This is a genomic window from Saccharothrix tamanrassetensis (genome assembly GCF_014203665.1).
In the GTDB taxonomy this organism is placed as follows: Bacteria; Actinomycetota; Actinomycetes; order Mycobacteriales; family Pseudonocardiaceae; genus Actinosynnema; species Actinosynnema tamanrassetense.
Map to the genome: position 1 here is coordinate 57672 of NZ_JACHJN010000011.1, position 230686 is coordinate 288357.

Below are 230686 nucleotides of genomic sequence, written 5' to 3' on the forward strand. Positions count from 1 at the left end.
TACTCCTTGAGCTTGATCGGGTTGGAGTGCTTGATCCAGCTGTTGTCCTGCCACGGCATGATCGCCACGTCGAACGCCGAGCCGTAGGCCGGGATCGTGTCGTAGGGCCGGAAGCCGAGCCAGTGCACGTTCGGGTACTTGTCGAACCGCTCCATCGGGTGCGTGGCGTCGCCGATCAGCACCAGGGACGCGTCGGGCAGCTCCGCCGCGAGGCGTTCCAGCAGGTCGAAGTCGACCACGAAGTCGTCCAGCGCGCCGAAGAACCCGATCCGCGGGCCGTCGACGGCCCGGATGTCGGCCGGCCACTCGGTTTCCGGGCGGGCGGTGAAGTGGTCGACGTCCACGCCGTGGTCCAGGAAGTGGGCGCGGTCGCCGGTGCGCGGGCGTTCTTCCTCCATCAGCGCGTGGCTGACGTAGACGACGTGGTCCGAGTGCTCCAGCAGCCGGTGCTCCAACGCCTCGATCGACGCGCGGTCGGCCTCCGGGAAGTCGGAGTGCCGGTCGGAGCGGTTGAACACCAGGCTGTGCTTGCGCATCGGGGCCACCACGTCCCACGCGGTCGGGATGGTGACCATGATCACGGGTGTGCGCAGCCGCAGGGCGGTCGCGACCAGCCGGACCTGGGCGCGCACCAGCACCGCGTTCACCTTGCGCAGGAACGGCGATCCGTAGAACGGCAGCGGCAACGGGGACATCACGTAGAAGTTCGGCAGCGGCTCGCGGACGAACTTCGCCACGCTGCGCAGCTTGCGCAGGATCCGCCGGGCCACGTGCGTGCTGTTGCCGGGCGTCGGCATCCGCATGCCGATGCTGTTGACCACCAACACCTTCCGGCGTTCGGCGACGGACCGCATCAGCTGGAAGTCCGAGTGCGCCCGGTTGTGGTACCACCAGTCCTGGGCGGAGAAGCAGATCCAGCCGTGCGCCTCACCGGACCGACCCGGCCACTTCCGCCAGCGCAGGAGGTCGCCGACCGCCTTCCGGTGCTTTGGTTCGCGAGGCGCCCGGAGCAGTTCGTTGAGCAGCACCGCCCACCACATCGCGAACGCCGCCACACGGCCGCGGCGTTCGCGGATCATCCGCACGCGGTTCGTCGTGGCCATCGACCACAGCACGGGCGAAGTGGACTGCTCGCCGCCCAAGTGGACGGCACGGGCGCGCGGCTCGTAGCGGATGCCGTACCCGCGCTCGCCGGCGCGCAGCATGTACTCGGTCTCCTCCGAGTACAGGAAGTACCGCTCCTCCAACGTTCCCGTCGCGTTCCGGCACGCCCGGGAGACCATCCACGCGGCTCCGGTCACCCAGTCCGCCGCGCCCGCCGTCTCGTAGTGGCGCTGACCCACCACCACTTCGCCCAACGCCTCGACGCGGCCGGCACGGGTGCCGCCCAGCACAGCCTCACCCAGGGCGCGCAACGGGTTCGGCGCGCGGCGCAGGGACAGCTGCTGGGTGCCGTCGGCGTTGAACAACCGGGGTGCGGCGATGCCGGTGCCGGGCAGGGCGAGCGTGGCGCGCAGCACCGCGATCGCGTCCGGCTCCAGCCGCACGTCCGGGTTGAGCACCAGGATGTCGCAGTCCGGCGCGGCGGCGAACCCGGCGTTGACGCCCGCCGCGAAACCGTCGTTCGTCGGCCGCGCCACGATCTGCGCGTCCGGCGCGACGCGCGCCACCACGTCCCGCGTGTCGTCGGTGGACGCGTTGTCCACCACGACCACCCGGCCGTCCGGTTCGGACTCCAGCGCCACGGCGATCGACCGGAGGCACTCCTCCACCACGTCGGCACTGTGATAGGTCACTACGACCACGGCGAGCGGCACGGTCACTTCTCCCGGCTGAAGCGGAGGCGGAGGGCGTCGGACAGCAGGCGGAACGCGAACGGCAGGTCGTCGCGGAGGTAGCGCTTGGCCAGCCGGCGCGGTTCGAGGGCGAGGCGGTGCAGCCACTCCGCGCCCATCTTCTGCACCACGCCGGACGCCCGGCGGAACTCGCCCGCCGCCATCGGGATGCCCGCGCCGCAGCCCAGGAACCAGGCTTGCGGCAGTTCCGCGCGCAGCAGCCTGATCAGCCGTTCCTGCTTGGGGAAACCCAGACCCACCAACACCAGGTCCGGTTTGCCCTGCACGACCTTCGCCACGGCTTCCGCGGTGGCTGCCGGGTCGGTGTCGAAGCCGAACGGCGGCGAGTCGGTGCCCGCGATCCGCAGTCCGGGGTACCGCGCCCGCAACACCTCGGCCGCCTTCTCCGGGATGCCCTCGTCGCCGCCCAGCAGGTAGACCGAGCGGCCCTCCCGCGCGGCGGCCTCGGACAGGGTGAACACCAGGGACGCCCCGGTGACCCGTTCCGGCACCCGGACGCCCGCCAGCCGGCCCGCCCACACCACGGGCATGCCGTCGGCGACGACCATTTCGGACTCGGCGACCAGCGCGGCCAGTCCGGGGGTGCGGGTCGCGGCGCGGACGATGTCCACGTTCGCGGTGACGATCGCGCCGCCCTCGCCTTGCTGCCACGCCCGCGCGACGTGGTCGGCGACACCGGATTCGCTGACGGACCACACGTCGACGGCACCCACCCGGACGTGGGGCGGCGGGATCTGCGGCATACCCGCGTCATCGGGTTCGGGCAGGTCCCCGTTACCGGTGGAGGACGTGATCGACGACGCGGTAACGGCTACCGGCGGTAACCGATAACGAGGTCATGTACGTCGCTTCCGTCCGGCCGTCGGAACGGGTCAAGGGCAAGGTGCCCGGCACCGTCGTGGCGCTGGGCACGGTGAGCCTGCTGACCGACGTGTCGGCCGAGATGATCACCGCGTTCATGCCGGTCTACCTGCTCTACACGCTGCAGATGGGTTACGCGCAGTTCGGCATCCTGGACGGTCTGTACACGGGCGCGACGGCCGTCCTGCGGCTCGTCGGCGGGCACCTCTCCGACCGCACCCGCCGGCACAAGGCGGTCGCCGGCGCCGGTTACGCACTGTCCGCGGTCACCAAGCTGCTCTTCCCGTTGGTCGGCGCGAACGCGTTCGGCATCGGCGCGACGATGGCCGCCGACCGCGCGGGCAAGGGCCTGCGGACCGCGCCGCGCGACGCGCTGATCTCGCTGGCCACTCCCCCGGAGCGGCTCGGCGTGGCGTTCGGCCTGCACCGCAGCATGGACACGGTGGGCGCGCTGCTCGGCCCGCTGATCACGTTCCTGCTGCTGGCCCAGATCGGCATCGTGGCCGGTCCGGTGTTCGTGATCAGCGCGTGCTTCGCGGTGGTCGGGCTGATCGTGCTGATCGCGTTCGTGCGGGAGAACGCCGGCGAGGCGAAGCGGGGGCCGAAGCCATCGGTCAAGGCCGGCCTGGCCCTGCTGAAGGACGCGGGCTACCGCAAGGTCGCGATCACCGCCGCCGTGCTGGGGCTGGCGACGGTGTCCGACGCGTTCGTCTTCATCCTGGTGCAGCAGGCCACCGGCATCCCGCTGGCCTACCTCCCGTTGATGCCGTTGGGCACGGCCCTGGTGTTCCTGGTGGCCGCCGCGCCGATGGGCCGGCTCGCGGACAAGGTCGGGCGCCGGCCGGTCTTCCTCGCCGGGCACGTGTTGCTGCTGGCCGTCTACCTCCTGCTGCTCGCCCCGGACAGCGGGTACTTCGGCGTCGGCGCCGCCCTGCTGCTGCACGGCCTGTTCTACGCCGCCACGGACGGGGTCCTGTCCGCTCAGGTGAGCGCCCTGGTGCCCGAATCGCTGCGCGCGTCCGGTCTTTCCGTGGTGCAGACGGGCCAGGCTCTCACCCGGTTGGTCTCCTCGGTCGGATTCGGCTTCCTGCTCCAGTTCGCCGCGTTCGGCACCGCCGTTCACGCGGCGATCGGCGCATTGGCGCTGGCGATCGTGCTGGCTTGGCGAATGTCCTGATTCCGCACCCACCGGACCGATATCGTGGACGCGTCACAGCGAAGCGATCCGGAGTCGCCGTTGAAACGTCCGTGGTGGGTGATCCAGCTGTTGTGGGCGGTCCCGCTGCTGCTCGGCGTGTCCGCTTTCGTGGTGTGGCTGCTGTTGCTGGGCAACAAGGGGCAGGGCATCGCCGACGCGGTGTCCGTGCTGGTCGGGACCGTCTCGTTGGTCGTGGCGGTGCTGGGGTTGCAGCACTCCTCGGGCCGCAGGAATGCGGAACCACGTCGGCAAGGACCCCGCAAACCGCTGCCGCGCTGGATTTTCGCCGCGGCGGGTGCGGCGATCGGCGCAATCGCCGGTCTGTTCTTCTGGCTGGTCGTGGTGAAACCGGACGTGCCGGTCACCGATTTGGCGGAAATATCCAATGGCAATCAAATGACCGACGGTGAGCAGGCCAGCTTCCGCGTTCCGGGCACGCCACCCGAACGGCGGTATCTGTTCATCACGCCGGTCCTGGTGAACCACGAGTCCGTGGGCGACTGCGTCGGTTCGGCGCAGCTCACCGTCACGCTCGTCCGGGACGGCCGCAAGGACCCGCCGCTGCAAGGGCGGCTGCCCGGCGGAGAGGTCCGGCTCGACCTGGCAGGAACCACCCGCGAGGCGCGGGTGCTGATCGCGCTGTCCATGCCGGACCAGGCCTGCACCGTCGACCTCGGCCTGAGCGAAGCCGTCCTCTACAACTGAGGGGAACCCGGATGACCACGAACAGGGTCGCCGCCGCACTCGTCGCGCTGGTCGCACTGGCCGCGTGCACCGCGCCGCCCGCGCAGCAGCCGGCCCGGTCGGCCGACCCGAAGCCGGCGTCGCACCCGGTCAACGTCGGCGTCGGCACGGACATCCCGGGCATGGCGGTGTTCGACCCCAAGTCGCACGTGCGGCGCGGGTTCGACGTCGACCTGTACCAGTGGCTGGGCAACAACACCGAGCCGAAGTTCACCCCGGTGGAGGTGGACGTGCTGGTCCCGCACCGGGTCGACGCGCTCGTCGCGGGCGAGGTCGAACTGGTGGTGCACGTGTTCTCGATCACCGACGAGCGCCGGCTCAGGATCTCCTTCGCCGGTCCGTACCTGGTCACCCAGCAGGGCGTGATGGTGCGCCAGGGCGACAAGCGCATCGAGACCATCGACGACCTGGCCGGGAAGACGGTGTGCGCGCAGACCGACAGCACGTCGTACGCCCAGCTGAACTCGGGCTCGCTCAAGGGCAAGGTCACCACGACCACCGACGACAGCACGCGCGGCTGCGTCGACCGGCTGTTGCGCCAGGAGGTGGACGCCGCGTCCACCGACGAACTCGTCCTGCGCGGCTTCGCCCAGCAGACGCCGGGCCTGGAGGTGCTCGACCTGCGGTTCGGAACGAAGGAGCGCTACGGCATCGGCCTGCCGAAGGGTGACCGCGAGCTGTGCGAACGGATGACCGAGGGCATCCGGACGTTCATCACCAACGGCCTGTGGGACCAGTTCTTCCGGACGAACTTCGGCGACATCCCCTCGGAGACCTACCGACCGGACCCGTACCGGCTCGACCCGTGCACGTGAGCACGGGTCGAGCCGGCAGTCGCCTTACAGCAAGCCGATCGTGCCGTGCGAGACGGACGGGCCGTGCGTGACGTCGCCGGGGTACGCGGCGGTGTAGCCCCGGAGCAGCGTCGCCAGACCCACCAGCAGCGGCACGTCCGCGTTGCAGGTGGCCTTGCCGACCGAGTTGGTCACCGCCGTGCACAGCGGGTGCCCCTTGACGGTGCGGAACGCGACCGTCTTGCCGACCACCGGTCTCCCGGTGTGCGACTCGGTGAGCTTCGCGTTCATGCCGCGCACGGTGAACCCGAGCAACCGCAGTTGCAGTGACGCGTGGCCGGCGACGAGCTTGGTCGGGGCGGGCGGCACGGCGTGGATGGCGACGCCGACCGGGTTGGTGCCGACCGCGAGCGTGCCGACCACCGACAGGGATGCGGTGTCCACAATGGATACCGTTCCGCTGTTGAAGTTGGTCACGTACGCCTTGGCGCCGTCCGGCGTGAGCGCCACACCGATCGGCCGGTCGCCGACCGGGACCGCGGCGACCGGGGCCATCGCGTTGACGTCCACCGCGGAGAGCGTGTCGCCCTCGCTGTTGGTGACGAACGCGCGGGAGCCGTCCGGTGAGATCGCGATGCCGTGCGGGGTGAAGCTCACCGGGATGGTCCCGACGACGGCGTTGCCGGCCACCGACACCACGGCCACGTTGTTGGAGAACTTGTTGACCACCAACAGCTTCGTACCATCCGGCGTCACCGCGACGGCGGTCGGCGTGTTGCCGGTGGGGATTTCCGTGATCTCGGTGTTGGTCGTGGTGTCGACCACGGACACCGTGCCCGCGCCCACCACGTCGTGCGCCACGTAGAGGCGCGTACCGTCCGGCGTCAGCGCGACACCGTCCGCGTTGGGGCCCACCGGGATCGTCTCGGTCGCGGTCAACGTGGCCGCGTCCACCACGGAAACCGTTCCCGCGAGGTAGTTCGAGACGTAGACGTGGCTGCCGCCGGGCGACACGACCACACCCGCCGGACCGTCACCGACCGGGACGACCGCGTCGATGGTGTTGGTGGGCGTGTCGATGACGGTCAGCGTGTCGTCGCGCACGTTCGTCACGTAGCCGCGCGCGCCGTCGAACGCCACGCCCACGCCGTACGGGGAATCCCCGTTGGAGTCGGACAGCGTGCTGGTGAGGGTGTCGGTCGCGGTGTCCAGTACGGACACCCCGCCACCGTTGTTCGCGATGTAGCCGAGGACGCGGTTCGGCGCGGCGACCGCCGTCCCGGAGGGCGCCAGCAGCAGAGCCGCTCCCAGCGCCACCGCCCCGCTCAGCGCCATGGGTCTGCGGAAAGTGCTGGGCCGGTCTGTTCTGAGCATCGGTCGGCCTCCATGTCGACAGGGTCACGCATTGCCCCAATCGCCGTAGAGACCCGGTCCGTTAGCTAGAACCGGTACACGTGCACCTGGTACGGCCCGAAGTCGTCCACGATCTTCCCGTTCTCGATGGGCACGGTCCGGTTCTCGTCCACGACGGTCGCCGTCCCGGACGACACCGGCACGGTGATCTCCACCCGCGCGGAACCGCTGCGCGGGTGCGCGGTGTCGCCGTCGGTCTGGGCGATCACCCACTTGCCGCCCTCGGCTTCCTTGTGCAGCACGGAAACCGGGATGTCGGTGCCGCTCTCCGCCGACACCCCCGGCAGGTTCGCCGCGTTCAGCACCGGCGCGAGCGACTTGAGCCGCGCGTTCACCGCCTTGACGCGCGCGGTGATCTCCGGTCGCGTCAGCACGCTGGAGTACTCGCCCTTACCCTCGGTGTAGAAGCTGTGCGCGAAGTAGTTGATGCCCGTGGCTCCGTGCAGGATCGTGTTCCACACCGCGGACTCGAGCTGGTCCGGCGTGATGGTCTCGCCGTGCGTGTGCGGGTGCCCGGTCTCGATGAACCCGTACAACGGCTTGTCCGGCCCGCACCACTTCCGCATGGTGTCGATGACCTCGCCGTAGCTGAACGCCCCCACCCGGTCACCGCGGTCCGGGTGCGTCCACCCGTAGTAGTCCGCCGACGCGATGTCCGCCGCCGAGCAGTACGTCCGCATGTCCTCTTCGTACGACTTCTCGATGTGGCCGTAGCCGACGCCGCCGCCGGGTGTGCCCATCCACACCCCGAAGTTCAGGTACGTCGGGCGGGACGGGTCCTTGGCGCGCGTCCGGTCGGCCTTGGCCAGGATCGCGGACGGCTGCATGTCCGGGTGGAACACGTCGCCGTAGACCTTGTTCATGTCCGGCTCGTCGGCGATCAGGTACCCCACGTAGTTGCGCGCGTGCGCGGTGTCCGCGAGCACCGCGTCGACGCGCTTCGGGTCGGCGTAGACCCGCCAGCCGGTCTCCAGCAGACCCTCCTGCCGGAGGTACCACCACTCGTCCTCCCACAGCCCGATGCCGAAGTCGATGCCGATCTCCGGGTACGCCTTGCCGATCTTGCCGCCGTTCTCGACCGAGGACGGGTCCTGCATCCACACGTTGATCGGGAAGACCTTCGGGTCACCGGTCGGGTTGGGGCCGTTCGCCCACTTCTCGTAGTACTCGACCACCGGACCCGGCGGCGGGGGGACGGCCTGCGGGACGGGCGGCGGGGTGGCCTCCGCCGTGCACGCCGACGTGAGAAGCAGCACAGCCAGGATCGAGCGGGCACGAGCCATGGGCATTTCCGTTCAGCTCGGTGACTTGGTCCGGCCGCGCGCGGCCAGGACCTGTTTGGCCTTCTCGAACCCGCCGGGACCGAGCAGTCGCATCGCCGTGGTCTTGGCCAGGTACCTGGCCCCGTCCCGGGCCACCCGCAGCGGGTGCCCGACGAACCGGTCGCGGGCCAGCACCCTGCCGTCCGGCTCGGGCACGTCGTCCAGGGCGTCGCCGAACAGCGGCCGGTAGGGGGCGGGCGACACGAGCCGGCCGCGCGTCCGGTTGCTCACGTTGCCGCCGTGCACGACCTGGAGCCAGCCCGGGGCGCCGCCCAGCGAGACCACGTCGGCGTGCCGGTGCAGCCGGTTGTGCCAGTCCGCCCAGCAGGTGATCGGCGCGTCCCAGCTCTCCCGCACGGACGCGAAGGCGTTGTCCCGGTCGTGGTGCGCGAACAGCCCTTCCGGGCTCTTGACCAGGCCGTTCCCCAGGTAGAGCGCGGTGCGGCGGGTCGACTGCGGGCGGTGCGCCTGGAGCCGGGCGACGAAGTTGGCGGCCAGGCCGTCGTCGTTGTCCAGGTTGGTGGTGATCAGCGCGTCGCCCTTGGTCGGGAACAGCTTCGTGATGTCCTCGATCAACTCCTCGCGGCTGACCTGTTCGCGGAAGACCGGCGTGTAGGTGCCGCCGTGCTCGCGGATGCGGTCCTTGAGCCACTCGGGGCTCTCCGGGTCGAAGTAGATGATCCACTCGAAGTTCTCGGACGTCTGCGCGCGCACGGAGGGCAGGCAGTACCGCTCGAACAGCCCGACGCGCTCGGTGAGCCACCCCTCCCGCGCCCGCACGATGCTCTCCGCACCGACGGACGGCAGGTTGAAGCGCGTCAGAATGACGTGGTCCATCACGACCCCTTCCCGTTGCCCGGTACATCGGGATCGCGGGCCCACCGTTATCCGGACGGTGATCACAGTACGGCCCGGTGTCGACGATCCGTCACCGGAGTTGCCGGCGGGCGGTTAACGATCCGTCGCCGCCACCGATGTCTAGGACGTGACTCAAGCCCCGACACGACCCACGGTCGACGTCGTCGTCCCTTGCTACAACTACGCGCGGTTCCTCCGAGCGTGTGTGCGCAGCGTGCTCGACCAGCCAGGCGTGGACGTGCGCGTGCTCGTCATCGACGACACGTCGACCGACGAGACGCCCGAGGTGATGGCGGAACTCACCCGGGATCCGCGTGTCGAAGGCCGTCGCCACGAGGTGAACCAGGGCCACATCGCCACCTACAACGAGGGCCTGCTGGAGTGGGCCAAGGCCGACTACACCGTGCTGCTGTCCGCCGACGACCTGCTGGCGCCGGGCGCGCTGGCCCGTGCCGCCGAGGTCTTCGAGGCGAACCCGAACGTCGGGATGGTGTACGGGCGGGTGGTCTACTACTCGGACCACGATGCCCTGCCTTCCGTCATGACACCGCCGGCGGGCCGCACCGTCTGGTCCGGTGTGGACTGGATCGAGAGCCGCTGCCGCACCGGGCAGAACGTGCTGTCGTCACCGGAAGCCGTGGTGCGCACGTCGGTCCAGCAGCAGGTCGGCGGCTACCGGCCGGACCTGCCGCACGCCGGCGACCTGGAGATGTGGATGCGCATCGCGGCCGTCTCCGACATCGGGTACGTGCGCGGCAAGCCCGCCGCGTACTACCGCGTGCACCAGCAGAGCATGTTCCGCACCCAGTTCTCGTCGGTGTTCGCCGACCTGGAGCAGCGACAGGCCGTGTTCGACCGGTTCTTCTCCGAACACCCGGACCTGCCGCCCCGGCTCAAGCACCTCGCCGACCGGTCCATCGCCAAGGACGCGCTGTGGCGGGCCGTCCGGGCGTACGACCGCGACAAGCTGGCCGAGATCCCCACCGAGGAGCTGGTGGAGTTCGCCCGCGCGGTCTACCCGCACGCGGAGCGACTGCCCGAGTACCGGGCGTTGAGACGGCGCAAGGCGTTGGGCCCCGCGCTGTGCAGCCGCACGCAGGTGTTCGTCGGCGCGCACCTGGTCAAGCGCGGCCGCGGCCTGCTGGACAAGCAGATCTGGAAGTGGCGCGGACAGTGACCACCCTGGAGGGCAAGGTCACCTCGGCGATCCGCTGGAGTGCCGTCAACAGCCTGCTGCAACGGGTGTCCCAGGTCGGTGTGGGCATCCTGCTGGCGCGGCTGATCGCGCCCGAGCAGTTCGGCGTCTTCGCCGTCGCGCTGGTGGTGCTCAACATCGTGCTGAGCGTCAGCGAGATGGGCGTCAGCGTGGCGCTGGTCCGCACCGACGGGCCGGTGAAGGACCTCGCGCCGACCGTCACCACGCTGTCGATCCTGTCCGGCTGCGTGCTGTGCGGCATCTGCGTGTTGGGCGCGCCGTGGTTCGCGGAGGCCATGGACACGCCGCAGGCCACCGGCGTCATCCAGCTGATGTCGGTCGCGCTGGTGATCGCGGGCGCGTCGGCCGTGCCGGGTGCCCTGCTGCAACGGGAGTTCCGGCAGGACCACAAGTTCGCGGCGGACACGGCGGCGTTCGTCGTCGGCACCGCCGTGGTGGTCGTGTTGGCGCTCATGGGGTTCGGGGCGTGGAGCCTCGCCTGGTCGCGGATCGCGACGAACCTGACCGCCGCCGTGGTCATGTTCCTGTTCACCAAGGAGCGGTACCGGCCCGGGTTCGACCGCGCGCGGGCCAAGGAGGTCCTCGGCTTCGGGCTGCCGCTGGCGGGTGCGTCGCTGCTGGTGTTCGGCGTGCTGAACGTGGACAGCATCATCGTCGGCAGCGTGCTCGGCACGTTGCCGCTGGGGTACTACCTGCTGGCGACGAACCTGGCGAACTGGCCGGTGGGCGCGTTCTCCCAACCGGTGCGCAGTGTGTCGCTGGCCGCGTTCTCGAAGGTCCGGGACGACCCGGACCTGTTCCAGCGCACGTTCGCGCGGGCGTTGGGGCTGTTGGCCCTGTTCACGGTGCCCGCCTGCGTGCTGCTGGCGTCGTTGGCGGATCCGTTGGTGCGCACGGTCTACGGCGAGCGCTGGGCTCCGACCGCCGCCGCGCTCGCCGCTCTGGTGCTGTTGGGTGCGATGCGGGTGGCGTTGGAGCTCGGCTACGACTACCTGGCCAGTGCCGGGCGGTCGCGGGCGATCCTGGTCATCCACGTCGTGTGGCTGGCGGCGTTGGTGCCGTTGCTGGCGCTGGGCGCGCACCTGGACGGGATCCGGGGTGTGGCGCTGGCGCAGAGCGTGGTGGTGCTGGTGTTCATCGTGCCCGCGTACCTCATCGCGTTCCGGCCCTACGGCGTGAAGGCGCGCACGCTCGGTGCCGCGGTGGCACGCCCGGTACTGGGTGGCGTCGTGATGGTCGTGGTGGCCGAGACCGTCCAGTGGTTCGTCCCGAACGCGTTGTGGCGCTTGGTCGTCGGCGGCACGCTGTCGCTGCTGGCCTATGCCGCCGTGGTCTTCCCTCTGCGCCACGAGGCGCTGAGTCTGCTGCGAAGGGGTAAGGCGTGAGGGCTGTCCAGGTGTTCCAGCGGCGCGCGCACCAGGTCTCGCGGATCGTGCGGGAAGAGGGTGTGCGGCAGCTCGGCGCGCGTGCGCTGCGCACCGCCGCCAAGCGGCTCGGCGCGGACTCCGAGGTGTTCCCGGTGCGGCTGGAGGACGTCCGTGCCGCCGACATCACCGCCCACAAGCCCGTCGTGGTACCGCCGATCCCGGCCGATGGCTCGTTGGTCGTCAACTGGGTGAGCACGCCGCCCGCGCCCGGCTCCGGCGGCCACACCACGATGTTCCGGCTCATCCAGCACTTGGAGTCGTTGGGCCACACCTGCCGGCTGTACCTGTACGACGTGTACGGCAGCCGCGCGGTGGACCACGAACCCGTCATCCGGTCGGCGTACCCCGGCTTCCGGGGCCCGGTCCTCGACGTGGCGGACGGCATGGCCGACGCGCACGCCGTGTTCGCGTCCGCTTGGATGACCGCGTACCCGGCGTTCAACGACCCGTGCGCGGGCAAGCGGTTCTACCTCGTGCAGGACTACGAGCCGTGGTTCTTCCCGGTCGGCGGCCTGTCCGCGCTGGCCGAGAACACCTACCGGATGGGTTTCCACGGTTTCACCGCCGGCCGCTTCCTGGCCGAGAAGCTGCGCACCGAGCAGGGCATGGCCGCCGACTGGTTCGACTTCGGCTGCGACGCGGACCGCTACCACCTCCAGGAGAACACCGTCCGGGACGGCGTGGTGTTCTACGCCAGACGGCTCGCGCCCCGTCGGGCCATCGAGATCGGCCTGCTGGCGCTGGAGCTGTTCGCCGAACGGCACCCCGACATCGCCATCCACACCTACGGCGAGAAGATCGGCACCCTGGGCCCGCGCCACGTCGACCACGGCCTGGTCTCCCCCGACCGGCTCAACGACATCTACAACCGTTGCTACGCCGGGCTGACGTTGTCCATGACCAACGTTTCCCTGGTGCCTCACGAGATGCTGGCCGCCGGCTGCCTACCGGTCGTCAACGACGCCGTGCACAACCGGGTCGTGCTCGACAACGACCACGTGCGCTACGCGCCGGCCACACCGCACGACTTGGCGCGCGCGCTGTCCGACGTGGTGACCACGCCCGACTTCGCGACCGTCGCGCAGGCCGCCTCCGCCAGCGTGTCCAGCAGATCATGGGACGCGGCCGGCCACGAGCTGGAGAAAGTGCTCAGGCGGGAACTACTGGTCTGACCGGCAACAGGCACACCTCCACCGCCCGCAGCCGTGCGCCAGCCCACACCTCTGCCGTGCTGTGTGTCATCCCCGTACGGCCTGCGCGCAGCGAACCGCGCTTGTCTTGGGGGTGCAAGCACGCTTTTCGCTTGCACCCCCAAGACAAGGGTGGTTGTCTTTTGACCAGGCCGTACGGGGATGACACACAGCACCACCCGCAAAGCTCGAAGAGCTTTGCCCCTCATCCTTGGTGGTCTGCCCGTCCGGCGAGGACGCTCTTCTTCTTTTCAGCGGGATCAGTGGGCGACTCGGTGCTGGATCGCTACCGGTCAAAGAGAAAAGCGACGCTCGCCGCTTGGCAGAACTCCGGGGAGGAAGAACAAAGAAAGGGCGGTCGTGTTCTCCCCGCATGGCCTGGTCAAAGACCACCACCCTGATCCTCGGGGCGCAAGCGAAAAGCGTGCTTGCACCCCAAGGACCAGCGCGGTTCGCTGCGCGCAGGCCATACGGGGAGAACACGAAGACACAGGTGTGTGCGGGCGCGCATTGAGGCGTTGTGCAGCAAGGGGTAGCGGTCAGGGGTAAGACAGAAAGCCTTGGAGCTAAGCGAGAGGGCAGGGCTCAGAGAGGCGAGGGGGAAGTTGCGTCCGGGATGAGGAGATTGGCGTCGGACGAGCCGTCGGCGGGGACTACGTGAATGGCGGACAGCTTGGTGCCCTTGGGTACCGCTGCGAATGCCAAACGGTCGTCGTCCAGCCAGGTCGCCTGGTCGTCGATGCCTGCCGTGCCCGGTAGTCGGCGTTCTTCCCCCGTCTTGAGGTCCAACACCGCCAAGTCCCACGGGCCCAGTCGGCCGATCCGCTTCTTGTAGGCGATCTTCGTGCCATCGGGCGACAGCGAAGGGCACTCCGCGTCGCGGCGCAGTGACGTTACGCGGCGGTCGACCAGATCGCCCTTCACGAGCCACGTGAAGCCACCGGAGGCGAGGGTGGCGTAGAAGGTCCGGTCGTCCGCGCCCACGGTGAGTCCCCAGTAGTTCACGTCCTGTGCCGTGTGGACGTTCCCCTCGATCTCGGCCGTGAAGCCTTCGAGCGACTCGACGGCCTCTCCGCTGCGCAGGTCCAGGAACCCGGTACGGGTCGAGAAGCCGCCGGGAACCGAGTACGAGTCGCCCGTCACGAAGGAGGTCCACGACACGACCTGACCCGAAGCCGAGACCTTGGCCCGGCTCGGCACACCGGGCAGCGGCACGGTTCGCACCGCACCACCCTCCCGGGAGACCTCGGCGGCATAGGTCGGACCCGGCCCGGCGAGGCGTAGGCAGACCGTGGTCCCACCGGCCCGGTACACGCGCTGACAAGCCATTTCGGTGCCGCCGCGGGCTTGCGGGTCGGCCAGCGCCACCTGTTCGACCCGACTGCGGCCGTCCGCCAGCTCCACGAACATCAGGTCCGCGTCCACAGAGGCCACCGGTGTCACCGGTCGGTCCCGCACGACGCCGGCTACATACACCACGCCGGCCGCCACGACCAGTACGATGGCGCTGACGGCGAGCACGACGCGCCGAGAGCCCAAGTCCATGTCACCACCTGTAACGACTAGGCGCGAGTCGGCCGATTTCAGAGTAACAACACCTTGCGGTGACGCACTCAGGGTAAACGTGGATCGGGGAGCGGATGGATTTCTGGGGCGCCGTGCGCACGCTGCGGAGGCGGTGGTACATCGCCGTGCCGTCAGCGGTGGTCGCCGTCGCGGTGGCCGCCGGCATGTTCCTGTCGATCCCGACCCGCTACCAGTCCTCGGGTGTGATGGTGCTGACCACCCCCGCGGCCGGCGGCACGTTCTCGCAGAAGGTCACGCCCGAGGAAGCGGTGAAGATCAACCCGCTGCTGGCGTTCGACGGCAGCCTGGCGACCACCTCGCAGATCCTGTCGCAGATCCTGGCCGACCCGAAGACCCGCGAGCAGCTGGGCATCACCAAGGGCTCGACGCTGAACTACACCGTGACCGGCGGCGGGCAGAACGGCCCGTTCCTGTTCGTGCTCGGGGACAGCGACAAGCCCGAGGAGGCCGAGAAGATGGTCACCACGGTGCTGGAGTTCGCCGCCAAGGAGCTGGAGGACCAGCAGCGCAAGCTGAAGGCCCCGGAGTCGACCTTCATCACCTCCCAGGTGATCGTGAACCCGACCGAGGCCGAGGCGCAGATCGGCGGCAAGGTCCGGTACGCGGGCGCCGCCTTCGTGGTGCTCATGCTGCTCACCACGGCGGCGACGTTCGGCGCGGACAGCATCATCAACAACATCCGCCGCCGCCGCGAGCGCGACGCGAAGGCCGCCGAACCGGACGAGGACGGCGCACCCGGCGGCGGCGCACCCGGCGACGACACCACGGACGAGGCCGCGAAAGCCGCCCCGCCGAAGCCCCCGCCGACCAACCACCAGAACCACGGGCCGCTCAACGGCGCACCACGCCGCCCGCCGGGCCCGCCGATGCGCCGGCCGCAGCCCACGGCCAGCGAGCAGACGGTCAAGGTCCAGGCCCCGGTGCCGAACCACAAGCCGAACACCCCGCCGGGCGGCCTGCCCGCCGCGAAGCCGGGCGGCCCCGCGCCGGCCAAGCCCACCGGGCAGCAGGGTGCCCACCCGGACGGCCGGCCCGCCAAGCAGACCGGTCAGCCGACCTCGCAGCCGGGCGCGCAGGCGGCGGTGAAGCCGACCGCCCAGCCGACCGCCAGCGAGCGGACCGTGAAGATCGCCGTGCCGCCGCCCGCGCCGAAGCCGACCTGGCCGACCAACGAAGACAGACCTTGACCGAGCAGTTCCGACAGGTGCGGCAACGAGCGGACGGCGCGACCCTGGTCTGCGCCTACCTCCTCGCGCTGCTGATCATCCCGGCCCGGCTGGTGCTGTCGTTCGTGCCCATGACGCTGCCGCCGGCCCTGGTGATCGCCCTGCTCCTCGGCGTCCTGTGGCTGGCCACCCAGATGGTCGACACGCTGGGCATGGGCAAGGGCCGCAACGTGGTCCGCACCGCCGTGGGCCTCTACCTGGCGGCCCACCTGGCGACCTACGGCGTGGCCACCCGGCGCTGGCTGCCCACCGACGAGCTCACCACCGCGGACTCCAGCATCGTGCGGATCGTGGCCACCATCAGCGTGGCCGTGTTCATCTGCGACGCGGTGCGCACCAAGGAGCGCCTGGACAAGGTGCTCAAGCTGATCCTGGGCTGTGCCGCGGTCATCGCGTTCGTCGGCCTGGTGCAGTTCGGCCTGGGCATCGACCTCGCCGGCTACGTGAGCATCCCCGGTCTGCGGGCCCAGGAGAACGGCTACGCGGTGATGGAGTCGCGGTCGATCTTCCGCCGCCCCACCGGCACCACCAACCACCCCATCGAGTACGGCCTGGTGTGCGCGATGGCCGTGCCGCTGGGCGCGCACTACGTGTTCAAGGCGCGCGACGAGGGCACACCCCACTTGCGGTGGCTGGCTTGCCTCGGGCTGGTCGGCCTGGGCGCGATGACCGCGCTGTCCCGCACCGCGATCCTGGTCATGGCGGTGGCCGGCGTGGTCATGATCGCCACCCTGCCGCGCAAGCGGAAGATCACCGCGCTGGTGGTCGGCGGCGGGTTCTTCCTCGGCGCGAGCCTGGTGGTGCCGGGCCTGTTCGGCACGCTGCGCGGCATGTTCTCCAACATCGAGGACGACCCGAGCGTGAAGGCGCGCACCGCGGACTACGCGGCGGCGTCCGAGCAGATCGACCTGAACCCGATGCTGGGGCGGGGTTTCGGCACGTTCCTGCCGACCAAGTACACGATCCTGGACAACCAGTTCCTGCTGACCCTGATCGAGAACGGCTACCTCGGCCTGTTCGCGCTGATCGGGATGTTCCTGGCGGCGGCGTTCGCGGCGATCCGGGTCCGCATGATCAGCGACGACCAGCACCTGCGCGGGCTGGCCGCGTGCGTGCTGTCGGCGGTGCTCGCGGGCGGGATCGGGGCCTTCACGTTCGACCTGCTGGGCTTCGGCGTCGCCACCGGCCTGGTGTTCACCATGATCGGCTTGGCCGGTGCCATGCTGCGGATCGCGAAAGCGGAAGCCGCCGCGAAGACCGGACTCGCCGAACAGCAGGTCCCGTCCTCGCGGACCGACTGAGCCAGGCCCGCCGACGAACCGCGGGCCTGGCCCTACGCGCCGGTCAACCCAGCACCAGCAGGCCCTTGTCGCCCTCGGCGTAGCGGTTCCCGCAGTCCGGGCACACCAGCCCGGCGTCGAGCCGCTGACCGCAGGAGCACACCCAACCCTTGTGCCGCGCCGGGTTGCCCGCCACGAACGCATGGGCGGGCACGTCCTTCGTCACCACCGAACCAGCCGCGGCGAACGCGTGCTCACCGATCTCCACGCCGCACACCACGACCGTGCCCGCGCCCAGCGAAGCACCACGCCTGACCACTGTGGACAACAAGTCGTCGCCGGTACGGCGAATGGCCGCACGGGGTCGGAGGTCGTTGGTGAACAGCACGTTCGGCCCGAGGAACACCTCGTCCTCGCACACCACGCCGTCGAACACCAGGGTGCCGTTCTTCACGGTCACCCGGTCACCCAGCACCGCCTTGCCCTCGACGAAGGCGTTGTCGCAGATGTTGCAGTCGCGCCCGACGCGCGCACCGGGCAGCACGTGCGCGAACGCCCACACGCGGGTTCCCTCGCCGACGTCGTCGCTCTCGCACAACCCCTTGGGGTGGACGAAGACGCTCATCGCACCGCCTCGGTCAACGCCGCCACGACCCGCTCCTGCTGGGCGGACGTGATCTCCGGGAACAGCGGCAGGGACAGGATCTCCCCCGCGATCCCCTCGCTCACCGGGAAGTCGCCGGGCGCGTGCCCGAGCGAGTCGAACGCGCCGGTCAGGTGCACGGGCGTCGGGTAGTGGATGCCCGCCCCGACACCGGCCTCGTGCAGCGAAGCCAGCACCCGGTCCCGGTTCGGCACGCGCACCACGTACAGGTGCCACACCGGCACGTTGCCCTCCAGCACCACCGGCAACGTCACCTCGGGCACCGAGCCCAGCATGGCCGAGTACCGGTCCGCCGCCGCACGCCGCTGCGCGTTCCAGCCCTCCAGCCGACGCAACTTCGCCGACAGCACCACGGCCTGCAAGGTGTCCAGCCGGCTGTTGAAGCCCAGCACGGTGTGCTCGTACTTGCGCGGCGACCCGTGCTCCCGCAACAACCGCACGGCGGTGGCCAACTCGTCGGAGCGGGTCAGCACAGCGCCGCCGTCTCCGTACGCCCCCAGGTTCTTGCCGGGGTAGAAGCTGGTCGCCGCGATGTCACCGAGGCCACCGACGGCCACGCCGTGCCGCCGCGCGCCCTGCGCCTGCGCCGCGTCCTCCACGACCGGCACCCCGAAGTCGCGCAGCCGCTCCACCGGTGCCGCCTGCCCGTACAGGTGCACCGGCAGGATCGCCTTGGTGCGCCCGGTCAACGCGCCCGGCACCAGGTCCACGTCGATGAGCCCGGTGTCCGCGACGCAGTCCACCAGCACGGGGATCGCACCGGTCCGGGCGACCGCCTCGGCGGTGGCGATGAAGGTGTTGGCGGGCAGCACGCACTCGTCGCCCGGCCCGACCTCCAACGCCCGCAGCGCCAGTTCGATGGCGTCGGTGCCGTTGCCGACGCCGACGCAGTGCGGGACCTCCTGGTAGGCGGCGAACTCCGCCTCGAACCCGGCCACCTGCCTGCCGCCGATGAACGCCGTCGTCTTGAGCACCTCTGCCCAGCCGTCGGCGACCTCGTCGGCGACCTGTTCGTGCTGCGCACGCAGGTCCACCAGCGGGATGTCGATCACGAACCGTTCCCCTCTCGCAGCCGCCGGGCGGGGACTCCCGCCCAGACCTCACCCGCGGGCACGTCCGAGAGCACCACCGAGCCCATGCCCACGACCGCGCCCGCGCCGATCGACACGCCTTCCCGCACCGACGAACCCTGGCCGAGGTAGGCGCTCTCCCCGACGCGGACCGCACCGCCCAGCGACGCGCGGCCGGCGAACGTCACGCCGTCGCCCACCTCGTCGTCGTGGGTGAGCAGCACGTGGGGCATGGCGACCACGTGCGCCCCCAAGCGCAGCGGCGTCGTCACCACCACCCCGGCCAGCAGGACCGTTCCCGGCCCCACGACGGCCCCTGGCGGCACGGAAGCCGCCGGGTGCACCACCGAGGCCCACCGGTCGTCCGGCAGGCCCAGGCGCCGCACCACGTTCATCCGGCCCAACGGCCGCCGCGCACTGGCGATGCAGGCCAGCACGGCGGCGTCGGGCTTCTCGTGCACCAGCTCCGACCCGCCCAGCACGGGCAGACCGTCCAGGTCCGCACCGTGCCGGCCCGGGTCGTCGTCCAGCGCTCCCACGGGCTCCCACTCGGCCGGCAGGAGGCGGACGGCGGCGAGCACCTCGCGCGCCAGCCCTCCCCCGCCGAGCAACAGCAGCGGCCGTGGCGTCATCGATGTCCTCTCACCCGGTCCGGCCGGGTCCGCGGGCGGACCCGGCCGGTGGTCTCAGTCGGTCGTGAAGACCACGTCGACCCAGTAGTGGTTGCCCTGGTAGCTGTTCGTCGGGAACCCGGTGCCGACCTGGTACAGGCCGTTCGGGGCCCCCTCGGCGGTGGCCGGCGCGGCGAGCGGCGGCGACGTCGCGGTGTAGCCCGCGAAGTAGCCGTGGTTCACCGAGTAGTGGCCGTTCGGCGCGGTGTACGAGGCGACGTACGTCGTGCCGGCGGTCACCGCCAGCGGCGTGCCGAACGTCAGCGTCTGCCACCCGCTCGCGGTCTCACCCGCGAACGTGCCGATCTTGAGCGGCACCCCGTCCGCCGACCAGATCGTGCCGGTGTGGGTGCCGGTGTTGCCGGTCCCCTTGTAGAACTTCACCCCGGTGATCCGGCCGTCGGCCGACGGCGTGAACCGCACGCCGAGCTCGTACCCGCCGTTGTCGTCCGCCGACGGCACCGTGGGCACCGTCGCCGGGCTGAACAGCGAGCACGGGCACGTCTGGCTGGTCGTCGCGGTGAACGACCAGGTCAGTGGCGCGGCCATGATGTTGCCACCGGTGTCCGCCGCCCGCACGCTCACCGTGTACCGGGTGGACGCGGCCAGCGGGGCAGCCGGCGTCCAGAGCACGGTCTGCTGGTCCGCCGAACGGGTCAGCGTGCCGTCGAGCCTCGCGCCGCCGGGGTCGCTGACCGAGAACTGCGTGTTGGTCAGGTCGATCGGCTCGTCGAAGCTCGCGGTCACCTGGGTGGTGAGCGAGACGTCGACCGCGTCGGTGAGCGGGGTGTGGCCGGAGCCGACCGGCGGCGTGGTGTCGCTGTTGGGCGTGTAGACGACGTCGACCCAGTAGTTGTTGCCCTGGTGGGACATCGTCGGGAAGCCGCCGCCGGTCTGGAACACCCCGTTCGGGTTGCCGTCGCCGGTCTGCGGCGCGGTGAGCGGGGACGCGGTGACGCCGGAGGCCTGGAAGTAGCCGTTGTCGATCGAGTAGTGGCCGTTCGGCGCGTAGTACGACGCCGTGTACATCAGGCCGGGAGCGACCGTGACCGGGGTGTTGAAGGTCAACGTCTGCCAGCCGTTCGCGGTCTCACCGGTGAAGGTTCCGGTCGCCAGGCGGACGCCCGCCGAAGACCACAGCGAGCCGGTGTGCGTGCCGGTGTTGCCCTCACCCTTGTAGAACTTCACGCCGGTGATCTGACCGCTCTGCGTCGGGCTGAACCGCACGCCCAGCTCGTACGCCCCGCTGTCGTCGGCCGACGTGGTGGTCGGCACGGTCGCCGTGCTGAACAGCGAGCACGGGCAGGACGCCGTGGTGGACGTGGTGAACGACCACGTGGCGTGGGACGCCATCGCGTTGCCGTTGACGTCGGCGAGCAGGACGTCCGCCGTGTAACGGGTGTTGGGCTTCAACGCCCCGTTCGGCGTCCACGTCACGGTCTTCTGGTCGGCCGAGAGCGCCACCGAGCCGTGCAGCTTCGCGCCGCCCGGGTCGGACAGCGAGATCTGCGTCGACGCCGGGTCCATCGCCTCCGAGAACGCCAGCGACAGCGAGGAGTTCAGCCCCACGTTCGTCGCGTCCGTGCCCGGCGTGCGGTTGTTCAGCGTCGGAGGGGTGGTGTCGCCGTTGAGGCCGTTCTTGTAGATGGCGTCGACCCAGTAGTTCGCCGCGTTGAACGACGACTGCGGGAACCCGCCGCCGGCGCCGTAGCGGTAGACGCCGTTCGGGCCGTCGATGCCGTTGGACAGCGCACGCATCGCGCCGTAGCTCGCGCTCTGCCCGTTGAAGTAGCCCGGCGTCACGGCGTAGTGGCCGTTCGGCGCGTAGTACGACACCACGTAGGTCGTGTTCGCCTGGACCACGACCGGCGAGGCGAACGTCAAGGTCTGCCAACCGCTCGCGGTCTCACCCGTGAACGTGCCGGTGCCCAGCAGCAGGCCGTTCGACGACCACAGCGAGCCCTTGTGCGTGCCGGTGTTGCCCGCTCCCTTGTAGAACCGGACGCCCAGCACTTCGCCCTTGCCGTTGAACCGGACCTTCGTGCCCACCTCGACCGGGGTGCCGTCGTCCGCGCTCGCTGTGGCGGGTGTGGCGAAGTCGTCCCAGATCGTGCACGGGCAGGTCGCCGACCGGTTCGAGCCGGTGGTGAACGTCCAGTTGCGCAGCTGGGTCTCGTTGCCCGCCGCGTCCTTGGCCTTCACGCTCGCGGTGTAGGCGGTGCCGGTGTTCAGCGCCGCGTTCGGGGTGAACTGGGCGGTCTTGCCGTTGCCGGTGACCGAGGTCGTGCCCGCGACGGACCCGCCCGGACCGGTCAGCGTGAACTGCACGGTGCTCGGGTTCACGGCCTCGTCGTAGGTCGCGCTCAGCGTCGGGTTGAGGCCGACGCTGGCCGCGCTCGCCAACGGGTTGGTGCCCACCAGTTCCGGCGCACGCGTGTCCGGACCGGGGTCCGGGGCCCACAGCACGTCGACCCAGTAGTTGCTGTCCTGCGAGCTGCGGTCCGGGAAACCCGCGCCGGAGCGGAACACGCCGTTGGCGCCGTCCACGCCGGTCTGCAGGCCGGTCAACGGTTCCAGGTACCGCGAGCTGCGGCTGAAGTACTCCGTGTCGACCGAGAAGTGCCCGGTCGGCGACAGGTACGACACGACGTACGTGGTGTTGCCGGTGACCGCTACCGGGACCGGGAACACCAGCGTCTGCCAGCCGGAGGCGGTCTCGTTGACGAACGTCCCGGTCGCCAGCTGCTGCCCGTCGCGGGTCCACAGGGTGCCGGTGTGCGTGCCGGTGTTGCCCGGTCCCTTGTAGAACTTCACGCCGCGGACGTAGCCGTCGGTGTTGGCGCGCCACTTCACGCCGAGTTCCAGCGCGGAGCCGTCCAGGATGTCCGGCGTCTTCGGGGTGTCGTTGTCGGTCCACAGACCGCACGGGCAGGTGCGGGCCGCGACACCGGGCGAAGCGGTCGCCGGGGTGGACAGGTTCAGCGAGTCGTCCACGGCGCGGACGCGCAACTGCGCGGAACCGGACGCCGGGGGCGTGTAGGTGTAGCTCCACGAGGTCTGGCCCGCCTGCCACACCGCCGGGTGCCACCGCACGCCGCCGTCCGTGGACACCTCCACGCCGGTCACCTGCCCGGAGTCGGTCACCGTGCCGGAGAACGTGTACGGCCGGCCGACGGCGGACAGCGCCGGGACGCTGGTGTAGGTCACGGTCGGCGGCGTGGTGTCGCTGATCGCGGACGCCTGCACCAGACCGGGCATCAGGGTGCCCGCCTGGACGCCCATGTCGGCCAGGAAGTTCACCGTCGCCTGCTGCATCCGGATGTCGGAGGTCGGCGTGTTGGTGAGGAACGCGTGGTCGTCGTCCAGGCCCCAGGCCCACTGCACCGTGCCCGCGCCGAACACCAGCGACCCGGACGGGTACTTGTAGTAGGTGATCGCGTGGGTCTTGGTGTCCGGCGTGTAGTAGTCGCCGTGGTTTTGGAGCACGTACGGGCCGTCCAGCATGGCGACCGTCGTGCGGGAGAACTGGCCGACGCCGGCCGGCTGGTAGCCGTTGTCCTCCACCGTGTTCCACTCGTAGCCCAGCGTGCCGGGCTGGAACGTGTACGTGCTGCCGGCGGCCATGTTCTGCAACGACGTGTGCCGCCACAGCCGCATCCTGCCGTACGCGGCCGGGACCTGGAGCGAGTCGTCACGGCGGCCGTTGACGGTGAAGATGTTGCCCAGCAGGGAGTTCTCCGGCCGTCCGCCGTCCTGCGGCGGGCTGTAGCGCGGGTCGCGCCAGGTGCCGGTCCAGTCGGCGAGCTGGTCGTTCTGGGTGCCCTTGGTCTCCTTGTAACAGGCGACCGTGCGCCAGTCCGTCTTGGAGGAGTCGATGCTCTTCTCCCAGCGGGTCTTCCAGAAGATCTCGTTGCCGGTGAGGAACGCCAGGTGCACACCCGCGTCGCGGGCGGCCTCCACGTTGGCGCGCTGCTCGTTCGACCAGTACTCGTCGTGGCCGACGGCCATGAACACCTTGTGGTTCTTGATGAGGTGCCCGCGCCGGGCGCTGTCGACGTCCGTGGTGTAGCTCATGTCGTAGCCGTTGCGCTCCATGAACCGCAACATCGGGTACTCGGCGTTGAAGATGAAGTTCTCGTCGCCGTCACCGCCGGTGTACGGGCGGTTGTAGCTCACCTTGTACGCCTGGCCGCCCTGGCCGGGGCCGTCGCCGAAGTACAGCGAGTTGCCGCCGTACCGGTTGTAGGCCACCCAGGTCGAGTCCGAGGTCTGGAAGAGGATCTTCGACGTGCTGGTGTCGTCGCGGACCACGAAGGCGATCTCGTTGCGCAGGCCGTTGTCGTTGCGCGTCACGCGGGCGTAGTAGATGCCCGACACGGCGTCCGCCGGCACGTTCCAGGTGACCGACACGGCCCAGTTGCCGCAGTCGATCAGGGCGCTTGGCGTGTCGCGCAGGCACGGCGGCTGGTTCTGCGGGGTGTTGCGGGACACCGAGCCGACCTGGCGCGCGCCGACACCGCCGTACCAACCCAGGCGGAAGATGTCGAGGGTGTAGGAGGAAGCGTTGGTGAGCATCTTGAACGCGACCTGCCCACCGGGGGTGGCGCTGATGTCCGTGGTGTAGCCGAGGATCGAGTCGTCGCGGGACGAGACCTGCCAGTCCGGCGTACCGGGTTTGGTGTTCTCGCAGAGCACTTTGTTGACGACCGGAGCGTCGCACGGCGCGGCGTTCGCGACCGTGGCTGTCAGGACGACAAGAGGTGTGACACAACCGGTCACCATGAGCACAGCGCACAGGGTCCTAACAAGACGTCTTACCGGCGACGCCATCGACCACTCAACTCCTCGAACGCACTCCGTAGCGCGGCAGTCACTACTCCCCGTAGTGCAACCTTGTTGCTCCAGAGGTCGGTTGACACTGTGAAGCTGTTAGCACAACGAAGATATCGATTGGATGACAACGCGAAGTCGATGTCCGCAGTCACTCTGCGTAGTCGCCTTGGGCGCGGGAAGGCCCGGTGGCCGGGCCCTGCCCCCGGCCACCGGGTTCCCGCCGAGGTCGGCCGCCGCTAGGCGGTGGCCTCGTTCAGCGCCGCGACGACCTCGTCCTGCTCCTCGTCGGTCAGACCGACGAAGTGGGGCAGCAGGATGTGGTCGGCGGCGACCCGCTCCGTCACCGGCAGCGACGGGGTGGCCTCGCCCGCGTGGTACACCGGCTCCAGGTGGCACGCGGTGATCCGCCGGGTGGCGACGCCGCGCTGTGCCATGGAGTTCATCACGTCGATCCGGGCGTGGTCCTTCAGCCGCACCAGGTACGACTGGTACACGTGCCCGAACCCGGCCGGCTCGTGCGGCAGCACCAGGGAGTCGTTGCCGCCCAGCAGCTCGTCGTAGCGGGCGGCCAGTGCGCGGCGGGCTTTGACCACGTGGTCCAGCTTGCCCAGCTGCACCACGCCGACCGCGGCCTGGATGTCGGTCATCTTGTAGTTGAAGCCGACCTCGTCGTAGCTCTCCGAGATCACCGCCGTCGACGTGTGCCGGGCCAGCGTGGAGATCGAGGCCGCGTGCGCGCGCAGCGCCTTCAGCTTCGCCGCCACCTCGGCGTCGTCGGTGGTGACCACGCCGCCCTCGCCCGTGGTGAGGATCTTGCGCGCGTCGAACGAGAACACGGTGATGTCGCTGATGGTGCCCAGCCGGACACCGTCGATGGTCGCGCCGTACGCGGGTGCGGCGTCCTCCACCAGGTGCAGGCCGTGGCGGCGCGCGATCTCGGCGAGCGCGTGCAGGTCGGCGGGCAGGCCGATCTGCGACGCGGGCATGATCGCCTTGGTGCGCGGCGTGATCAGCTCCTCGACGCGCGCCGGGTCGATGTTGTAGGTGCGCTCGTCGATCTCCGCGAACACCGGGGTGGCGCCGGTGTAGCGGATCGAGTTCGGCGTCGCGATGAACGTGAACGACGGGCAGATCACCTCGTCGCCCTCGCCGATGCCCAGCGCCGCCAGCGCCAGGTGCAGGCCGGTGGTCGCGCTGTTCACCGCCACCGCGTGCTCGGCGCCGACCTGCTCGGCCACCAGCTCCTCGAACTTCGCCGCGCGCGGGCCGACCGACAGCCACCCGGACAGCACCGCCTCGGCGGCGGCGTCGGCCTCTTCCTGACCGACGTAGAGGCGGGTGATCGGGATCATGCCTTGGCTCCTTCGAGTTCCTTCTGCCACCACGAGACCAGCTGGGTGAGTCCCTCGTGGAGGGACACCCGGGCTTCGAAGCCCAGCTTCCCACGGGCGGCCTCGGTGCTCGCCAGCCGGCGGGGCACCGCGTTGACCTTGCGCTCCGGGCCGTGCTCCGGCTTGAGGTCCGCGCGCCCCATCACGTCCAGCAGCGCGTCGGCCAGCTCGGCGAGGCTCGTCTCGGTGCCGGAGGCGACGTTGAACACCTCGTCGCTGACGTCGCTCTTGGCGGCCAGCACGTTCGCGCGGGCGATGTCGGAGATGTAGACGAAGTCCATGGTCTGGCTGCCGTCGCCGAGGATCAGCGGCGGGGTGCCGGCGGCGATGCGCTCCATCCAGCGCACCAGGACCTCGGTGTAGACGCCGAAGACGTCCATCCGCGGGCCGTAGACGTTGAAGTAGCGCAGGGCCACGTAGTCCAGGCCGTACATCTCGTTGAAGCTGCGCAGCAGGCCCTCGTTGTAGACCTTCGCCGCGCCGTAAAGCGTGCGGTTGGCGTACGCGTGGTGGCTCTCCTCGGTGGGGAACACCTCGGCCAGGCCGTAGATCGACGCCGACGAGGCGGCCACCACCTTGGACACCTTCGCCCGCACAGCGGCTTCCAGCACGTTGAACGTGCCGGTGGCCAGCACGTCGTGCGCCAGGCGGGGCTCCTCGGCGCACTGCGTGATGCGGATGGCCGCCTGGTGGAACACCAGGTCGACGCCGTCCATGGTGGACTTCACGGTCTCCACGTCGCGGAGGTCGCCCTCCACGAATTTCACCGCGCCCGCCGCGAGCGGTGCGGCGAGGTTCTCCAGCCGGCCGCGCACCAGGTTGTCCAGCACGACGATCTCGGCGACGCCCTCGTCGAGCAGCTGGTCGGCGATCGTCGAGCCGATCAGGCCCGCGCCGCCGGTGATCAGGACACGTGCGTCACGCAGGTTCACGCTGTCTCCCCGTAGTGGAAGGCCGGGTTGGCCAGGTACGCGGCCAGGCTGGGGTTGGTGCTGTCCTTGGCGGACAGCGTCGGGTCCTCGATCGGCCACGGCACGCCCACGTCCGGGTCGTTCCAGGCCAGCAGGCCCTCGGCCGCGGGGTTGTGGAAGCCGGTGGTCTTGTACTGCACCTCGGCGACGTCGGACAGCACCGCGAAGCCGTGCGCGAACTCCGGGCCCATCAGCAGCTGGGTGCGGTTGGACGCGGACAGCTCGATGCCGAACCACCGGCCGAACGTCGGCGAGCCGGCCCGGAGGTCGACCACCACGTCCCAGATCGCGCCGACCGTGCAGCGGACCAGGCGGTGCTGCGGGGCCAGGCCGTTCTGGAAGTGGAAACCGCGCAGCACGCCGCGCTGCGAGCGGGAGTGGTTGTCCTGCACGAAGTCCAGGTGCAGGCCGTGCTGTTCCCAGCGGCGCTTGCTGTAGGACTCGAAGAAGAAACCGCGCTCGTCCTCGAACCACTCCGGCTGGATGACGAACACGCCTTCGATCGCGGTCGGCGTGACCGTCATGTCCATGCCCTGCTTCGGGGCAGCGACCCCTGTCATGCAACCGCCTCTTCCAGATCCGCGGAACGGACGTCCCGCACTGTCACGAACTCACCGCCGGCAGCCAGGCTGGCCGACGCCGCTTCCAGGATTGCCAACACGCGCAGACCCGACCAGCCGTCGGTCAACGGGGCGCGCTTCTCGGTGATCGACGCGGCGAACTCCGCCATGACCCCGCGCAACGCCTCGCGCTCGGGCAGTGCGGGTGCGACCGTGTCCCCACGGCGGTACGAGATGATCGCCTGGGTGCGCGCCTCGTCGCCCTCCAGCACGTCCGCGCCCCGGTCGTGCACGGAGATGCGCTGCACCACGTTCAGGTCGTCCCACACCACCGTGCGGCGCGAGCCGCCCACGATCATGGTGCGGATCTTGGTCGGAGAGAGCCAGTTCACGTGCACGTGGGCCAGCACGCCGTCGGACAGCTCCAGCGTCAGGTGGCCGATGCAGGCCCGCCCGGCACCGATCGGGTCGGAGCCGTGCGCCGAGACGCGCACCACCCGCACGCCGTCGGGCAGGATGGCGTCGAAGATCGAGAGGTCGTGCGGCGCGAGGTCCCACAGCACGTCCACGTCCGGTTGCACGAGGCCGAGGTTGACCCGCACCGAGTCCAGGTACTGCACGGTGCCGATCTCGCCGCCGCGCACCAGCTCGCGCAGGTACCGCACGGTCGGCGTGTAGACGAAGGTGTGGTCGAGCATCAGCGTCAGGCCGCGCGACTCCGCCTCCCGCACCAGTTCCAGGCCTTCGGCGTAGCCGGCCGCGAGCGGCTTCTCCACCAGCACGTGCTTCCCGGCGCGCAGCGCGGCCATGGCGACCGGCAGGTGGGTGGCGGCGGGCGTGGCGATCGCGACCGCGTCCACGGCCGGGTCGGCGAGCACGTCGTCCAGCGAGCCGGAGACCCGCACGGTCGAGTAGTCGCCGAGCACCCGGCGGGCGCGTTCGGTGTCCAGGTCGCACAGGTACCGGAGCTTGAGGCCGGGTGTCGCCTGGGCGTTGCGCACCAGGTTCGGTCCCCAGTACCCGGCGCCGATCACGGCGATGCCGATCGGCTGGTCCATCTCGCTCTCCTTGTCGCCGCCTCCAGGAAGAGACGTACGTCGGCGGGTCATCAGTAGGCGCCCTGGCCGCCGAAGACGGCCCGGAAGGTCTTCCACAGGATCAGCGCGTCCAGCGCCAGCGACCAGTCCTCGACGTAGCGCAGGTCCAGCCGGACGGACTCCTCCCAGGACAGGTCGCTGCGCCCGGAGACCTGCCACAGGCCGGTGAGGCCGGGCTTGACCAACAGGCGGCGACGCACGTCGGGTGCGTACCTGGCGCTCTCCTCCGGCAGCGGAGGCCGCGGGCCGACCAGCGACATGGAGCCGGCGAGCACGTTGAGCAGCTGCGGCAGCTCGTCCATCGAGTAGCGGCGCAGCACCCGGCCGACGGCGGTGACGCGGGGGTCGTGCTTCATCTTGAACAGCACGCCCGCGCCCTCGTTCACCTTCTCCAGCTTGGCCCGCAGCGCGTCGGCGTTGGTGACCATGGTGCGGAACTTGACGATGGTGAACGGCTTGCCGTCCTTGCCGACCCGGCGCTGCTTGTAGAGCACCGGTCCCCTGGTGTCGACCATGATCGCCACCGCGACCCCCAGCAGCACCGGCGCCAGCAGGCACAGCAGCAGGAACGAGCCGACCTTGTCGACCAGGGTCTTGACCACCCGGCGGAATCCGGTGAACGACGGCTCGGTGACCCGGAGCAGCGGCATCCCCAGCACACCGGTGACGTGCAGGCGCGGGCCGGCGAAGTCCATCAGGGCGGCGGCGACGACCATCTCGGCCCCGGTGCCCTCCAGGTCCCAGGCGAGCTGCTGGAGCCGGCGCGGCGTCCAGTAGGCGTCCGGCGTCACGGCCACGATCCGGTAGCCGCCCCGGCGCACCTGCTCGGCCAGCTCGTTGAACCGGCCGACGACCGGGGTGCCCTCCAGCTCGACACCGATCTCCGCGCGTCCGTCCACAGTGCACACCGCGTCCACCCGCCACCCGAGGTGCGGCGCGCGCCGGGTCCGGCTGATCAGGTCCTTGACGGTGTCGACGTTGCCCGCCGCGAGCACCGGCAGCAGGCACTTGCCCTCACCGCGCGCCCGGTGCAGGGGGCGGCGCAGCAGGTAGCGGACCGGGAACGCGACGAGGGCGATCGCCGGGCCGACCACGAAGACCCACAGCCGAGCACCGGGCAGGCCGGCGGCCAGCGCGCCCAGCCCCAGCGCGACCACGGAGCCGAACAGCCCGCGGCCCAGCCGGCGGAACTCCTCCGCGCCCTGGCCGAGCACCGTGGTGTTCCAGACGCGGTTGAGGAACAGCGACCCGATCACGATCGCCACCGTGACCGCTTCCAGGCCGAGCAGCGGCAGCGGGCCGAAGGTGAGGTGGTTGGCCGACAGCACCGCACCCGCGAGCACCACCACGAGGACGGTGCACACGATGTCGGCGGCGATGACGCCGTACCGGTAGGCGGGCTCCCAGCTGTTGACGGTGGGATGGGTCGTGCGGTTGGTCGACGTCACCCCCGCGACCTGTCTGTGTCGCGTGGGCTGGACCTGCTCGCTCATCGCTGCGCTCCCCGGGTAGGCCGGTTCGGACGTGCAACCTCGCAGGGCATCCCCGACGGACCCGCGTGTGGTGTGTTCGGCAAATGTGCGGTCGGCGTTTTTTCGCCTCGGCAAACCGTCATTCGCTGCGCCGAGGCAGGGCGTTACACGGACAGTGAACAGCTTCCCGGATGGTGATTACTGGGGTCACGCCATCGGGCACTCACGAGTACCGACGCGTGACGTGCGGTCACCGGATCGGCGGAGGGCGAAAGGTCCGACAAGCGCCAGGTGGGCCCGGTCCACAGTGGCCGGTGGGTGGCCGGCTCGGGCCCGCGCACACGCGTGGGCAGATTCATCGAATCTGGGACAGCATCCGTTACACCGGGTTTCCGGAGGGTGCCGGGACAGTTCGTAGTCAGTCCGAAAAGGGCCCTAAGTCCCTAAGCCGAGCGCCCTGCGGTGGCACCGTGTTGTCACCCATTCACAGGCGGGGAGCAGCTATTCGGAGCAACGGTCCGGCCACTTCCGGTCACAGCGGCACAAATGTCTGCGACCGCCCGGTGAACCGAAGTGACCTACTTCACTTCGCTGGCACAATGGGTCCGTGGTGGTCGCGCTGGTGATCGGCGGACTGCTGGGTGCGCTCCACGGCGGATGCGCGTGGCGCACCCGGCTGTACCCGCGCGGGCGTCGGGGCCTGGTGCTGGGCGTGATCGACGCCACGTGGAGCCTGCCCAACACCGTGGCGGGCGCGGCGTTCCTGCTCTACGCGTTGGCGCGCGGGAACGAGGTCGATCGGGCGTTCAGCAGGCGTCGGGGCACGATCGGGTTGCGCGACGGGGTGATCAAGGGGTTCGCCACGACCGTCGGGCCGGTGCAGGCGGGCGTGGCCATGGGTGTGGACGACCACGAGGCCGTGCACGTGTTCCAGGCGCGTCTGTTCGGGCCGTTCTACCTGCCGTTGGTGCTGGTCAACTGGGTGGTGGCGACGGTGCTGCCGTACTGGCTGCTCTACCACGACCGGGAGCGGGCGCCGATCGACAGCGTGGGCGCCTACTTCCAGCGCGGGTGTACCCGCACTGCTGGCACGAGGAGTGGGCGTACCGGGTGCAGGGCTCGCCGCCGCGTTGAAGGACGCTGGGAGGTGGCTGGGGCGCCGGGTGCGGGAGGTGGCCGGGCTGTGCGATGTGTGCAAGGTGAATGTGTGCGAGGCGGTGGGGGGCGGATGTGTGCGAGGCGGATGTGCGCGAGGCTGCGGTGAGGGGCGGTGTTCGCGGGTGGCGAAGCGGCGTTCACGCTAACGGTTCGCGACCAGACGGGCTTTGTCCGTGCCGACCGCGATCACATCGCCGTCGTGCAGCTGCGCGCCCCGCCGTTCTTCGACCCGGCCGTTCACCGTGACCTCGCCGTCCTCCACGAGCTCGCGGGCGTGCGCGCCGTTCTCCGCCAGGCCCGCCAGCTTGAGGAACTGGCCGAGCCGGATCATGTCGTCGGAGATCTCCACCTCGCGGATGCGCATCGTGCCATCATCGCGCAACACGTTCCGTACAACCGCATGTGCACCCGGTAACGGGGGATCGCACAAGGTTGAAGCATGTTTGACGTGAGCAGAACGCGCTGGGGTCTACGGTTGTCGAACTGTGAGCACCGGCAGCTCAGACCCTCGACCCTCCGGCGACGCGGCGCCCGGGCGCCGGCGGTTCCTGCGTGGCCAAGTCGGCTCCACCGGGGCGCAGTTCGGCTCGCGCGCGGTGCGTCGGCGCTCGGAGGAGGCGGACGGACCGCTGGAGGAGACTGCGCCGTTCCACGGCTACTTCGAGGATGACGAGCCGGGTTCGGTTTCGGCTTCGGGGACGACTTCGCGTACTGGTTCTGGTGTTGGTTCGGGTGTCGGCTCCGGTTCGGGTGTTGGCGCGGGGGTGGATGCGGAGGGCGAGGCGGAGCCGGAGAAGGAGTGGACGGGGCCGTTGGTGCGTCCGTACGCGTGGACCGGCGGCCGGACGTCGTCCGACTACGACCTGCGGTTGGAGACGCTGGTCTCGTTGGAGGAGAACGGGGTCGCGATCGCCATGCGGGACAACGGGCCGGAACGGCGGTCCATCGTGGAGCTGTGCGCGTACCCGCGTTCGGTGGCCGAGGTGTCGGCGCTGCTCTCGCTGCCGCTCGGGGTGGTCCGGGTGCTGCTCAGCGACCTGATCACGATGGGGGTGCTGACGATGCACCAGAACGCGGCGGCGCCCGGCGGACCGGACCTGGTGCTGATGGAACGCGTCCTACGGGGTCTGCGCAACCTCTGACCGGAGTTCCCCGAACACGGCGGCCAGGTCGGCGAGTTGGAAGTGGGCGTTCAGTCCACTGGGATTCGGCAGGACCCACAGGCGGGCGTCGGCGATCCGCTCGGGCTGCGGGCCGATCTTGGCCTTACGGCGGTCGAAAGCCGTGCGGTAGGCGGTGATCCCGACGACCGCGACGACCTTGGGGCGGTAGTTCGCGGCCAGTTCGATCAGCCTCGCGCCACCGGCTCGGAGCTCCTCGGGGGACAGTTCGTCGGCCTTGGCGGTGGCGCGGGCGACCAGGTTCGTGATGCCCAGGCGGTAGTCGAGCAGCTCGGCCTGCTCGGCGGGTTTCAGCAGGCGGGGCGTGAAGCCGGACAGGTGCAGGGCGGGCCAGAACCGGTTGCCCGGTCGGGCGAAGTGCTGTCCCTTCACGGCGGAGAGCAGGCCGGGGTTGATGCCGCAGAACAGGACGTCCAGGTTGGGGGCGATCACGTCCGGAAGGGGGGCGTCGTGGGAGACGGGGGCGGTCACGCGGTCACCCTTTCTGGTGGTCGGCGTGCGGCAGGGGTGAGGGTGCATGTGGGGTTGAGGTGGGTGGGGCGGGCGGGCGGGTGGGGCGGGTGGGTGGGGTGAGAGCGGCTGAGGTGGAGAGGGCTGGAGGGATCCCCGTCATGGGGTGACCTTATTCAGCGCCGGACTTGCGGTCTTTGAGCCGCAGGGCGACCGCAGCGCCGATCGCGAGCAGGACCAAGGCGCCGACGATCCACACCCAGACCGGCAGACCGCTGCCCTCGGAGGTTGCGGCCTGGGAGGCTGAGGCCTGGGTGGTCGCCGGCGCTGAGGCGAACGCGGAGAGGGTCAGCGCGGTCGGCTCGTTGGATGGCGGGGTGGACGTGCCGTTCTGGGCGGTCGTGGGGGTGGCGGGCTGGGGAGCCGGAGTCGGCGGCACGGCCGTGGCCGGGAGGGTGAGGGAGAACGTGGTCTTGCCGCTGACGTAGTCGCCGTCCAGGGCGACGACCTGCCAGCTCAGCACGTACTGGCCCGAGGTGGCCGGGTCCGGTGCCACCGGGATGGTCAGGGTGGCACCGGACGCGGAGACCTCGCCGGCCTTCCACTGGGAGCCGTCCGGGGCGGTGACGGTGACTGTGGCGCTCTCGGCGGGCACCGGTTCGCTGAAGGTGAGCGTCAGCTTGGTGGGCGGCTGGGGCAGGGTCGCCCCGTTCGCCGGGTCGCTGCTCAGGAGATCGGTGTGAGCGGCTGCCTGGGGCACCGCGCCGAGCAGGGCGAGGGTGGCCAAGAGCAGTACCGGGAGAGGTGCTGCGAGAAGTGCCGGAAGAGGTGCCGAGAGCGCCAGTCGCTTCATACCGGACAGTTCTACCGGGTCTAGCGGGTGGGGGGCTGCCCCTGGTCGTCGCTCTTGCCGCTGCCTTGGTCGTTGCTCCTGCCGCTGCCCTGGTCGCCGCCGGGAGGCTGTTGGCGGTTGCCGCGACCGTTGCGGAAGTCGCCCTCGACGACGGTCTGGGCGGTGTTCTCCTCGTCGGCGACGAGCATGACGGTGTCGCCCTCGGTGAGGCTGCCGACGCCATTCCCGCCGTTGACCCGGGTGTCGTCGGTGATCTTGTAGGTCCGGGTGAAGCCGTCGGTGCTCTTGATGGTGATGGAGGAGTCGCTGACCTCGGTGATCTCGCCGTTCTGGAACTCGCCGTGCGCGGTGTCGCCGAACGGCCCGGGACCGGTGATCATCATCCCGGGTTTGCCCATGCCGTAGCCACGCGGACCGCCCATGCCCATCTGGGCGGCTTCGGAGTTGCTCGCGGCGTAGATGACCCCACCGCCCACAGCGGCGATACCCACCGCGACCGCGACCGCGACGAGGGTCTTGCGGCCGGACCAGCGCGGTCCGGGAGCAGCGGCCTCGGGCGGCGGCGCCTCACCCCAGGTCGGGTTCTCGGTTTCGGTAGTCATGGGATCACGGTGTCGGGCTTGTCTGTGTGAGAGCTGTGCGGCCGTTGGGGACTGGCTGTGTGGATGCCGGTGGTGGGTTGGGGCAGGGGTGTGGCGGGGGCAGGGGTGTGGCGGGGGCAGGGGTGAAGGGCGAAAAGCGTCCTCGCCGGACGGGCAGACCGCCAAGGATCTCCACAAGAGCCCTGCAAAGCTCTTCGAGCCTTGAAGGGCGGTGGGTCTGCGTGTCATCCCCGTATGGCCAGGTCAAAGACAACCACATGCGTCAAGGGCAGATCGATCATGGGGGTGCGGTGGTCGCGGGTGTCGATCTGCCCTTGACACATGCGGTTCCCTGCGGGCAGGCCATACGGGGATGACACGCAGGGCAGGAGTGTGCGCGGGGGCGCGCGGGCCGTGCGCGGGGGCGCGCGGGCCGTGGGCGGGGGGGCGTGTGGTGCGGTCGGTGGGCGGGTTCACAGGTGTTGCACAGGGTCGGCACAGGGTGGGCTCAAGGGCGGGGCTGAGGATGTCGGAATGCGTGCGGTGGTTTCTCTTGAGCTTCGTCGGCCGGATGGGAGTCCGGTTCGGGTTCTCGTGGTGGATGACGAGTCCACTTTGGCCGAGCTGATGTCGATGGCCCTGCGGATGGAGAAGTGGGAGGTCCGCACCGCGTCGGACGGCACGTCGGCGGTTCGGGTGGCTCGGGAGTTCCGTCCTGACGTCGTGGTGCTCGACGTGATGCTGCCCGACTTCGACGGGCTCGAGGTGTTGCGGCGGCTGCGGGCCGAGGTGCCGGGGTTGCCGGTTTTGTTCCTCACGGCCAAGGACTCGGTCGAGGATCGGATCGCGGGATTGACGGCTGGTGGCGACGACTACGTGACGAAGCCGTTCAGCCTCGAAGAGGTCGTGTTGCGGTTGCGCGGGTTGTTGCGGCGGACCGGGGTTACCGAGGCGTCCGCGGGCACCGAGCTGGTGGTCGGTGACCTGGTCCTGGACGAGGACACGCGGGAAGTCCGGCGCGGTGGGCAGGCGGTGGAGTTGACGGCCACCGAGTTCGAGCTGTTGCGGTTCCTGATGCGGAACCCGAAGCGGGTGTTGAGCAAGGCGCAGATCCTGGACCGGGTGTGGAGTTACGACTTCGGCGGGCAGGCCAACATCGTCGAGCTGTACATCTCCTACCTGCGCAAGAAGATCGACGCGGGACGTGCGCCGATGATCCACACGATGCGGGGCGCGGGATATGTCCTCAAGTCTGCACCCTAGGCGCTGGTCGCTGCGCACGCGGCTGATCGCCGAGCAGGTGGTGCTGATCGCGGTCGTCTGCACCAGCATCGGCGTCATCACCGTGTTGTCGTTGCGGGACTTCCTGGTCGACCGGCTCGACCAGCAGCTGTACGAGGCCGCCGCCCGGGTCGAGCGGGGTGGGCCGCCGATTCCCGGGTTGCCGCCGCCGAGTCCGTTGGACCGCCCGGGGTTCGGGCCGGGGACGATGGTGGCGTTCATCCGCACGGGCAACATCGACGCCGCGCGGTTGAAGCCCGGCGGGGACGATCCCGAGGTGCTGCCCAACGACGAGATGGCGGTGTTGGCGTCGGTCAAGCCGGATGCCCGGCCCCACAGCGTCTTCCTGGGCGAGGAGTTGGGCTACCACCGGGTGATGGCGGTCCGGATGCGGGACGGCGTCGTCATGGTCACCGGCCTGCCGCTCGCCTCGGTGGACAGCATCGTGATGCGCATGGGGTTCATCGTGGGCGGGGTGGGGCTGTCCGGGTTGATCGCGGTGTCGCTCGCGGGGGCGTTGATCATCCGGAAGACGTTGCGGCCGTTGGAGCGGGTGGCCGCCACGGCGGGACGGGTGGCGGAACTGCCGTTGCACCGGGGCGAAGTGGCGTTGGCCGAACGGGTGCCGGCGCAGGACGCCGACCCCGACACGGAAGTGGGGCAGGTCGGGCTCGCGTTGAACCGGATGTTGGACCACGTCGGGAATGCACTGGCGGCCAGGCACGAGAGCGAGACGCGGGTCCGGCAGTTCGTCGCGGACGCGAGTCACGAGTTGCGCACGCCGTTGGCCGCCATTCGTGGTTACGCGGAGTTGACGCGTCGGACGACGGACGAGGTGCCGGCGCAGATCGGCCACGCCATGCGTCGGGTCGAGTCCGAGGCGGTGCGGATGACGTCGCTGGTGGAAGACCTGTTGTTGTTGGCACGGCTGGATGCCGGGCGGCCGTTGGCGCGTGAGCCGGTCGATCTGTCGCGGGTCGTCGTGGACGGGGTGAGTGACGCGCGGATCGCCGGGCCGGAGCACGACTGGCGGTTGGAGCTGCCGCCGGAGCCGTTGACGGTGCACGGGGACGAGCACAAGTTGCAGCAGGTGTTGGCGAATCTGCTGTCGAACGCCCGTACGCACACGCCGTCGGGAACGACGGTGACCACGGCGTTGCGTGCGTTGCGGACGTCTCGGGGTGGCGCGGTGGAGTTGACGGTGACGGACGACGGGCCGGGAATTCCGACCGAGCTGCTGCCCGAGGTGTTCGAGAGGTTCGCACGAGGTGACACGTCCCGGTCTCGGGCCGCGGGTAGCACGGGGTTGGGGTTGTCGATCGTGGCTGCGGTGGTTGCGGCGCACGAGGGCGAGGTGTCGGTCGTCAGTCGGCCGGGACGTACGAGGTTCAGGGTGAAGTTGCCGGTGTAACAGCACACAGGTGGCTCACAGGGAAGGCACAAGGGGCACCCAGTCCGCGGCAGCACGCTCAAGGGCATGCGAGCGCGACTACCCCTGTTGCTGTTGCTGGCCGGGACAGCGGTGCTGTACCTGTGGCGTCTGGGTGACTCCGGCTGGGCCAACGCCTACTACTCCGCCGCCGCCCAAGCGGGCGCGCAGAGTTGGCAGGCGTGGTTCTTCGGGTCGACGGACGCGGCCAACTCGATCACCGTCGACAAGACGCCGGCTGCCACGTGGGTGATGGGACTGTCGGCCAGGCTGTTCGGTGTCAACGCCTGGAGCATCCTGGTTCCGCAGGCCTTGATGGGTGTGGCGAGTGTCGGTTTGCTCTACGCCGCGGTGAAGCGCGTCGCCGGTGAGGCGGCCGGACTGATCGCCGGTGCGGTGTTGGCGTTGACGCCGGTGGCCGTGTTGATGTTCCGGTTCAACAATCCCGACGCGCTGTTGGTGCTGCTGTTGATCGCGGGTGCCTACTGCACGGTGCGGGCCACCGGCACGGCTTCGTGGAAGTGGTTGGCGCTGGCGGGTGTGGCGGTCGGGTTCGCGTTCCTGACCAAGATGTTGCAGGCGTTCCTGGTGCTGCCGGCGTTCGGGTTGGTGTACTTGCTGGCTGCGCCGACGGCGGTCCGGAAGAAGGCCTGGCACCTCGCGGTCGCGTCGGGTGCGATGGTCGTGGCGGGTGGCTGGTGGGTGCTGGCTGTGGAGCTGGTGCCCGCCGGCTCACGGCCGCACATCGGCGGGTCGCAGAGCGACAGCGTGCTCGAACTCGCGTTGGGCTACAACGGGCTGGGCCGGCTGACCGGTGACGAGGTGGGCAGTGTCGGCGGTGGCCGGGGCTGGGGGTCGGCGGGCTGGAGTCGGCTGCTGGGCGCGGAGATGGGCAGTCAGATCGCGTGGCTGTTGCCGACCGCCGTGGTGCTGTTGATCGCGGGCTTCTGGGCGGCCGATCACCGACGGCGGACGGGGCTGGCGTTGTGGGGCGGGTGGCTGGTGGTCACCGCCGTGGTGTTCAGCTTCATGAACGGCATCATCCACGCCTACTACACCGTGGCTCTCGCGCCGGCCATCGGGGCGATCATCGGCATCGGTGCGACGGCGTTGTGGCGACGAAGGCAGGAACCCGGTGCCGCGGCAGCGCTGTCGGGGGCGCTCGCGATCACCGCGCTCCAGTGCTACCTGTTGCTGCTCGACTGGTCGCCGGGACTGGCCGCGGCGGTCCTCGTCCTCGGGCTGCTGGCGGCGGTGGGGCTGTTCCTGTCCACGGTCGCGCCGGCGGCGGTCGTGGTGCCGATCGCTGTGGTGGCGGCGTTGCTCGGTCCGGGTGCGTACTCGGTCGCCACGGCCGCGACGCCGCATTCCGGGGCTGTCCCCAGTGCCGGACCGGACAACGGGATGCGCGGTGGCGGCGGTCTGGTGCTCATCGGTCCCGGCGGCGGGCGCGACGGCGGTGGTCTGCTCAGCGCACCGACGCCGGACGTGGAACTGGTCGGGCTGTTGCGGGAGAACAGCGGCAAGTACCGGTGGGGTGCGGCTGCGGTCGGCTCGAACAACGCGGCGGGCTACCAGTTGGGCAGTGGCGTTCCGGTGATGGCCGTGGGCGGGTTCAACGGCACGGACCCCGCGCCGACGCTCGAAGAGTTCCAGGAACACGTCCGAAGTGGACACATTCATTACTTCCTCGGCGGTGCGGGGATGCCTGCCGAGACGGGCAGTGACGCCTCCGAGCGGATCGCCGAGTGGGTGCAGGACACCTTCGAAGCCGTGACCGTGGGCGGCGTCGACGTCTACGACCTCACAGCGGGTGCACAGCGATGACACACGACGCACCCAGCGAAGCCACCGAGGCTGACCTCATGACACTCGCGACGCTCACGACGACCCCCGTGCTCGACGTGGTGGTCCCCGTGTACAACGAGGAGCGCGATCTCGCGCCGTGCGTGCGGAAGCTGCACGCCGACCTGACCCAGACCTTCCCGTACCGGTTCCGCATCACCATCGCCGACAACGCCAGCACGGACACCACGTGGGCGGTCGCCGAGGAGCTGGCGGGCGAGATCGAGAACGTGGTCGCGGTCCACCTGGCGGAGAAGGGGCGTGGCAGAGCGCTTTCCGCGGTGTGGTCGGCCTCGGACGCCCAGGTGCTGGCCTACATGGACGTGGACCTGTCCACCGACCTGGCCGCGCTGGCACCGCTGGTCGCGCCGCTGATCTCCGGGCACTCGGACGTGGCGATCGGCAGCAGGCTGGCCCGTGGCGCACGGGTCGTGCGCGGCCCCAAGCGGGAGTTCGTCTCCCGCTGCTACAACCTGATCCTGCGCGGCACGCTGGCCGCCCGGTTCTCCGACGCCCAGTGCGGCTTCAAGGCCATCCGCGCGGACGTCGCCCGGCGGCTGCTCCCCCACGTGGAGGACACCGGCTGGTTCTTCGACACCGAACTGCTGGTGCTCGCCGAACGGGCGGGTGCGCGCATCCACGAGGTCCCGGTGGACTGGGTGGACGACCCGGACAGCCGGGTGGACATCGTGGCCACGGCCGTCGCCGACCTCAAGGGCGTGGCACGGGTGGCGCGCGGCCTGCTCACCGGCCGCATCCCGATCGGCGAGCTGCGCACCCAGCTCGGCCGGGAGCCGTTGGAGCCGGCGACCCCCGGCGTGCCGAAGGGCCTGTTCCGGCAGTTGGTCCGGTTCGCCGCTGTCGGTGTGGCCAGCACGCTCGCGTACCTGCTGCTGTTCGTGCTGCTGCGCGGGGGCCTGGGCGCGCAAGGCGCGAACCTGGTCGCCCTGCTGGTGACCGCGATCGGGAACACGGCAGCCAACCGCCGCTTCACGTTCGGTGTGCGCGGCCGGCGCGGCGCGGGTCGGCACCAGTTCGAAGGCCTGATCGTGTTCGGTCTCGGACTGGGGCTCACCAGCGGATCACTCGCCCTGCTGCACCACTTCTCCACGCCCGGCGGCACGGCCGAACTCGCTGCCGTCGTGGGCGCCAACCTGCTCGCCACCGTCCTGCGATTCCTGTTGCTGCGCAACTGGGTCTTCCGCCACCGTCCCCTGGAGCCCACGTCATGACCGCCACTCTCACGGCGCCGTCCCCCACCCACGCCACGCCGCCCACGAGTCGCAACTGGACCACGCCCGCGCTGGTGGTGCTGCTCGCCGGCACGGCCGTGCTGTACCTGTGGAACCTCACCGATTCGGGCTGGGGCAACAGCTACTACGCCGCCGCGACCCAGGCCGGTGCGCAGAGCTGGACGGCGTGGCTGTTCGGCGGACTGGACGCGGGCGGCGTGATCACGGTCGACAAGCCGCCCGCCGCGCTGTGGGTCAGCGGGCTGTCCGCCCGGATCTTCGGGTTCTCCAGCTGGACCGTCCTCGCTCCGCAGGCGGTCGAAGGCGTGCTGGCGGTGTGGCTGTTGTACGCCACGGTGAAGCGCACGTCCGGCGCGGTGGCCGGGCTGCTGGCGGGAGCCGCGCTCGCGTCGACCCCGGTGGCGGTGCTCATGTTCCGGTTCAACCTGCCGGATGCGCTGCTGACACTGCTGATGGTGGCGGGCGCCTACTGCACGGTGCGGGCGCTGGAGAAGGCGTCGTGGAAGTGGCTGGCGCTGGCCGGTGTGGCGGTCGGGTTCGCGTTCCTGACCAAGATGGGGCAGGCGTTGCCGGTGCTGCCCGGCTTCGCGGTGGCCTACCTGCTGGCCGCGCCGACCACGTTGGGCAAGCGGCTCCTGCACCTGGTGGGCGCGGGGGTCGCGGTCGTCGTGTCGGCCGGCTGGTTCATCGCCCTGGTCGAGCTGTGGCCGACCGCTTCCCGACCGTACATCGGTGGTTCGAGGACCGACTCGCTGTGGCAGTTGGCCATGGGCTACAACGGTCTGGGCCGCATCTTCGGCGGCGGCAGGGGCGGCGGCAACGGGGTGGTGGTCGGCGACGGCAACGGGAACACCGCCTTCGGCGGCGAGGCGGGCATCGGCCGGCTGTTCGGCGCCGGCATGGGCGCGGAGGTCTCGTGGCTGTTGCCCGCCGCGATCGTCGGTGTGCTGGCCGGACTGTGGTTCACGCGCCGCGCGCCTCGTACCGACCGCACGCGGGCCGCGCTGTTGTCGTGGGGCCTGTGGGTTCTGGTCAACGGCATCGTGTTCAGCCTCATGAGCGGCATCACGCACCCCTACTACACGGTGGCCGTCGCACCGGGCGTGGCCGCGATCGTGGCGATCGCGGGAAGGGAGATGTGGCGGGGACGGGCGCACCTGCCGGTCCGCGTGGCGTTGGCCGCGATGGTCGCGGCGTGCGGTTTCTGGGGCTTCTCGCTGCTCGTCCGGTACCCGGAGTGGCTGCCCGCGCTGCGGTGGGCGGTGTTGGCGCTGACCGTCGTGGTCACCACCGCGATCGTCATGGGGGTCAAGCGGACCGCCGCGATCGCCGTCGTCACGGCGCTGCTGTCGTCGGTGGCGTTCGGTGTCGCGACGGCCGGGACCGCGCACGGCGGCTCGATCCCGATGTCCGGTCCCGCCGCGTACACGACCGGACAGGGCGGTGACGGCGGGATGCGGACCTCGGGCGAGGCCGAGGGCATCCCGGAGGAGCTGACCGACCTGCTCAAGGCCACCACCGGCACGTGGGCCGCCGCGGCGATCAGCGCGCAGGCCGCCGCGAGCCTGTCGCTGTCCAGCGGCAAGGCCGTCATCGGCATCGGCGGCTGGAGCGGCGGCGACCCCGCACCGACGCTGGAGGAGTTCCGGCAGTACGTCGCGGACGGCCGGATCGGCTACTTCGTCTCCGGCGGGCAGATGGGCGGTCCGGCCGGCAACGGCGACATCGCCACCTGGGTCGCGGACAACCACCAGCCCGTGAAGATCGGCGACCGGACCGTCTACAAGCTCAGCTAGCCCGTTCCGCCTCGACCGGGCGGTGGCCGCGGACTTCGGCCACGGCCACCGCCCCCTTCTCCGCCGCACCGGTCCAGGACCGGTGCACGACGGCCGCCGCGTACGGCAGCAAGTCCCCGCCCCGCCGCCACAGCCACGGGACGCCCTTGAACACCAGCCACCCCAGGTGGTGCAACGGGGTGATCGTGATGCCGCCCGTGCACTCCAGACCGACCGGCCGGACGACCTCGCAACCCTGTTCCGCCAACCGGTTCGCGAACGCCCGCGCCAGCTTCCGGTGCCCCAGCTCGGACGGGTGCAGCCGGTCCACCGCCCAGGTGTCCGACGAGTACGCGCCGTCCAGCAGGCCCAGGTCGACGCACCCGACGCCGTGCCGCCGCACCACCGCGTCGATCACCTCGTTCAGCTCGGCGATCCGCGCGGACAGCGCTCTGCGCAACGCGCCGGGCAGCCGGAACACCCGGCTGTGGTCGTGGAACCGCACGGTCACCACGGACGCGCCCGCCGCCACCAGTCCACCGACGATCGCGTCCAGGTCCTCGTGCAGCCGGACGGCGTCGAAGTCGGACCGGAGCGTGTCGTTCATGCCCACCAACAGCACCGCCGCGTCGGGACGTGCCCGCAACGCGTTCGGCAACTGCTCGGACCGGACGCACGCCACCCGCGCGCCGGGGAACGACGGGTTCAGGTAGCGCGCCTCCGGGAAGGCCGCCGCGAGCAGCGGACCGACACCCCGCCACCCGCCACGGACCGGGTCGCCGACCCCGACCGCCGTCGAATCCCCCAGGACCACCAGGCTTCGCACCGCTTTGGCCACCCGACGACCATCGCGCAGCGACGTGTCCGCTCGGGAACAGGCGGCGGAACGCTACCGGAATGCCGGGTACAGCGGCAGTTCCGCGGCCGCCGACCCGTACCGGGAGAGCAACGCCGAGATCATCGCCTCGGCGTGCGCCGCCACGTGCTTCTCGCCCAGCGCCAGCGCATCCGTCCGCAGCCGCATCCACCGCGTGGTGAGCACCGTGCTGCGCGGCGGCGAGTCCAGCGGCCGGTGCCCGGACGGCAGCGCCGAGTCCAGGCCGGGCAGCCCGCGCCAGGTGCCCAGCCACACCCAGAGGAACTGCGCCTCCAGCAGCCGGGGCAGGAACACCGCGTCGTCGTCCAGGTCCGGCCACACCGAGCCGACCTCGGCCCGCCACGCCGCCACCATCGCCTCGGACATGCCGGCCGGCAGCCCGTACGGGCACCAGCAGGACGGGAACGGCACCCGCAGGCACGCCGCGTCGAACACGACGTCCCGGACGCAGCCGCCCTCGAAGTCCAGGAACCGCACGCCCTTGCTGGTCACCAGGTGGTTGTCCGGGCAGGACGTGGACGGGCTGAACGCACGCCGCCGGGACGTGACGAACCCGCGCACCGCCTGCTCGGCGAACTCCACCACCGCCGGCGGCGTGTCCACCGCCAGCGACTCGGCCAGCAGCCGCGGCAGCCCGGCCAGCGCCGCGTGCACGTCCACCGCGATCGGGTCGGCGCAGCACTGGCTGCCCTGCCGCCGCATCAGCGCGTCGAAGTCCGCGTCCCGGCCCGCCGTCGTGGCGTGCAGCCGGCCCATCGCGTGCGCCCAGGACAGCAGGCCGCGTTCGGCGGCCCGCGCGTCCGGGCCGAGCAGCTTCTCGGCCAGCCGGGGGGCCTTGCCCAGGTCCTCCAGCACGACCAGCCGCTTGCCGTTGTCCTGCGCGACCAGTTCGGGGGTCAGCCGGTCCTCGCCGGGCAGCGCGGTGAGCAGTTTGTGCGACACCGCCTCGTGCGCGAACGGGTCGCGGTCGGCGATCGCCGACGGGTAGCGCTTCACGACCAGCGTCCGGGGCAACGAGAACGGCGTCGACGCCACCCGCACCCGGACGACCACGGACCGGCCCGCTCCCCCGAGCCGCTCGGGATCAGCCAGCCGCACCGGCGCGCCGAACCGCCCGCTCAACACGGACTCGGCAGCCGCCACCGCTGCGATCAGGTCGGAGTCGGCGGCGTCGTCGATGTCCGCCGGGCCGGCGGTGATCTCCACGCTCATCCCCTCCGACCCTACCCCGGTGGCCACCGACCTGACAGAACCCGTCCGGGCACCGTGACGGTAGTGCTCATATGCACGGTTCGACCACCGTTTGTCGATACTGCAACCAAGTCCGGTGTCCGGCACGCCCGTCCCACATCGCGGGAACAGCGGTGGATGTCAGCCGTGGGAAAGCGGTCTCCCCAGGTCACGAGTCCGCTTGCGCCGGTTGCGCAGCCCCAGCACGGCGGCCGCGGCCACCACGATCCCGACCAGGTTCACCCCCAGTTGGAGCACCGACATGCCGCAGATGGCCCATTCGCCCAGCACGGCCGCGATCGCCGCGTAACCCGCCGCGGGCACGGTCGTCACCGAGATGAACACCCCGACCAGCGCCGCCGACTTGGCCGACGTCATCGACAGCATCCCCGCCGCACCCGCCAGCAGCGCCACGATCAGCGAGAACGGCCCGACTTCGAACACGAAGTCCGCCTGGTGGGCGGCCAGCACCATGTCCCGGTCGAACAGCCCGGTGTACGACCCGACGACCGCGCCGCCGAACGTGACGAGCATGGCCAGCGGGAAGCCGACCGCCAGCGCCAGCCCGGCCCGCCGCACCAGGTCGCCGCGCCGCAGCACCAGCCCGACCGCGATGGCGGCCAGCGGCCCGAACTCCGGCCCCACGACCATCGCGCCGACCAGGGTGACCGGCGAGTTCGTCACCACGCCCACCCCCGCCAGCAGGCAGGCGATGGTGAGGAACGACAGGAAGGTGACGTTGAGCCGGGACTCCTCGCCGGTGCGGGCGATCAGCTCCTCCCACACCACGGCGTCCGCGCCTTCACCGGGCGCGGCCTCCTCCGCCCGGTCGGCCGCGTCCGACAGCGCGGTGTCGATCTGCTCCAGCGTCACGCCGCCGCGGCGGTCGATGCCGAGGCCGCACAGCGCGTCGACCACCTCGTCGGTGGCCTCACGGGCGAGGTCGGCCTCCACCACGTCACCGGCCGGGTCCACGGCCGCGCCCCGGAACAGCAGGACGTGCGCCACACCGGGGTGTTCCTTGAGCGCGGCCAGCACCTGGTCGGTGCGGTCGATCGGGCACACGGCCCGCAAGTGGAGCATGGCCATGACTGTGCCCGACCGCCTCGCCCGCGTCCGCCGGACCTACGACCTGGGCTGTGCCGACTGCTGCTGCGCCGACTGCTGCGGCTTGGCGTCGACCCCGGCTTCCTTGCGCTGCTGCGCGGTGATCGGGGCGGGCGCGGCCGTCAGCGGGTCGTAGCCGCCGCCGCTCTTCGGGAACGCGATGACCTCGCGGATCGAGTCCGCGCCGGCCAGCAGCATGGTGATCCGGTCCCAGCCGAACGCGATGCCGCCGTGCGGCGGGGCGCCGTACTTGAAGGCGTCGAGCAGGAAGCCGAACTTCTCCTGCGCCTCCTCCGCGCCGATGCCCATCACCTCGAACGCCCGCTGCTGCACGTCCGCGCGGTGGATACGGATCGAGCCGCCGCCGATCTCGTTGCCGTTGCAGACGATGTCATAGGCGTAGGCCTTGGCGTTGCCGGGGTCCTCCTCGAAGCGGTCCAGCCACTCCGGGGTGGGCGAGGTGAACGCGTGGTGCAGCGCGGTCCACTTGCCGCTGCCGACCGCCACGTCGTCACCGATCTTGTCGGTGGCCTCGAACATCGGGAAGTCCACGACCCACACGAACGACCAGGAGCCCTCCTCGATGAGCCCGATCCGGTTCGCGATCTCCACCCGTGCCGCGCCCAGCAGCGCCCGTGCGCCGTCCGGGTCGCCCGCACCGAAGAACACGCAGTCGCCGGGGTTCGCGCCCACCGCCTTGGCCAGGCCGTCCCGCTCGGCGTCGGACAGGTTCTTGGCGACCGGACCGCCGAGCGTGCCGTCCTCGTTGACCAGGACGTAGGCCAGGCCCTTCGAGCCGCGCTGCTTGGCCCACTCCTGCCACGCGTCGAGCGTGCGCCGCGGCTGGTCCGCACCGCCGGGCATGACCACCGCGCCCACGTACGGCGCCTGGAAGACCCGGAACGGGGTGTCCTTGAAGTACTCGGTGAGCTCGGTCAGCTCCAGGCCGAAGCGCAGGTCCGGCTTGTCCGAGCCGTACTTGTCCATCGCCTCGGCGTAGGAGATGCGGCGGAACGGCTGCCGGATCTCGTGGCCGGCGAGGTCCTTCCACAGCGCGGTGATGATCTGCTCGCCGAGGGCGATCACGTCGTCCTGCTCGACGAAGCTCATCTCGATGTCGAGCTGGGTGAACTCCGGCTGCCGGTCCGCGCGGAAGTCCTCGTCCCGGTAGCAGCGGGCGATCTGGTAGTACCGCTCCAGGCCGCCGACCATCAGCAGCTGCTTGAACAGCTGCGGCGACTGCGGCAGGGCGTACCAGGAACCGGGGCGCAGGCGGGCGGGGACCAGGAAGTCGCGCGCGCCCTCCGGGGTGGAGCGGGTCAGCGTGGGGGTCTCCACCTCCACGAAGTCCGCCGCGTGCAGCACCTCGCGGGCGATCCGGTTGGCCTCGCTGCGCAGCCGCATCGCCTTCGCCGGACCGCTGCGGCGCAGGTCCAGGTAGCGGTGCTTGAGGCGGGCCTCCTCGCCGACCTCCAGGTGCTCGTCCAACTGGAACGGCAGCGGCGCGGCCTCGTTGAGCACCTCCAGCTCGGAGGCGTAGACCTCGATGTCGCCGGTCGGCAGGTCGGGGTTCTCGCTGCCCTCGGGCCGGCGGTGGACGTCGCCGACGACCTTCACCACGAACTCGGCGCGCAGCCGGTGGGCGCGCTCGGCCATCTCCCCTTCCCGGAACACGACCTGCGCGATCCCGGAGGCGTCACGGAAGTCGATGAAGATCACGCCGCCGTGATCGCGCCTGCGGGCCACCCACCCGGTCAGGGTGACGGACTGCCCGGCGTGCTCGGCGCGGAGCGTCCCGGCCTCGTGCGTGCGCATCACGGGTACTGCTCTCCTCGGGTTCGGGAGTCGGCTCGGCCGACGTGGTCTAGCGGAACAACGACTGGTCGTCAAGGCTAGCCAACGACTCCCCGGAAGACGCCACCAGGTTTGCCCAACGCGTTCGCGGGGGTGTTGCCGGACCCTAAGATCCTCAAGTGGCCAGACGACTGCTGCTGAGTGCCGTGATGGTCCTGCTGACCACCGGGTGCGCCTACACCGTCCAGGGAACACCCGTGGCAGGTCCCCTGCCCGAGGTGCCGATGACCAAGTGCGACTACAAGTCCGTCGCCGGCGACGGCGACACCAAGCAGGTCGACCTGCCGGACGGGGACCGGGTGCCCGCCGAGGGCGAGGTCGTGTTCAGCGTGGACACCAGCCAGGGCGACATCGAGTTCACCATGGACGCGGCGTCGGCCCCTTGTTCCGTGCACAGCTTCAAGCACCTGGTGCAGGAACGCTTCTACCACGGCAACAAGTGCCACCGAATGGTGACCGCCGGCATCTGGATCATCCAGTGCGGTGACCCGACCGGCCTGGGGCAGGGCGGCCCGAGCTACAAGTACGACGACCCGGATGCCAAGACCGGTGGCTATGAACGCGGTGTCATCGGAATGGCGAACCGGTCCACCCCGGGCACCAACGGCAGCCAGTTCTTCATCGTCTACAAGGACAGTGAATTCCCGTCGCACTACCCCGTGCTGGGAAAGGTGACGCGCGGCATGGACGTTCTGGACAAGGTCGCGGCCGGCGGAGTCGTCGCCGTACAGAGCGAGACGGACGGCAAGCCGGTCAAGGAACTGAAGCTCACCACCATCACCGAGAAATAGCCCGCGCACCTTTACCTCAAGCCGCGCCGCTTCCACGCTCACCCGCTTGCCGCCTGCCCGCTCGCCCCTCCGCCTGCCCGGTCTGCTGCGGGATCCGCCTGCCCGCTCCTCCCGCCCTCCGCTTGTGCACGCACTGCACAGACCCCTGGCCTCGTGTTCTCCCCGTATGGCCTGCCCGCAGGGCAACCACGCTTGTCCAGGGAGGTCAAGCACGCTTTTCGCTTGACCTCCCTGGACAAGCGTGGTGGTCTTTGACAGGCCATGCGGGGAGAACACGACGCCCTTCCGTTTTTCCTCCCCGGAGGTCTGCCAAGCGGCGAGCGTCGCTTTTCAAGCTCTTGCTACGAAGATCCTCTTGCTACAAAGAACCGTGTGGCGCCAAGTATGAAAAGAGTCCTCGCCGGACGGGCAGACCGCCAAGGATCTCCCCAAAGCTTAAAAGATGCAAGCAGGCTGTGTGTCATCCCCGCATGTCCTGGTCAAAGACAACCGCACTTGTCCAGGGAATGCAAGCGAAAAGCGTGCTTGCATTCCCTGGACAAGTGCGGTTCGCTGCGCGCAGGCCATACGGGGATGACACACAGCAAGGCAGAGGTGTGCGCTGGCGCGCGGCTGCCGGCGGTCGGGTGGGCGGGTGGGCCGGGGGTTGGCGGGAGGTCGTTGGAGGACGGAAAAGGGAGGGCCACCTCCGTGTGTGGCGGAGGTGGCCCTTCGGGGTTTGGTTCGGGTGGTTCGGTGGTTCGGTCCGGCTCGGGTCAGGCGGTGGGGGCCAGGTAGAGCAGGCGGTTCGGGGAACCGGAGCCGGGGCTGGTGACCTTGCTCGGGGTGGACTGGCCCACCAGGTAGCTCGCTACCTGGGCGGGCGTGGCCGAGCGGTTGTTCTGGAGGTACCTGGCAGCGGCGCCGGCCACGTGCGGGGTGGCCATGGAGGTGCCGGAGATGGTGTTGGTCGCCGTGTCACCGGTGTTCCACGAGGACGTGATGCCCGAGCCAGGGGCGAAGATGTCGAGCACGGAGCCGTAGTTCGAGTAGTTGGCACGGGCGTCGGTGCGCTCGGTGGCGCCCACGGTGATGGCCTCGGTGACGCGCGCCGGGGACGAGCTGCCGGCGTTGGTGTTGCTGTTGCCGGCCGCGATCGCGTAGGTGACGCCGGCCGAGATGGAACGGCGCACGGCGCCGTCGATCGCGGTGGACGCACCGCCGCCGAGCGACAGGTTCGCCACGGCGGGCTTCACGTGGTTCTGGGTGACCCAGTCGATGCCCGCCACGACGCCGGCGGTCGTGCCGCTGCCGGCGTTGTCCAGGACGCGCACCGCGTGGATGGTGGCGCCCTTCGCCACGCCGTACTGCCCACCGGCAACGGTTCCGGCGACGTGGGTGCCGTGGCCGTGGCCGTCCTGGGCGACGTTGTCCCGGTCGACGGCGTCGTAGCCGTTCTTCGCCCGGCCGCCGAAGTCGCGGTGGCTGATGCGCACGCCCGTGTCGACCACGTAGACGTTCACGCCCGAACCGGTCGACGTGTAGCTGTACGACGAGTCGAGCGGGAGGTTGCGCTGGTCGATCCGGTCGAGACCCCACGACGGCGGGTTGGTCTGGGTGGTCGTCACGTGGAAGACCTGGTCCTGCTCGACGTACTCGACGGCCGGGTTGGCGGCGAGGCGCTTGGCCGCCGACTCGGGCAGCGAGACGGTGAAGCCGCGCAGCGCGTTGCGGAACTCGCGGTCGACCTTGCCGCCGTACTGGGCCGCCAACGACTCGGCGCCGGCCGTCGTGCCGTCCTTGAGCTTGACGATGAAGCTGTTCTGCACCTTCTCCGCCGCGTCGGCGGCGCGGATCTCTCCTTCGGCGGCCTGAGCGGGGGAAGCCAACAGGGTGCTCGCTGCGGCGGCGATGGCCGTCGCGCCGATACCGGCCAGGAACCGGACCTGTCGTGACTGTCGCATGACGTTTCCGTTCTCGATGCGGTGGCCGGACCATCCACCCACGGGCAGCACGCAGGGAGTGGGTGTGACAATGGGCCACCTTGCCCTCGCTGACAGTCACCAACATAAGCAGCCCGTCCGCACAGCCGCCAAGTGTGAAAGATTGCCAGTTATCACAGGACGGTGAAGAAGACCCCTGACCTGCACTTTCCCGGATTCCGAGAGACGTGCTGGGACTGTGCCGCTAGTTTCCCGACATGCGTCTCGAACCCGTCACCGAGGACAACTACCGCGCCGTCATCGACCTCGAAGTCCACGAGGAGCAGCGCGGATTCGTCGCGTCCAACCTGCGCTCCATCGCGGACGCGTGGATCCACCGGCCGAAGATGCAGCCGCTCGCGATGTACTCCGGTGACGACCTGGTCGGCTTCACACTGCTCCACCGGGACGAGCCGCACGACCTCCACATCGTCCGCTTCATGATCGACCGGAGGGCGCAAGGACGTGGGCTGGGGCGCAAGGGACTGGCCGCCATCGCGGACATCGCGCGTTCCGAAGGCCGCACGCAGCTGTCGCTGAGCCTGGTGCCGGGCAACGCCGTGGCGCACGGCCTGTACGGGGCGTTCGGGTTCGTCGAGACCGGCGAGGTCGACGGGGGCGAGGTCGTGATGCGACACGACCTCGCCCCGACGGATCACCTCGCGGGCGGCCAGTAGAGCAGGTTGCCCCACGACAGCGGCGTGGACGCGCGCACGATCTCGGTGTGCACCTGCGCCGGTGTCGCCGTGCGGTTGAGGTGCAGGTAGCGCAGTGCCACACCGGACACGAACCCGGTCGACATGGACGTGCCGCTCAACGTGTTCACGGCGGTGTCACTGGTGTGCCACGCGGACTGGATGTTCATGCCCGGCGCGTACACGTCGACGACCTTGCCGTAGTTGGAGAACGTCGTCTTGGTGTCGGTGGTCGTGGACGAGCCGGACGTGAGCGCCTCCAGCACACGCGCCGGCGAGCTGTTGACGGCGTCGGCGTTGCTCCCGCCGGCGGTGACGGACGCCGTCACGCCGGAGGCGATCAGCTTGCTCACCGCGTCGTCCAGGGCGGTGGACACGCCGCCGCCGAGCGACAGGTTCGCCACGGCGGGCTTCTGCGCGTTGCGCGCCACCCAGTCGATGCCCGCGATGACGCCCGCCGTCGTGCCGCTGCCGGCACCGTTGAGCACCCGTACGCCGCACACCCGTGCCTGCTTGGCCACGCCGTAGGTCCGGCCCGCGATGAGCGCCGCGACGTGCGTGCCGTGGCCGTTGTCGTCCTGGGCCACGTCGTCGTTGTCGACCGCGTCCCAACCGTTGCAGGCCCGGCCGCCGAACTCCTGGTGCGTGACCCGGATACCGGTGTCGATCACGTACGCGGTGGTGCCGCGCCCGGTCGACGTGTAGCTGTACTTGGTGTCCAGCGGCAGTTTCCGCTGGTCGATCCGGTCCAGCCCCCACGGCGCGTTGGTCTGCGTGGTGTACGCCCGCACGGTCTGGTCCTGCTCGACGTACTGCACCGCCGGGTCGACGGCCAGCCGCCGGGCCTGCTTCTCGCTCAACCGCACCGAGAAACCCTTGAACGGTCCCGAGAACATCCGCTCGACCTGCCCGGAAAACCGGGACGCCACATCACCGAACGCCGACACGTCCGCCAGCTTCACGATGTAGCTCCCGGGCACCGCCCACGCCGAGCCCGCATGCCGGACCGCGCCCTCAGCCTGGGCGGGCACGGTCGAAAAACCGACGGCCAGGGCGGCTATGCCCAGGCCGGACAACAACTTGCGCATGGGATCTTCCTTCGCAGGGTTTCGCAGGGAACCGCGACACGGGTCACGTGCCGCGGGGTACTACCTGATCGGCGACCAGTACAGGAGCCGTCCGCCCCACGGCAGCGGAGTCGCCTCGTTCACGAGTTCCGCGTGCACCCGGGCCGGTGTCGCCGCCGGATCGGATTGCAGGTACCGCACGGCCACCCCCGACACGAACCCGGTCGACATCGACGTGCCGCTCAACGTGTTGAGCGCGGTGTCGCTGGTGTGCCAGGCGGCGGTGACGGCCATTCCCGGCGCGAACAGGTCGACGCCGGAGCCGTGGTTGGAGTACGACGCACGCGCGTCGGTCTGGGTGGAAGCACCGGACACCAACGCTTCGGTGACCCGCGCCGGCGACGTGTTGATCGTTCCGCTGCCGGAGCTGCCCGCCGTCACGGACGCGGTCACGCCGGAGCCGATCATCGCGCGCACCGCGTTGTCCAGTGCGTTCGACACTCCCCCACCGAGGCTGAAGTTGGCCACGGCGGGCTTCTGCGCGTTGCGGGTCACCCAGTCCACGCCCGCGATGACACCGGAGATCGTGCCGCTGCCCTGGGCGTCCAGCACCCGCACGGCCCCCGCGCGCACGCCCTTGGCCACCCCGTGCACCCGGCCCGCGATGATGCCCGCGACGTGCGTGCCGTGGCCGTTGTCGTCCTGGGCGACGGGATCGTCGTCCACCGCGTCCCAGGCGTGGAACGCCCGACCGCCGGCGAACTCCTGGTGCGTGACCCGGATACCGGTGTCGATCACGTACACCGTGACCCCGGCGCCGGTCGACGTGTAGCTGTACCGGGTGTCCAGCGGCAGGTTGCGCTGGTCGATCCGGTCCAGCCCCCACGGCGCGCCGGTCTGCGTGATCGGACCGGCCCGGACGACCTGGTCCTGCTCGACGTACTGCACCGCCGGATCGGCGGCCAGCCGCCGGGCCTGCTTCTCGCTCAACCGCACCGAGAAACCCTTGAACGGTCCCGAGAACATCCGCTCGACCTGCCCGGAAAACCGGGACGCCACATCACCGAACGCCGACACGTCCGCCAGCTTCACGATGTAGCTCCCGGGCACCGCCCACGCCGAGCCCGCATGCCGGACCGCGCCCTCGGCTTCGGCGGGCGTGGCCACAACCGCGGCGGTGAGGGTGGCGGCGGCCAGGCCGGGTAACAGCTTGCGCATCGGCTTTCCTTTGCGGGGATGGGGAACCCCGGCGCGGGTGGCACGCCGGGGTTCCCGTCTCACAGGGGGATCAGGCCGTGGAGGGTGGTCCGGAGGTAGCGGGCCACCACGCCGACCACGTGCGGGGTCGCCATCGAGGTGCCGCTGCGGGCGTCGCCCAAGGCGCGCGCACGACCAGGTGCTGCTTCACGCACTCGACCGCCGGTTCCGCGGCGAGTCGCTTGGCGGCGCGCTCGGACAACGCGGCCGAGAAGCCGTTCGACGCCGTGGAGAAAATGCGCTCCACCCGACCGCCGAACCGCGCCGCGAGCGAGTTCGCACTCGCCGTGGAGAAATCCTTCGGCTGCACCGGGTAGCCGTTCGGGATCGCTTCGGCGGTTGCGGCCGACCGGATCGCGTCCTCGGCGGCCTGCCCGAGCGGTGTGACCAGGGCCGGCCGCACCGCTCCGGCGGCCGGTGCGGCCCACCGGCTGAGCTCGCGCATACGCGTTGTCCGTTCTTCGCAGGGAACGGCCCCCGACGCCCGCCCGCGCCAAAGGGGCGGAAGCCTCGGCCGCGCGGGGTGTGCCCGGCATCACCCCACGTCGATGAGGCTATGCGGCGGTTCGGGTACCCGGAAGCGACCAGACGACCCAGCGCCGGTGGGACGTCTGCCGGGAGTCGGTCCTTCACACCACTGCTGTTAATGAGAATTCAAACATTCCACGGCCGGCCGGATTTTGCCCGCCGATTCGGTTAAATTCACGTCGGGAAACCCGATCGGCTGTACCGCTGGCATCATTTCGCACGATAACGTCGCTCGCCTTGTCCTCGGGAGAACGGAGCGGAGATGCCTACGCCAGTCGTCGGACCGGAATCGCGGGTACGCGATCCCCGACGTATCGACGCAGGAGCGGACCCCTTCGCGGACGCATTGCGATCAGCGATCCGGGCGAAAGGACTGAGCCTGGAACGCATCCAGCACAAGCTGCGGTCACGCGGCGTGGCGGTCAGCATCGCCGCGCTGAGCTATTGGCAGTCCGGGCGACGCCGCCCGGAACGGCCCGACTCACTGACCGCAGTCGGACACCTCGAAGAGATCCTGGAGGTCGGAGAAGGAGGGCTGAGCACCCTGCTGGGACCGCCCCGCCCGCGCGGGAAGGCGCGGCCGCGGCTGCGCATGACCGGGCCGGAGGGCTGGGCGGAGGCCGGCGACTACGAGTCGATGGCCGAACTGCTGGCCGACGTGGACACCACCACCGACCAGGACCTGACCCGACTCAGCCTGCGGGACCAGGTCGAGTTGGCGATGGACGGCAGCACCCGCCGGGTGCGGTCGCGGCAGGTGCTGCGAGCCGAGCGGGCGGGGGTGGACCGGGTACTGCTGGGCTACGACACCCGGCTGCCCGGTGACCCGCTGCCGGTGATCGGCACCCTGCGGTCGTGCAGACTGGGGCGGGTCTCCGCCGATCCGCGCAACGGTCTGATGATCGCCGAACTGCTGTTCGACCGGCCGCTGCGCAGGGGAGAGCGCACCGCCGTGGAGTACGAGCTCATCCACGTCGCACCGCACCACCCGACGTTCGACGACACCTACTCGCGCAGGTTCCGGCACCCGGTCCGGGAGTACGTGCTGGAAGTCCGGTACGACTCGCGGTGCCGTCCCGTGCGCTGCGAGCAGTTCACCACCGATCTGACCGGTGGCGAAGCCACCGACGTGCGCGAAACCCCGGTGGACACCTGGGGCTACGCGTACGCCGTTGCCTTGGACTTCGGCCCCGGTGTGGTGGGACTGCGCTGGCAGTGGGCCTGACTCAGTAGGAGCGCGGCAACCCCAGCGTGTGCTGTGCCACGAAGTTCAGGATCATCTCGCGGCTGACCGGCGCGATCCGGGACAGCCGGGACGCGGCGAGCAGGGCGCCGAGTCCGTACTCGGACGACAGCCCGTTCCCGCCGTGCACCTGGATGGCCTGGTCCACCGTCGCCGCCACCGCCTCCCCCGCCGCGTACTTGGCCATGTTGGCCGCCTCACCCGCAGCCCGGTCTTCTCCAGCGTCGTAGAGAGCCGCGGCCTTCTGGGTCATCAGCCGAGCGAGTTCGACCTGGATCGCGCACTGCGCCAGCGGATGCGCGACACCCTGGTGAGCACCGATGGGCGTGCCCCACACGGATCGCGTGCGGGCGTACTCGGTCGCCTGGTCCAGGGCGCGGCGGGCCATGCCGGTGGCGAAGGAGGCCGCCACGATCCGTTCCGGGTTGAGCCCGGCGAACAGCTGGGCCAACCCGGCGTCCTCGGCCCCTACCAGCGCGTCCAGCGGCAGGCGCACGTCGTCGAAGAAGCAGGTGAACTGCTTCTCCGGGGACACGACCTCCATCGGGATGTGCTGGTAGGTGAAGCCGGGGGCGTCGGTCGGCACGATCACCAGCGACGGCATGAGGCGTTGGCCGGCGGCGTCGACGTGCCTCGCGACGACCAGGACGGCCGCCACCTCGTCCACCCCCGAGATGTAGTACTTGCCGCCCGACAGCACCCACTCGTCACCCTCGCGCCGGATCGCGGTGGCGAGCCGGTGGGAGTTCGAGCCGGCGTCGGGCTCGGTGATGGCGAACGCCATCTTCGTCGTGCCGTCGGCGAAACCGGGCAGCCAGCGCCGCTTCTGCGCGTCGGTGCCGTACCGCGCGATGACGGTCGCGCAGATCGCCGGCGACACCACCACGAGCAGCATGGGGCAGCCCGCGGCGGCCAGTTCCTCGCACACCGCCGCCAGGTCGCCGATGCCCCCGCCACCGCCGCCGTACTCCTCCGGCACGGCCACGCCGAGGTAGCCCAGCCTGCCCGCTTCGGCCCACAGCTCGTCGGTCTTCTCCCCCGCCCGCGCCTTGGCCACGAAGTACCCGTGCCCGTACCCGCCGGCCAGGTCGGCGACCGCCGCGCGCAGCGCCCGCCGTTCCGCGCTCTCCACGAAGTCGGTCACGACGCTGCCTCCACCACTGCGAGCACGTCGCCCGCGTCGACCTGTTCTCCGGGCCGGACGAGGACTTCGGCGACCGTGCCACCGGTCGCGGCGAGCACCCGGTGCTCCATCTTCATGGCCTCCAGCACGAGCAGCTCGGCGCCCGGCCCGACGGCCTGACCTGCCGACACCGCGACGCGCACGACGGTGCCGGGCATCGGGGCGACGGTGGCGCCCTCGGCGGTCGTCGGCCGTGGCTCCGGGAAGCGCGGCAGGAGCCGCAGCGCCACCCCGTCCACCACGACCAGATCGCCGTAGACCGCGACCGGCAGCGCTTTCCGCACCCCGTCGCACTCCAGCACGACTGCGCTGCGTGACGCTTTTACCACGCGCACGTCGGAGTCGGTGAGCACCCCGCGGCGGGAGTGCCGGTAGCAGACTTCCACGGTTTCACCGCCGAATTCGAACACTGTTTTCCGGGGTTGCGACGGGAGATTCCGCCAGCCCAGCGGTAGGTTGGTCCGACGAATTTCGGCCAACGCCACGGCAGCCGCCAGCGCAAGGGGCCAGACGTCCACCGCGGGTGCTGCCGGAAGGCCGTGCCGGTGCAGGAACCCGGTATGGGTATCCCCGGCGACGAAGGCCGGATGGCGCAGCGTGCGCACCAGGAGTTCGCGGTTCGTGACCAAACCGTGGACGGCCGACCGGTCCAACGCGGTGGCCAGTTTGCGGATCGCGGCCCGCCGGGTCGGCGCCCAGGCGACCACCTTGGCCAACATGGGGTCGTAGTGCACACCGACCTCGCTGCCGTCCTCCACCCCGCTGTCCACCCGCACGCCGGGCGGCACGTGGAAGCGGTGCAACGTACCGGTCGCGGGACGCCAGTCCTGTGAAGGGTCCTCCGCATAGAGGCGGGCTTCGACGGCGTGGCCGCGCGGCTCCGGCGGGCTGTCCGGCAGCCGCTCCCCCTCGGCGATCGCCAGCTGCCACGCCACCAGGTCGACGCCGTACACCTCTTCGGTGACCGGGTGCTCGACCTGGAGCCGGGTGTTGACCTCCAGGAAGTGGAACCGCTGGTCGTCGGTGAACAGGAACTCCACCGTGCCCGCGCCCACGTACCCGATGGCCCGCGCCGCCCTGGTCGCGGCGTCGAACAGCCGTTGCCGCGCCTCGGGCCGCACCGCGGGGCTCGGCGTCTCCTCGATGATCTTCTGGTGCCGCCGCTGGATCGAGCACTCCCGCTCCCCCAGCGCCCACACCGTGCCGTGCGCGTCGGCCAGGACCTGCACTTCCACGTGCCGCGCGCCTTCCAGCAGCGGCTCGCAGAACACGGTGCCGTCGCCGAACGCCGATTCGGCCTCCCGGCGCGCGGCGGCCACCTGCCCGGCCAACTCGTCCGGCGACCGGACGACCCTCATGCCGCGCCCGCCGCCGCCCGCCGACGCTTTGACCAGCAACGGGAACTCGGTGGCCGACTCGGGGTCCAGCTCGGGCAGCACCGGCACGCCGGCGGCGGCCATCCGCTTCTTCGCGGCGACCTTCGAGCCCATCGCCTCGATGGCGTCCGGGTCGGGGCCGACCCAGGTGAGCCCGGCCGCCCGCACGGCACGCGCGAAGTCGGCGTTCTCCGACAGGAACCCGTAGCCGGGGTGCACGGCGTCCGCGCCGGCCGCCTTCGCGGCGGCCACCAGGGCGTCGATCCGCAGGTACGTCTCGGCGGGCGTCGCACCGGGCAGCCGCACGGCGGCGTCGGCCTCGCGCACGTGCGGCGCGTCCGCGTCCGGGTCGGAGAACACGGCGACCGGGCTGATGCCGAGGTCACGGCAGGTCCGGGTGATCCGGCGGGCGATCTCCGCCCGGTTGGCTATCAACAGCTTCGCGATCACGGTAGTCCTCACATCCGGAAGACGCCGTAGCCCTCGGCGCCCTCGACCTGTCCACTGTGGATCGCCGACAGGCAGAGACCGAGCACCGTGCGGGTGTCGCGCGGGTCGATCACGCCGTCGTCGTAGAGCCGCCCGGACAGGAACGCCGCCAGGGACTGCTGCTCGATCTGGCCTTCCACCATCTGCCGCATCGCGGCGTCGTGCTGCTCGTCGTAGTCCTGGCCCTTCGCGGCGGCGGCCTGCCGCGCCACGATCGACAGCACACCAGCGAGCTGCACCGGTCCCATCACCGCGGACTTGGCGTTCGGCCAGGTGAACAGGAAGCGCGGGTCGTACGCCCGGCCGCACATGCCGTAGTTGCCCGCGCCGTAGGACGCGCCCATGACCACGGTCAGGTGCGGCACCTTGCTGTTGGAGACCGCGTTGATCATCATCGCGCCGTGCTTGATGATGCCGCCCTGCTCGTACTGCGCGCCGACCATGTAGCCGGTGGTGTTCTGGAGGAACAGCAACGAGGTGTCGTTGGCGTTGGCGAGCTGGATGAACTGCGTGGCCTTCTGCGCCTCTTCGCTGAACAGCACGCCGCGCGCGTTGGCCAGGACGCCGATCGGGTAGCCGTGCAGGTCGGCCCAGCCGGTGACCAGGCTGCTGCCGTACTCGGGCTTGAACTCGTCGAACCGGGAGCCGTCCACGATCCGGGCGACGACCTCCCTCGGGTCGAACGGGATCCGCGCGTCCGTCGGCACCAGGCCGAGCAGCTCCTCCTCGTCGTGGAGCGGGGGCTCGGACTCCTTCGGCTCCGGCCCGAGCTTGCGCCAGTTGAGCCGGGCGACGATCCGGCGGGTCAGCCGGATCGCGTCGACCTCGTCCACCGCGACGAAGTCCGCCAGCCCGGACGTGGTGCCGTGCATCCGCGCCCCACCGAGGGACTCGTCGTCGGACTCCTCCCCCGTGGCCATCCTCACCAGCGGCGGACCGCCGAGGAAGACCTTCGAGCGCTGGTCGATCATCACCACGTAGTCCGACATGCCCGGCACGTACGCACCGCCGGCGGTGGCGTTGCCGAACACCGTGCTGATGGTGGGGATCCCGGCGGCGGAGAGCCGGGTCAGGTCGCGGAACGCCCGCCCGCCGGGGATGAAGATCTCGCTCTGGCTCGGCAGGTCGGCGCCGCCGGACTCGACCAGGCTGATCACCGGCAGCCGGTTCTGCAACGCGATGTCGTTGGCGCGGAACGTCTTGCGCAGCGTCCACGGGTTGCTCGCGCCGCCGCGCACGGTCGGGTCGTTGGCGACGACCAGGCACTCGACGCCCTCCACCACCCCGATGCCGGTCACGATGCTCGCGCCCACCGGGTAGTCGGTGCCCCAGGCGGCCAGCGGGGACAGCTCAAGGAACGGGCTGTCCTCGTCGACCAGCAGCTCGATCCGCTCCCGCGCCAGCAGCTTGCCGCGACCGTGGTGCCGCTCGGTGTACTTCGGGCCACCGCCCGCGAGCGCCTTGGCCTGCTCGGTGTCCAGCTCGTCCAGCTTGCCCAGCAGGGCTTCCCGGTTCTCGCGGTACTCGGCGGACCGGGTGTCCAGCCTGGTGCGCAACGTGGTCATGCGGTGAACCCCAATCGTTTCGCGGCCAGTTCCACCATCACCTCGGTGGCCCCTCCGCCGATGCCCAGGATGCGCGAGTCCCGGTAGTGCCGTTCCACCTCGCTGTCGCGCAGGTAGCCCGCGCCGCCGTGCAGCTGGACGGCGGCGTCCACGACGAACGCGCAGGCCTCCACGGCGGCGTTCTTGGCGAAGCACACCCGGGCCACGCACTCCTCGCCGTCGGCCACCCTCGTCGCCACCTCACGGGTGTAGACGCGGGCCAGGTCGGTGCGCTGCGCCAGCTCCACCAGCTTGTGGCGCACCACCTGACGCCCCATCAACGGCCTGCCGAACGTCTCCCGCCGCCGCGCGTAGGCGATGGCGAGGTCCAGACACCGCTGGGCGGTGGCGTAGGCCTGCACCGCCAGCGACACCCGTTCGACCTGGAACTGGCGCATGACCAGGCCGAAGCCGCCGTTCTCCTCGCCCACCAGGTTCGCCACCGGCACCCGGGCGTCCACGAAGGACAGCTCGGCGGTGTCCGAACAGTGCCAGCCCATCTTCTCCAGCCGCCGGTCGACGCCGAAGCCGGGCGTGCCCTTCTCCACCACCAGCAGGCTGATGCCCTGGTGGCCGGGGCCGCCGGTGCGCACGGCCGTGGTGACGAAGTCCGCCCGGTCGCCGGAGGTGATGAACGTCTTGCCGCCGTTGACGACGTAGTGGTCGCCCTCCCGGCGTGCGGTCGTGCGCAGTGCCGCCACGTCCGACCCGCCGCCGGGTTCGGTGACCGCCAGCGCCCCGATCAGCTCACCGTCCAGCGTCGGCCGGACGAACCGGTCGACCAGGTCCCGGTTGCCCGAGTCCACGATGTGGGGCAGCGCGATCCCGTGCGTGAGCAGCCCGGCGACCAGACCGGACGAGCCGCCGGCCTGGATCAGCTCCTCGGTGAGCACGACGGTGTCCAGCAGGTCGCCCGCGCCGCCGACGCTCTCCGGGAAACCGATGCCCAGCAGCCCGATCTTCGCGGCCGTGCGGTGCAGTGCGCGAGGCAGTTCGCCGGCGCGTTCCCAGTCCGACAGGTGCGGCACGACCTCCTGCTCGGTGAACCTCCGCACGGTGGCCCGCAGGTCCCTGCGCTCCGGGGTCTCGAACAGGGTCGTCACAGCAGCCCCTCCGGGATGTCGACGTGGCGCGAGCGCAGCCACTCGCCCAACGCCTTGGCCTGCGGGTCGAACCGGGTGCACGAGGCCACGCCGTCGCCTAGCAGGCCGCGCAGCACGAAGTTCAGCGCCCGCAGGTTCGGCAGGTCGTGGCGGACCACCTCGCCCGCCTCGGGCAGCAGCTCCTTGAGCCGGTCCGCGGTCAGCTCCCCGGCCAGCCACGCGTACTGCGCGTCGGTGCGCACCCAGACGCCCAGGTTGGCGTCGCCGCCCTTGTCACCGGACCGCGCGCCGGCGATCGTGCCCAGCGGGACCTTCATACGTCGACCACCTCCCCGTCCGGCAGGACGACCCGGTGCGGCACGGAACCCCGTGGCACGTAGGCGGCCCGGTAGACGCCGAACGGCGTGCCGTCACCGGGCGGGGCCGTCACGTGGAACCCGGGGTACGACCCCAGCGCGAGTTCGATGCCCGCCCGTGAGAACGCCTTGGCCCGCTTCGGGTCCGTGGTCTTGATCGTCGCGTGCAACAACGCGCTCGCGGTCTCCTCGGTGTCCGCGTCGGCGTGCTCGGTGCGGGCCAGTGTCCAGGTCAGGCCCTCGGAGCCGACCGCGTCCTCCAGCTGGCGCCGGACCAGGGCGGCCTTCTCCTCGACGTCCAGTCCACAGAGGACGAACGTGGTCGCGTTGCGGAAGCCGCCCGGGAAGTTCAGGCACACCTTCAGCGTGTCCGGTGGCGGACTGCCCTGCACCCCGGAGATCCGGACACCGCGCGGGTGCGGCTCCAGCCGGACCGTGTCGAAGTGGCTCACCACGTCCGGCCCGAGGTAGGCGGGGTCGCCGATCTCGTAGAGCAGTTGCGCGGTAACGGTGTCGACGGTGACCGCACCACCCGTGCCGTCGTGCTTGGTGATGACCGACGAGCCGTCGCGGTGGACCTCGGCGATCGGGAACCCCGGCCGCGTGGCGTCGATCTCGGTGAAGAAGGAGTAGTTGCCGCCGGTGGCCTGGGTGCCGCACTCCAGCACGTGCCCGGCCACGGTCGCGCCGGCCAGCGCGTGCCACTCGTCGCGCGCCCACCCGAAGTGGGCCGCGGCCGGTCCCACGACCAGTGACGCGTCGGTCACCCGCCCGGTGACGACGACGTCCGCACCGGCCCGCAGCGCCTCGGCGATGCCCCACGCGCCGAGGTAGGCGTTGGCGGTCAACGCATCCGGGAACCGCGACCGCACGTCGTCCCCCGTCACGCAGGCGACCTTCGCGCCCAGCCCGAGCTCGTCGACCGCCTCGGCGAGTCCGGTGGGGTTGAGGCCGCCCGCGTTGGACACGATCTTCACGCCGCGTTCCAGCGCGAGCCCGAGGGACTCTTCGAGCTGGCGCAGGAACGTCCGGGCGTAGCCGAGGCTCGCGTCCCTCATCCGGTCGCGGCCGAGGATGAGCATGGTCAGCTCGGCCAGGTAGTCGCCGGTCAGGACGTCCAGGTCACCGCCGTCCAGCATCTCGCGCACGGCGGAGAACCGGTCGCCGTAGAACCCCGACGCGTTGCCGATCCGGATCACGACCGCCCCCGCCCGTCGGCGGAGCCCCGGTCAGCGGAGCCTTTCTCGCGGCCGGGGCCGGGTGGACCGGCGAACGCCTGAGCGATCCGCAGCCACTGCTGCGCCACCTCGCCGACCGCGTCCACCGCCAGGTCGTCCCGGTGCCGCCGCTGCGTCGCCAGCAGGCAGAAGTCCAGGGCGGGGCCGGTGACCCGGTCGGCCGCGTCCTCCGGTCCCCACGTCCACAGCTCGCCACTCGGACCCGCCAGCTCGACGCGGACCGGCTCCTGCGGCACCGGCAGGCCGTTGACCAGGAACGCGTACCCGAGCGCCCGGACCGCGATGTGGGCCACGTGCTTCAGCCGCGCGGTGGGCTCGCGCGCCACACCCAGCGCGTCGGCCACGTCCTGCCCGTGCGCCCACGTTTCCATCAGCCGCGCGGTGGCCATGGACGTGGGGCTCATCGGCGGCCCGAACCACGGCACCTTCACGCCCGCCGGCACCGCCAGCAGCGCCTGTTCCAGCGCCAGCCGACCGGCCCGCCACTCGGTGAGCGTCACCGGCTCGTCCGCGCCGCGGTCGACCAGGTCCGGCGTCGCGGTCCGCAGCTCCCGGGCGAACGCGGCCGGGTCGGTCGCGGCGAGCGCGGCGATCCGGTCGGTCCACCGCAGGTGGCTGATCTGGTGCGCGATCGTCCAGCCCGGCGCCGGGGTGGGCGTGCTCCAGTCGTCCAACGGGGCGACCAGGTCGTCCAGCACGGCGCTCTCCGCGCGCAGGTCGTCCAGGACGGCGGTGATCACAGCGCGGCCTCCAGCATCTGCGCCCAGTGCCGGACGATCCGCTTGCGCCGCTTCCCGTCGTCGGTGAGCTGGTTGGCCAGCGCCAGGCCGCGCACCAGGTCCAGGGTGATCTGCACGGCCTCGCGGACGCCCGGCTTCGCCTCGTCGGCGGCCAGCAGTTCCACGGCGAGGCGGTGGGTCTCCCGGCCCAGGCGTACCTCCAGCGGCACCACGACGGTCTTCAGCTCGGCGTCGGTGCGCGCGGCGACCCACAGCTCCAAGGCCGCGGTGAACAGGTCGCTGGCGTAGAAGTCGGCGATCAGCTCGACCACCGCCGGGATGCGTTCCTCCGGGGAGTCCCCGTTGAGCCGGGCGGCGCGTTCCTTCAGGTGCAGGACGCTCTCCGCGCCCAGGTGTTCGACCGCCGCCGCGACGAGTTCGCCGCGCGTGCGGAAGTGGTGCAGCTGCGCGCCGCGGGACACGCCCGCGCGTTCGGCCACCACCGTCGTCGTCGTGCCGGACCAGCCGAGTTCCACCAGGCACTCGACGGTCGCTTCCATCAGCTTGCGCCGGGTGCCCCGACTGCGGTCGGCCTGGCGCTGCCTGGTCTCGGTGGCCATGCGGCCGAGTGTTCCGCGCCACTAACAAACAGTCAAGACTGCTTGTTAGTGGCGCGGACCATGCCGCGGCGGTTACCAGCCGCCCTGGGCCATGGTCTGGAACAGCCACTTCCCGTCGGTCTTCACCAGCAGGTCGCCGTACCGGACCACCTGCGAGAACTCGCCCGCCGTGATGGTCGCGTCGGTGATCACGAAGACCAGGTTGGCGTTCACGAAGATCGGCGTCCGCACGGACTCCATCCGCACGTCGCCGTCACCCAACTGCGCCGCCATGTCGGTCAGGAACCGGGCCCGGTCCCACGACTCCGCCGACCCGTCGGTCACCGCGTTGACCGGGAACAGCGCCATCCCCGCCATGGACTCGACGTCCTTGGCGACCGCCAGCGCATCCCACTTCTCGAACCACTCCAGGACGCCCGCCACGTCCTCGTCGGTCGGCACGAACCCAGCACCACTACCCGGCAGAGCACTCATGTCGTACATTGTACCGTACGACGTACGAAAAAGGTCGGCAGCAGTGACCTACGCCGCACAACTCCGGCATAGGCGCAGGTCAGAGAGTTGCCGGCGATTCCCGGCCGGTGGTCAGAGCAGGGTGAGTTGTTCCTGGTCGACGCCGCGGGGGTTCGGCACCGACGAGGGAAGGCTGCCTTCCGGCCACACGCCCTCGTCGTCGCCGGGCACCCCCACCGCGTCCAGGCTGCGCTTCACGTCCAAGCCGTGCCGCCGCAGCAGCGGCTGGATCCGGGCGGCGAGCCAACGCCGGTAGCGGGCGTCCACGTACGAACCGCGCGCGTACAGCTTGCGGTACCCGTCGGTGAGGTCCGGGCGTTCCCTCAGCAGCCACCGCGCGAACCACTCCCGCGCACCCGGCCGCAGGTGCAGCGGCAGCACGGTGACCCCGGACGCGCCCGCCGCCGCGATCTCCGCCAGCAGCTCGTCCAGCCGTTCCACCGAGTCGGTCAGCCCCGGCAGCACCGGCGCGACGAACACCCCGCACGGCAGCCCCGCTTCGCGGACCTTGCGCACCAGCTCCAGCCGTGCCTGCGGGCTCGGCGTGCCCGGCTCCAACCCCGCCTGCAACTCCCGGTCCAGCAAGGCGATCGACACCCCGATGCCGACCGACACCCCCTTGGCGGCCTCGCTCAGCAGCGGGATGTCCCGGGACAGCACCGTTCCCTTGGTCAGCACGGAGAACGGCGTGCCGGAGTCCGCGAGCGCCTTGATGATCCCCGGCATCAGCGCATACCGGCCCTCAGCCCGCTGGTACGGGTCGGTGTTCGTGCCCATGGCCACGTGCTCGCGCTGCCAGCGCCGCGACTTCAGCTGCGAGGTGAGCACCTCCACCGCGTTCACCTTCACCACGACCTGGGTGTCGAAGTCGCGCCCGGCGTCCAGGTCCAGGTAGGTGTGCGTGTTGCGGGCGAAGCAGTTGTGGCTGACCAGACCGTTCGCCACGAAGTCCCCGGTGCCGGTGGTGATGTCGTACAGCGTCCGCGTCACGCCCAGCGCTTCCACCGACACGACACCGAGCTGCGTCCGGCGCGGGACCTCCATGCCCTGCACCACGTTGCCGCGTGCCACCACCGGACCCGTCAGGTGCAGGAACCGCAGCTTCTCCGCCAGGCCACCGGTGATCCGCACGCCGCGCACCTCGACCACGTGCGCGACCTTCAGGCGCATCAACGCCAGCACCGCCGCCTCGAACACCACGCTGTCCGAACTGGACAGCACGAGTTCACCGGCGGTCGCCGAGCCCCGCGCGTCGAACACGCCCGCGAGGAAGCCCTTCGACCAGTCTTCGCCGGGCGTGGTGGGCCACTCGACCAACTCGCCTTCGCGCGGGATCGCACCACCCGCGTACTCCTGCGCCCGCGCCAGCACGTCCGGGTCGCTGGGCAGCCCGCCGCGCACCACGCCCCACAGGTAGCCGCGCCGGTACTCGTCGTTCACCGCCGGCGGTGCGGCGAACCGGCCCGTGCCGACCAGCCGGGCGCCCTTCACCAGGAACGGCCGTTCCTCGAAGTCCGCGCAACGGCCCGGCGTCAGGTGCTTCCAGCCGTCGTCGGCCAGGAACCGGTGGTCGCCGCTCGCCACGACCTGGGTGCCGTCCTCCAGGGTGAGCCGGTAGGCGGGCTTGACGGTCGTCCAGTGCGCCCGGACGCGCGTGGTGACGAACCGGCCTTCGCGCGTGCCGAACACCTCCTCCCCCACGGAGAGTTCCGCGATGGGCTTGGTGCGGCCGTCGGCCAGCAGGACGGGGGTGTCACCGGCCAGGCAGTACGTGCACCCGTGCGTGCAGCCCCGGTACGGGTTGACCGTCCAGCCGAACGGCAGCCGTCCGCCGGGAACCCTGTTGAGCACGGACTTGGCACGCACCTCGTGGAACACGACGTCGGCGAAGTCGGGAGTTCGTACGCTGCGGACCAGTCCCGGCAACCCCGGCAGAGCCTGCTGCCGGTCCGCCCCGTCCTTCTGCCCGTCCCATCGCATGCCCACATTCGAACATGCGTTCGAACAGCCGTCAAACGGAGTACCGGTGTCACTACTGGACGTCATCCTCTGGCCCTTCAACACCCCTGCGGTCACCTTCGCCGGCGTCGGCACCAGCTGGGGCGAGGTGACGGGTTTCGTCACGGGCGCCCTGTGCGTGTGGTTGGTGGCCAGGCAGAATTCCTGGAACTGGCCGATCGGCATCCTCAACAACCTGGCCTTCCTGGTGCTGTTCGCGACCGGCGGGCTCTACGCCGACTCGGGTCTCCAGGTCGTCTACATCGCACTGGCGCTGTACGGCTGGTGGGCGTGGTTGCGCGGCGGCACCGGACGCGGTCCGCTGCCGGTCAGCCGCACCACGCCCGCGCAGTGGTGGTGGCTGCTGGGGACGGGTGTGGCGGGCACGCTGCTGATCGTGTGGGTGCTCAAGTCGTTCACCACCTCCACGGTGCCGTGGGCCGACGCGGTCACGACGGTGCTCTCCCTGCTCGCCACCTGGGGTCAGACCCGCAAGAAGGTCGAGTGCTGGTGGCTGTGGATCGCGGCCGACGTGATCTACGTACCGTTGTACGCCTACAAGGACCTGTGGCTCACGGCGATCCTCTACCTGGGGTTCATCGGCCTGTGCGTGCTGGGCCTGCGGAATTGGACCCGCGCCCGGCGCGCGGACCTGGTCGCGGCATGACGGAGTTCACACATTCCCTGGTGCTCGGCAAGTTCTACCCGCCGCACGTCGGCCACCACCACCTGATCCGGGCGGCGGTCGCGCGCAGCTCCCGGGTCACCGTGACGGTGCTGGCGTCGTCCGTCGAGTCCATCCCGGTGGCGTCGCGCGTCGCGTGGTTGCGCGCCGAGCACGCGGGGACACCGGGCCTGGTGATTCTCGGCGACATCGACGACCACCCGATGGACTTCCACAGCGACACCGTGTGGGAGCTGCACATGGCGGTGACGCGGGCCGTGCTGGCGCGGCGGGCCATCCTGGACGGCGACCCGTCGCTCGCACCGGTCGACGCCGTGTTCTCCAGCGAGTCCTACGGTGACGAAATGGCGAAACGCCTTGGCGCACAACATGTCCTGGTCGATATCGGACGATCCGCGCACCCGGTCTCCGGCACCGCGGTCCGGGCGGCACCGGAGGCGAACTGGCACCACCTCGCGCCCGCGACCCGTGCCGGCCTGTGCGCGCGGATCGTCGTGGTCGGGGCCGAGAGCACCGGCACGACCACGCTGTCGCGACAACTCGCGGCGCACCTCGGCGCTTCCTGGGTACCCGAATACGGCCGTCTTCACACCGAGCACAAACTGGCCGCCGCCAAGGCGTTCGACCCGGCCGCTTCCATCGACAGTCTGGTGTGGACAGTCGGCGACTTCCAGGACGTCGCGGCGCGGCAGCAGGAGCTGGCGGACGCCGCTGCCGCCGAACGGCCGATCCTGGTGTGCGACAACGACCCGTGGGCCGCGACCGTGTGGGGTCACCGGTACCTGGGCGCGCCACACCCGGACATCGCGCCCGACGCGCACCGCCCCGCTCTGTACCTGCTCACCGACCACGAGGGCGTGCCGTTCGAGCAGGACGGCTGGCGCGACGGCGAGCACCTGCGCGCCTGGATGACCGGCCTGTTCCGCGCGGGGCTGGCGGAGCGGGGCGTGCCGTGGTCGGTGGTCACCGGTTCGCCCGCCGCCCGGCTGGGACAGGCCGTGGCGGCGTGCGAACCGGTGCTGGCGCGGCACTTCCGCTTCGCGGACCCGTTGGGCTAGCCGACGACCCGTTGCGCCGGATGCCGGACGCTCGGGCTAGACCGTCACCAGTACCTGGTCCAGCGACTTGCGGACCAGGTTCGGCACCACGCAGTCGTCCGCCGGGTAGCCGATCGGGATGACCGCGAACGCCTTCTCGTTGCGCGGCCGGCCCAGCACCTCGCCCAGGAACTTCATCGGCGACGGCGTGTGGGTCAGCGCCGCGAGCCCACCGAGGTGCAGCGCGGTGAGCAACATGCCGACCGCGATGCCCACGGACTCGTCGACGTAGTAGTGCTTGCGGCTGCTGCCGTCGGGTTCCAGGTAGAAGCGCTGCTGGAAGACGACGACCAGCTCGGGCGCGTCGGTGAGGTGCGGTTTGACGTCGTCGGTGCCCAGCGGTCGCAGCGCGTCGAGCCACTCGTCGCCGAGCCGCCCGTTGTAGGAGATGCGCTCCTCGTGCTCGGCGGCGGCCCGGATCGCCTTGCGCACCTCGGGGTCGACCACGCGGACGAACGTCCACGGCTGCTGGTGCGCGCCGCTCGGCGCGGTCGACGCGACGGCGATCGCGTCCAGCACGACCTGGGTGGGCACGGGGTCCGGGGAGAACATGCGGACCGTGCGGCGCTCGTCCATGCGGGCGCGCAGCTCGGCCGCCGTGCGCAGGGACTGCTCGGCCGGCATCCGCGCGGGCCGGTAGGGCAGCGGTTCAAAGTCCTGACCGTGGATGGGAGTCCAGTTCGTCACCCCACGGACTGTGGCACCGCAACCCGATGTGTTGAACCCCCGAACCCGAAATTCGCACCGAAGTGTCCGGAAATCGGACGGTCGGCGGTGATCGGGAACCGGTCGGCCAGGCACAGGTCGTCGTGCACCCGGAGCGGGGCGCCCTCCGGCGGGGTGTCCTGGTGAACCACCTCACCCGGAGCGGTGGCGAGTCCTTTGTGGACGGAAGCGCGCCCATGGAAGCTGCCCGGACCGCTGCGGTGAAGATCAGGCAGTATGTGCACCGTGCACGCCAAGGACCTGATCGCCGCGCACGGCCACGGGCACGGCCGCGACACCGAGCCCTCGTCCGCGCCGGTCCGCAGGCTGTTGCTGGTCCTGCTGCTGCCGCTGGTGCTGGCGACCGTGGTGGGCGCACTGGTGCTCTACCCGTTCGGCCACGACCAGCCCACCGGCGCGGACGCGGGCCTCACGCAGGTTCCGGTGCGCGGCGACGTGACGGCCGTGGCGCGCGGCGGGTGCGGGCCCGATGCCGACCAGCCCGGCGCGACCGGGTGCGTGCTGGTGACGGTGAAGATGGCCGACGGCGCGGCGACCGGGCGGGAGGTGCGCATCCCGGTGCCGGACCAGGCGTCCTCCCCGACGTTCGCGGTGGGCGACGCGGTGGTCCTGTCGTTCGGCGGGGGCGATCCGACGTCCAGCCAGTCCTACCAGCTCGCCGACTTCCAGCGCGGCGTGCCGATGGTGCTGCTCGTGGTGCTGTTCGTGGCGGCCGTGCTGCTGCTCGGGCGGTGGCGGGGCCTGGCCGCGCTGGGTGCGCTCGCGCTGAGCTTCGTCGTCCTGGTGCTGTTCGTGCTGCCCGCGATCCTGGCCGGCGAGGACCCGCTGTCGGTCGCCGTGGTCGGGGCCGGGCTGATCATGTTCGTGGTCCTCTACCTCACGCACGGCGTGTCCGCCCGCACCTCCGCGGCGGTGCTCGGGACGCTGGTCAGCCTCGCGCTGATCGGTGTGCTGGGCGTGGTGTTCTCGGCGTTCGGCAAGCTCACCGGGCTGGACCAGGACACCGCGAACCTGGTGTCGCTGCTCGGGCACGGCATCGACACGCGCGGGCTGCTGCTGGCGGGCACCATCATCGGCGCGCTGGGCGTGCTGGACGACGTGACCGTGACGCAGACCAGCGCGGTGTGGGAGCTGCGGCGGGCCAACCCGTCGCTCGGGTTCCGCGAGCTGTACGCCGCCGGGTCCAGGATCGGCCGCGACCACCTGTCGTCGGTGGTGAACACGCTGGTCATGGCGTACGCGGGCACCGCGCTGCCGCTGCTGCTGGCGTTCTCGCTGTCCGGCCGGGACCTCGGCGAGATCCTCACCGCGCAGCAGGTGGCGCAGGAGGTCGTGCGCACCCTGGTCGGCAGCATCGGCCTGGTCGCGGCGGTGCCGATCACGACGGCGTTGGCGGCGTTCGTGGCGGGGCGGGAGGACGTGCCCCGGATCGAGGCCGACGAAGACCTCGACGACGAGCCGGACGACGAGGCCGAGGACGGGTGGGACGACGAGCCGGAACCGGAGCCGGAGCGGTGGTCCCGGATGACCGGGGACCTGCGCACCGGGTACGACCCGGCCAAAGGGCCGTGGCGGCGGCCGGTCTAGGTGAGCGGAGGACGTGGCCGCGCCGGGTGGGACCGAGGATCACCGCCCTGGCCGGCGACACCGGCCGACCGGACGAGCCGATCCGCGTCCCGGCCGCCGCCCCGGTCCGCGACGAGGCGGCACGGAGCGGCCGGGCGGGCTGGTGGACCGGCTGCCCGACCATCGGCGACGCGGTCCGGCGCTACCGGGATAATCAGGGTGTGGGACGCACCCGGAAGGCCGACGAGACCATCACCAGAGAGGTCGACTCGGGCATCGCCGAACTCGTCCCAGACCCGGACGTGCCCCGCGCGTGGACCCTGCGCCTCAACGGCACGCCCCAGTCGCACGTCGACCTGGACGACCCGCGCCACCTGGAGTTCGAGTACGTCCGCCGGCTCGGCCACGTGGCCGACCTGCTCGCGCCCGGCGACGACCCGGTCCGGGCTCTGCACCTGGGCGGCGGGGCGCTGTCCCTCCCCCGCTACATCGCCGACACCCGACCCCGTTCGACGCAGCAGGTCGTGGAGATCGACGCGGCGCTCATCGACCTGGTGCGCGGCCTGCTCCCGCTGGACCGCACGTGGCGGGTGAAGATCCGCCACGGTGACGCCCGGGAGGTGCTGGCCAAGGCGCCGGAGGACACCTTCGACCTCGTGGTGACCGATGTCTTCGCGGGCGCCCGGACCCCGGCGCACCTGACGTCCGTCGAGTTCGTGGAACTCGCGGCCCGCACGCTGCGCGGCGGCGGGATCTACGCGGCGAACATCGGCGACGGCGGCAAACTGGCGTTCGCCAAGGCCCAGGCGGCGACCGTGTGCGAGGTGTTCCCGCACGTGTGCGTGATGGCCGAGCCCGCCGTGTTCCGAGGGCGCCGCTTCGGCAACTTCGTGCTCCTCGGCTCGTACGTCGAACTGCCGATCCCGGACCTGGTCCGCCGCACGGCGGGCGACCCGTTCCCGGGGCGGGTGGAGCACGACGACTCCCTGATCAGGTTCATCGGCGGCACCCGGGCCACGACGGACGAGACCGCCACCCAGTCCCCGCCCCCGCCGAAGGGCACCTGGGGCCTGCCGTCCGACTGACCCGTCACCACCACGCGCCGACACCCCGGCCGGGTCGCGGGCAGCGCCCGAGCCTCAGTCCAACGTGGACACGAAGCGCGAGATGGCGTCCGGGTTCAGCTTCTGCGCCAGCCGACCGGCCGGGGCCAGCGACCCCAGCTGGTACAGCGGCCGGTCCGCCGCCGCCAGCCCGCGCGCCTCCGCCCGCAACTGCGCGACCAGCAACTCGGAGAACACCAGACCGGGCGCGTCACCGCGACCGGCCAGCACGTCGGCCAGCTTCCGCAGCGCGAACACGCCCTGCTCACGCCCGCCGGTGCCGGCGTAGACGGCCAGCGCCAGGTTGATCGCCTTCCCGCCGCCGCGCACGAACAACCCGACGGTCCGACTGCCGCGCATGTCCGTCACCAGCAGGTCCAGCTGGTCGGCCGTGTGCAGGTCGACCGAACGCGTGCCGAAGGCGCGCACGGACAGGACGTGGCCCTCCAGCCACACCCGCCGACGCGCCTCCGACCACGCCAACAACAGCAGCGGCACGGCGAACACGGCCGCCGTGACCAGACCGGCCGTCCGGCCGGCGAGCAGTCCCAGCAACCCGCCGAACGCGGCGGCCACCATCAGCGCGCCGACACCCACCGTCCGGGCGCGCTTGCGCACCGCGGCGGGGTCCAGCAGGTCGAGTGGGATCCGCTCGCTCACCGGCCCAACGCCTCCCGCACCGAGATCACCACGTCCACCAGCGGCACCTCGCGCTGGTCGCCGGTGGCCAGCTCCTTGAGCTGCACGACGCCCGCCTCGATGTCCCGCTCGCCCAGCACCAGCGCGTACCGCGCCCCGGACCGGTCGGCGCCCTTCATCGCGCCCTTGAGGCCCTTGCCGCCGTACGCCAGGTCGTACCGCACGCCGGCCGCCCGCAGCGGGGCCGACAGCGCCACCAGCCGGGACTTGGCGGCCTCGCCCAGCGGCACGCCGTACACGTCGCACCGCGACACGTCGCCCGGCTGCACGCCTTCGACCTGGCACGCCAGCAGCGACCGGTCCACGCCCAGGCCGAAGCCGACACCGGACAGCGGCTGGCCGCCCAACTGCTCCATCAGCCCGTCGTACCGGCCGCCGCCGCCGATGGCGGACTGCGCGCCCAGCCCGTCGTGCACGAACTCGAAGCAGGTCTTGGTGTAGTAGTCCAGGCCGCGCACCATCCGCGGGTTCTCCACGAACTTCACGCCCAGGTCGTCCAGGTAGCCCTTGACCTGCTCGTAGTGCGCGCGCGACGCGTCGGACAGGTGGTCGCGCATGAGCGGCGCGTCCTCCACCATCGCCCGCACCTCGGGCCGCTTGTCGTCCAGCACCCGCAACGGGTTGATGCCGGCCCGCCGCCGGGTCTCGTCGTCCAGCGGCAGCTTCGCCAGGAACGCCTGGAGCCGCTCCCGGTACGCCGGCCGGTCCGACGAGTCGCCCAGCGACGTCAGCTCCAACCGGTACCCGGTCAGCCCCATCTCCCGGAACGCCTCGTCGGCGACCGCGATGACCTCGGCGTCCAGCGCCGGGTCGTCCACCCCGACGGCTTCCACGCCGACCTGGTGGAACTGCCGGTAGCGGCCGGACTGGGGCTGTTCGGCGCGGAAGAACTGGCCGGCGTAGGCGAGCTTCAGCGGCAGCTGGCCCTTGTCCAGCCCGTGCTCGATGACCGCCCGCATCACGCCGGCGGTGCCCTCGGGGCGCAACGTGATGGAACGGCCGCCGCGGTCGGTGAAGGTGTACATCTCCTTCGTGACCACGTCGGTGGACTCGCCGACACCGCGCGCGAACAGCGCGGTGTCCTCGAAGACGGGCAGCTCGATGTAGCCGTACCCGGCGCGGCGCGCGGAACCCAGCAGGGTGTCGCGGACCGCCAGGAACGTGGCGGAGGTCGGCGGGAAGTAGTCGGGCACGCCCTTGGGGGCGGAGAACGCGGTCACGGTTTCTACAGTCCTCGGTGCGGTGCGGCGGGCGCGTCGTCGCCCAGTTCCAGCAGGAAAGGGTTGCTCACGCGCTCGCGGCCGATGGTCGTCGTGGGCCCGTGGCCGGGCAGTACCACTGTGTCGTCGTCCAACGTCAGCACCTTCGTGCGCAGTGACGTCAGCATGGCGCGGTGGTCGCCGCCCGGCAGGTCGGTGCGTCCGATGGAGCCGGCGAAGAGGGTGTCGCCGGACAGCACGAGCCGTCCGCCCTCCTCGGTGCCGGCGCGGAACATCACCGACCCGCCGGTATGGCCCGGTGTGTGGTCGACCGTCAGCCGCAGCCCCGCCAGCTCCAGCTCGGCCCGGTCGGTCAGCTCGCGCACCTCACGCGGTTCGCGCATCTCCAGGTTGCCGCCGAAGAACGCGCGCGACTCGGCGCTGATGCCCTTCAACGGGTCGGAGAGCAGCACCCGGTCGTCCGGGTGGATCCACGCGGGGATGTCGTTGCCGTCGCAGACCGGCGCGACGGAGAACGTGTGGTCGAAGTGCCCGTGCGTGAGCAGCACGGCCACCGGCGACAGGCGGTGCTCCCGCAGCGCCTCGGCGACCGGCTCGGCCGCGTCCTGGCCCGGATCGACCACCACGCACGGCCCGCCGGCCTCGGTGGCCAGCACGAAGCAGTTGGCCTGGAGAGCGCCGGTGGGGAACCCGATCACCAGCACGCGGACACCTCTCGTCGGCGACGGAATGGCAACAGATGCCTGTGGACCTGTTAACCAGCCTATCCGCCTGACGCCGGCTATATACGAGCCCCCTAGACTGCTGACCGATCGTCGCCGGTCGACGCGAGAACAGGGAGGTTGCAGGTGCCGACCAACGTGCAGCGCCGCGAGCAGGCCAAGCGGAAGCTGGAGCGCCAGCTCGTCCGCCGGGCGGAGCGCGCGAAGCGGCGCCGAGTCCTTGCTGTGGTCGTGACGGCGGCCCTCGTCGTCGTGGTCGCGGGCGGTGTCTACTTCCTCGCCACGACCGACTTCAACAGCGGCGACGACAACGCCGCCGGGAGCTCGACCACGCCCACCCCGGTCCAGATCCCGACCGAGGTCAAGCCGCTGCCGAAGCGGCCGACCCCGTTGGCGGACCCGGTGAACTGCGAGTACCGCCCGTCGAAGGAAGCCTCGGCCAAGGAGGGCACGAAGGCCCCCGAAGCCGCCGGCGCCTCCTCCGCCGGAACGGCCGCCGCCACCATCAAGTCCAACATCGGCGAACTGAAGCTGACCCTGGACCGCTCGCTGGCGCCGTGCACGGTGAACAGCTTCGTCAGCCTGGCCAAGCAGGGCTACTTCAACGGCACCACCTGCCACCGCATCGGCACCCAGGGCCTGCAGATGCTCCAGTGCGGCGACCCGACCGGCTCCGGCAGCGGCGGCCCGGGCTACGCGTTCGACAACGAGACGTGGCCCGAGTTGACCTACGGTCGCGGCTACCTCGCCATGGCCAACGCCGGCGCGGACCCGGAGACCCAGAAGGGCACGAACGGCAGCCAGTTCTTCATCGTCTACGGCGACGCCCAGCTGTCCCCGGACTACACGGTCTTCGGCAGCGTGGACGAAGCGGGCCTGAAGCTCATCGACGAGGTGGCCCGAGCCGGCCACGACGGCTCCTTCGACCCGTCCCCCGGCGGCGGCAAGCCGAACAAGGAAGTCAAGTTCGAGGAAGTCACCGTCGCCTAGAACACCGGACGCGAAGGGGCCCCACACTCGGGAGAGGAGTGCGGGGCCCCTTCGTCTTCCCCGCCGGGGTGTGAGGCACCCGGCGCCCGGATCGTGACACCGCCGCCTGACGTTTCGCTGACGCCCCAAGCCACAGGCAGCAAGCGCCCCCCATCCCGCCCCCGGCCGCCCGCCACAACCCCGCCCGGGCCCGCGCCCGGCCAGCACGCGCCCGGCCCGCGACCGGCCAGACTCCGAGCTTCGTGTTCTCCCCGTATGGCCTGCCCGCAGGGCAACCACACTTGGCAATGGGGTGCAAGCACGCTTCACCGCTTGCACCCCATTGCCAAGGGTGGTGGTCTTTGACAGGTCATACGGGGAGAACACGACCGCTTTTCAAGCTTTTGCCCTTCAAGCCTCCTTGGAGGCCTGCCCGTCCGGCGAGGACGCTTTTAATCTTGGCCCGTAGACCAAAACCCGCGCCTACCCGACTATAAAACCCCATCGATAAAGCGACACCCGACCGACCTAAAACTCAAGAAGCCGACGTGACCCGGTACACGTCATAAACGCCCTCAACACTGCGAACAGCCTTCAAGACGTGCCCCAGGTGCTTCGGGTCACCCATCTCGAACGAGAATCGACTGACCGCCACCCGATCCCGCGACGTGGTCACCGAAGCCGAAAGAATGTTCACCTTCTCATCGGCGAGCACCTTTGTGACGTCAGACAACAACCGGTGCCGGTCCAACGCCTCGACCTGGATGGCCACCAAGAACACCGAAGACGACGAAGGCGCCCACTCGACGTCCAACAACCGCTCGGGCGTCTTCACCAGCTCATCGGCATTTGTGCAGTCGGTCCGGTGCACCGAAACCCCGCCACCACGGGTGACGAACCCGAGAATGTCGTCCCCGGGAACCGGCGTGCAACACCGGGCCAATTTCACCCAGACGTCCGCCGCGTCCTTGACGATGACCCCGGCATCCCCGGTGACCCGGCGCCGGGCCACCGTGGAAGGCGTGGAACGCTCCGCCAGCTCTTCCTCGGCGTGGTCGACCCCGCCGAGCTGGGCCACCAACCGCTGCACCACGTGCCGCGCGGAGGTGTGCCCCTCGCCGACAGCGGCGTACAACGCCGAAACGTCCGGGTAGTGCAGCTCTTTGGAAAGGGCACCCATCGAGTTCGCGGACACCAGGCGCTGCAGCGGAAGACCGACCCGCCGCACCTCCTTGGCGATCGCGTCCTTGCCGACCTCGATGGCCTCTTCCTTGCGCTCCTTCGCGAACCACTGCTTGATCTTCGCCTTCGCCCTGGGCGACGCGGCGAACGACAGCCAGTCCCGGGACGGCCCCGCCCCCTCCGCCTTGGAGGTGAAGATCTCGATGACCTCGCCGTTCTCCAGCTTCCGCTCCAGCGCCACCAGCCGGCCGTTCACCCGCGCCCCGATGCACCGGTGCCCGACCTCGGTGTGCACGGCGTACGCGAAGTCCACCGGCGTGGACCCGGTCGGCAGCGTCACCACGTCACCCTTGGGCGTGAAGACGAAGATCTCCCGAGCCGCGAGGTCGAACCGCAACGACTCCAGGAACTCACCCGGGTCGGCGGCTTCCCGCTGCCAGTCGAGCAGTTGGCGCATCCACGCCATCTCGTCGACCTCGACGCCCTTGCCGCTGTGGGTGCCCCGGGTCTCCTTGTACCGCCAGTGCGCCGCGATGCCGTACTCGGCGGTGCGGTGCATGTCGTAGGTCCGGATCTGCACTTCCAGCGGCTTGCCGTCGGGGCCGATCACGGTGGTGTGCAGGGACTGGTACACGCCGAACCTGGGCTGGGCGATGTAGTCCTTGAACCTGCCGGGCATGGGCTGCCACAGCGCGTGCACCACGCCCATGGCGGCGTAGCAGTCCCGGACCTCGTCCACCTGGATCCGCACGCCCACCAGGTCGTGGATGTCGTCGAACTCCCGGCCCCGGACGATCATCTTCTGGTGGATGGAGTAGTAGTGCTTCGGACGCCCCTCCACCTTCGCGGTGATCCGGGCGGACTCCAGCTGCGAGGACAGCTCGTTGATCACGCCGCTCAGGTAGGTGTCCCGAGAGGGGGCGCGGTTCGCGACCAGGCGGACGATCTCGTCGTACTTCTTCGGCTGCAGGATCGCGAACGCGAGGTCTTCCAGCTCCCACTTCACGGTGGCCATGCCCAGCCGGTGCGCCAGCGGGGCCAGCACCTCGAGGGTTTCCCGCGCCTTCCGGGCCTGCTTCTCGGGCGGGAGGAACCGCATCGTCCGCATGTTGTGCAGGCGGTCGGCGAGCTTGATCACCAGGACGCGCGGGTCCTTGGCCATGGCGATGACCATCTTGCGGATGGTCTCCGCTTCGGCGGCCGCGCCCAGCTTGACCTTGTCCAGCTTGGTCACGCCGTCCACGAGGAGTGCCACTTCGTTGCCGAAGTCGACGCGGAGCTGGTCCAGGGAGTAGTCGGTGTCCTCGACGGTGTCGTGCAGCAGGGCGGCCACCAGGGTGGTGGTGTCCATGCCCAGCTCGGCCAGGATGGTGGCCACGGCGAGGGGGTGGGTGATGTACGGGTCACCGGACTTGCGGCGTTGGGGGCGGTGCTTCTCCTCGGCCACGTCGTAGGCGTGCTGGAGGAGTGCCAGGTCGGCCTTGGGGTGCAGGTCGCGGTGGACCGCGGCCAGGGGTTCCAGGACCTGTTTGACGGGGGCGGCCCGCTGGGCGGTGATCCGGCGGGCGAGTCGTGCGCGCACGCGCCTGGTCGCCGACGGAGGCCGTGCGGGCACGGGCTGCGGCGTCGCGGCGGGTTCGGTGTCCTGGCTCAACCACGCTCCTCGGGGCTAGGAACCGAGGATAACTCCGTGGCGGGGGTTGTCCGGGTTGCCGGCCGATGAGCGGTGAACTTCACACGACGAACTGCATTGGGAGTTCAGTCGGAGCGATATGGGATCGGGGCGGGTGGAGCTGTGGGGGGCAGAGCCGAAAGCGATGGGCGTAAGGAGGAAGAGCGAGAGGGCGAGGGGGGGAAGAGCGAGGGGCGAGGGGGCGGAGGGAGGGGGAAGAGTTAAAAAGAGAAGAGCGTCCTCGCCGGACGGGCTGGCCGCCAAGGATGGGGGGCAAAGCTCTTCGAGCTTTGCGGGTGTGGCTGTGTGTCATCCCCGTATGGCCTGGTCGAAGACAACCACCCTTGTCTTGGGGGTGCAAGCGGTGAAGCGTGCTTGCACCCCCAAGACAAGCGCGGTTCGCTGCGCGCAGGCCATACGGGGATGACACACAGGTGGGTGGTGTGCGCTGCGCGCGGGCTCGGGCGTTGTGGCTGGGTGTCGTGGCCGGGTTTTGGCTGGTCAGACGGCTAGCAGGGAGTGCACTGAGCGGCCGGGTAGGCGGTCTCGGCCGGCCAGGGCGGTGAGCTCCAAGGCCACGGAGACGCCGGTTACCACGCCGCCCGCCCGTTCCACTAGTTGGCAGGCCGCGGCGGCGGTGCCGCCGGTGGCCAGGACGTCGTCGACCACCACCACCTGCTGGCCCGGGGTGATGGAGTCGGCGGGGAGTTCCAGGGTGGCCGTGCCGTACTCCAGGTCGTAGGAGACCCGGTGGGCGACGGCGGGCAGCTTGCCCGGTTTGCGGAGCGGGACCACGCCGTAGCGCCAGCCGTAGCCGAGGGCGGCTCCGAGGAGGAAGCCGCGCGACTCGATGGCGGCCACCACCTGCGTGTCCGGGTGGATCTTGTCCTGGAGGGCGTCCACCACGGCGCGCAGCGCGTCGGGGTTGGCCAGGACCGGCGTGAGGTCCCGGAAGACGACCCCCGGTCGGGGGAAGTCCGGGACCTCACGCAGCAGCCCAAGGGCTCGGTCGAGCTTCAACGGTGCTTCTTGCCGGTCGGTCGGCGACGGGTGTCGGCGGCCTTGCCGGTGCGGGACGGGACGCCGGCCGCGGCGGTGAGGGCCTTCTCCTTGCGGAGTTCGGCCTGCAACGACTCGTCGTCGGTGGACTCCACGATGTCGCCGCCGGTGGCCGGTTCGCCGGACGCCTTGCGCGCCAGGTTGTCGCGGCGGGCCTGCACGCGGGCGGCCTGGGCCTTGTAGCGCGGGTCGCGCATCTTCAGGTCCACGGCGGCCGGGGTGGCGATGTAGATCGACGACAGGGCGCCGATCGCCATACCGGTCAGCTGGACCAGGGCCAGGTCCTTCAGGGTGCCGACGCCGAGCAGGCCCACGCCGATCGCCAGCAGGCCCAGCACGGGCAGCAGGGCGATCAGGGACGTGTTGATCGAGCGCATCAGGGTCTGGTTGACCGCCAGGTTGGCCGCCTCGCCGTAGGTGCGCCTGGTCAGGCCCAGGATCCCTCTGGTGTTCTCCTTGACCTTGTCGAACACCACGACTGTGTCGTACAGCGAGAAGCCCAGGATGGTGAGCAGGCCGATCACCGTCGCGGGCGAGACCTCGAAGCCGACCAGCGAGTAGATGCCGGCCGTGATGAGGACGTCGTGGAACACGGCGACCAGCGCGGCGATGGCCATCGACCACTCGAAGTACAGCGCCAGGAAGATCGCCACCGCGACGAAGAACACGGCGAGCGCGATGATGGCCTGGGTGGTGATCGAGCCGCCCCACGACGCCGACACCGCGCTGTCGCTGATGGTGTCGATGCCGCCGTTGGGCTTGAGGTCGTTGTTCAGCGCCTCCTTGACCGTCGCGACCTTCGCCGCGTCCAGCGTCTCGGAGCGGATCTGGATGGTGGCCGACGCGCCGGTGCCCACGGCCTGCACGGCGGTGGGCTCCGCGCCGAGCGCCTTGGTGAAGCTGTCCTTGGCCGCGTCCGTGCTGATCTCACCGGACGCGGACACCGCGGGCAGCTGGATGCGCGTGCCGCCGGTGAAGTCGATGCCCAGGTTGAAGCCGCGGAACAGGATCGAGCCGATGCAGATCAGCAGGATCAGGCCGAAGAGCACGTACCAGCGCTTGCGCTTGCCGATGATGTCGAACGCGCCCGTCCCGACGTACAGCCGGTGGAACACACTGCCCTTGGACTGTGACATCGGATCAGACCTCCTTCACGGCGGCGCTCTTGGCTGCCGACAGGGCCCGCTCGTCGGCGCCCGCCTGGGCGGCCCCGCCCAGGCCGGACAGCTTCGGGTTGGACAGCGACTTCGACTTGGAGACCATCGAGACCAGCGGGTGCGTGACCAGGAAGACCACGACCAGGTCCAGGACGGTCGACATGCCGAGGGTGAACGCGAAGCCCTTCACCTGGCCCACCGCGATCACGTACAGGATGGCCGAGGCGAGGAAGCTGACCGCGTCCGCCGACAGGATGGTACGACGGGAACGGACCCACGCGCGCGGTACGCCGGAGCGGAACGTCCGGCCTTCGCGCACTTCGTCCTTCAACCGTTCGAAGAACACCACGAACGAGTCCGCGGTGATACCGATGGCCACGATGAACCCGGCGATGCCCGCGAGGTCCAGGGTGAACCCGATCCAGCGGCCGAGCAGCACCAGCACGCCGTAGACCACCACGCCGGACAGCACCAGCGACAGGATCGTCAGCACGCCCAGCAGGCGGTAGTAGATGAGGCAGTAGACGAACACCAGCGCGAGGCCGATGCCGCCCGCGATCAGGCCGGCCTTGAGCGAGGACAGGCCCAGCGTCGCGGACACCGTCTCCGCCTCGGAGGCCTCGAACGACAGCGGGAGCGAGCCGTACTTCAGCACGTTCGCCAGGCCGTCGGCCTCCTTCTGGGTGAACTTGCCGGAGATCTGCGTCGAACCGCCCAGGATCGGCTCGTTGATGTTCGGCGCGGACACCACCTGGGTGTCCAGCACCACGGCGACCTGCTGGGACACGTTCGCCGAGGTGAACTTGCCCCACTTGTCGCCGCCCGCGCCCTTGAACGTCAGGTTGACGATGAAGCCGGCGCCCTGCGGGTCGGTGCCGGACACCGCGTTGTCGATGTCCTCACCGCTCAGCCGGCTGTACAGCGAGAAGTCGTCGTCCTTGACGCTGCCGTCGGTGGGCGGGGTGACCGGCGCGAGCACGTACTTGAACTCGTTCTTCTGGTCGCACGTGAGCAGCGGCAGCGCCGGGTCGTCGTTGCCCAGCAGCGGGTCCTTGGCCGGGCAGGTGAACGCGGTCAGCGCCTGCGACACGGTCTGCGCGTCCAGCGTGGTCAGCGCGGGGTCCTGGCGGCAGGTGCGGGACTCGTGGATGGCGTCCTCGGTCTTCTCCGCGTACTCGCCGTTGAACACCTTGCGGCAGTCGACCTCCGGCTTGGCCGGCGCGGACGTCGTCGTGGCGGGCGGCGTCGTGGTCGCGGGCGGCGGCGTGGTCGTCGGCTGGCCCTCCAGCGCCGGGGCGGGCCTGCCCTGGGCCGTGGTGGTCGGCGCGGACGCCGTCTCCGAGCCCGCCGGCGCGCTCGGCGCCGTGGTCGGCGTGGCCGAGCCCGACGGGGCCTGCGCACTGGACGACGACGGCGGAGCGGCCTGCGCGTTCGGCAGCGGCGAGCCGACCACCTTGCGGAAGTTCAGCTTCGCGGTCTGGCCGAGGCGCTTGGCGCCCTCGCTGTCCGCGCCGGGGACCGTGATCACCAGGTTGGTGCCGTCGCGGACGACCTCCGCGCCGTTGACACCGAGCCCGTTCACCCGGGTCTCGATCAACTCCCGGGCTTGGTTGAGCGCCTGGTCCGTCGGCGTCTGGCCATCCGGTGCGCGTGCGGTCAACGTGACCCGCGTGCCACCCTGGAGGTCGATGCCGAGCTTGGGAGTCGCGTTGCCGTTCCCGGTGAAGAACACCAAGGAGTACAGCGCGACCACGATGAGGACAAACGCGCCCAAGTACTTCGCGGGGCGGATTTGCCCGGCCGGAGGTGCCACGGTCCGTCCGTCTCCTAGAACTCCGAAGATGATGTCGAACGCCGCCACGACCGTGGAACACGGATCAGGGCAGCGCTTGCCCACCCGACACTGCCCTGCCGGGTGATTGCGCAGCGTACCCCGCACCGTGTGAGTTGTCTGTCACCGGATCTCGATCCGGCCGCGGACCGCCCGGAGGATTCCCGACCGGCCATAAGGCGTTAACCGGACCAATCGCATCGGCCGTTCGGCGTTCACACTTGACCCGGTCCGCACCGGTCATTCACCACGGCAATCGGCACGCGGCGGCGAAAGGATTGTGCCGCGCCGCGGCACAACCCCATTGCCTTTCCTCAGCTACTTCTTGGTGTCCTGCTGCACCGGCGCGTCGACCACCGCGTCCGCGTCCTCGACGTCGTCCACGACGGCGTCGGTCTCGTCGGCGTCGGCCACGACCTTCTCCCGGACCGCCTGGCGCAGCCACGTCGTGACGACGCCGTCGGCGATCTCCAGTTCGATGGTCGTCTCGTCGCTCGCGTCGGCGACGGTCGCGTACAGCCCGGAGGTCGTCATGACCCGGTCACCCGGCTCCAGGGAGTTGAGCAGCGCCTGCTGCTCGGCGACCGCCCTCTTCTGCTTGCGGGCGCTGAGGAACAGCGGCACCGCGAGCAGCACGAGCAGCAGCGGGAACATCAAGGAAGACAGGTTGCCCATCATTCTCCGTTCAACCGGCGCGGCGGGACAGGTCTGCCCGGAACGTCCGGATTTCTGGGGTACCGCCGCCGATTGTGCCAGGTCAGCAATCGCGCTCAGTCGCCGGCGTCGTCGAACAGCGAGCGGGTCGCCTCACCGGGGGCCTTCGCGGGTGGCTGGAGCCCCAGGTGCAGCCACGCCGAGGCGGTCGCGACCCGGCCGCGCGGCGTGCGGGCCAACATACCGGCCCGCACCAGGTAGGGCTCGCACACCTCCTCCACCGTGGTCGGCTCCTCGCCCACCGCCACGGCCAGCGTGGAGACGCCCACCGGTCCGCCGCCGAACGACTTCACCAGCGCGCCCAGCACCGCCCGGTCCAGCCGGTCCAGGCCCAGTTCGTCCACGTCGTAGACGGCCAGCGCCTCCTGCGCCACCGCGCGGGTGACCGCGCCGTCCGCGCGCACCTCGGCGAAGTCGCGCACCCGGCGCAGCAGCCGGTTGGCGATCCGGGGTGTGCCGCGGGACCGGCCGGCGATCTCGTGGCCGCCGTCCTCGCGCAGGTCGACGCCGAGGATCTTGGCCGACCGGCGGATGATCAGCTCCAGCTCGTCCGCGCGGTAGAACTCCATGTGCCCGGTGAACCCGAACCGGTCGCGCAGCGGGCCGGTCAGCGCCCCGGACCGGGTGGTCGCGCCGACCAGGGTGAACGGGGCGATGTCCAGCGGGATGCTGGTCGCGCCCGGCCCCTTGCCGACCACCACGTCGACCCGGAAGTCCTCCATCGCCAGGTACAGCATCTCCTCGGCGGGCCGGGCCATCCGGTGGATCTCGTCGATGAACAGCACGTCGCCCTCGACCAGGTTGGACAGCATCGCGGCGAGGTCGCCGGCGCGTTCCAGGGCCGGGCCGGAGGTGATGCGCAGCGACGCGCCCAGCTCGGCCGCGATGATCATGGCGAGGCTGGTCTTGCCCAGGCCGGGCGGCCCGGACAGCAGCACGTGGTCCGGTGGCGCGCCGCGCTGCATCGCGCCGCGCAGCACCAGGTCGAGCTGCTCGCGGACCTTCGGCTGGCCGACGAACTCCTGGAGGTCCCTGGGCCGCAGCGTCGACTCGACGTCCCGCTCGGTCGGGTCGGGCAGCGGGTTGAGGGTGTCCTCCTCCTCGAACTCGAAGCTCACTGCGCCTCCGCGGGGTCGACCGCGCCGGCTGGGCTCACCGCACGGCGCGCGTCGGCGGGGCTCACGGCACAGCGCGCATCGGCGCAGCTCACAACGGGGCGTGCGTCGGCGCAGCTCACGACCGGGCGTGCGTCGGCGGGGCTCACCGCTTGCGCCCCAGCGCGGCCAAGGCCCGGCGGAGGACCTCGGAGGTGCCCAGCGCGCCGTCCTCGGCGAGCACCGCGTCCACCGTCTGCTCGGCCTGCTTGGCGGGGAACCCGAGCCCCAGCAGCGCTTCGGCGACCTGCGTGCGGACCTGACCGGTGCCCTGGGACGCGGCGGGCGCGGTCTGCAGCTGGCCGACCTTGTCCCGCAGCTCGATGATGAGCCGCTCGGCACCCTTGCGGCCGATGCCGGGCACCTGGGTGAGCACGGTGATGTTGCCCTCGGCCAGCGCGGCGCGCAGCTTGTCCGGCTCCAGCACGGCCAGCGTCGCCAGCGCCAGCCTCGGCCCGATCCCGGACACGGTCTGGAGCAGCCCGAACAGCTCGCGCGCCTCGGCGTCGGCGAACCCGAACAGGGTCAGCGAGTCCTCCCGCACCACCAGCGCGGTGGACAGCCGCACCTCCTCGCCCCGGCGCAGCGTGGCGAGCGTGGCGGGCGTGGCCTGCACGGCGAAGCCGACACCCCCGACCTCCACGACCACGTGATCGAGTCCGATGGACAGCACCTGCCCACGAAGCGACGAAATCACTTGGTCTTCCCTCCGGTCTCGGCGGCCGTCGACGGACCCGACAGCCGGGCACTGGCCTGTGCCAGTTTCGCGCGGTGCGTCCGGGCGAGTTCGGCCGCCCTGGCTTGGGCCTCCTCCAGCCGCGACCGCATGGGCGCGCGCCACAGGTGGCAGATGGCCAACGCGAGCGCGTCGGCGGCGTCGGCGGGCTTGGGCGCGGTCTTGAGCCCCAGCAGCTTGGTGACCATGGCGGTGACCTGGGCCTTGTCCGCCCGACCGGACCCGGTGACGGCCGCCTTCACCTCACTCGGCGTGTGGAACACGACCGGCAGGTCCCGGCGCGCGGCGGCCAGCGCCACCACGCCGCCCGCCTGGGCGGTGCCCATCGCGGTGCGCACGTTGTACTGGCTGAACACCCGTTCCACGGCCACCACCTGCGGCCGGTAGCGGTCCAGCCACTCGTCCACCGCGTTCGACAGCAGCAGCAGCCGCACCGCCAGGTCCGCGTCCACGGGCGTGCGCACCACGTCGACCGCGACCGGGCGCACGGTGCGGCCGGGGCCCCCGTCGACCACCCCGAAACCGCATCGGGTCAAGCCGGGGTCGACTCCGAACACGCGCACCTTGGTCCCCTCGAAGGCCCGTCACGAACACCAGTTCGAACCGTACCGGGTACCGGCCCGCGTACCTGGACCGACACGCGTCCGGTGACCATCGGACACCCCCCGGTCGACACAGCGTCACCAGGTCACTACAGTGGCTCGGTCCACTGATCGACTCCAGTCGCGGCATAGGCGGGGTGCCATGACCCTGAGGCGGTTCAGCGTCGTCACCGCTGCCGTCTGCCTGCTGCTGGCCGGGGTGGTGGCGCTGGTGGTCTCCGGGGTGCTGGACCGCTCCACCTCGTTGGCGATCGACAAGTTCACGCAGCTCACCGGCGCGACCGCGGCGATGGTCTGCTACTGGCGGGCGGCCCGCCGCCGGCAGGGCACGGCCCGCCGCTGGCGGCTGTGGATGGTCGCCTCGATGGCGAGCCTGGTGGTCGGGCTGTGCGCGTGGACCTGGGGCCAGGTCTTCCTGGGCGTGTCGCTGCCGTCGACCACGGTCGCGCCGCTGGGCTTCATCCTGGTGCCGGTGCTCGCCCTGTTCGCCGTGCTGGTGCTGGGCCACGGCGGCACGGGCTCGCTGCCCAACCACCGCAGCCGGCTGGTGATCGTGCTGGACGGGCTGATCGTGGTCGGCTCGCTGTTCGTGCTCACCTGGGTGTCGCTGCTGGAGTCGATGGTGCGGGCGTGGGCCACCTCCGGTCCGGGCTTCGCGACCGTGGTGGCGCACCCGGCCGCGTACCTGGTGCTGCTGGTCGTACTGCTGGTGTCGTCGTGGTCGCACCGCTCGGTGCGGCAGCTGCCGATGCTGTTCGTGGCCTTGGCGGCGCTCGGGCAGTCGGCGTCCGGCTGGGTGTTCGCGTCCCTGGTGAGCAAGGGCGCGACGGCGATCCCGACGGCCGCCGACATCGGCTTCATGGTGTGCCCGGCGTTGTTCTTCCTGTCGTCGATCGCGCCGAGCAGCGGCAGCCGGGAGCGCTCGTCGGAGGGGCGGCTGCGCGCGGGCGAGATGCTGCACATCCTGGTGCCGTACCTGCCGATGCTGGTGACCGGCCTGTTCATCGTGGTGGGCACGGCGACCGGCGTGCGGCTGAACCCGTTCGAGGTCTACGTCGGCCTGGGTGTCGTGCTGCTGGTGATCGCACGGCAGCTGTTCACCCTGATCGACAACGTGCGGCTGCTGGAGCAGCTGCGGGTCAGCCGGGAACGGCTGCGCCACCAGGCCTACCACGACCCGCTGACCGGGGTGGCGAACCGCGCGCTGTTCCGCGAACGCCTCAACGCCGCGCTGGAGGACCGCGAGCCGCTGGTGGTGCTGTTCATCGACGTGGACGGCTTCAAGGACGTCAACGACAACTACGGCCACGCCGAAGGCGACGAGGTGCTGCGGATCGTCGCCCAGCGCCTCCAGCACTGCGTGCGCCCGCAGGACACGGTGGCCCGGCTGGGCGGCGACGAGTTCGGCATCCTGGTGGACGGCTACCCGTCGCCGCCGGAGGAGATCGGTCACCGGGTGCTGGAGGCGATGTCGTCCCCGCACCGGACGGCGGGCGGCGAGCACGTCATCCGGGCCAGCATCGGCATCGCGCACCGCGCCGCCCACGGCCCGGCGCGCACCGCGGACGACCTGCTGGGCAGCGCCGACGCGGCGATGTACACGGCGAAACGACTGGGCAAGGGCATGGTCGTGGTGCACGGATCGGTGGAGGCGGAACTGTCATGACCTCGAACGGGACGACCCCGGGCCGGTACCGGGAGCCGTTGACCGCGGACCGGGTGATCGAACTGCTGGGCCTGGCGGAACTGCCCGTGGAGGGCGGTCACTTCGGCCAGTCGTGGCGGTCGGCGGAGGCGTCGGCCATCTACTACCTGCTGCGGTCGCCCGAGTTCTCCGGCCTGCACAGGCTGTCCCACCTGGAGGTCTACGCCCACCACGCGGGCGCACCGCTGCGGATGCTGCTGCTGCACCCCGACGGCACGGTCACCCGGCCGGTGCTGGGTCTCGACCTGGCGGCGGGCCAGCGTCCGCAGGTGGTGGTGGCACCGGGCGTGTGGCAGGCGAGCGAGCCGGACGGCGACTGGTCGCTGGTGGGCACCGTGGTGGTGCCGCCGTACACCGACGACGTGGTGGAGTTCGCCAAGGCCGCCGACCTGGAGCCGGTCTACCCGGAGCACGTCGAACTGATCCGGCGCTTCTCCCGGTTCTGATCCACCGCTCCCGTCCCGGTGTTCCGCCGGTTGGTCAGCCCAGTTCGCGCAGCAGCGGGACGACGTCCTCGGAGAACTGGTCGAGGAAGCGCCGCTGGTCGTGGCCGGGTCCGTGGAACACCAGGTGGTTCAGGCCGGCGTCCAGGTAGGGCTTGATCCGCGCGACCGCGTCCTGCGGGTCGGAGGCGACGATCCAGCGCTTGGCGACCTGCTCGATCGGCAGTTCGTCGGCCAGCCGCTCCATCTCCTCGGCGCTGTCCACGGTGTGCTTCTGCTCGGGGGTGAGCGACAGCGGGGCCCAGAACCGGGTGTTCTCCAGTGCCGCCGCCGGGTCGCGGTCGTAGGACAGCTTGACCTCGATCATCCGGTCGATGTCGGCCGGGTCGCGCTCGGCGGCCTCCGCGCCGGCGGCCACGGCGGGCAGCAGCTTCCCGGTGTAGAGCTCCATGCCCTTGCCGGAGGTGCAGATGAACCCGTCGCCCGCGCGGCCCGCGTACTTGGCCACGGTCGGGCCGCCGGCCGCGACGTAGATCGGCACCGGGCGTTGCGGGCGGTCGTAGACCTTGGCGTTGACCAGCTGGTAGTACTCGCCGGAGAAGTTGACGTTGTCGCCGGTCCACAGCTCGCGGATGAGCCGGACCGCCTCGCGCAGGCGGGCGAAGCGCTCCTTGAACTCGGGCCACTCCCGGCCGGACACGGCGATCTCGTTGAGCGCCTCACCGGTGCCGACGCCGAGGAAGACCCGGTCCTCGTACAGCAGCGCCATGGTGGCGAACGCCTGCGCGATCACCGCCGGGTTGTAGCGGAACGTCGGCGTGAGCACGCTGGTGCCGATCCGGACCCGGCTCGTCCGCTCCCCCACCGCCGCCATCCAGGACAGCGCGAACGGCGCGTGCCCGCCTTCGTGCCGCCAGGGCAGGAAGTGGTCGGACACCGTCACGCTGTCCAGGCCGACCTCTTCGGCGCGCACGGCGTACTCCACGAGGTCCCGCGGCCCGAACTGCTCCGCGGAGGCCTTGTAGCCGATCTTCAAGTCCATTGCCGCTCCCTGTCGCCTTGATCCCCGACCGGCACTTTACGGACCTGGCCCGATCCGCCGCGCGCGGGAGAACCCTCAGCGCACGTGACCGTTGGCGGGCACGGCAACCAGCGCGGTCAGCCCATCGTCTTCTGGCCGTCCAGCGTCTCGCGCAGGATGTCGGCGTGGCCGGCGTGCTGCGAGGTCTCCGCGATCAGGTGCAGCAGCACCCGCCGGACGGTCCACGAGGCGCCGGACTCGAACCAGGGCGCGACCGGCAGCGGGTGGGCGGTGTCCATGTCCAGCCCCGCGACGAGTTCCCCGGTCTTGCGCGCGGTCGCCTCGTAGTCGGCGAGCAGGCTCTCCAGGGTCTCGCCGGGCACCATGCGGAAGCCGTTCTCCCAGTCGTTCTCCACGCTCTCCATCAGCTCGGCGCCGCCGACCGCGAAGCGCATCCAGCTCTCCTCCACGTTCCGGACGTGCTTGACGAGGCCGCCGAGGGACAGCGCGCTCGCGGTCGGGGTGGCGGACGCCTGCTCGTCGGTGAGGCCCTGCACGGTGAAGCGCAGGAAGCCGCGGTGCTTGGCCAGCGTGGTCAGCAGGTCGGTCTGCTCGGTGGTCAGCTGCGCGGTGCGGGTCATGACTGCCTTCTTCCGTCGTCGTCGGAACCGACTCTAAGCGCCATTGCGGTCAACTACGGTCCTCGATTCCCAGCGGGGGTGAAATTCCCGTTTCCGGCTTACGCTCCCCGCGTGGACCTGCCCGTGATGCCGCCGGTGCGCCCGATGCTGGCCAAGGCCGTGCCCGCGGTGCCGCGCGAGCCGGGTCTGGTCTACGAGCCGAAGTGGGACGGCTTCCGGTGCGTGGTGTTCCGCGACGGCGCCGAACTGGAGCTCGGCTCCCGCAACGACCGCCCGCTGACCCGGTACTTCCCCGAGGTGGCCGAGCTGCTGGCGAAGGGCCTGCCGCAGCGGTGCGTGGTGGACGGCGAGATCGTCATCGTCACCCCGGACGGGCTGAGCTTCGACCTGCTCCAGCTGCGCCTGCACCCGGCGGCGTCCCGGGTGCGCAAGCTGGCCGCCGAGACGCCGGCCGCGTTCGTCGCGTTCGACCTGCTCGCGCTGGACGACCGCGACCTGACCGGCACCCCGTTCGGCGAACGCCGCCGGCTGCTGGCGAGCGTCCTCCGGGACACGCCCGGCCTCCACCTGACGCCCGCGACGGACGACCCGGACGTGGCGCAGGACTGGTTCACCCGGTTCGAGGGCGCGGGCTTCGACGGGGTGGTCGCCAAGCGCACGGACCTGCCGTACGAGCAGGACCGCCGCGTGATGTGGAAGGTCAAGCACGAGCGCACGGCCGACTGCGTGGTGGCCGGGTTCCGCTGGCACAAGGACGGCGAGGGCGTCGGCTCGCTGATGCTCGGCCTCTACGACGAGGCGGGCGCGCTGCACCACGTGGGCGTGGCGAGCAGCTTCACCGCCGCCCGCCGCCGGGAACTGGTGGCCGAGCTGGCCCCGTTCCGGGAACGCGCGCTGGACGACCACCCGTGGGGCGAGTGGGCGCGCATGGACGCCGCCACGCCGGGCGCGCAGAGCCGGTGGGCGCCCGCGAAGACGCTGTCCTGGGAGCCGGTCCGCCCGGAGCTGGTCGCCGAGGTGCGCTACGAGCACGTCCAGGCCATGCGGTTCCGCCACACCGGCAGACTGGTCCGGTTCCGCCCCGACCGCACGCCCGAGTCGTGCACCTACGCGCAGCTGGACGAGGCGCCGCCGGCCGAACTGGCCGAGGTGTTCGACCTGTGACCGAGGTGCAGGGCGTCCCCGATCACCAACCCGGACGAGGTTCCCGGTCCGCGCCGGCGTGACCGACGAGCTGCGCGTCGCCTGGGCCCGGCACCCGGCGTCGGCTTCCCCGGCAAGCGGTAGTGCCGATTTCTCCAAGAGTCCGCACCCCATCGCCGGACAGGCTGGGCGCATGTTCCTGATCACCGGCGCGACCGGTACCACCGGCGGACTCGTCCGCAAGCTCCTGCTCGACCGTGGCGAACCCGTCCGGAGCATGACCCGCAGCCCGTCCCGGGACGACGACGTCCACGGCGACTTCGACGATCCGTCCACGCTGGTAAGCGCTCTCCAGGGGGTGGACGCCGTCTACCTGGTCACCGTCCCCGCGACGCCGACACCGACCCACGACCTCGCCCTGCTCGCCGCCGCCCGGACCGCCGGGGTGCGCAGGATCGTGCGACTGTCCGCCATCGGCACCGGCGAGCGGTTCGGCGGCGAGGTGCTCGGGGCGTGGCACCTGGCCGCCGACGACGCCGTCCGGGGCAGCGGACTGGAGTGGACCATCCTCCGGCCGGCGTCGTTCGCGACCAACCTGCTGCGTGAGCCGGTGTACAACCTGACCGGCGACGCCGGGCACGCCGTGATCGATCCGCGCGACATCGCCGCCGTGGCAGCGGAAGCGCTGACCACGTCGGTCCACAGAGGACAGCTGTACACGCTCACCGGCCCGGGGGCGCTGAGCATCCCGGAGCAGGCAGCGATCCTCGGCGAGGTCCGGGGGCGGCCGGTCGACGTGGTCGACGCCGAGCCCGCCACCGTCGACCCGACGTGGCGGGGCAGCGTGCTGTGGGCGCGTGCCGGGCACACCGCCCGGGTCACCGACGACGTGACGCGGGTGCTCGGCAGGCCTGCGACCGACTTCGCCCGGTGGGCGCACGAAGTAGGCCGACACCTGTCCTAGTCGTGCGTCATCCTGGACGGCATGAGCGACACCCCCGGCCGCCTGCTGACGCTGCTGTCCCTGCTCCAGACGCCACGCGAGTGGCCGGGCAGCGAGCTGGCCCGGCGGCTGGAGGTGAGCCCGCGCACCATCCGCCGCGACATCGACCGGCTGCGCGACCTGGGCTACCCGGTGCACGCCACGATGGGCGCGGAGGGCGGGTACCGGCTGGCGGCGGGCACCGCGATGCCGCCGCTCCTGCTGGACGACGAGGAGGCCGTGGCCATCGCCGTCGGGCTGCGCACCGCCGCCCGCCAAGCCGTGACCGGCATCGAGGAGTCGTCGGTGCGGGCGTTGGCGAAGCTCGAACAGGTGCTGCCGACCCGGCTGCGCCGCCGGGTGGGCGCGCTCGGCGCGGCGACCGTGCCGGTGTCGCTGGGCGGCGACGGCGTGACGGTGGACCCGGAGCACCTGGCCACGATGGCGGCGGCGGTCGCCAACCGGGAGCGGCTGCGGTTCCACTACCTGACGGCGGACGGCACGCAGACCCGGCGGCACGTGGAACCGCGCCACCTGGTGCCGTCCGGTCGCCGCTGGTACCTGCTGGCGTTCGACCTGGACCGGGACGACTGGCGGATCTTCCGGGTCGACCGGGTGGACCGGCTGCTGGCCACCGGGGCCCGCGCGGAGCCCCGGGAGCTGCCCGGCCCGGACGCCGCGACCTACGTGCGGGACAAGATGCTCAGCCTCGCCCCGACCTACCGTGCGGTGGCCACCGTCCACCTGCCGATCGCCCGGCTCCGGGGCAGGCTGGGCGACACGCCGACGGACCTGGAGCCCGTCGACGGGACGCGGACGCGCGTGCACAGCCACACCGACACGCTGGAGTTCCTGGCGTTCCAACTGGTGCAGCTCGGGTGCGAGTTCGAGGTGCACGAGCCGCCCGAACTGATCGCCTACCTGCGGGAACTGCGCGGCCGGATCGACCGGGCGGTACCCGCTGAGGACGTGCGTGACCAGCCGGCGCCATGATCCCGCGCCGCCTCCCCCCGGTCGGGTCTACGCGATGGCCGCCGCCGCCTGCCGGAACGCCTCCACCAGTTGCGGCCAGCGGGTGGCCCGGTCCCGGTTGATGGACTGCGGCGACGGGTGCGGCCCGTTGAACACCTTGAGCCCGTAGCCGCGCCCGGACAGGCTCCAGCCGGTGCCGGCGGGCGTGCCCAGGACGACCACGACCTTCAGGCTCTTGAGGATGCCCAACAGCTCCACCAGGTACGGCACGGCGGCGCGCAGCTCGGCGGGCGTCGGCGCGTGCCCCTTGAGGTACCAGGGGACGATGTTCCAGTTCAGGCACACCTGCCGGGACAGGCCCGCCTCCTTCAGCGCGGTGAACCCGTTGACGGCGGTCTGGTCGTCGTTGTCCAGGGAGATCAGGCCGGAGCCCGCCCGGGAGGCCGCCGAAGCGGGGCCGGGCGACTCCAGCAGCAGGAGGACCTTGGCGTTGACGCCACCGCTGGCCGGGTCGAACAGCGGGACGTCCACCTTGCGCTCGTCGGCGATCCGCCGGGCGAACTCGGTGAGCGGCTTCATGTGCGGAGCCTGGAGGAGCGTCATCTTGCGGGCGACGATCCGGGGGTCGCGGTGGCCTTTGGGCGACGCCGGGAACACGTTGGAGGGCACCCGCCGACTTTCCACCGGAACGACGACTGGCGGCCATCCTCCGTCCGGGCGGAACACCCCATCGCACAGCGTCCTTGCTCACCCACTGTGTTGACAACGATGACCACTCCTGCCGACTCCCCGGCATCGCGAGCGCCGACGACGACGCGCACGACCGCCCACACCCCTCCGGGTGCACCGCCACCGTCAGACGAGCACCGGCTCCTCCTTCGCCACCGCCACCCGGCGCGGCAGCGCGAACGTGGCGAGCAGCCCGACCACCATCCCGGCCGCGGTCAGCAGCACGGCGACGAACCCGCCGTCCGCGGTGGCCGCACGCGCCCCGTCACCCTCGGGCACCCCCGCGTTGGCGACCGCGATGAGCACGGCGAGACCGACCGCGTTGCCCAGGTTCAGCGTGGTGGACGCCAAGCCGGACGCGACGCCCTGCTCGTGGGCGGCGACACCGGACGCGGCGGCGATCCACATCGCGGTCCACACGATGCCCTGCCCGACGCCCATCACGACCAGCCCCGGCACGGACGCCGCGAAGCTGCTCTCCACGTCGAACGCGAACGCCAGCACGACGGTCCCCACGATCCCGATGGAGAAGCCGTAGACCAGGGTCGCCCGGACGCCCAGCCCGGTGGCCATCCGCTCGCCGAGCTGCGTGCCCGTGGCGATCGCCAGCGACGGCACCAGGAACGCCAGACCGGCCTGCAACGCCGAGAACTGGTGCACGGTCTGCAACAGCACGGTCAGGAAGTACGGCAGCGCGCCGAACGTGCCCATGAAGATGGCGGTCACCGTGACGGCGACCAGGAGGCTGCGGTTGCGCACCATGCGGGGCGGCATCAACGGATCGGCACTGCGTGCCTCGATCAGGGCGAACGCGGCCAGGAACAGCACCGCCAGCACCGCCGCGACCAGCACCGTCCGCGAGGTCCAACCCACCTCCGGCCCCTGTACCAGCACGAACACCAGCAACGTCGCGCCGGCCGTCACGGTCAGCGCACCGGGCAGGTCGAACCGCCGCCGCTGCCGTCCCCGCGGGTCGGCGGGGATGACGGCGAGCGCGGCCAACGCGACGATCCCGGCCAGCGGCACGTTCACGAAGAACACGGCGGGCCAACCGAAGCTCTCCGTCAGCACGCCGCCGAGCAGCGCGCCCACGGTGAGGCCACTCGCACCCGCACCGCCCCACACGGCGAGCGCCCGGTTGCGCTTGGGACCTTCCTCGAACAGGTTGTTGAGCAGCGACAGCGTGGACGGCAGCAGCAACGCGCCGCCGATGCCCTGCACCGCCCGGGCGATGATGATCACCGCCGGTGACGTGGCCAGGCCACCCGCCAGGGACGACACGGCGTAGAGGGTCAGCGCCAGCACGAACATCCGCCGCCGGCCGAGCAGGTCCGCCGCCCGCCCGCCGAACAGCAGGAAACCGCCCGCCAGCACCACGTAGGCGCTGACCACCCACTGCTGGGTCTGGCTGGTGAAGCCGAGTTCCGCGCCGATGTCGGGCAGCGCGACGAACACGATGTTGAGGTCGAGCGCGAAGATCAGCTGAGCCAGGGCGAGCAGCGCGAGGCTGAGCCCCAGCTTGCGGTGGTCGGCCACGGGAGCATCCTTAAGGTCCGATAGTACGAATGTTGACGTACGGTCGGATCGTACGACACAGCTCGTACTGTCGTACACTGGGTGCCGTGATCGGCCACCACCCCGAACGGGACCGGATCAAGCTGGAGAACGTGCTGACCGCGCTGGGCAACCCGATGCGGCTGGCCGTCGTCCGCGTGCTGGCGGGCGGCGGCGAACACGCGTGCGGAACGGTGCTGAGCAAGGAGATCTCGAAGTCCACGCTCACCCACCACTGGCGCGTGCTGCGGGACAGCGGCGTGATCTGGCAGCGGTCGGCCGGCCGGGAGCACCTGCTGTCGCTGCGCCGGGAGGACCTGGACGCTCGCTTCCCCGGCCTGCTCGACGCCGTCCTGTGCGGCGTGGACACCGACCCGGAGACGATCGACCGGTACGCGCCCTGACCGGGCCCGTGCCGGAGGTGCCGGAGGTGCCGGCGGCTAGCGGTTGCGCGCGTGCTGGCGGGCCAACGCACCCGCGGCGAGGATCAGGATGATCGCCACCAGGCCCCAGCGGCGCTGGTCCCGGACGTTGCGGTTGAGGTCGGAGACGGTCTCCACGCGCGACTCGGGCAGCCGGATCCGCGACTTCGGGGGCGGCGTCGCGGCGGTCGGCGTGATCTCCTCGGGAGGAGCCGGCGGGATGGCCGCCGCCGGGGGGACCTCCGGCGCGACCGGAACGAACGGAACCGCTGGGGCAACGGGGACGACCGGCGCGGGAGTCGTCGTCGACGCGGGAATCGACGGCGGCGGGGTCGTCGGAACCGGCGTCGTCCGCGCGGTGGTCGTCGGTGCGGTAGTCGTCGGCACGACGGTTGTCGTGGGCACGACGGTTGTCGTGGGCACGGTGGTCGTCGGAACCGTGGTCGTCGTCGGCTCAGTGGTCGTGGGAACCGTCGTCGTGGGAACCGTCGTCGTGGGAACCGTGGTCGTCGGGACCGTGGTCGTCGTCGTGGGCACGGTCGTCGTCGTGGGCGCCGGAGTCGTCGGGGTCGGAGTCGGCTCAGGCGGGTCCACGATGGGCGGCACCGCCAGGCAGCCGGACGCGTCGATGGTGCGCTTGGCCGGCCGGGACACGATCTCGGTCACCACGCCCGACCCGTCCAGCGCCACGCGGAAGAGCGTGCTCTGCCCGTCGTCCTGGTTGCTGGTCGCGTACAGCGCGCCGTCCCGCCCGAACACCACCGCGCCGTAGCTGCTCCCGGCCGGCAGCCGTCCCGCGCCGGGCACCTTGCGGACCCTGCCGCTGTCCGGGTCGACCGTCACCGGGTAGGCGTGCCCGTACCCGAACGTCGCCACCCCGTACAGCAGGCCATCGGCCGGGTTCACGTCGAAGTCGTCCACGGTCAGCGCTTCGAGCGGCGGCCACAGCCTCGTCTGTTGCACGACCTCCAGGTAGTCGTCACTGTCCGGGTCGACGTCCACCGACACCAGCAGGTGCCCGATCCGCACCACCAGCCGCTCCCCCACCACGGCGCCGGCGGTGGCGTGCCGCAACAGGTGCGAGGGGTACGACGGCACGTCCAGCACATTGCCCTCGCGGTCGAGCGCCACCACCCGCCCGTCCTCGTCGATGCCGTACACCCGGTCCTGCGGCGCGGAATAGCCGATGGCGTTGACCCGCACGTCGAGCGTGCTCACCGGCCGGGCCGCACCGGACGGCAGGTCCACCACGTAGACGGACGACGGACCGTGGTCGCCCGCCTCGACCTGGATGGTCGAGCACACCGCGAGCGCCAGGACTTCGATCATCCGAACCGCGCAACAGCCGACCGGAAGGCGTCCGGAGTCAGTTCCGCACCACCGCCGTACGGGTTCTGGAGCTGGTAGGTCGCGTACAGCAGCATGGTGAGGGTCGCCGCGAGGGTGGCCACGATGATCACGTGCGTGCGCATCAGCGGTCCGCCGAACAGCAGGGGCAGACCGATCGCCAGCACCGAGCCGATCACCAGCACGAACCACACCACGTTGCTGATCCCGCCGCCCGCCGCGTCCAGCCGAGCCTGCCGGGCCTGGTAGACCTGCCACAGCTGGGTGGCCGCCTCGGTCTTGCGGCCGACCTGCCACTCGTCGTCCGCGGGCGCGGCGGCGACCACCTGGCGGATCCGGTCGAGCTGGGACCAGCCGGTGGACTCGAAGGCCTCGCCGTCCGCGAGCTTGGGCCACTCGTCGTCGATCACGGTGGTGGCGTACTCGCGGGAGAGCTTCCGGACCTCCTCACCGGTCTCCCTGGACAGCGCGTCGGACGCCCAGGTCGCCGCGACCAGGCCGTCCGCCTCCTTGTAGGCCGCGTCGCCGGCCTGGCTCGCCGCGTCGAACAGGGCGATCAGCACGAACGCCACCAGGACCGCGTGCAGGCCGCCCACGATGGTGAACACCTGCCCCGCGGCCTCGTTGTTGGCCGAACGCCCCTCGGCGTCACCGTACTTCCGGATGAGGTACGCCAGCACGGCGGCGACGACGGCGGCGCCGCCGACCCACAACAGACCTGTGGTGATCATGCTCATTGCGGTCCTCTCACAACCCGGAATGAATTCCACAGATCCGCGAATTCACGCTTCCGAAAGGTAGTGAGCGGACTGTTCCGGCAACAAGGTTGTTCATCCGTGTGCCACGAAAAGCCAGGCCGTCAGGTGAAAACGGGCCGCCGGCGACGGATGCGAGGAGGTGTTGACCCACGCGAACGCGGCTCGGACCCCCTGGTCGGATTACCCCGTTGCTCCGACCGGGTCGCAGGCCCGACGACGCTCCGTCGCAAGCAGGCCGCCCACCCCCACCCCAGGGGCCACACCCCGGGACGAAAAGTTCACCCGTTCGGTTAGAAATGGGCTAACCGGCGAACAGCAGGGCCAGACCGCCCGAGGTGTAGCCGACCATCAGCACCAGCAGCGGCATCTGCCCGGTCAACTGCTCCTGCCGGGGCAGCAGCCGCAACGTCCGGTCGTGCGCGGACACCACGGCCAGCAGGTGACCGGCCAGCACCGCGCCGAGCTGCACCGCCGCCACCACCGGAGGGGTCGCCGCCAGGTCGTTCGGCGTGAACCCGTCCACACCGGACAACAGGGCGACCCCGCGCTGACCTTCCACCACCAGCAGCGAGTAGTAGTGCGCCACCACGTACCCGGCGATGATCGGGATCAGCGAGTGCGCCAGTTCCCCGCCGAACGCCCGGCACGCCAGCAGGTAGCTGCCCGCGACCAACGCCACCGTCGCGACCAGGCCGACCCAGTCCGGCACCGGGGACAACCTGGCCCACGTCGGCGTGGACCCGATGCTGTCGAACGCCGTGGACCCCAGGCACACCGCCACCACCGCGACGAGGCCGGGCCGGACCGGCGTCGCCACCAACGCCCGGAACGGGTTGCCGCGCAGCGGCGACAACCGACCCAACAACGTGGAGTACACCTCGAACCCGTCCGCGTGCTCGAACCACGCCCGCCCGAACACCACCCCACCCGCCACGTTGACCAGGGCATACCCGCCCAGGAACCAGAACAGGGCACCCGGTTCGACCAGCTCCACCCAGGTGAAGGCGAGCAGCCCCGCAGCAGCGGGCCAATACCCGAGCCGAGCCGGGTACTCCTTGCCCAACGAGAAGCGCGCGGCCGGCCGCAACGGGTTGACCACCCGCCACACCGGGCCGAAGAGCATCGACACCACGGCGAGGCCCACCCAGAACAACACGAACACCAGGTGCGGCCACGCCCCGCCGGGCACGAACGGCAGTGCCACCAGCAGGAGCACCTGCACCGGCCACCACTCGCGGTGACCTTCCCGTTCCGCGGCCACGAATCGCGGCTTGGTCCACAACAGACCCAGAGCCAGGAACGACGCCAGCAACGCCACCGCCGCCCCTTGGAGCACAAGATCCAGGGGCAGCGGCAGGTCGTGCCGTCCGCCGACGCCGTGCGCCAGAACCGTCACCGCACCACCAACTGCGTCAGCAGCGTGTCGGGATGTGCTTCGACGTCGAACGTGCCGGTCTGGTCGGCCACGAACTTCAGCACGGCGGGCTTGCCCTCCTCCGCCTTGGCCAGCACGTCGAACCCGTGGACGTGCACGTCCACCGGCTTGCTGCTGGTCACCGTCAACTCGACCGACTGCCCCTTGGCCACTTCCTCCCGCTGCGGCGACGGCTCGTCCACCGACAGGTCGAGCACCAGCGGACCGTTGGTCGGGGCAGGTGCGGCCGTGCAGCCGGCGACGACCACCACCACCACCAACGCGAACAGCAGGACACGGATCACCGGGCCATTTCCTTCCTCATGAACGCGAACCCACCGGCAGCCAGACCGAGCCCGCCACCGAGCGTGAGAGCCACCAGCAGCCGGTCGACATCGGCCGGACCGGCGAACGGCAGCTGCGAGAACCGGAAGCTGTCGAAGTCCGGGATCCCCGCCACCACCAGCATCGCGCCGACAACAGCAGCGACGAACGCCGCAGCGGGCTTGCGACGAACGGCGGCCCCCACCGCCACGCCCGCCAACGGCCAGCACACCAGCCCCACACCGCTGGCGCCGACCATCAACGGGACGAACGACCCGCCGGTCACCGCCAACGTGGACCCGACCGCGTGCAGGACGTGCGCCACCGTCACCACGACCACTCCCCCGGCGAGCAACGCCTTGGAACGCCCCAGGAACCAGCCGCCGACCGCGATCGCCGACGTCACGAGCAACCACCACAACGGGTTGGGCCCCGGCACCGTGTCGACCCGTCCCCGCACCACCGACGAACCCAACGGCACCTCCCACACCTCGGCCGTGGTCCGCTCATCCCGGTACCGCCACACTTCCCCGGCCCCCACGACATGATCCGCGACGACGACCGCACTCGACCCGTCGTTGCGGACCTCCAACTGCGTCCCGTGGTTCACCATCCGCGCCGACACCCCGGGCAACGGCGGTTCGATACCGACGACCCGACTGAGGTGGTTCTGCGGCGTCAACCCACCGGCGTGCGCACTGGCGGGGGTGGCTGTCACCAACAGCATCCCCACCACCAGCAACAGGACCCTCACCGCCGCACGGGCACGAGCACCACCGCGAGCAGCAGCCCGTGCAGCCCGGCGACGATCGGCGCACCGGTCCACATCTCCGTGACAGTGGGCAACCGCCCCGCCGCGATCCCCGCCGAGGCGAAGAAGAACGCCCACGTGACGAACGGCGCCGCGAACCCGAAGATCCGGTACTCCCGGATCCGTTCCTCGGAAGGACGCAGCTTCCACAGCAACACGTCGATCACCACACCGGACAGCACGAACGCCGCAGCCGTGCTCAGGTTCTCGTAGTTCGCCACCGCCGTGCTCAGCAGCATCACCACGACCTGGAGGATGGTCGCGGTGCCGACCGGAACCCGGAACCTCCGTGCGGCCAACAACAACGGCGTCACCAGGATCAGGTTCGTCACCATGATCGAGGCCGCCAACCGCCCCGTGCCTGGGCCCCCGCCTTCCGCCTTGTCGAAGCTGAACGCCCGCACGATGCCTTGCGGCCCGTAGATCGTCGCGTCGGCGTACGAGGCGAACAACAACACCAGTGCGGCGGTGAACGCCAACGACAGCGCCGCCGGCACGAACCGCCCCAACGACGGTGCCACCAGGTCCCGATCAGCCCAAGCCGTCCGCAACGGCGTGGTGAGGATGAGGATCATCGACGCGATCAGCCCCAGGTGCGTAGGACTGAAGAGGATCTCGACCCCCTGCTCGATCCCGAGGAACGTGTGCCACAGGTAGTCCCCCAACCCGCTGAGCGCGAACACCGGCAACGCGAAAACCGCCGGCCCGTACCCCTCGGGGACAGCCGCCAACCCCCGCCGCCCCTGCTGCACATTCCGCCAGACCACCCAGAGGATCCACGCCCCGGTAGCCGCAAACCCCGAGTAGAACACCGCGTGCCACGGCGTGAAGAACGTCTCCAGCTCAGGGACGTTCGAATGCGCCCACGCATCCACGAACAACCCTAACGAAAACCACGTCCCCAACAACACGGTGACAAGATCCGTGCGATAGGAAGCCCTAACCCGCCCCTGCTGCAACATGCCCCACAGCGTCCCGGCGACCCACCCCCACCGAAACCGTGCCACCACCCGCCCATGGTGCGGCTACCCACACCCCACCCGACCACGCTCCCAGCACCCACCCAACCCCACGCCGCCGCACCCAGCCGTGCGCCAGCACACCCGTCCCCCGAGTGTTCTCCCCGTATGGCCTGCCCGCAGGGCTACCGCGCTTGTCCAGGGAGGTCAAGCACGCTTTCCGCTTGACCTCCCTGGACAAGGGTGGTCGTCTTCGACAGGCCATACGGGGAGAACGCGACGCCCTTCCCACCTCCTTGGCGGTCTGCCCATCCGGCGAGGACGCTTTCGCCTTTCACTCCCCTTCCCCACCCCTACCTCCCCCTTCCCCACCCCTCCACCCCGACCCACCCCTGCACCCTCACCCACCCCTGCACCCTCACCCATCCCTACCCGTTCAAATACCGCAACACCGCCAACACCCTCCGATGATCATGCGGACTGGCCGACAGATCCAACTTCGCGAAAATTCCCGTGCAGTGCTTCTCCACCGTCCGCTCCGCGATGAACAACCGCTGCGCTATGGCCTGGTTGGTCCGCCCCTCAGCCATCAACGCCAGCACCGACCGCTCCCGATCCGTCAACCGGTCGTCGCTGTCCCCGCGCCGCCGCCCCAGCAGCTGGCTCACCACCGCCGGGTCGAACGCCGACCCGCCCTCCCCCACCCGCCGGATCGCCGCGGCGAACTCCGCCAGGTCCGACACCCGGTCCTTCAGCAGGTACCCGACCCCGTCCGCCCCGGCATCCAGCAACTCCGCCGCATAGCTGACCCGCACATACTGCGACAGCACCAGAACCCCGGTACTCGGGTACTTCCGCCGCAACGCGACCGCCGCCCGCAGTCCCTCGTCCGTGTGCGTGGGAGGCATTCGAATGTCCACAATGGCCACGTCCGGTCGATGGCGATCCACCGACTCCACCAGCGCGACGGCATCCTCCACCGCCGCCACGACCTCGAACGAAGCCTCGGCGAGCAGAAGGGTCAACCCCTCCCGTAACAGCGTCGAGTCCTCCGCGATCACGACCCGCACGGCAGTACCACCCGCACGCTCGTGCCCCGACCCGCCGCGCTGAGCACCCTCATCGTCCCCCCGTTCGCCTCCACCCGTTCGGTCAACCCGCGCAACCCCGACCCGTCCCGGGCCTGCGCACCACCACGTCCGTCGTCGTCCACCCGCACCGCCAACGAACCACCGGACGCCCTGATCCCGACCCGTGTCCGCGACGCCTCGGCGTGCTTCGTCACGTTCGCCAACGCCTCTGCCACCACGTAGTACGCCGTCGTCTCCACCTGCGGCGGCAACGGGTCCGGCAACTCCATCACCAGTTCGACCCGGGGTTCCGCCAACGCCGTCAACTCGCGCACCGCCCCCTGCAACCCACGTTCGGTCAACACCGGCGGGTGGATCCCATGACACACCGCCCGCACGTCATCGATAGTCGCCAGCACCGCAGCCTTCGCCTCACCGACCAACTTCCGCCCTCGCTCCGCCCCCTCCCCTGTCCCCGCCGACACCAACGTCTCCGCCAACCCCAACGTCATCGCCACCGACAACAACCGCTGCTGCACCCCGTCGTGCAGATCCCGCTCCAACCGCCGCCGCTCGAACTCCGCCGCCCGCAACAACTTCCCCCGCGACTCGTCCAACTGCCGCACCCGAGCGCGCAGCTCGGCCGTCAACCGCTCGTTCTCCAGCGCCAACGCCACCGCAGCGCACGCCGCGTCCACCAACTCCAGATCCAGCACCGGGTCGTGCAGCAACAGCGCCACCGGCACGTCACCCCGGTCCACGCGGGTCTGCACGAACCCTTCCGCCGCTTCGACCGGCCGACCGGACGCGTCCACGTACCGCTCCTGCGACGCCATCCAGTACGCCACCCGCAGGTTCGGGTCGTGCAGCGTCGCCGCCAGCGCCTCCTGCACCCCGGCGTGCCTGCTGTCGCCGTTGAGCCGCACCACCAGGTCCGCCACACCGCCCCGGTCCATCCGCCGCCGCAGCAGACCGGCCAGGTAGGCGAACGGGATCCCGACCAGCGCCAGCATCAGCGCCACCACGGGCGGTTCCAGCCCGGCGCGCTCCACCGGTTCCCACGCGGCGAACACGATCACCGCCACCATCGACGCGCCCAGCATCGACGTCAACGTCCTGCGCTGCGCCATGCTGCTGCACGTCCAGCGGTGCATCTGCAGGCACAGCATGGCCAGCCCGATCAACGCCGTCGCCGGTGTCTCGGTGCTCAGCGCCGCCCGCGCCCACGGCTGGTCGGACGCGGAACCGGCCACCGCCAGCACCACGACCTCCGCGTACCCGGCGGTGACCACGAGTCGGCGCGGGACCGTCTTCAGCCGTCCGGTCGGGAACGCGACCACCAGGTGGCCGAGCACCGCGGGCCACGCCTTGGCCGCCACCGACACCAGGAAGTCCGACTCGTCGTCCACCAGGAACTTGAGCAGCCAGCCGATGCCGACGAGCACCATCAGCACGCCGATCCGGTTGCGCGGCTGTGCCTGCCGGCTGATCACACCCGCGATGACGAAGACCGCGCTCACCGCGATGATCGCGGACATCAGCAGCATGGGCCCAAGGTAGCCGCGGCACGGCCACGGCGGCGTGAAAGCGGCGCGTTGACAGCATCGCGGTCAACAGCAGGTGGTTGACGGCCCGCCGCCGACTTCGGTACCGATTGGTCCAGCAGTGCGGTGCTCCTCGGGGGAGCCCGCGGTGCGGCACCGGGGGTGACGGGAGTGGCCGAAGCCGACTTACCAGCCGCGAGGTTCGCGTTCTGGCGGAGGATCGCCGAACAGTCCCTCGCGCGGTGCGGCCGGAGCACCGACTTCCGAACCGGCGTGCAGTGCGAGGAGCTGCACGGGGTCCGATTGGCCGAACTGACCGTCCCACCGCCTCGTGCCGCGCGGACGCCACCGCGCCTCCGCCGACGCGCCGCCGAGTTCTACCACCTCGTGCTCAACCTGCACGGCGGGTTCGGCATCTCCCAGAACGGCCGGGAAACCGCGCTCGGCGACGGCGAGATGGTCCTCTACGACACGTCCCGGCCGTTCGAGGGCTGGACCGGCACCACCGCCGCGGGTCCTGGCGAGAAGGTCCTGCTCCAGTTCCCCAAGTACCTGCTGCCGCTGCCGGCCGGGCAGGTGGAACCGGCGCTGCCCGCGCGCCTCTCCGGCAACGACGGCCTCGGCGCGCTGCTCGCGGGGTCGCTGCGCGAGCTGGCGGCCCGCGACGGTCACGAGCACGCGGCCCGCATCGCCTGCATCTCGCTCGACCTCCTCGCGGCCGTACTCGCCCAGCACCTCCACGCCGGCCCGTCCGCCGACACCCGACGACATGCCTTGATCACGCGCGTGCGGACGTTCATCGACGGCCACCTGGCCGACCCCGAGCTGTCCCCGGCCGTGGTGGCAGCCGCCCACCACATCTCCACCCGTCAGCTGCACCGGCTGTTCGCCGACCAGGACCTCGGCGTGGCCGGTTGGATCCGCCGACGTCGACTGGAGCGCAGCCGCCACGACCTCGCCGCACTGCGCGAACCGGTGCACGTGGTGGCCGCCCGGTGGGGTTTCCCCGACGCCGCGCACTTCAGCCGGTTGTTCCGCAGCACCTACGGCATGTCGCCCACCGACTACCGGCACATCTGGTCCGCCGCGTGGCCCGCGACGAGCTGACCTCGCCTCAGCCCGCGACAAACTGCCCCCTCAGTCGCGACAAACCGACCTCGCTTGACGCGAAGACGGGGCCCACCCTCGCAGCGGGCCCCGTCACGCGCGATCAGAAGGTCAGCTTCCAGGAGTCGATGTAGCCGGTGTCCTGGGCGTACACGTCCTGCGCCTTCAGCCGCCAGGTGCCGTTGGCGACCTCCGACGACGCGTTCACCGTGTAGGTGGTGTTCACGTTGGGCGTGCTCGTGTTGCTGGAGTTCTTCAAGCGGTAGGTCGAGCCGTCCGGTGCGACGAGGTCCAGGACCACGTCGCCGCTCCACGAGTGCTTGACGTCCACCGTGGCCTTCAGCGTGGAGGGCGCGTTGCCGGCGATGCCGCTGACCGTCACGTTGCTGAACACGGCCGCGCCGGCGTCCGGGATGCTCACGTCGGCGGTGTTCTCGAACGTCTTGCCGGGCGGGTTGGGAGTGCCGCCGAGGCTGTCCGCCGCCGACTTGATGGCCGCCGCGAACGTGCTCACCTCGGTGTAGACACCGGGGTTGTCGGCCCGCGCGCAGCCGTTGCCGTGGCTGACGATGCCGACCTGGATCCACGCGCCCGCACCGTCGCGGCGGAACATCGGACCACCCGAATCGCCCTGGCAGGTGTCGGTGCCCCCGGCCAGGTCGCCCGCGCAGATCTCCGCGGCCGGCTTCAGGTCGCGGTAGTACGGGTCGGCGTTCTTGCACGTGGTGTCGTCGATGAAGCCCACCTGGGCCTTGAGCTGGTACCGGGACTGGCTGCCGCCTTCCCGGGTGGCGCCCCAGCCGGCCACGGTGAACACGCCCGAGTTGTAGGCGGTGCTGGTGGCGATGGGCAGCAGCGCCGCGCCGGTGATCGGAGTGGCGAGCTTGATCAGCGCCCAGTCGCCGCCGGTCGACGTCGGGTAGGTGGGTGAGCGGTGGACGTAGGTGGACGTCCGCTTGACCGCGGAGGTGTCCTGGAGGTCCACCACGCCGTAGGTGGCGGTGATGCCGGTGTTGTTGCCCGTGCTGTTCACGCAGTGGGCGGCGGTGAGCACGAGCTGCTCGGTGTACATCGCGCCGCCGCAGCCCATGGACAGCCGGACCATCCACGGGAACTCGCCCTTGGCGGCCGGGGTGCCGCCGACGACCTGCGGCGTGACGCCGCCGGGGTCCGGCGGCAGCGGTGCGGAGGAGGCTTGGCCGCCGAACGCGGCCAGGGTCGCGGCGATGCCCGCGGCAAGGGCAAGCGCCTTTCTCGCTGTGGTGCGCACAGTCTTCCTTCCCGCGCCCGGCCGGGGTGGTGCTCGCAGGGTGGCCGGACGTCGAGTCAGCAGGGATCGACCACCGGTCGAAGGACCGGCGGCTCATGATGCGCAGCCGGAAGCCTCGCTCACAATCCGACGATCGACGGGAATTCTTCCGGCGTTCCGCCTATTTCCCCGCTGTTACTGAATGATCGACCCGCTGACCGACGGGTCGGCCGCACCGAGGAAGAAGATCCCCCGGTAGCCGGGGGTCTCGAAGCCGGCGCTCGGGTTGCGGCGCAGCGCCGAGCCCTCCACCGACATCGTGCCGCTGCGGTCGTTGCTCACGAAGAAGACCGCGCCGCCACCTTCGTTCGCACGGTTGTCCTCCACGATCGAACCCGCGATCCGGACGGTGAACCGGTTGCCGTCGGCGTAGACCGCACCGCCGCTGCCGCCACCGGGCGTGCCGGGACGGGCCGGGTTCGCACCCCGACCGACCGCCGAGTTGCCGCTCAACACGCTGTTGAGCACCACCCAGGACACGCCGATGCTGCTCAACGCACCGCCGTTCGCGCACACCCCTCCTCGGAACGTGCTGCGGGTGACGTAGACCGGTCGGTCGTCGGACTGGCCGAGCACCCGCAGTGCGGCACCACCGAGATCCGGCCCGACCTGGTCGCACCTGTTGTCCTGGAACCGCGAGTCGACCACCTTCACCCGCCCGCCGCGCACGAAGATCGCCCCGCCGCCGCCACCTTCGGCGGTCTCGCCCGACGAGTCACCGCCCGCGAAGGTCAGGTTCTGCACGGTGAGGCGCGGGTGGTCCTGGTCCTGGCAGTGCGACGTGGTGATGCCCTGCGCGCGGTCGCACGTGTTCAGGTAGAGGATGCGCCGCTGCCCGCCGCCGCTGAGGGTCACCAGCCCGCCGCCGTCGATCACCACGTCGGGATCGCTGTCGTTGCGCACCTTCGCCGTCGCGGTCATCGCGATGGTGACGGGGTCGGGACCGCAGTCGAACGTCACCACCCCACCCGCCGCCACCGCCGCGACGACCGCTTCGGACGTGCAGCTCGCGGCAGTTCCGCTGCCGACGACCGTGGTGGGCCTGGAACTGTCCTCCGGCCCCGCTTCCGGCGGCACGAGCGCCGTTCCCGCCGGGTTCCCGGCGGGCTCCGGCCGTGGCCTGGCAGTCGTCGTCGTAGTGGTGGTCGTAGCAGTTGTCGTGGTCGTCGTGTCGGTGGTCGTCGTCGTGGTCATGGGCGATGACGACGACGAGGGCGCTGCCGCCGGCTGCGACGACGTGCCGCACGCGGCGAGCACGAGGGTCAACACGACCACCCAGGGCCCGCAACGACGTGACATGCGGGCACCCTAGGCAGCCACGGCAGAGGGCGTCGAGCTTTCGCACCAACTTGACACGGCGAAGTGTGAGTGGTTGATTAGTCTTATGCCGATCAAGGAACGCCGTCTCTCCACCGCCGACGAACGCCGGGAGACCGTGCTGCGGACCGCGCTGGGCACGTTCGGCGCGAAGGGCTACTACGGCACGACGACCGGCGAGGTGGCCAAGGCGGCAGGTATCTCCCAGGCATACGTCTACCGGCTGTTCCCCGACAAGGAAGCCCTCTTCCTGGCCGTCGTGGAGCGGTGCTTCGCCCGGATCAGGGAGAGCCTCGGCGACGGCGTGGCCGAGGCGCGGGGCACGTCACCCGAGGCCGTGCTGCACGCCATGGGAGACGTCTACGCGAAGCTCATCGCCAACGAGAACGCGCTTCTGCTCGTCCAGATGCACGCTCAGTGCGCGGCGATCTCCGAACCCGCCGTGCGCGAGGTCCTGCAACGCGGCTACGCCCGGACCGTCGAGTACGTGCGCGGCGTGTCGGGTGCGAGCGAGGCGCAGGTCCAGGAGTTCTTCGCGCGCGGAATGCTGTGCCATCTCGTCGTCGCCGTGGACGCGGCGGAGGTGGACGCCCCCTGGGCCCGCATCCTGGCCGCCGGCATCCGGCACTACTGACCAGCGGAGAAGGGCCGATCCCTCCTCGATCGGCCTTTTCTTCGGCAACAAGAGTGAGTGATCAACCAGTCACTTGCGAAAGGAGGCACCATGCACCCCAACCCCGACCACACCGATCGCACCGGACTGTCGGTACCTCATGGGACGATCGAACCGGGGGCCGGAGGCCAAGCCGCCACCTCCGACGCCCCGGACACCTCGGACACCTCGGACACCGGCAGTCGAGCCGACGCCGCCTCCCCGAACACCCAAGGCCCAGCCGACCTATCCCAAGGTCGAGCGGACCCAGCTCGAAATCCAGCCGACCTGACCCGAGGTCGAGCCGACCCAGCCCAAGATCCAGCCGACCTCACCCACGGTCAAGCCAACCCCACAGGCTCCGTCGCCGGCGCGCCGTCCAGCACCTCCCGCCACGTCACCCCGGCCGGAGGCCCACCCCGCCCCGGCACCGACGGCAAAGCCTTCGCCGTCCTCGCGACCGCCCAGTTCCTGGTCGTCCTGAACACCTCGATCGTCAACGTCGCCCTCCCCTCCATCCGCACCGGCCTGGACCTGTCCCCCACCGGCATGTCCTGGGTCGTCAACGCCTACGGCCTGGCCTTCGGCGCACTCCTCCTGGCAGGCGGCCAACTCACCGACGTCCTGGGCGCACGCCGCATCCTGCTCATCGGCCTGTCCGCGTTCGCGGCGGCCTCCCTGGCCGCCGGCCTGGCACCGACCGCCCCGCTCCTGATCGCCGCGAGAGCCGTCCAAGGCGCGGGAGCCGCCCTGCTGGCCCCGGCCGCTCTGGCACTCGTCCTCCGCCACCACCCCACGAGACTCGGCGTCTGGGGCGGCGTCTCCGGCGCGGGCGGCGCGGCCGGTGTCCTGCTCGGCGGTCTGCTCACCGGCACCCTCGGCTGGCAGGCGATCTTCCTGGTCACCGTCCCGGTCACGATCGCCGCGATCGGCGCCACCCGACTGCTCGTGCCCCGCGACTCCCCCACCGGAGGTCGCCTGGACGTCACCGGCGCCGTCACCGCGACCGGCGGCCTGGTGGCCCTCACCTACGGCCTGACCGCCCCGGACCCCGTCCTCCCCGTCGCCCTGGCCGCGATCCTCCTGACGACCTTCCTGATCACCCAACGCCGTGCGAAGTCCCCCGTCCTGCGCACCTTCACCACCACCGGCCGCGCGAACACGGCCATGGCGGTGCTCGGCGCGGTGTGGGTGAGCCTGTTCTACTTCCTCCCCCTCTACCAGCAACAGGTCCTGGGCTACCCGCCGCTCGTCGCCGGTCTCGCGCAGCTCCCCCTCGCCGGCGCGGTGGTGCTCGGCTCGGCGTTCGCCCCGCGCCTGCCGCGCCGAGCCCTGCCCGTCGCGCTGACCGCCCTGGCCGCCGGCCTGGCGTGGTTCGCGACCGGCCCGGCGTTCCCGTTCGACGTGCTCGGTCCGTCCCTGCTCACCGGCGCGGGGCTGGGCGTCGCGTTCGTCCACCTCACCGTCGACGCCACCCGCGTCCCCACCGCCGACGCCGGGGTGGCGGGCGGGCTCGTCAACACAAGTCGCCAGGTCGGCGGCGCGATCGGGTTGGCCGCACTGGTCGCGACCACCACCGGTTTCGCCGCCGCCTTCACCGCGACCGCCGTCCTGGCCGCCGTCGCGGCCGTCCCGACACTCCGAGGAGCACAACGATGAAGCCGTACCTGGAAGGCCACTACACGCCCGTCCCGGACGAGGCCACCGCCACCGGGCTGACCGTGCGCGGCTCGCTGCCGGCCGAACTGCGTGGCCGATACCTGCGCAACGGCCACAACCCCAAACCCGGTGTCACGCCGAGCCACTGGTTCAAGGGCAGCGGCATGGTGCACGGCGTGCGGCTGGTCGACGGCCGCGCCGAGTGGTACCGCAACCGGTGGGTGCGCACGCCCGCCCTGGACGGCGACACCTCGCACGACTTGAAGGCCAGCGTCGCCGGCACGCACGTGATCGGGCACGCCGGGCGCATCCTGGCGTTGCAGGAGGCGAACCTCCCGTACGAGTTGACGCCGGAACTGGACACGGTCGGCGCGTTCGACTTCCACGGCAAGCTCACCACCGCGATGACCGCGCACCCCAAGGAGGACCCGGCGACCGGGGAACTGCACTTCTTCTCCTACTCGCCGTTCCCGCCGCACCTGATCTACTACGTCTCCTCCACCGCCGGTGAGATCAGCCGGGTGGAGGTGGTGGACGGCGCGGGTCCATCGCTCATGCACGACTTCGGGCTCACCGAGAACCACGTGGTGTGGCTGGACCTCCCCGTCGTGTTCGACCCGGCGGAGCAGTCCGGCATCCCGTACCGGTGGAGCGACGACTACCGACCGCGGATCGGCGTGATGCCGCGCGTCGGCGCCCCGGAAGTCACGTGGTTCGAGGTCGAGCCGGGTGCGCTGCTGCACGTCGGCAACGCGTACGAGGACGCGCAGGGTCGGGTGGTGGTCGAAGGCCCGCGTTACGACCGTGCCGCGTGGGAGACGTCGTGGAAGTGGTGGGTCGGCGCGCCCGGTCACGGTCCGGAGCCGTTGACCGGCGCGGTCAGCCACCGCTGGACGCTCGACGTCGCCTCCGGTACCGCCCGCGAGGAGATGCTGGACGTGCTCACCACCGAGTTCCCCACCATCAACGAAGACCTGCTGGGCCGGGCGACGCGGTTCGGCTACGCGGTCGCGTTCCCCGGCAGCGGCCACGAGGGGTACTCGATCGTCAAGTACGACAACGTGTCCGGCTCCCGGCAGCTAGCGCCGATGGGCGAGCGCCGGATGCCCGGCGAAGCCGTGTTCGTGCCCTCGGGTCAAGGCGAGGACGAGGGCTACCTGCTGACGATCGTCAGCGACCTGGCCCGCGACACGTCCGAACTGCTCGTGCTCGACGCGACCGACATCCGGCGCGATCCCGTCGCGGTGGTGGAACTTCCCCGCCGCGTCCCCGCCGGCATCCACGGCTCCTGGATCCCCGACTCGGAACCGGCGTGGGTCATGGACGTCGAGCGCGACGCCGAACGCGCCTGAGCGTCTGCTGAAGGAAGCGCGGCAGGGGTGGCGGCGGTGGGTCGGGCGCAACATGCTGCGGACATGCCGGATCTGGACGAACGGGCCGCCGTGCGCAGGCTGCACGACCGGTTCTGCTTCGGTCCGCGGCCAGGGGACCTGGACCGGGGCTTCGCCGACACGGTGGACCGGCTGCTCGCCCCGGCCACCGCCGCCACTCCCGGACTCACGCTGAGCCCGCCGGTCGTGGCCAAGGGTGACCGGGAGGCCCGCAAGGACGCCAATCGGCAGCGGGCGGCGGACGAGAAGACGCTCACCGGGTGGTGGCTGGAGCGGATGGTCGCGACGGACACCGCGACCGAGCGGCTGACCTGGTTCTGGCACGGGCACTTCGCCACCAGCGAGCAGAAGGTGCGCAGCCCGTGGCACATGCTGGCGCAGAACGAGAAGTTCCGGCGGTCGGGCCTGGACGGGTTCCCCGCGCTGGCCCGGGAGATGGTCGTGGACCCGGCGATGCTGCTGTGGCTGGACGGCAACGACAACCGGGCCGGGTCGCCGAACGAGAACCTGGCGCGGGAGTTCCTGGAGCTCTTCACCCTCGGCATCGGGCACTACGCGGAGCAGGACGTCCGTGAGGCAGCGCGTGCGCTCACCGGGTGGACGGTGCGGCGGGACTCGGCTGAAGCCGAGTTGGTCGCCAGACGGCACGACGACAAGCCGAAGACGATCCTCGGCGTGACCGGGGCCTTCACCGCCCAGTCCTTCGTGGACACCGTACTGGCTCGACGCGAGTCGGCGGAGTTCGTCGTGGGACGGCTGTGGTTCCGCCTGGTCTCCGCCACGCCACCGGCACCCGGGGCGCTGGCGCGACTGGTGGCGGCCTACCGCGAGGACATCGGGTCCGTGCTGCGGGCGATCGCCGCCGAACCGGCGTTCCGCGACCAGGCCACCACGCTGGTCAAGCAGCCGGTGGAGTGGGCCGTGGGGCTGATGCGGGCGCTCGGCGTGAGCTGGGAATCGTTGGACGACAAGGCCGTCAAGCAGTTCGGCAACGGGTTGCGCGGCATGGGGCAGCTTCCGTTCCGCCCACCGAGTGTCGGCGGGTGGGCGGCCGGCGGGGCGTGGCTGACGACGGCGGCGGGCGTGGCGCGGCTCAAGGTCGCGCAGCTGATCGCCGAACGGGCCGACCTGCGTTCGGTGACCGGGGTCGACGCGATCCGCGAGCGGTTGGGCGTGGACGCGTGGTCGGACCGGACCCGCGACGCGCTGGCGAAGGTCGCCGACCACCCCGGGCAGCTGGCGGCCGTGGCCGCGTGCGCCCCCGAATACGTGGTGAGCAGGTAATGGACAAGCTGACCCGACGCCGGTTCCTCACCCTCTCCGGAGTCACCGCGGCAGGCGCCCTCGCCGTCGGCGCGACCCGCGTGGACTGGGACACCCTGATGACCGCGGCGGCCGACGACCCGCTCGACCCGGATGCGGCCGTGCTGGTCGTCGTCACCCTCTACGGCGGCAACGACGGCCTCAACACCGTGATCCCGGCCGCCGACCGCGCCTACCAGAACGCCCGGCCCGATCTCGCCTACCAGCCGGAGGACGTGCTCGACCTCGGCGAAGGCCTCGGCCTCAACCCCGGCCTCAAAGGGCTCAAGTCGTTGTGGGACAGCCAAGGCCTGGCGATCGTGCGCGGCGTCGGCTACCCGGAACCCGACCGCAGCCACTTCCGCTCGATGGCGATCTGGCAGACCGCGTCACCCCGGACCTCGGTGCCGACCGGCTGGCTGGGCCGCTGGCTCGACGCGACCGGTGCGGATCCGTTGCGGGCGCTGTCCGTCGAACCCGTGCTGCCGCCGATGCTGGCCGGGGCGCAGACCGCCGCCGCTTCGCTGCCGTTGGGCGGCTTGACGTTGCCGGGCGGGAAGCTCGGCGCGGCGTTCGCCGCCCTGGGCGCGCCGCAGGCCGGCGAGGAGGCGTGGCAGGCTCGCGCCTCCCGGTCGGTCGCCGACCTGCACAACGTCGTGCGGGTCCTCGGCGGGGCGGCGCACGACCAGTCCGGTGAGGACGATCCGGACGAGAAGCGCGACAAAGGCGCGTCGGCGGGCGGAAGCTCGCAACTGGCCGCTCAACTGGACATCGTGGCCAACCTGATCGAGGCCGACGTACCGACCCGCGTGTATTCGGTGTCGCTGGGCGGTTTCGACACCCACTCCGACGAACGCGACACACAGCAACGACTGCTGACCGAGCTGGACGGGGCGCTGACCCCGTTCGTGCAACGGATGAAACGCACCGACCGTGGCCGCCGAACGGTCGTGCTGGTGTACTCCGAGTTCGGCCGCCGCGTGCACGCCAACGCGAGCGACGGCACCGACCACGGCACCGCCGGCCCGGTCTTCCTGCTGGGAGAGAAGGTTCGCGGTGGTTTCTACGGCGAACAGCCGAGCCTGACCGACCTGGACAACGACGACCTGAAGCAGACCACCGACTTCCGGGACGTCTACGCCACCGTGCTCTCCGACGTCCTCGGCACCGACCCCGGCCGGGTGCTGGACGACCACCGAGGCCGGATCGACGGCCTGCTGCGCACCTAGCGCCTGTCTCGAAAGCCTGGCTTCGCACTCGGATCGACCCGGCGCGCGCTCAGCGAAGCTCACCGCCCCCACAGCAGGTTCCCCAGCGCGGACAGTCACGGCACAGGCAATCGAGCCGTCCGGGCTCGGGCACACCGACCGCACCTCCACGTCCCTGGTGCACAGGTCGCCGGCCGCCGGGGAAGCGGTGGGCCGACCCTACTTCCCCGGCTGCGCCGGCCGATCAGCGGAAGGCGTGCGCGTGCTCGGTCGCCCACTGGGAGAAGGTCCTGGCCGGGCGGCCGGTGACCTGCTCCACCGTGGGCAGCACGGTGTGGACCCGCTCCGGCGGGTCGGTACCCAGCCGCACGATCGATTCGACCTCGTCCTCCCCGAGGCCGGCTTCGCGCAGTTCGCGCCGGGCTTCCTCGGCCCCCACCTCCACCGTCCTCAACGGTCGACCGAGGGCTTCGGAGAGCAGCCGCGCGGCTTCGACCGGGGTGAGTGCCTGCGGTCCGGTGATGGTGTAGGCGCAGCCGTCGTGCCCGTCGTCGAGCAGCGCCGCCGCGGCCACCGCCGCGATATCGGCTTCGTGCACCATCGCGCTCGGGCAGTGGGCGAAGGGCAACGACACCGGCAGGTCCGCACGGACCGAAGGCGCCCACTCCAGCATGTTGGCCATGAACTCCACCGGTTGCAGGTGGGTCCACTCCAGGCCGCTGTCCTCGACGGCAGCCTCCACCGGCCCCGGCTCGAACCCCGTCAGCACGGTCACCCGGCGCACGCCCGCCTTCTTGGCCAGTTCCAGCACCTCTCCGGCGTTCTCCAGCGGCGCGTAGCCCTCACCCCCGAACGAGATCAAGTGGAGCGCCGTGACGCCGGCGAGCGCCGTGGGTAACGTCTCCGGGCGGGTGAGGTCGCCCGCGACCACCTCTGCGCCTTCCGGCACCCTGGCGCGTAGCGGGTTCCGGGTCATGGCCCTCACGTCATGGCCGCCGCGCACCAGCTGGTCGACCAGGTGACCGCCGACGGTCCCGGTGGCCCCGGTCACGAGAATGGTCATCGCCGTTCCTCCGTACGTAGTCGTGATCCCGGCACGGGCGAATCGCGCCCATGGGCGCCGGGACTCGGTCGAAAGGTGCCGGAATTCGGGCCCCACCACCGCCGGGCATATGGTTGCGCCCGATCCGCGTTCTCCGAAATGCACCCGTTACCGCCGTCGTGGTAAGTCAGCCACGACGGTCGAGGTAGACCTCGATTCCGTCGAGCACTCGCTGGAGACCGAATTCGAACTCGTCCTCCGTGTAACTCTCGGAGGCCGGACTCATTCCCAGCGACCTGGTGACCTCCAGCAACCGCGGATATCGAGGCCCCGTCCCGGCGTCGCCCTCGCCGGGAAGGTTGGCGAGCCACCACTCCGCAGCGCCCTCACGGTCCTCTCCACGTGAGGGAAGACCGTGGACCCAGCTCAGCGCCAACCCCTGACCGTAGGAGTTCACCACGCCGAGGAGGTAGAGCTTCTCCGCGGCCGAGAGCCCGAACCCGTCGAAGATCGCCAGCGACCACTCCATCGCTGCGAGCATGTTCGGGCCCATGGGCGGCTTGGCGGTCGCCGTGGCGGCCGGCATCCAGGGGTGGGCGAGGTAGGAACGCCAGTCCTGCCGCGCCGTCGCCCGCAACGCCTCACGCCAGTGCCCGGGCCGGTCCGCCGGATAGGCGAACTCCTCCACCACCTGGTCGATCATCAGCTCGATCAGAGCTTCCCGGTTCGCCACGTGGCGGTAGAGCGCCATGCCCGTGGCGTTGAGCCGCTGCCCGACCCCGCGCATCGTGACCGCTTCGAGGCCGCCCTCGTCGGCGACCGCTATCGCGGTCTCGACGATCAGCGACAGCGACAGGACTGCCCGCACCTTCGATGCCACCGTCCCCACATCCCGCTTGCCCGGAGTTTCAGTATACGTTGTCAGCAGCGCTGTTTACAACGTAATCAGGCAGGGGATTCATAACTTCGCTTCCACCACCGGCCGGCTTTGGTGGCCATCGGCGGGTGGACCCCGGGCCGCGCCGGTGGCGCCGTCGTCGGCACGTCAGCGCCCGACCCGCTCCACCAGCCGTTCCACCCCGTCCAGCAGCCTGGCGAGGCCGAACGTGAAGTCGTACCCCTGCGCGCCGGCGGCGCCCGCCAGGTCGAACGTGCCGGCGTCGACCACCCGGCGCAGCGCGGGATGGCGCTCACCGTCCACCAGCTCGTCCAGCACCGCACCGTAAGCCTGCTCGGACTCGGCGGACACCTCGATCGAGAACCGCGCCTGGCTGACCACGAAACCCGTGCACAGCAACAGGACCGACATCCGGTCGCCGGGCGACAGCGGTGTCTCCTCCAGCACGCGCAGGGCGTGGTCCATCCACGCCAGCTGGTTCGGCGTGGTCGGCGGGCCGGCCGTCTGGATCTGCAGCGCCCACGGGTGCCGGAGCAGCACGGCGAGGTGTTCGCGACACCACCGCTCCATGCCCGCACGCCAGCCGTCGAACGGCTCCCACAGGGTCGCGGGCGGTTCGGCGAGGGTGTCCAGGACCAGCACCAGCAGCTCGTCCTTGCCGCGCACGTGCCGGTAGAGGGACATGGTGGTGAAGCCGAGGCGCTCGGCGACCCGGGCCATGGACACGGCGGCCAGCCCGTCGGCGTCCGCCAGCTCGATCGCGGCCCGCACGATGCGGCGGACGCTCAGCCCCGGCTTGGGTTCCTTCTCGGGTCGGTCCAGCCGTTCCCACACCGACTCGTCCATGGCCTCGCAATCCGTGCTCGTCGCAGGCTTGCAGTCTAGTCGAGTGTACGAGATACACTCGGTGTATGACATACACAATCGAGGCGGTGGGGCTGCTCAAGTCCTACCGCGGCCACACCGTGCTCAAGGCCCTCGACCTGGGCATACGCCAAGGCGAGGTGTTCGCGCTGCTCGGCCCGAACGGCGCCGGCAAGACCACCGCGGTCCGCATCCTCGCCACCCTGCTCAGGCCAGACGGCGGCACCGCGCGGGTCGCCGGGCACGACGTCGTCACCGCGGCCCGGCAGGTCCGCGCCGCGATCAGCCTCACCGGCCAGTACGCGGCCGTGGACGAACTGCTCACCGGCCGCGAGAGCCTGGTGATGATGGCGAAGCTCCGTCGCCTGGGCCGCCGCGAAGCCCGCCGGCGCGCCGACGACCTGCTGGAGCGCTTCGACCTCACCGACGCCCGCGACCGCCGGGTCGCCACCTACTCCGGCGGGATGCGCCGCCGCCTGGACCTGGCCGCCGGCCTGGTGTCCCGCCCGCGGGTGCTGTTCCTGGACGAACCGACCACCGGCCTGGACCCGCGCAGCCGGCGCGAGGTGTGGGCGGCCGTCGTCGACCTGGCCCGCTCCGGTGTGACCGTCCTGCTGACCACCCAGTACCTGGAGGAGGCCGACCACCTGGCCGACCGCATCGCCGTGCTCGACCACGGCCGGGTCGTCGCCGAGGGCACCGCCGCGGAACTGAAGGCCAGGGCCGGCACCGGGACGATCGAACTGTTCTTCCCCGACGCCCCGACCCTGGACCTGGCGTCCACCACCACGAGCGGCTTGGTGGACCACGAGAAGCTCAGCCTTCGCGTCCCCGGCGACGGCAGCGCCCACGCCGTCCGGGAACTACTGAATCTGATGGTCCGCAACGGCATCCACGTCGACCGGCTCGACCTGCACCGCCCCACGCTCGACGAGGTCTTCCTGTCCTTGACCGACCGTGCGCTCGAAGGGGTCTGACATGCTGCGCGATTCGCTCACGTTCATCGACCGGGGCCTGCGGCACAGCGTGCGCAGCGTGGACGCGCTCCTCGTCGCCGTGGTCCTGCCGGTGGTGGTCCTGTTGCTGTTCGTCTACGTCTTCGGCGGCGCGATCACCGTGGGCACGCAGTACTTGGACTACGTCGTGCCGGGGATCATCGTGCTGTGCGCTGGTTACGGCGCCGCGGGCACGTCGGTCGGCGTGAACACCGACATGACCACCGGCGTCATCGACCGCTTCCGCTCGCTGCCCATCGCCGCCTCGGCCGTCCTCGCCGGTCACGTGGTGGCCAGCGTCGCGCGCAACGTCGTGTCGACCTCCCTGGTGCTGGTGGTGGCACTGCTGATCGGCTTCCGCCCCGCCGGCGGCCCGATCGCGTGGCTGGGTGTGGCGGGTGTGCTGCTGCTGTTCATGACGGGCATCTCGTGGCTCGCGGCCTGCTTCGGCCTGCTGGCCCGTCGACCGGAGACGGCCGGGGCGTTCTCCTTCGTGGTGATGTTCCTGCCGTACCTCAGCAGTGCGTTCGTGCCGACCGGGACGATGCCGGCGGCACTGCGGGGAATCGCCGACAACCAGCCGGTGACGCCCGTCATCGAGACGTTGCGCGGCCTGATGCTGGGCGGACCGGTCGGCGACCACGGCACGCGGGCCTTGTTGTGGTGCACGGGTTTCGTGGTGGTCGGTGTCGTCGGCGCGGCCTTCCTGTTCCGCCGCCGCACCGCGCCGTGAACGGCCGCGCCGACGGCGTAGTGCGGGTGGCATAGTGCGGAGGTGGCCGAACGCAGACGCGGAACTCCGACTCCTCCCACCGACACGACCGTGCTCGACCGGGACTGGACGGTGAATGAGATCGTCGGTGAGCGGTACGAGCGGACGGCGTTCGTCGACGTCGACATGGCGGACCTGGCGAACCGCGGTTCGACGTTCACCGAGTGCGTGTTCCGCGGTGTGGAGTTCAACGTGTCCACCCACACCGACGCGGCGTTCCTCAACTGCACGTTCGCCCGGTGCGAGTTCTTCGACGCGACGTTCACCGACTGCAAGATGGTCGGCAGCACGTTCGACGGGGGTTCGTTCGACCTGATGAAGGTCATCGGCGGCGACTGGTCGTTCGCCGGGATGCCGGGGCTGGACCTGCGGCGGGCTTCGTTCAGCGGGGTCCGGATGCAGGACGTGGACCTCACCGGTGCGCGCTGCCAGGGTGCCGAGTTCGCGAACGTCGATCTGACCGAGGCGTGGCTGCACGGCGCCGACTTCACCAAGGCGGACCTGCGCGGCTCCGACCTGTCCGGCATCGACCCGACCACGGTCGAGCTGACCGGGGCCAGGATCGAGCCGGAACAGGCCATCACCATCGCCCTCGCCCTGGGGCTGCGCATCGGCTGACCGGTGTCGCCCCGTCCGCCGTCCTGGTGCTCGACTCGTCACCGGACGGTGTGGTGGGCATCTAATCGGCCACCAACCCGGACAAGCCCACCCGGCTCCGCCTTGACAGGCAAGTGTGCACTTGCCTATAACTGTACCGGTGGAGGCGGAACCCGACCTGTTCAAGGCCATCGGCGACGCGACGCGACGCACCATCCTGGACGAACTGACCGAGAAGGACGGTCAGACGCTGTTCGAGATCTGCGGCCGGCTGACCGTGAAGCACGGCCTGGCCTCCTCCCGGCAGGCCATCTCGCAGCACCTCGCGGTGCTCGAACAGGCCGGCCTGGTGCACACCCGGCGGCAAGGCCGGTACAAGTTCCACCACATCGACACGAGCCCGCTGCGCTCGATCTCCGAGCGGTGGCCCATCGACAGAGAGGCACCGAACCCGTGATCCGCATCAACATCACCAGCGTGTTGGTCGACGACCAGGCCAAGGCGCTGGCCTTCTACACCGAGAAGCTCGGGTTCACCAAGAAGACCGACGTGCCCGCCGGCGAGGCCCGCTGGCTCACCGTGGTCTCCCCCGCCGACCCGGACGGCGTCGAACTGCTGCTGGAACCGGACGGCCACCCGGCGGCGAAGCCGTTCAAGAACGCCCTGGTCGTCGACGGCATCCCGTACACCCAGTTCGCCGTCGAGGACGTGTACGCCGAGGTCGAGCGGCTCAAGGGGTTGGGCGTCGAGTTCACCCAGGAAGCGACCGACCTGGGCCCGGTGGTCACCGCCGTGTTCGACGACACGTGCGGCAACCTCATCCAGATCGCCACCATGAAGTAGTCGCCCCCGCCGGCGGACATCGGGACCGGCTGGTTCGCCGCTGCCTGCCCGGCCCGACCGCGAAGCCGGGACGGGCGGCGGCTCCGGCCACGGCTCCGACCGCCGCGAGATCGGCAGCTCGATCAGTGGCTCGATCAGTGGCTCGATGATCGTCCATAAAGGTCCGATGGTGTGTCGTCGGCGAAATAGGCCGAGACCAGCCGGGTCACGGTGGTCAGCGGGAGCAGTTCGCCGTCCGTCTTCAGGGCTTCCCTGATCAGCGGCGCGTCACCGGGGTGCGCGCCGAGCGCGATGACGACCTCCGCGACGTGCTCGACGTCCACGATCCCGTCCACCGCCGCACCGCACTCCCGGATCGCGACGGCGTCCGCCGCACCGATCCGGCACGCCAGGTCGGCGGCACCCAGCGCGGCGACGAACCGGGCCCGCGGCACCGGTCCGTCCGCCCCGCAGCGCGCCGACAGGGACAGCCACGACACCTCGTAGCCGGCCCTGATCCGTTCCGCCCCGATCGAGTCCACCGGAATGCGGAACCGCCGCACCAGGCGTTCCGCGAGGCCGGTGAAATCCCGTTGTCGGACCATCCCGTCGTCGTTCGCGTCGAACATGTCGAAACGCTTCGCGTGCTTGCCGCGCAACTGCGCCAGGTCGTTCATGACCCGTCCTCCCCCTCAGGACAGGGACGCTCCGCCGCACCACAGATACACCGTCACGGGCCTCGTCGGCCGCTTCGTGACCTGTTGGGGTGAACCTGGCGACCTGCCCTGGCCATTCCGAGGTCACCCACTAGCGTCGGGGCTCCCGGCGTCTTCGGAGGAGGCGGCAATGGCCGATCCAGGGTTGCGCGTGGTCGAACGGGACGGTTCGGCGCGCGACTATGCCATCAAGGACTTCCTGGCCCGCAACCAGGTGCCGTTCGAGACCCGGACGGACCCCGGCCTCACCTCCGTCGCGGTGGAACTGCCCGACGGCTCGGTGCTCGCCGAGCCCAGCCTGATCGAACTCGCCACCGCCCTCGGTCTCACCGACGAGGCCGGCAGCAGCCACTACGACCTCGTCGTGGTCGGTGGCGGCCCGTCCGGGCTGGCCGCCGCCGTGTACGCGGCGTGCGAGGGGCTGCGGGTGGTGATCGTCGAGGACGACGCGCCGGGCGGCCAGGCCGGGTCCACGTCCCGGATCGAGAACTACCTCGGCTTCCCGGCCGGGCTGTCCGGAGGCGACCTGGCGCAGCGCGCGCTGGCGCAGGCGCGGCGGTTCGGCGTGCAGTGGATGTCGGCCCGGAGGGCGACGGCGCTGCGCCGCGACCGGCGGGCGTGGGTGGTGGACAACGACGACGGCTCCAGCGTGCGCGGCGCGGCGGTGCTCGTGGCTACCGGGATGCGGTGGCGGGAGCTGGATGTGCCGGGTGCGGCCGAACTGCGCGACGCGGGCGTCTTCTACGGCGCAAGCACCCCGGTCGCCGTGCGGACCGCGGGTGACCGGGTTTTCGTCCTGGGGGCGGGGAACTCGGCCGGCCAGGCAGCGCTCTACCTGGCCGAGCACGGGCGTCGGGTGACGCTGCTGGTGCGCGGGCCGTCGCTGGCGGGCAGCCCCATGTCGCGGTACCTGGTGGACCGGATCGAGGCCTCGGAACTGGTGGACGTCCGACCGCACGCCGAGGTGGTGTCCGTCGGCGGGACGGACCGACTGAGCGAGATCGTGTTGCGGGACAACGACTCCGACACCGTCTCGACCGTGCCGGCCACCTCGCTGTACGTGCTGATCGGGATGACGCCGTGCACCGACTGGCTGGGCGGGCAGGCGACCACGGACACGCGCGGGTTCCTGGTCACCGGAACGGATCTGCTGCGCATCGACGGGGCGTGGCGGCTGGACCGCGACCCGCTGCTCACCGAGACCACGCTGCCCGGGGTGTTCGCGGCGGGTGACGTGCGGTCCGGCACGGTGAAGCGGATCGGCTCCGCGATCGGGCAGGGCGCGGTGGCCAGCCAGGCGATCATGGAGTACTTGAAGGACGTTGCCGTGCAACGGATCCCGGAGCAGGCGCGGGTGTCGTCGTTCGACCTGCTGGACGGCGACCGGGACGGCGTCCTCGGCGCGGCCGACCTCACCGCGTTCGGGCGGCGGCTGGTGGCGGCGTTCGACGAGTCGCCGGACACCGAGCGGGCGCGGCGCGTGCACGAGGCGTGCGGCGAGTTCTGGGCGGTGCTGTCCCGGTTCTCGGACAAGGACTCCCCGGACGGCGAGGGCGTCGGCCGAGAGGCGTTCGTGGGCGCCTTGGACGAGCTGGCCGCGCTGAACGCGTTCGCCCCGTTGGCCGACGCCGTGCTGTTGTTGTCGGACACCGATTCCGACGGTTCGCTCACCCTCGGCGAGTTCCAGCGGCTGTTGGGAGCGCTCGGCGCACCGACCGACGCGGCGGCGACCACGTTCGGCGAACTCGACCACGAGCACAGCGGCTACCTGGACACGACCCGCCTCGCCGCAGCGGGCGTGCTGCTCGGCCGGGACTGAAGCCCCGGCCGGGCAACCGTTTCACGCCTGGTTCGAGCCGGCGTCAAGCCCGCATCACGGTCGCGATCGGGATGCGGGCCGCGCGCACCGCCGGCACCAGACCGCCCAGCACGCCGGCCACCAGACCCGCCACCACCCCGGCGACGCCCGCCTGCCAAGGGAACTCGATGCCTTGCAGCGACGGGTAGCGCGAGCCGAACATGCCGGACGCGAGCTGCAACGCGACCACCCCGACACCGATCGCCGCCGCCGCGGTGAGCAGACCGGTCAGCAGCGTCTCGGCGAGCACGATGCCCGCCAGCAGCAGGCGCGGCGTGCCGACCGCGCGGCGCAGCGCGAACTCCTCGATCCGCTCCCCCACCGTGGCGAGACCGACGTTGAGGATGCCCGCGACGCCGATCAGCAGCACCAGCGCCGCCATGCCGAGGAAGATCCACCGCATCAGGCTCAGCTCGGTCGACATGCGCTCCAGCGTGTTGACCGTGTTGACGTGGATCTGCTCCTCGGGCGTACCGGCCGCGACCAGCCGGGCCCGCAGCGCGTGCTCGACCTCGGAAGCCGCGGGCGACATCATGACCTGGAGCCCGGGACCGTTGCGGCCGCTGCTCAGGTCGCCCGCCCCCAGCCAGTTCAGCAGCTCGTCGGACCGGACGTACGCGGCGGGCGCGTACCCGCCGTCCTCCACGACACCGACGAAACGCGGCGTGGCGTTGATCGTCGAGCCCTGCAACCGCATCTCGGCGGGCACCTCGAAGCGCCGGAACGCCTCGGCCGCCTTCGTGTTCAGCACCAGCCGGGGCGCGAGCGACGGGTCGCCGCCGAAGTCCAGCCACTGCCCCGAGTCCACCCGGAACGGGCGGAACGACCGGATGTCGCCGGTCAACCCGACCAGCTGGAGTTCCACGGCCTGACCGGACGGCGCGCCCTCGTTGCCGGTGGGCACCTCGTAGCAGCCGTTCACGTCGCACGTCATGTTGCGCCCGTAGCCGCCGGGCTGGTCGACCGGGCCGCCACCCTCGTTGACCGGCTTGACGCCCGGCTCGCCGATGATGGCCTGCACAGTGGTCATCGCCACCGCGTCGGTCCGGCCCGCGAGCACGTCCAGCGCGGTCTCGACGGTCTTGCCCTCCGGGTTCAGGTACATCTGGCGGGTGCCGTCCTTGCCCTGGGAGAGTTCGACGTCCGCGAGCAGCGCGCGGTTCGCGATCTCCGCGCCCGCCTGCACCACGACGACCGCCAGCACACCCATGAACAGGCTGACCATGGACAGGAACGTGCGCAGCTTGCGCGCCCGGATCCCCTGACCGCCGATGATCAGCGACGAACGCAGCCGCCCGGACAGCCGGATCACACGACCACCCGTTCCGCGGCCGGGTTCAGCAGGCCGTCGGACAACCGCAGCACCCGGCCCATCTTCGCCGCGTGGTCCCGGTCGTGGGTCACCAGCACCAGCCCGCAGCCGTGGTCCGTGGTGGCGCGCAACGCCTCCACCACGAGGTTCCCAGTCTCCGTGTCGAGCGCGCCGGTCGGCTCGTCGGCGAGCAGGATCCGGGGCTCGCGCACCAGCGCCCGCGCGATCGCGACCCGCTGCTGCTCACCACCGGACAGCCGGGGCGGCTTGTGCTTGGCCAGGTGCGCGATGCCGACCCGGTCCAGCGCGGCCAGCACCTTCGCCTTGCGCTTGCGGCGCGACAGCCAGCCCTGGCCGTTGACCAGCGCCATGGCCACGTTCTGCGCGGCGGTGAGGTGCTTGAGCAGGAAGAACCGCTGGAACACGAAGCCGAACTCGGCGCTGCGCAGCGCGGCGGCCTTGCGCTCCGGGATGCGGGTGATGTCCTGCTCCCCCAACAGGTACTGCCCCTCGTCCGGCCGGTCGAACAGGCCGATGACGCTGAGCAGCGTGCTCTTGCCGGAGCCCGAGCGGCCGAGGATGGCGACGCTGTCCCCGCTGTGGACGGTCAGGTCGACGCCGGCCAGGATGGTGCGCGGCTGCTCCTGCCCCTTCAGCGTCTTGGTGACGCCGGCGAGCCGGATGAGCGGCGTCATCGCGACCCCGCCCCGGGCTTGCCCTCGCCGTCCGGCGCGCGCGGCAGGTTCGGACCCGGCACGGCCAGCGTCTCGTCGCCGGTCAGGCCTTCCTTGATCTCGACCACCTTGCCGTTGGTGAGCCCGAGCACGACGTCCTTGGTCTGCCTGGTCCCGTCCGCGCCGAGCACGTCGACCTTGCCCTTGCCCTGCCCACCGGCGACCGCCTCGACCGGGACGACGAGCGCGTTCGTGGCGTTGGCCGTGACGACCTCCAGCGTGGCGGACGCGCCGTTGATCAGCTTCACGTCGTCGGGCGCGGTGCACACCAGCCGCAGCCCAGTGGGGTCCGACGAGCCGCTCGGCGGCTGCTCCTGCTGCGGCTTGCCGACGGGCGTCGTCGGCTGCCCTTCCGGCTGCTCCTGCTGTTGTCGAGGTGGCTGCGCCGGCGCCGTGCCCGCGGGCAGCGCGGCGATCGTGCCCAGCATCGCGCAGGCGAACGGACCCGGGCCGTTCTTGATCTGCGCCTGGATGGTGCCCTGCGAGGCGTCGGAGATCTGGTAGGCCTGCTCGCCGTTGATGTCGGCCACGATGCCGTAGCCGGCGTACTTCGCCGACACGACCGGCATCCCGGCGGTGACGGTGGAGCGGTCGTCCACCAACCGGCCGCCGAACGTGGCCCCGGCGGGCACCTCGACGTGGTTGGGCAGGCCGTCCGCCCACACGGTGGCGACGCGGGTCGGCTTGGTGGGCGTGCTCTTGGCTTCCGGGACCTCGAGGTAGCGCACCTGCCCGGCGACCGGGGCGGTGATCCCGAAGACCGGGTTCATCGTCACCTTGCCGGTGAGGCTGACCTTGTTGGTGAGGTCCTGCCGCGTCGGCTTGGCCGTGGTCATGGTCGTGCCGCGGGGCGCCAGGTCGGGGCTGCCGGACTGCGGCGCGGCAGAGGTGCACCCCTGAACCGCCAGCAGTACCAACGCGCACCCGAAGACGTGCGGCAACATTCGTTTCGACACCGGTTTCCCCCCAAGCAGAGCCCACGCCGGTTCGACCGAACCTACCGACATGACGCCTCAGCGTCCCACAGGGTTGCATTCCTCCCGGAAGAATGCGTCTCAACGGCGTAACGCCTCCACCGCCGCCCCGACTACACGTCAGCCGTGGGCCGGTGGCCTGCCGCGCACCCCCAATGCTTTCGGAGGCCCGTTTGGTTTACACGCCGGCGGACTTTCACTTCATGTAGTGAATAGGCCTCCAACCAGGCACTTTTCCGACATGCTGTTCGTTGCCGGAGAAAAGAACGGCGCGGCGGCCCGGCGGGCACCGGTCTGGCGGTGCGAAGTCGCCGGGGTCGGCCGGGAGTGCTCGGCCCTGGAGTGCAGGACCTGGGAGTGCCGGACCTGGAAGTGCTCAGCCCTGGAGTAGTCGGGGGCGGAGGTCGGGCGTTATGTGTGGGGGTTGGCGAGGCGGGGCGTCACGTGTGGGAGGAAGGCGAGGCGGGGCGTCACGTGTGGGAGGAAGGCGAGGCGGGGCGTCACGTGTGGGGGCTGGTGAGGCGTAGGGCCACTACCAGGTCGTCCAGGGCTTGTTCGGCGGAGGGGATCGGCGGGAGGGTGCTGGCTTGGCGGGCGGCATCCAGGGTGTCGTGCCAGTGGGTCACGTCGTCCAGCAGACGGCTCGCGGTGGGGCGTTGGGGGACGCCTTCGAGGGCTCGGTGTTCGCCGAGGGCCTTGGCCTCGATCAGGTCCGGCAGGTAGTCGGGGCCGTGGTGGGTTCCGGTCAGTTCCGGGAGGTTGGCCAGCACCTCGCCGGTGCGCATCAGGTGGGTACCGGTCAGCAGGGCCCGGAACGTGTAGAGCAGCGGTTTCAATTCGCCGGTGCGTTCGAACTGGCGCCACTGGTTGCGGGCGAAGCCGTGGTAGTGGTGGGCGTGCCTGGTCGTCATGCAGGCCGGGGCCAACGCCCGCATCTCGTCGTGGGCGGGCGTGGTGTGGACTACCAGGGGGGACATCAGTTGTTCCAGGACGTAGCCGTTCGGCCGCAGCAGCAGGCGGCTGAACTTGAGTACGTCGTGGGTCACCAGGTCCAGCTCGACGTCGTCGCGCATCCACATCCGTTGCAGGGTGTCGGGCCCCGGCCGCAGGCCCACCACCTCGGCCACCGGCAGGACGTGGACGCCGCGCACGTCGACGTCGGAGTTACGGGACGGGAACCCGTACAGGTGCGCGCCCGACACGGTGGCGAACAGCAGAGGCTTCGGCTGTCCGGCCACCACCTCGGACAGGTCTGGAACCTGGTAGCTCATCTCGGACCCCCATCGGGCACCAACACGTCGGAAACCGAAGCAGAAACCAAAGCAGACGCCGAAGCGGACACCAGAGCTCAGTACGGACACCAGAGTCCATACGGACACCGCAGCTCACGCGGATACCGGAGTTCAGGCGTACACCAGAGTTCAGGCGGACACCGCAGCTCACGCGGATACCGGAGTTCAGGCGGACACCAGAGTTCAGGCGGACACCAGAGCGCGTTTGCGGACGGACATCAGCCAGGACTCGACGGCCGCCTGGTCGGGTTCCGGCGGCAACGGGCTGTCCGCCGCGCCGATCTCCGCGCGCAGCACATCGACCCACGCCCGCACCTCGTCCCACGGGACCTCACCCCGCCGCACGGCCAGCAGCCGCTCCCGGTACGGCCCCGCGTCGACGGAAAGCTCGCCGGTGCGCACCAGGTCGCGGCAGACCAGCAGCAGCCGGACGACGTGCATCGCCTGCTTCCACTTCGGTTCGGCACCCCGCGCACGGGCGAACTGGGCGGTGGTCGCACGGCTGTAGCTGTCGACGGCGCGCAGGGACAGGAAAGCGGGCAGGAGGGCCCGCAATTCGTCGCCGAGAGGTGTGCGCACTTCGACCACCGGCGAGACGAGCACTTCCAGCACGGTGGGGTTGGCTTTCAACGCCAGTGCGCAGAAATGCTCGACCTCCCAGTTCAGCTCTTCCGGCCGCGGACCTTCACGACTCGTGGGCGGTTTGTCGAAACGCCAGAAATCCCGGGTGGGCGTGACGAAGACACCTCGTCTGTCCACATCGGACCCAGGGGTGGACAAGCCGTAGGCGTGCGATCCGACGACTACCGAGAGCACCAGCACGCCGTGCAGTCTGACGCACGCCCACCGCTCGACAGGACCGATTTTCCGAACGGCTCTAGGAAGCCGGGGTGATGTTCACCATCCACGGGATGCCGAACCGGTCGATGCACGCACCGAACTCGTCGCCCCACATCTGCTTCTCCAGCGGAACGGTCACCTGCCCGCCGTCGGACAGTCGCGTCCAGTAGCCGCGCAGTTCCTCCGCGTCGTCGCCGCTGAGGCTGACGGTGATGTTGTCGCCGGGGTTGTGCGGCATCCCCGGCGGCGTGTCGGCACCCATCAACGTGTAGCCGCCGGGCGTCTCCAGCATGCCGTGCATGATCTGGTCGGCCTCGGGGGCGTCGGGCTGGCCGAATTCGCCGAACGTGTTCAGCTTCAGCGTGCCGCCGAAGACGTCCTTGTAGAACTCCATCGCCTCGCGGGCGTCGCCGGCGAAACTGATGTACGGGTTGAGTCGTGAGGCCACTGCGTCCTCCTCGGGTCGGGAGCACATCCTCGCAAGACAACCGGCTCGGCGCGACCGGTTCGAGCACTCGATCCGGGCCGGTCGTCGCAGTGCGCCGCCCAGGTCGGTGGACACTCCGCAGTGGACGGCCCGGTCGACCGGGCGAACCGGGCCGGGCGAACCGGGTGACCGCGAGCCGCGCCGGCCGGGTCGCCCGCACGGCGGGACACGACTTGCCCTGGAGACCGGCATGATCAACCCATGAGGATTCTCGTGGTGGGTGCGAGTGGTCTGGTCGGGCAGCACATCGTCGAACGGCTCCGACAACGCGGACACGGGGCGACCGCCGTCGCCCGCACCCGCCGCGCGGGGGTGGACCACGCACTCGACGCGACCACGGCATCCGTCGCGGACCTGCGCGCACTGGTGGCCGGCCACGATGGCGTCGTGTTCGCGGCGGGCGTGGACGACCGGGAGATCCCGCGCAAGCCCGCGTACCCGGCGTTCCACAAGGGCAACGTGGAGCCGGTCGCGCGACTGCTCACCGCCGCCCGGGAGGAGGGCCTGACCCGGGCCGTGGTGCTCGGCTCCTATTACACGCACTTCCACCGCGAGCACCCCGAGTGGCGGCTGACCGCACTGCACCCGTACATCCGCAGCCGCGTCGAACAGGCCCGTGCGGCGCGGGAAGCCGCCGGCACGATACCCGTTGCGGTGCTTGAACTGCCGTTCGTGTTCGGCCGTGCCGGCGACCGCCTGCCCAACTGGTCGCCGCCGCTGGAGAAGTGGGCGCGTTCCCGTTCACCGCTGGTCGCGCCGCCGGGTGGCAGTGCGGCGACCACCGCCGGACGGGTCGCCGAGGTGGCGGTGGAGGTCTTGGAACTGGCGTCCGGTGCGGACATCCCCGTCGCGGACGAGAACCTGACGTGGCAGGAGATGTTCACGCGGATCGCCGCCGCCACCGGCAACCCGCGACAGGTCCGACCGCTGCCGCCGTTCGTGGTGCGGGTGGGGCTTCGGCTCGTCGGGGTCGCACATGCGTTGGCGGGCCGGGAGCCCGGCCTGGACACCGCCCACCTGTCGCACCTGCTGCTGCGCGAGCTGTTCATCGGTGAGGGCACACCCGGTGCTGTCGAGCCGGCATTGCGCGAGACGTTCAGCCGCTGAGGCCGAACGCGTCGGCCGGGCTGACCGCCACCACCGCCCCGGCCCGGCCCGGACGAGGGGGTCTCCTGGTCATCGGCTGATCCGCGCGATCGGCACGCGCGCTTCACCCGGCCAGCGTAGGCGCACTTCGGAAAATCGCACCGCAAACGCCTTCCGACGTGATCCCCTGTCCACCGTTCGGCTCAATCTCCGGTTGCAGGTTGAGTTGATCGTGGTAAACGTGAACTATTGATCGTGCAAGGGAGAGAATTTGTCCAAGGTGGACAAACACGGGGGCAACTGGGGGAACGATGGACACCGCAACCACGGGCGCCGTATTACCGGTCGCGGCGCGGCCACCGGCTACCGGTCGCGGTTCGCCGCGACGCCGCGGCAGACCCGGAAGGCGTAGCGGTACCTGCACTTCCGGCACGGCAAGCGGAAATTGACCTACCGTGCGCGGACGGTCGTGCGGCGCGGTCGACAATCCGCGCGACCGGACCGCCGAGGCCGTTCCGGGTGGCTGCCGAGCGCATTCTTTCCGCTGACCGCCGCACTCGGTCCGGTATCGTCGCACGCAGACCTGGCTTGGGGGCCGGCCCTGTGAAGAACGCGCTCATCGGCAAACTCACGAGCATTGTGCTGGCCGAACGGAGAACACTTTTCCGGATCGGCATGCGGAAGATTCTCGACGAGGCCACCGGATTGGAGGTCACCCATCAGGTGGACACCTTCGAGGGGCTGTCCCGGCACGCGCGGGACCTGCCGGACGTGGTGGTGATCGGCTGCCTCGCCGACGTGCCGCGCCCGTCGGTGGCCGCCCGCCGGTTCCTGGACAGCAGTCCCACCGCGAGCGTCCTGGTGGTGGACGACAGCGCGGACGCGGCGGGTCACGTGCTGCCGGACGCGCCGCGGGTCGGCGTGCTGCCGCTGTCCTCCGGGCCCGACGAGTTCCTCAGCGCGATCCGGATGCTGGCCGCCGGCTACGCGTTCTTCGCCCGCCCCGACTACGCCGGGCCACCCGAGCCCCGGTCCGCCGAGCGCGGCCGACCGCCGCTGGAACGGATCACCCGGCGGGAGACCGACGTGCTGCGGCTGCTGGTGTGCGGGCAGACCAACTCCGAGATGGCGCGCCGGCTGTCGCTCACCGAGAGCACGGTCAAGTTCCACGTGCAGAACCTGCTGCGCAAGCTCCGCCTGCCCAACCGCGCGAGCGCGGTCGCCTACGCCTACGAGACCGGGCTGATCAACGTGGGCGAGCTGTCCGAAACCGCACGGAGGCCGTGAACCTTGCTTTCCCTGACCAACGGTCAGCGCGGCGCGCTGGGCGCCGCGACTGCCATGTTCTGCGTGGGCACGCTCACCGGTGTCTCCCCCGCGCTGCACGACTACCCCGTCTACGGCGGGCAGGCCGTCCGCTACCTCGTCGGCGCGCTGCTGCTGCTCGCGGTGGCGCGGGCGTTCGGCAAGGGATTCCTGCGGCTCAGCGGGCGCGAGGTGTTCTTCCTGCTGATGCTGGCGCTGACCGGGCTGACCGCGTTCAACGTGCTGATCGTGGAGAGCACCCGGTTCGCCGACCCGGCGACCGTCGGCACGGTGGTCGCCGCCGTGCCGGTCGTGCTCGCCCTGCTCGGGCCGGTGATGGAACGCCGCAAGCCCGCGCCGCGCGTGCTGGTAGCCGCCGTGGTCGTGGTGGTCGGCGTCGCGGTGACCACCGGGTTCGGCGGCGGCACGCCGTTGGGGCTGCTGCTCGCGTTCGGCGCGCTGGCCTGCGAGGCGGGCTTCTCGCTGCTGGCGTTGCCGGTGCTGGCCCGGCTCGGCGCGATCCGGGTGTCCGCCTACTCCGCCGCGCTGGCCGTGCCGCAGCTCGTGGTCGTCGGGCTGGTGGTGGACGGGCCCGACGTGGTCCGAATGCCGAGCGCGTCCGAGGCGCTCGCGCTGGGCTACCTGGCCGTGGTGGTCACCGTGTTCGCGTTCCTGTGCTGGTACAACGCCCTGCCCCGGCTCGGCGCGGACAAGGCCGGGCTGTTCTCCGGTTTCCTGCCGGTCGGCGCGGTGGTGTCGACCGTGGTGCTGGGCACCGGGCAGCCGCACCTGGCGGACCTCGCCGGCGCCGGACTGGTGCTGGTCGGCCTGGCGATCGGGCTGCGCCCGGCGCGGACACGGGAATCGGTCGGGGTCGGATGAGCTCGCAACAGGTGGTGGCGCTGCTGGTGGCGCTGGCGGTCGTCGTAGCGCTGGCGAAGGTGTTGGGAGCGCTGGCGACCCGGCTGGCGCAGCCCGCCGTGGTCGGCGAGATCCTGGCCGGCGTGCTGGTCGGACCGACGCTGTTCGGCGGTGCGCTGGCGAACGTGCTGTTCCCCGGCGACATCCGGCCGATGCTGAGCTCGCTGGCCAACGTCGGGCTGGTGTTCTTCATGTTCCTGGTGGGCCTGGAGTTCAACCGCGACCTGCTGCGCGAGCGGTTCGGGTCGATCGCCGTGGTGTCGCTCGGGTCGATGCTGACGCCGTTCGCGCTGGGCGTGCTGCTGGCGACCGTGCTGCGGCCGGACGACGGGCGGCTCGCGTTCGTGCTCTACCTGGGCACCGCGATGGCGGTCACCGCGTTCCCGGTGCTGGCGCGGATGATCAGCGACTGGGGCATGGGCGGGTCGAAGGTCGGCACGCTCGCCCTGGGCAGCGCCGCGCTGGGCGACCTGCTGGCGTGGTCGCTGCTGGCGGTGGCCATCGCGACGCTCGGCGCGGGCTCGACCGAGCAGTGGCGGCTGCTGCTGGTGCTGCCGGTGGCGGCGGTGAGCTTCTGGGTGGTGCGCCCGCTGCTGGCCCGGATCGCGCAGTCCCGGCGGGACATGTTCGCCGTGGTGCTGATCGGGCTGCTCGGGTGGAGCGCGCTGACCGAGTGGATGGGGCTGCACTTCATCTTCGGCGCGTTCCTGTTCGGCCTGGTCATGCCGCACGGTGACGCGGCGGACCTGCGCGCGGGCGTGACGCTGCGGATCGAGCAGGTCAGCAAGGTGCTGCTGCTGCCGGTGTACTTCGTGGTCGCGGGGCTCCAGGTGGACCTGTCGCGGACCACGTGGACGGGCTTCGCCGAGTTCGGGCTGATCATGCTGGTCGCGGTGGGCGGCAAGTTCGCGGGCGCGCTGCTGGCCGCGCGGCTGTGCCGGCTGGACTGGCGGGAGTCCGCCACCCTCGGCACGCTGCTCAACACGCGCGGCCTCACCGAACTGGTGATCCTCAGCATCGGCCTGCAACTGGGCCTGCTGGACCGCGACCTGTACTCGCAGCTGGTGCTGATGGCCGTGGTCACCACGATGATGACCGGGCCGCTGGTGAAGCTGCTCCACCGGAAGCACGCGGTGGAGCCGGTGACCCTGCCCGTCAGCTCGCCACGTCCGCGATGACCGGCCGCACCAGGTCGACCAGGCTCGCCGCGTCGACCTCGATGGTCTCGTCGTCGCGGCCGCTGCCGCAGTAGACCTTGCCCATCGACGGCACGGTGGCGTGGAAGACGACCGTCTTGTCGGCCAGCTCGGTCAACGGGCTGATACCGCCGGGCGCCATGCCCAGCACGGTCAGGTCGTCCTCGCCGGCGCGGCGCAGCTTCGACCGGGACACCCCGGCGGCCTTCGCGATCTTGCCGTAGCCGGCGGGCAGCAGCATCGGCATCGACACCAGCACGAACCCGTCGTCGGTGCGGAACGCGAGGGTCTTGAGCAGTTGCTCGGCGGGCAGCCGCAATTCGCGCTCGATGTCCTCGTAGGTCCGGATCGGCGCGTGCGTGAAAGACGAGAACGGCACGCCGGCGGCTTCCAGGATTTGCGCGGGAGTGGGTCCGCTCATGCCCCGAGGGTATCCGGCCGGGCCCCACCCACCCCAGCAGGGTCGGAATCGGCAGGCTGGGAATCGGTGGGGCCGGAATCGGCCGGCTCCGAATCCGCGTCCGATGATTCGGTGGACCGGGCTTCGACGGGCCGGGGTTCGACGAGGTGGGGTTCGACGGGCCGGGATTCGGCGGATCCCGGTTCGGCCGAACGCCGGCGCATCAGGCCGTGGAACACGAACCGCATCACCGGACGGCCCGCTGCGTCCACGAGTTCGCCGCGCTGCCGCACGATCCCGCAGTCCGGCCGGGACAGCGACGGCGAGGTGCCCAGCACGGTCATCCGACCGACCAGCAGGTCTCCCGGCCGCACCGGGCGCAGCCAGCGCAGTTCGTCGATCCCGGGGGAAACCTCGGCCGCCGCGCCGTTCACCACCGAATCCACGTACAGCCGCATGAAAGTGGCCGCGACGTGCCAGCCGCTCGCGATCGGTTCGCCCGATCGGCCGAGGTGGATCGGCTGCGGGTCGTACTGGTGGGCGAATGCGCGGATCTCGTCGCCGGAAATCCGGTGATCGCCCAATTCGTGCACGTCGCCGATCCGGAAATCCTCGAAATAGCGCACGCTACCTCCTGGTGCCCGTGCGCAGGCGCGGGAACAGCGCCAGCCCGGCCCCGCCGATGTCCGCGCGGTGCGCCGCCACCTCACGACGGGTGGCCGCGACGACCGGGGCGGTCATGAACGGGAAGTCCGTGCCGAACAGCACGTGGCCCGGCTCGGCGACCGTGTCCACGCAGGCCAGCGCACCCCGTGAGGACGCTTGGGCGGTCTCGTAGTAGAGCCGGCCCAGCTCGGCGTACACCGAGTCGGCCCGCACCTGCGCATCCTGTGCCGAGCCGTCCTGGGCCGACTCGTCCTGCGCCGAAGCACCCTGCGCCTGACCGTTCTGCGGCTGACCCTTTTGCGTCTGGCCCTGCTGCGTCTGACCCTCTTGGGGAGCCAGCACCCAGGTCTTGGCCAGCTCCAACCGCCCGGCGAGGTACGGGATGGTGCCGCCGCCGTGCGCCAGCACGAACCGGATGCCGGGGAACCGCCGCAGCGCGCCCCGGAACAGCAGGTTGGCCACCGCGCGGGTGGTGTCCATGACGAAGTCGACCAACGGCGGCGGCACGGCGGCGGCCGAGTCCGGCGCGCCCGTGCACGAGCACCGGTAGCCGGGGTTCGGGTGCACGAACGCCACCGCGCCCCGCCGGTCGAGCTCCGCGAGCAGCGGGTCGAGCCGGGGATCACCGAGCAGCGCCCCGTCGGCCAGGCTCGCGGGCAGCACCACGCCGTCCGCGTCCAGCACGTCGAAGGCGTGCCCGACCTCGGCGAGGGAGGTGCCGAGGTCGGGCAGCGGCAAGGTCGCCAGCAGGCCGAGCCGGTGCGGGTGCGCGCGCACCAGTTCGGCGGTCCACTCGTTGGTGCGGCGCACCAGGTCCGCCGCGTCGGGCAGCCGGAGGGCGGCGTCCGGCACGAGCACCGAGAGCACCGCCGCGTCCAGGCCGCAGTCGTCCATCACCCGGAACGTGTCACCGACCTCCCAGCGCGGCACGGGCACGCCGGGCGCCATGTGGGTCACGCCGCGGGCGGCCAGCGCGTCGGCCAGCCGCCCGTGGTACGCGTGGTGGTGGACGTCGATCCAGTCCACGTCTCAGACCGTCTTCGCTTCGACCAGCGGCAGCTCCGCGAACGCCGCGTCGATCTGCTCCTGCGGCAGCTCGTAGTCCTCCAGCCGGCCGGCCAGGAACGAGTCGAACGCGCCCATGTCGAAGTGGCCGTGCCCGGAGAACCCGAACAGGATGGTGCGCGCCTCGCCCGCCTCCTTGGCCGCCAGCGCCTCGGCGACCGCGCCGCGCAGGGCGTGCGACGACTCGGGCGCCATCACGAAGCCCTCGGACCGGGCGAACCGCACCGCCTCGGTGAAGACCTCGTTCTGGTTGTACGCCCTCGCCTCCACGTAGCCCTCGTCGTGCAGCAGGCACAGCGTCGGGGCGTCGCCGTGGAACCGCAGGCCGCCCGCGTGGATGGGCGGCGGGATGAAGCCGTGGCCCATGGTGCGCATGTGCAGCAGCGGGCCGAGGCCTGCCGTGTCCGGGTAGTCGTAGGTGTACCGGCCCCTGGTCAACGTCGGGCACGCGGCCGGTTCCGCGGCGATGAACCGGGTGCCGGTGCGCTTGCCGGTCAGCGTGTCGGCGAGGAACGGGAAGCTCAGGCCCGAGTAGTTGGAGCCGCCGCCGACGCAGCCGACCACGACGTCCGGGTAGTCGCCCGCCATCTCCAGCTGCCGCTTGGCCTCCAGGCCGATGACGGTCTGGTGCAGCACCACGTGGTTCATCGCCGAGCCGAGGGCGAACTTGGTGTCGTCGTGGGCCAGCGCGTCCTCCACCGCCTCGCTGATCGCGATGCCGAGGCTGCCCGGCGAGTCCGGGTCGCCGGCCAGGATCCCGCGCCCCGCCCGGGTCCGGTCGCTGGGCGATGGGAAGACCTCGCCGCCCCACGTCTCCATCAGCGAGCGGCGGTGCGGCTTCTGCTGGAAGGACGCCTTCACCATGTACACCGTGACGCCGACGCCGAACAGGCTGCCCGCGAACGACAGCGCGGAGCCCCACTGACCCGCGCCGGTCTCCGTGGTCACCCGCTTCACGCCCTGCCGGGCGTTGTAGAACACCTGCGGCACGGCGGTGTTCGGCTTGTGCGACCCGGCGGGCGACACCGCCTCGTACTTGAAGTAGATCTTGGCGGGGGTGTCCAGCGCCTTCTCCAGCCGGTCCGCCCGGTACAGCGGCGACGGCCGCCAGATGCGGTAGACCTCGCGCACCTCGTCCGGGATGTCGATCCAGCGCTGCGGGCTGAACTCCTGGGCGATGACCTCGTCGGGCAGCAGCGGCTGGAGGTCTTCGGCGCGGATCGGCTCGTGGGTCACCGGGTGCAGCGGCGACCGGAGCGGCTTGGGCAGGTCAGGCAGGATGTTGTACCACTGAGTGGGCATTTCCTCTTCGGACAGCAGGAACTTCTTCACGTCGACACGTCCCCTCAGAACATCGGTGCCTGGCTGGGCGCGCGCAGCGTGCCCAAGTGGTTGTGCCACAGGTGGTCCGGGTTCTCCTCCACCTCGCGGGTGATCTCCCGCATCCGGGTCAGCGCGACGGGCTCGCCGTCGCCGTCCCAGACGTCGCCCTGGAGCATCCGCAGCACGTCCTGCCGGTAGCGCGGGTCCGCGACGAACGCGGTGAACAGGATGTTGAGCCGGTAGTAGATGGAGATGAACTCGTACCAGTTGCCCACCGCGCGGCGCAGCTTGGTCTCGTACCGCTCGAACGAGGGCTTGCCGAACCCGCCGGACTCCGCCGCCCGGAGGATGTCGTAGGAGGCGATCCGGGCGCTGTTCATGGCCACGCTGACGCCGCTGGAGAAGATCGGGTCGACGAACCGGGCCGCGTCGCCGACCAGCATCCAGCCGTCGCCGCAGACCTGCCTCATCGCGTAGCTGTAGTCGCCCTCGGGCTTGAACGGCCGCACGCGCTCGCTCTTGCGCAGCGCGTCCGCCAGGTCGGGCCGGGACTCCACGGCCCGCTCGAAGAACGGGCCCCACTCCTGCTTGGCGGCGGTGAAGTGCTTCTTCTGCGTGACCACGCCGACGCTGGTGATCGAGTCGGTGATCGGTATCTGCCACACCCAGGTGTCGGTGATGGGCAGGAAGTGGATGAAGATGAAGTCGGCCTGCTTCCGGTCCACCGCCAGCGCCGACCGGTCCAGCCCGTCGAACCAGGTGTGGATGGCGTACTGGTTGAACACCGGGTCGGGCACCTTGAGCTTGAGCTGGCGCCCCAGCAGCGTGCTGCGCCCGCTGGCGTCCACCACCAACCGCACCCGCAGGCCGATCTCCCGCCGGCCCATGGCGAACACGATCCGCTTGACGTCCTCCTCGAACTCGACGCGCTGCACGCGCACGCCCTCGTAGACCTTGGCGCCCAGGGACTCGCTGTGCTGCAACAGCAGCAGGTCGAACTGGCCGCGGTCGACGTGGTAGGTGTAGTCCTGGTCCACGCCCTGCTGGTCGCGCTCGCGGAACTCCACCTCCGCGGCCTTGAAGCCGTGGGAGAGCTGGAAGCCCATGGTCGAGATGTCGCTGCGGGTGGCCGAGGTCCAGGCCGCGCCGTACTTGCGCGGGAAGCCTCCCTCGTCCACTTTGGACAGCGCGCCGATGTCGGCCAGCACCGGCGTGGTCGCCGGGATCAGCGACTCGCCGACGTGCGGCCGGGGGAACAGCTCACCCTCCAGGACCACGCACGACAGGCCGGCTTTGGCGAGGTACGAGGCGATCGTGGAGCCGGCGGGCCCACCGCCGATGATGCCGATGTCGAAGTCAACGTCTGCCACCACAGATGCCCCCAGCTCAGACTTTCCGGACGTCGTTCTCCAGTTCCAGCACGAGCCGCGTGATGCTGTCCAGGTCGCGGAAGTTGCGCCCGACCATCCGCTCCGCGGGCACGTCGACGCCGAACCGCTCCGCGATGAACACGACGAGGCTGGTCGTGGACAGGCTGTTCAGGATTCCCCACTCCAGCAGCGGGGTGTCCGGCCGGATCTCCACCCCGGCGGAGTCGAGCACCTTCTCCTGGACGAACTCCGTCAGCGTGCCGAGGACCTCAGCGTGTTCCATCGACGTCTCCATAACCGTCCCGCGTCCGCACCACCGGACGTACCACCGGATGCTATGAGAGGTGGAAAACCGTTGTCTTCCCTCGGAATGGCGGGCGTGGGCCGGCCGTTCGGCGGAGCCCGGACCTGTCCGTGCGGCCAGGTCCGGACCGGTATTCCAGGGGAGGACAGAACCGCCCGGCGCGCATACGCTCTCGACGCGTGGACTTCGGATGGCATCCCGCCGCACAGGCCGACTACGACCGCGTCCGCGCGGAGACCGGGGCGTGGCCGGACGACCTGCCCGCGACCCTCACCGGGGACCGGTGGCGGCGCTGCGGCGCGGCCGGGCTGCTTGGCTACAGCGTGCCGGCCGAGTACGGCGGGTCCGGGCGCGGGTTCCTGGACACCGCGCGTGCGATGGAGGCGTTCGGCTCGGGCTGCGAGGACATGGGCCTGGTGTTCGCCGCACTGGCGCACCTGTTCGCTTGTGCCATGCCGATCGCCGAACACGGTGACGACCGGCTGCGCAAGCGGGTGCTGCCGCTGCTGTCGTCGGGCGAGTGGGTCGGGGCGAACGCGATCACCGAGGAGGACGCGGGCTCCGACGTGACGGCGCTGCGGGCGACCGCCCGGCGGGACGGCGACGACTACCTGCTGGACGGCGTGAAGTCCTTCGTCAGCAACGCTCCGGTGGCCGACGTGTTCGTGCTGTACGCGTCCACCGACCCGGAGTTCGGCCACCTGGGGGTCAGCGCGTTCGTGGTGGAGCGGGACACGCCGGGGCTGACCGTCGAGCCGTTCAGGAAGTCCGTGCTGCCCACCTGCCCGGCAGGCGAGGTCCGGCTGGACGGCTGCCGGGTGCCCGCGCACCACGTGCTCGGCGTGCCGGGGCAGGGCGCGGCGATCTTCCAGTCGTCCATGCGGTGGGAGCGGTCCTGCCTGTTCGCCGCCTACCTCGGCCAGGCCGGTCGCCTGCTGGACCGGTGCGTCGCCCATGCCCGGCGACGCCGCCAGTTCGGCCGCGCCATCGGCCAGAACCAGGCGGTCTCGCACGCGGTGGCCCGGCTGCGCGTCCGGCTGGAGGCGGCGAGGTTGCTGTTGTGGCGGGCGTGCTGGCGACTGGACCGGGACGAGCGGGCGGCGTGGGACGTGGCCGCCGCGAAGCTCGCGATCAGCGAGGTGGCGGTGGACACGGCGGCGTTCGCGATGCGGGTGCTCGGCGGGGCGGGCGTGCGGGGCGAATCCGCGGTGTCGCAGGAGTTGCTGGACGCCATGGCGGCCACCACGTTCTCCGGCACCACCGAGATGCAGCTGGAGCAGATGGCCAAGGAGCTGGGGCTGTGAGACTCCTGCACGACCTCGTTCGGGACAGCGCGCGGAGGTCCGGCTCCTCGGTGGCCGTGACCGCCGCCGACGGCAGTCTCGGCTATGCGGAACTCGACCGGGAAGCCGATCGCCTGGGACACCGACTGTCCTCCCTGGATGTGCGCGCGGGTGATCGGGTCGCCCTGTGGTTGCCCAAGTCCACGGTGTCCGTGGTGGCGATGCAGGCCGCGCTCCGGCTCGGAGCGGCCTATGTTCCCGTCGACCCGCTCAGTCCCGTCGACCGGGCCGTGCGGGTGATCCGCGATTGCGAACCGAAGGTGGTGATCACCTCCGAGGACGGCGCGGAGGCGCTGGGCGACGCGTTCCCGACGTTGTGCGTGGAGTTGGGTGGCGAACCGGTGGAGCCGTTGCCGGAGGTTCGGCCCTCACCGGACGACCTGGCCTACATCCTCTACACCTCGGGATCCACCGGCACGCCGAAGGGTGTCCGCATCTCGCACCGCAACGCGCTGGCGTTCGTGGAGTGGGCGGCGCAGGAGCTGGAAGCCGAAGCTGCGGACCGGTTCGCCAACCACGCCCCGCTGCACTTCGACCTGTCGGTGCTCGACCTGTACGTGGCGTTCCTGGCCGGCGCGTCGGTGCACCTCGTTCCGCAGGAGACCGCCTACGCGCCCCGGCTGCTGGTGGAACTGCTTGCCGCACAGCGGATCTCGGTCTGGTACTCCGTTCCGTCGGTGCTCATCCTGATGGCCCGCGACGGTGACCTGCTCACCACCGACCTGCCGCACCTGCGCGCCGTGCTGTTCGCCGGGGAGCCCTACCCGGTCGACCACCTGCGCGCGCTGCGCGCCCACTTCCCGGGCGTCCGCCTGCTCAACCTCTTCGGGCCGACCGAGACCAACGTGTGCACGTACTACGAGGTGGCCGACGTCCCGGGCCACTGGATCCACCCGGTGCCGATCGGCAGGGTGTGCTCGGGCAACCGGGCGTGGGTGGTCCGGGAAGACGGAAGCCCTGCCGCGCCAGGGGAAGAGGGCGAACTGGTGGTGGACGGGCCGACCGTGATGCTGGGCTACCACGGAGCCGAGCCGCACACCGGCCCGTACGCCACCGGGGACCGGGTGGTCCTGCGCGAGGACGGCGACTTCCACTACCTGGGCCGCCGGGACGACATGGTGAAGATCCGGGGCAACCGGGTGGAACTGGGCGACGTGGAAGCGGCTCTGCAATCGCACCCCGACGTGAGCGAGGTGGCCGCGGCGGTGACCGGGTCGGGCATCTCGGCCAGGCTCGTGGCCTACGTGGTGCTCGCCGAGGGCCGCCCGTTCACCCTCCTGGACGCGAAGCGGCACTGCGCGTCGCTGCTGCCCCGCCACATGCTCGTGGACCGCGTGCACCCGCTCCCCCGCCTGCCGCGCACCGCGAACGGCAAGGTGGACCGCCGGGCGTTGGCAGCGCTCAGCCCGGCAGTGCCCTGAGCTCGGTGCGTGCGGGGCAGCGAGCGCTCCGCGATCCGCCCGGCCGCCCGCTGGGCCTGACCGTCGACGACCCCCGATCCGGCTTAGTCGAGGTCCGCTCGCATAAGCGCGAAACCGACCGTCGAGGTGACGGGCCGAATACCATGGAACTCATCAACTCGCTACCCGAAACACATCGTGGTGTCTAGTATCCCGACATGGGGTTGAGCGGCATACTTAAAACCGTATTTTTGCGGTTTCGGATGGCCAGGGCGACTAAGGCAACGCCAATTGGGGTACCCTTGGACCCGTTGGTAGGGTATGCTCCCCGGCCGCCGATAGGCGGCGGGCTAATCCACTGTTCCACCTGGAGGCCCGAGTGACGGCGAGTCCGCCACCGTATGTGGGATCACGTCCGCTTGATCTCAGCTCCTTGACCCTGCGGGCGCTGGCGTCGGTCCAGTCCCCAGCCCTCGACGCCGCCCTGCGGCGGACCGTCGACAAGGTGCGTGAGCAGCGGCTGAGCGACCTCGTGCAAGGTCAGCGTGATTGACCACGCGGTCGACGCCCCGCCACGGGGAGAGCTGGCCGGCTCGCCGCTCCCGATCGAGGTCTTCACCGAGATCTGCGCCGGCCCGGTCGCCCGGGAAGCGATGGACACGCTGCTCCGGGCCGAGAACGCCGAGCGGAAGCAACTGCTGCTCGCATTCGTTCAGGAAATGCACCGCAATGGTCGCGGTGAAGTGCCCCTCGCCGACTTCGACCAGGCCTGGCAACTGCTGCTCCGGGTCGAGGACGAAGCCCCGGAGCTGGTCGCCGACGTCATCATGTTCCCGGCCGTCGGGCTGTGGCTGCGGCGCGCCGTGGAAAGGCTCTCCCACGACTTCGCGGACAATGCGGCAAATCGGGCGGAAATCGGCGTGGTGCACGCGGTCGCGGCCGCCGCGGCGGTCCGCGCGGGGCTGCCCTTCACCATCCGGGTGCCGGTCGCGCACGGGGTGGTCAGCCTGCCCACCGTCGGCCGGTTCGACCTGCCGGTGACCGACGCGGTCGACTTCGTGCAGGTCGCCCGCACCGCCTCGGGGACGACGCTGAGCCTGGCCGGCAGCACGCTCGCCACGTGGGACGGCGACGCGTTCCGGGCGGCGCGGCGGCACCGCGCGGCGGCGGCCGGCGTGCGGCTGGACGTGGTGTTCGACGACGCCGACCCGCATCGCGCGTTCGCCGACGCCCCCACCGTCCCGGACCCGCTCACCGACGCGGAGTTCGAGCGCTGGTGCCACCAGCTGGACGACGCGTGGTCGGTGCTCGTGGACTGGCACCCGGGCTACGCGTCCGAGCTGTCGGCCGGCCTGCTGAGCCTGGTGCCGCTCACCCGCGAGGGCAGGCTCGTCGGCGCGTCCTCCGCGGCGGCGTTCGGCGCGATCGCGCTGTCCGAGAAACCCTCGGCCGACGACCTCGCCGACGCCCTGGTGCACGAGTTGCAGCACTCCAAGCTGAACGCCGTGCTCGAACTGGTGAGCCTGCACGAAGCCGACGAGCGGCGGCACTTCTACGCACCGTGGCGTGAGGACCCCCGCCCCCTCAACGGAGTGCTGCACGGCATCTACGCGTTCGCGAGCGTGGTCGAGTTCTGGCACGCCCGCCGCCGGCACGTCCCGGAGCACCGGGCCGCGGAAGCCGACTTCGTCTTCGCGCTGCGGGCCCTCCAGGTCCGGTCGGCCATCGAGGACGTCGCCGGCACTGCGCGGCTCAACGAGTGGGGACGCCTGTTCCTGGCCACGGTGTCGCGCCGGCTCGCCGCCTGCGAGGTCGACCTGACACCGGCCCACCGCGCCGGGGCGGTGGCCGGGATCGTGGCCGACCACCGGGCGTTCTGGCGGGTGCGGCACGTCGAGCCGGACGCGGCGGGCATCGCCGCGCTGGCCGACGCGTGGCTCGCCGAACGCCCGCCGCCGGGACTGCCGGTGCGCCGGGAGGTCGCACACCACCAGGCACCCGGCTGCTCGGACCGGGCGGCGCTGCTCAAGGCGCGCGCACTGGAACCGGGACGGGCACCGGACACGCCCGACGCGGACGCGGCGGACCTCGCCTACGTCATGGGCGACGTGGACCGGGCCGCCACCGCCTACCGCGAACGCCTGCACGCCGACCCGGCGGACGACCAGGCGTGGGCGGGCCTCGCGCTGTCCCTGGATTCGGCCGTGCTGCGGCACGAACCCGAGGTGGTGCGCGCGCTGCACCACGAGGTGCTGGCGCGCACGGGGGTCCGTTCCGACCCGGTGCGGCTGTCCGGGTGGCTGGCGGAGGCCCGCTCCTGAGGTTCAGAGCTGCATGGTGTCCATGTCGCAGTTCGCCCTGACCAGCTTGGTGGCCAGGACGGTCGTGGGGTGCTGCTCGCCGAGCACGCGGCGCAGCCCCTCGACCGTCCTGGCCTGCAAGGCCGCCGACTCCTCCGGCATCCCCAGGTTGCGCAGGTCGATCGCGAGGTTCAGCGCGACCGCCAGCGTGGACGGGTGGTCCCCGCCCAGCACCCGGGTCGACCGGGCGAGGGTGTCCTCGTCCATGTCCTTCGCCCGCGCGTGGTCGCCCAGCGCCGCCAGGTCGCTGGCCAGGTTCGTCGCGCTCACCAACCCGAACGGGTGGTTGCGGCCGAAGATCCGGTCGAGCGTGGCGGTCACCCCGGTGTTCAGCTCGGCGGCCCGCTCCAGCAGGCCGGCCAGCCGGTAGTCGACCGCCAGGTTGGTCGCCGCGATCAGGGTGTGCGGGTGCTCCTCCCCCTGGATCTCGGCGAACAGCAGGTGGCTGCGCTCGGCCATCTCCAGGGCTCCCGCGACGTCGTCCAGGTGCCGCAGGTCGACCGAGAGGGTCATCAGCGAGGTGACCGAGTCCAGGTGCCGTTCGCCGTACCGCCGGCGGTAGCGGGTGTAGCAGTCCTGCGCGAGTTCCCGGCCGCCTTCGTGGTCGCCCACCCGGCAGCGCGAGACGGCGAGGTTGCGGGTCGCGCCGATCGTGTACGGGTGGTTCTCGCCGAACAGCTCCCGCTGCCGCTTGAGCGTGGTCTCCTGGATGGTGCGGGCCGCCTCGTAGTTGCCCAGTTCGCGCAGGTCGGTCGCCAACGCGCTCTGCGAGCGGTGCGTCCAGAGGTGGTCCGAGCCGAGCACCGCGACCCGTCGCTCCAGGGTCTCCGCGTCCAGGGCGTGCGCCCGGTCGAACGCGCCGATCAACCGGTAGCAGCTGGCCAGGTTGTTGGCGTAGCGCAAGGTGTTCGGGTCGTCCTCGCCCAGCACCCGGCACGCCGTGCGGTACACGTCCTGCTGGATCTCCAGCTCCTCGGTGAACCTGCCCTGGAAGCGCCGGTCGGCGGCGATCACGTCGCGCATGCTGATGGCCTGCTCGTGGTCGTCGCCCACGGCGTTGCGCAGGGTCTCGTAGGTCCGGTCGTTGAGCAGGATGGCCTCCTGCACGCGCCCCGACCGGCGCAGGCCGACCGCGTGCAGCCGGCGCATCTCCAGCGTTTCCAGGCTGTCCTCGCCCAGCGTGTTGCGCCAGATCTCGACGCCGTGCTCGGACAGGTCGATCGCCCCGTCGTAGTCGCCGCTGGCCAGCAGGTACTTGACGAAGTTGGTCATCATGGCGCGGGCCCAGGTGTACTCGCAGTCGATCGCCTCGGACGCGACCGCGTGCGGCAGGAGGTCGGCGTACCGCTTCCAGTTCGACGCCACGTCGGGCACCTGCGGGTCGCCGTTGACCAGGAGCACGTGCACCGCGTGCCGCATGTTCTCCCGGCCACGCTCGCTCAGCCGGTTCTTCACCGCCGCCTGCACCAGCCGGTGCAGCTGGATGGTGTTGCTGCGGTGGTCGATCTTGGCCAGGCTGTACTTCTTGATCTCCCGGATGGCGCGGTCGAGCTTGATGGGGACGTTGAGGGCTTCGGCGAGTTCGGCGGGGACCGGGGCGTCGCGGACACCGCGGAACAGGCGCAGCGAGATGGGGTCGGGGCCGAAGAACGCGCAGATCTGGAGCAGTTGCAGGGCTGCCGGGTGGTCGCGGCCGAGCAGGTTGAGGGGGACGTTCCAGGCCGCCGCCACCGGCAGCTGGTCGTCGTCGGAGGTGCCCGCCTCGATCAGCTGGACGCGGTTGAGGTTGAGCAGCTCCAGGTACTCGCTGACCGGCATCCCGGTCTGCGCGCGCCAGGCCGCCGCCTGCTCGATCGCCAGCGGCAGGTCGCCCAGGGCCGCGGCCAGCGCGTCGGCTTCGTCGTCGTCCAGTTCGCCGCCCCGGCGGTGCAGCAGCTCGATGCTCTCCGCGCGGGTGAACAGGTCGACCTCGACGGCGTGGGCGTGGCCGCTCCAGTCGGCGTTGCGGGAGGTGACCACCACCTGGCCGGGGCCGGTCGGCAGGAAGCGGCGCAGGTCCTCGGGGCGTTCGGCGTTGTCGAAGACCATGATCCAGCGCGGGTACGGCTTGCCCTCGGCCAGCGCCTCCAGCACGGCGGGCACGGCCGCGTCCGCCGAACCCGCGGGCAGGTCCAGCTTGCGCGCCAGTTCGACGAAACTCGTCTTGATCTGGGCCGAGTGCTCGGCGGGCACCCACCACACCAGCTGGTACTCCGACTCGTGCCGGTGCAGGTACTCGACCACCGTCTGGGACTTGCCGACCCCACCCATGCCGTGCAGGGCCTCCGGCAGCACGGCGGTCGCGCCACCCTCGGCGAGTCTGCGGCGCAGCTGTTCGAGAAGCTCCTCCCGACCGACGAAGTCCTTGTTGCGCAGCGGCACCCGACCCCACACAAGTGGTCGCTGGTCGGGTCCGCCCGGCTGCTCACGCCTGGTCATGTCGCCTCCTCCGGCGGTGGACACCCCGGCCGCGCCGCGCTGGCCCCCGGTGCCGGCAGCCACCTCGGAACGCAGCGCGGCCAGCCGCTTCGCTCTGGGCAGGTACGGGCCGGACAGGGCGCGGAACACCGCTTCCTGCACCCGGACGTGGCGCAGGTCCTCTGGTGAGATCTCGGGAAGCGCGGTCTCCGGCTGGTCGAGCGCGGCGGCGAGGTTGCGCAGCACGGTGGCGCCCGGCGGGGCGTGGTCCGCGACCAGCCGGGCGACCCGGACGGTGTCCGCCCGGTGGGCCCCCGCGAGCAGTTCCTCGCGCACCCCCACGTGGAAGTCGTAGAACACGTCCTGCGGGCCGTGGCCCTGGTCGCGCACCAGCAGCCCGCCGAGCAGCACCTCGGCCAGCACCGACAGGCCGGTCTTGGGCAGCAGCACGCGCTGCACGAGCTTCATGGTCGGCAGGTCCAGCGGCGCGGCGGCCAGCAGGCCGGCGAGCTGGAAGGCCGCCGCCGAGGCGACGGTGCGGAACCCGAGGACCTTCTCCCGCGCGGTGGGCGGCGCGTCCCCGGTGTCGTCGTCCGGCGCGACCTGCGGCGAGGCGCCCTCGAACGGGTGGACCAGGGCGGCGGTGGTCTCGATCCACTCCGCGCCGGGCGCGCTCAGCAGCCGGGCCCAGCCGGCGAACCAGGAGCCGGACAGTTCGAGCACCGGGATCGGGGTGGCGCCGCGGGCCGCGCTGTCCGGGAACGCGAACCCCGGTTCGGCGGGCGAGACGCGCAGGTGGGCGTTGGTCGCGCCGGGGGCGGGTGCGGACAGCCGGACGCGCCGGGTGGCCAGGCCGCCCCAGTGCCACAGCCGCTGTTCGAGCACGTGCACCACGGCGACCGGCATCCTCTGCCCCCACTGGTGCAGCACGTGCTCGGCGGCTCCGGTGTACCAGGCCTCGCCGACGGCGTCGGTGAGCACCAGCACGAGCCGCCTGCCGGTCGGCTCGACCAGGCGGGTCCAGGCCATCGGCCGGGCCTCCGCGCTGTCCGCCGTCTCCGGGTGCAGCACCAGCTCCTCCGGTGTCCGCACGGAGAAGTCCGCGTGGTGGAGCCGGACGTCGCGGAACGCGCCCTGGCGGGTGAGCAGGTCGCGGAACTCGTGGGCGGTCTGCTGCCAGATCGCCATCGACCCGGCCCGGTCGACCACCAGCACCACCTCCAGCGGGTGCCACCAGGTCGGGCGGCACTCCGGCACCCACAGCCGGTCCTGCGCCGCGCGGACCGCCGTCGCCTCCTCGTCCAGCTCCTCGTCGCGGGGCGAGGGCGAGCCGCGCATCAACGGGCGCAGCGCGCGGGCGATCCGCCGCCGGTCGGGCAGCGCGGGCACGGTCGGCCACGCCGAGGAGGCCCCGAGCGTCGGCCCGGCGCCGTCCGACGCCCGGCCGCTGACCGCGCCCCCGGAGTCGATCGCCCACTCGCGCAGCCGGGACTCGGCCGGCGAACGCGCCCGCGCGCCGCGGTCCGGCCCGGGAACGGGCGAGTCCTCCCGGGACGCACCGCCGCCCCGGCCCGCCGACGGGTCGCCCGCCGGGCCCGCCTCCCCCGGCCGCGCCCGGCGCCACGGCGAGTCGGCGGCCGACGGCAGGTCCTGCCCGCTGAGCACCATCGCGAGCCACATGGCGTCCCGCAGCTCCCGGACGGACAGCGCGTCGGTCGACAGGTCGGCCGAGGGGTCGGCCGACGGCCGCGCCGACTGGGCGACCGCCGCCCGCACGCCCGCCCAGTCCCGCACCCCTCGCCGCGGGTCCATCACGCCTCGGGGCTCAACGGGTGCCAGATCGCCTCCAGCAGCTCGTCCCGCCCCTGGTCGGGGTGGTACGAACCGGAGGTGGCCAGCTGCATGGCCAGGTGCACGGCGTTGAGCAGCTGGTCGGACGCGAGGCCGCCGACCTGCCTGCTGTGCTCCAGGAAGCGCTCGATGAGGCCTTTCAGCTCGATCCCCTCGGGCGCCCCGAAGTGCGCCGCGACCATCTGGCCGAGCTGCTTGAAGTCCGGCGGCTCGACGTGCAGCCGCAGGCAGCGGCGCAGGAACGCGGGCGGGAACTCCCGCTCGCCGTTGCTGGTGATGATCACCACCGGGAACTCGCGGCACCGGACGACGCCCTCGGTCACCGCCGCCGTGCACCCGTGGTCGGCGGTGCGGACCAGCACCTCCGGCCGGCTGCCGCTGATCCGGGCCAGCTCGGGGATGTCGTACTCGCCCTCCTCGAAGACGTTGAGCAGGTCGTTGGGCAGGTCGATGTCGCCCTTGTCCAGCTCGTCGATGAGCAGCACGCGGGGCAGGTCGCACGGCAGCAGCGCGGTGCCCAGCGGGCCGAGGTGGATGTACTTGCCGATGTCGGTCTCGCCGCCGACGTCCCGGTCGCCCGCCGCGGTGGCCTGCACCCGGCCGATCGCGTCGTACTCGTAGAGGCCGTCGCGCAACCGGGTGCGGCTGGTCACCGGCCAGCGCAGCACCGGACCCAGCCCCAGCTCGCGGGCGATCACGTAGGACAGCGTGGACTTGCCCGCGCCGGGGTCGCCGGTGACCAGCAGGGGCCTGCGCAGGCTGATGGCGGCGTTCACCATCTCCACCTCGCGCGGGTGCGGGATCCGTTGCGTGCCGGGCACGTTGCCGACGTGCCGGTCGGCCTCGCCGCCGTCGTCGGCCGGCCTGGGCGCGGTGCCCTTCCCGGTGAACCGCCGCCACGGCGGCGCGGGCGGCCACGGCCCGCCGGGCGCCGCCGACCGCTGCGCGGTACCCCGGTAGATGCCCCACCCGGGAACTCCCGGCCGGGTGTCCCGGTGGCCGCCCGTGTCGGTGCTCATGCCGCCGACGCTCCTTCCGGTGCTCTGGGGTGCAGGGGCACGATCATCCGATCGGGGTCGTCGCACAGGACGGTCAGCGCCTGGGCGGGGTGCCCGCCGTCCGGACCGCGGGCGAACGCCACCGTCCGGGCCAGCCGCACCCGCTCCAGCAGGCCGCGCCGGTCCCCGTCGTGCAGCAGGGCGCGGGCGAGTTCGGCGAACTCGGCGTCGCACCGGTCGCGGTGCCACAGGACCACCGGCACGCCCGCGCGCAGTCCGACCGCGATCTGCTCCCGGCCGGGCGAGTCGGCCCGCGGCGGCGAGCTGAGCACCAGCGACACCGCGCTCGAGCACCGGTCGAACGCGGCCGTCAGCCGCCGCAGGCCGGCCTGCCCGTCGTCGCGGCCCCAGCAGGTGGACTCCTCGGCGAGGGCGCCGGTGTCGTCGAGCTGCGCCGTCAGCTCCTTCCAGCGCGCCCGCCACTCGCGGTGGTACTGCCGCTTGCCCATCCGCTCCAGGCTGCGCACCACCACCGGGTAGCGGCACCCGAGCGGCTGCGGCACGCCCTCCGAGTCGGTCTCCCAGCTCCACTGGTCCACGTCCAGGTTGAGCATCTCGGCGGAGAGCACGAACTCCACGTGGTAGCTGGGGTCGAAGTCGGCCCAGTGGCCCTCGATGTAGACGACGAGGTCGGCGACCGCCCGCTTCACCGACTCCAGGTCGCCGACGTGCTCGGCGACCCGCATCGGGTACCAGCCGTCCTGCATGCCCAGCTGCCGCCAGTGCACCAGCTCGAACCGGTCGCCGGAGTTGCCGACCCGTTGCAGCGAGAACACCAGGAACCCGTTGGACCTGCGGTGCCGGGCGATCGGCGCCTTGGCGTCGCGGATGTCGTGCCGGACCGCGCGCAGCTCGTCCGCCAGCCCGAGCCGCTCGCCCTGCACGCCGGCCCAGCGGTGCAGCTCCAGCGCCACCTCCGGCCGGGCCCGGGCCGCCAGGTGCTCGATGAACACCAGCGGTTTGGGCAGGCCGTCGGGGCGCGCGTTGAGCGTCTCCAGCAGGCTGAAGGCGTCGAGGTAGTCGGAATTCGGCGGCAGCCGCGGCGCGGTCGGACCCGCCACCGCGCGGTACACCTCGTCCACGTCTTCCACGTTCACCTCGCGCAGCAACGTGATCACCGTGTGGCGCACTTCGGACGGCCAGAACGGCAGCACGGTCATGTCGAAGACCGCGTTGCGGACATTCACCATGTGCCGCGAGCCTTTGTCCAGTCTACCCACCACCCGCACAAGTGCGGATAGGCCCAACGGGCGTTGTCGGCAGGCCATCACGATGTCGTAGAGGTGGATGAGCCGGTAGCCCTGCTCCTCGATCGGCAGCACTTCGCCGAGTTCCTCGCAGAGCAATCTCACGACGAGGTTGCGCCCGTGCAGGTCGGCCAGCACCTGGATCCGGCTCAAGGAATCGACCAGTTGCCATAAGACCTCTTGTTCGGGCTCCCGTGGTATCCGCACCGCTGCTCCCCCTCGTGGTCGACCGCTATGGTGCCCCCACCCGTATCGTAAGGCCGCGCGGGACTATCCGATCACATCTTCCCCGGTGGTCCATTCGCGCGCCGCCGCCTCCGCCCGGCGCACCGGCGCCGAGTCGCCCTCCATTTTCCGCAGGGCGATGAACAGCGCGGCGATACCGCGGTCGTAGTCGCGGCAGGTCCGGACCAGCTCGAATACGTGCGGACGGGCCCGCGGCTGGTAGCGGACGGATCCGCCGATCGGCCGCGGGAGCAGCTCCAGCAGCGCCCGGCGGGCCACCTCGTCCTGCACGCTGGGCACCTCCAGCAGCGCCTCCACCAGCGCGGTCAGCCGGTCGGGCCGGTCCGCGAACGGTTCCGCGGGCGCTGCGGGCGGCGGTTGCCAGGCGGTCTTCACCCAACCGGCGGTCTCCGTCTCCTTCACCCGGAAGCGGATTTCCCGGAACTTTCCCGGTTCGGCCACCGGGTCGTGCCGGACCACCTCCCGGAAGAAGCCGTCGGTGACCGCCAGGGTGACCGGTTCAGGGGAATTTCGGCATTCATTCCGTAATTCTGCGGACGCCAGCAGCCGACTGACCAGGATGATGCCGCTGCCCACCACCCCGTACTCCGCACGGCGCACGTCGGCGGCGTGCAGGCACAATCTGAGCCGAATGCGCGCCTCGGCCGCGGACACCTCGTTGTGCTCCCGCACGGCGTCCGCGAGATTCCGCACCACCCGGTTCAGCACCACGACTTTCGGGGTGGTCACCGGAATCAAGATCAGCCCGCCGTCGCCGCCGTCCTGCCAGTCGCAGGAATCCCACTCCACCGCCGCTTCCGCGAAAGCCCGCCGCACCGCCCGGTTGAGGCCGTTGTGCACGGCGGTCCGGTGGAAGTCCGTTCGCGACGGATCGCCGTAGCGGTCGACGTCGAAAACCAGGATCGTGTACGGCATCGGGAACTCGTGCGATAACACAAACGATCACCTCGATCGGCTCCGGTGTGCGCAGCCCACGGTAACCACGAGTGCGCCGACGGTGTGAGCGCAGCGGCGAATGATCGCCCGGCAGGACCAAGGTGTGCTGCGCCGGGTGCCCCGGATGGGGCCACCCGGCGCAGCGCCCGGTGCGGCAGGCCCTACAGCCTCGGGTCCACCGGTTCCGACTCCAGCGCCAGCACGGCGAACACGCACTCGTGCACGCGCCACAGGGGCTCGTCGCGCGCGGCCCGCTCCAGCGCCTCCAGCCCCAGGGCGTACTCGCGCAGGGCCAGCGAGCGCTTGGCGCCCAGGGCCCGGCGGCGCAGGCGGACCAGGTTCTCCGGTTCGGTGTAGTCCGGGCCGTAGACGATGCGCAGGTACTCGCGACCGCGGACCTTGATCCCCGGCTGGACCAGGCCCCGGCGGCCCCGCGTGAGGTTGGCCAGCGGCTTGACGACCATGCCTTCGCCGCCGGCCCCGGTCAGCTCCTCCCACCAGCGGACGCCCTCGGCGACCCGGACCTCGTCGGTGGTGTCGACCACGAGGTGGCGGGTCCGGGTGAAGACCTCGCCGCGGAGGGTCGACAGCACGTCCAGGTGCCACAGGTGGTCCCGGTCGTGGAACGTCCGGCCCCGTGCCGCCAGCAGCTGGAACGGGGCCAGGCGGACACCGGTCAGGCCGTCGGTGGGCCGGCAGTACTTCTGGTACGCGTCGCGGTAGCCGGTGGCGTTGGACAGCCGCGACGTGGTGCGGGCGAGCAGGTCCGCCACGTCCACACCCCGGTCGCGGGTGCGCGCCAGCACGTCCGAGGCGGCGGTGAGGGCGCCGACCGCCGCCGCGCCCACGGGCGCGTACTGGTCCTTGATGAGGCCGGCCGCCTTGGCGTTCCACGGGAGCAGTTCGGCGTCCAGCAGCAGCCAGTCCGTGTCGAAGCGGTCCCACAGCCCGGCGTCGGTCACCGACGCGCGGACGCGTGCCAGGAACTCGTCGGCCAGCGCGCCGTCGAAGAACGGGCGGCCGGTGCGGGTGTGGACCGCGCCGGAGTCCTCGCGCACGAGCACGACGGCGCGCGAGCCCATGTGCTTCTCCTCGCAGATCACCTCGCGCACGCCCGCGTCGCGGTACTCGGCGAACGCGTCCTCGGGGTGCTCCAGCACGTCCGGCCGCTGGGACGTCGCGGTGGGTGCCATCGTCGGCGGCAGGTAGAGCAGCGCGTGCGGGTCGATCGCGAAGCGGCTCATCACCTCCAAGGCCGACGCGGCCTGTTCCGGGCGCACGGCGATCCGGCCCCGGTGGGCCGTGTCGATCACGCGGCGGCCGGTGACGTCGGACAGGGCGAGGACGTCCGGCTCGCGTTCCGGGGTCGCCTCGACCAACGGGCGGACCGGTTCGTACCAGATTTCGTGCGCGGCCACCGACACGACCTCGCGTTCGGGGTAGCGCAGGGCGGTCAGCTTGCCGCCGAACACCACACCGGTGTCCAGGCACATGGTGTTGTTGACCCACTCCACGTCCGGGATCGGCGTGTGTCCATAAAGGACCGTCGCCTTGCCCCGGTACTCGTTGGCCCACGGGTAGCGCACCGGCAGGCCGTACTCGTCGGTCTCGCCGGTCGTGTCGCCGTACAGGGCGAAGCTGCGCACCCGCGCGGAAGCGCGGCCGTGGAAGCGTTCCGGCAGACCGGCGTGCGCCAGCACGAGGGCACCGCCGTCCAGCACGTAGTGCGCCACCAGGCCGTCGCAGAACCGTTCCGCCCGCGCGCGGAACTCCTCCGGTTCCGCCGCCAGCTGCGCCAGCGACTCGGCCAGGCCGTGCTTGACCTGGACGCCGCGGCCGCGCAGCGCGCGCACCAGCTTCTGCTCGTGGTTGCCGCACACCGCGAACGCGTGCCCGTTCTCGACCATGCCCATCACCAGGCGCAGCACGCCGGGCGTGTCCGGCCCCCGGTCGACCAGGTCGCCGACGAACGCCGCCCGACGACCGACCGGCGGCACGGCGTCCACCGCACGGCCCTCGTCGTCCCGCACCAGGTCGTAGCCCAGCGCGACGAGCAGCTCCTCCAGCTCCGCCCGGCAGCCGTGCACGTCGCCGATCACGTCGAACGGCCCGCTCTCGTGGCGCAGGTCGTTGAGCAGCCTCTCCGGCACGATGACCGCGTCGTCCACTTCGGACTGCGTGCGCAGCACGTGCACCCGCTTGAAGCCCTCCTTGGCGAGGAACTTCAACGACTTGCGCAACGCGGCACGGTGCCGGCGCACCACGTGCGGCCCGAAGTCGCGGTCCGGGCGGGAGGCGTTGCGCGCCAGGCACACCTCCTCCGGGGCGTCCAGCACGATCGCCACCGGCAGCACGTTGTGCGCGCGGGCGAGTCCGACCAGGTGGGCGCGGTCGGCGCGCTGCACGTTCGTCGCGTCGACCACGGTGGTGCGGCCGGCGTGCAACCGCTTGCCCGCCACGTAGTGCAGCACGTCGAAGGCCGCGCCGGACGCCGACTGGTCGTTCTCGTCGTCGGCGACCAGCCCGCGGAAGTAGTCGCTGGACAGCACCTGCGTGGGCAGGAAGTGCTTCCGCGCGAACGTGGACTTGCCCGAGCCGGACGCGCCGACCAGCACCACCAGGCACAGGTCCGGGATCTTGAGTTCCATCAGTCGTCGTCCCCCAGGGTGAAGACCGCGAGCTGGGTCGGCGCGCCGCGATCGGCGTCCGCCGGCCCGACAGGCAGGTGGCGGACCGCGTAGCCGCGCCGCTGCGCGACCCCGTCGGCCCACGTGCGGAACTCGGCACGGGTCCACTCGAAGCGGTGGTCCGAGTGCCGGAACTGCCCCGCCGGCAGCGTTTCGAACAGCTCGTTGTACTCGACGTTGGGCGTCGTGACCAGCACGGTGCGCGGGCGGGCGACGACGAACACCGAGTGCTCCAACGCGGGCAGCCGCACCGGGTCCAGGTGCTCCACGACCTCCATCAGCACGGCCGCGTCGTACCCTGCGAGCTCCGGGTCGGCGTAGGTCAGCGAGGACTGGCGCAGCGTCAGCCGGGCCCGCTGCCGGTCACCCATCCGGTCCACGCCGAGCTTGCGCGCCGCGACGTGCAGCGCCTGCGCGGACACGTCGACACCGTGGATCTCGGTGAACCCCGGTTCCGCGAGCAGGGCGCGCAGCAGCGCACCGCCGCCGCAGCCCAGGTCGAGCACCCGCCGCGCACCGGCCTCTTTCAGCTGCGCGACGACGACTTCCCTGCGCTGGACCGCCAGCGAGACACGGGGCTCGGCGAGCGCGTTGTCCAGTTCCTCGGGCTCCACCTCGTCCACGTCGGCGAGCCGGGACAGCGCGGACTGCACCAGCGGGCGGCGGCGCATCAGGTACCGGGTGGTGATCAGCTCGCAGTCGGGGTGGCCGCCCAGCCAGCCCTCTCCGGCACGCAGCAGCTTGTCCACCTCGTCCTCGGCCACGTAGTAGTGCTTGCTGCCGTCGAGCACGGGCAGCAGCACGTACAGGTGCTTGAGGGCGTCGGACAGGGTGAGCGTGCCGGTGAGGGTGACGTCCGCGTAGCGGGAGTCGCCGTGCTCGTCGAGCGCGATCGGCGTGATGTCCGCCGTCCAGCCCAGCGGCGTGAACAGGCGTTCCACCAGGCGGTGCGGCAGCACCGGGATCCGCACGGCGAGCGGGATCGGTGTGCCGGCCAGCTCCTCGCGGCTCTCGCTGCGGCCGTTCATCGCGGTGCGGAACACCGAGCCGAGGGCGACCGTCAGCAGCGAGTTGGCGACGTACGGGCGGTCGTTGACGTACTGGGTGAGGGTGCTGCCGGGACCTCGTACCAGCGCCACGGGGTCGACCTCCAACAGGAGCGCGACGGTGCACTCCTCCTCGTCCGCGCGCGGGTAGAACACGTGCGCGGTGCCCGAGGACGTGGAGAACGACTGCGCCCGCTCGGGATGCTTGTGCAGCAGGTGTCCGAGGTCGGTCGCCGGGCGATGGGTGGTCGTCAAGGTCAACAGCACCCGACCAGTGTGAACGAGTGCGTGCGGTGGCGCGCCCGATTTACGCGCCCCTACGCCGTTCGCAGGAGAGGTGTAGCGAGGGCGGGCGATGAGCCGCACTCGTCCACTGTGGACTCAGTGCATGAAGATGTGCGCTGCCCACGGCTCCAGGGTGATCCTGCCGCTGTCCGCGCGGACCTTGTCGACGTTGGACAGCACCAGGTGCTGCGTCGACCAGTCGCCGTCGACGACGGCGGTCTGCTCCTCACCGGAGAGGTTCGCGACGACCAGCAGCCGCGTGCCGTCCAACGTCCGCTCGTACGCGTAGATGTGCGGGTCGTCGGGCAGCAGCATGTGGAAGTCGCCCAGCGCCACGACGGGGTGCTCGTGCCGCAACCGGATCAGCCGCCGGTAGTGGTGGAACACCGAGCGCGGATCGTCGTACTGCGCCTCGGCGTTGAGCCAGCGGTGGTTGGGGTTGACCGGCATCCACGGCTCGCCCGTGGTGAACCCGGCGTGGCGCCCGGCGTCCCACTGCACGGGGGTGCGGGCGTTGTCCCGCCCCATCGCCCGCAGGCCGCGCAGCACCTCCTCCGGGTCGTGCCCGGCCGCCACCGCCATCCGGTGGTAGTTCAGCGACTCGACGTCCCGCATGTCCTCGACGCTCTCGAACGGCGCGTTCGTCATGCCCAGTTCCTCGCCCTGGTACACGTACGGCGTGCCGCGGTGCAGGTGCAGCACGGTGGCCAGCGCGGTAGCCGACTCCCGCCACCACTTCCCGTCGTCGCCGAACCGCGACACCACCCGGGGCTGGTCGTGGTTGTTCCAGTACAGGCTGTTCCAGCCGACGTCGGCCAGCGCGGTCTGCCAGTGGCCCAGGGACGCCTTGAGGTCGCGCAGGTCCAGCGGCCTCGGGTCGAACTTGCCGGCCGGCCCGTGGTCCAGCGACACGTGCTCGAACTGGAACACCATGTCCAGTTCCCTGCGGGCCGGGTCGGTGAACCGCCGGGCGGCCTCCCACGTGACGCCGGGCATCTCGCCGACGGTCAGGAACTGCCCCTCGCGACCCTCGAACACCTCGCGGTGCATCTCCTGGATGAACTCGTGGATGCGCGGGCCCGTCGCGTAGTGGGGGAACCCGTCGCCGAGCGCACCGAGGCCGGTGGTCGCGCCGTCGGGCAGTGCCGGGTCCTTCGAGATGAGGTTGATGACGTCCATCCGGAAGCCGTCCACGCCCCGGTCCAGCCACCACCGCATCATCGCGTGCACCGCCTGCCGCACCTCGGGGTTCTCCCAGTTGAGGTCGGGCTGCTTGCGGTCGAACAGGCGCAGGTAGTACTCGCCGGTCGTCTCGTCGAGGGTCCACGCGGGGCCGGAGAAGAACGACTCCCAGTTGGTCGGCTCCGCGCCCGGCTCGCCGGGGCGGAACCCCGGCCGGGCCGGACGCCACCAGTACCAGTCCCGTTTCGGGTTGTCCTCGGAGGAGCGGGACTCCACGAACCACGGGTGCTCGTCGGAGGTGTGGTTGACCACCAGGTCCATGATCAGCTTCATGCCGCGCGCGTGCACGTCGGCGAGCAGCCGGTCGAAGTCCTCCAGGGTGCCGAACACCGGGTCGACCGCCTGGTAGTCGGAGATGTCGTAGCCGTTGTCGGCCTGCGGCGAGGCGTACACCGGGGACAGCCAGACCACGTCCACGCCGAGCCGGGACAGGTGGTCCAGCCGCGCGGTGATCCCGGCCAGGTCGCCGATCCCGTCGCCGTCGGAGTCGGCGAAGCTGCGGGGGTACACCTGGTAGACCACGGCGGAGGTCCACCACGGGGCTTCGGTGGCGTTCGCGGTCTGTTCGAGTGCCATGGAAGTCCTTTGCAGACGGTTACCGAACGGCGCCGCCGTCCACCCTACGCAGTGGCCCGGTGTCCGGCAGCAGAAAAGCCGGTGTCCGATTCGCGAACAGCCCTGCCCGCTTCCGGGCCAGCGGGATGGGCCGGACGGTCGCGCCTCCCTCCATCCGGACATCCCAATCCCGGTGTCCGGACCACACAACCCTACGTACGGGTCTGGTCATCCTCCGCTACCCATGGTTACTTGGCTGCGGGAGCCTCCCTGTCACGGGTTCCCTGCTGTTCCCTGCTCAAAGGAGATCACCATGCTCGTGCGAAAGGTCGCGCGTGCCGCCGTACTGGCCCTGGGCCTGCTGTTGCCGCTGGTAGCGGTCACCGCGCCCAGCGCGTCGGCGGCGGAGACCCAGGCGCTGGTGCGCACCCTGTACTACGACACCAGCCAAGCCCAGGAGTTCGTGGCGGACTGGGACAAGGCGGCGGAGAACTGGAACAACTCCGTGGCCAACGTCCGGTTGGTCAAGAAAGGCCCCGGCACCCCGACGAACATCCGGATCTACGCGGACAACGGCTGGCCGCGGGCCATGCCGACGTCCCTGGGCAACGGCACCGTCTACATGGGTCGTCAGGCCGTGCAGATGGGCCACTACCGGCCCCGCATCGCCACCCACGAGATCGGGCACATCCTCGGCCTGCCCGACCGGCGGACCGGGCTGTGCACCGACCTGATGTCGGGCTCCAGCGCCCCGGCGTCGTGCAAGAACGACCTGCCGAACAGCGCGGAGCGCGCCGAGGTCGACCGCAAGTTCCGCGGTCAGCTGGCCTCGGCGGACGTCCGGGCGGCGAGCTACGCCGGAACCGAGTGCTACGTGTACTGAGCGTCGGCTGACGGCCTCGTGAGGCGGCACCCAGCCGCCTCACGAGGCCCCTCCCCCTTGCGACGACCGCGCCGCACACCGTGCCGACGACCCTCCCGCCGGCGTGACCCCGCGCCGGGTACCGGACCGCCTCGGGAACTGCGCACGGCGAGCAGGCCCGGTCCGCGGACCGAAACCCGCTGCTCCCGCACCGAACCCGCCTGGGGGCACCGCGAGGCAGCAGGCGTCCGTCGACCCGTGGACGTCCTCGACGCCGTCATGGGCGTCCTCCCCGCGCTCGATGTCATCCGAGTGGGCGATCGGTGGTGTCCTCCACCGGACGACCCACGGCGACATCGGCAGTCACGGCGACGTCTGGAACGCCGCGCCCGGAGCGCACTCGGCGGAAGAACGGGTGTCCGCGGGGACCGGGCGGGCAGGAGCATTCGAAAGCACCGTAGTCCGGGGTGGGAGCAGGTCACAAGGCGAGTCACCGGTCCGCCGGAGCGGACAACCGGGACGGCGTATCATCAGTGGTACCGAGAGCATTCCGCGCGCCGGCAGTCGAGCCGGCGTCGTCCTCGGCGCACCACGCGCCGGTCGCCGGTCGATCGGAGACGGGAGCACCGACATGACGTCGGGCCCGACCACCCACCTCGCCGCACCCCCGCCACGGGTCGTGCACCGAACCGCGCCACGCGCCAGACCCTCGACCGGGCACGTCGACGGTGGAACCGACCGATACGAGGAGCAGGCATGCAGGCAATCGAGGTGACCGCGGAAACGTCCGGGGTGATCGTGGAACAGCTCACCGAGGGGCAGTGCGCCGCGTGCGCCCACCCGTTGGCCGCGCACGACGCGATCTCGGTGCGCTTCTGCACCGCGACCACCGCCGGGCGGCACGAGCGGGGTTGCGTCTGCCCCGTCGGCAAGTGACCTGACGGCCGCGGCAGTCCGCACGCCGCGGCCGGAGTGGTGGAGTGGGGCATTCGACGGGATCCGCCCCGTCGGCTCGGACGCCGGGGCGTCGGCCGTGGCGCCGCGCAGTGCCGCCGGGCCGACCGTCGGGCCGCGATCCGCGGCCTGCCGGGCTGACATCCGCCGGGCCGGAATCCGCCGCCCGAACGCCTCGTCGGATCCGACGAACGGGCCGACGGCTTTAGGTGTCGTCGGCCAGAGACTCCGTCCGCGCCTGCTCAGCAGGATGACTGCCATGACGGATCTCCTCGCGGACACCGCCTCGCCGCTGCTCGACCGGGCGCGGCGGGACGCGCACGCCGCCGCCGCACGGGCCGGTGTCGTCGTCCGGACCCTGGACACGTTCGCCGAACTCGGTGCCGCGTACGAGCTGTACCGGTCGATCTGGCGGCCGACCGCCGAGCAGACCGCGTTGACCACCGGGATCCTGCGGGCGCTGGCCAAAGCGGGCAACTACGTCGCCGGCGCGTACGCGGGCGACGACCTGGTCGGCATGTCGGTGGGCATGAACGGCCGGCCGGACAACCGGCACCTGCACAGCCACATCGCGGGCGTGTCACCCGCCGTGCAGGGCCGGAGCGTCGGACTGGCGATCAAGCTGCACCAGCGCGCCTGGGCGTTGGCGGCCGGCATCACCACCATCGCCTGGACGTTCGACCCGCTGGTGCGTCGCAACGCCTACTTCAACCTGGCCAAGCTCGGCGCGCGCGCCGAGGGCTACCTCACCGACTTCTACGGTCCGATGGTCGACGCGATCAACGACGGTGACGCCAGCGACCGGCTCCTGGTCGAATGGTCGCTCGCCGAGCCACTGCCCGACCGTCCCACCGATGACCCGCCGGCGCTGCCCGCGCTCATCGTCCACGACACCGCGCCCCGGACCGTGACGTCCGACGCGCCCCTCGTGGTGGTCCCGACCCCGGCCGACATCGAGTCGTTGCGCCGCACCGCACCGGAGACCTCGCGGGCCTGGCGATCGGCGTTGCGCGAGGCACTGACCGCCGAACTGGACGCCGGCTCCACCGTCACCGGATTCGACCGACACGGCAACTACCTGTTGGCGCGGAAGGAAAGCAACGCCTGAAGCTCCGCCTTGCGCCCGCAGCGCACACCTCTGCCGTGCTGTGTGTCATCCCCGTACGGCCTGCGCGCAGCGAACCACGCTTGTCGTGGGGGTGCAAGCACGCTCCACCGCTTGCACCCCCACGACAAGCGTGGTTGTCTTTGACCAGGCCGTACGGGGATGACACACAGCACCACCCGCAAAGCTCGAAGAGCTTTGCCCTCATCCTTGGTGGTCTGCCCGTCCGGCGAGGACGCTCTTCTTCTTTTCTTTCAGCGTGGTCCGGTCGAGAGCGTGGTCGGTGACCACCCTCGGTCGAAGGATCACAAGCGTCCTCGCCGGACGGGCAGGCCTCCAAGGAGGCTTGAAGAACAAAGCAAAGCGTCGTGTTCTCCCCGCATGGCCTGGTCAAAGACAACCACCCTTGTCCTTGGGGCGCAAGCGAAAAGCGTGCTTGCGCCCCAAGGACAAGCGCGGTTCGCTGCGCGCAGGCCATACGGGGAGAACACGAAGACACAGGTGTGTGCGGCGCGCACGGAGCATTGCGCGGCAAGGGCTTTGTGGTCGTGGGTCGGGAGGTCGGGTTCGGCGGCCTGGGTGAGTGGGTTGGGTTCAGTTCGTGATGCGCTTGAACAAGCGGAACATGTAGAGGTACTCGTCGTCACCCTCGGTCAGGTGCGAGAACTCGATGCGAGACCCGTCCATGTCGACCACGAACCGACCGGGTCCGGAGGGGCGTGCTTCACGGCGTGGTTCCGGTGCGCCCTGGGCCGCCGGCGACTTGCTCTCCATGTCCAGGAAGTACCGCCCGTCCTCGTGCGACAGGCTGAACCGCATCATGACCGACTCGTAGCTGCCCACCAGACGGCTTATGTCCGCGCCGTCCTCCATCGCCGGCGACGGGAACGTCAGGCCGAGTTCCGCGCCGATGGCGCTCTCGATCTCCTCGGCGAAACCGCCGCCGCTGTCGGAGTTGGTGAGCACGCAGATCGCGAGACCCAGCTCCGGGAACGTGTGCAGCTTGGCTCTCTGCCCGATGGTGTGCCCGCCGTGCTGCACGGAGGTCACCACGCCGTCACCGCGCGCCCAGTCGGACAGGATCCACCCGAGACCCCACGACTGGTCCACAGTGGACACCTTCGTCAAGTCGACCTGGTGCGTCCGCATGGCCGAGACCGAGGCCGCGGACAGCACGCGCTCCCCGCTGAGCCCCATGCCGTCCCGCAGGTGCATAGCGGAGAACCGCAGCAACGCGTCAGCGGTACCGGTCACCAAGCCGGCCGGGCCGACGGAACGCGGCAGCATCCACTGCGCGGTCGGCACGACGGCCTGCGCGGACTTCGGGTCGGGATTCGCCAGGTGTCCCACCGCCGTGCGGAACAGCGGCGCGTCCTTGGCCCTGGTGATGAGGTGCGTCAACCCCAACGGACGGGCGATGCGAGTGGCGATCGCGTCGTCCCAAGCCGTGCCCCGCAGCACTTCCACGATCCGGCCGGCCACCACGAAGCCCGCGTTGCAGTAGCTCAGCGGCCCGCCGGGACGGGTGGTGCTCGCGGCACCGACCAGCGAGGCGACGTACTTCGCCACGCAGTCGTCGTTGTCCCCGGTGTCGGTGAAGATGTCGCCGTCGATCCCGCTGGTGTGGGTCAACAGGTGCCGCACGGTGATGGCGGCGGTGTGCTCGGGGTCCGCGATGGCGAACTCGGGCAGCACGTCCACAACCCGCGTGTCCAGGGTCAGCAGGCCCTCGTCCACCAGTTGCATGATCAGCGTCGCGGTCCACACCTTGCTGATGGAACCGTACTGGAACAACGTGTCCTCGGTGACCGGGACGCCGGTACCCAGGCTCGTCACGCCGGAGACCATCACCCGGATGTCGGCCTCGCCGTCCGGACCGAGGGCCAGCACGCCGACCTGCACGCCGGGCACGTCGTGCCGGATCGCCAGGATGTCCAGCCGTTCCTGCCACTCGGGAGTTGCGAGCAGGCCCGCGGGCAGTGCGGTGCTCATGGTGTCCCCTTCCCTGTCCACGAAGTCCGTTGCGGCGTCGGTGGCCACGGGCCGGTCCTCTCGTCGGCGATGTGCGAAGAGTCTGGCCGCCTCCGACCGGCCGGTCATCGGACATCGCGACCGATTCCGCCGCTCCCGTTCGTCGGATCGCACGAGGCGTGCTTCATCAACTACTACCAACCCGGACGGCTGGTGTTGTGCAGAACGACGAAGAACGCTCCGGGCCGTTCGTGGTGGACTGGCAGCATGCTGCTGCTGCGCGGAGGCCGGGTCGTCGATCCGGGCACAGGACTGGACCAGGTCGCGGACGTGCTGGTGCGGGACGGCAGGATCGCCGCCGTCGGCCCGGACCTGGCCGCCCCGGACGCCACCACCGTCGATGTCACCGGTCGGATCGTCGGCCCCGGTTTCATCGACCTGCACAGCCACGTGCACAGCGTCGCGGGTCACCGCCTCCAGGCCATGGACGGCGTCACGACGGCCCTGGACCTGGAGTCCGGTCTCAACCCCGTCGACCGCGCCTACGCCGAGGCCGCCGCCGCGGGTCGTCCGCTCAACTACGGCTTCTCGGCGTCCTGGGGCGCCGCGCGGGCGCAGGTGCTGCTGGGCGTGGAGCCGGACGCCGACTTCTTCAGCGGCCTGAAGCTGCTGGACGACCCGCGCTGGCAACGATCGTCGTCGCGGGCCGAACTGCGCGCCTGGCTGGCCGTGCTGGAACGCGAGATCGCGGCCGGCGCGCTGGGCATCGGCGTGCTGCTCGGCTACGCGCCCCGGACCGACCCCGCCGAGTTCCTGGCCATGGCGGAGCTGTCCGCACGGGCCGACGCGCCGATGTACACGCACGTCCGCGAGTTGGTGGAGGCCGACCCCACCACGCCGGTCGACGGCTCTTCCGAGGTCGTCCGGGCCGCCGTGGAGACCGGCGCGCCGATGCACCACTGCCACGTCAACAGCACGTCCGGCCGACACGTCGACCGGGTCCTGGGGATGCTCGCGAAGACCCGCGCCGAGGGATCCCGGGTGACCGTGGAGTGCTACCCGTACGGGGCCGGGAGCACCGGCATCGGCGCGTTCTTCCTGGCCCCCGAACGGCTCCCGGCGTGGAACATCGGGCCGCGGCACATCATGATGGTCGAGACCGGCGAGCGGCTCGCCGACCTGGCGAGGCTGCGCGAACTGCGGGAGACCGATCCGGGGGCGCTGTGCGTGGTGTCGTTCCTGGACGAGGAAGACCCGGCCGACTTCGCGTTGCTGCAGCGGTCGCTGGCGTTCCCGGATTCGATCGTGGCCAGCGACGCGATGCCCGTCACGTGGGGCAGTGCCCACGAGAGCCACGAGTGGCCGCTGCCGCCCGACGGCCGCACCCACCCGCGCACCGCGGGCACGTACGCGAAGTCACTGCGGCTGATGGTCCGCGAGTCCGGCACGTGGTCCTGGCTCGACGCGTTCCGCCGCTGCTCCTACCTGCCCGCGCGGGTCGTGGACGCGATCGCGCCGGCGGCTCGGGCGAAGGGCCACCTCGGCGTGGGCGCGGACGCCGACATCGTGGTGCTGGACCCCGACACGATCACCGACACGGCCACCTACCTGGACCCGACCAGGCCGTCCACCGGCGTCGACCACCTGCTGGTGGGCGGCACGTTCGTGGTGCGCGACGGCGAGCTGCGGACCGACGCGTTCCCCGGCAGGCCGGTGCGCGGCGAACCCGCCTGAGCCGACGCCGGGCGAGCGCGCGCTACGTTCTGGGCATGACAACCGCCGTACCCGACGACGGGTCGTGTCCGGACGGTCACGCCGAGCCGCTGTGGAGCGAGTGGCGACGGCCCCGGCCGACTGCCGCGCAGCAGCGGCACGACATCTGGTCGGGGCTGGCCGTCACGGCGAGTGCCGTGGTGATGACCGTGCTGGTGAACAGCATGGGCGTGTTCGCGAGCGGTGTCGCACCGCACCTGGCGGAGCAGTTCGCGTGGAGCGTCGCGGTGACCCTGCCGCTGGTGCTGCGGCGGCGGTTCCCGTCGACCGTGCTGCTCGTGGTCAGCGTGCTGTTCATCGCCGGGCAGGCGAGGCAGGTCGCCGACAACCTGGTGCCGTCGATCGCGCTGTTCATCGCCTTGTACAGCGTGGGCGCGTGGGCGCAGGACCGGACGGCCGCGCGGCGCGTGCGGCTGGGCGTGATCGCGGTCATGTTCTGCTGGCTCGCGTACGGGCTCGTGCGGTTGCTGGTGCACAACGCCCCGCCGTTCGAGAACGCGGCCGGGCCGTTGGACCCGATGCTCGCGTCGGTGCTCTACGGCATCGTGTTCAACCTGCTGTTCTTCCTGTCCGCGTACTTCTTCGGCGGCATGGCGTGGCTGTCCGCCCGCCGACAGGCCGAGCTGGCGCACCGCGCGGAACAGCTGCGGCGGTCCCAGGAGCAGAACACGCGGGGCGCGATCGTCGCCGAACGGGTGCGCATCGCGCGGGACCTGCACGACGTGGTGGCGCACCACGTGTCGGTGATGGGCGTCCAGGCGGGCGCGGCGCGCCGCGTGCTGGACCGCGACCGCGAGTTGACGCGCGAGGCGTTGCGGACCATCGAGGACACCGCGCGCACCGCGATCGGCGAGTTGCGCGGCCTGCTGGGCGTCCTGCGCGCCGAACCGTCCGACGACGTCCTGGACGTCCGCGACGGCGAGACCTCGTCCCCCGGGCTCGACCAGCTGCCCGAACTCGCGACGATGGCCGAACGGGCAGGCGTGGCGGTGGATCACGGAATCTACGGCGACCCGCGGCCGATACCCGAGGGTGTCGCGCTGTCCGCGTACCGGGTCGTCCAGGAGTCTCTGACGAACGTCGTCAAGCACGCGGGCGCGCGCAGAGCCGACGTGCGCGTGCGGTTCCTGGAAACGTCGCTGGAGATCGAGGTCTCCGACGACGGCCGCGGCCGGACCGGTAGGCCCGAACGCAGCGGGTTCGGCCTCGTGGGCATGCGTGAACGGGTCGCGGTGCACGGCGGCGAACTCGAAGCCGGACCCCGGCGCGACGGCGGCTACCTGGTCCGTGCGAGGTTTCCGGCATGACTCTGCGCGTGGTGCTCGCCGACGACCAGGACCTCGTGCGCGCCGGCTTCCGGGTCATCCTCGGCACCGAGGAGGACATCGACGTGGTCGGCGAGGCGCGGGACGGGCTGGAAGCCGTGGCCGTGGTCGGCCGGCTCCGGCCCGACGTGGTGCTCATGGACGTCCAGATGCCCGGCGTGGACGGCCTGGAGGCCACCCGCCGCATCCTCGGCCCGGCCGGGGCGGACCACCCGATCAAGGTGGTCATCCTCACCACGTTCGACCGGGAGGACTACCTGTTCGAGGCGCTGCGGGCGGGCGCGAGCGGGTTCCTGCTCAAGAACTCGTCCCCGGAGGACCTGGTCGAGTCCATCCGGATCGTGGCCCGCGGCGACGCCCTGCTCTCACCCGAGGTCACCCGCCGGGTCATCGCCCGCTTCGGCACCCCGTCCCCGTCGACGCCGTCCCGCCGCCCGCCGGAGCTGACCGACCGCGAGTTCGAGGTGCTGGTGCACCTGGCGCGCGGCGCGAGCAACGCCGAGATCGCCACCGCCCTGTACCTGGGCGAGACGACGGTGAAGACGCACGTGTCGCGCATCCTCGCCAAGCTGTCCCTCCGCGACCGGACGCACGCCGTGGTGTTCGCCTACGAGCACGGGATCGTCGCACCGGGACGGTCGTAGGGTCCTCCTCGCGGAGGACCCGCGGAGTCGATCGCGCGCCGGACGTGGCGGACCGGTCCGCCGCATAGCGTTCCGGACATGCTGACAGTGACGTCGATCGGCCGGAGCTTCGGCGACCTCCAGGTTCTCGACGGGGTGTCGTTCGAGGTGCGGCCCGGTCGGATGACCGGGTTCCTGGGGGCGAACGGGTCGGGCAAGACCACCACCATGCGGATCGTCCTGGGGGTCCTCGCCGCGCACAGCGGCACGGTGACCTGGCGCGGCTCGCCGGTGACCGGGGCGGTGCGGCAGCGGTTCGGGTACATGCCCGAGGAGCGCGGCCTGTACCCGAAGATGGGGGTGGCCGAGCAGATCGCGTGGCTCGGGCAGCTGCACGGGCTCGACCAGGCCACCGCGAAGCGCAACACCGAGCGCCTGCTCGACCAGCTCGAACTCGGTCACCGCGGGAAGGACAAGCTGGAGGAGCTGTCCCTGGGCAACCAGCAGCGCGCGCAGATCGCCGCCGCCCTCGTGCACGACCCGGTGATGCTCATCCTGGACGAGCCGTTCTCCGGGCTGGACCCCATCGCGGTCGAGACGGTGCTGGGTGTGCTGCGCGAACGCGCGGCGAACGGCGTGCCGGTGCTGTTCTCCAGCCACCAGTTGTCGGTGGTGGAACGGCTGTGCGACGACGTGGTCATCATCTCCGGCGGCAAGATCGCCGCGAGTGGCGCCCGGGACGAACTCCGCGCCCGGTACGGCACCACGCGGTTCGAGCTGGTCGTCGCCTCCGACGCCGGTTGGGTGCGGGACGTCCCGGGTGTCCGGGTGGTCGACGTGGACGGCCCGCGCGCCGTGTTCGAGCTCGACGGTCGGCCCGACGCGGACCGGGCCGTGCTGGAAGCCGCCCTGCGCCGGGGCACCGTCCGCAGCTTCACGCCCGTCGTGCCGACGCTCGACGAGATCTTCATGGAGGCGATCTGATGACCACCGCGACCGGGCACGAGGGGAAGACGCGGGGTTTCGCGGCGGCCACCCGGCTGATCGCCGAACGCGAGGTGAAGACCTTCCTGCGCAGCAAGGGTTTCTGGATCGGCCTCGCGGTGACCGTGATCGGGCTGTTCGCGATGTCGATCCTGCCGACGGTGCTGGGCGGTGGCCAGACCAAGGTCGCCGCGGTCGGCGCGAAGGCCGCGGAAGTGCTGGTGGGCACCGACTTGGAGGTCCGCACGGTCGGCGACCTGTCCGCCGCGCAGGACCTCGTCCGCTCGGAGGAGGTGGAGGCGGCGGTCGTGCCGGACGCGAGCGGTTCCGGTGTCCGGGTGGTCGCGCTCAACGACCCGCCGACCGAAGTCGTGGCCGCCCTGCGCACCGCGCCGCCGGTGGACCTGCTCGACGCGTCCGAGGTCGGCCAGGGTCAGCGCCAGCTGGTGATCATGGTGTTCTCGCTGATCTTCCTGCTGTTCGGCATGGGCGGCACGGCGATCGCGCAGAGCACGGTCACCGAGAAGCAGACCCGGATCGTGGAGATCCTGGTGTCGACCGTTCCGGTGCGGGCGCTGCTCGCGGGCAAGATCGCCGGGCACGTGCTGCTGACCATCGGCCAGATCCTGGTGATCGCGGTGGCCGCGCCGATCGCGTTGCGGCTGGGCGGCCACTCGGACCTGCTGGCCCTGGTCGCACCCGCGCTGGGCTGGTTCGTGCCGTTCCTCGTCCTGGGTTTCGTGCTGCTGGCGTCGATGTGGGCGGTCACCGGATCGCTGGTCAGCAGGCAGGAGGACCTCGGTTCGAGCATGGGCCTGGTGGTGATGCTGGTGCTGGGCCCGTACTTCGCGGTGATGTTCTTCGCCGACAACGCCTCCGTGCTCACCGTCCTGTCGTTCGTCCCGTTCTCGTCCGCCATCGCCATGCCCGTGCGCATGTTCGCCGGCCAGGCTTCGGCGTGGGAAGCGTTGGCATCACTGGGTCTGCTGGCCGGGACCGCCGTGCTGACCGTGCTGCTGGCGAGCCGCATCTACTCCGGTTCCCTGCTGCACACGGGAGGCAAGCTCGCCCTGAGGAAGGCGTGGGCGCGCGAGGAGTAGCCCTTGCGTTTCGCAGTGCCCCCGGCATTCGCCGTCGCCTCGGCGAACGCCGGGGGCACTTCGGCCGTGAGCCCGCACCAACTCCGGCCGCGCACGTGGTCGTACTCCCCTTGTCGTACCGCGGCGGATTGCCCGCAACAGGCACTTATACTGCGGCAATCGGACTTGTGGGGGCTTCGCGGTGGCTGTGGACAGTGGCGAGTTCTTCCGGACCCTGGGCACGCTGCCCGGTGTGGAACGTGCGGAGGGCGGGCACTACAGCTCGTTCGGCGTGCGCGGCAAGCGGTTCGGCTACTACTGGCCGCAGACGCAGACCGTCGGGCTGAAGCAGACGCTGTCCGAGCAGTTGGCGCTGGTGGCCGAACGGCCCGAGGTGTTCGAGGAGCAGTTCACCGCCGGCGGGTTCGGCTGGGTCGTCGTCCGGCTGGCCGGGGTCGAGGCGGACGAGCTCGCCGAGCTGGTCTACGAGGCCTGGCGGCTGTCCGCGCCGGAGGACCTGGTCGCGGAAACCCCCGACCCGGCCCGCAAGCCCCGGCGGTCTTCGGCGAAGCGCCGGTGAACGGGCCCCCGGCGTTCCCCGAACTGTGCCGGCGGTGATCCCCCAGTAGCGTCTCGGGCACTCGGTCGGGGATGCGGAGTGGGTGTGGACGGCTACGGTTTCAACCTGGCGCTCGTCGGGGTGCTGGTGCTGCTGAACGCGGTGTTCGCGGGCAGCGAGATGGCGCTGATCTCGTTGCGCGAAGGCCAGCTGCGGGCCCTCGAACGGGACGGGCGGGCGAGTGCGCGGACGTTGGTCCGGTTGGCGCGCGACCCGAACCGGTTCCTCGCGACCATCCAGATCGGCATCACGCTGGCCGGGTTCCTGGCGTCCGCGACGGCCGCCGTGTCGCTGGCCGAGCCGCTGGTCCCGCTGCTGGAGTTCCTGGACGGCGCGGCGAACCCGGTGGCCGTCGCGCTGGTGACGATCGTGCTGACGTTCCTGACGCTGGTGTTCGGCGAGCTCGCGCCCAAGCGGCTGGCGATGCAGTACGCGCTGCGGTGGGCGCTGCTGGTGGCCCGGCCGCTGGACGTGCTGTCGGCGATCTCCCGGCCGGCGGTGTGGACGCTGAGCGCGGCCACGAACGTGGTCGTCCGGATGCTCGGCGGCAAGCCCGAGGCGGAGTCCGAGCAGCTGTCGCCGGAGGAGCTGCGGGAACTGGTCGAAGCCCAGCGCGCCCTCAACCCCGAGCAGCGGACGATCATCACCGGGGCGCTGGAGATCCACGAGCGCCGGTTGCGCGAGGTGCTGGTGCCGCGCCGGGCGGTGGTCACGCTGGCGGCCGAGCTGGACGTGGCCGAGGCGCGGGAGGAGTTGGCCGCCTCCGGGCACTCCCGCGCCCCGGTGGCGCGCGGCGGGCACCTGGACGAGCTGGTCGGCGTGGTGCACCTGCGCGACCTGCTGCGGGACGGGAAGACGGTGGCCGAGGTGGCGCGGCAGGCGCTGGTGCTCCCCGACTCGGTCCGGGTGTCGGACGCGTTGCGCCGGTTCAAGGCCGAGCGCGAGCAGATGGCGCTGGTGGTGGACGAGCACGGCGCGGTCGCGGGCATGGTCACGCTGGAGGACCTGCTGGAGGAGATCGTCGGCGAGATCATGGACGAGACCGACCGCGACGTGATGGCGGTGCGCAACGACGAGGACGGCTCGCTGGTGCTGCCCGGCACCTTCCCCATGCACGACCTGGTGGACATCGGCGTGGAGCTGCCGGACGCGCCCGAGGGCGACTACGCGACCATCGCCGGGCTGGTGCTGGTGATCCTGGGCCACATCCCGGAACGGCCGGGCGAGCGGGTCTCCGTGTCGGACTGGACGATCGAGGTGCTCGACGTGGAGCACCACGCGATCACCGAGGTCCGGCTGTGCCGCGAGTCACGGCAGGGGGAGGTCGGGCGGGATCTGGAGGGCGACGGTGATCAGGGAGTGGACGCGGGTGGCGATGGCCGCCAGTAAGCCGTGCACCTCGGGCGAGGCCGCCTCCGCCGCCGCCTGGAGGGTGCGCAGGTCCGCGTCGATGCGGTCCAGGATGACCGCGACGTCGGCGTGCCGGTCCCGCAACGCGGTGGCGATCTCCTCCAGCGGCACGCCCTGCACTTCCAGCCGCTGCACGAGGTGGATGCGCTCGACGTCGGTCGGGTGGTACAGGCGGTAGTTGCCGGCGGTGCGCTTGGCGGGGTTGAGCAGGCCGAGGCCGGTGTAGTAGTCGACGGTGCGGGGGCTGACCTGTGCTCTCGCGGCGAGTTCACCGATCTTGAGCAGAACATCCGTCACCGTGGACCCACCTCCGTGTGTGCGCGGTCGCGACCGTCACCCGGGCAACCATACAGTGCTACGTGATAGTGTGAGTCATGCCCGACAGTGCCGACGTAGACGGCTGCAGTAGTAGGCCGGGTCCGACCCGGCTGATCATGGTTCCACCGAACGCAGCGAGCGCGCCGTGCTGATCGCCACCGGCCTGCTCGCCATCGTGGCCCTCACCGTGGCCACCGGTTATTTCGTCGCCCAGGAGTTCGCCTACATGGCGGCGGACCGGGGCCGGCTCCGACAACTGGCGGAGAGCGGCGACCAGGCCGCCGAGCGCGCGCTGCGCGTCACCCGCCAGCTGTCGTTCATGCTCTCCGGCGCACAGTTCGGCATCACGGTGACCGCGCTGCTCGCCGGCTACGTGGCCGAGCCGCTGCTGGGCACCGGCCTCGCCGGCGTGCTGGGGCCGACCGGCCTGCCGCAGGCCGTCGCCCTGCCGCTGTCGATGGCGCTGGCACTGGTGTTCGCCACGGTCGTGCAGATGGTGCTCGGCGAGCTGCTGCCCAAGAACTTCGCCATCGCCCGGCCCGAGTCGCTGGCCAAGGCGCTGAGCGCGTCCACACTGGCCTACCTCAAGGTCGCCGGTCCGGTGATCCGGCTGTTCGACGCGGCGGCCAACCGGCTGCTGCGCGCGGTGGGGATCGAGCCGGTGGAGGAGCTGCCGCAGGGCGCCACGCCGGAGGACCTCCGGCAGATCATCGGCGACGCGAGCAGCGAAGGCCACCTCGATCCCGAGCTGTCGCACCTGTTGGAGCGCGGCCTCGGGTTCCGCGAACTGGCCGCCGAACAGGCGATGACGCCACGGGTCGCGGTGCACGCGGTGCGCGCCGACGAGCCCGCCGCCCGCGTGGTGGCGCTGCTGGACACCGGCCACTCGCGGTTCCCGGTGTTCGGTGACGACCTGGACGACCTGCGCGGCGTGGTCGGGTTGGCCGAGGTGCTGACCGTCGCGCCCGAACAGCGCGCCACCACCCCGATCGGGGACATCGCCTCCCCCGCGCTGGTGGTCCCCACGACGCTGGCGCTGCCCGCCGTGCTGGAGCGGCTGCGCACCGAGCGCCGGCAGCTGGCGTGCGTGGTGGACGAGTTCGGCGGGTTCGCCGGGGTGGTGTCGCTGGAGGACCTGGCCGAGGAGCTGGTCGGCGAGATCCACGACGAGGACGACCTGGACGAGGACTCGATCGAGTCCCTCGGCAGCGGCAGGTGGCTGGTGCCGGGCCGGATGCGGGTGGACGAGATCGCCGACACGACCGGCGTCGCGCTGCCCGCGCACGACAGCTACGACACGGTGTCGGGCCTGGTGCTGCACCGGCTGGGCCGCACCGCGCGGGTGGACGACGAGGTCGCGTTCGACGGCGTGTCCGTGCGCGTCACGGCGGTGGCCCGGAACGTGCCCGCCGGCGTCGTGCTCACCGTCGTCGACCGGGAGGACGCCCGATGAGCACCACCTGGTCGTTGCTGCTGTCGCTGGTCCTGCTGCTCGCCAACGCCTTCTTCGTGGCCGCCGAGTTCGCGCTGATCGCCGCCAAGCGGCACCGCCTGGAACAGGACGCCGAGACCAGTCGCGCCGCCCGCGCGGCCGTGGCCGGGGTGCGCGAGCTGTCGTTGATGCTCGCGGGCGCCCAGCTCGGGATCACGTTGTGCACCCTGGGGTTGGGCGCGCTGGCCAAGCCGGCGGTCGCCGACCTGGTCGACCCGCTGCTGGTCGCCACCGGGCTGCCCGCCGGGGTGTCGTACGCCATCGCGTTCACGATCAGCCTGGTGCTGGTGGTGTTCCTGCACATGGTGGTCGGCGAGATGGCCCCGAAGTCGTGGGCGATCTCCCAGCCCGAACGCTCCGCGCTGCTGCTGGCACTGCCGTTCCGCGCGTTCGCGCACTCGGTCCGCTGGGTCCTCGGCGGGCTCAACGGCGTGACGAACGCGCTGCTGCGCCTGGTGAAGGTCGAGCCGCAGACCGAACTCGCCCAGGCGCACCGGCCGGACGACCTGCGGATGCTGGTGCGCCAGTCCGCCGAGCACGGCCTGATCCCCGAGGGCCAGCAGCGGCTGCTGACCCGGATGCTCCAGTTGCAGAACACCACCGTGGCGCAGGTGATGGTGCCCGTCGACCGCACGCTCAGCGTGGCGGAGGACACCGACGCGCGGACGATCGAGCACCGCAGCCGCGAGTCGGGCCGGTCCCGCTTCCCGGTGACCGACGCGGCCGGCCGGTTCGTCGGCCTGGTGCACATCCGGGAAGCCGTCCGGGCCACCGCCGCCGGCGGTTCGCCGACCGCGCGGGAGCTGATGGGCAGCCCGTTGACGCTGCCCGCCACGATGCCGGTCGCGCACGCGGTGACCGCGATGCGGGCCGACCGCGCGCAGCTCGCGCTGGTGTCCGACCAGGACCGCGTGGTGGGCATCGCCGCGCTGGAAGACCTCCTCGAAGAGCTGATCGGCGACTTCGAGGACGAGACCGACCAACCCCTTCGCACGAGCTGACCACACCACCCCTCACGGAGGAAGAACCCTGATGTTCAAGAGGATGCTCAGCGCGTTCGGCGTCGGCGGACCGTCCGTCGACACCGTCCTGGACTCCCCGCACGCCACGCCCGGCCAGGTGGTCACCGGCCAGGTCCGCATCCAGGGCGGCAGCGCCGACGCCCACATCGACCGGATCGTGCTGTCCCTGGTGACCCGGGTGGAGGTCGAGCACGGCGACCACGAGTTCCGCGGGGTGTCGGAGTTCCTGCGCATCGAGGTGGCCGAGGGCGTGCGGGTGGCGGCCGGGCAGCCGCTGTCCGTGCCGTTCCGGCTCCCGCTGCCGTGGGAGACCCCGATCACCGCCGTGGGCGGGCAGCAGCTGCCCGGCATGACCGTCGGGGTGCGCACCGACCTGGTCATCTCCGGCGCACCGGACAAGGGCGACCTGGACCCGGTCCTGGTCGGGCCGCTGCCGTCGCAGGACCGCGTGCTCGACGCGTTCGGGCAGCTCGGCTTCCAGTTCCGCAGCGCCGACGTGGAGGCCGGGCGGATCCACGGCGTGCACCAGGAACTCGGCTTCTACCAGGAGATCGAGTTCTTCCCGCCGGCGCAGTTCGCCGGGCGGCTCAACCAGGTCGAGCTGACCTTCGTGACCAGCCCGCACGAACTGGTGGTGGTGCTGGAGGCGGACAAGCGCGGCGGCGTGTTCTCCGCCGGCGGCGACGCGTTCGGCCGGTTCCAGGTGTCGCACCAGGACGCCGTGCGCACGGACTGGGCGGCGGCGATCAACCAGTGGCTGGTGCAGGTCGCCGAACGGGGCGGCCACTCCGCCTTCGGACAGCCCGGCTACGGACAGCCGGGGTACGGACAGCCGGGGTACGGGCACCACGGTCATGACGGGCACCACGGGCACCGCCGGGGTTCCGGCATGGGCGGCGTCGTCGCGGGCGCGGCGGCCGGTGTGGTCGGCGGCATGGTGCTCGGCGAAGTGCTGGGCGACGCGTTCGAGGACGACGGCGGCGGCGACATGGCGTTCGAGGAGTGAACCGCCCGCAGACCGGGTACCAGCGTCCCTGAAGGGTCACCGCGTCCCCGGACTCGGGCGTCGGCGATCCTCACCGGACCGGCGCGGCAGGCGGCTCCCCTCACCGCCTGCCGCGTCTCTGTCCACGGACCGGTCGGCGCCCGGAGTGATGATCGGACGTCCCCGCCCCGACTCCGACCCGAGCAGGTGGAATCCGCGGCGGACCCGCTGCCCGGGCACGGTGCTGGGGTCGGAAGGCCCGGGTCACAGGACCCGGGCGGACGAAGTCTCTCGGCCGTGGCGGACAACCGCCGGATGGCATATCCAGGAGGCTTCTGCGAATCGCCATCGGGAGAAGGTGCGGTTGTGTCCACCGTCGTCGTCATGCTGTTGGTCCTGGGAGCCGGCCTGTTGGTCGGAGGTCGGCTGAACAGCGCCAGCGAGGCCCACGCCTACTTCACCAGCTCGCGCACCCGTGTCACCCGGACGTTCTCCGCGTGGATGCGGCAGGTCACCCGCGCGGTCGTCGGTGTGGCCGGGTTGCTGGTGCTGATCTACGTGCTGGTGAGCCAGGTGCCTTTCGAGTGACCTGCCGCCTCGCGCATCGGCCTGGTCGTTCCGCGCCGACGGCGTCGACGCGGAACGGGTCGCGGTCGGCTCACAGGTTGCACAGCAGCGCGCACGCCTTCGCCGAGGAGTACGGCGAGTAGGACGGCGGAGTGCCCGGAGGCGAGTTGCGCGGCGTGTACTTCGCCTTGGCGTAGTTGGTGATCGGGAACAGCGTCAGCAAGGCGTAGGTCGAGCAGTACACCTGCTTGGACTGGCCGGGTGCCAGGCTGAACGTCCCGCCCGCCGTCTCGCAGGACGGCTCCTCCAGGTCGTAGACGCTTGCGTGGTCGATCGCGACCGGACCGTCGTTGGTGATCGTGATGCGCCACCGGGCGGTGCCGAACAGCGCGCCCAGCAGGCCCACCGGCGTCTGCTTCACCCAAGGACCGGAACCGCCCGGACCGCAGTGCGACGCCGAGTTCGAGGCGCAGATCTCCTTCTCCACCCGCACCACGGGCAGGCACGCCGCGCCGGGAGCGACCGGCACCGACACCGTGTTCGAGCTGAACGAGCCGGAGACGTCCGTGCCCGTCGCGGTGTTCGTCACGTCCGTGACGGTGCACGCGGTGGCGACCGTGGTCTGGAAGCACACCTGCGGCGGGTCACCGGCGAAGTCCACCACCAGGTTCGGCTCGGCCCCGCCGCCGAAGTCGGCCCCGTTGGTCAGCACCAGCCGGGCCGTGACGGTCAGCGAGGTGTTCGCGCTGGGCGACACGCCGGTCAGGTCGACCGTCCCGTCCGGCGCGAAGCCGGGCGTCGGGACCACCGTTCCCGCCTGGTTCACCACGGTCACGCTGGACGCGCCGAGGTTCACGTTCGCCGGGGTGATGCCCTCCAGTCTCGCCGAGAGGTAGCCGGTGACGTGGTTCGTGCCGCCGTCGCAGTAGAAGTCGGCCGGTGTCAACGTGACCGCCGCACCGCTGCGCACGCACGGGGAGGCTCCCGTGGCCGGGTCCATCGAGAACAGCACGCCCGCGTCCCCCAGGCCGATCAGGCACTGCGTGGTCGAGTCGAACGCGTAGCCGTAGTCACGGGTGTGGCCGCCGTTGACGTTCGGGTGCGAGGCCGGGTTCGGGAATCCCGCGCAGCCGGCACCGGTCGTCCAGTCGTGGCAGATCGCCGCGCCCGCGTACGGGCCGCCCCAGATCGCCAGGTAGCTCCGGGTGTGCCCGTCCGGCCCGACGATCACCTCGGGGTTGAACACCAGCACCCCGCCGGGCAGTGACGCGGCCGACGACGGAGCGGCCAGCGGCGCGCCGGCGGTCGTGTAGCACGTGGTGACGTTCGAGCCGCCGGTCGTGCCGGCGCACGCGCCCACCGCCGCACCGGACGTGTCGTAGGCGGTGTAGGCGTTGTAGGTGTAGTTGTTCGCCGGTCCGAGCGGACGCGGTGTCCCCCAGCCCGCGCACGCGCTGCCGGTCGCCGGGTCGAAGCAGCCCATCGCGGGCACCTGGCCGGCCTGCGGCGAGGAGGACGCGAACACCTTGCCCGCCACCACGGTCATCGCGCCCAGGTACAGCGAGGCGGGGGCGGCCGGGTTGCTGCCGTTGGGCGGCACGATCGGCGCGTACGGCTGGCCGGGGCACGCGGACTTGGACGAGACCGTCCAGCACGTCACCGCGCCCGTCGTCGCCACGCCGTACAGGTTGCCCGCCACCTCCACGAGCCCGGCGAGGTTGTTCACCGCCGCCGGTGAGCCGCCGGTCGCCAGCAGCGGCCAGTAGCCGCAGTTCGCCGCGGCGGCCAGGTCCAGACAGCCGACGCCGACCGAGGACGCGGTGATGGCGGCGTAGTAGACGTGGGACGGCGTGGCCGGGTCGCGGACGTACTGGGGCGCCAAGGGGCTGGAGATGTCACCGGCCGAACCGGATTGGAGCGGGCCGACCGCGGTGTTGAGCGTCTTGGGCCACGGCCCGCCCGCGCACAGCGAGCCGGTGGCGAGTTCGCTGCACACGACCTTCGGCTGGGCGAAGGACGCGTGGTGGAAGATGTTCCACGCCTGCAACGAGCCGCTCGGCGTGCGGTGCAGCAGCGGGGTGAACCCGTCGCCACCGGTGGCCGTGGCGGCGGCCTGCACCGGCGGAGTCAGCTCGGAGGCCAGCACCGTCCCACCGGGCCGGGCGGCCGGATTGGCGGCCCGCACCGCGACCGTCCCGGACGCGGGCTCGGCACCCTGGAACGTCGTGCCGTCCGCGGACCACTGCGGTGTCCAGCCGGGCGGAACGCGCAACGAGCCGGGAACGTAGGCGTGTGCGGAACCGATCTGGTCGGTGATGGCCGCCGCGCCGATCGCCGCGGAGTTGTTGTCGTAGTCGACGGTCCACGACGCCGTGCCGCCGTGGTCCACCGGGGTGGCCGCCGTCCGCACCGACTTGGTCAGCGTCGACACCGCGAGCGGATCGGCCGCGGCCGGTGCCGCGCCGGGGACCACCACCAGGGCCGCGGCCAGCAGAGGGACGAACAACGTCGGAAGGAGTTTCGACCTGCTTCTTCGCATGGTCATTTCCTCGATTCTCGCCGGTCCGGACCGGATCCGGAGTCAACCCGAACCGTAAGAACGCCGGTGACCCGCGACAATGACCCTCACCCCGGTGCCGGGCCGGGGTGCCCCATCGGCGGAAGGCCGGACCCGAAATCGCCGAGCCGCACCTCCCGGCTCTACTTTGCGGCGAATGCGAGGCACGCGATCTGCGGACAGCGTCAGCGATCCGGCCCAACGCCCCCGACCGGCCGTGAACTACTCGTCCGGCCGATGTGCGGCCGGCGCCGCCGGCGGCAGACTCACCGCACGTCTGTGCCGGCTCCCGCCGACCGCCGATCGTCGGGTGCCGGGTGCCGGGTGCCGGGTGCCGGGATGCCGCGTGCTCAGGCTTGGCCGAGCAGTTCCGCGACCAACGACGTGTGGTGGCGGCCCGCGCCGAACTCCGGTGTGGCCAGTACACCGTCCAGGAAGGACGCGGTGGTGCAGACGCCCTTCACGTGCAGTTCGCCCAGCGCTCGCCGCATCCGCGCGATCGCCTGCTCCCGGTCGGGCCCCCACACCACGAGCTTGGCCAACAGCGAGTCGTAGAACGGCACGACCTCGGCCCCGGTGAACGCATGGGTGTCGACCCGCACGAACGGCCCGCCCGGCGGGATGAACTCGCTCAGCACGCCCGGTGTCGGGGCGAAGTCGCGGGTCGGGTCCTCGGCGTTGATCCGGCATTCGATCGCCACACCGTCGCGCCGTGCACCGCACCGCGCCACGTCCAAGGGGAGGCCCGCGGCGATTTCCAGCTGCGCGCGGACCAGGTCCAGGCCGGTGACGGCTTCGGTCACCGGGTGTTCGACCTGGATGCGGCAGTTCACCTCCATGAAGTAGAAGCGGCCTTCCTCGTCCACCAGGAACTCCCACGTGCCGGCACCCACGTAACCGGCCGCCAGGGCGCCCCGCACCGCCGCCTCGCCCATCCGTTCCGCCAAGCCCGGCGGCAGGTTGGGAGCCGGGGTCTCCTCCACCAGCTTCTGGTGTCGGCGCTGTACCGAGCAGTCCCGTTCGCCCAGGTGCACCGCGGCACCGTGCGTGTCGCACAGCACTTGGACCTCCACGTGCCGCGCGGTGCGCAGGTAGCGTTCCACGTAGACCCGCCCGTCACCGAACAGGGACTCCGCGGTAGCCCGCGTTCCCGCGTACACAGCAGCGAAATCCGCACGGGAGTGGACCACCGCCATGCCCCGTCCGCCGCCGCCCGCGACCGCCTTCACGATCACCGGGTAGCCGATGCCGTCGGCCAGCTCCTGTGCCTGCGCCGCGTCGACCGGCTCGACCCCGCCCGGCAGCAACGGCAAGCCGGCGCGCGCCATCAACGCCCGTGCGGACGCCTTGTTCCCCAATGTGGCCATCACGTCCGGCGGCGGGCCGATCAGCACCACGCCGGCGTCCGCGCACGCCTCGGCGAAGTCCGGGTCCTCGGACAGGAACCCGTAACCGGGGTGGATCGCCTCCGCACCGGTCTGGAGTGCCGCGGTCAGCACGGCCGCCGCGTTCAGGTAGCTCTTGCGGGACGCGGCCGGCCCGACGCACACCGCCTCGTCCGCGAACCGGACCGCCGCCGAGGCCGCGTCCGCCTCGGAGTGGCACACCACCGTGCGCACGTCCAGCTCACGGCACGTGCGTGCGACGCGCAGGGCGATCTCGCCCCGATTGGCGATCAGCACCTTCCGGAACACCGGCTCAGCCGTCCGAAGGTTCGAGGGTGAACAGGGTCTGGCCGTACTGGACGGGATCGCCGTCCGCGGGCAGCACCGACGCCACCCGGCCGTCCTGATCCGACTCCACCGGCAGCATCAGCTTCATCGCCTCCACGATCGCCACCTGCTGTCCTTTGTGGACGGTATCGCCCACCCGGACGAACGGTTCCGCACCCGGTTCGGCGGCCCGGTAGAACGTGCCGACGCTGGGCGAGCGGATCGCCGGGACGTCGGTCCCGGTCACCTCCTCCACCACGACGGGACCGGCGGCCCGCGCCCCTTCCGCCCACTCCAGCTCGAACGCGACGTCGGCCACCCGCACGGTGAACCGCGTCGGCAGGGCGGGCAACGAATCCAGGGTGCTCAACAACGACGCGCGCACGCGGTCGAGCTGCCCGTCCAGCGGTGACGTCACGGCGTAGCTCCTTCGACCAGGCGGAGTTCGGAGGTGTGGTCACGGCCGAACGCCCGGAACCGCGCACGTCGGTCGGCCACCAGCTCGTCCGGACCCAGGTGCGCCAACTCCCGCAGCGCGGCGGACAACGCCGGCCGCAGCCCGTCCGAAACCGTTGTGCGGTCGGCGTTCTCCGGCACCACGCCGTCCACCACACCCAGCGCCACCAGGTCACGCGCGGTCAGCCGCAACGCGGCCGAAGCCAGCGGGGCGGCCGAGCGGTCGTGCCACAGGATCGCCGCGCACCCCTCCGGGCTGATCACCGAGTAGACGCCGTCGGCGAGCGACAGCACCCGGTTGGCCACGGCGAGCGCGAGCGCTCCCCCGCTGCCGCCTTCCCCGGTGACCACGGTGACCACCGGCACCGGCAGCGACGACATGAGCCGCAGGTTCTCCGCGATCGCGTGAGCCTGCCCCTGTTCCTCCGCTTCCGCGCCGGGGTGCGCGCCGGGCGTGTCCACCAGCGTGACGACCGGCAGCCCGAGCTTGGCCGCGAGCCGCATCAGCCGCGCGGCCTTGCGGTACCCGGCGGGCGAGGGCATCCCGAACGAGCGCTTGGCGAGTTCCCGCGCGTCGTGCCCCTTCTGGTGGCCGATGAGCACCACCGGCACACCGCCCAACCTGGCCACGCCACCGACTATCGCCGGGCAGTCCGCGGACATCCGGTCGCCGTGCAGTTCCACGAAGTCGGTGAACACCGTGCGCGCGTAGTCGAGCGTGGTCGGCCGCCCGACCGCGCGAGCCAGGCGGACCACCTCGTGCGCGTCCCGCTCGGGCAACCGCCCCGGATCACCGATCACCAGCTCCGACAACCGCTCCGCGCCGGCCCCTGACGAGCCGTTCCGCACGCCCGAGCCGTTGCCCGCCGAGCCGTTCCCCGCCGGGCCATTCCCCGCCGGGCCATTCCCCGCCGGGCCATTCCCCGCCGGGCCATTCCCCGCCGACCCGGTTCCCGACGGCCGCCCCGCGCGCGCCTCCGGCCCCATGGCCGACAACAACACCGCGAGTTCCGCCCGCAACCGGTCGCGGGGCACGATCCGGTCCAGCAACCCGTGCGCCAGCAGGAACTCCGCGGTCTGGAAGTCGTCCGGCAACTCCTGCCCGATGGTCTGCTCGACGACCCGCCGCCCGGCGAACCCGAACCGCGCCCTGGGCTCGGCCACCACCACGTCGCACAAGGTCGCGAACGACGCGGCGACCCCGCCGTACGTCGGATCGGTCACCAGGCACACCGTGGGCACACCGGCCTCGTCCAACGCCGCGAGCGCCGCACTCGTCTTCGCCATCTGCATCAGCGAAATGGCGCCCTCCTGCATCCGTGCCCCACCCGACGCGGTGACCAGCACCAGCGGCGCGCGCTCCACCAGCGCGCGTTCGGCGGCGAGGGTGATCAATTCGCCGGCACCGGCACCAAGGCTGCCGCCGAGGAACCGGAAGTCCATCGCCGCCACCACGACCGGGATGCCGTCCAATCGCCCGGCAGCCGCCAGCACGGCCTCGCGCATCCCGGTTGCCGCCCGAGCCCGGTCCAGCCGCACCGAGTAGGGCTCCCGGTCCACGAACGAGAGCACGTCCACCGCGCCCACCTGCGCGCCGATCGACTCGACCGAGCCCGGATCGAGCAACGAGTCGACCCGCTGCGCCGCGGTGAGCCGATCGTGGTGCCCGCACTCCGGGCAGACCCCGGCATCCCGCCACCACCGGGGCCCGAACACCGGCGACCGACAAGCCGGACACAACACCCAACGCACTCCGTCGACCAACCCCGTCCGCCCCATACCGCCCCTCCCGTCGTCGTGGGCCGACACGGTGCCCCTCACCCCTGGGAAGGCGGTCGAACCCGGCTGGGGTCCGCCGACTTCACGCAGGTAGACCCACCCGCCTCCCGAGCGCCGCCACCGAGCGCCCACCGCCGGCGACAGCGGCGACGGGCGGCCCGATTACCTTCCGGTGCCCGTCGTCGGAGGCCGGCACCCGACACTGGGGAAAAACCTCATCGAGGCCCACCAGCAACCCACCGCGCCGCACCACTGCCGTCTGCGGCAACGGCGTTCGGAACTGCGCGACGACCGGGAGAGACGACGATGACGGTGTTGAGGCCGTGGCGCGAGTGGCACCGACCGCTGATGGTGAACGTGACCTTCATGATCGGGTTCGTGCTGGTGTCCGCGGTGGGTGTGGTCGTGGACGACCGCACGCTGCTGGACGAGTCGGTGTGGATGAAGCCGCTGAAGTTCAGCTTCGCCTTCGCCCTGTACGCGGGCACGTTGGCCTGGCTGCTGACCAAGCTGCACAAGGGCAGGCGCTTCGCCTGGTGGGTCGGCACCGCCTTCGCCGTGATCGCGACGATCGAGGTCGCGGCCATCACCACCCAGGGGGCACGAGGGACGTTCAGCCACTTCAACGAGTTCTCGACCGACCCGGTGACCCGCGTCCTCTTCCCGCTGCTCACCTACGGCGTCATGCTGATCTACGTCCTGAACCTGCTCGTCGTGCTGGTGGTCCTCCGCCAACGCATCGGCGACCGCGCGCTCAACGCGGCGCTGCGAGCCGGTCTCGGCCTGGCCACGCTGGGGATGACGCTGCCGATGTGGTGGCTGACGTACAAGGTCGACCCGCGAACGGTGACGGACGCCAACGGCAGCCGACTGCTGCTGCATCAGAGCCACGGAGTCGGCGACCCCGACGGGCGCGGCATGCCGATCACCCACTGGAGCGTGACCGGTGGCGACTACCGGCCGGGGCACTTCCTGGCCCTGCACGGGATTCACGTGCTGCTGCTGATCACGGCGGTCTTGGCGGTGCTCGGAACCCGCGTGGCCTGGCTGCACGCCGAGCGGGTGCGGGCCCGGCTGATCGGCGTCGCCGCGCTGGGCTACACCGGCCTGGTCGTGCTGATCACCTGGCAGGCCAACCGCGGCCAGTCGCTCGTCCACCCGGACGCGGCGACGCTGGTCGCCCTCGCCGCGGTCGTCCTGGCTACCGCGATCGGGCTGGTGGCAGTGGTCGCCGCCGCCCGACGCGCACCGGCGGAGCCGGTTCGACCCGACAACACACCGACTCCGGCCACACGCTGAGCCGAGGTCGGACGGTCCCGAGGACCGAACAACGCAGCCACCCACCTACCTCTGATCGAAACCGCAATTCTGCGGTTACAATTCGATCAGGCGATGGATTGGAGGCGTCGACCCGCGCTATCCACCCAGTTCTTGCTGTCCGGGGACGTGCTCGCGGTGGACATGTTCGCAGTAGACGTGTTCACCGCGAGCATGTTCACGGTGGAGACGGCCACAAGCGCAACGACCGCGAGCGTAAGGCTGAGCGCGCAGAGCTTCCTCATGGGGAAACGAGACTCCCTCGACAGTACGATTTCCGTCGAGTTGGAATCCTCGCGCAGCGGAGCGATCTTTGCAAATCGGTGCCCTTAACGGGGTCACTCACCAGGGTACCGGGTGGTCAGCGGTGCCTACTGAGGGTGTGATTCACGCGTCCGTCGCGCAGTCGGGGACGAGGCCTGTCGCACTGACGAGAGGTCCGCAGCAAGATCAATACTCTGACGCATCGCCTTCGCAGCCGCTCGCGCGCGCTCCGGGTCGAGGTCGGCGAAGATCGCTCCGGCCTGCTCCCAGGCCTCGATGGCGGCCTCGTGGCGCCCGGTCGCGCGCAAGACCTTGCCGAGGGTCTCCAGCACGTCCGCCTCACCGCGCGAGTCCATGACGCGTCGGCACATCCGGAGGGACTGTCGACCGTACTGCGTCGCCTGGTACAGCCGCCCGGCTTCGAACTCGACCTTGGCGAGCAGCCCGCAGGCCGTACCGGCGAAGGGGATGTCATGCACCTTCGCAAGGTGTTCGAGACCTGCCCGCAAATAGTCGCGGGCCTCGGCCGTCTGCTCACGGGCGAATGCCAGGGATCCCAACAGGACCAGCGCACGCCCTTGTAAGCCGTGATCTGCCAAGTCCCTGGCCAAGGCCAGAGATTCACGGTAAAGGGAGGCCGCGCGCTCGAATTCCGAGGCACGTTGATAAGCCTCTCCGGTACGATACAGAAATACCGCCTCCATACCTTTCTCACCGACGCGGCGAATGGCCCGAAGGGCTCGCTCATGGCACTCGACACCCATCTGGATGTCATTGGTCTCGACCCGGATGCGGGCGTCGACATGAAGGGCAGCCGCCACTCCTAATTCATCGCAGATTTCGCTGGATTTGAGATGAGCGAGGTGCGCGTAATGGGCAGCCGCGCCGAACTCCTGGCGATTCAGGTGGACCAACGCGATGTTTTGCAGAGCGTTTGCCTCTTCCTCCCGGTTGTCCTCGGCCACCGAAGCCGCCAGGCCGGCATGAAGAATAGCCAGTGCGTCTTCCCCGTACCCGTTCCTGAGCAATATCTGTCCGGCCAGCTGGGGCATTTGAGCAGCATTCTCATAGCCCGCCTCCACCGCTTTCCGAGTTATCGCGGTGATGTTGTGGCGCTCGGCCACCGCCCACATCCGGGCAGCTTCCTCGTCCTGGAACTCTATCGCCTGACGGTGTTCACCAGAGGTCGGCGTGCGCACTCGAGCCTGAGTCCGGAACACCACTCTGTCGGCATTCTCCGCAGTGTGCAGGTAAAATTTCAGCGCACCGATCTCCGCAGCTCGGCGCTCCTCCGGGCTCTCCAGCAGTTCGACGGCGTACTCACGGATCAAATCGTGGAACTTGTAGCGGCCCAGCGCACCGGACTGTTCCAGCAGATTCGCCTCGACCAGCGCGTCCAGCGCCAGCCTGGTCCGGCGCGCGTCGGTGTCGATCAACGCCGCGGCGACGCCGACCCCGAAATCGGGGCCGGAGTGCGTGCCCAGCAGGCGGAAAAGTCGGTGCACCTCGGGCGCGAGTGCTCGAACGGACTGCGCGAACACCGCACGGGGACCGTGGTTGGCACCGTCCCCCAAGGAGCCGATGTCGAGCAGCCGCACGTCATGGCCCAATTGTGCGGCGAAAGCCGGAAGCGGGACGGTGGGCCGGGCGGCGATGTACTGCGCGAGCATTTTCAGCGCAATGGGGAGCCCGCCGCACAGCTTCGCGAGGTGCAGGACGGTGTCCTTGTGCGTTTTGGCACGTTCGCCGATGTGCTCGGACAACAGGCGCGCGGACTGCTCGACGTCCAGTGGGACGATCGGAAAACGATAAGGGGTCTGCCGTGCCGCCAGACCGGACAACTGCGACCGGCTGGCTATCACCACGACGGCGGCGGAAAGAATCGGGAGCAGTGGCCGGACGTGGTCGGTGTCGCGGGCGTTGTCGAGCACGGCCAGCACCTGTCGACCGTGCAGCAGCGATTGCAGTTTGGCGGCGCGCTGCTGGGGGTTGGGTATCCGGTCGGCGGGCACCCCGAACCCTTCCAGGAAACGGTCCACGGCCGTCGCGGGTTCGACGATCGGGGCATCGGAGAAACCGTGCAGGTCGATGTACAGCACCCCGTCCGGGAAACGGGCCAGGGCGGTGTGCGCCCAGTACACGACGAAGGCCGTCTTGCCCACCCCGCCGGTGCCGTCGACCACGACCACGCCGGGCCGGGTGGTCACCGCGTCCAGCTTGGCCAGCAGGGTCTCGTGGCCGACCAGCGTGGTGACGGGCGGCGGCAGCCGGCTGGGCACGCGCACCGCGGCCACCGGGTGCGGGACCGGCGACTCGGCGGCGCTCTCCTTCAGGCGTTCGTAGAACTCCCGGAGGTCCTGGGCGCCGATGTCGTCGAAGTCGGCGCTCAGCTCCCGGTGCACCACCAGGAACTCCTGGGTCGCCTCGTCCCGCCGCGACAGCGCGTGCAGCGCCTCCAGCCGCCGTTTGAGCAGCGCGATGTGCGACCGGTAGTCGAGCCGGAGCTCGTCCAGCTTCGCGAGCACCGCGTCGGCCTCGCCCAGCAGCAACTGCTGCGTGAACAACGTGTCGTACGCGGGTAGCAGCACGTTCTTGCGCATGCTCTGCCGAACCTGCTCCGCCTCGTCGCCCGAGACGTCGGCGAGCGGCCGTTGCCGCCACAGCCGGAATGCCCCGCCGATCACGTCGAGAGCGCGTTGGTGCTCGCCCCGGCGGGCCAGCGCGCGACCGATCCCGAGCTGTTCCCGGAACTGGAAGTAGTCCACCGCGAGCGGGTCTACCTCGAGCCGGAAATTCCGGTTGTCCACGAATATGTCGGTCCCGTCCGCGTATTCCTTGAGGATCCTGCGGATTCGCGACGCGTAGAGGTAGAGCGCCTGCCCTGGGTTTTCCGGGAGGTCGTCACCGGTCCACACCCAGTCGACCAGTTCCCTCGCCGGCACCGATTCCCCTGGTCGGACCAGCAGCGCCGCGAGCAGCGCGCGCAGCTTCGGCGGACCCCACTGCACGCCGAGCCGGTCACCCACGCGCAATGCGGTCTGACCAAGAATAGCGAATCGCAGGTCCACTCGCGTCACCCCCGTTCCCGAAAGGTAAGTGTGCACCCGGCCGGCCGGGATACAACGCACTCATTCGGCCGAATATGACCGCGGACTGACGGCTCGTTGACAACACCGGCTGAATGGCCCCGTCGGGCGGGGTCGGGCAGCCCGCACTGCCGCTATGAGCTGCGCCGCGACGGCTGACGGCCGGTTGAAAACCGCGCCGGGGAGTGTGATCAACGCACCTATTCGGTTGGGGAGGCCGCAAATGTGCGTAGTGAATGGATCGGGTGACCCACGGGGAAGTCCGGACGTGCCGGACGGCTGCCTGCCGGTCCCGCGCTTCCCGAGGCTCCGGCACCACGCGGAGGAGGTGCGTGGCGATGATCGAGTTTCATGAGGTCGACGACGAGGAGATGACCTTCAGCGGCACCGACTCGGAAGCGTAGGCAACCGCGGAGGGGGTTCCCGTGTTCAGCCCGAGGATCAAGTTCGAGCACCTGCCCGTCCGGCACGGCGACGACCGCGTCCGGATCGGTGGCGTCGTGCCCGGTATCGCCACCGAGGTCGCGGACCCGGACGGGTGGGTGTGGGCGCTGCTGGGAACCCTCGACGGCACCAGGACAGTGGACCGGGTGGTCGCCGACCTGGTCCCGCTGTTCCCCGCTCACCCGGAGGACGAGGTGCGGGAGGCGATCGAGGACCTCGTGCGCGCCGGGTACGTCGAAGACGCCGCCGAACCTCCACCGGACGGCCTCACCCCGGACGAACAGGAGCGCTACGAGCGCAGCCGGGCGCTGTTCCGGTGGATGGACCGCACGCCGCGCATCACCAGCTGGGAGGCGCAGTTGCTGCTGCGCCAAGCCAGGGTCGTGGTGGTGGGTATCGGTGGTGTCGGCTCGACCGCCGCGCTGGCGCTGGCCGCCTCCGGTGTCGGGCACCTGCACTGCGTGGACCCGGACGTCGTCGAGCTGTCGAACCTGAACCGCCAGGTCCTCTACGTCGAGCAGGACGTGGGCCGGCCCAAGGTGGACGCGGCGGTGGACCGGCTGCGCGCCCACAACTCGCACGTCCACGTCACCGGCGAGCGCCGGGCGATCGACAGCCCGGACGTGCTGCGGCGGCTGGTGGTCGGCTTCGACGTGCTGCTGCTGGCAGCGGACCGGCCACACGAGATCCGTTCCTGGGCCAACAGGGCGTGCCTGGACACCGGCACGGCGTGGGTGCACGGCGGCTACAAGGGTCCGCAGATCAACGTGGGCATCTACGGGCCGGGCGGCGGGCCTTGCTACGACTGCGCCTACACCGCCGACCGCGAGCGCCGGTCGGTGCTGCCGGGGCGCACGGTCATGGCACCCCGGCAGGACGGACGACCGCAGGCCGCCAACGCCGTCACCGCCGGGATCGCGGGCAGCCTGGCCGCGCACACCGTGATGAGCCTGATCACCGGTGCGCCCGGTCTGCGCACCAACTGCGAGTTCGGGTTCAACCTGGCCACGTTGCAGGACAGCCGCGCGCTGGGCCCGGACACCCCGCGACCGGACTGCCCCGCGTGCGGCTGACGCTCACGGCGGTCTCCGCGACCGCAGGTCGCCCAACCGCCTGCGCACGACCTCGGCCTGCGGATCGCCCAACGCCGTGAAGATCGCGACCGCCTCGCTCAAGCTCCCGCCCGCGCCCACCGGATCGCCCTGCTGCTCCAACGACTTCGCCAGAGTCGTCAGCACGACGGCCAAGTCCCGTTCCGTGGCAGGGAGTTCGCGGTAGCGCGCGACCGCCTCCCGGCAGAACTCGACCGCACGACCATGGTCACGCAACCCCTGCCACGCGACCGCCACGTCGTGCAGCGCATAGGCCTCGCCGTGGGCACTGCCGACCAACCGCCGCAGCTCCAACTCACGCTCGGCGTGCCGGAGCGCCTGCCCGAACTTCCCCAGCCCGACGCTGATCTGGCTGAGGTTGCACTGCACGATCGCCTCCGCGAACACACCCGCCTCACGTGCCGGCGCCAGCGCCTGCTGGTAGCAGTCCCACGCTTCGGCGTACCGGTGCTGCAGCTTCCGGTTCCGCCCCAACCCGGTGAGGGCTTCCCGGTGCCGCACCGGATCGCCGATCTCCCGCGCGACGGCCAGTTCCCGCCGGAGGTCCGCGTCCGAGTCCTGCCAGCGCCCCAACTGCTGGTAGGAATCCCCGCGCCGCATCAACAGGAAGGCCTCGGACGCCCGGTCGGCGGAGGCCACCGCGGCCGCCAGCCCCAGGGTCTCCGCGGCCAGCCGCGCCGTCCACAGCACCCGCTGCCTGAGCATCAGGAACCGGGCGGCACCGGCCAAGGCGATCACGTGGCGGTGCATCTCCAGCTCCGCGGCCTGGCGTTGGGCGGCCAGCAGCGTGGCGTGCTCGTCGGCCAACCACTCCGAAGCCCGCGCCCGGTCCTTCAGCGGAACGGGCAGCACCGGTGGGCCGAGGTCCAGCTCCAACACCGCGGTCCCGGCGAAGACCAAGCGGTCGGCCACCGTCGCGGCTTGCGCGTACCAGGTGATCAGCGCGGCCGTGCAACGCCGCCGTTCCTCCGCCGTCTCGTCCGATGCGGCGCGGTGGGCGGCGTAGGCGCGCAGCAGGTCGTGGAGCCGGTAACGACCGCGCGCCAACGGTTCCACCAGGTTCAGGTCGGCCAGCGCCTCCAGGTGCCGGCGCGCGGTCCGCGGTGTGTGGCCGGTCAGCGCCGCGGTGGCATGGACGTCCGGTTCGGCGCCGGGGTGCAGGCCCAGCCTCCGGAACGTACGGGCGAGTTCATCGGGAAGTCGCATGTAGGACCAGTCGAACACGGTGCGGACCGCGCTGTGGTCGTCGCCCGTGTCGCTCAAGGCGTCCAGCCGGTCCTGCTCCTCGGTGATGTCGGCGACGACGTCGGCGACTCGGACATGAGGCCGCGCGGCGATGCGGGTGGTGGCGATCCGCAACGCCAACGGCAGTCGGGCACACCCTTCGACCAAGGCGGCCACGGCGTCGGGCTCGGCGTCGGCTCTCCGGTCACCGATGACCCGGCGCACCAACGTTTCCGCCTCGTCGGAGGAGAACAGGTCGAGCGTGATCCGGTGCGCGGCCTGCGCCACCACCAGCCCCGTCAACGCGGTGCGGCTGGTGACCACCGTGAAGCACCCGGGAGCCGCCGGCAGCAGCGGCCGGACCTGGCTGGACGCAGCGGCGTTGTCCAGCACCACCAGCACCCGTCGACCGGACAGCAACGACCGGTAGAGCGACGCCTGCCCGTCCAGGTCGGCCGGCATCCCGCGGTCGGCGACACCCAGCGCGTGCAGGAACGCGGCGAGCACCAACGCCGGGTCCACCGGACGACTGGGTCCGTGACCGCGCAGGTCGGCGAACAACGTGCCATCCGGGAACCGGTCCTGGACCCGGTGCGCCCACCGCACGACGAGCGCCGTCTTGCCCACCCCGGCTGTGCCATCCACGACGGCGATCGTCACACCGGCCGGAACGTCGCGCTCGGCGGGCAGCAGCACGTCGAGCTTCCCCAGGTGCCCGTCCCGCCCGGCGAAGTCGTGCACGGCCGGCGGCAGCTGCCGGGGCACCGGCAGCGGCCGGGACGACAGGACGACCTGCTGGATCGTCCCGGCTTGCACCACGGACCCCGCCACATCGCCGCTGAACTCGTTGAAGACGTCGACCCCGTCGTCCTCCATGACCCAGTCTCACCACAGGACGCCCGGTGGGGACACCGCCGTCCTGCTCCGGTTCCGGGTGCCCGTCGTCCGCGACGCCAGGCGGTCGGGCCGGCGTGCGAAGCCGAGCCGGGGCCGGAGCAGACGAATCCGACCGCGCCACCGGCCGGCCGTATCCTGCCCTGGTGGCCGACTACGTGATCATCGTGGACGACGAGGTGTGGGCCAGTCCGGTCGACGCACCGGAACTCGCCTACGTGCACGCCGAGATCGACCCGGCGCTGCGGGACCTGTCCGACGAGGACTACCTCACCGGCGTGGCGGCCATTCGGCACACCGCCGCCCCGGCCGGCCTGCTGCTGGTCGACGACCGCGTGCTGACCTGCGTCGAGTGGCAACCCGGCCTGCTGGTGATCGAGTCCACCCCCGGTCCGACCCTGCGCCGGGCGGTGCTCGAATCGCCGGCGCCGGGCTTCGGCGGGGTTCCGGTCGACGCCGGCGCCCTGGCCGCCTACCACGCCGACCCGACCCGCCAGGCCCGCCGCGAGCACCAGTACAACCTGGTGTTCACCCCCTGGGACGCCGCGCTCGACCTCGACGGCCGCGACGGCTGGTCCCCGATCACCGATGACGCCCGTAGTCGCTTCACCGCGGCCACCGCGCACCTGGACGCCTTGAACGCGCGGGTCACGGCCCTCACCAGCGATCCGGCCGACTACGAGCGGTGGATCACCGCGAGCCAGGCGACCCCGATCTGGAACGGCGAGATCCGGTAGCCGACCTGCCGTGCCGCCGCTCGGTCGGTGTCGGTGGGGACCGCGTCCACGGGCTCGACGCGATCCCCGCCCCAGGCGTCACGGGCTGGAGTCGACGGGCTGGTCGACGGGCTGGAGCCGACGGGTGCCGGCGAACCCGTGGCGCGTCGCCGGTTTTCCACCCGACTCGTCGGGACGGCCCTGGGTGAGCCGTACGAACGGCCCTATCTTTCCGTTGCGCACTACCGGGAAGCTCGAACCACGTCGGATCTCGCACGGCTCGCAGAGAGGCGTTCACAGATGCGGAGACGGGCTTTGCGACGGGCGACGGCGCTCGCCGCGACAGGCGTGTTGGCGATCAGCCCCCTGGTGCCGGGGACGGCGTCCGCCACCCCGCACGGTGGCGGAACGTCCATCGTGCAAGGCGACACCTCAAGCGACGACGACATCGACAACCGGCCGGGGGCGGCGCGGCCGACCGATCGGCAGCTGGCGCTGGCGGGCGATCGCGGTACGACCGTCCGGTGGAACCGCTACGGCGCGCCCGCGACGTTGATCCCCCGCGCCGGGCTCCAGGCGCGCGTGACGGGAGACCCGGCGGCGGTGGCGCGCGGCTACCTGAGTGCCAACAGCGACGTGTTCGGCCTGACGCAGCAGAGCATCGACTCGATGGACGTGCTGGTGAACCGGCCGATGGGCCAGGGCTCGTACGTGATGCTGCGCCAGCGGTTCGGGGCCACGCCCTCGATCCTGGACGGTTTGGCGACGTTCGGCATCCGCGACGGCGTCGTGGTGTTCCTCAGCTCGACGTTGAGCCCCACCCGGGCGGACCCGGAGCCCGCGAGCCTCTCGCCGGACGAAGCCCTGGCCGTCGCGGGACTCGGCACCGCCACCCGGGTCACGTCGGGCGCGGTGCCCATGCCGGAGGGGCCGGCGCGGGCTGCCTACCAGGTCGTCCAGGTGGGGCCGGAGACCGGGTCGACCAGCTACGTGGACGCCCGGACCGGCGAGTTGCTGGTCCGCGAGGACCTGGTGGACCACGAGTCGGACAGCCACGGATCGCACAACGGCCGGCCCGACAACGCCCGGCCCGACGGCACCGGGTCCGACAACACCGGGTCCGACAACGCCCGACCTGACAACGCCGAGCCTGACAACGCCCGGCCTGACAGCAGCGGGTCGCGCAACGCCGACTGGGACGTGTTCCCGGCCAACCCGCCCGCCGACTACTCCTCGCGCGACAACCGCGTGCGGTGGTGCGCGGTGCGGGTGCGGGGCTGCGAGCGGTCCGTCCGCACCGCCGACCGAGGCGCCGCCTGGGACGTCGACCCCGTCACCGGGAAGACCAGCCAGACCTCGTCCGGCAACTCCGCCCGCGCCACCGAGAAGTGGGACGACCTGGCCGGTGGGACGGTCGGCACCCGGACCTCGGCGGCCCGGCCGGACCGGCACTACCGCTACCCGTGGACCAACCAGTGGCACGAGGAGCGCTGCGACCCGGCGGTCTTCTCCTCCCCGCAGCAGAACGACATCGACGCGGCGCTGGCCAACCTGTTCGCCATGCACAACCGCATGCACGACTGGTCGTACCACCTCGGCTTCACCGAGGAGACCTGGAACATGCAGACGGACAACGGCGACCGCGGCGGCCTCGGCGGTGACGCCGAGCGCGGCAACGCCCAGGCCGGCGGACGGGTGGGTGGAGCGCCGCCTTCGTTCCCGTCCCGCAACAACGCCAACCAGATCACGCCGCCCGACGGCGTCGCCCCGACGACCAACATGTACCTGTGGCAGCCGACGCCCGGCGCGTTCTACGGCCCGTGCGTGGACGGCGACTACGACATGTCCGTGATCGGGCACGAGTACGGCCACGCGATCAGCGGCCGGTTGGTCGCCGGCCCCGACAACGGCTGGTCCGGCGCGCAAGCGGGCGCGATGAACGAGTCGCACTCCGACCTGTTCGCCATGGAGTACCTGTTCGAGTACGGTTTTCGGCCGCGCGGCGACACGCGGTACGTCATCGGCGGGTACGTCACCGGGGACGCCAAGGCGGGCATCCGCAACTACGACATGAGCCGCAACTCGCTCAACTACAGCAACGTCGCCTACGACCTGGTGGGCCAGCAGGTGCACGCCGACGGCGAGATCTGGACCTCGACCAGCTTCGACGTCCGGCAGGCCATGATCGACAAGTACGGTCTGGGCACCTCGGAGACGCAGCGGGCGTGCGCGGACGGCAAGCGGCCCGTCGAGAAGTGCCCCGGCAACCGGCGGTGGGTGCAGCAGGCGTTCGACGCGTTGCTGCTCAACGCTTCCGGCGCGGTCAGCTACGTCGACATGAGGGACGCCACGCTGGCCGCGAACCAGGTCCGCTACGGCGGTGCGGACGTGCCCGAGCTGTGGGACGTGTTCGCCCGGCACGGTCTCGGGCGTGACGCGGCCAGCAACGGGACCAACGACGCGGACCCGACGCCGAGCTTCGCCTCGCCGCACGGGCGCAACGCGAAGCTGCGGCTGTCGGCGGTGGAGGGCGCACGGCTCTACATCGGCGACTACGAGGCCCGCACGCGTCCGGTGGCGGACACCGATCCGGCCACGCCGTTGCCCGACACGGTGGAGATCGTGCCGGGGACGTACGACTTCGTCGTGGTCGCGGACGGCTACGGCAGCACGCGGGTCCGGCGCACGGTCCGTGCGGAGGAGCACGCCACCATGCGGCCGTTGCCGACGCGCAACGTCGCCTCCCGCGCCCTCGGCGCGACCGCCACCGGCGACGGGGTGAACCTGGACAAGCTCATCGACGACACCGAGGCCACGAACTGGGCGTCGATCGGCTCGCCGGTCGCGGGCAAGGGCGTCACGGTGGACCTCGCGGGCGACCGCCCGCAGGTCGTCCGGCGGGTGCAGGTGAGCGCTCAGCTGCGCCCGGCGGTCGAACCGGACCCCGACCCGGGCGGGCAGAACCGGTTCACCGCGCTGCGCCAGTTCGAGGTCCTGGCGTGCAACACCGCCACCGGCTCGTCGTGCACCGGCCCGGCCGACTTCCGGGTCGCGTACACCAGCCCGGCGAACGCCTTCCCGGCCGACGTGCCCCGGCCGACCGCGCCGGACCTGACGCTGCGCTCGTTCCGGATCCCGGCGACCCAGGCCACCCACCTGAAGATCCGGGTGCTGACCAACCAGTGCACGGGGGCGCGGGAGTACGCGGGCTCGCAGCACGACGACCCGCGCTCGACCAGCGACTGCACCACCGGCAACCCGACGGCGGCGCAGACGGTGCGGATCGCCGAACTCCAGGCGTTCCGCTTCTGACACCACTGAGGTGTCCGTCCCCGTCGAGCTTCCCGCGACGGGGACGGACACCTCGGTCCGGCCAGCGAAGCCCGCAGCGGGTACGTGCCGCCCGCTCTGCCGGGAAGTCACCGGTCACGGCGACGCACGTGGTAGACGATCAGCAGCACGATGCACAGCACCGCCACCCCGCCCGCCGCCATGCGCGCCGTGAAGTCGATCCCGACCTGGGAACCCAATGAGTTGACCACTCCACTGGCCGCCAGCACGATCCACAACAGCGCGGGGACGACCACACCGCCGGGGCGGCGAACACGGTCCACATCAGTCCGGTTGCTCATGGCTTCGAACCTACGAATCCGGGACCTTCCCGACGATCCCCTCCACGACCCGACCGTGGTGGTGCCTGCACCACCACAGGGAGAATGTTCGTCGGAGCCGGACGAACGTGACTGAGTGCGCCGGTGCGCGTGGCCTATCAGCGGGTGCTGTCCGAGTCGGCTTTCTCGTCGGCCACGTCGTCGGCGGCGTCGTCGGGCTTGTTCTCGGCGGCGGCGTCGAGTCCGTCGAGCCGCTGCTGCAACCGTTCGGCGTCGAGGTCGCGGCCCTGCGCCCGGTACAGCTCCAACGCCTCCCGCCAGACCGTGCCCGCTTGGTCGTGCTGGCCGAGGGCGGCGTGGGACTGGCCGAGGTCGGTGAGCGAGTTGGCCAGGTTGGAGGTGTGGCCGAGGTCGCGGAACAGGACCAGGGACTGCCGGTAGTGGTGGATGGAATCCAGGTAGTGGCCGGTGTGGTAGGCGATGTAGCCCAGGCTGCCCAGGGTGTCCGCCGTCCCCTCCGGGTCCTGGTGCCGGCTCTGCAGCGCGAGCGCGGCACGGCAGTGCTCGCGGGCCTCGTCGTACCTGCCGAGTCGGGCGGCGTACCAGCCCACCGCGTTGAGCACGCGGGCTTCCCCCACCGGGTCGCCCAGCGTGCGGCAGAGTGCCAAGGAGAGGTTGGCGTGCTCCAGGGCCTTGCGGTCGTCCCCGCGCTGTTCCCACAGCCGCGAGAGTTCGTGGTGGATCGCGCGCTCGTGGCGCGCGGTGTCCAGGTCGTCGCCGTCCCGGCGGCCCCTGGCGAGGTCCAGGGCCTGGTGCACGTGCGCGTCCGCTTCGTCGTACCGCTCCAGTTCCGCGTAGGCACGGGCGATGATCCGGTGGGCCATGATCAGCCTGGTGCCGTCGTCGGGGTGGTCGCCGGTGAGAGCGGCCCGCCAGCAGGCGAGGTTGTCGTGGCGGTGGCCTCGCCACTCGTGGAAGGTGGTCATCGCCCGTGCCAGGTCCCACACCACCCGGGACCACCCGTGGGCGACCGCGGTGCGTTGCGCGGCGATCAGGTTGCGGTGCTCGGTCTCCAACCAGGCCATGGCCGCCGGGATGTCGGGCAACCGGTGGGGGTGGCCGCCTGCGGTGGGCGGTGGGAGCGGGACGACCTGGCGGTGCGGCGCCAGCTGCCGATCGGCGGCGAACGCGGTGTGCAGGTAGAAGTCGACCACCCGCCGCAGGGCCTCCTCGCGGACCTGTGCCGGCAGGTCGTCGGCGGTGACCGTGGCGTGGCGGCGGATGAGGTCGTGCATCCGGTACCGGCCGCGGGTGTCCTGTCCGACCAGTGACGCCTGTTCCAGTGCGCGCAACACCGCCCTGGTCTTCGGCGGGGGCAGGCCGGTGAGACCGGCGGCGGCGGACAGGCCGATGTCGGGACCGGGTGCGATGCCGAGCAGCGCGAAGGCGTGCGCCTGGTCGGGGGTGAGTGCGCGCAGGGACCAGGACAGCACGGTCGGCAGGCTGGCGGCCGGGTCGTCGCTGTCCAGGGCGTCCAGGCCCAGGTCGCGCAGCTCGGCCGCGAGGGCGGTCAGCGACAGCCGGGGACGGGTGTGGGCGTGCGAGGTGACGATGCTCAGCGCCAGCGGGAACCCACCGCACAGCCGGATCAGCTCGTCGGTCGCCGCGGGCTCCGCTTCGACGCGGGCGGCGCCGAGGCGGTCGGTCAGCAGGGCGTGGGCCTCGGCGTCGGACAGCACGTCCAGGGGCACGTGCCGGGCGCCGTGCCCGACGATCAGGCTGGGCAGCTGGTTGCGGCTGGTCACCAGTACCGCGCACGTCCCGCTGCCGGGCAGCAGCGGGGTGATCTGCGCGGCGTCGGCGGCGTTGTCCAGCACGACGAGCATCCGCTTGCCCGCCGCCAGGCTGCGGAACAACGCCGCCTGGATGTGCAGGTCCGCCGACAGCCGGGCGGGGTCGACGCCGAGGGCGTCGAGGAACCCGCGCACCGCCACCGCGGGCTCCATGGGTGCGCTGTCCGGGCTGAAGCCGCGCAGGTCCACGTACAGCTGCCCGTCGGGGAAGCGGTCGATGTTGCGGTGCGCCCAGTGCAGGGCCAGCCAGGTCTTGCCGATGCCTCCCGCGCCGGCGACGGCGGAGATGACCACGGTGGTGGCCTCGCCCGCCGTGGTGAGCGTGGTGTCCAGGCGGTCCAGCTCGTCGAGCCGACCGGCGAACGACGCGGGCGCGGCCGGCAACTGGCGTGGCACCACGGTCGACTCGCTGCCGCCGGCGGGCGCGGTGACGGGTTCCAGGGTGGGGTCGGCGGTGAGGATGCGCTGGTGCAGCCGTTGCAGCTCCGGACCGGGGTCGGTGCCCAGCTCGTCCGCCAGGCGCTCCCGGACCTGGCGGTAGTGCTCCAGGGCCTCGGCCGCCCGTCCGCCCCGGTACAGCGCCAGCATCAGCAACCCCGCCGACCGCTCGCGCAGCGGGTGCCCGGCCACCAGCGCCCGCAGCTCCGGCACCGCCTCGGCGTGCCGCCCGGAGCCGACCTCCGCCTCCAGGCAGTCCTCCAGCACCGCCAACCGCTCCTCGGCCAACGCCTCCCGGAGCGGCACCAGGCCGGGGGCCTCCACGTCCGCCAGCGGCTCGCCGCGCCACAGCTCCACCGCCCGCCGCAGCGACGCGGCGCGGTCGGCCTCGTCGACGTCGTCGCGCGCCCGGACGACCAGCGCGCGGAACCGGTGCAGGTCGACCCGTTCCCGGTCCACCCGCAGCAGGTAGCCGGGTGGCTTGTACGTCAACCGGACCGTCGGGTCCACGGCCAGCACCCGGCGCAGTTCCGACACGCACCCCTGCACCACGTTGCGCGCGGTGCGCGGCACGGCGTCGTCCTCCCACAAGGCGTCGACCAGCCGGTCCAACGACACGATCCGGCCGGCCTCCGACAGCAGCAATGCCAGCACGCAGCGCTGCTGCGCGCTGGTCACCGCGATCTCCACCCCGTCGTGCCAGACCGCTGTCGGCCCCAGCAACCCGAACTCCAGCCCGCCCGCGCGGGCCGGCTCGTCACCGGCGTGCACGAGGCGGTCGAGCACCGTCGGGTCGGCGGGACGGGGGTGGTCGGGCAGCGCGATCCACGCGGTGTCGCGGACGTCCTCGTCCGCGATCGCCTCGGGCCGGAAGGTGGCCGGGTCCAGCACCGCGGAGTGGCGGACGACCTCGTCGAAGACCCAGCCGGACACGATCAGCGCGAGCACGCCGGGCGAGTCGGCCAGGGCCTGCCGGAGCGCTGCGGCGTCGAGCAGCCGGAAGGCGGTCGTGAGCGCGGTGGAGGTGACGCCGTGGGCGTCGAAGGCGACCTCGCCGGCGTGCACGGCCATCCGCAGCCGGGTCCGTTGCTCGGGCGGGCCGGTCGCGTTGTGCTCCCGCAACCCCCGTGCCAGCGCCTCGGGCACCACCTCGACCACGGGCGCTTTGGGCACGTCGGGCGGCACCAGGACGAACACGCTGTCGCCGCGGTCCTCGTGGTAGCAGTCCTCCCACCGGACCCCGGCCGTGCCGAGGGCTTCCGCCAAGACCCGGTACAGGCCCGCCCGGGTGCCCAACTGGTGGGGCAGCGTCCGGCTCGGGTCGCCGAAGCCCTCGACGTCCACCACCACGATCGTGCGGTGGACCGCCCGACCCGAACCCGCCATCCCAGCCCTCCAGAAGAGCCCGCGCGGAGTGCCGATGACCAGAGTTCTACCGGCGGGCGGTCCGCTGTCGCGAGCCATCCGACCCACGTCCCCCGTTCAACCGCGCAGTCCACCCGACCGGCCGAGTTCGGGCGGATCCCGCCGACCCGGCCCGCACAATCCGCGACCGCCCCCGTCTCATACCGCCCACGCGACTCGTCGTCACTGGCCGAGGGCGAGGTCGGCGGCGTTGTCGAGGTCGTCGAGCTGTTGCCGAACGCGCTGGGCGTCGACCTCACGTTCTTGCGTTCTGTACAGATCCAGAGCCTCCCGCCACACCGCGCGGGCCTGCTCGTGCCGGCCGAGAGCGGCGTGGGGGTGACCGAGGCGGTCGAGGGTATCGGCGGCCTTGGTGGCGATACCAAGGGTGCGGTAGAGGTTGAGGGCTTGCTGGTAGTGGTGGGTGGCCCGGTGATGGTGGCCGGTGCGGTGCTCGATGTATCCCAGACTGTCGAGAGTGTCTGCCTCACCTTCGGGGTGGCGGTGGCGTCGGTGCAGGGCGAGGGCGGCCTGGCAGTGGTCGCGGGCGGTGTCGTACTCACCCGACAGGGCGGCATACCAGCCCACATCGTTGAGCACGACGGTTTCCCACATCGGCTGGTCGAGGCCGCGGAACAGGTCCAAAGCGTGGCCGGCCTGCTTCAGTGCCTGCCGGTTGTCCCCCTGAAGCTCCCAGACCCGCGCGAGGGCGCGGTGGGTGTGGGCTTGTTCGATGCGGTCGTGGTGTTCGGTGGCGAGGGCTTGGTGCAGGTGGACGACGGCCTGCTCGTGCTGCCCCAGTTCGGTGTGAGCGCGGCCGAGGAGCCGGTGAGCGTGGGCGCGGGTGGCGGGGTCGGCCAGGTGGGTGGCGGCGTCGGTGGCGGCCTGCCACACGGCCAGCGCGTCGTGACGGTGCCCCTGCCGCAGCTGGAAGGTGCCCAAGGTCCAGGCCAGATCCCACACGGCCTGATGGCGGTCATGGCCGGTGGCGGTGTGTTGGGCGGCCAGCAGGTGGGCGTGGTGGGTGTCCAGCCAGGCCAACGCGGCCGGGCGGTCGGACAGCGGGTGCGGGTGGGTGCCGGGAGCGGGCGGGGCAAGTCGGATCGGCGTGCGGTGGGGGTCCAGGAGGCGGTCGGCGGTGTGGGCGGCGTGCAGGTAGAAGTCCACAACACGCTCCAGCGCGGCCCGCCGCACCGGCTCCGACAGGTCGTCGTGAGCCGTGACCGCGGCGTAGGCGCGGACCAGGTCGTGCATCGCGTATCGGCCGCGCGGGCGCCGGTCGAGCAGGGAAGCACCCTCCAGAGCGCGCAGGGCCTTGCGTGCTTCAGCCGGAGGTAGACCGGTGAGGGACGCGGCGGCGGACAGGTCGATGTCCGGACCCGGTGCGATCCCCAACAGCGCGAGCACCGTCCGCTGCTCGTCGGTGAGCCGGCGCAGGGACCAGGACAGCACGGTGGGCAGGCTGGCGGCGGGATCGTCGTCGTCCAGCATGTCGAGGCCCAGGTCGCGCAGCTCGGCGGCGAACTCGGCCAGTGGGACCTGCGGGCGGGTGGCGGCGTGGCGGGCCGTGATCGCCAACGCCAGCGGGTAGCGCCCGCACAACTCGATCAGTTCGCCGGTCGCCTCGGGTTCGGCGGCCACCCGCCCGTCTCCGAGGCGTTCGCTCAACACGGCACGGGCCTCCCCTGGGGAGAGGACGTCCAGTTGCACGTGGCGGGCGCCGTGCCGGTCGATCAGTGAGGCGAGCTTGGTGCGGCCGGTGACCAGGACCGTGCACGTGGGAGTGCCGGGCAGCAAGGGGACGACCTGGTCGGTGGTGGCGGCGTTGTCCAGCACGATCAGCATCCGCCTGTCCGCGACCAGGCTGCGGTACAGCGCCGCCTGGGCGTCCGGGTCGACCGGGAGGCCGCCGGGGGCGATGCCCAGGGCGTCGAGGAACCCGCGTACCGCGGCCGCCGGCTGCAGAGGTGAGCTGTCGGGGCTGAAGCCGCGCAGGTCGACGAACAACTGCCCGTCGGGGAAGCGGTCGGCGTGGCGGTGGGCCCAGTGCAGCGCCAGCCAGGTCTTGCCGATGCCGCCCGCACCGCCCAGCGCGGAGATCACCACCGCCGTCCCCGTGGCGGGGTCGGCGTCGGCGGCCGTCAGGGCGCGGTCCAAGGCGGCCAGGTACTCCTCCCGGCCGACGAACGGTGCCGGCGCGCCGGGCAGTTGCCGGGGCGTCACGCCGCTGCCGTCGGCTGCGGCCGGGTTCGCCGGTCGGTCGGGCACGCCCTGGTCGGCGGGGTGGGGATGGTCGGGCAGGGCGATCCAGGCGGTGTCCCGGAACTCCTTCACCTCCACCGGCACCGGTCGGAAGGTGGCCGGGTCGAGCACAGCGGACTGGCGGACGACCTCGTCGAACAGCCAGCGCGACACGACCAGCGCGACCAGGCCCGGCGACCGCGCGAGCGCCTGGCGCACCGGCGGCGCGTCCAGCAGCCGGAAGGCCGTCGTCACCGCGGTCGAGGTGACGCCGTGGCGGTCGAAGACCACCTCACCGGCGTGCACCGCCACCCGCAGCCGGGTGCGCTGCGCAGCCGGGCTGGTGTCGTTGTGCGCCCGCACCGCCTCCACCAGTGCCCCCGGCAGCACCTCCACCAGAGGTGCCTTGGCATGGCCCGGCGGGACCAGCACGAGCACGCCGTCGCCGCGGTCCTCGTGGTAGCAGTCCTCCCACGGCACCCCGGCCGCGCCCAGGGCCTCGGCGACCACCCGGTACAAACCCGCCCGCGTGCCCAGCTGGTGGGGCAGCGTGCGGCTCGGGTCGCCGAAACCCTCCACGTCCACCACGACGATCGTGCGGTGCACGGCCTGAGCGGAACCCACCATCCCAGCTCTCCAGGGCAGCCTGCCGGGTGTGCCGAAGGAGCCCGGTCTACCGCACGGCAGGCCGTCGTCCGCCCCGACCCGGCACACGTATCGCCCGATCGGCCGCACAGTTCCACTCGCCCGGCAGACCCACCGACCTCCGCCGACCCGTCAGGTGACCAGGGCCACCGGCCCCGGGCGCAGCAGCCCGTCGTCGAGCGGGACGCACCGCACTCCCCCGCGCCCGCGAAGTGCCTTGAACGCTCCCGGCGCGATCACGGCGTCCATCCACGCGCACGGGTTCGCCGGCCGGTGGGCCTCGAACCGCACCGGGCCGTCGCCGGAGTCCAGGCTGAACACGTCGTGCCGGGCGAGCCGGTCCACGGCGAACCCGCGCAGCACGATGTTGCGCCGCACGACCAGCGGGCTCGGCACGGCGGCCAGTCCCAGGTCGTCGGTGATGTCGTCCAGCGCTTCGACGGCGAAGACCGTGACGGCGGCCCGGCGGTGCGCGGCGCGGTTGAAGTACCGGTCGCCCACCAGGCCGAGGCCCGCCCGGACCACGACGTGATCCCGCGAGACCGGCTCCGGGTCGGGTCGTGGTCCGTCGCTCGGCCGTCCTTCGTAGGCGTGCACGGGCGAAACGTGCAGCGCCACGATCTCCGCGGTCGCGCTCAACGCTCGCCGAGCTGCCACTCGGGTCGGACGTAGTGGCAGGTGTACCCGTTCGGGTAGTTCTCCAGGTAGTCCTGGTGCTCCGGCTCGGCCTCCCAGAAGTCACCGGCCTGGGTGACCTCGGTGACGACCTCGCCCGGCCACTTGCCGGACGCGTCCACCGCGGCGATGGTCGCCTCCGCGACCTGCTTCTGCTCGTCGCTGTCGTAGAAGATCGCCGAGCGGTAGCTGGTGCCGATGTCGTTGCCCTGGCGGTCGCGCGTCGTCGGGTCGTGGATCTGGAAGAAGAACTCCAGGACCTGCCGGTAGCTCAGCCGCGCCGGGTCGAACACGATCTCGATGGCCTCGGCGTGACTGCCGTGGTTGCGGTAGGTCGCGTTGGGGACGTCGCCGCCCGTGTAGCCGACCCGGGTGGAGATGACGCCCGGATGGCGGCGGAACAGGTCCTGCATGCCCCAGAAACAACCACCCGCGAGGACAGCCTTCTCGGTCACAGTAGCCATGTGGTCGCTCCGCTCTCAGTCTGGTCGATGCCCACCAGGGTGAACGCCCTCGGGGCGCCGTGTCATCCCGGCGCGACTGTGACCCACGACGACCTGCCGGTTCTCCGCGCGTGAGCGCGCCGTGGGTGTCGGGCCGGCGGCTGCTCCGGAACGCCGGCACCGGTGGCTACGCCAGTAGGAAGTAGCGCAGCCACAGGTAGGGCGCCGCCAGCAGGATCGACAGGCCGGCCACCACGATGCCGTAACGGGTGAACTGCCAGAAGCTGATCGGTGTGCCGTTGCGTGCCGCCAAGCCGAGCACGACGACGTTGGCGCTGGCGCCGACCGCCGTGGCGTTGCCGCCCAGGTCCGCGCCCAACGCCAACGACCACCACAGCGACTCCGCCTGCGGCGTACCACCCTGCGCGGCGACGAGTTCACCGACGATGGGCGACATGGTGGCCACGTAGGGGATGTTGTCCACGATGGCCGAGAGCAGCGCGGAGATCACCAGCAGCGCCATCACCGCGAGCAGCGGCTCCCCGCCGACCGCGTCCGCCAGCGCGCGCGACACCTCGCCGATCACCCCGGTCTTCACCAGCGCGCCGACCATGACGAACAGGCCCATGAAGAAGACCAGCGTCTCCCACTCGACGTCGGCGATGGCCTGCTCGGTGGTCACCTTCGACACCAGCACCAGCAGACCCGCGCCCAGCAGTGCCACCACCGACGGGTCCACGTGCAGCGTGCTGTGCAGCACGAACCCCGTCAACACCAGCGCCAGCACGACCAGGCTCTGCACCAGCAGCGTCCGGTCCCGGATCGCTTCGCGTTCCGAGAGCGCCATCACCTCGGCCACGCGCTTCTCGTCGTAGCGGAACGCATCGCGGAACAGCCACCGGCACACCACCACGAAGACCGCCATCAGCACCACCACGAACGGTGCCAGGTGCACCAGGAAGTCGTTGAACGACAACCCCGACCGACTCGCGATGATGATGTTCGGCGGATCACCGATCAACGTCGCCGTGCCACCGATGTTGGACGCCATCACCTCCGCGATCAGGAACGGGATCGGGTTGAGGCCCAGCCGGTCGCACACCAGGAACGTCACCGGCGCGATCAGCAGCACCGTGGTGACGTTGTCCAACGCCGCCGACGCCACCGCCGTGATCACCACCAGCATGACCAGCATCGCGTAGGGCCTTCCCCCGGCACGCTTGGCCGCCGCGATCGCCAGGTACTCGAACAGGCCGGTCTGCTTGATCACCCCCACGATGATCATCATGCCCAGCAGCAGGAACACCACGTTCCAGTCCACACCCGCGTCCAGCGAGTGGAACGCGGTCTCCCCGTCGGTGAGCCCCAACGCGAGCATCAACGCCGCGCCACCCAACGCGGCGGCGACCCGGTGCACGCGCTCGGTCGCGATCAGGACGTACGCGCCGACGAACACCACCACCGACAGGACCTGGCTCACCGTCATGCGCGCGGCTCCGACGCGTTCAGGATGACCTCCAGCAGATGCGACGCGGTCACGACCCCGTGGATTTCCTCGTCGTCGGACACCACGATCAACGGCGTGCGGAGCCGCGCCATCGTCGCGGCGCACTCCAGCACCGTCGCCTCACCCGACACCATCGGCAACTCGTACCGCTTCTCCTCGGGCGGCAGCACTTCCTTCACCGACCGACCCGACAGGTTGCGCAGGCACACGTCCGCGCCACCCTGCTCGTCGTACACCCGCGCCAACGACGGGTCCTCCTGCACGTAGCCCGGCACGCTGAACCGCAGCACCTGCGACCCCGGCAACACCGTCACCGGACGACCCTCCCCGTCCACCACCACCACACCCGGCCGCCGCTGCTCGGCGATCAACCGCGCCGCCGCCAACGCGTCGTCGGTCAACCGGACCAACGGGTAGTCCTCGACAAGATCACGAGCACGCATATCGACACCCCCGACAGGATCGTGTGGGCACGGTCACAGCTGCACTAGCATCGGGCCACTGACGGCACACCGCTCACGAGGTGTTCGCGCATGTCCGGTCTGGTAACCGCACTCCTGCTGGTGGCGGGGTTCGTCGTGGTCGCCCTGGTGCTCCGCGCCATCGAACGACGCTGACGAGGCGGCCGAGGTGGCGGCCGAGGCGTCGCCGCCGTGGTGCTGCGTGCCCGGAGAGCACGGTTGTGAGTCGCCGTCATGTCGCCTCCGGTCGTCGCGAACGCGTCCTACATCGCCGACCAGGCTTCCCGGCACACCGCGCGGAACAGTACCGATGACCGTCAGGATCCGCAGCCCGACGACATTCCCGAAAAGAATTCACTTCTCATCGGTCCATTCGGCCGAACGCCTTCGCGCCGTCAGGAGGGTTTTCCGATCCGATTCCGGAAAGGCACCGCCGTCCCCGTTTGGCCGCGCCCAACTCGGGTAATGGTCCAGACCATCACCCGGCCGTGGTCCGACCGGCCGGGCCAACCGACGAACGGAGCGACGGATGAGCGAAGCGAACCTGCCCCCGCTGTCGATCGACGAGCTGGCCGCCGAGGGCGGCACGGCGTTGCCGGACAAAGAGGTGTACTCGCTGCTCGACCTGAACGTCGACCTGGACCTCGGTCTCGACCTGGCCGCGCCGATCGGCCTGGCCGTGGCGGGCAACGTCAACGTGGCGGCCCCGATCGACGCCGCCGTCGGCGCGAACGTGCTCTCCGAGGGGTCCACCGCGCAGGCCCTGTCCGACCAGGGCGTCGCGATCCAGCAGGGCATCACCGGCGAGGCGTTGGCGAACTCCGACCAGGACAGCGCCATCGACCAGGGCACGAACCCGACGCCGCCGCCCGCGGGCGGGACCGCCCCCGCCGTCCAGGTGCCGCCGACCGACACGGCGTCCGCGCTGGAGGGCGGCCTGCTCAACGTCGACGTCAACCTCGCGGCCGACCTGGACCTGGCCGCGCCGATCAACGGCGCCGTGGCCCTCAACGCCAACGTGGCCGCCCCGATCGACGCCGCGGTGGCCGCGAACATCGGCTCGGCCGGCTCCGAGGCGACCGCGGTCGCGCAGCAGGACGCGATCATCCAGCAGACCATCGACGGCACCGCCGAGGCGAACGCCGCGCAGAGGTCCGACATCGACCAGTGAGCGATCCCATGAGCGTGTCAGGGAACAGCCCGGCCGGGCGGGGTGCGACCACCGCACCCCGCCCGCCCGGGGCGGAACGGGACGTGCCGCACCGCGCGCGGGGCGTCGAACTGATCGGAGAGCTGCGCGACTCCGGCTACCGCCGCCCGCCGGCCCTGGTGCGCCGTGCCGACGGCCAGGTGCTCCAGCTGACGCCGCTGCTGTACCGGGTGCTGCAGGCCGTCGACGGGCGTGCCGACCACGCGGAGATCGCGGGCACGGTCGGGCGGGCCGTCGGCCGTCGGGTGAGCGCGGACGACGTGCGCGTGCTGCTGGAGACCAAGCTGGCGCCGCTCGGCGTGCTCACGCTGCCCGACGGCACGCAGCCGGAGCACCGCAAGGCCGAACCGCTGCTCGGGCTGCGCCTGCGCCGCGTGGTGACCGAGCCCGCGGTGACCAGGCGGATCACCGCGCCGTTCGCCCGGCTGTTCCACCCGCTGGTGGTCGCGGCGGCCCTGGTGGCGTTCGCGGCGGTGGCCTTCTGGGTGCTGTTCGAGAAGGGCCTCGCGGGCGCCACCCACCAGGCGTTCCACCAGCCCGCACTGCTCCTGCTGGTGTTCGCGGTGACGGTGGTCTCGGCCGGCTTCCACGAGTTCGGGCACGCCGCCGCCGCCCGGTACGGCGGTGCGACCCCCGGCGCGATGGGCTTCGGCCTGTACCTGCTGTGGCCCGCCTTCTACACGGACGTGACCGACAGCTACCGGCTCGGCCGGGCCGGGCGGCTGCGCACCGACCTCGGCGGGCTGTACTTCAACGCGCTGGTGGCGGTCGCCGTGTACGGCGTCTGGTGGCTGTCCGGCTGGGACGCCCTGCTGCTGGTGGTGGCGACCCAGATCGTGCAGATGGTGCGCCAGCTCGCGCCGATGGTCCGGTACGACGGCTACCACGTGCTCGCCGACCTGACCGGTGTGCCGGACCTGTTCCGGCACATCAAGCCCACGCTCCTCGGCCTGCTGCCGCACCGCTGGGGCAAGCCGGAGTCGAAGGTGCTCAAGCCGTGGGCACGGGTCGTCGTGACGACGTGGGTCCTCGTGGTGGTGCCGCTGCTGCTGGCCGGCATGGCCCTGGTGGTGCTGGCCTTCCCCCGCGTGGTGGCGACGGCGTGGCAGGGCGTCGGCGAGCAGTGGCGGTCCGCGAGCGGGGCGCTGGGCGACGGCGACCTGGCACTCGTGCTCGTGCGGGTGCTCTCCATCGCCGCGATCGCCCTCCCCGTGCTGGGCATCGGCCTGCTGCTGATCCGGCTCGTCCAGCGGACGTGCAAGCGTGTCTGGGCGTCCACCGACGGAAAGCCCGGACGACGCGCGCTCGTCGTGCTGTGCGGACTGGCCGTCGTCGCGGGGCTGCTGTGGGCGTGGTGGCCGAACCCCGAGCGGTACCGGCCGATCCAGCCCCAGGAGCGCGGAACGGTGGCCGACGCCGTACCCGGCATGGCGGCGGGCCCCGGGCCCGTCCCGCCGGCGACGACGCCCGTCGCCGAGACCGCGACGACCCGGACGGCCTGGCCCGCCGGGGCACCCGTGCCCACGAAGGACAAGCCGGTGCTGGCGATGGTCCTCGTGCCGGTCGACGGGCCGGCCGACGCACCGACGTGGGTCTTCCCGTTCGACCGCCCGGAACCGCCGGGACCGGGCGACAACCAGGCGCTGGTGGTCAACACCACCGACGGTGCGGTGCGCTACCAGGTCTCCTTCGCGCTGGTGTGGGAGACCGACGGCGTGGTGGACAACAGGAACGAGGCGTACGCGCTGGCCTCGTGCCGCGACTGCACCACCGTGGCCGTCGCGTTCCAGGTCGTCCTCATCGTCGGTCAGGCGGACGTGGTGGTGCCGGAGAACATCGCGGTCGCCGTCAACCACTCGTGCGTGGCGTGCGTGACCTACGCGCTGGCCTCGCAGCTCGTCGTCAGCCTGCCCGCGGACCTCAGCCCGCAGGCGAAGGCGAGGCTCGAGGAGGTGTGGGCCCGGCTGTCCAGGCTGGCGCAGGACGTCCCCGGCATGACGGCCCAGCAGATCCAGCAGGCGCTGGAGAACGCCAAGGCCCAGATCCTGGACGTGTTGCGAGAGGAGGGTGTCCCGCTGCCCCAGCAGCCCACCACCACGACGACAGCACCGCCCACGACGACCACGGAGACCTCGCGGGCGACCACCTCGTCCGGAGTTCCCACGACGACGACCACGACGACCACGACGGTGACGCCGAGCAGCCCCACGACCACCACGGCACCGCCGTCCGAGAGCACGACGGCCTCGCCGTCGCCCAGCGCGCAGCCTTCGAGCTGACCGCTCCGGGCGGTGCGCACGGTCCGAGAAGTCCGGAGTCGGTCGCGACCGGTATGCGGGACGACGTCCCGATCCCGATCCGACCGGCTCCGGACTCGCTTATCACGATAATTGCGGAATCAGTTTTCCGGAGCCGGTCAATACCCGGAAGCCGGCGCAACCCGATCGGAGTACCCGCCGCGATCGTCGGCCCGGGCCGCGAGTCGAACGCGAGAATCCCTCCGATACCTGCGAACCGCGGCGACACCACCGATTCCGCACCGGTCACCGACCAGCGCGAACACCCCGCAGTCGGCTGGGCCATGCGAGTGAACTGCGAGAACGGCCCACCGCGCATCGGCGGCGCGGCTATTCGATGATCGTCATCACCGGTCACCGGGAATCCTTCGCACTTGTCCTCGACTCGTCCGTATCGGCTACCACAGCCCGCCGTTGAACCAGCGGTCGATAACGATACGATGCCGCGACCGGATGGCGTAACGTTGCTCGCCGTACAGTCGATGAAGGCATCAACCATGACCGATCGAATTCACGGACGCAGAATGTCGCCACATATCGACAGCACCCCGGTCCGCACCTATTCACCCGGCGATGGTCGACGCGGAGGCCGCATGACCGTGCAACCCGACCTGCTGCTCAGCGAGCTGAGGGCCCTGTGCCGCGGGCCCGGCATGCAGGCGCCCGCGATCGACCGCCAGGTCGGCCCCGCGTTGCAGGAGGTCTGCGGCATCACCGGCGCGGACGGCGCGGAGACCGTGCGCAACAAGATCCGCGCCTGGGTCGACGGGATCGTCGAGCGGTTCCCGCTCGACCTGCGGCTGACGGTCACCGCTCCCCTGGCGCTGCACGAGGGGGCGCAGTACCGCTTCCTCAACGAACGCGTCGACTGGCTCGCCGCGCAACAGGAACGCGGCGCGCGCACGATGCGCCGCCGGATCGACGAGGGCCTCATCAGGCTCGTGGAGGCGGCATTGGACGCCACGCCGCAGCCGGCGCCGCGGTCCCGGGAGGACGGCTGGCGCGTCTCGGACTTCGAAGCCGTGCTCCGGCTGGACGGCACCACGCCCAGCTGCACGGAACGGCGCACGCTCGTGGCCGACTGCGACGGGATCGACCGCATCACCTGGTCGATCTCGATCCCGGCCGCCACCGGGGACGGCGCGCCGGCGGACCTGGACGTGGAGGTGCTGCACGGGGTCGAGCTGCTCTCGACCGAACGCCCGTCGCCCCGCCGGTTCCTGCTGCACCTGAAGCTGCCCCGCACGCTCCGCGCGGGCGAGGCGCACCGGTTCTCCCTGCACGTCCAGGTGCCGGAGGGGCAGCCGATGCGCCCCACCTACGTGTTCTGGCCGGAGCGGCCGTGCGACCACTTCAACCTGGTCGTGCGGTTCCCGTCGACGGCGCTCCCGGCGTCGGTCTGGCGGGTGGACGGCGCGTTCCACCGTGACATCGACGACCTCGCCGAAGGCCGGGACCTGGTGCGCCCCAACGGTATCGGCGAGGTGGAGGTGGACTTCTCGGGTCTGCGGCCCGACCGCGGGTACGGCATCCAGTGGCGGCCGGCCGACACCGGGTGACCGCGTGCGGTTGCGCACGCCCACGGACGGGGTGGTCGGTCGTGTCGTCGGTGCTGTCGATGGAACCGGTGCGCGACCGACTGCCCGCGCGAACAGCCCGGTCCGGGTAGACGGCTCCGCCCGTGCATGCCGGTCAGCGGTCCGACGCCGAACCCCTTGCGGTAGCGGGGAAACCGGCCGGTGGTGCCCACGTCTCACCAGCCGTGGTGGGTGAACGCCGCCCAGTACTCCGGGCGCGTGAGGTCCACCGCGCGGACCCGGCCCGCCTGGTAGGGCGGCATGCCCTCGATCGGCGAGCGCCACGGGTCCAGCGCCCACAGCTGCGCCGCCCGCAGCGCGTCACGCGGTCTCGTGCCGCGCCGCAGTTCGGCGTGCAGGACGCACGTGATCAGGCTGGTGGCCAGGTCGTCGACCTCCCACCGGGTGCCGACCACCCCCGTGGCCCCGGCTTCGACGAACGCGTTGGCCAGCGTGAGCGCCTCGTCGTGCACGACCTCGGTGACATCGCTGCGGCACGCCGCCAGCACGACCAACCCGCCCAGCGCCGCGGACGGGCGGGCCCTGGCCCGGCGCAGGACGCGGTCGACGGACAGCGCCTCCCCGTCCGCGAGGCGCAGGAACGACTGCTCCGGTGTGGCGCCGCTGCGGGCGTGGCACCCGACGTGCGCCACCGAGGCCGTCGGGATGGCGTTCAGCACTTCCTCCGACGTGCCGACGCCGGTGAACGGCACGCCGTCGACCTCGGTGCCGTAGAACCGCCCGTCCGGGTAGCAGCGGTGCAGGAACTCGGCCTCGAAGACGGCGGACCTCAGGTCGACGTCCGGGTCGGCGAGCAGCACGACCGGCGCCTCGCCGAGCGGCCTGCGCCGGCGGCCCGCCAGGTCGCAGAACTGCCGCGCGGAGGCGGCGTAGGAGAACACCGCCTCGCGCACCGCCAGCCGCTGCCCCTCGCGGGCGGCGTGCCAGGGCACGTCACCCAACATCCCGATCGGCACGAGCACCGGTCTCGCCGCCGGCCCGAGGTGGTGGAGCAGCGGTCCGATGGCCGCGTCCCACGCCCACTCGCACAGCGGTTCGAGGTCCGCCGCGGGTCGCGCGCTCTCCACGAGTGCGGGCAGCGGCAGTTCCCGCACCGCGCCGTCCGCCATGACGAGGAGGGCGCACCCGCGGTGTCCGTCCCGTCCCGGCAGCAGGTAGACCAACGCGTCGGACTCCATGGCGCGCAACGCCCCCGCGATGGCCAGCGCGGCGGGCGGGGCGAGCAGGTCACCCTGGCCGGCCAGCGCGGTGAGGACTTGGAACCTCAGGTCGCTGGGCGCGAAGTCCATCGCCATGTCGATCCCGGCCGGCGGGGGCGTCTCCACCGACGCCGCGTGCCGCCACTGCGCGGCCAGGTCCCCGTGCCCGGCCCGGACGAGCCGGGTGGCGACGTCCGCCGTCACGCCGGTCCCGCCCAGGACCAGCCCCCGGCCCGCTTCGACCGCCTGGACCGCCTGCTCCGGCCGGCCGGCGGCCAGGCACCGCATCGCCACCACGACCGACCGGCCGGCGGCATCGGCCGCGTTGCGCATCCCGTGCTCGTCGACCTGCTGGAGCAGGACCGTGCGGCTGCGGCTGCGCAGCGACTCGAACCCGATCGCGATCGCCCGGTCGACGTCACCCGCCCGGCCGCGCTGCCAGCAGGCGTCCGCGAACTGGTCCAGGTGGGGCGCGGCCTCGACGTGCAGCCCCCAGTCGCCGGGCAGCTCGGCCAGCCGGTCGAGCGCGCGGTCGAGGGCGAAGTCCTGGCCGCCCGCGACGTGCCAGGCGAGCCAGCTCGACGCGATCGCCAGCGTGGCCGACGCCCGCTCCCCGTCCGGTACCCCGCCCGTGCCCGAGACCTGTTCCAGCCGGGTCAGGCCGTCCTCGAAGACCGGCCACGCGTTCCCCATCGCACCGGCCAGCGCCAGCGTGAAGCCCGCGCCGGACTGCATCCGGGCCCACAGCGCCGATCCCGGCCGCGTCAACCGGACGCACCGGTCGAACTGCTCGGCGGCCCGGGTGATGAGCAGCGGGTCGGAGGTCGTCTGCGCGTGCCGGATCAGCGCCTGGGCGTAGGCGTTGTGCTGGTAGGCGATCTCCAGGTGGTCGGCGGGGGCACCGGTGCCGGCGCGGGCGAGGACGGCTCCCAGGGCGGCCTCGGCGTCCGCGACCTCGTCACCGGTGCTCGAGGCCGCCCGGCCCGCGCCGCGCGCCCGGCGGAGCAGGTCGAGCACCCCGGCCTCGGTGACCTGGCGGCCTGGTCCGCGCACGCGCACGCGTTCGAGCAGGGCTCGCAGGTGGGCGATCGCCGCGTCCAGGTCGTGGTGGTCGCCGACGACGCTGAAGCGGTCGACGAGCATGATCGCGAGCGTGAACCGCACGTCGTCGTGCTGCGGGTCGTCGGGCGTCAGCAGGGACAGCGCGCGCCGGCAGTGCCGGACCGCGGCGGTCATGCCGCCCGCCCGCCGGTCCTCCACCCACACCATCACCTCGATGAAACCGAGCGCCTGGAGCAGCACCGCCTTCACCACCCGGTCCAGGTCCTCCTCGTCCACGACGCGGACCAGCGCGGCCCTTGCGTGCACCGGGGAGTCGGCGTGCCCGCCGCCCCGCGTGCACGCGGCGATCACCGCCGCGGCGAAGAGGGCCAGGGTGGTGAGGAACAGCGGGTGGCCGTCGCCCATCCGCCCGATCACCGCGTCGAGCTCCGCCACGGCCCGGCCCAGCAGTTCGGGCTCGTCGTGCAGCTGACCCAGTTCCGAGCGCAGGTAGCCCGACTGCTGGTGCAGCACCACGTCCAGCGGGTCGCCCTCCGGCAGCAGCGCCCTCGCCTCGTCCACGGCGGCGATCGCGCCGCGCAGGCCGCGTTCCCGCTCGACGGCGGGCACGGCCGGGTCGTCACCGCTCCGGTCGGCCCAGAGGAGGGCGATCGCGCTCGCGACGTCCGCGTCCCGCCGGTGCGCGTGCTGCTGCCGCAGCCAGTCGAGCAGCTCGGAGCGCAGCCGTGGCGGGAAGTCCCGCAGGAGCGCCAGCGGTGACCAGGCGGAGGTCGCGCCGGGCGTGCGGCCGGTGACCGCCAGGACGCCGAGCAGGCCCAGCAGCGCCAGGTGCGTCCAGTCGAACGGGACGACGTGCCGGGCCGCCCGCCTGAGTTCGGCGACGGCCGCCGGCACCGCGTCGGGGCTCCGGGTGGCGAGCGCGCGTTCGGCCGAGGCGAAGGCGCGCAGGGCCAGCAGCGTCGGCCGGTCGGGTACCGCGGTCGGGTCGGCGGCGAGCATGGCGTCGACCAGGCCGAGCATCTTCGGCACGTCCGCCGCGCCCGGCCGTGCGCGCAGGGCGTACGCCTCGAAGAGCAGGGTGTGCACTTGTCCGTCCACAGCGGACCGACCGGCCACCGCCGACTCCAGGTACGCCACCACGTCGTCCACCTCGGCGGGGTGCTCCTTCGCGCGGTCGAGCAGCAGTTCGCCCACCAGCGCGGACGACGCCGTGCCGAGCCGGCGGAACAGCCCGATCGCCTCGTCCCGGTCGTCCCGGTCGGCCGTCTCGTCGTAGCGCCAGGCCAACGCCTCCGCCAGGTCGAGCGCGGCGCGGTCGTCGGCGCTCGCCAGCGACCGGAACATGCGGATCGCCTCGTCCTGCTCGGCCCGCGCGTCCGCGGTGAACCCCGGTTCGTCCACCGACGCGCGGAACCAGTGCACCCGCGCCTGCTCCAGCAGGACCTCGGCCCGCTGCGGGTCGTCCAGGCCCAGGTGCCGCAACGCCCGGTCCAGCACCCGCTGCGCCTCGTCCAACCGGCCGGCGGTGGCCGTGCCGTGCCGGCGCTCGCAGCGGAACCGCTCGACCAGCGCCAGGCCGAGCAGCGAGTCGACCACGCCCCGTTCCGGGTCGGTGAGCGCCCCCGCCGTCAGCTCGCGCAGCACCGCGACCGCCTCCACCAGGTGGCGGGCGTCGTCCGCGGGAGCGGCGTTGTACTGCTGCAACAGCAGGTTGGCGAGGTCGGTCCGCAGCTCCACCTCGTCGTCGTGGACCACCAGCTGCCGCAGCTCGGCGACCGCGCCGTCCAGGTCGCGCACGTCGCCGCCGGCCAGGTGCCGGTTGCGGTACACCCACACCCGGATCAGCCGCGCGGTGAACCACTCGCCGCAGCCCTGTTCGACTTCGGCCAGGACGGCATCCGCCAATTCGCGGGCTTCGTCCAACCCGCCCAGCGCGGCGCGCGCGTCGAACGGGACGACCTCGGTCGCGCGGGTTTCGAAATCCGTGAGCAGTTGTTCGGCCCGTCGCAGCTGGGCGGCGACATCGTGGTCACTCACCGGTATTACGATACGGTCCGGCGGTGCGTTCTCCGGGAATGGCTGAAAAGTGACAACTTTCTGGCCGGTTCGGACCGCGCCGTTCCGCGAGAGGATGTCGGCATGGCGATCCACGACATCCTCTCCGCCTTGGTCGACCAGTGGGAACGCGTCAGCGCCCGGCTCGACGAGCGGGGCCGGGCCGTGTTGCGCGGACTCGTCACCGCGATGGCCGACGCCGGCACGGCGGACGCGCGCAAGGCCGGCGCCCGCCGGATCCTGCACCTGCTGCTGACCCGGCTGCCCGACGACCCGGTGCTGGACGCGGGCGACGGGCCGGTCCGGAGGTCGGCCGACACGCTGGACGTCGACCGGGCGCTCGCCCGGCTCGCCACCCACCTGCACACCCTGGGCAGCGGACCGCGGACCGCCGAGGAGAAGGTGCTCGCCGGCAGCTGGGAATCGGCGTTCGACCTGCGCAGGCGGGGCGTGGACCCGGACCTGCCGGACCTGATCCGGCTGCGCCGGCCGGCGGGAGGCTGCGCGGTGCCGGGCTTCCAGCTGGACGCTCAGGGGCAGCCGATCCCGGTGGTGCTCCGGGTCAACCGGGTGCTCGGCGCGTGGCAGGACCCGTGGGGCGCGGCGGACTGGTGGCTCAACGCCAACGTCTGGCTGCGCGACCCGCCGTCCACGCTGATCGGCAACACCCCCGACGACCTGCTGGTGGCCGCCGCCACCGCGGCCGTGAGCGGGTGAGCGTTGGCCTTCCACGCACCGCCGCGGGCGCTGGAGCGCATCCCGACCCGGGTGGTGCTCCAGGCGGGCACCGTGCTGCGCCGGGTCCACCCGGCCACGCTGCGGGCGCACCAGCCCGACCGGCCGCAGTCGAGCGTCTTCGGTGGCGGCGGGCGGTTCGACGCCACCACCGGGTGCGGCTACCGGACGTTGTGCGCGTCGGCGGCGCCGGAGACCGCGATCGCGGAGCGGTTCCTCCGGGAGTTCGCGGCGACCCCCGGCGAGGAGCGCTACCTGCTGCGCAAGGCGCTGCGCGGCCAGGTGCTCTCCGACCTGCGCACCACCGCGGACCTGTCCCTGATCAGGCTCACCACCGCGCAGGACCTCGCCGCCGTGCACCAGGACGCCTGGCTGATCACCTCGCGCGCCGACGACTTCCCGGCGACCCGCGAGTGGGCCGCGTGGCTGCACGACCGGGTCACGTGGGCGGACGGCATCCTCTGGCAGTCCGTGGCGGACATGCCCAGGGACACCGTCGTGCTGTTCGAGGACCGCTTCCTGGCGGCGGGCCCCGTGCAGGAGCCGCCGGGCGCGGCCGGTCGGGCGCTCGACGCGCCGGAGCACCGGCAATGGCTCGCCGACCTGCTCGAACCGTACGGGGTCCGCACCCGCCCGCCCGAGCCGCGGGCGTTCGAGTACTTCATCAACTACCGCACCGGCGACGGCGACGACGCCGCCCGCCTGGTGCACAACGAGTTGAGCCGGCGGCTCGGCGAGGCCGCGGTGTTCCGCGACGTGTGCTCGATCCCGCACGGCGAACCGGACTTCGAACGGGTGCTGGTGGAGGCGGCCCGGGGGTGCGGCCACCTGCTGCCGATCATCGGGCCGGACTGGGAGTGGGGGCGGGCGGGGCCGGCGCGCGGGCACCCCGGCGATCCGGACGACTGGGTGCGGCGGGAGATCCTCGAGGCGCGGGCGGCCGGCGCGCGGATAGTGCCGATCCTGGTCGGGAACCGGATGGCGCTGCGCGCGGCCGACCTCCCGGAGCCGCTGGCGTTCCTCGCCGGCACGCAGTTCCTGCACCTTCCCCGCGGATTCTCCGAACCGGATGTCGCGGTGCTCGTGGACAAGCTGCTGGCCGGACGAAATGACAACTAATTGGCCCGTCTTTGGCCAATTTAATCCGGTCCGCGAAGGCATGATGGCAGTCGACACACCGATCGGGTGATACAGCCGGACATTGCCCGACGGCCGGTCGTCGTCCTCGTTTGTGCCAGCTAACGGAGGTGGCTCGTTGGCCACTCGATCCATTCCGCTCGCGGTGGTCGCGTTGGGCCTGTCGCTGCTCGTGCCGGCCTCCGGCGCGAGCGCGGCCGAACCCGAGGTGCAGCCGGTCCACATCGTCGTGCTCGTCGACCAGTCGGGCAGCATCTCGCCCGAGGACATGGCGCGGGAGAAGGAGGCGGCGGGCCTCATCGCCCAGGCCGAGTTCTCGCCCCGGTCGACCGTGGCGATCATCGGCTTCGGCAGCGACAGCGGTGGCGTTCCCCCGGTCGACGTGGTGTGCCCGCCGACCACGGTGGCGGGCGGGGTCGAACGCCGGCAGCTCACCACCTGCGTGGAGAAGCTGCGGATCAGGGAGCGCGGCAAGGGCGACGGCACCGACCACGCCGAGGCGCTGGGCCACGCGCTGTCGACGCTGCCCAAGGACGCGGGAGACCAGCCGAAGATCGTCTTCCTGCTCACCGACGGCAAGCTGGACGTCAGCGACAGCGAGCGCTACGGCGTCGGCAAGTCGCCGGACCAGCGCAACGCGGCGGCGCGCGACGTGATCGCCGAGCGGCTGCGCGCCGCGCAGCGGGACAAGGTGCAGGTCTGGCCGCTGGGCTTCGGCAACGTCGACGCGGCGCAGCTGGAGGAGTTCGCCCGCAGCGGCTACCAGGGCTCGTGCGGCACCGCGACGCCCACGCCCCGGGCGACGATCGTGAACGGCTCCGCCGACGTCGACGACGCCATCTTCGGCTCCTACAGCGCGGCGCGGTGCGCGGCGGGCAGCAAGGTCGAGAAGCACACGCTGCCCGCCAACGGGACCACCGAGGCGACCGTCGACATCCCGGCGATCGCCACGGACGGGTCCATCATCGTGATCAAGCACGACCCGCGGGTGGGCGTGGAGTTCGTCCGCCCCAACGACGAGGTCGCCCCGAAGGAGGGGTCCGCCGGCGGGTCGCGGTACCAGGGCAGCGGTCAGGACGGCGCGGTGGAGTCGCTGCGGATCGTGGACCCAGAACCCGGCCGGTGGAAGGTCCGGATCAGGTCGGCGGACGGCGTGCCGGAGCAGAGCGTCAGCACCGCCGTGACGTGGCAGGGGGCCGTGCAGGCGTTCATCGAGCCGGACTCGTCCTCGCTGAGCGCCGGGCAGCCGGTCAAGGTCTCGGTGCGGATGCGCACCCGGCGGGGCCCGGTGGTGGACGCGGGCCTGGTGCAGGGCCTCAGCTTCCGCGCGGAAGTCGCCGGCGAGGGGTTCCAGGCCGAGATCCCGCTGACCGACGACGGCACCGGCAGCGACCCGACGGCGGGCGACGGCACGTTCACCGGCAGCACCACCATCCCGGCCGGGGTGACCGGGTCGCTCCGGTTCACCGGCCACGTCACCGGCATCGGGATCAGCGGCGACCACCCGGTGGCGAACGCGACCGTGGCGGTCGGGCCGGCACCGGTGCGCGCGGCGGCCGTGATGCCGAACATCCACGACGAGGTGGCCCCCGGCGGGTCGGTGACCAGGCGCGTCACCGTCACCAACAGCACCGGCGCGCCGAAGCGGGTGCGGGTGCGGCTGGTCCAGGAGGACGGGCACCCGATCACGGTCGCGGGTGCCGTCCACGAGGCCCCGGCCGGGAACAGCGGGTTCGACGCCCGGCTGGACTTCGGCGGCGACGTGCCCGAGGGCGTGGTCGTCGGGACGCTGGTGCTGGTCGACGACGAGCAGCCCTCGGTGGAGTACGAACGGCTCCCGTTCGTCGTCACGGTGGACAAGCCGCCGCCGTGGCTCTGGATCGGGCTCGGCACGGCCGCGCTGGTGCTGCTCGCCGCGCTCGGGCTGTGGGGGCTGGCGTGGCGACGCGCGCGCGACCTGCACGGCCTGCGGATCGAGGCGTTCTACGGGTCCGGCAACGGTTTCCTGCCGGTGATCACCGAGCACACCCGGTCCGTCAGCTTCACCGTCGCGGTGGAGAAGGGGGTGCCCGTGCTGCGCGCGGCCGGGCCGGCCGACCCGGAGCGGTGCCGGCTGCGCCGGGTCGGCCGCGGGTTCCGCCTCGACGCGCCGTTCGGCGAGGTGCCGCCGTTCGGGTTGGGGCAGCCGCAGGACATCGGGCAGGGGCTGGCGATCCGCGTCACCGACGAGGCGGAGTACGCGGGCCACCAGCAGCACGTCGAGGAATCCGCGCCGATCACGTCGGCTCCGGACCCCTATCTCTGAACGCGTTGGCAGGAAGGGACAACCCATGAAGATCTACCAGCCGATGCTGTTCGTCGGGTTGGGCGGCACCGGGTGCCGGGTGGGCGCCGAGCTGGACCGCAGGTTCCGCGAGGAGCTGTGCGGGCCGGACGGCCGGCGGCTGCAGAACCTGATGCCCGGGCAGAAGCTGGAGCCCTACCAGCTGCCCGGCTGCCTCCAGTTCGTCTACGCCGACCTGGCCGACGACGAGTTCAGCCACATCGAGGGCCGCGTGGTGCCGGACAAGTCCCACCTGCCGGCCGCGCAGCGCACCATGCGCATGGTGCGCAACCTGGTGCCGCAGTACGACACCTACGCCGAGGTGGAGCGCAGCATCCGGGTCACGTCCCCGACGTTCGTCGAGTCGTGGCTGCCGCCCGCGCCCGGCCAGCCGACGGTGGCGCCGCTGCACCGGGGCGCCGGGCAGTTCCCCACGGTCGGGCGCGCGGCGCTGTTCGCCACGTTCCGCGACGGCCTCACCCCGGCGCAGGGCCCGCTGGTGAGCGCGATCGGCGACATCAACAACTCGGGCGGTCAGCTGAGCAGGCTCGGCGGCCAGCTGCGCGACTCGGTGGACGTGTTCGTCGCGTTCTCGGTGGCCGGCGGCACCGGCAGCGGCCTGTTCTACGACTACCTGCACCTGATCGGCGACGCGGTGAACCGCAACGGCTACCGGGCGCGGATCTACCCGCTGGTGGTCATGCCCTCGGCGTTCACCGACGGCCTCGGCGGCGGTCGGCCGGCGAAGCTGAACGCGGGGCGGGCGCTGCTCGACCTGTTCCGCGTGGTGGACGACCAGAACTCGACCATGCCCGGCGTGGACCTCGACCGCTCGGGCGTCCAGGGGTCGCTGTCGGTGCGCTACCCGGCGCGCGACGAGATCCGGCTGCGCCCCAGCACGGTCCAGACCGCGTTCCTGTTCAGCGGCAACGCGGGCATGGAGCGCGAGGACCTGCACCGCTCCATGGTGTCGATGGTGCTCTCCCTGGTGGGCAGCGACCTGCCGCGCGACGACGAGGGCAAGCCGTTGGGGCAGCAGGACTTCCAGTCGTTCGCGGACAGCTTCATCAACACCGCCGCCGAGCGCGGCACGCCCTCGCCCACCGGCATCGGCCGCAAGGGGGTGTCGACCAGCTCGGTCGCGTCGATGACGGTGCCCGACGACGAACTGGCCGACATCGTCAGCTCGCGGCTGCTCGCGGAGGCGGTGCGGGAGCTGGCCGAGCCCGCGCCCGGCCAGGCGGAGAACAACCGCGACCTGATCGCGACGTTCTTCGCCAACGCCGGTGTCGGTCCACTGTGGACGCGGGCGGCGGCGCCGGTGGCCGAACCGGCGGCGGTGAACGGCCTGGACGCCATCCTGGCCACGCTCAACCGGCGCACGGCGACCATGAACGCCAGCCTGCACGCGCTCGACCAGCAGCTCGTGCAGCAGGTTCCGGTGCTGACGCAGGACTTCGACCCGCACAACGGGCTGCGCACGCTGCTGGGCACGACGGACCTCTTCCACGCGCGCCGGGTCGTGATGGGCCACCAGTCGATCCCCGACGAGGTCAGCAGGCGCGGGTTCATCCGCATCGTCGAGTCCCGGCGCGGTGACCCGCCGCCCCCGCCGGGCATCAACCAGATCACGCCCACGCCGGTGGTGCAGCGGGTGCGGCGCATCGCGCGGGTGAAGTGGGGCGACCCGTCGGTCCGGGAGTCGCTGCGGCGCCAGGACGAGTGGTACACGTGGCGCGCGCAGTGCGCGTGGCACCGGGCGTGGGGCGACCAGGCCCGCCGCTGGGACCGCAAGCTCCGCGCCCTGGAGCGGGACGTCCTGGAACTGACGGCCGCGTTCGAGCAGCACGCCCAGGCCGACGCCGAGCTGTTCGCCCGGCGGTCGCGGGTGTTGTTCGCGCCCAAGGTCGGCGTGTCCTACCTGCTGCCCCGCCAGGGCGACCTGAACGCGTTCTACGAGGCGGTGCTGCGGCGGTTCGTCGAGCACTACGCGGAAGAGGGCCGGTTGACGCCGGTCGCCACGGCCGCGCAGGTCGTCAACGTGATCCTCGGCGACCAGGGCTGGCGCACCGCGTTCACGACCTACCAGGAGCACAAGGCCGACCGCGCGGTGGCGTTCGTGCGCGACCGGCTCAAGCAGATGGTGAAGTGGCTGTTCACCCACAGCGACACCCGGCAGCCGCTGCTGCCCCGGCTGCACGACCTGCTGGTCGCCGCGGCCGGGCGGGACCAGGACAAGGTCAGCGAGGAGGACCTGTCCCAGTTCCAGCAGAAGCTGGCCGGCCTGGTGCCGGGCGGCTTCGCGCCCAGCGGCAAGGGACAGCTCAAGATCCTCTACTCGTACCCGGCGGTCAACCGCGACCTGGAGCTCGAACGGCTGCTGCGGGACGTCGTCTACCTGCCGCGCGGGCAGAACGTCCACGAGGAGTTCCGGCCGATCGACGCCGAGTCGATCGCCGTGGTGCTGGTGCGCTCGTCGATGGGCCTGACCGAGGTCGGCGAGGTGCGCGAGATCCTGCGGTTCTGGTCGGACGCCCTGGAGGCGGAGCAGCCGCCGGACTTCCTGCCGTGGCGGCAGCGCCTGGGCTACCAGTCGGCCTACCTGGCGACGACCCCGGGCGACCGGACCAAGATCCTGCACCACCTCCTGTGCGCGACGTGGAACGGGCAGGTCACCGTCAACGGCCCGCGGCAGTCGCCCGACTCGATGGTGGTGGGCATCGGCGTGAACATGCGTTTGGACCTGCGGGGCTTCGGTCCGCTGTCGAGCTGGGGCAGCGTGCTGGCCGCGTACGAGCAGTGGGTGCTGGCCGACAGCGAGGAGATCCGGCGCGAGTTCTGCGAACGGCTCATGACCACCACGCCGGACGGCTTCACCGCCAAACCGAGCCAACCCGACCCGGTGTTCGGCGAGCTGCTCCGGCTGGCCGAGACCGAGCCCAAGGAGATCGCCGACCTGCTGGCGCACAAGCGGCAGGCGGGTCGTCGCCGGCTGGAGGCGCTGCAGGAGTTCTGGGAGGTCACCGTGCCCGCGGCGCTGGAGCTGCCGTTCGGCAACGACGCGGCGCTGGAGGACGACCTGCGCGGCCTCTACGGGTGGTTCGACCGATGAGCGCGGACGTCCAGGTCGTGGACCTCCGGTCGGCTGACGCGCAGCGCCACCCGACCGGGGTCCGACCGGGCACGGCGACCCGGTTGATCGTGGTCGACGACAGCACCGCGACGAGCGGCAACCACGACGCCTACCAGCGCATCGCCACCCTCGGCCACCTGCGGGACGTGGTCCTGGTGATCGTCGGACCGGTCACCCGGGACGAGACCCGGCGCCCGTCGCTGCGGCCGTCCGCCGCGCTGGGGCGCACGGCGGTGGTGCTGTGGGTGGGTGACGAGCGGGGCATCCGGTGGGAGGGCGGCTCGGACCGGGGGCGGGCGGTGGACCCCGAGGACGGGTCCGGCCTGGACGACCTGCTCGGCGTGCTCCGCGTCGAGCAGGTCTTCGACGCGGTGGTGCGCCACCTGCGGCAGGTGCCGCACCAGACCGCCAGTCCGGCGGTCGACCTCGTGCACCCGTCGCTGAAGCCGGCCCAGCTGCGGGAGTTGCTGGCGCGGTGCCTGGGCGAGGTGGCACGGCCGGCGGACGTGCGCGGCGGCCCTCCCGAGACGCGCGCCGAGCTACCCGCCGTGCGTGCCTCGGTGGAACGCGGCTCCCGGCTGGAACGCGCGCGCACCGAGGCGCGGCAACGGCTGGCCCACGCGGCACGCACCACCGCGGACCTGACCCGCTGGAACGGCGCGTGGAACCCCGGTGGGAGGCGGGCGCGGGAGAGCGTGGCGCACGCGTCGGCGGCGTTGGAGGCGCACCACGCCCTGGTGGTGGACGCCGTGCGGCTCGCCGGACCGCTGCCCCCACCCGACGACGACGCGCTGGCCGCGCTCGGCGTGCCGCGACCGCAGCCGGTCGAGCACAAGGAGGTGGGCGACGCACTGGGCGGCTTCCTGCTCTCCACCCTGCGCTCGACCGGGTCGCTCGCCGACACGGGCCGGGAGCTACGGCGGCTGGTGAACGGCCAGGCGGGCGGTGCGGGACAGGAGGCGGTCGGCACGCCTCCCCCGCTGCGCCGGCAGGCCGCGGCCAACGGCTGGACGCCGGTGCTCGTGCTGCTGCCGTTCGTGCTGCTGACCTGTCTCGTCCCGGCGTGGCTGCCGCACTTCGGCGCGGCCACCGGGCCCGCCACCGCCGTCCTGTGGCTGGTGGCGGTGGCGTTCCTGCTGGCGAACCGGGCGGCTCAGCGGCCCGCGACGCCGCCCGCGCTCGCCGTGATCGCCGCGGCGGCTGTCGCCGGGGTCGTGGCGGGCACCGTCCTGCCGCCCCCGGGCGGGGTGCCGGAGCTGGTCGAGGTGGTAGCCGACGTGCTGTGCGCGCTGGCCGCGGTGGGCGGGAGCCTGGCGCTGTGGCGGGTGCTCGCCGAGGCGTGGACCGCGACCTTGGCCCTGGCCCCGGGACAGCGGGCCAACGACCGCCTCGCGGAGCTGGTGGACGGGTCGGTGGTCGTCCCGCAGGCCAACGCGGCGGTGCGCAGGCGCACCGCGGATGCGGCGATGCTGCTGGCGGTGGGCTGCGACGACGTCCGGGAGGTCTTCGCCGCCCGGGCCGGCGACGGTGGCGGCGGAGCGGGTCACCCGGAGCTGCTGGACGTGATCCGCGCCGACCTGGTGCTGGTGGGCGCGGCCTCGTTGGACGACTACCTGGCCGCGATCGGGTCGGGGGCCTCGCTGTCGGTCGCCCCCGAGGCGGTCACCGGGCGGGCGCACAAGCTGCTCGCCGAGTACGAGGACCACCTGCTCACCAGGGGCGTGCACCAGCAGCCGCCGATCGGCGACGCGGACGTCAGGCAGGACGTCGACACCGCGTTCCGGCAGGGGGCGGCGGACGTGCGCCGGGTGCTGGGCGCCGACGGCCGGGAGGAGATGACGCAGCTGTGCACCGCGGCCGACGTGCTGCGCCGGCTGGACCCGGACTGGCCGGGTGTGCGGGTGGTGCGGTTCGCCCCGCGGCGCCTGCGGAACTCGTCCGAGTGGCCCGGTCCCGTGGTCGAGGTCGACCGCGACGTGGTGGGCCTGCTGCGGCTGGTGCCGCTGCGGTCGGGTGTGGTCCGGCCCGTGCAGCCGACGACGCCGGGCGAAGACGAGCCGTCGGACGGGACCGGGGGCGCGTGTTGATCGACATCGGCGACACCTGCCTGCGGGGCCGGGATCCCCAGGGCAGGCGGCAGGAGTGGCACCTGTGCGTGGAGGCGCCGGTCGGGGCGGGCTCGGACCTCGCGACCGCCCCGGCGGTGCGGGCGGACGGCGGCGAGGTCGTCGTGCGGTCGCTGCCGCCGACGGTGCCCGCCGAGGAGGCCCAGGCGTGGCTGGACAACGAGATCCGCGTCGCGACGCGAATCCGCACGGCGCACTCCGCCGAGGCGCACCCGGCGGAGCTGCCGCGCATCGTCGGCTACGAGTTCGACACGGCCGAACCGTTCGCGCTGTTCGCCCCGTACCGCGCGGCGGCCCGGCCTGGCCTCGCGGCCAGGCTGCTGGACTCCGAGCGCCTGGTGCTCGCGGCGAGCCTGTTCCGCGCCCTGGCGCACCTGGCCGCGCTGGACATCGTGCACGGCGGGGTGGCACTGCCCGCCGTGCGGCTCAGCGGGGCGAACGTCGTGCTGGTGAACTTCGAGCACGCGGTGCTCACCGGCGAGCACTCCCCCGCCCACGGCCGCACCGCGCACCCCGGCGACGACGTGCTGGCAGCGGGCCTGCTGCTGCACGAGGTCTACACCGGCGCCAGGCTGCCCGCCGGGCACACCCCCGACGATTCGGCGGCACCCGCCCTGCGGGCGTTGCTGGCCGGCGTCTTCGCCGAGGCGCCCGTCGACCGGCCGTCGGCGCTGGACCTGCTGCGGCGCCTGGACGCGGGCGACATCGCACGGGCGTCGGACCACGACGCCGCCCTCGCCGCGGGCCGGACCCGCTTCGACGCCGCACGCCGGGCGAAACTGCCCGACGGCACCGGTCGGAACGGCGACGCCCCACCCGCCACCGGGCCCGCACCCGTTGCCCGGCCACCACAGCCACCGCCGCCCCGGCCACGCCGGGCGCGCTGGTTCAACCGCACCGGAGGTGCGCGGTGAGCGAGCACATCGTGACGTGCCCGACGTGCCAGGACCGGTACCCGTGGGCGGAGGGGGAACTGCTGCGCTGGTCGCCCCGGGACGGCCGGTTCACGCCGGTCACGCTGGTCGACACCGCGAACGCCGTCAAGCTCGCGGACCTGCGGGCGGGCTGCTACGTCCGGTGCCCCAACCCGTCCAACGACACCCCGCCCCACTACATCCCGGTGGTGTACGGGAACTGCCCGCCGCCGGTGATCATCGGCATGGTGGGGCGGCCCAGGGTCGGCAAGACCCACCTGCTCGCGATGATGGTCCACGAGCTGCTCGCCGGGCGAGCCGGTGGCGTCGGGCTGACCGCGCGGCCGGGCGACACCGTGCAGCACGCCGACTTCAAGCGGAACAAGATCGCGCCGCTGCTGCGCGGCGAGCGGTTGGCGGGCACCGTGGAGAACCTGGTGTCCTACGCGGACTTCCTGCTCGTCGACTCGCCGTCCGGGCAGCGGCCGGTGATCTTCTTCGACATCGCGGGCGAGGACTTCCGCCGCGCGGGCGAGGGCGGGCCGAGTTCCCGCTTCCTGTTGAACACCAACGCACTGCTGTTCGTGGAGGACGTCGACCACGTGGTCGGCCGGGGCGCGTCGACCAACGAGTGGGTGGACGACGCCCTGGGTCGACTCGGCGTGGTGCCGCAACTGCGGCAGGTCCCGGCGGCGATCGCGCTCACCAAGGCCGACCAGCTGCGCTACGTGCACCCGGTGGACCGGTGGCTGCGCGCGCCGGACGCGAGCGGTCCGCTGCGCGCGGAGGACTTCACGGCCGAGAGCCGTGACGTCTACGCGGTGCTCGACAAGTACGGCGCGCATTTCGTGCGCGACCTGTTCGACCGGTTCGCCCGCTGCACGTTGCACTTCGTGTCGGCGACCGGCGTCGCGGTCGACGAGGAGTCGGGGACCTACCCGCGCGGCACCCGGCCGATGCGGGTGCTGCGGCCGCTGTTCGCGTTGCTGGCCATGACCGGCGTGCTGGGCGGTCCCGAGGCATTGCGAGTCGGGCTGTGAGACACGTGGACCAGTTCCTGTTCGGGTTCCGATCCGGCGAGATGGGCGTCGTGTCCAGCTCGCTCGCGCACGACTTCCGCGCGGAGTGCGTGTGGGCGGACCGGCTCACGCGGCACGCCCGCGTCCAGCCGAGCCAGCTCGGTGACCGCAGCTACGCGCCGGCGACGTCGTGGTCGTACCTGGAGTTCGGCAACGGGGAGGCGGCCCTCCTCCGCCGCTCGAACGGTGCCGAGGCCGGGCGCAACCACGCCCACGCGCTCGTCGGAGCGGCGGTGGACCTGCATTCGAACGCGCACGCGCTGTGGCAGTGGCCGGGTTGGCTCGACGCGCCCGGACCGGTCGCGCCGACCCGGCTCGCGGTGGCCGACCTGATCGCCGAGCGGGACGGGACGTCGGCCGGGTTCGACCGGAGGTGCGCGGCGCACGAGAACCTCGTCGTCCCCCTGGTGCGCGCCGTGCTGGCCGACCCGTCGGTGCGGCTGAGCGTCGTGGCCGCGCCCGAGGAGGCGGTGCCGGACCTGGTCTGGCTGCTGCGCCGGATCGCGGAGCCGTTCTCGTCCGTGGCGCGGACGTTCTCGACCTACGAGTACTCCGACGACCGGGCCGTGCCGGACCTGCCCGGCGTGGTCTTCCTGCCCACCACGCCGAGCGCGGGCGAGACCGAGCACCGGCGGGTCTTCCTCACCGACACCCCGCCACCGGACGACCCGACGTGGACCGCCGCCCGCGCGCTGGTGAAGCGGTACCTGTCGGTCGCCACCGCCGGCCGGTCCGACGAGTACCGGACCTGGTTGGTGCGCCAAGTCGCGGAGGAGCCCGACGAACGCGCCGCGGCCGCACGCCTGGTGACGGCGCTGGCCGGCCGGTCCACGGCCCCGGCGCCCGCACCCGTCCGGCACCGTGACGAGGTGGACCGGGTGCCGACCACCCGCAGGCCACCCGATCCGGTGCGGAACACCAAGCGCGGCAAGGCCGTGCCGGTCCGGAACCGGGCGGATCTCGGCGACCCCGGCCTGGTCGAGGCGATCGCCCGCGACGACGGCACCGCGGCCGTGGCCGACCTGTTGGAGGAGATGTCGCACCGGATCGGCTGGGTGCGCGACCGCCGGAAGGTTCGGGAAGCGCTGTACCGCAACGACTTCCTCATCGAAGCGCTGGCCGCCGCGCTGCCCGGGAACAGCCTCGGGCAGTGGCGGGCGTTCCGGGTGGTGCTGGAGTTCGGGTACGGGCCGGACGGGGCCGACCTCGCCCGCCGGGGCCACCTGACGGCGCTGCACCGGCACGTCGTCCCCGGCCCGGACAACAACGTGTTCCCGCACGTCGTCCGCGAGTTCGCGATCCGGCACGGCCGGGGGCGCGAGTTCGACGAACTGCTCGGCTGGGAGACGCGCAGGCGGTACCCCGTGCCCCCGGAACTCGGCGCGACGGCGGCCGTGCCACCGCTCGCCGCGTACGTCCGCCCGAGGGCACCCGGGCCACCACGCGGGGCGGTGGCGCTGAGGTACCGCTGGGACTCGTTCGTGACGACACCGCTGGGCAACCAGGTCGCGCTCGTCGCGCTGGTGGCCGCGGCGCTGCTGGCCGCGGGCTTCATCGCCGGGTGGTCGCTGTGACCGCACGCCCGAAGGCCTCCCGCCCCGCACGGCACTTCTCCCAGCCGGCGAGCAGCGCGCCGGCGAGCACGTCGTCCAGGGCCGCGGTGGCGACACCGACGAACCGCACCTGCGTCACCACCACCACCAACGTCGAAACGAGCAGCAGGACGCCGTAGAGGAAGGTGAACGCGCAGTGGACGTCGGTCGTGGTCTCGCGGCGGGTCTCGTTGTTCGGCATGGTTTTCGCCTTCCTGTGCGGGTTTCCTCCAGCGTGGCCGCACGGGAGCGCGAGCGGCAGGCGTTGCCGGCTGCCTCCTGGCGTTGGCAACGGGCAACCCCTCGGCGGCCGGCCGGCCCGGCCGTGCACCGGTAGCGTTCCGGGCAGGGGGTGGCCATGCCGGGAGCGGGGACGTTCGGGAGCGAACTGCGTCGGCGGCGAGTCGCGGCCGGCGTCTCGCTCGCGCAGCTGGCGAAACTCCTCCACTACAGCAAGGGCTACCTCAGCAAGATCGAGACCGGCGGACGGCAGCCGGCCGCGCGGCTGGCGAGGCAGGCGGACGCCGTGCTCGACGCCGGCGGCGCACTGGCCGCGCTCGTGTCCGCGGCCGACGAGGGCGGCCTGCCCGCCCCACGGGAGACCTCGCACCTGCTGGACCGGCAGGCGCTGATGACGTTCGGCAGCGCGTTGCTGCTGCCGCTGGAGGTCCGGCCGGCCGATGCCGAAGCCGCGGCCGAGGACGCCGAGACCGAGCGGTACTTCCGGGAGCAGTTCGACCGCTGCCGCGCGCTGGGCCAGCACTCGCCGCCGGGACTGGTGCTGCGGCAGCTCGTGATGGAGCTGCACACGTTGCAGGAACTGGTCGAGGCGGCCCGGGAGCCACGCGTCCGCGCGCGGCTGTCCCTGCTGGCCGCCCGGTACGCCGAGTACGCGGGCTGGATGGCGCAGGAGTCGGCGCGCGCGGACGCCGCGTTGGCGTGGACGCGCAAGTCCGCGCAGATCGCCGCGACGGCCGGCAACCCGGCGCTGTCGGCGTACGCGCTGGTGCGTGAAGCCGAACTGGCGATGTACGCGCACGACCCGCTGACGACCGTGGCGCTGGCCCGCCGGGCAGCGGACGAAGCCCACGCCGACGCCCGGATCCGCGGGCTCGCCGGGCACCGCGAGGCACAGGGCCACGCCCTGATGGGCGACTACGGAGCCTGCCGCGCGGCGCTGGACCGGGCGACCGCGCTGCTGACGCAGCAGGCCGACAGCGGACCCGGTGGGCCGGTGCTGGGCTCGTCCACGGTGGCCGACCTGGACCTGGCGGTCTCCGGTTGGTGCTACTACGACCTGGGGCGCCCCGGGGAGGCCGCCGGGGCGTTGGAACGCGTGCTGGCCGTGACGCCGGCGACCGCGCGCCGCGCACGTGCCCTGTACGGCGCGCGGTTGGCGCTGGCGTACGAGGCGATGGGCGAACTCGACCGCATGTGCGAGGTCGCGCAAGAGGTCCTCGCGCGGGGCCAGGCGCTGGGTTCCGCCACCGTGCGCGGCGAGCTGCGGGACCTGAGCCGCAACATGCTGCGCCGGCACGGCCACCGCCCCGCCCTGGAACTGCACGCGGAGCTCAACGCCGCGTTGCAGCTGCACCGTTGAGCACGGCGCGCACCCGCTCCCGCTAGTTCGCGGCGCGACCCCGCTCGGCGCGGGTTTCCTGTTTCCAGCGCCGTCGTCACTTGGCACCCCCTTTCCGAGGAACGCCGGACCGCCGATTCTTGAATCACCACCAGGTGGCCAGAGGATCAGCCAGGACGAATCACCCGATTCGCCCGTCCGACATTCATCCAGGGAGTCCGCCATGGAACCGCACCTGTTCATCATCCTGCTCGCGCTGCTGTTCGTCTGAGCCGCGCGGAAACCGGCGGGCGACCCACCCACGTGGGTCGCCCGCTTTTCGTGCACCCGCCCCAAGGCGCCACACATCCATCAACCAGCTGGTCAGCGGCCTGCACACCTGGCCAGCGCCACCACCGCGAACGCCGCAGCAGTTCCACGACAATATTGATCCCGGGTGCCACACGAGCCGCGAAAAGCGATTTTCAGAACAGATCACCGGAATCACATCGACGGGCACTGCGCCAAATCTTCGGCCAACACCCAACGACCGTCGCACCGACACCCGATGGCGGATTGGGACATTCCCCGATCGGAGGCGGCACTGCCGCGCCGGAGGTTTTCGGAGCACCGACGGCAGTCAACGGCGGCGCGCGAGCAGGCGTTCGAGATCGCGCCGGGCCTCGTCCGCACCCCGCCGGACCTCGTCCGCGACCGCTTGGTGGACCACCCGCTGCCGCCGGTAGCCGAGTTCGACGCACGCTGCCGCGAGGGCGAGCGCCAGCACGCCCCCGACGATCGCGAACTGCCAGACGCCGTGGCGCAGTCCGGCGGCGAAGAGGCCCGTCGTGCCCGCCACCCAGACGACCATCAGGCACGCCGCGCCGGGGTGGTCGGCGAACAGCCACTCCCACCTGCGCCGGCGGCTGTCCTGCTCCAAGGCCCCGGCCGCCCGGCACAGGTCGCGCAGCTTGGACTCCGACTTGTCCCGCATCACCCGCGACAGCCTGCGTTCCTCGGGCCACGCCGCGAGTCTCCGCGCCAGCCGGGCCGACTCGCTGCGGACCACGGCCGGGCGCACCGGCGTCGACAGCCGCTGCGGCCAGCGCTCCTCACGGAGGCGTTCCCGCTTCTGCTCCCGGAGGATGGTGAGCGCGGAGCGCACCACGGCCGACAACACCAGGAAGACCAGCACCGGCACCACCCGCGGTGAAACGGGCGAGCCGGCGAGTGCAGCCGCGAGGAGCACGGCACCGAGCACCACTACCGGGATCGCGATCCGGGCGTAGTAGCGGTTGAGCGGCATCTCCTGCACGTCCGCGTCCATGACCGTCGCGCGGCGCCACAACAGCAGGGCGAGCGAGAGCGCCACCAGCGGGCCCACCATGGTCGACAGCAGCAGGAAAGCGGTGAGGAACGCGGCGAACCGCATCTCGGCGTCGTCGGGCACGAGCACCCACGGCCCCACCGCGGCCACCACACCGAGGACGACCGCGGCGGGGCGCACCCATGGCCTGGGCGACGAGGGCTTCGTCCGCTCGGCGGGTTCCTCCACCCAGACGGGTGCGACGTACTCCTGGAGCTCGTCGACCAGCGCCTCGATGTCCGCGTCGTCACGGATTACCCGCGCCTGGGCCAGGGAGAGGCCGCGGATGGACCTCGGCAGCTCCTCCGGCTTCGGCGGGGTCGCGCCGAGGATGAGCACGGGCACCACCTTCTTGCCGCGGTCGAGCGCCTGGGCGATCTCCCGCCGCACCCAGTCGACCTCGCGGTCGATCAGCCGCACCCCCTTGCCGTTGCGCGCGGTCGTCCAGCGCGGGTCGATCACGGCGAGCAGCACCTCGCACTCGTCGACCCGGCGGGTGATCTCCCCGGGGTAGTAGTCGCCCGCGCCGAGGGACCGCTCGTCCAGGAAGACGTTGCCCTCGCCGAAGAACTCCAGGGCGCGGTCCAGCCGCCTTACCACATCGACGCCCTGCTCGTCGTTGCGCCGAAAGTTGATGAAGATCCCGCCCATGTGCTCCCGCCGACGTGTTTTGATGAGGTCATGGAGGCCGTTCAGCCCGAGGTCTGGCGCCGGTTGGGCAGCAGACAGGTGTACACCTCGCCGTGGTTCGAGGTGCACGAGGACCCGGTGATCAGACCGGACGGTCAAGAGGACGTCTACCACCACGTGGTCACGCCCGGCTCGGTCACGATGGTGGTGATGGACGAGGACCGGGTCCTCGTCACGAGGCAGTGGATCTACACGCACAACGGCGCGCAGTGGCGGCTCCCGGCGGGCGCGATCGACCGCGACGACGCCGACCCGCAGGCCGCGGCGGTGCGGGAACTGCGCGAGGAGACCGGCCTGCGCGCCGAGCGCTGGGAGGAGCTCGGCGCCGTGCAGGGCACGGACAGTTTGACCAACCACGTGGACCACGTGTTCCTCGCGACGGAACTGAGGCAGGGCAGGGCCCGGCCCGAAGCGGGGGAAGGGGATCTCGAACTGCACTGGCTCACCTTCGCCGAGGCGCTCGCGCTCGTCACGGCGCGGGAGATGCGGCACGCAGGCAGCGCCTACGGACTGCTGTCTCTGGGCCTCCGCCGGACCGGACGTTACTGAGCCGGCGCCCGGCGGTCCATGACAATCCGTTGACAACCCGTTGCCGCGGCCCGGTTCCGCCCTCCTCGGGGCGGGACCGGCGGTAGCGTCGGAAGATGCCTGACACCGCCGAGTTCTTCGTCAGCTTCGCCCACCAGGACATCGCCTGGGCGCGCTGGATCGCCGGTGTGCTCGAACTGGAGGGGCACCGGGTCGTCTTCCAGGAGCAGGACATGCTCCCCGGCCACAACGCGGTGCAGCAGATGCAACTGGGCACCGCCGCGGCGCGCACCATCGCCGTGCTGAGCCCGGACTACGTCGAGCGCCCGTACCCGCTGGCGGAGTTCGCCGCCGCGTTCGTGAAGGACCCGATCGGCCTGCACCGCAAGGTGGTCCCGGTGCTGGTGCGCGCGTGCGCGCTGCCGGGCCTGTTCGCGCCGATCGTCCACATCGACCTGGTCGGGGTGGACCGGGACGAGGCCCGGCGCCGCCTGCTCGGCGGCATCACGCTCGACCGGCCGAAGCCGACCGCGGAGCCGCCCTTCCCGGGGGCGTGAGGACAGCCGGGCATGAGGACAGCCGGGAGCAGTCGACCGTCCGCGGTGCAGGAGCCGCCGGAGTTGCGGTACAGGAGGTCGCAGGGAACGTGAGGACATCAGGGGAACAGCGGGCGGCGGGGCGCGCGCGGCCGGGTGCCCTCCAGTTCCTCGGCGAGCCGGATCCGCGCCTCCTCCTCGGTCGACCCGACGAGGTCGATCGGCCGGATGTCGCGCAGCAGCCCGTCGGGCTCGCACGGCGCGACCAGCACCGGGACGAGGGAACGGCGCACGCCGAGCGGGTCGGCCTGCCACACGGCGTGCCACTGGCCCGCCACGTCCGCGTCGGCCAGGTAGGACGGCGAGACCACCACGACCATCCGCCCCGACGACCGCAGCGCGTCGTGGAGCGAGTGGACGCGGTTCGTGCCGGGACGGGCGTCCCACGCTTCGAGGCGGACGCGGCGGTTCCGGGACTCGATCTCCCAGGCCACCCACTCGCCCCAGCCGAGATCCGCCGCGACGCAGGACACCAGGAAGTCCCACCGCACGTATTCCACTCCTCTGTCGAATAGTTTGGACTGACCGCCGCGAGTGGCACAATACTCGACGGGATGGACGATATGGGGCACACATGACCGTCTACGGAATCGACCTCGGCACCACCTATTCCTGCATCGCCCGGGTGGACGACGCGGGCCGGCCCGCGGTGATTCGCAACTCGATCGGCGAGGAATCGACCCCGTCGGTCGTCTACTTCGAATCGCCGCACCACGTGGTGGTCGGCCGGGAGGCGAAGAACGCCGCCCTGGTGCAACCGGAGCTGGTCGTCTCGCTGATCAAGCGGGACATCGGCAAGTCGGGCATGACGCTCGACTTCCACGGCACCGAGCACACCCCGGAGTCGATTTCCGCGCTCGTCCTGCGGGACCTGGTGAAATCGGTGGAGGGCAGCACCGGGGAGGAGGTGCGCGACGTCGTCATCACGGTTCCCGCCTATTTCGGGGTGGCCGAGCGGGAGGCCACCCGGCAGGCGGGGGTGATCGCGGGCCTCAACGTGGTCAACGTGGTGCCCGAGCCGGTCGCGGCGGCCCTGTACTACGGCGTGCTCAAGCCGGGCGGTGACCGCACGGTGCTGGTGTTCGACCTCGGCGGCGGCACGTTCGACACCACCGTGATCCGGCTGAACGGCTCCGACGTCACCGTGGTCTGCACCGACGGCGACCACGGCCTGGGCGGCGCCGACTGGGACACCAAGCTCGCCACCCTGCTCGGCGAGCGGTTCACGGCCGAGCGGCCCGAGTCGGAGGCGACCGAGAGCGAGGACTTCCTGCAGGACCTGGGACTGCTCGCGGAGGACCTCAAGAAGGCGCTGACCAGCAGGCAGAGCAAGCAGCAGCAGCTGCACTTCCGGGGTGCGCGGGTCACCACCGAGGTGTCCCGGCAGGACTTCGAGACCATCACCGCCGAATTGCTCGGCCGGACCATGGACATCACCGCCCGCACGCTGGAACTGGCCGCGGACCGCGGTGTCCGGCACTTCGACGAGGTGCTGCTGGTCGGCGGCTCGACCCGGATGCCCGCGGTGGCGGAGGCGCTGCGGGCGCGCTTCGGGTTCCATCCCAAGGTCCACGAGCCCGACCTGGCGGTGGCCAAGGGCGCGGCGCTGTTCGCGCTGTCGGAGTCGCTGCGGTTGCGGCTGGGCGACCACGTCGAGGGTGACGGCGCGGTCGACGGCGTGGCCCGCGAGCTGGGCATGTCCACGGCCGCCGTGCAGACCATGGCCGGCCGCAAGGTCGCGATCGTGACGCCGCGCGCGTTCGGCGTCGCGGTGGTCGACCCGGACGACCCGGAGGAGAAGAAGTTCCTGGTCAGCCACCTGCTGGTGGCCAACACGCCGCTCCCGGTCGACGTCACCGAGCAGTTCAAGACCTCGGCGCACGACCAGCGGGAGATCGAGATCCAGATCTGGGAGCAGGCGGGCGCCCTCGCCTCCGAGCGGCCCGAGCACAACAAGCAGATCGGCGAAGCCCTGATCAACCGGCTCCCGCCGATGCCGAAGGGCTCGCCGGTGGACGTCACCTTCCGGATGGACGAGAACGGCACGCTGAACGTGCGGGCGACCGAGATCCGCACCGGCAAGACGGCGACGACGGAGATCAAGATCGGCGATCTGGACGACCGGCAGATCGCCGCCGCGCGGGAGACCGTGGCCCGGCTCTCCTGACCGCAGCCCGACTCCCCGCCCGCTACCCGACTCTCCTGGCCACAGCCCGACTCCCCCCACCCGCGACCCGACTCTCCTCACCACAGCCCGACTCCCCCACCCGCGATCCGACTTGCCCGACCCTGGCCCGACTCCCCGGACGGGGCACCGGTTCAGCCGACCGACGGGTTCACCACGGCGGACACCGCCGCGAGCCCGGAGGGCAGGGCGACCAGGCCCCGGACGACCTCGTCGATCGACGGCCCGACCCGCGCCACCAGGCGGTCGCCGAACGCGGCCTCGCCGTCGAGCGCGCGCCGCCGGCGCAGCCAGAGCAGCGACGCCAGCTCGTCGGACGCCGCCGCGAGCCGGCGGCGCAGCAGGTCCTCGTCGGCCGGCGGTTCGAGCAACGCCATCGCGGCCTCGTACAGCGCGCGCTCCCCCAGCTCGTAGGCGATCCCGGCCGACTCCCCGAACGCCGCCCGACGGCCCGTGACCAGCCCGAGCTCGCGGTGGACGTGCGTCTCGGCGACCCGGTCGCGGCGGTGCCGGGCGATCGCCAGACCGGCCTGGAGCCGCTGCTCGGCCTTGGCGTCGTCCTCGGCCAGCCGGGCGTGCGCGGCCAGCCGGAAGGCGCAGTCCACCAGCAGTGACCCGACCCCGGCGGGCAGGGCCATGACCCTGGCCTGCTCGTAGTGGTCGAGGGCCTGGTCGAGGTCGCCTCGGGCGAGCGCGCCGTCGCCGGCGACGAGGTGCGCCACGACCACCGCGGGCGAGCGCCGTAGGCCGGTCACCATCCGCCCGAGCCGCGCGGCCGCGTCCGCCGCCGCCGGCCCGTCGCCCGCCCGCCCCGCCACCCAGCACAGCG

186 protein-coding genes and 2 pseudogenes (2 of these 188 only partly in view) are annotated in these 230686 nt (G+C 71.5%); 82 read left to right on the forward strand and 106 right to left on the reverse strand.

Annotation, left to right across the window (positions count from 1 at the left end):
• Nucleotides 1-1796 carry the 5' portion of a glycosyltransferase gene (locus FHS29_RS38305; protein ID WP_376774483.1) on the reverse strand. Its footprint begins 223 nt before the window's first position, so 1796 of the gene's 2019 nt are visible here — the first part of the coding sequence; the start codon lies at nt 1794-1796; its stop codon lies off the left edge, out of view.
• A gap of 23 nt (nt 1797-1819) precedes the next feature.
• A complete protein-coding gene (locus FHS29_RS29600; RefSeq protein ID WP_184696272.1) occupies nt 1820-2599 on the reverse strand; it encodes a WecB/TagA/CpsF family glycosyltransferase in 780 nt (259 codons plus the stop codon).
• A 95-nt stretch (nt 2600-2694) separates the two neighbouring features.
• Here FHS29_RS29600 and FHS29_RS29605 point away from each other — a divergent pair, with 95 nt between their 5' ends.
• The 3 genes from FHS29_RS29605 to FHS29_RS29615 are packed head-to-tail and all read left to right on the forward strand — an operon-like array spanning nt 2695 to nt 5474.
• Nucleotides 2695-3894 (forward strand): MFS transporter, encoded by a 1200-nt coding sequence (locus FHS29_RS29605; RefSeq protein ID WP_184696274.1) that lies wholly within the window; start codon nt 2695-2697, stop codon nt 3892-3894.
• A 60-nt stretch (nt 3895-3954) separates the two neighbouring features.
• A complete protein-coding gene (locus FHS29_RS29610; RefSeq protein ID WP_184696276.1) occupies nt 3955-4620 on the forward strand; it encodes a hypothetical protein in 666 nt (221 codons plus the stop codon).
• Between the two features lie 11 nt (nt 4621-4631).
• Nucleotides 4632-5474 (forward strand): transporter substrate-binding domain-containing protein, encoded by an 843-nt coding sequence (locus tag FHS29_RS29615; protein WP_184696278.1) that lies wholly within the window; start codon nt 4632-4634, stop codon nt 5472-5474.
• 24 nt (nt 5475-5498) lie between these two features.
• Here FHS29_RS29615 and FHS29_RS29620 read toward each other — a convergent pair whose 3' ends face one another.
• The 3 genes from FHS29_RS29620 to FHS29_RS29630 all read right to left on the reverse strand — a co-directional run bounded on the left by FHS29_RS29620 (nt 5499) and on the right by FHS29_RS29630 (nt 9025).
• A complete protein-coding gene (locus FHS29_RS29620) occupies nt 5499-6827 on the reverse strand; it encodes a beta-propeller fold lactonase family protein (RefSeq protein WP_184696280.1) in 1329 nt (442 codons plus the stop codon).
• Nucleotides 6828-6892: 65 nt separating this feature from the next.
• Nucleotides 6893-8149, reverse strand: a complete 1257-nt coding sequence (locus FHS29_RS29625; protein WP_184696282.1) for a hypothetical protein — start codon at nt 8147-8149, stop codon at nt 6893-6895.
• 12 nt (nt 8150-8161) lie between these two features.
• On the reverse strand, nt 8162-9025 hold the full coding sequence (locus tag FHS29_RS29630; RefSeq protein ID WP_184696284.1) for a glycosyltransferase: 864 nt from the start codon (nt 9023-9025) through the stop codon (nt 8162-8164).
• Nucleotides 9026-9173: 148 nt separating this feature from the next.
• On the opposite strand from FHS29_RS29630, the gene FHS29_RS29635 reads away from it, so the two are divergent.
• From FHS29_RS29635 to FHS29_RS29645, 3 genes are read left to right on the forward strand one after another with little or no spacing between them, the layout of a single operon-like run.
• Nucleotides 9174-10223 carry a glycosyltransferase gene (locus tag FHS29_RS29635; RefSeq protein WP_184696286.1) on the forward strand — a complete coding sequence of 350 codons (1050 nt, stop codon included), beginning with the start codon at nt 9174-9176 and terminating at the stop codon, nt 10221-10223.
• Nucleotides 10208-11647 (forward strand): lipopolysaccharide biosynthesis protein, encoded by a 1440-nt coding sequence (locus tag FHS29_RS29640; RefSeq protein ID WP_312865158.1) that lies wholly within the window; start codon nt 10208-10210, stop codon nt 11645-11647. Before FHS29_RS29635 ends, FHS29_RS29640 begins: the two co-directional genes overlap by 16 nt.
• On the forward strand, nt 11644-12861 hold the full coding sequence (locus tag FHS29_RS29645; protein ID WP_246440995.1) for a rhamnosyltransferase WsaF family glycosyltransferase: 1218 nt from the start codon (nt 11644-11646) through the stop codon (nt 12859-12861). Before FHS29_RS29640 ends, FHS29_RS29645 begins: the two co-directional genes overlap by 4 nt.
• Nucleotides 12862-13464: 603 nt before the next feature.
• Here the strand turns inward: FHS29_RS29645 and FHS29_RS29650 are convergent.
• A complete protein-coding gene (locus tag FHS29_RS29650; protein ID WP_184696288.1) occupies nt 13465-14424 on the reverse strand; it encodes a TolB family protein in 960 nt (319 codons plus the stop codon).
• A 95-nt stretch (nt 14425-14519) separates the two neighbouring features.
• On the opposite strand from FHS29_RS29650, the gene FHS29_RS29655 reads away from it, so the two are divergent.
• Nucleotides 14520-15653, forward strand: a complete 1134-nt coding sequence (locus FHS29_RS29655) for a hypothetical protein (RefSeq protein WP_184696290.1) — start codon at nt 14520-14522, stop codon at nt 15651-15653.
• Nucleotides 15650-16993 (forward strand): O-antigen ligase family protein, encoded by a 1344-nt coding sequence (locus tag FHS29_RS29660; RefSeq protein ID WP_184696292.1) that lies wholly within the window; start codon nt 15650-15652, stop codon nt 16991-16993. The genes FHS29_RS29655 and FHS29_RS29660 overlap by 4 nt, the downstream gene beginning before the upstream one ends.
• A gap of 43 nt (nt 16994-17036) precedes the next feature.
• On the opposite strand, the gene FHS29_RS29665 is transcribed toward FHS29_RS29660, so the two are convergent.
• The 9 genes from FHS29_RS29665 to FHS29_RS29705 form a co-directional block, all read right to left on the reverse strand.
• A complete protein-coding gene (locus tag FHS29_RS29665) occupies nt 17037-17597 on the reverse strand; it encodes an acyltransferase (protein ID WP_184696294.1) in 561 nt (186 codons plus the stop codon).
• Complete coding sequence (locus FHS29_RS29670) at nt 17594-18685, reverse strand: DegT/DnrJ/EryC1/StrS family aminotransferase (RefSeq protein ID WP_312865170.1); 1092 nt, start codon at nt 18683-18685, stop codon at nt 17594-17596. Before FHS29_RS29670 ends, FHS29_RS29665 begins: the two co-directional genes overlap by 4 nt.
• Nucleotides 18685-19338 (reverse strand): NeuD/PglB/VioB family sugar acetyltransferase, encoded by a 654-nt coding sequence (locus FHS29_RS29675; protein ID WP_184696298.1) that lies wholly within the window; start codon nt 19336-19338, stop codon nt 18685-18687. The genes FHS29_RS29670 and FHS29_RS29675 overlap by 1 nt, the downstream gene beginning before the upstream one ends.
• Before the next feature lie 54 nt (nt 19339-19392).
• Entirely contained in the window at nt 19393-24159 is a 4767-nt protein-coding gene (locus FHS29_RS29680) for a DUF4082 domain-containing protein (RefSeq protein ID WP_246441007.1), read from the reverse strand.
• A gap of 287 nt (nt 24160-24446) precedes the next feature.
• Nucleotides 24447-25562, reverse strand: coding sequence for a DegT/DnrJ/EryC1/StrS family aminotransferase (locus FHS29_RS29685; protein WP_184696302.1), 1116 nt, complete (start codon nt 25560-25562; stop codon nt 24447-24449).
• On the reverse strand, nt 25559-26533 hold the full coding sequence (locus FHS29_RS29690) for an NAD-dependent epimerase/dehydratase family protein (RefSeq protein ID WP_312865159.1): 975 nt from the start codon (nt 26531-26533) through the stop codon (nt 25559-25561). Before FHS29_RS29690 ends, FHS29_RS29685 begins: the two co-directional genes overlap by 4 nt.
• Nucleotides 26530-27132 (reverse strand): dTDP-4-dehydrorhamnose 3,5-epimerase, encoded by a 603-nt coding sequence (gene rfbC / locus FHS29_RS29695; protein WP_184696304.1) that lies wholly within the window; start codon nt 27130-27132, stop codon nt 26530-26532. Before rfbC ends, FHS29_RS29690 begins: the two co-directional genes overlap by 4 nt.
• On the reverse strand, nt 27129-28190 hold the full coding sequence (locus FHS29_RS29700) for a Gfo/Idh/MocA family protein (protein ID WP_184696306.1): 1062 nt from the start codon (nt 28188-28190) through the stop codon (nt 27129-27131). Before FHS29_RS29700 ends, rfbC begins: the two co-directional genes overlap by 4 nt.
• Before the next feature lie 50 nt (nt 28191-28240).
• Nucleotides 28241-29722, reverse strand: coding sequence for a sugar transferase (locus tag FHS29_RS29705; RefSeq protein ID WP_221456854.1), 1482 nt, complete (start codon nt 29720-29722; stop codon nt 28241-28243).
• Between the two features lie 586 nt (nt 29723-30308).
• On the opposite strand from FHS29_RS29705, the gene FHS29_RS29710 reads away from it, so the two are divergent.
• On the forward strand, nt 30309-30965 hold the full coding sequence (locus FHS29_RS29710; RefSeq protein WP_221456855.1) for a hypothetical protein: 657 nt from the start codon (nt 30309-30311) through the stop codon (nt 30963-30965).
• A 36-nt stretch (nt 30966-31001) separates the two neighbouring features.
• Here the strand turns inward: FHS29_RS29710 and FHS29_RS29715 are convergent, their stop codons facing one another.
• The gene (locus FHS29_RS29715; protein ID WP_184696309.1) at nt 31002-31223 is read right to left on the reverse strand and encodes an RNA-binding S4 domain-containing protein; all 222 of its coding nucleotides are present in this window, start codon (nt 31221-31223) and stop codon (nt 31002-31004) included.
• Nucleotides 31224-31623: 400 nt separating this feature from the next.
• Here FHS29_RS29715 and FHS29_RS29720 point away from each other — a divergent pair, with 400 nt between their 5' ends.
• A complete protein-coding gene (locus FHS29_RS29720; protein WP_184696310.1) occupies nt 31624-32001 on the forward strand; it encodes a DUF742 domain-containing protein in 378 nt (125 codons plus the stop codon).
• Here the strand turns inward: FHS29_RS29720 and mug are convergent.
• From mug to FHS29_RS29735, 3 genes are all read right to left on the reverse strand, one after another.
• Nucleotides 31978-32511 (reverse strand): G/U mismatch-specific DNA glycosylase, encoded by a 534-nt coding sequence (gene mug, locus FHS29_RS29725; protein ID WP_376774484.1) that lies wholly within the window; start codon nt 32509-32511, stop codon nt 31978-31980. The two genes, FHS29_RS29720 and mug, sit on opposite strands and share 24 nt — an antisense overlap.
• A gap of 151 nt (nt 32512-32662) precedes the next feature.
• Nucleotides 32663-33277, reverse strand: a complete 615-nt coding sequence (locus FHS29_RS29730) for a copper resistance CopC family protein (protein ID WP_184696315.1) — start codon at nt 33275-33277, stop codon at nt 32663-32665.
• An 86-nt stretch (nt 33278-33363) separates the two neighbouring features.
• Nucleotides 33364-33945, reverse strand: a complete 582-nt coding sequence (locus FHS29_RS29735) for a hypothetical protein (RefSeq protein ID WP_184696316.1) — start codon at nt 33943-33945, stop codon at nt 33364-33366.
• A 513-nt stretch (nt 33946-34458) separates the two neighbouring features.
• On the opposite strand from FHS29_RS29735, the gene FHS29_RS29740 reads away from it, so the two are divergent.
• The 5 genes from FHS29_RS29740 to FHS29_RS29760 all read left to right on the forward strand — a co-directional run bounded on the left by FHS29_RS29740 (nt 34459) and on the right by FHS29_RS29760 (nt 41528).
• A complete protein-coding gene (locus FHS29_RS29740) occupies nt 34459-35187 on the forward strand; it encodes a response regulator transcription factor (RefSeq protein WP_184696318.1) in 729 nt (242 codons plus the stop codon).
• Nucleotides 35165-36616 carry a sensor histidine kinase gene (locus FHS29_RS29745; RefSeq protein ID WP_184696320.1) on the forward strand — a complete coding sequence of 484 codons (1452 nt, stop codon included), beginning with the start codon at nt 35165-35167 and terminating at the stop codon, nt 36614-36616. Before FHS29_RS29740 ends, FHS29_RS29745 begins: the two co-directional genes overlap by 23 nt.
• A 66-nt stretch (nt 36617-36682) precedes the next feature.
• Complete coding sequence (locus FHS29_RS29750; RefSeq protein ID WP_184696322.1) at nt 36683-38461, forward strand: ArnT family glycosyltransferase; 1779 nt, start codon at nt 36683-36685, stop codon at nt 38459-38461.
• Nucleotides 38458-39711: a bifunctional glycosyltransferase family 2/GtrA family protein gene (locus tag FHS29_RS29755; protein ID WP_184696324.1), complete on the forward strand. Its 1254-nt coding sequence runs from the start codon at nt 38458-38460 to the stop codon at nt 39709-39711. Before FHS29_RS29750 ends, FHS29_RS29755 begins: the two co-directional genes overlap by 4 nt.
• On the forward strand, nt 39708-41528 hold the full coding sequence (locus FHS29_RS29760) for an ArnT family glycosyltransferase (RefSeq protein WP_184696326.1): 1821 nt from the start codon (nt 39708-39710) through the stop codon (nt 41526-41528). Before FHS29_RS29755 ends, FHS29_RS29760 begins: the two co-directional genes overlap by 4 nt.
• On the opposite strand, the gene FHS29_RS29765 is transcribed toward FHS29_RS29760, so the two are convergent.
• The 4 genes from FHS29_RS29765 to aspS all read right to left on the reverse strand — a co-directional run bounded on the left by FHS29_RS29765 (nt 41521) and on the right by aspS (nt 46539).
• Nucleotides 41521-42345, reverse strand: coding sequence for an SGNH/GDSL hydrolase family protein (locus FHS29_RS29765; RefSeq protein ID WP_312865160.1), 825 nt, complete (start codon nt 42343-42345; stop codon nt 41521-41523). The two genes, FHS29_RS29760 and FHS29_RS29765, sit on opposite strands and share 8 nt — an antisense overlap.
• Nucleotides 42346-42396: 51 nt before the next feature.
• Nucleotides 42397-43596, reverse strand: a complete 1200-nt coding sequence (locus tag FHS29_RS29770) for a hypothetical protein (RefSeq protein ID WP_184696329.1) — start codon at nt 43594-43596, stop codon at nt 42397-42399.
• Nucleotides 43597-43755: 159 nt separating this feature from the next.
• Nucleotides 43756-44697, reverse strand: a complete 942-nt coding sequence (locus tag FHS29_RS29775) for a DUF389 domain-containing protein (RefSeq protein WP_184696331.1) — start codon at nt 44695-44697, stop codon at nt 43756-43758.
• Nucleotides 44698-44739: 42 nt separating this feature from the next.
• Nucleotides 44740-46539 carry an aspartate--tRNA ligase gene (gene aspS, locus FHS29_RS29780; protein ID WP_184696333.1) on the reverse strand — a complete coding sequence of 600 codons (1800 nt, stop codon included), beginning with the start codon at nt 46537-46539 and terminating at the stop codon, nt 44740-44742.
• A 155-nt stretch (nt 46540-46694) separates the two neighbouring features.
• Between aspS and FHS29_RS37200 the strand changes: the two genes are divergently transcribed.
• Nucleotides 46695-47366, forward strand: a complete 672-nt coding sequence (locus tag FHS29_RS37200) for a peptidylprolyl isomerase (RefSeq protein ID WP_184696335.1) — start codon at nt 46695-46697, stop codon at nt 47364-47366.
• A gap of 755 nt (nt 47367-48121) precedes the next feature.
• Here FHS29_RS37200 and FHS29_RS29790 read toward each other — a convergent pair.
• On the reverse strand, nt 48122-49309 hold the full coding sequence (locus FHS29_RS29790) for a S8 family peptidase (protein ID WP_184696337.1): 1188 nt from the start codon (nt 49307-49309) through the stop codon (nt 48122-48124).
• A gap of 236 nt (nt 49310-49545) precedes the next feature.
• Between FHS29_RS29790 and FHS29_RS29795 the strand changes: the two genes are divergently transcribed.
• On the forward strand, nt 49546-50004 hold the full coding sequence (locus tag FHS29_RS29795; RefSeq protein ID WP_184696339.1) for a GNAT family N-acetyltransferase: 459 nt from the start codon (nt 49546-49548) through the stop codon (nt 50002-50004).
• Here FHS29_RS29795 and FHS29_RS29800 read toward each other — a convergent pair.
• The 3 genes from FHS29_RS29800 to FHS29_RS29810 all read right to left on the reverse strand — a co-directional run bounded on the left by FHS29_RS29800 (nt 49983) and on the right by FHS29_RS29810 (nt 52791).
• Complete coding sequence (locus FHS29_RS29800) at nt 49983-51110, reverse strand: S8 family peptidase (RefSeq protein ID WP_184696341.1); 1128 nt, start codon at nt 51108-51110, stop codon at nt 49983-49985. The two genes, FHS29_RS29795 and FHS29_RS29800, sit on opposite strands and share 22 nt — an antisense overlap.
• A 60-nt stretch (nt 51111-51170) precedes the next feature.
• Entirely contained in the window at nt 51171-52307 is a 1137-nt protein-coding gene (locus FHS29_RS29805; protein WP_184696343.1) for a S8 family peptidase, read from the reverse strand.
• Between the two features lie 70 nt (nt 52308-52377).
• Nucleotides 52378-52791, reverse strand: coding sequence for a protease inhibitor I9 family protein (locus FHS29_RS29810; protein WP_184696345.1), 414 nt, complete (start codon nt 52789-52791; stop codon nt 52378-52380).
• Nucleotides 52792-53220: 429 nt separating this feature from the next.
• Between FHS29_RS29810 and FHS29_RS29815 the strand changes: the two genes are divergently transcribed.
• Nucleotides 53221-54099 (forward strand): hypothetical protein, encoded by an 879-nt coding sequence (locus tag FHS29_RS29815; RefSeq protein ID WP_246440997.1) that lies wholly within the window; start codon nt 53221-53223, stop codon nt 54097-54099.
• 1 nt (nt 54100) lies between these two features.
• Here FHS29_RS29815 and FHS29_RS29820 read toward each other — a convergent pair whose 3' ends face one another.
• The 9 genes and pseudogenes from FHS29_RS29820 to FHS29_RS29860 form a co-directional block, all read right to left on the reverse strand.
• On the reverse strand, nt 54101-55261 hold the full coding sequence (locus FHS29_RS29820) for an acyl-CoA dehydrogenase family protein (RefSeq protein WP_184696349.1): 1161 nt from the start codon (nt 55259-55261) through the stop codon (nt 54101-54103).
• Nucleotides 55258-57126 carry an acetyl/propionyl/methylcrotonyl-CoA carboxylase subunit alpha gene (locus tag FHS29_RS29825; protein WP_184696351.1) on the reverse strand — a complete coding sequence of 623 codons (1869 nt, stop codon included), beginning with the start codon at nt 57124-57126 and terminating at the stop codon, nt 55258-55260. The genes FHS29_RS29820 and FHS29_RS29825 overlap by 4 nt, the downstream gene beginning before the upstream one ends.
• A gap of 8 nt (nt 57127-57134) precedes the next feature.
• The gene (locus FHS29_RS29830) at nt 57135-58730 is read right to left on the reverse strand and encodes an acyl-CoA carboxylase subunit beta (protein WP_184696353.1); all 1596 of its coding nucleotides are present in this window, start codon (nt 58728-58730) and stop codon (nt 57135-57137) included.
• On the reverse strand, nt 58727-59872 hold the full coding sequence (locus FHS29_RS29835; protein WP_184696355.1) for an acyl-CoA dehydrogenase family protein: 1146 nt from the start codon (nt 59870-59872) through the stop codon (nt 58727-58729). Before FHS29_RS29835 ends, FHS29_RS29830 begins: the two co-directional genes overlap by 4 nt.
• Nucleotides 59869-61367: pseudogene (locus tag FHS29_RS29840) on the reverse strand (acyclic terpene utilization AtuA family protein). The gene FHS29_RS29835 and the pseudogene FHS29_RS29840 overlap by 4 nt, the downstream one beginning before the upstream one ends.
• Before the next feature lie 56 nt (nt 61368-61423).
• The gene (locus FHS29_RS29845; RefSeq protein WP_184696356.1) at nt 61424-62206 is read right to left on the reverse strand and encodes a TIGR03084 family metal-binding protein; all 783 of its coding nucleotides are present in this window, start codon (nt 62204-62206) and stop codon (nt 61424-61426) included.
• Nucleotides 62203-62805: a TetR/AcrR family transcriptional regulator gene (locus FHS29_RS29850; protein WP_184696358.1), complete on the reverse strand. Its 603-nt coding sequence runs from the start codon at nt 62803-62805 to the stop codon at nt 62203-62205. Before FHS29_RS29850 ends, FHS29_RS29845 begins: the two co-directional genes overlap by 4 nt.
• Before the next feature lie 72 nt (nt 62806-62877).
• Complete coding sequence (locus FHS29_RS29855) at nt 62878-63279, reverse strand: nuclear transport factor 2 family protein (RefSeq protein ID WP_184696360.1); 402 nt, start codon at nt 63277-63279, stop codon at nt 62878-62880.
• A gap of 111 nt (nt 63280-63390) precedes the next feature.
• The gene (locus FHS29_RS29860; RefSeq protein ID WP_184696362.1) at nt 63391-65298 is read right to left on the reverse strand and encodes an intein-containing Rv2578c family radical SAM protein; all 1908 of its coding nucleotides are present in this window, start codon (nt 65296-65298) and stop codon (nt 63391-63393) included.
• Between the two features lie 46 nt (nt 65299-65344).
• Between FHS29_RS29860 and pnuC the strand changes: the two genes are divergently transcribed.
• A complete protein-coding gene (pnuC, locus tag FHS29_RS29865; RefSeq protein WP_312865161.1) occupies nt 65345-65983 on the forward strand; it encodes a nicotinamide riboside transporter PnuC in 639 nt (212 codons plus the stop codon).
• Complete coding sequence (locus FHS29_RS29870) at nt 65980-67059, forward strand: AAA family ATPase (RefSeq protein ID WP_184696366.1); 1080 nt, start codon at nt 65980-65982, stop codon at nt 67057-67059. Before pnuC ends, FHS29_RS29870 begins: the two co-directional genes overlap by 4 nt.
• A gap of 36 nt (nt 67060-67095) precedes the next feature.
• Here the strand turns inward: FHS29_RS29870 and FHS29_RS29875 are convergent, their stop codons facing one another.
• Nucleotides 67096-67722 carry a nitroreductase family protein gene (locus FHS29_RS29875; RefSeq protein WP_246441011.1) on the reverse strand — a complete coding sequence of 209 codons (627 nt, stop codon included), beginning with the start codon at nt 67720-67722 and terminating at the stop codon, nt 67096-67098.
• A 318-nt stretch (nt 67723-68040) separates the two neighbouring features.
• On the opposite strand from FHS29_RS29875, the gene FHS29_RS29880 reads away from it, so the two are divergent.
• Nucleotides 68041-69411, forward strand: a complete 1371-nt coding sequence (locus FHS29_RS29880) for a YibE/F family protein (RefSeq protein ID WP_184696369.1) — start codon at nt 68041-68043, stop codon at nt 69409-69411.
• A gap of 26 nt (nt 69412-69437) precedes the next feature.
• Nucleotides 69438-70475: a spermidine synthase gene (locus tag FHS29_RS29885; protein ID WP_312865162.1), complete on the forward strand. Its 1038-nt coding sequence runs from the start codon at nt 69438-69440 to the stop codon at nt 70473-70475.
• Nucleotides 70476-70529: 54 nt separating this feature from the next.
• Here the strand turns inward: FHS29_RS29885 and FHS29_RS29890 are convergent, their stop codons facing one another.
• Genes FHS29_RS29890 through FHS29_RS29900 form a run of 3 tightly spaced genes read right to left on the reverse strand, consistent with a single transcriptional unit; the run spans nt 70530 to nt 73116 of the window.
• Complete coding sequence (locus FHS29_RS29890) at nt 70530-71153, reverse strand: hypothetical protein (protein ID WP_184696371.1); 624 nt, start codon at nt 71151-71153, stop codon at nt 70530-70532.
• Nucleotides 71150-72412 (reverse strand): histidine--tRNA ligase, encoded by a 1263-nt coding sequence (hisS, locus tag FHS29_RS29895; protein ID WP_184696373.1) that lies wholly within the window; start codon nt 72410-72412, stop codon nt 71150-71152. The genes FHS29_RS29890 and hisS overlap by 4 nt, the downstream gene beginning before the upstream one ends.
• A gap of 5 nt (nt 72413-72417) precedes the next feature.
• Nucleotides 72418-73116, reverse strand: a complete 699-nt coding sequence (locus FHS29_RS29900; RefSeq protein ID WP_184696375.1) for an MBL fold metallo-hydrolase — start codon at nt 73114-73116, stop codon at nt 72418-72420.
• 144 nt (nt 73117-73260) lie between these two features.
• Between FHS29_RS29900 and FHS29_RS29905 the strand changes: the two genes are divergently transcribed.
• Entirely contained in the window at nt 73261-74124 is an 864-nt protein-coding gene (locus FHS29_RS29905; protein ID WP_184696377.1) for a peptidylprolyl isomerase, read from the forward strand.
• Nucleotides 74125-74638: 514 nt separating this feature from the next.
• On the opposite strand, the gene FHS29_RS29910 is transcribed toward FHS29_RS29905, so the two are convergent.
• The 8 genes from FHS29_RS29910 to ruvC form a co-directional block, all read right to left on the reverse strand.
• A complete protein-coding gene (locus tag FHS29_RS29910; RefSeq protein WP_184696380.1) occupies nt 74639-76939 on the reverse strand; it encodes a RelA/SpoT family protein in 2301 nt (766 codons plus the stop codon).
• Nucleotides 76940-77458: 519 nt separating this feature from the next.
• Nucleotides 77459-77977: an adenine phosphoribosyltransferase gene (locus FHS29_RS29915; RefSeq protein ID WP_184696382.1), complete on the reverse strand. Its 519-nt coding sequence runs from the start codon at nt 77975-77977 to the stop codon at nt 77459-77461.
• Complete coding sequence (gene secF, locus FHS29_RS29920; protein ID WP_184696384.1) at nt 77974-79152, reverse strand: protein translocase subunit SecF; 1179 nt, start codon at nt 79150-79152, stop codon at nt 77974-77976. Before secF ends, FHS29_RS29915 begins: the two co-directional genes overlap by 4 nt.
• 4 nt (nt 79153-79156) lie before the next feature.
• A complete protein-coding gene (gene secD, locus FHS29_RS29925) occupies nt 79157-80986 on the reverse strand; it encodes a protein translocase subunit SecD (protein ID WP_184696386.1) in 1830 nt (609 codons plus the stop codon).
• Between the two features lie 336 nt (nt 80987-81322).
• A complete protein-coding gene (yajC, locus tag FHS29_RS29930; RefSeq protein WP_376774485.1) occupies nt 81323-81679 on the reverse strand; it encodes a preprotein translocase subunit YajC in 357 nt (118 codons plus the stop codon).
• A 95-nt stretch (nt 81680-81774) separates the two neighbouring features.
• On the reverse strand, nt 81775-82836 hold the full coding sequence (gene ruvB / locus FHS29_RS29935; RefSeq protein ID WP_184696388.1) for a Holliday junction branch migration DNA helicase RuvB: 1062 nt from the start codon (nt 82834-82836) through the stop codon (nt 81775-81777).
• Between the two features lie 142 nt (nt 82837-82978).
• Nucleotides 82979-83569, reverse strand: coding sequence for a Holliday junction branch migration protein RuvA (gene ruvA / locus FHS29_RS29940; RefSeq protein WP_184696390.1), 591 nt, complete (start codon nt 83567-83569; stop codon nt 82979-82981).
• Complete coding sequence (ruvC, locus tag FHS29_RS29945; protein ID WP_184696392.1) at nt 83566-84171, reverse strand: crossover junction endodeoxyribonuclease RuvC; 606 nt, start codon at nt 84169-84171, stop codon at nt 83566-83568. Before ruvC ends, ruvA begins: the two co-directional genes overlap by 4 nt.
• Before the next feature lie 181 nt (nt 84172-84352).
• Here ruvC and FHS29_RS29950 point away from each other — a divergent pair, with 181 nt between their 5' ends.
• Both FHS29_RS29950 and FHS29_RS29955 read left to right on the forward strand, forming a co-directional pair.
• The gene (locus tag FHS29_RS29950; RefSeq protein WP_184696394.1) at nt 84353-85876 is read left to right on the forward strand and encodes a GGDEF domain-containing protein; all 1524 of its coding nucleotides are present in this window, start codon (nt 84353-84355) and stop codon (nt 85874-85876) included.
• A complete protein-coding gene (locus FHS29_RS29955; protein ID WP_184696397.1) occupies nt 85873-86361 on the forward strand; it encodes a cupin domain-containing protein in 489 nt (162 codons plus the stop codon). Before FHS29_RS29950 ends, FHS29_RS29955 begins: the two co-directional genes overlap by 4 nt.
• A gap of 34 nt (nt 86362-86395) precedes the next feature.
• Here FHS29_RS29955 and fgd read toward each other — a convergent pair whose 3' ends face one another.
• Together fgd and FHS29_RS29965 are read right to left on the reverse strand one after the other, a co-directional pair.
• On the reverse strand, nt 86396-87400 hold the full coding sequence (gene fgd / locus FHS29_RS29960; RefSeq protein WP_184696399.1) for a glucose-6-phosphate dehydrogenase (coenzyme-F420): 1005 nt from the start codon (nt 87398-87400) through the stop codon (nt 86396-86398).
• A gap of 116 nt (nt 87401-87516) precedes the next feature.
• A complete protein-coding gene (locus FHS29_RS29965) occupies nt 87517-88020 on the reverse strand; it encodes a DinB family protein (protein WP_184696401.1) in 504 nt (167 codons plus the stop codon).
• 111 nt (nt 88021-88131) lie between these two features.
• Between FHS29_RS29965 and FHS29_RS29970 the strand changes: the two genes are divergently transcribed.
• The 3 genes from FHS29_RS29970 to FHS29_RS29980 all read left to right on the forward strand — a co-directional run bounded on the left by FHS29_RS29970 (nt 88132) and on the right by FHS29_RS29980 (nt 91138).
• A complete protein-coding gene (locus tag FHS29_RS29970; protein ID WP_184696403.1) occupies nt 88132-89184 on the forward strand; it encodes an ATP-dependent DNA ligase in 1053 nt (350 codons plus the stop codon).
• A 172-nt stretch (nt 89185-89356) separates the two neighbouring features.
• Nucleotides 89357-90127 (forward strand): NAD(P)H-binding protein, encoded by a 771-nt coding sequence (locus tag FHS29_RS29975; protein ID WP_184696405.1) that lies wholly within the window; start codon nt 89357-89359, stop codon nt 90125-90127.
• Nucleotides 90128-90148: 21 nt separating this feature from the next.
• Nucleotides 90149-91138 (forward strand): helix-turn-helix transcriptional regulator, encoded by a 990-nt coding sequence (locus FHS29_RS29980; protein WP_184696407.1) that lies wholly within the window; start codon nt 90149-90151, stop codon nt 91136-91138.
• 27 nt (nt 91139-91165) lie between these two features.
• On the opposite strand, the gene FHS29_RS29985 is transcribed toward FHS29_RS29980, so the two are convergent.
• Together FHS29_RS29985 and FHS29_RS29990 are read right to left on the reverse strand one after the other, a co-directional pair.
• Nucleotides 91166-91786 (reverse strand): uracil-DNA glycosylase, encoded by a 621-nt coding sequence (locus tag FHS29_RS29985; RefSeq protein ID WP_184696409.1) that lies wholly within the window; start codon nt 91784-91786, stop codon nt 91166-91168.
• A gap of 186 nt (nt 91787-91972) precedes the next feature.
• Nucleotides 91973-93382 (reverse strand): MFS transporter, encoded by a 1410-nt coding sequence (locus FHS29_RS29990; protein WP_312865163.1) that lies wholly within the window; start codon nt 93380-93382, stop codon nt 91973-91975.
• Between the two features lie 86 nt (nt 93383-93468).
• On the opposite strand from FHS29_RS29990, the gene FHS29_RS29995 reads away from it, so the two are divergent.
• Nucleotides 93469-93804 (forward strand): ArsR/SmtB family transcription factor, encoded by a 336-nt coding sequence (locus FHS29_RS29995; RefSeq protein ID WP_184696411.1) that lies wholly within the window; start codon nt 93469-93471, stop codon nt 93802-93804.
• 36 nt (nt 93805-93840) lie between these two features.
• Here the strand turns inward: FHS29_RS29995 and FHS29_RS30000 are convergent, their stop codons facing one another.
• The 8 genes from FHS29_RS30000 to FHS29_RS30035 all read right to left on the reverse strand — a co-directional run bounded on the left by FHS29_RS30000 (nt 93841) and on the right by FHS29_RS30035 (nt 102052).
• Entirely contained in the window at nt 93841-95151 is a 1311-nt protein-coding gene (locus FHS29_RS30000; RefSeq protein ID WP_184696413.1) for a hypothetical protein, read from the reverse strand.
• Complete coding sequence (locus FHS29_RS30005; RefSeq protein ID WP_184696415.1) at nt 95148-95906, reverse strand: bestrophin-like domain; 759 nt, start codon at nt 95904-95906, stop codon at nt 95148-95150. Before FHS29_RS30005 ends, FHS29_RS30000 begins: the two co-directional genes overlap by 4 nt.
• A 322-nt stretch (nt 95907-96228) precedes the next feature.
• On the reverse strand, nt 96229-97323 hold the full coding sequence (locus FHS29_RS30010) for a hypothetical protein (RefSeq protein ID WP_184696417.1): 1095 nt from the start codon (nt 97321-97323) through the stop codon (nt 96229-96231).
• Entirely contained in the window at nt 97320-97646 is a 327-nt protein-coding gene (locus FHS29_RS30015) for a cupredoxin domain-containing protein (protein ID WP_184696419.1), read from the reverse strand. Before FHS29_RS30015 ends, FHS29_RS30010 begins: the two co-directional genes overlap by 4 nt.
• Nucleotides 97643-98419, reverse strand: a complete 777-nt coding sequence (locus FHS29_RS30020) for a hypothetical protein (protein WP_184696421.1) — start codon at nt 98417-98419, stop codon at nt 97643-97645. Before FHS29_RS30020 ends, FHS29_RS30015 begins: the two co-directional genes overlap by 4 nt.
• Entirely contained in the window at nt 98416-99351 is a 936-nt protein-coding gene (locus FHS29_RS30025) for a hypothetical protein (protein WP_312865164.1), read from the reverse strand. The genes FHS29_RS30020 and FHS29_RS30025 overlap by 4 nt, the downstream gene beginning before the upstream one ends.
• 512 nt (nt 99352-99863) lie before the next feature.
• Entirely contained in the window at nt 99864-100505 is a 642-nt protein-coding gene (locus FHS29_RS30030) for a response regulator (protein ID WP_184696423.1), read from the reverse strand.
• A complete protein-coding gene (locus tag FHS29_RS30035; RefSeq protein ID WP_184696425.1) occupies nt 100493-102052 on the reverse strand; it encodes a sensor histidine kinase in 1560 nt (519 codons plus the stop codon). The genes FHS29_RS30030 and FHS29_RS30035 overlap by 13 nt, the downstream gene beginning before the upstream one ends.
• A gap of 168 nt (nt 102053-102220) precedes the next feature.
• Between FHS29_RS30035 and FHS29_RS38310 the strand changes: the two genes are divergently transcribed.
• On the forward strand, nt 102221-103156 hold the full coding sequence (locus FHS29_RS38310) for a helix-turn-helix domain-containing protein (RefSeq protein WP_184696427.1): 936 nt from the start codon (nt 102221-102223) through the stop codon (nt 103154-103156).
• 103 nt (nt 103157-103259) lie between these two features.
• Here the strand turns inward: FHS29_RS38310 and FHS29_RS38315 are convergent, their stop codons facing one another.
• The 3 genes and pseudogenes from FHS29_RS38315 to FHS29_RS30050 form a co-directional block, all read right to left on the reverse strand.
• Nucleotides 103260-103577 carry a proprotein convertase P-domain-containing protein gene (locus tag FHS29_RS38315; RefSeq protein ID WP_312865171.1) on the reverse strand — a complete coding sequence of 106 codons (318 nt, stop codon included), beginning with the start codon at nt 103575-103577 and terminating at the stop codon, nt 103260-103262.
• A 48-nt stretch (nt 103578-103625) separates the two neighbouring features.
• Nucleotides 103626-104426: pseudogene (locus FHS29_RS30045) on the reverse strand (S1 family peptidase); the annotation flags it as partial.
• A 174-nt stretch (nt 104427-104600) separates the two neighbouring features.
• Nucleotides 104601-105386, reverse strand: a complete 786-nt coding sequence (locus FHS29_RS30050; RefSeq protein WP_246440998.1) for a hypothetical protein — start codon at nt 105384-105386, stop codon at nt 104601-104603.
• On the opposite strand from FHS29_RS30050, the gene FHS29_RS37205 reads away from it, so the two are divergent.
• The 6 genes from FHS29_RS37205 to FHS29_RS30075 all read left to right on the forward strand — a co-directional run bounded on the left by FHS29_RS37205 (nt 105361) and on the right by FHS29_RS30075 (nt 112015).
• Entirely contained in the window at nt 105361-105777 is a 417-nt protein-coding gene (locus FHS29_RS37205) for a hypothetical protein (protein WP_246440999.1), read from the forward strand. The two genes, FHS29_RS30050 and FHS29_RS37205, sit on opposite strands and share 26 nt — an antisense overlap.
• A gap of 72 nt (nt 105778-105849) precedes the next feature.
• Nucleotides 105850-106416 (forward strand): TetR/AcrR family transcriptional regulator, encoded by a 567-nt coding sequence (locus FHS29_RS30055; protein ID WP_184696433.1) that lies wholly within the window; start codon nt 105850-105852, stop codon nt 106414-106416.
• 90 nt (nt 106417-106506) lie between these two features.
• Complete coding sequence (locus tag FHS29_RS30060; RefSeq protein WP_221456860.1) at nt 106507-108093, forward strand: MFS transporter; 1587 nt, start codon at nt 106507-106509, stop codon at nt 108091-108093.
• Nucleotides 108090-109445 (forward strand): carotenoid oxygenase family protein, encoded by a 1356-nt coding sequence (locus FHS29_RS30065; protein WP_184696435.1) that lies wholly within the window; start codon nt 108090-108092, stop codon nt 109443-109445. Before FHS29_RS30060 ends, FHS29_RS30065 begins: the two co-directional genes overlap by 4 nt.
• 63 nt (nt 109446-109508) lie before the next feature.
• Nucleotides 109509-110768: a DUF1800 domain-containing protein gene (locus FHS29_RS30070; RefSeq protein ID WP_184696438.1), complete on the forward strand. Its 1260-nt coding sequence runs from the start codon at nt 109509-109511 to the stop codon at nt 110766-110768.
• Entirely contained in the window at nt 110768-112015 is a 1248-nt protein-coding gene (locus tag FHS29_RS30075) for a DUF1501 domain-containing protein (RefSeq protein WP_184696440.1), read from the forward strand. The genes FHS29_RS30070 and FHS29_RS30075 overlap by 1 nt, the downstream gene beginning before the upstream one ends.
• A 223-nt stretch (nt 112016-112238) precedes the next feature.
• Here FHS29_RS30075 and FHS29_RS30080 read toward each other — a convergent pair whose 3' ends face one another.
• From FHS29_RS30080 to FHS29_RS30090, 3 genes are all read right to left on the reverse strand, one after another.
• Complete coding sequence (locus tag FHS29_RS30080; RefSeq protein WP_184696442.1) at nt 112239-113057, reverse strand: NAD(P)H-binding protein; 819 nt, start codon at nt 113055-113057, stop codon at nt 112239-112241.
• Between the two features lie 166 nt (nt 113058-113223).
• Nucleotides 113224-113916, reverse strand: a complete 693-nt coding sequence (locus FHS29_RS30085; protein WP_184696444.1) for a TetR/AcrR family transcriptional regulator — start codon at nt 113914-113916, stop codon at nt 113224-113226.
• A 165-nt stretch (nt 113917-114081) separates the two neighbouring features.
• Complete coding sequence (locus FHS29_RS30090) at nt 114082-114780, reverse strand: TetR/AcrR family transcriptional regulator (protein WP_184696446.1); 699 nt, start codon at nt 114778-114780, stop codon at nt 114082-114084.
• A 65-nt stretch (nt 114781-114845) separates the two neighbouring features.
• On the opposite strand from FHS29_RS30090, the gene FHS29_RS30095 reads away from it, so the two are divergent.
• The 5 genes from FHS29_RS30095 (at nt 114846) to FHS29_RS30115 (ending at nt 118005) form a co-directional block, all read left to right on the forward strand.
• On the forward strand, nt 114846-115775 hold the full coding sequence (locus FHS29_RS30095; RefSeq protein WP_184696448.1) for an ATP-binding cassette domain-containing protein: 930 nt from the start codon (nt 114846-114848) through the stop codon (nt 115773-115775).
• Nucleotide 115776: 1 nt separating this feature from the next.
• Nucleotides 115777-116526 carry an ABC transporter permease gene (locus FHS29_RS30100; protein ID WP_184696450.1) on the forward strand — a complete coding sequence of 250 codons (750 nt, stop codon included), beginning with the start codon at nt 115777-115779 and terminating at the stop codon, nt 116524-116526.
• Between the two features lie 42 nt (nt 116527-116568).
• The gene (locus FHS29_RS38320; protein ID WP_184696452.1) at nt 116569-117183 is read left to right on the forward strand and encodes a pentapeptide repeat-containing protein; all 615 of its coding nucleotides are present in this window, start codon (nt 116569-116571) and stop codon (nt 117181-117183) included.
• Between the two features lie 139 nt (nt 117184-117322).
• Nucleotides 117323-117619, forward strand: coding sequence for an ArsR/SmtB family transcription factor (locus tag FHS29_RS30110; protein ID WP_184696454.1), 297 nt, complete (start codon nt 117323-117325; stop codon nt 117617-117619).
• Nucleotides 117616-118005: a VOC family protein gene (locus tag FHS29_RS30115; protein WP_312865165.1), complete on the forward strand. Its 390-nt coding sequence runs from the start codon at nt 117616-117618 to the stop codon at nt 118003-118005. Before FHS29_RS30110 ends, FHS29_RS30115 begins: the two co-directional genes overlap by 4 nt.
• Nucleotides 118006-118139: 134 nt before the next feature.
• On the opposite strand, the gene FHS29_RS30120 is transcribed toward FHS29_RS30115, so the two are convergent.
• Entirely contained in the window at nt 118140-118661 is a 522-nt protein-coding gene (locus FHS29_RS30120) for an EF-hand domain-containing protein (RefSeq protein ID WP_184696456.1), read from the reverse strand.
• Nucleotides 118662-118830: 169 nt separating this feature from the next.
• Here FHS29_RS30120 and FHS29_RS30125 point away from each other — a divergent pair, with 169 nt between their 5' ends.
• Nucleotides 118831-120519, forward strand: coding sequence for an FAD-dependent oxidoreductase (locus FHS29_RS30125; protein ID WP_184696459.1), 1689 nt, complete (start codon nt 118831-118833; stop codon nt 120517-120519).
• A 43-nt stretch (nt 120520-120562) separates the two neighbouring features.
• On the opposite strand, the gene FHS29_RS30130 is transcribed toward FHS29_RS30125, so the two are convergent.
• From FHS29_RS30130 to FHS29_RS30155, 6 genes are all read right to left on the reverse strand, one after another.
• A complete protein-coding gene (locus FHS29_RS30130) occupies nt 120563-121870 on the reverse strand; it encodes an ABC transporter permease (protein WP_312865166.1) in 1308 nt (435 codons plus the stop codon).
• Nucleotides 121867-122565 carry an ABC transporter ATP-binding protein gene (locus tag FHS29_RS30135; RefSeq protein WP_184696462.1) on the reverse strand — a complete coding sequence of 233 codons (699 nt, stop codon included), beginning with the start codon at nt 122563-122565 and terminating at the stop codon, nt 121867-121869. The genes FHS29_RS30130 and FHS29_RS30135 overlap by 4 nt, the downstream gene beginning before the upstream one ends.
• The gene (locus FHS29_RS30140) at nt 122562-123560 is read right to left on the reverse strand and encodes a permuted SH3 domain-containing protein (protein ID WP_312865167.1); all 999 of its coding nucleotides are present in this window, start codon (nt 123558-123560) and stop codon (nt 122562-122564) included. Before FHS29_RS30140 ends, FHS29_RS30135 begins: the two co-directional genes overlap by 4 nt.
• A gap of 518 nt (nt 123561-124078) precedes the next feature.
• Nucleotides 124079-124849: a nucleotidyltransferase domain-containing protein gene (locus FHS29_RS30145; protein WP_184696464.1), complete on the reverse strand. Its 771-nt coding sequence runs from the start codon at nt 124847-124849 to the stop codon at nt 124079-124081.
• Between the two features lie 204 nt (nt 124850-125053).
• Nucleotides 125054-125692, reverse strand: a complete 639-nt coding sequence (locus FHS29_RS30150; RefSeq protein WP_221456862.1) for a nucleotidyltransferase domain-containing protein — start codon at nt 125690-125692, stop codon at nt 125054-125056.
• Between the two features lie 55 nt (nt 125693-125747).
• Nucleotides 125748-126158: a VOC family protein gene (locus FHS29_RS30155; RefSeq protein ID WP_184696466.1), complete on the reverse strand. Its 411-nt coding sequence runs from the start codon at nt 126156-126158 to the stop codon at nt 125748-125750.
• Nucleotides 126159-126398: 240 nt separating this feature from the next.
• Between FHS29_RS30155 and FHS29_RS30160 the strand changes: the two genes are divergently transcribed.
• The 4 genes from FHS29_RS30160 to FHS29_RS30175 all read left to right on the forward strand — a co-directional run bounded on the left by FHS29_RS30160 (nt 126399) and on the right by FHS29_RS30175 (nt 130687).
• Nucleotides 126399-127304, forward strand: coding sequence for an NAD-dependent epimerase/dehydratase family protein (locus FHS29_RS30160; protein ID WP_184696468.1), 906 nt, complete (start codon nt 126399-126401; stop codon nt 127302-127304).
• Between the two features lie 654 nt (nt 127305-127958).
• Entirely contained in the window at nt 127959-128570 is a 612-nt protein-coding gene (locus FHS29_RS30165) for a response regulator transcription factor (RefSeq protein ID WP_184696471.1), read from the forward strand.
• A gap of 3 nt (nt 128571-128573) precedes the next feature.
• Nucleotides 128574-129470 carry an EamA family transporter gene (locus FHS29_RS30170; protein WP_184696473.1) on the forward strand — a complete coding sequence of 299 codons (897 nt, stop codon included), beginning with the start codon at nt 128574-128576 and terminating at the stop codon, nt 129468-129470.
• Nucleotides 129467-130687 carry a cation:proton antiporter domain-containing protein gene (locus FHS29_RS30175; RefSeq protein ID WP_184696475.1) on the forward strand — a complete coding sequence of 407 codons (1221 nt, stop codon included), beginning with the start codon at nt 129467-129469 and terminating at the stop codon, nt 130685-130687. The genes FHS29_RS30170 and FHS29_RS30175 overlap by 4 nt, the downstream gene beginning before the upstream one ends.
• Here FHS29_RS30175 and FHS29_RS30180 read toward each other — a convergent pair.
• Genes FHS29_RS30180 through FHS29_RS30205 form a run of 6 tightly spaced genes read right to left on the reverse strand, consistent with a single transcriptional unit; the run spans nt 130665 to nt 135812 of the window.
• Nucleotides 130665-131126, reverse strand: coding sequence for an aminoacyl-tRNA deacylase (locus FHS29_RS30180; protein WP_184696477.1), 462 nt, complete (start codon nt 131124-131126; stop codon nt 130665-130667). The genes FHS29_RS30175 and FHS29_RS30180 overlap by 23 nt on opposite strands.
• Entirely contained in the window at nt 131123-131731 is a 609-nt protein-coding gene (locus FHS29_RS30185) for a MaoC/PaaZ C-terminal domain-containing protein (RefSeq protein WP_184696478.1), read from the reverse strand. The genes FHS29_RS30180 and FHS29_RS30185 overlap by 4 nt, the downstream gene beginning before the upstream one ends.
• A 1-nt stretch (nt 131732) precedes the next feature.
• Nucleotides 131733-132797: an amidohydrolase family protein gene (locus FHS29_RS30190; protein ID WP_184696480.1), complete on the reverse strand. Its 1065-nt coding sequence runs from the start codon at nt 132795-132797 to the stop codon at nt 131733-131735.
• A gap of 3 nt (nt 132798-132800) precedes the next feature.
• Nucleotides 132801-134168: a TrpB-like pyridoxal phosphate-dependent enzyme gene (locus tag FHS29_RS30195; protein WP_184696488.1), complete on the reverse strand. Its 1368-nt coding sequence runs from the start codon at nt 134166-134168 to the stop codon at nt 132801-132803.
• A 14-nt stretch (nt 134169-134182) separates the two neighbouring features.
• Nucleotides 134183-135529 (reverse strand): NAD(P)/FAD-dependent oxidoreductase, encoded by a 1347-nt coding sequence (locus FHS29_RS30200; RefSeq protein WP_184696490.1) that lies wholly within the window; start codon nt 135527-135529, stop codon nt 134183-134185.
• Between the two features lie 16 nt (nt 135530-135545).
• Nucleotides 135546-135812, reverse strand: a complete 267-nt coding sequence (locus FHS29_RS30205; protein ID WP_184696492.1) for an acyl carrier protein — start codon at nt 135810-135812, stop codon at nt 135546-135548.
• 200 nt (nt 135813-136012) lie between these two features.
• On the opposite strand from FHS29_RS30205, the gene FHS29_RS30210 reads away from it, so the two are divergent.
• The 3 genes from FHS29_RS30210 to FHS29_RS30220 all read left to right on the forward strand — a co-directional run bounded on the left by FHS29_RS30210 (nt 136013) and on the right by FHS29_RS30220 (nt 140897).
• Complete coding sequence (locus FHS29_RS30210) at nt 136013-137137, forward strand: acyl-CoA dehydrogenase family protein (protein WP_184696493.1); 1125 nt, start codon at nt 136013-136015, stop codon at nt 137135-137137.
• The gene (locus tag FHS29_RS30215; RefSeq protein ID WP_184696495.1) at nt 137134-138597 is read left to right on the forward strand and encodes an amino acid adenylation domain-containing protein; all 1464 of its coding nucleotides are present in this window, start codon (nt 137134-137136) and stop codon (nt 138595-138597) included. Before FHS29_RS30210 ends, FHS29_RS30215 begins: the two co-directional genes overlap by 4 nt.
• Nucleotides 138598-139121: 524 nt before the next feature.
• Entirely contained in the window at nt 139122-140897 is a 1776-nt protein-coding gene (locus tag FHS29_RS30220) for an aKG-HExxH-type peptide beta-hydroxylase (protein ID WP_184696497.1), read from the forward strand.
• A gap of 3 nt (nt 140898-140900) precedes the next feature.
• Here the strand turns inward: FHS29_RS30220 and fxsT are convergent, their stop codons facing one another.
• The 7 genes from fxsT to FHS29_RS30255 all read right to left on the reverse strand — a co-directional run bounded on the left by fxsT (nt 140901) and on the right by FHS29_RS30255 (nt 154567).
• Entirely contained in the window at nt 140901-145205 is a 4305-nt protein-coding gene (gene fxsT, locus FHS29_RS30225) for an FxSxx-COOH system tetratricopeptide repeat protein (protein WP_184696499.1), read from the reverse strand.
• Nucleotides 145205-146263 (reverse strand): AAA family ATPase, encoded by a 1059-nt coding sequence (locus tag FHS29_RS30230; RefSeq protein ID WP_184696501.1) that lies wholly within the window; start codon nt 146261-146263, stop codon nt 145205-145207. Before FHS29_RS30230 ends, fxsT begins: the two co-directional genes overlap by 1 nt.
• Nucleotides 146260-147702 (reverse strand): VMAP-C domain-containing protein, encoded by a 1443-nt coding sequence (locus FHS29_RS30235; RefSeq protein WP_184696502.1) that lies wholly within the window; start codon nt 147700-147702, stop codon nt 146260-146262. Before FHS29_RS30235 ends, FHS29_RS30230 begins: the two co-directional genes overlap by 4 nt.
• Before the next feature lie 117 nt (nt 147703-147819).
• Nucleotides 147820-148710, reverse strand: a complete 891-nt coding sequence (locus FHS29_RS30240) for an effector-associated domain 2-containing protein (protein ID WP_184696504.1) — start codon at nt 148708-148710, stop codon at nt 147820-147822.
• Between the two features lie 182 nt (nt 148711-148892).
• Complete coding sequence (locus FHS29_RS30245) at nt 148893-151379, reverse strand: polynucleotide kinase-phosphatase (RefSeq protein WP_184696506.1); 2487 nt, start codon at nt 151377-151379, stop codon at nt 148893-148895.
• Nucleotides 151379-152731, reverse strand: a complete 1353-nt coding sequence (locus FHS29_RS30250; RefSeq protein ID WP_184696508.1) for a 3' terminal RNA ribose 2'-O-methyltransferase Hen1 — start codon at nt 152729-152731, stop codon at nt 151379-151381. Before FHS29_RS30250 ends, FHS29_RS30245 begins: the two co-directional genes overlap by 1 nt.
• A gap of 114 nt (nt 152732-152845) precedes the next feature.
• Entirely contained in the window at nt 152846-154567 is a 1722-nt protein-coding gene (locus FHS29_RS30255) for a glycoside hydrolase family 13 protein (protein WP_184696510.1), read from the reverse strand.
• A gap of 292 nt (nt 154568-154859) precedes the next feature.
• On the opposite strand from FHS29_RS30255, the gene FHS29_RS30260 reads away from it, so the two are divergent.
• The 3 genes from FHS29_RS30260 to FHS29_RS30270 all read left to right on the forward strand — a co-directional run bounded on the left by FHS29_RS30260 (nt 154860) and on the right by FHS29_RS30270 (nt 157470).
• Nucleotides 154860-155429, forward strand: coding sequence for a snapalysin family zinc-dependent metalloprotease (locus FHS29_RS30260; protein ID WP_184696512.1), 570 nt, complete (start codon nt 154860-154862; stop codon nt 155427-155429).
• 735 nt (nt 155430-156164) lie between these two features.
• Nucleotides 156165-156344 carry an RGCVC family protein gene (locus FHS29_RS30265; RefSeq protein WP_184696684.1) on the forward strand — a complete coding sequence of 60 codons (180 nt, stop codon included), beginning with the start codon at nt 156165-156167 and terminating at the stop codon, nt 156342-156344.
• A 277-nt stretch (nt 156345-156621) separates the two neighbouring features.
• Nucleotides 156622-157470, forward strand: a complete 849-nt coding sequence (locus tag FHS29_RS30270) for a GNAT family N-acetyltransferase (protein ID WP_184696514.1) — start codon at nt 156622-156624, stop codon at nt 157468-157470.
• Between the two features lie 591 nt (nt 157471-158061).
• Here FHS29_RS30270 and FHS29_RS30275 read toward each other — a convergent pair.
• Nucleotides 158062-159459 carry a serine hydrolase domain-containing protein gene (locus FHS29_RS30275; protein WP_184696516.1) on the reverse strand — a complete coding sequence of 466 codons (1398 nt, stop codon included), beginning with the start codon at nt 159457-159459 and terminating at the stop codon, nt 158062-158064.
• Nucleotides 159460-159705: 246 nt separating this feature from the next.
• Between FHS29_RS30275 and FHS29_RS30280 the strand changes: the two genes are divergently transcribed.
• The 7 genes from FHS29_RS30280 to FHS29_RS30310 all read left to right on the forward strand — a co-directional run bounded on the left by FHS29_RS30280 (nt 159706) and on the right by FHS29_RS30310 (nt 167230).
• Nucleotides 159706-161172 carry an amidohydrolase family protein gene (locus FHS29_RS30280; RefSeq protein ID WP_184696518.1) on the forward strand — a complete coding sequence of 489 codons (1467 nt, stop codon included), beginning with the start codon at nt 159706-159708 and terminating at the stop codon, nt 161170-161172.
• Between the two features lie 35 nt (nt 161173-161207).
• Nucleotides 161208-162518, forward strand: a complete 1311-nt coding sequence (locus FHS29_RS30285) for a sensor histidine kinase (protein ID WP_184696520.1) — start codon at nt 161208-161210, stop codon at nt 162516-162518.
• The gene (locus tag FHS29_RS30290; protein WP_184696522.1) at nt 162515-163180 is read left to right on the forward strand and encodes a response regulator; all 666 of its coding nucleotides are present in this window, start codon (nt 162515-162517) and stop codon (nt 163178-163180) included. The genes FHS29_RS30285 and FHS29_RS30290 overlap by 4 nt, the downstream gene beginning before the upstream one ends.
• 78 nt (nt 163181-163258) lie before the next feature.
• On the forward strand, nt 163259-164143 hold the full coding sequence (locus FHS29_RS30295; RefSeq protein WP_184696524.1) for an ABC transporter ATP-binding protein: 885 nt from the start codon (nt 163259-163261) through the stop codon (nt 164141-164143).
• The gene (locus FHS29_RS30300; RefSeq protein WP_184696526.1) at nt 164143-165243 is read left to right on the forward strand and encodes an ABC transporter permease; all 1101 of its coding nucleotides are present in this window, start codon (nt 164143-164145) and stop codon (nt 165241-165243) included. Before FHS29_RS30295 ends, FHS29_RS30300 begins: the two co-directional genes overlap by 1 nt.
• A gap of 181 nt (nt 165244-165424) precedes the next feature.
• Nucleotides 165425-165802 carry an MmcQ/YjbR family DNA-binding protein gene (locus FHS29_RS30305; RefSeq protein ID WP_184696528.1) on the forward strand — a complete coding sequence of 126 codons (378 nt, stop codon included), beginning with the start codon at nt 165425-165427 and terminating at the stop codon, nt 165800-165802.
• 84 nt (nt 165803-165886) lie between these two features.
• Nucleotides 165887-167230 (forward strand): hemolysin family protein, encoded by a 1344-nt coding sequence (locus FHS29_RS30310; RefSeq protein ID WP_184696530.1) that lies wholly within the window; start codon nt 165887-165889, stop codon nt 167228-167230.
• On the opposite strand, the gene FHS29_RS30315 is transcribed toward FHS29_RS30310, so the two are convergent.
• On the reverse strand, nt 167150-167548 hold the full coding sequence (locus FHS29_RS30315; protein WP_184696532.1) for a MerR family transcriptional regulator: 399 nt from the start codon (nt 167546-167548) through the stop codon (nt 167150-167152). The genes FHS29_RS30310 and FHS29_RS30315 overlap by 81 nt on opposite strands.
• A gap of 166 nt (nt 167549-167714) precedes the next feature.
• On the opposite strand from FHS29_RS30315, the gene FHS29_RS30320 reads away from it, so the two are divergent.
• The 4 genes from FHS29_RS30320 (at nt 167715) to FHS29_RS30335 (ending at nt 171656) form a co-directional block, all read left to right on the forward strand.
• Nucleotides 167715-169022: a hemolysin family protein gene (locus tag FHS29_RS30320; RefSeq protein ID WP_184696534.1), complete on the forward strand. Its 1308-nt coding sequence runs from the start codon at nt 167715-167717 to the stop codon at nt 169020-169022.
• Nucleotides 169019-170062, forward strand: coding sequence for a hemolysin family protein (locus FHS29_RS30325; protein WP_184696536.1), 1044 nt, complete (start codon nt 169019-169021; stop codon nt 170060-170062). The genes FHS29_RS30320 and FHS29_RS30325 overlap by 4 nt, the downstream gene beginning before the upstream one ends.
• 31 nt (nt 170063-170093) lie before the next feature.
• Nucleotides 170094-171089: a sporulation protein gene (locus FHS29_RS30330; RefSeq protein WP_184696538.1), complete on the forward strand. Its 996-nt coding sequence runs from the start codon at nt 170094-170096 to the stop codon at nt 171087-171089.
• Nucleotides 171090-171434: 345 nt separating this feature from the next.
• Entirely contained in the window at nt 171435-171656 is a 222-nt protein-coding gene (locus FHS29_RS30335; protein WP_184696540.1) for a hypothetical protein, read from the forward strand.
• A 70-nt stretch (nt 171657-171726) separates the two neighbouring features.
• Here FHS29_RS30335 and FHS29_RS30340 read toward each other — a convergent pair whose 3' ends face one another.
• The 4 genes from FHS29_RS30340 to accD all read right to left on the reverse strand — a co-directional run bounded on the left by FHS29_RS30340 (nt 171727) and on the right by accD (nt 178139).
• On the reverse strand, nt 171727-174174 hold the full coding sequence (locus tag FHS29_RS30340) for a DUF7617 domain-containing protein (RefSeq protein ID WP_184696541.1): 2448 nt from the start codon (nt 174172-174174) through the stop codon (nt 171727-171729).
• 368 nt (nt 174175-174542) lie between these two features.
• A complete protein-coding gene (locus tag FHS29_RS30345) occupies nt 174543-175886 on the reverse strand; it encodes an acetyl-CoA carboxylase biotin carboxylase subunit (protein ID WP_184696543.1) in 1344 nt (447 codons plus the stop codon).
• A gap of 4 nt (nt 175887-175890) precedes the next feature.
• The gene (locus FHS29_RS30350) at nt 175891-176322 is read right to left on the reverse strand and encodes an acetyl-CoA carboxylase biotin carboxyl carrier protein (protein ID WP_184696545.1); all 432 of its coding nucleotides are present in this window, start codon (nt 176320-176322) and stop codon (nt 175891-175893) included.
• Entirely contained in the window at nt 176319-178139 is a 1821-nt protein-coding gene (gene accD / locus FHS29_RS30355) for an acetyl-CoA carboxylase, carboxyltransferase subunit beta (RefSeq protein WP_184696547.1), read from the reverse strand. The genes FHS29_RS30350 and accD overlap by 4 nt, the downstream gene beginning before the upstream one ends.
• 306 nt (nt 178140-178445) lie before the next feature.
• Between accD and FHS29_RS30360 the strand changes: the two genes are divergently transcribed.
• Complete coding sequence (locus FHS29_RS30360) at nt 178446-179438, forward strand: hypothetical protein (protein ID WP_184696549.1); 993 nt, start codon at nt 178446-178448, stop codon at nt 179436-179438.
• Between the two features lie 389 nt (nt 179439-179827).
• On the opposite strand, the gene FHS29_RS30365 is transcribed toward FHS29_RS30360, so the two are convergent.
• Nucleotides 179828-182788 (reverse strand): AfsR/SARP family transcriptional regulator, encoded by a 2961-nt coding sequence (locus FHS29_RS30365; protein ID WP_184696551.1) that lies wholly within the window; start codon nt 182786-182788, stop codon nt 179828-179830.
• Between the two features lie 443 nt (nt 182789-183231).
• On the opposite strand from FHS29_RS30365, the gene FHS29_RS30370 reads away from it, so the two are divergent.
• On the forward strand, nt 183232-184323 hold the full coding sequence (locus tag FHS29_RS30370) for a ThiF family adenylyltransferase (protein WP_184696552.1): 1092 nt from the start codon (nt 183232-183234) through the stop codon (nt 184321-184323).
• Nucleotides 184324-184326: 3 nt separating this feature from the next.
• Here the strand turns inward: FHS29_RS30370 and FHS29_RS30375 are convergent, their stop codons facing one another.
• Nucleotides 184327-186462 (reverse strand): ATP-binding protein, encoded by a 2136-nt coding sequence (locus FHS29_RS30375; protein ID WP_184696553.1) that lies wholly within the window; start codon nt 186460-186462, stop codon nt 184327-184329.
• A 164-nt stretch (nt 186463-186626) separates the two neighbouring features.
• On the opposite strand from FHS29_RS30375, the gene FHS29_RS30380 reads away from it, so the two are divergent.
• Together FHS29_RS30380 and FHS29_RS30385 are read left to right on the forward strand one after the other, a co-directional pair.
• On the forward strand, nt 186627-187217 hold the full coding sequence (locus FHS29_RS30380) for a hypothetical protein (protein ID WP_184696554.1): 591 nt from the start codon (nt 186627-186629) through the stop codon (nt 187215-187217).
• 279 nt (nt 187218-187496) lie between these two features.
• A complete protein-coding gene (locus tag FHS29_RS30385) occupies nt 187497-190508 on the forward strand; it encodes a M36 family metallopeptidase (RefSeq protein WP_184696555.1) in 3012 nt (1003 codons plus the stop codon).
• A 107-nt stretch (nt 190509-190615) separates the two neighbouring features.
• On the opposite strand, the gene FHS29_RS30390 is transcribed toward FHS29_RS30385, so the two are convergent.
• The 7 genes from FHS29_RS30390 to FHS29_RS30420 all read right to left on the reverse strand — a co-directional run bounded on the left by FHS29_RS30390 (nt 190616) and on the right by FHS29_RS30420 (nt 200456).
• Nucleotides 190616-190828, reverse strand: a complete 213-nt coding sequence (locus FHS29_RS30390) for a hypothetical protein (RefSeq protein ID WP_184696556.1) — start codon at nt 190826-190828, stop codon at nt 190616-190618.
• Between the two features lie 137 nt (nt 190829-190965).
• Entirely contained in the window at nt 190966-194484 is a 3519-nt protein-coding gene (locus tag FHS29_RS30395) for an AfsR/SARP family transcriptional regulator (protein WP_246441000.1), read from the reverse strand.
• 201 nt (nt 194485-194685) lie between these two features.
• Nucleotides 194686-197370 (reverse strand): ATP-binding protein, encoded by a 2685-nt coding sequence (locus tag FHS29_RS30400; protein WP_184696557.1) that lies wholly within the window; start codon nt 197368-197370, stop codon nt 194686-194688.
• 150 nt (nt 197371-197520) lie between these two features.
• A complete protein-coding gene (locus tag FHS29_RS30405; protein ID WP_184696558.1) occupies nt 197521-198045 on the reverse strand; it encodes an MOSC domain-containing protein in 525 nt (174 codons plus the stop codon).
• Nucleotides 198024-198527 (reverse strand): peptide-methionine (S)-S-oxide reductase MsrA, encoded by a 504-nt coding sequence (msrA, locus tag FHS29_RS30410; protein WP_184696559.1) that lies wholly within the window; start codon nt 198525-198527, stop codon nt 198024-198026. The genes FHS29_RS30405 and msrA overlap by 22 nt, the downstream gene beginning before the upstream one ends.
• A gap of 166 nt (nt 198528-198693) precedes the next feature.
• Nucleotides 198694-199986, reverse strand: a complete 1293-nt coding sequence (locus FHS29_RS30415) for an ArsB/NhaD family transporter (RefSeq protein WP_312865173.1) — start codon at nt 199984-199986, stop codon at nt 198694-198696.
• 2 nt (nt 199987-199988) lie between these two features.
• Nucleotides 199989-200456 (reverse strand): CBS domain-containing protein, encoded by a 468-nt coding sequence (locus FHS29_RS30420; protein WP_184696564.1) that lies wholly within the window; start codon nt 200454-200456, stop codon nt 199989-199991.
• A 547-nt stretch (nt 200457-201003) separates the two neighbouring features.
• Between FHS29_RS30420 and FHS29_RS30425 the strand changes: the two genes are divergently transcribed.
• The 3 genes from FHS29_RS30425 (at nt 201004) to FHS29_RS30435 (ending at nt 205540) form a co-directional block, all read left to right on the forward strand.
• A complete protein-coding gene (locus FHS29_RS30425; RefSeq protein WP_184696567.1) occupies nt 201004-201645 on the forward strand; it encodes a peptidoglycan-binding protein in 642 nt (213 codons plus the stop codon).
• A gap of 8 nt (nt 201646-201653) precedes the next feature.
• Entirely contained in the window at nt 201654-203963 is a 2310-nt protein-coding gene (locus FHS29_RS30430; protein WP_184696569.1) for a zinc metalloprotease, read from the forward strand.
• A 611-nt stretch (nt 203964-204574) separates the two neighbouring features.
• Nucleotides 204575-205540, forward strand: a complete 966-nt coding sequence (locus FHS29_RS30435) for a hypothetical protein (protein WP_184696571.1) — start codon at nt 204575-204577, stop codon at nt 205538-205540.
• A gap of 194 nt (nt 205541-205734) precedes the next feature.
• Here FHS29_RS30435 and FHS29_RS38325 read toward each other — a convergent pair whose 3' ends face one another.
• On the reverse strand, nt 205735-209877 hold the full coding sequence (locus FHS29_RS38325) for a CHAT domain-containing protein (protein WP_184696573.1): 4143 nt from the start codon (nt 209875-209877) through the stop codon (nt 205735-205737).
• A 102-nt stretch (nt 209878-209979) separates the two neighbouring features.
• On the opposite strand from FHS29_RS38325, the gene FHS29_RS30445 reads away from it, so the two are divergent.
• The 8 genes from FHS29_RS30445 (at nt 209980) to FHS29_RS30480 (ending at nt 222916) form a co-directional block, all read left to right on the forward strand.
• A complete protein-coding gene (locus FHS29_RS30445) occupies nt 209980-210612 on the forward strand; it encodes a hypothetical protein (RefSeq protein ID WP_184696575.1) in 633 nt (210 codons plus the stop codon).
• A 3-nt stretch (nt 210613-210615) separates the two neighbouring features.
• Nucleotides 210616-211749, forward strand: coding sequence for an RES family NAD+ phosphorylase (locus FHS29_RS30450; protein WP_184696577.1), 1134 nt, complete (start codon nt 210616-210618; stop codon nt 211747-211749).
• 136 nt (nt 211750-211885) lie between these two features.
• Complete coding sequence (locus FHS29_RS30455) at nt 211886-214072, forward strand: vWA domain-containing protein (RefSeq protein WP_184696579.1); 2187 nt, start codon at nt 211886-211888, stop codon at nt 214070-214072.
• A 25-nt stretch (nt 214073-214097) separates the two neighbouring features.
• The gene (locus FHS29_RS30460; RefSeq protein WP_184696580.1) at nt 214098-217202 is read left to right on the forward strand and encodes a tubulin-like doman-containing protein; all 3105 of its coding nucleotides are present in this window, start codon (nt 214098-214100) and stop codon (nt 217200-217202) included.
• Nucleotides 217199-219310, forward strand: coding sequence for a hypothetical protein (locus FHS29_RS30465; protein WP_184696582.1), 2112 nt, complete (start codon nt 217199-217201; stop codon nt 219308-219310). The genes FHS29_RS30460 and FHS29_RS30465 overlap by 4 nt, the downstream gene beginning before the upstream one ends.
• Nucleotides 219304-220263, forward strand: a complete 960-nt coding sequence (locus FHS29_RS30470; RefSeq protein ID WP_184696584.1) for a hypothetical protein — start codon at nt 219304-219306, stop codon at nt 220261-220263. The genes FHS29_RS30465 and FHS29_RS30470 overlap by 7 nt, the downstream gene beginning before the upstream one ends.
• Nucleotides 220260-221303, forward strand: a complete 1044-nt coding sequence (locus FHS29_RS30475) for a hypothetical protein (RefSeq protein ID WP_184696586.1) — start codon at nt 220260-220262, stop codon at nt 221301-221303. The genes FHS29_RS30470 and FHS29_RS30475 overlap by 4 nt, the downstream gene beginning before the upstream one ends.
• Nucleotides 221300-222916 carry a hypothetical protein gene (locus tag FHS29_RS30480; protein WP_184696588.1) on the forward strand — a complete coding sequence of 539 codons (1617 nt, stop codon included), beginning with the start codon at nt 221300-221302 and terminating at the stop codon, nt 222914-222916. The genes FHS29_RS30475 and FHS29_RS30480 overlap by 4 nt, the downstream gene beginning before the upstream one ends.
• On the opposite strand, the gene FHS29_RS30485 is transcribed toward FHS29_RS30480, so the two are convergent.
• Complete coding sequence (locus tag FHS29_RS30485; RefSeq protein ID WP_184696590.1) at nt 222894-223136, reverse strand: hypothetical protein; 243 nt, start codon at nt 223134-223136, stop codon at nt 222894-222896. The two genes, FHS29_RS30480 and FHS29_RS30485, sit on opposite strands and share 23 nt — an antisense overlap.
• 156 nt (nt 223137-223292) lie before the next feature.
• Between FHS29_RS30485 and FHS29_RS30490 the strand changes: the two genes are divergently transcribed.
• Entirely contained in the window at nt 223293-224534 is a 1242-nt protein-coding gene (locus tag FHS29_RS30490) for a helix-turn-helix domain-containing protein (protein ID WP_184696592.1), read from the forward strand.
• 598 nt (nt 224535-225132) lie between these two features.
• Here the strand turns inward: FHS29_RS30490 and FHS29_RS30495 are convergent.
• Nucleotides 225133-226509 (reverse strand): toll/interleukin-1 receptor domain-containing protein, encoded by a 1377-nt coding sequence (locus FHS29_RS30495; protein ID WP_184696594.1) that lies wholly within the window; start codon nt 226507-226509, stop codon nt 225133-225135.
• Nucleotides 226510-226539: 30 nt separating this feature from the next.
• On the opposite strand from FHS29_RS30495, the gene FHS29_RS30500 reads away from it, so the two are divergent.
• Both FHS29_RS30500 and FHS29_RS30505 read left to right on the forward strand, forming a co-directional pair.
• Complete coding sequence (locus tag FHS29_RS30500; protein ID WP_184696596.1) at nt 226540-227097, forward strand: NUDIX domain-containing protein; 558 nt, start codon at nt 226540-226542, stop codon at nt 227095-227097.
• Nucleotides 227098-227192: 95 nt separating this feature from the next.
• On the forward strand, nt 227193-227633 hold the full coding sequence (locus tag FHS29_RS30505; RefSeq protein ID WP_184696598.1) for a toll/interleukin-1 receptor domain-containing protein: 441 nt from the start codon (nt 227193-227195) through the stop codon (nt 227631-227633).
• Nucleotides 227634-227731: 98 nt separating this feature from the next.
• On the opposite strand, the gene FHS29_RS30510 is transcribed toward FHS29_RS30505, so the two are convergent.
• Nucleotides 227732-228163 (reverse strand): toll/interleukin-1 receptor domain-containing protein, encoded by a 432-nt coding sequence (locus FHS29_RS30510; protein WP_184696600.1) that lies wholly within the window; start codon nt 228161-228163, stop codon nt 227732-227734.
• Nucleotides 228164-228246: 83 nt separating this feature from the next.
• On the opposite strand from FHS29_RS30510, the gene FHS29_RS30515 reads away from it, so the two are divergent.
• Nucleotides 228247-229839 (forward strand): Hsp70 family protein, encoded by a 1593-nt coding sequence (locus tag FHS29_RS30515; RefSeq protein WP_184696602.1) that lies wholly within the window; start codon nt 228247-228249, stop codon nt 229837-229839.
• Nucleotides 229840-229991: 152 nt separating this feature from the next.
• On the opposite strand, the gene FHS29_RS37880 is transcribed toward FHS29_RS30515, so the two are convergent.
• Nucleotides 229992-230686: the final stretch of a CHAT domain-containing protein gene (locus FHS29_RS37880; protein ID WP_184696604.1), read on the reverse strand. It continues 4597 nt past the right edge of the window; 695 of the gene's 5292 nt are visible here — the last part of the coding sequence; its start codon lies off the right edge, out of view — the gene reads right to left on this strand; the stop codon is at nt 229992-229994.

Coding starts and splice junctions, on each gene's coding strand:
- FHS29_RS29755 (WP_184696324.1), top strand. CDS start 38,458: ATGACACACGACGCACCCAGCGAAGCCACCGAGGCTGACCTCATGACA.
- FHS29_RS30420 (WP_184696564.1), bottom strand. CDS start 200,456: ATGCGTGCTCGTGATCTTGTCGAGGACTACCCGTTGGTCCGGTTGACC.
- FHS29_RS30270 (WP_184696514.1), top strand. CDS start 156,622: ATGACGGATCTCCTCGCGGACACCGCCTCGCCGCTGCTCGACCGGGCG.
- FHS29_RS29650 (WP_184696288.1), bottom strand. CDS start 14,424: ATGGACTTGGGCTCTCGGCGCGTCGTGCTCGCCGTCAGCGCCATCGTA.
- FHS29_RS29965 (WP_184696401.1), bottom strand. CDS start 88,020: ATGACCCGCACCGCGCAGCTGACCACCGAGCAGACCGACCTGCTGACC.
- FHS29_RS29605 (WP_184696274.1), top strand. CDS start 2,695: ATGTACGTCGCTTCCGTCCGGCCGTCGGAACGGGTCAAGGGCAAGGTG.
- accD (WP_184696547.1), bottom strand. CDS start 178,139: ATGGGGCGGACGGGGTTGGTCGACGGAGTGCGTTGGGTGTTGTGTCCG.
- rfbC (WP_184696304.1), bottom strand. CDS start 27,132: ATGACAGGGGTCGCTGCCCCGAAGCAGGGCATGGACATGACGGTCACG.
- FHS29_RS30300 (WP_184696526.1), top strand. CDS start 164,143: ATGACCACCGCGACCGGGCACGAGGGGAAGACGCGGGGTTTCGCGGCG.
- FHS29_RS30485 (WP_184696590.1), bottom strand. CDS start 223,136: ATGCCGAACAACGAGACCCGCCGCGAGACCACGACCGACGTCCACTGC.
- FHS29_RS30120 (WP_184696456.1), bottom strand. CDS start 118,661: ATGAACGACCTGGCGCAGTTGCGCGGCAAGCACGCGAAGCGTTTCGAC.
- FHS29_RS29830 (WP_184696353.1), bottom strand. CDS start 58,730: ATGACCACGTTGCGCACCAGGCTGGACACCCGGTCCGCCGAGTACCGC.
- FHS29_RS30160 (WP_184696468.1), top strand. CDS start 126,399: ATGAGGATTCTCGTGGTGGGTGCGAGTGGTCTGGTCGGGCAGCACATC.
- FHS29_RS30285 (WP_184696520.1), top strand. CDS start 161,208: ATGACAACCGCCGTACCCGACGACGGGTCGTGTCCGGACGGTCACGCC.
- FHS29_RS30060 (WP_221456860.1), top strand. CDS start 106,507: ATGCACCCCAACCCCGACCACACCGATCGCACCGGACTGTCGGTACCT.
- FHS29_RS30230 (WP_184696501.1), bottom strand. CDS start 146,263: ATGAGCACCGACACGGGCGGCCACCGGGACACCCGGCCGGGAGTTCCC.
- FHS29_RS30500 (WP_184696596.1), top strand. CDS start 226,540: ATGGAGGCCGTTCAGCCCGAGGTCTGGCGCCGGTTGGGCAGCAGACAG.
- FHS29_RS29750 (WP_184696322.1), top strand. CDS start 36,683: ATGCGAGCGCGACTACCCCTGTTGCTGTTGCTGGCCGGGACAGCGGTG.
- FHS29_RS30400 (WP_184696557.1), bottom strand. CDS start 197,370: ATGGTGGGTTCCGCTCAGGCCGTGCACCGCACGATCGTCGTGGTGGAC.
- FHS29_RS30070 (WP_184696438.1), top strand. CDS start 109,509: ATGCCGGATCTGGACGAACGGGCCGCCGTGCGCAGGCTGCACGACCGG.
- FHS29_RS29775 (WP_184696331.1), bottom strand. CDS start 44,697: ATGCTCCACTTGCGGGCCGTGTGCCCGATCGACCGCACCGACCAGGTG.
- FHS29_RS29665 (WP_184696294.1), bottom strand. CDS start 17,597: ATGAGCGTCTTCGTCCACCCCAAGGGGTTGTGCGAGAGCGACGACGTC.
- FHS29_RS30080 (WP_184696442.1), bottom strand. CDS start 113,057: ATGACCATTCTCGTGACCGGGGCCACCGGGACCGTCGGCGGTCACCTG.
- FHS29_RS30265 (WP_184696684.1), top strand. CDS start 156,165: ATGCAGGCAATCGAGGTGACCGCGGAAACGTCCGGGGTGATCGTGGAA.
- FHS29_RS29745 (WP_184696320.1), top strand. CDS start 35,165: ATGTCCTCAAGTCTGCACCCTAGGCGCTGGTCGCTGCGCACGCGGCTG.
- FHS29_RS30330 (WP_184696538.1), top strand. CDS start 170,094: ATGTTCAAGAGGATGCTCAGCGCGTTCGGCGTCGGCGGACCGTCCGTC.
- FHS29_RS29655 (WP_184696290.1), top strand. CDS start 14,520: ATGGATTTCTGGGGCGCCGTGCGCACGCTGCGGAGGCGGTGGTACATC.
- FHS29_RS30035 (WP_184696425.1), bottom strand. CDS start 102,052: ATGCTGCTGATGTCCGCGATCATCGCGGTGAGCGCGGTCTTCGTCATC.
- FHS29_RS30290 (WP_184696522.1), top strand. CDS start 162,515: ATGACTCTGCGCGTGGTGCTCGCCGACGACCAGGACCTCGTGCGCGCC.
- FHS29_RS30445 (WP_184696575.1), top strand. CDS start 209,980: ATGGCGATCCACGACATCCTCTCCGCCTTGGTCGACCAGTGGGAACGC.
- FHS29_RS30180 (WP_184696477.1), bottom strand. CDS start 131,126: ATGAGCGGACCCACTCCCGCGCAAATCCTGGAAGCCGCCGGCGTGCCG.
- FHS29_RS30055 (WP_184696433.1), top strand. CDS start 105,850: ATGCCGATCAAGGAACGCCGTCTCTCCACCGCCGACGAACGCCGGGAG.
- FHS29_RS30095 (WP_184696448.1), top strand. CDS start 114,846: ATGACATACACAATCGAGGCGGTGGGGCTGCTCAAGTCCTACCGCGGC.
- fxsT (WP_184696499.1), bottom strand. CDS start 145,205: ATGGACCCGCGGCGAGGGGTGCGGGACTGGGCGGGCGTGCGGGCGGCG.
- yajC (WP_376774485.1), bottom strand. CDS start 81,679: ATGGGCAACCTGTCTTCCTTGATGTTCCCGCTGCTGCTCGTGCTGCTC.
- FHS29_RS29805 (WP_184696343.1), bottom strand. CDS start 52,307: ATGCGCAAGCTGTTACCCGGCCTGGCCGCCGCCACCCTCACCGCCGCG.
- FHS29_RS30165 (WP_184696471.1), top strand. CDS start 127,959: ATGCGGAAGATTCTCGACGAGGCCACCGGATTGGAGGTCACCCATCAG.
- FHS29_RS30125 (WP_184696459.1), top strand. CDS start 118,831: ATGGCCGATCCAGGGTTGCGCGTGGTCGAACGGGACGGTTCGGCGCGC.
- FHS29_RS30430 (WP_184696569.1), top strand. CDS start 201,654: ATGAGCGTGTCAGGGAACAGCCCGGCCGGGCGGGGTGCGACCACCGCA.
- FHS29_RS30325 (WP_184696536.1), top strand. CDS start 169,019: ATGAGCACCACCTGGTCGTTGCTGCTGTCGCTGGTCCTGCTGCTCGCC.
- FHS29_RS29760 (WP_184696326.1), top strand. CDS start 39,708: ATGACCGCCACTCTCACGGCGCCGTCCCCCACCCACGCCACGCCGCCC.
- FHS29_RS30465 (WP_184696582.1), top strand. CDS start 217,199: ATGAGCGCGGACGTCCAGGTCGTGGACCTCCGGTCGGCTGACGCGCAG.
- FHS29_RS29705 (WP_221456854.1), bottom strand. CDS start 29,722: ATGAGCGAGCAGGTCCAGCCCACGCGACACAGACAGGTCGCGGGGGTG.
- FHS29_RS29615 (WP_184696278.1), top strand. CDS start 4,632: ATGACCACGAACAGGGTCGCCGCCGCACTCGTCGCGCTGGTCGCACTG.
- FHS29_RS29855 (WP_184696360.1), bottom strand. CDS start 63,279: ATGAGTGCTCTGCCGGGTAGTGGTGCTGGGTTCGTGCCGACCGACGAG.
- FHS29_RS29850 (WP_184696358.1), bottom strand. CDS start 62,805: ATGGCCACCGAGACCAGGCAGCGCCAGGCCGACCGCAGTCGGGGCACC.
- FHS29_RS30515 (WP_184696602.1), top strand. CDS start 228,247: ATGACCGTCTACGGAATCGACCTCGGCACCACCTATTCCTGCATCGCC.
- FHS29_RS30280 (WP_184696518.1), top strand. CDS start 159,706: ATGCTGCTGCTGCGCGGAGGCCGGGTCGTCGATCCGGGCACAGGACTG.
- FHS29_RS29770 (WP_184696329.1), bottom strand. CDS start 43,596: ATGAGCGTGGAGATCACCGCCGGCCCGGCGGACATCGACGACGCCGCC.
- FHS29_RS30090 (WP_184696446.1), bottom strand. CDS start 114,780: ATGGACGAGTCGGTGTGGGAACGGCTGGACCGACCCGAGAAGGAACCC.
- FHS29_RS30000 (WP_184696413.1), bottom strand. CDS start 95,151: ATGATCGAAGTCCTGGCGCTCGCGGTGTGCTCGACCATCCAGGTCGAG.
- FHS29_RS29880 (WP_184696369.1), top strand. CDS start 68,041: ATGTGCACCGTGCACGCCAAGGACCTGATCGCCGCGCACGGCCACGGG.
- FHS29_RS29950 (WP_184696394.1), top strand. CDS start 84,353: ATGACCCTGAGGCGGTTCAGCGTCGTCACCGCTGCCGTCTGCCTGCTG.
- secF (WP_184696384.1), bottom strand. CDS start 79,152: ATGTCACAGTCCAAGGGCAGTGTGTTCCACCGGCTGTACGTCGGGACG.
- FHS29_RS29955 (WP_184696397.1), top strand. CDS start 85,873: ATGACCTCGAACGGGACGACCCCGGGCCGGTACCGGGAGCCGTTGACC.
- FHS29_RS29630 (WP_184696284.1), bottom strand. CDS start 9,025: ATGGACCACGTCATTCTGACGCGCTTCAACCTGCCGTCCGTCGGTGCG.
- FHS29_RS30390 (WP_184696556.1), bottom strand. CDS start 190,828: ATGAGCAACCGGACTGATGTGGACCGTGTTCGCCGCCCCGGCGGTGTG.
- FHS29_RS29715 (WP_184696309.1), bottom strand. CDS start 31,223: ATGCGCATCCGCGAGGTGGAGATCTCCGACGACATGATCCGGCTCGGC.
- FHS29_RS30495 (WP_184696594.1), bottom strand. CDS start 226,509: ATGGGCGGGATCTTCATCAACTTTCGGCGCAACGACGAGCAGGGCGTC.
- FHS29_RS29860 (WP_184696362.1), bottom strand. CDS start 65,298: ATGCGATGGGACGGGCAGAAGGACGGGGCGGACCGGCAGCAGGCTCTG.
- FHS29_RS30275 (WP_184696516.1), bottom strand. CDS start 159,459: ATGAGCACCGCACTGCCCGCGGGCCTGCTCGCAACTCCCGAGTGGCAG.
- FHS29_RS30425 (WP_184696567.1), top strand. CDS start 201,004: ATGAGCGAAGCGAACCTGCCCCCGCTGTCGATCGACGAGCTGGCCGCC.
- FHS29_RS29675 (WP_184696298.1), bottom strand. CDS start 19,338: ATGACGCCACGGCCGCTGCTGTTGCTCGGCGGGGGAGGGCTGGCGCGC.
- FHS29_RS29735 (WP_184696316.1), bottom strand. CDS start 33,945: ATGACTACCGAAACCGAGAACCCGACCTGGGGTGAGGCGCCGCCGCCC.
- FHS29_RS30360 (WP_184696549.1), top strand. CDS start 178,446: ATGACGGTGTTGAGGCCGTGGCGCGAGTGGCACCGACCGCTGATGGTG.
- FHS29_RS29625 (WP_184696282.1), bottom strand. CDS start 8,149: ATGGCTCGTGCCCGCTCGATCCTGGCTGTGCTGCTTCTCACGTCGGCG.
- FHS29_RS29740 (WP_184696318.1), top strand. CDS start 34,459: ATGCGTGCGGTGGTTTCTCTTGAGCTTCGTCGGCCGGATGGGAGTCCG.
- FHS29_RS29980 (WP_184696407.1), top strand. CDS start 90,149: ATGAGCGACACCCCCGGCCGCCTGCTGACGCTGCTGTCCCTGCTCCAG.
- FHS29_RS30135 (WP_184696462.1), bottom strand. CDS start 122,565: ATGACGCCGCTCATCCGGCTCGCCGGCGTCACCAAGACGCTGAAGGGG.
- FHS29_RS30240 (WP_184696504.1), bottom strand. CDS start 148,710: ATGCCGTACACGATCCTGGTTTTCGACGTCGACCGCTACGGCGATCCG.
- FHS29_RS30145 (WP_184696464.1), bottom strand. CDS start 124,849: ATGAGCTACCAGGTTCCAGACCTGTCCGAGGTGGTGGCCGGACAGCCG.
- FHS29_RS30205 (WP_184696492.1), bottom strand. CDS start 135,812: ATGGAACACGCTGAGGTCCTCGGCACGCTGACGGAGTTCGTCCAGGAG.
- FHS29_RS29810 (WP_184696345.1), bottom strand. CDS start 52,791: ATGCGCGAGCTCAGCCGGTGGGCCGCACCGGCCGCCGGAGCGGTGCGG.
- FHS29_RS30385 (WP_184696555.1), top strand. CDS start 187,497: ATGCGGAGACGGGCTTTGCGACGGGCGACGGCGCTCGCCGCGACAGGC.
- FHS29_RS30435 (WP_184696571.1), top strand. CDS start 204,575: ATGACCGTGCAACCCGACCTGCTGCTCAGCGAGCTGAGGGCCCTGTGC.
- FHS29_RS29685 (WP_184696302.1), bottom strand. CDS start 25,562: ATGATCCCGATCACCCGCCTCTACGTCGGTCAGGAAGAGGCCGACGCC.
- FHS29_RS29870 (WP_184696366.1), top strand. CDS start 65,980: ATGACGGAGTTCACACATTCCCTGGTGCTCGGCAAGTTCTACCCGCCG.
- FHS29_RS29680 (WP_246441007.1), bottom strand. CDS start 24,159: ATGGTGACCGGTTGTGTCACACCTCTTGTCGTCCTGACAGCCACGGTC.
- FHS29_RS30375 (WP_184696553.1), bottom strand. CDS start 186,462: ATGGAGGACGACGGGGTCGACGTCTTCAACGAGTTCAGCGGCGATGTG.
- msrA (WP_184696559.1), bottom strand. CDS start 198,527: ATGGCTACTGTGACCGAGAAGGCTGTCCTCGCGGGTGGTTGTTTCTGG.
- FHS29_RS30340 (WP_184696541.1), bottom strand. CDS start 174,174: ATGCGAAGAAGCAGGTCGAAACTCCTTCCGACGTTGTTCGTCCCTCTG.
- FHS29_RS29800 (WP_184696341.1), bottom strand. CDS start 51,110: ATGCGCAAGTTGTTGTCCGGCCTGGGCATAGCCGCCCTGGCCGTCGGT.
- FHS29_RS30075 (WP_184696440.1), top strand. CDS start 110,768: ATGGACAAGCTGACCCGACGCCGGTTCCTCACCCTCTCCGGAGTCACC.
- FHS29_RS30100 (WP_184696450.1), top strand. CDS start 115,777: ATGCTGCGCGATTCGCTCACGTTCATCGACCGGGGCCTGCGGCACAGC.
- FHS29_RS30175 (WP_184696475.1), top strand. CDS start 129,467: ATGAGCTCGCAACAGGTGGTGGCGCTGCTGGTGGCGCTGGCGGTCGTC.
- FHS29_RS30490 (WP_184696592.1), top strand. CDS start 223,293: ATGCCGGGAGCGGGGACGTTCGGGAGCGAACTGCGTCGGCGGCGAGTC.
- FHS29_RS29600 (WP_184696272.1), bottom strand. CDS start 2,599: ATGCCGCAGATCCCGCCGCCCCACGTCCGGGTGGGTGCCGTCGACGTG.
- FHS29_RS30505 (WP_184696598.1), top strand. CDS start 227,193: ATGCCTGACACCGCCGAGTTCTTCGTCAGCTTCGCCCACCAGGACATC.
- FHS29_RS30065 (WP_184696435.1), top strand. CDS start 108,090: ATGAAGCCGTACCTGGAAGGCCACTACACGCCCGTCCCGGACGAGGCC.
- FHS29_RS30005 (WP_184696415.1), bottom strand. CDS start 95,906: ATGAGCATGATCACCACAGGTCTGTTGTGGGTCGGCGGCGCCGCCGTC.
- FHS29_RS30295 (WP_184696524.1), top strand. CDS start 163,259: ATGCTGACAGTGACGTCGATCGGCCGGAGCTTCGGCGACCTCCAGGTT.
- FHS29_RS30395 (WP_246441000.1), bottom strand. CDS start 194,484: ATGGCGGGTTCGGGTCGGGCGGTCCACCGCACGATCGTGGTGGTGGAC.
- FHS29_RS29790 (WP_184696337.1), bottom strand. CDS start 49,309: ATGCGACAGTCACGACAGGTCCGGTTCCTGGCCGGTATCGGCGCGACG.
- FHS29_RS30245 (WP_184696506.1), bottom strand. CDS start 151,379: ATGGAACTCAAGATCCCGGACCTGTGCCTGGTGGTGCTGGTCGGCGCG.
- FHS29_RS30255 (WP_184696510.1), bottom strand. CDS start 154,567: ATGGCACTCGAACAGACCGCGAACGCCACCGAAGCCCCGTGGTGGACC.
- FHS29_RS30260 (WP_184696512.1), top strand. CDS start 154,860: ATGCTCGTGCGAAAGGTCGCGCGTGCCGCCGTACTGGCCCTGGGCCTG.
- FHS29_RS29975 (WP_184696405.1), top strand. CDS start 89,357: ATGTTCCTGATCACCGGCGCGACCGGTACCACCGGCGGACTCGTCCGC.
- fgd (WP_184696399.1), bottom strand. CDS start 87,400: ATGGACTTGAAGATCGGCTACAAGGCCTCCGCGGAGCAGTTCGGGCCG.
- FHS29_RS30460 (WP_184696580.1), top strand. CDS start 214,098: ATGAAGATCTACCAGCCGATGCTGTTCGTCGGGTTGGGCGGCACCGGG.
- FHS29_RS29795 (WP_184696339.1), top strand. CDS start 49,546: ATGCGTCTCGAACCCGTCACCGAGGACAACTACCGCGCCGTCATCGAC.
- FHS29_RS29620 (WP_184696280.1), bottom strand. CDS start 6,827: ATGCTCAGAACAGACCGGCCCAGCACTTTCCGCAGACCCATGGCGCTG.
- FHS29_RS29875 (WP_246441011.1), bottom strand. CDS start 67,722: ATGCCGGCCGAGCAGTCCCTGCGCACGGCGGCCGAGCTGCGCGCCCGC.
- FHS29_RS30050 (WP_246440998.1), bottom strand. CDS start 105,386: ATGACCGCGACGGCGAAGGTGCGCAACGACAGCGATCCCGACGTGGTG.
- FHS29_RS29700 (WP_184696306.1), bottom strand. CDS start 28,190: ATGGACCAGCCGATCGGCATCGCCGTGATCGGCGCCGGGTACTGGGGA.